Source organism: Flavobacterium sp. FlaQc-48 (assembly GCF_044007335.1).
Lineage (GTDB): Bacteria > Bacteroidota > Bacteroidia > Flavobacteriales > Flavobacteriaceae > Flavobacterium.
Genome location: NZ_JBIPCR010000003.1, coordinates 1 through 230,686 on the forward strand (window position 1 = coordinate 1; position 230,686 = coordinate 230,686).

Below are 230,686 nucleotides of genomic sequence, written 5' to 3' on the forward strand. Positions count from 1 at the left end.
ATCCGGATATTTTGTTAATGGACGAAGCAACATCTTCATTAGATACAAGTTCTGAAATGATCGTTAAACAAACCATAGATAACTTCAAAAAACAAGGAAAAACTATAATTATTATTGCACATCGTTTAAGTACAATTGCCAATGTAGATACTATAATGGTAATGAAAAATGGAGCTGTAGTAGAATCTGGAAATCATTTTGATTTATTGAAACAGGAATCAGAGTATTACAATCTTTGGAATAAACAAAATTTGGTTTAAATAAAATTTAGTAATAGATTTAACCTTAGGAAATTTTAATCTAGTCTGAAAAGTTAGTAAAGTTCCGGGAAAATATTTTTGTAATTTTTTTTATAACCTTTAAATGTTAATATTATGAAATCAATAGAAGATTTAAATTTGGAAGAGCTTAGTGCTAAAGAACTGCAAAGTATAGTTGGTGGAAAAGATACAGCACCAATTTTAATTGGCGGCCTTTTGATTGGTGCTGCATAAACTTTGCAGAGTTACAATTTTATATCAAAAAAAATCTTTTTGAAATCTCTTTCCAAAATTTCCGGGAAGAGATTTTTTTATGAGTTTATTATTTTGAAAGTTATCAGATTACATCAAATAAGGTATATAAACTGGCTTTAAATCTTTGTTAATTAATAAGCATTTAGATTTCTCCTTTTATCAAGAAGCTTTAACTTTACTTTTTAAATACTGTTATACTCAATAGGTACTACAAAATCATTAAAAGCTACAATCATGGCGTCATTATTATTCTCTCCACTTACTATAAAGAAAATTACTTTAAAAAACAGAATCGTTATTTCGCCTATGTGCCAATACTCTGCAATCGACGGATTTGCAAACGACTGGCATCTGGTTCACTTAGGAAGCCGTGCTAGCGGAGGTGCTGCATTAATTATTCAGGAAGCGACAGCGGTTTCTCCCGAGGCCCGGATTTCTCCTTCTGATTTAGGCATCTGGAAAGACGAACACATTGAAAAATTAAAAACAATCAACGAATTTATTGTTTCTCAAAACTCAATTCCGGGAATTCAATTGGCACATGCCGGACGAAAAGCAAGTGTTTCAATTCCGTGGGAAGGCAACAAAAAGTTAGATTTCGATCAGGGCGGATGGCAAACAGTTTCTGCAAGTGCCGTTCCGTATCACGAGGGCGAACCGTTTCTTCCGGAAGCTTTAGATCAAAACGGAATTCAAAAAGTTATTTCAGACTTTAAAGCAGCGACAAAAAGAGCCGTTAAAGCGGGTTATCAGGTACTCGAAATTCACGGAGCGCATGGTTATTTATTACATCAGTTTTTGTCTCCGTTAACAAATGTGAGAACTGATGCATACGGAGGAAGTTTTGAAAACAGAATTCGTTTTACACTAGAAATTGTTGAAGCAGTTCAGTCTGAATGGCCTTTAGATTTGCCTTTATTGGTTCGGATTTCAGCAACCGATTGGGCAGAAGGCGGATGGAATCCAGAAGAATCAATTAAACTCTCTAAAATTTTAAAAGAAAAAGGCATAGACGTAATAGATGTTTCATCAGGCGGATTGGTTTCGCATCAAAAAATTCCGGTTGGCCCGGGCTATCAGGTTTCTTTTGCAGAACAAATTAAAAAAGAAGCCACTATCCTGACAGGAGCAGTAGGCTTAATTACGGAAGCCAGACAAGCCGAAGAAATTTTAGAAAACGGTCAGGCTGATCTGGTTTTGTTCGCCAGGGCATCATTACGGGACCCAAACCTGCCCTTAGATTTCGCCAAAGAATTAAACGACGATATTCAATGGCCAAAACAATACGAAAGAGCTAAGATTTAACTATTTATTTGTTACAGAATTTATTGATTAAAAAGAATGATCCTAAGTAATCTGTGGCAAAAAACAAACAACATAAAATGGAAAAAATTAAAACAGCACTATTATCATACGGAATGTCGGGAAAAGTTTTTCATGCGCCGTTTTTAGACATTCATGAGGGATTTGAATTATTAGGTTCCTGGGAAAGAAGTAAAAAACTCATTCAGGAAGATTATCCAGCTGTAAAAAGTTATCCTTCAATCGATGATTTATTGGCAGACGATGTTGATTTAGTCATCGTAAATACGCCTGTCGGAACGCATTATGAATATGCCAAAAAGGTATTGCTGGCAGGAAAACATGCTGTTGTCGAAAAAGCTTTTACAACAACTGTTGCCGAAGCCCGGGAACTAGCGGCAATTGCCAAAGAAAAAGGATTAAAACTGGCCGTTTTCCAGAACAGAAGATGGGACAGCGATTTTAAAACCGTTCAGCAAATAATTAAAGAAGGAACTTTAGGGGATCTGGTCGAAGCAGAGTTTCATTTTGACAGATATAATCCTTTGTTAAGCCCAAAAGCGCATAAAGAAACCGTAAATGACGGAGCAGGAATCCTGAAAGATTTAGGTCCGCATTTAATTGATCAGGCCGTTTGCCTGTTTGGTTCTCCAAAATCAGTTTTTGGTGATATTCGTTATACCAGAGCAAATTCCCTGGTAGATGACTGGATCGATTTATTGTTAATTTACGAAGATTTCAGAGTGCGATTAAAAGCCAGTTTTTTTGTCAGGGAAGCAAATCCGGCTTACACCATTCATGGTAAGAAAGGATCTTTCTTAAAACCTCGTGGTGATGTGCAGGAAGATGAATTAAAACTAGGTAAAAAGCCAAACTTAGAATCCTGGGGAACAGAGCCGGAAACACTGCAAGGACTTTTGCATACAGAAATAAATGGAAAAGAAATCAGGGAAAAAATACCCACACTACAAGGAAATTACTTTTCATTTTTTGATGGTGTTTACGAATCAATTGTAAATAATAAAACAGAACCTGTTACAGCACAGGACGGTGTAAAAGTGATGCAAATTATCGAAGCCGCAATTGCAAGTCATGCCCAGCAAAAGGTCATTAATTTATAGAAAAAAACTGGCCCGCGGATTTTGCGGATGAAACGGATTAACGCAGATTTATTTTAAATTATATCGTAAAGACGCACAGCATGAACTGCCCCCAAAAAGTTAGACACTATTTGGGGGCATTTTTATGCAAATAGAGAAAACCTTTGTGCCTTTGCCTCTCAGAACCTTTGCCCCTTTAAAAAAAACAATTTATAAACATACAACGTTATAAATTCAGTAACCAGTAGGGTTTGGTAGTCTATAAAGCAGCTTTTTAGTACTTTTATGGTATCAAACTTAAAAATGCATATATTTTGATAGATTTCAACCCATTATCGCTATTCCAAACCAAAGGAAAAATAAAGAAAGTTTACAGAGAAGCAAAAGCATCTTATTTAAACCGAATTCGTATTGCAGTTGGTATGTTTTATTTTGGAATGGGGTTAAGCTTTGCAACCTGGGCAAGTCGAATTCCGGACATTAAAACGGCTTTGCATTTATCGGAAGGTGATTTGGGGTCTATCCTTTTTGCCCTTCCAATGGGACAATTGATTATTATGCCTTTTTCCGGAAAAATGGTAACCAAATTTGGCAGCCACCGCATTCTTGTTTTCTCCTTAATAATGTATGTTTTATGTCTGGCAAATTTAGGTTTGGCTACATCAGCCTTGCAATTATCATTAGGATTATTTTTATTTGGAATTTTTGGAAATTTAGCCAATATTGCTGTTAATACCCAAGGTGTTTATACCGAAGTACTTTTTAAAAAAACAATTATGTCCTCTTTTCACGGCATGTGGAGTTTTGCCGGATTTACGGGCGCTTTGGTAGGTTTAGGAATGCTAACGTTAAAACTCACGCCTTTTCATCATTTCCTGATTGTTGGCGGAATTGTACTTTTAATGGTTGCTTTTAATTTTAAATTTCTGGTGAAAGCCAAAGAAAAAATAAAAAACAAAACGAATGAAAAGAAGAGGTTATTTGTAAAACCGGACCCTGCTTTAATCTGGTTGGGAGTTATTGGATTTTGCAGTATGGCGAGTGAAGGGGTTATGTTTGACTGGAGCGGAGTATATTTTAAAGATGTTGTAAAAGCACCCGGACCTTTAGTAATTTTAGGCTATACTTCTTTTATGATCATGATGGCCAGCGGACGATTTTTGGGTGATGGCCTTATCAATAAATTTGGTCGTGAACGCGTCATGCAAATTAGCGGTGTTATGATTTCTGCCGGACTCTTTACCGCAGTTTTTCTGCCTTATATTATTCCTTGTACCATTGCTTTTATGCTGGTTGGTTTGGGTGTTGCTACCATAGTTCCTACCGTTTACAGTATGGCAGGAAAAAACCCAACTGTTCCTCCCGGAGAAGCTTTAACCATAGTTTCGAGTGTTAGTTTCCTGGGTTTCTTAATGGGACCTCCTGTAATTGGTCATATTGCAGAGAATTTTGGACTTAAGTTCTCTTTTGCTTTTATTGGCATATTTGGGGTTTTAATTGCTTTTATGGTTTCTAAAATCAGAACAGCGAATTAAATGATTTGTTCCTTATTACATAGTTAAGGAATCAAATCCTGTTTTTATTTCAATATTTTAACAGGAATTTATTTTCATAAAATTTTTTTCTTTATATTTGATTTTTTAATCAGTGTACTATTTTTCTGATTTAAAAAAGCTTTTCCAAAAACCAATTTTATCTTTTGATGTAAAGATGAATTGTTTTGTAACTCAAAACAATTTCAATTCTAAACTATTATTAAGTTAAATTGGATTTTTTAATGACAAGAAAATATTTTTTGGGTTTTATTATATTGCCTTTTAGTTTTGCCTTCGCACAGGAACAAACTACCTTTTTTGGGACTGTAATCGATGCCAAAACGCAAAACCCTCTGGAGAATGTTGTAGTAAGCATTCAGAATTCTGCTGTAACACAACTCACCGATACCAACGGAAATTTTGAATTGTATTCTTCCATAAAAGGAGAGCAATTATTGTTGCTGCACAGTCAGGGCTATAAAGATCTGCTTTTAAAAGTGCAATCGAATATCGGGAAAAGAGTAAGTCTGGGAATATTACAATTAGAAGACGCTTTTTCTGATGAGGTTCCGGCAGCGCTGATCACATTATTAGATAGTGATTTGTCTGATGACAACAGCTCTTCCGAAATGACTTCCGGTTTATTGCAATCCTCAAAAGATGCTTTTATGCAGGCTTCAGCGTTCAATTGGGGGCAGGCCAGATTTAAGGTTCGCGGTCTCGATAGCGAAAACGGAACCATGATGCTAAATGGTATGGTCATGAATAAAATTTATGATGGAAGACCACAATGGAGCAATTGGGGAGGTTTGAATAATGTTTTGCGAAATCAGGAGTTTTCTATTGGCACGGCTGCTTCAAATTATACTTTTGGAGGTGTTTTAGGGACACAACAAATATTTACCCGAGCATCAATGTACCGAAAAGGAGGACAGCTCTCGTTTTCCGGAAGCAATACAACTTATAACGGTCGGGTCATTGGTACTTATGCATCCGGAATGAATGCCTCGGGTTGGGCGTATGCAATTTCGGCAGGAAAACGCTGGTCGGATGAAGGCTATTTTGAGGGTACAGACTTCAAAGCAGAATCTTTTTTTATAAGTGTCGAAAAGAAATTAAATACCAGACAATCTCTAAACTTTACCGGTTTTTTCACTCCTGTTTCCCGCGGAAAAAACTCAGCCAATACAGATGAAGTAACTCAGTTAACGAATGAAAAATACAATTCGTACTGGGGTTTTCAAAATGGAGAAAAGCGAAATGCAAGAGTTAAAAATGTTGAAGAACCATTGTTGATGCTCAATCATTATCTTAAAATCGATGATAAAACAAACCTGAATTCCGCGATCCTGTATCAGTTCGGGAAAGTGGGGAACAGCAATATTGACTATCAAAAAGCCAATAGTCCGGATCCTGTTTATTATCGAAAAATGCCCAGCTACTTTGGTTCCCTTTATGCAAAAGACGATGGGGAATTTTCCGGAGCATTCATGCCCGATTACGTAAATGCTGAAAAAAGCAAAACATTATTTTTAGAAAACCCCCAAATGGATTGGGATGCCATGTATCGCGCCAATCAAAAAGCAATAACAAATTCACAGCATATAATTACAGGTTATGAACCTGCGCAAAGCAGGTATGTCTTGTATGAAGACAGAACCGATGATAAAACATTTGCCATCAATACAAATTTAAATTCGCAGCTTACAACAAATCTGTTTTTTGATGCCGGAATTACTTTTAGAAATTTAAAGTCTCATAATTTTCAATATCTTTTAGATTTACTTGGAGGCGAATATTTTGAAGATATCGACCCTTTCTACAAAGGAGCTTTAGCACAATCTGATTTGCAAAACCCAAATCGTCAGGTAAAAGAAGGGGATATTTATGGCTACAACTACAATTTTTTAGCCAATACACTAGATGCTTTTACACAATTCAGATTTTCTTATAATAAAGCTGAATTTTATTTGGCTCAATCCTATTCTATGTCAAATTATCAAAGGGAAGGGTTGTATCAAAACGGAATATATCCCACAAATTCTTTGGGTAAAAGTGAAAATGTAAATTTTGAAAACTTTGGATTCAAAGGCGGCTTTACTTACAAAATTTCAGGCAGGCAATTGCTGTATATCAACGGATCGCATCTCACAAGAGCGCCATCGCTTCGAAATACATTTTTAAATTCCCGTTTGAATAATTCGGTTGTGGATGGTATCGAAAGCGAAAATATTTCCAGCGCAGAGGCCGGTTATGTTTATCGTTCACCGAAATTTAAAATGCGATTAACAGCCTATTATTCGCTGATAAAGAACAGTACGAAAACTTCCTTTTTTTATGCAGAAGGAATTTTTGATAATGGAGCAGGTTATGATGCAACAGATGGCTTTGTAAGTCAGACGCTGACTCATTTAAATAAAAAAAACATAGGAATTGAATCGAGTTTTGAATATCAGATTTCCCCAACATTAAAAACTACCTTTTCCATCGCGTATGGTGATTATACCATGGACAGCAATCCGGATGTTCTAGTAACCAACGATGCTAATGCCGGAAAAGAAGACGGACAAACTACTTTTGATTTTGGTCAGGCCTGTCTTAAAAATTATAAACAAGCAGGAATGCCGCAAGAAGCCATTTCAATTGGTTTAGAATATAGATATCCTAAATTTTGGTGGATTGGTACCAATATCAATTATCTCACCGCAAGTTATATCGATGTTTCGGCTATTGCCAGAACAGCACAATTTTACATTAATCCTGCAAACGGATTTCCCTTTCCCGAAGCCACAGACGAAAGGGGAGCAGAGTTATTAAAACAGGAGAAATTTGATCCTGTTTCGTTATTAAATATTAACGGAGGTAAGTCATGGCGCGTTTATCGTAAATATGTGGGACTTTTTGCAAGCATTAATAATGTTTTAAATGCAACCTATAAAACTGGTGGTTTTGAACAGGCACGAAATGCAAATTACAGGTCACTTAATCAGGATGTTTCCAGTGGAACGCCATCATTTGGGCCAAAATATTATTATGGATACGGAAGGACTTTTTTCGTAAATCTTACAATAGGATTATAAACTTCAAAAAAATATCATGAAAAACAGATTTTTAAATTCATCTGCACTAGTATCAATATTGCTTTTTTATAGTTGCAACAATGAAGCCGATGTCCCTAAACTGGAATGTACACAACCCAGTCTAATCGTAAATAAAACAGTTGAGAAAGTTCATGAAGTTTCAGGTACAACTGCCAAACAATATGTTTACAACGATATTATAGAAGCGTATGTTGTTTCTAGTGACCAGGAAGGTAATTTTTTTAAAACCATTTCATTTCAGACTTTAGCAAAAGACAGATTGCCTGCAACCGGATTTGGCGTTCCGGTTGATGCTTCAAATACCTATATTGATTATCGCGTAGGGAATAAAGTATATTTAAAACTAAAAAATCAGTTTACGGATTTGTATTATGGAGGTTTACGAATTGGAAGCTTGTACGTGAGTAATGCAGGAGATCCCACAATAGGCAGGATTTCGCAAAATGAGTATAAAAATGTACTGAATGCTTCTTGTGTTATGATTGATGAAGACCAGTTAGTTCAGTCGGTTACTGTAGAAGAAGCATTAAATGATGATAAATTAAATACATTGATAGAACTTCATGACGTTGAGTTTACAGAAGCAGCAATTGGACGCCATTATTTTGAAGAAAATAATAATGTAGGAGGATCAACCAATTGGAATTTGAGAGACAAAACAGGTAATCAGATTATTTTCAGGACAAGCAGTTATGCCAGTTTTGCAGATCATCCAGTGCCGGAAGGAAGCGGAAAAGTCCGTGGGATTTTAACCAAATTTGGAACAGATTATCAAATGATGGTTCGCTCAGATAAAGATGTTAAAATGGAAGGAAAACGAAATATTCCGTTTTTTGCAGAAGATTTTCAAGCAGTGAAAAACAATGTAAATTTTACTTTACCGGGTTGGAGTAATATTGTAGAAAAAGCAACAAAATTGTGGAAGAGTATGGTGTATGCTGGTAATGGGTATGCAGAATTTAATACCACAAGTACAACAGCAGCCGAAAATATTGCATGGCTGGTAACGCCTAAAATTAATTTGGCGAATTATAAAAATGCAGTATTGTCTTTTAGAAGTGCACAACATGATTTAAAGGTCGACTCTCCTTTGAATTTGCTTGAAGTCTATGTCTCCACTAATTTTGACGGAGCAAGTGTTACCAAAGCAAAGTGGACAAAACTAACAGCAAAATTCCCAACGTTATCCACGCCCACACGTCAGTTTATAAGTTCCGGCGGAATCGATTTGTCCTCTTATTCAGGAAACATTCATATTGCCTTTAAATATATTGGATCCGGAAAAGACAAGACACTAAATGGCGCTTTTATGGTAGATGATGTTAAAATTTTTGGAGAAAAATAAGGCCTGAGTTTTTAATAATGAAATTAAAGTGCTGATTTTTAGGTGATATTTTAATAGTGTGTTGTTTTTGAGATTTAAACTGTTAAAATTTAATGGAATTTTGTATTTTGGTCATCCCAAATCAATACAAATACCACATGAAAACCTATTTTTTCGCCATCATGATGATGGTTTTTCCTTGCTTAATGCACAGCCAGGATCAAAACGCCCCTGTTCGATTAAAACAAATCAACATTGTAAAAACAAATTACCAAAACTCTAAAGACGGCGAAATTGTAAATAAAACAGTTGTTTTTAAAGATGGAAAAATCCAAACGATTACCACTTCAGATGTGGTTCAGCATTTCTTTTATAACACAAAAGGACTACTGGATATGACCGTTAAAGATAAGGTAGGAAGCGACTGGAAAGAAGTAGTGAACTATACCTATGATGCCGATAATAACATTACCAAATTTGTAAAAAAATATCAGGAAGGCAATGACTATATTACTAAAGTGGTAACTTTTTTCTATGAAGGAGCAAGAGTAAAAGTAACAACAAAGAAAAGTACAAATCACCAAAACATAGTTGATGACATCGAATATATTGTAGAGAATGGTACAATTGTAAGACGTACTTCCCGCGATAGAAATAAAGCAATTATTGGTAAAATTGAATATGTTTATGTGAATGACAATGTGGTTAAACACAAAGGTCTTGTTGGAGATAAAATTTCTAAAACCTATACATTTGATGATAAAAAATCTGTTGATCAACTAATTGTTCAAAGCTTGTTTGGTGATAATTATAAGGTAATTGTACCTATGATTTCCTATCACGAAGAGGAGTTTAGCTTTGAAGCCATTTCGTATAACAATGAAATGAGTTTTAGTCCTTCGTCTACAGCTTTAGTTGCTGTGAGCAGAAAATTTAAATACAACAAACTGAACTTCCCTATCTCTTGTTCTCAGATTGAGGAAAACGGAATTGTAAAAACAGAGAAAACGTTTATTTACGAATAAATATTTGATTTTTCAGTTTAGTTAAAAACCATTTAGAAATTAAATTTTGTTAGGATTCAATTCTTAGTAAACTTTACTTTTTAAATGGTTTCTTTTTTTGGGCAGGGATAATTTCCCAAATACCACTTAAAAAAGAAATTCTATAAGGGTTAGTACCTTACAAATCATTAAATTTGCACCTTATTCAAAGCTATGTTAGAAAAAGAAGTTATAAATTTTGAGAGAACTGCCATTGTGGGTATTGTCACTCAAAACCAAAGTGAAGAAAAACTTAACGAATATCTGGATGAATTAGAGTTTTTAACTTTTACCGCTGGAGGTGAAGTTATTAAACGATTTTCACAAAAAATGGAACGTCCAAATCCTAAGACTTTTGTCGGGACAGGAAAAATTGAAGAAATTAATCTTTTTGTAAAAGAAAACGACATATCTACATTGATCTTTGATGATGAATTGTCGCCATCACAACAAAAGAATATCTCAAAAATTATAGATTGTAAAATCTTAGACAGAACCAATTTAATTCTGGATATTTTTGCACAAAGAGCAGAGACTTCGTATGCAAGAACTCAGGTTGAACTGGCACAATGCATCTATTTATTGCCAAGACTTTCCGGTTTATGGACACACCTTGAGCGTCAAAAAGGAGGAATTGGTATGCGTGGTCCCGGTGAAACGGAGATTGAAACCGACAGACGTATTGTACGTGACCGAATTTCGTTATTGAAAGATAAAATCAAAACGATTGACAAACAAATGGGCGTACAGCGAAGCAATCGTGGTGCGATGGTGCGTGTGGCTTTGGTGGGTTATACGAATGTTGGAAAATCGACTTTGATGAATGCTGTTGGTAAAAGTGATGTTTTTGTTGAGAATAAATTGTTTGCAACTTTAGACACGACCGTACGAAAAGTGGTGATTAAAAACCTGCCCTTTTTGCTTTCGGATACTGTTGGATTTATTAGAAAACTGCCTACGCAATTGGTTGATTCTTTTAAAAGCACGCTTGATGAGGTTCGTGAAGCCGATCTGTTACTGCATATTGTCGACATTTCGCATCCGGATTTTGAAGATCATATTGCTTCGGTAAATCAGACGTTGCAGGATATTAAAGCACACGAAAAACCGGTGATTATGGTTTTCAATAAAATTGATGCTTACAAACATTTGACAATTGATGAAGACGATTTAATGACCGAAAAAACGCCGAGACATTATACCCTTGATGAGTGGAAAAGCACCTGGATGCATCGTTTAGGTGAAGATAATGCCCTGTTTATTTCGGCTACCCATAAAGAAAATTTTGAGGAATTTAGAGAAAGGGTTTATGAAGCGGTAAGACAGATTCATATTACAAGATTTCCATATAATAAATTTTTGTATCCGGATTATAAAGATGCAATCGAAAAAGAAGAAGAGGAGCAAGAATAATTAATTATCTCAAAGAGCACTAAAATTAATTAAAGGATCTTCAGAAAACATAAAATTCGCAAAGCTATGTATAAATTTAGCTTTGCGAATTTTGTGTTTTATAAAACCTAATTTATAAAAACCTTAGGCTTTCTGCGGTAAAATTAGGTGGTTTATGGTTTCAAATTAGAATCCAAAATTAACGCCTAAACCAAATACTTCTCTGGTTTGAAATCCTTTAAAAGCATTGTCGTCATAGATTGCCTGGAAGGACAAATTAGCAGACAGAAATTTATTTACTTTCATGATAATATTCAATGAGTAATTGATATCTACGTTTTGAGGATCTTCGAGATAATTAGAGTACAGGTTCAGTGTGTTTTCAGCAGTTACGTTGGTCATGATAGCCAGTTTGTAGTAAACAGAAGCATAGAAACCCAATTCGTAACGCATCGTTTTGTTGGCATCTACGCCAAAATAATCACCATCTACGTAAGGTAATCCTGTTTTCGGATCAATTCCTGAGGTGTAAGCGCCATCTACAAAAGTGAATTTTGAAGTTAAAGGGGCAAAGTTTATTTTTAAATTGTCATCCTTTGTCCAGTAAATACCGGGACCAGTAGTAAGATATCCGGGAGACATAAATTTGGTGTTTTCAGTTCTGATTTCTTTTCCGTTAGCATCCTGGCCATAAATATAACCTGTTGTAAACTGCGTTCTGAAATTTAGAAAATAAGAGTAATACCATTGACCAAAAGCCTTTTTACCTACAATAGAATTAAATTCCAGACGGTCATCTGTTTTCTTACCAAAATCTGCATTTTTGGTTTGTAAAAGCCCATAAGATGCTAATACTTTATTGTCCCAGGTAAGATCGTCTTTTTTGTAATTAAAGTCGTAATTGATTCCTAAAGTTCCGGAAAAGCTATCTTCACCTCCGGCGAGCCAGTTATTAAAGCTGGACTGATTTAACAATAGAGAAACAATCCCTTTTGCTTTCCAGCCCTCATCTTCAATAGTGTCATTTATTCTTTTTACCGCTTTTTCAGTGTTTTGAATTAATTCTTTTTCTGAATTTTGGGCTTGAACAAAAGTTAAGTTCACTAAAATAAGTAGTAATAACGCTAGCTTTTTCATGGTATGTAGTTTAAATGTGTAATAACAAATATACTAAAAACCGTTAAAAGGTTCCGCTATTATAGGATGCAAAAGAAAGTTATTTCTTAGATTCTTTGTATAGAGGTACTGCTGAACAAGCTTCTCCGTACATAATGCTTCTTGCAAAAGGCTGCAAATATGTTGCTGCCAAAATATAGGCACGTGTTGGAACCGGTTTTTTAGAACAGCCTTTTACTATAACAGGTTTGTTTTTGTACTCAGAATAATCAAGTTTGCTTAAAATTTCTTCGTATAAACTGGAGTCTAAATCTTCGATTGTTCCGTTGACTACTTTTTTGGCATAAGGAGCCAGCTGAATAGCAACCAAAATAGATGACCAGGCAGGAACAATAGCATCTGTGCTGCAATTTATAGCGACATACTGATCCTGATATTGGGACCAGTCATGGTTTTTTAAATGCTCTCTGAAGTCTTTTTCTCGTAACAGAAAACCCTCTAAAAGCCATTGCGAAATGTCGATTTGCACACGTGTTCCTTTTGGGTAATAATCTTCAAGATCAAAAACCTCCAAGGCGCTATTGGCAACTTTGTTGATGATTTCTTCCATATGTTAAGTCTTAAAGTCCGATGTCGAAAGTCATAAAGTTTGTTTTATTAAGACTTTATGACTTTCGTCTTTATGACTAATTTAAAGCATTCCTAATTCTAATTTCGCTTCTTCGCTCATTAAATCTTTACTCCATGGCGGGTCAAAAGTAATTTCAACATCAACATCTTTAATATGCTCGATAGTTTTTACTTTCTCTTCTACCTCTCTTGGTAAACTTTCTGCAACAGGGCAGTTCGGAGATGTTAATGTCATCAGGATTTTTACTTCGTAATCTGTATTTACCATTACGTCATAAATCAATCCTAATTCGTAAATATCAACAGGAATCTCCGGATCGTAAATGCCTTTTAAAACTTTTACAATTGATTCTCCTAATTCGTTTGTGTCTATAATTGTTTCTTCCATTTTTATTTTTAGTTTGCCATTAAGATGTTAAGTATTTAAGCCTAAGCCATCAACTTAATATCCTAATAGTTTAAATTTTTTAATTCTTTTTTGCGTCAAATGCCAAAGCGTACATTTTGATATTTTTAATCATCGAAACCAATCCGTTTGCACGAGTAGCCGATAAATGCTCTTTTAATCCGATTTCGTCAATAAAATCAACATCGGCAGCTAAAATGTCTGAAGCCTTTTGATTAGAAAAAGTACGGATAAGAATTGCTATAATTCCTTTCGTTAAAATAGCATCACTGTCAGCAGTAAAAACAATTTTATCGTCTTTTTCTTCTCCCTGTAACCAGACTTTCGATTGGCACCCTTTGATTAAATTCTCGTCTTTTTTGTATTCTTCTCGGATTAACGGAAGACTTTTTCCTAATTCGATGATGTACTCATAGCGTTGCATCCAGTCATCAAACATCGAAAATTCGTCTATTATTTCGTTTTGTATTTCTTTTATTGTCATAACTATTCTTTCGTGAAATCAACCAACAAATTTACGAGCTTTTCAATTTCTTTTGGAGGGAAACCATTGTCAAAGCCAGATGTTTCATATACTTTTTTATTCTGGGTTACTTTCAGATTTCCAATTGCAGCACCGTCATAAAAACGTTTTTCAGTTGGTCCTTTTAAGGTTGAAATATTATTTAAATTAATTTTTGAAAATTCAGCCACAATCTGTTTCCATTTTGTGTCGCTAATTTTACTTTCTACTGGTTCTGTTTTTCTTCCGTTAGTAACAGAAACCATTTTATTATGAACCACTATTACTTTATAAAGGCCTCGTGAAACTGCAGAATACTCAATTTCTGTTGATGATAAATCTGCTTTTTTCTGGCTTGAGCACGATGTTCCGATGAAGATCGTTAAGAGCAATAAGGATACTATTTTCATAAAAAGTTTTTTTAGCTTAACATGGTTTTGGCTTTTTTAACCGCTTCAACCATTACATCAATTTCTTCCTTTGTATTGTAAAAAGAAAATGAAGCACGAATAGTTCCCGGAATACAGAAAAAATTCATGATGGGTTGTGCGCAATGATGCCCGGTTCTGACTGCAATACCTAATTTATCGATAATAGAACCAATATCATAAGGATGAATACCATCAATATTAAACGAAACTACCGAAGCTTTATTTTTTCCGGTTCCGTAAATTTTCAAACCTTCAATTTCGAGTAAACGTTTTGTAGCATGTGCCAATAAATGTTCCTCGTGTTTTTGAATGTTGTGAAAACCAATATTGTTTAAGTAATCAATTGCAGTTCCTAAAACAATTCCGCCAGCAATATTTGGCGTTCCGGCTTCAAATTTATGGGGAAGATCAGCATAAGTCGTTTTTTCGAAAGTAACTTCTTTGATCATTTCTCCACCTCCCTGATAAGGAGGAAGTTTGTTTAACCATTCTTCTTTTCCGTATAAAATTCCGGTTCCGGTTGGACCGCACATTTTATGACCAGAGAAGGCATAAAAATCACAATCTAAATCCTGAACATCCGGTTTTAAATGCGGAACGGCTTGTGCGCCATCGATTAAAACAGCAGCGCCAACAGCGTGTGCTTTTTCGATCATATATTTTACAGGATTGATAATCCCTAATGCGTTCGAAATATGATTTACCGTTACGACTTTGGTCTTTTCTGACAGCAAAGCTTCAAAAGCTTCCATGATCAATTCGCCATCTTCGTTCATCGGAATAACCCTAAGAATTGCTCCGGTTTTTTCGCACAACATTTGCCATGGCACAATATTACTGTGATGTTCCAGTGATGAAACAACAACTTCATCTCCAGGTTTTAAAATTGATGCAAAACCGTTGGTTACTAAATTGATTCCGTGCGTTGTTCCGGAAGTAAAAAGTACTTCGTGAGAGAACTTCGCATTGATATGATGTTGGATTTTTACTCTTGAAATTTCGTATGCGTCAGTTGCCAACTGGCTTAATGTGTGAACACCACGATGAATATTGGCATTTATTTCCTGATAATATTTCGCCTCAGCATCGATCACAATTTGTGGTTTTTGCGAGGTTGCTCCGTTATCGAAATATACCAATGGTTTTCCGTTTACTTTTTCCGAAAGTATCGGAAATTCAGCTCTTATTTTTTGGATGTCTAACATGTCTTATTTAGAAAAATTCTATCTACAAAAGTACTAAAACTAAATTGGTTTATCCATCAAAACTATAATTTCCTTTTATGGCAGTATCAATTGAAGGTTTGAATGTTGATTCCTTAAAATTAAGTTGCGTTTTGTAAATTATGTGAATTCAAAATGTAAATTGTTTGCTAAAATCATGAGGATAAATTATTTATATTGCAGTAAAAAATATTTTTGTGAATATGAAAAAAATCATCAGGTTACTGGCACTTGTTCTTTTGATTGTACTTTTTTATTTTGGATTTACTACTTATCCAAAGCTTGAATTGATCTCCGGCTTTTCGGCCAAAAGCATCGCCTCGGGACATTTTTTGGATCATAGACCGAAAGACTTAATTGAAAAAAGCGATAATGATATCCCATTAATGGAACTAGCGACCAACACAATCGATGAAGCAGGAAAATTTGCAACATCTTCTGTTTATGGTTTAAAGAAAAGAAAAGCAATTTATCGTGAAGGTTTAGGCGCTACTTTAATTGATGATGATTATGATATTTCGAAACCTTATTTACTTCCTAAACGAACGAAATTAGTTAATAATCTTCCTTTTCCTTACGGAAATAACGAAGCTAAAGATACCCTATTCTCGAATGTAGATTATTCGAAACTGAAAAAAGCAGTCGATGATTCTTTTGATAAAAACGGAGGGAAAGCAAAACGTACACGAGCCGTTGTGGTTTTGTATAAGGATAAATTGATAGCGGAACAATATGATACAGGCTTTACTAAAAACAGCAAAATTTTGGGCTGGTCGATGACAAAAAGTATTACCAATTCTGCCTTTGGGGTTTTAGCAAAACAAGGTAAAATTGATATTTATAAACCGGCACCAATTGCGGAATGGAAAAATGATGATCGAAAAATTATTACTATAAACGATTTGCTGCACATGAATTCCGGTTTAGAATGGGAAGAGAATTACAGTAAAATTTGCGATGCAACAATAATGCTTTTTCAATCCGGAGATATGGCAAAAGTACAGCGCGAAAAACCGGCTCAGTTTAAACCCAACACCCATTGGAATTATTCCTCCGGAACCACCAATTTATTATCCGGAATTTTAAAAAGCCAGTTTAAAACGCAACAAGAATATCTTGACTTCTGGTACAGTGCCGTAATTGACAAAATCGGAATGAATTCGATGATTGTTGAGCAGGATATGACAGGAACTTTTGTGGGGTCATCTTACGCATGGGCGACACCGCGTGATTGGTCAAAATTTGGATTATTATACCTTCATAAAGGTAACTGGAACGGAGAACAGATTCTGGATGAAAGCTGGGTAAAATATTCTGCAACACCAACCAATACTTCTAAAGGAGCTTATGGAGCACAATTTTGGCTAAACGCCGGAGGAAAATTTCCGGATGTTCCGCGTGACATGTTTTATTGCAGCGGATATCAGGGGCAAATGGTGGCGATTATTCCGTCTCTGGATATGGTAATTGTGAGAATGGGATTGAAAGAAGACGATCAGGGATTTGATTTTAATGGTTTTTTAAAAGGCATAATTGCTTCTGTTAGGAAATAAATTTAACCGCAAAGAACGCAAGTTAAAAAAGCGCAAAGTTCGCAAAGTTTAAATCTAAACCTTGCGAACTTTGCGTAAATCTTAGCGAACCTTGCGGTTAAGCCTCTTACAAATCAAATCCTAAATTCACGCCTAATTTCATAGCAATGATTTTAGTAATTCGTTGTTTTAATTCCGGTATTTTAATGCTTTCGATAACAGCATTCGAGAATGCGTACATCAATAGAGCTTTAGCTTCTTTTTTCGGGATTCCACGAGATTGCATGTAGAACATGGCTGTTTCGTCTAATTGCCCTACGGTACACCCGTGAGAACATTTTACATCATCAGCAAAAATCTCTAATTGTGGTTTTGCATTGATTGTAGCCTTGTCACTCAATAAAATGTTATTGCTTTTTTGGAAAGCATTTGTTTTTTGAGCTTCTTTTTCTACCAACACTTTTCCGTTGAAAACTCCTGTTGAGCGATCAGAGAAAATTCCTTTATAATCCTGGAAACTTTCGCAATTTGGTGTTGCGTGGTTTACTAAGGTATAATGGTCAACGTGTTGTTTTTCGCCAATAATAGTGATTCCGTTTAGTGTACTGGTTAATCTTTCACCAAAATGATAAAAGTTCAAATTGTTACGAGTCAGATTTCCTCCAAACGAAAAAGTATGCACGTAAACGTGACTTTCCTGTTGTTGTGAAACGTAAGTATTGTCGATTAAATTCGCCTCGGTATTATCGTTTTGAATTTTATAATGATCTACAATAGCACGTTTTTGAGCAAAAATCTCTGTAACCGAATTGGTTAAAACCGGATTTTCATTCAAACTCTGGTGACGCTCGATAATCTGAACGTGAGAGTTCTCCCCAACAATAATCAAATTTCTAGGCTGAACTAATAAAGCAGCTTCGTTTCCTGTAGAGAAATACATGATTTCAATTGGTTTATCAGCGACTTTCTTTTGCGGAATATTGATAAAAGCCCCTTCACTTGCAAAAGCAGTATTCAACGAAGTCAAACTTTCGTCTTTGCTTGCAATTTTATTGAAGTAGGTGTCAATAACCATTTTATATTTTGGTTTGGTCAATGCCGATGACATCAGACAAACGTCGATTCCGTCATGTGTAGTAGAAGACAAATGTGAACTAAAAACACCATCGATAAACACTAATTTATAAGTGTCGATTTCATGTAAAAAATATTTTTTTACCTGATTAAATTCAATTGCATTTTCTTCTTTTGGAAAAACCGTAAAGTCATTTTTTAAGATGGCGTTTAGCGATGTGTATTTCCAAGCTTCTTCTTTTTTGGTTGGGAAACCTTTATTTTCAAAGTTCTTTAAAGCATTTGTGCGTATGTCATGTAAATCTGAATGTACATCAACACGCTCTTCAAAAGCCATAAAAGACGATACTAATTTTTCTTTTAAATCCATTTTATTTTTGTTTCCTTCGGGTTTCAGGTTTCAAGTTTCAGGTTTTCTGTTGGGACTTGTTACCTTTGAGATCCGTTTTTTTGTTTCAGGTTAAAGTTTTAAGTTTTTTACTGGAACTTATTTCCTTTGAAATCTTTTTTATTGAGATAAGTAAAAAAGTTTTTTATTTTGCCACTTAAATTCTCATAATCTTTTTTTAAAGCTTCGAATTTTTGTTATGAAATATATTCAAAATCAAAAACTCGATATAATTGAGATCTTGTTTCTCCGGCTGAACCTTTTGCAATGGATAGAAATTGTCGGAATTCTAAATTTCCATCTCTTTCAAAACCTTCAGCAATATTATCCATTACTGAACCCGAAGAATCTTTTATTTGATTTTTGAATCTGAGATCTGATCTTAACTCTGTATGAATTGCAATAAGGTGAATTTCTTTTGCCAGTCGTCGAGCTTCTTTCCAAATTTCTAAATCCTCAAATCGATTAATTGTTGCCATGATTTCCGTTTCAATAATTTTAAGTTTAAGCTTACAAAAATAAGTTTAACCTGAAGCTAAAAAAAACATGAAACCTGAAACAAAAATTTAATTCTCTGCTTTAATCCAGTCGTATCCTTTTTCTTCCAGTTCGTAAGCCAGTTCTTTTCCTCCTGATTTTACGATTCTTCCGTTGTAAAGAACGTGAACGAAATCCGGAACGATGTAATCTAACAAACGTTGGTAGTGTGTGATCACGATAATGGCGTTCTTCTCACTTTTCAATTTGTTCACTCCGTTAGCCACAATTCTTAAAGCGTCAATGTCAAGACCAGAATCGGTTTCGTCAAGGATAGCTAATTTTGGTTCTAACATTGCCATTTGGAAAATCTCGTTTCTTTTTTTCTCACCACCTGAAAAACCTTCGTTTAAAGAACGTGATAAAAACTTACGGTCGATTTCTAATAATTCAGATTTCTCACGAATTACTTTTAGCATTTCATTCGCTGGCATTTCAGCCTGACCGTTTGCTTTACGAGTTTCGTTGATAGCCGTTTTCATGAAGTTTGTAACGCTAACTCCGGGAATTTCTACAGGATATTGAAATGAAAGAAAAACTCCTTTGTGTGCTCTTTCTTCCGGAGCAAGATCAGCAAGATCTTCTCCGTCCAGGAAAACTTCTCCTTCAGTAACTTCATAGTTTTCGTTTCCGGCAATTACAGCCGAAAGTGTACTTTTTCCGGAACCGTTTGGCCCCATGATAGCGTGTACTTCGCCAGCTTTAACTTCTATATTAATTCCTTTAAGGATTTCTTTATCACCAATTGAGGCGTGAAGGTTTTTTATTGATAACATTGTTTTTTTTATTTTATATAAATGTCAATTCTATTTTTGTTGTCTGGTTTAGGATGTTGGCATTAAAATGCGCGTGTCCTAAATATTCCATGCCTAAATAATCGGCTGTCTTTTTGAACGGAATGTAAAAACTATCTTCAATTTCATTGTCGTGTGAATTTGATATCACGCCAATTTTCTTTCCTCTTAGTTTTCGTCCGGTTTCTTTTTCAATTCGGATTAAATCCGAAAAACGATCAAAGAAAACTTTCATGATTCCACTCATATTATACCAATATATTGGCGTTGCAAAAATTAAAGTGTCGTACTTTTCGAGTATTCCTTTTATCAAAGGCAAAAAATCGTCTTCTATATTTTTGCTTTCGTAATCATAATGAGAAATGTTATAATCACTTAAATTAATTATGTCTATTCCGGTTTCTTTAGAAATCTCGTCTACAATTTTGGTTGTATTTCCGTTTTTTCTGGATGAACCTAAAATGATTACTTTTTTGTTTTCCATTAATACTTATTCGTAATGTCCTTTCAAAGAAAGAATATCTAATATCTCGATTGTTTCTTCTTCTGTAACCTTATAAATTATCCGGTGTTCTTGATTTATTCTTCTAGACCATTTTCCCGACAATTCATATTTTAAAGGTTCAGGTTTTCCGATACCTTCAAAAGGATGAAGTTGTATATCTTCAATCAAGGCAGTAATCTTATTCATAATTGCTTTATTGCCAGATTTTTTCCAATACTCTCTGTCTTTTTGAGCTTTTTCAGAATAAATTACTTCCACAAATCTTCTAATTTTATTTTAACTCCCTTCCCGTCTTTTATACTCTGTTCAGCATCTAAAATTTCTTTTACAAATTCTGGATTATATGGTTTTTCTTTCTCTTCGATAATTTCAAAACCAAGAGATTTTGCCAGTGATTGAAAAACTGGGAAATCTTTTTTCTTTACATTTTTTAAGATGATATCCATATTGCTTTGTTTTTTATTAACCTACAGATCCTTCTAAAGAAATCTCTAATAATTTTTGAGCTTCAACAGCAAATTCCATTGGTAATTTGTTCAATACATCTTTACTGAAACCGTTTACAATTAAGGCAATCGCTTTTTCAGTCGGGATACCTCTTTGGTTGCAATAAAAAACCTGATCTTCTCCAATTTTACTTGTAGTGGCTTCATGCTCGATTTTAGCTGATGGATTTTTACTTTCGATATAAGGGAAAGTATGCGCCCCACAATTGTTTCCCATTAATAGAGAATCACATTGCGAAAAGTTTCTTGCATTCTCAGCTCTTGGGCTAATTTGCACTAATCCACGGTAACTGTTTTGTGATTTACCAGCCGAGATACCTTTAGAAATAATAGTCGATTTAGTGTTTTTACCTAAATGGATCATTTTAGTTCCCGTATCTGCTTGTTGGTAGTTATTAGTAACAGCGATAGAATAAAATTCGCCTACCGAGTTGTCTCCTTTAAGTACACAAGAAGGATATTTCCAGGTTACAGCAGAACCTGTTTCTACTTGTGTCCATGAAATTTTAGCGTTTGTTTCGCATAAACCTCTTTTGGTTACGAAATTGTAAACCCCACCTTTTCCTTCTTTGTTTCCAGGGAACCAGTTTTGAACGGTAGAATATTTAATTTCGGCATCGTCCAAAGCGATTAGTTCCACTACAGCAGCGTGCAATTGGTTTTCGTCACGACTTGGAGCAGTACAACCTTCAAGGTAGGATACATAACTTCCTTCATCTGCAATAACAAGAGTTCTTTCGAATTGTCCTGTTCCTGCCTGGTTGATTCTGAAATAAGTTGAAAGTTCCATTGGGCAGCGAACGCCTTTTGGAATATAACAGAAACTTCCGTCAGAGAAAACAGCTGAGTTTAATGCTGCGTAGAAGTTGTCTTTTTGAGGTACAACACTTCCTAAATATTTACGAACTAATTCCGGATGCTCTTTTATAGCTTCTGAAATCGGACAGAAAATAATTCCTTTTTCTCCTAATGTTTTTTTGAAAGTAGTAGCCACAGAAACAGAATCGACCACAATATCCATAGCGACATTGTTCATCATTTTTTGTTCATCGACAGAGATACCCAACTTTTTGTACATTTCAAGAAGTTCAGGATCTACATCATCCAAAGTTTTATTTGGATCTACTTGTTTTGGCGCTGAATAGTATGAAATTGCCTGAAAGTCCGGTTTTACATAATGAACATTTGCCCATTCCGGTTCGATCATTTCTTTCCACGCGCGAAAAGCTTCGATGCGCCAGTCGGTCATCCATTGCGGCTCTTCTTTTTTAAGAGAAATAGCTCTCACGATATCTTCGTTTAAGCCAATAGGAAACGTCTCCGATTCTATATCAGTATAAAATCCGTATTCGTATTCTTTAGTTTCGAGTTCGATTTTTAAATCGTCTTCAGTATATTTTGACATTTTTTAGTTTTTTAAAACGTTTAAAAAATGAATTCTTAAACGTTTAAATTTTTGCTTTTGTTTAGATTCTTTTAATTTATAGCGAAAAAGACTCTCCGCAACCACAAGTTCTGCTTGCATTTGGATTATTGAACACAAATCCTTTTCCGTTCAATCCACCTGAAAACTCAAGTATTGTTCCGGCTAAATAAAGGAATGATTTTTTTTCAACTGCAATTGTTATGTCGTTGTCTACAAATATTTTATCGTCGTCGCCTTTGGTTTTGTCAAATTTTAAATCATAGGACAAACCAGAGCATCCGCCACTTTTAACGCCTACTCTTACGTAGTCGCTAGCAGCGTCAAAACCATCATCCTTCATTAAGTCGATGATTTTCTTTTTGGCTGTATCAGAAACTTTTATCATTGTTTATGGTATTTAAATTTGCTTTCAATTAAACATGTTTTTTAAAATAGTAATTAAAGTATTACATTTTTTAAAGTACTGTCTTTCAATGTTAAAATGAAATTATCTGCAAAGATACGACTTAAAAACCTTTTTCCATAACGCTTCACATTATTATAACAAATGTTAAAATAGATATTAATTATATTGGTAAACGAGATCTTTATTGTTGCTGTCCTTTGGCCTGCAGGAAATAATGAAAAAGAAGTTGCATTATGAGGGAATGGAGAAGATAACATCAAAATTTTGACTTCATGAATTTGTAATATAATAGCGGTATAATATCCAAAGGGAGTTTTTTAAAGAAAAATTTTTAGTATAAGGAGATTGGATTTCCTAGCTTTGTTTTTAATATTAGAAATTTATTCTCATGAAACTTTACCCAATAGAATCCGGAAATTTTAAGTTAGATGGCGGCGCGATGTTTGGTGTTGTGCCTAAAACCATCTGGAATAAAACCAATCCGGCAGATGCCAATAATTTAATTGATATTGCTGCCAGATGCCTGCTTATTGAAGACGGAAATAGATTAATCCTTATTGATACCGGAATGGGGGACAAGCAGTCAGAAAAATTCTTTGGCTATTACTCCCTTTGGGGATCGCATTCGATAGATAAATCATTGGCAAAATATGGTTTTAGCCGGGATGATATTACGGATGTTTTTATGACACATTTGCATTTTGATCATTGTGGTGGAAGCGTTCAGTGGAATTCTGATAAAACATTTTATGAGCCAGCTTTTAAAAATGCTAAATTCTGGACGAATGAAAATCATTGGGAATGGGCGACAAAACCTAATGCACGCGAAAAAGCTTCTTTTCTATCGGAGAATATTTTACCAATGCAGGAAAGTGGACAACTGAATTTTATAAATCGTCCTGAAAGTGATTTTGGGTTCTCTCCGGAAATGAATTTTGGAATTTATTATGTAGATGGCCACACCGAAAAGCAAATGATTCCTCATATTCAATATCAGGATAAAACCATCGTTTTTTGTGCTGATTTATTAGCGACAGCCGGACATATTCCGTTGCCTTATGTTATGGGCTACGACACACGACCTTTATTAACAATGCCTGAAAAATCAAAGTTTTTAAATGAAGCAGCAGACAAAAATTATTATTTGTTTTTAGAACATGATGCTCACAATCAAATTATAACGGTAGAACATACAGAGAAAGGTGTCCGATTAAAAGAGGTTCTTACTTGTGAAGAAGTTCTTTAAAATAAAATTTCAAGTATAAAAAAATCCCATTTTCAAACGAATGAACAATGGGATTTTTTACTTAACAAATTGTAAATATTAAAAAGTTAGTTGGTTTTAAATTTCCAAACCTGTCCAACGGTTTCTCCTCCTTTATTGTCTTTTACAACAACTTTCCAGAAATATTCTGTTGTAGGATCAAGTGTAACATCAAAAGAAAGTGCACTTGTATTCTCACTTACTTTTGATGTAGGCGGATTTGTTTTTCCAAAATAAACATCATAGGTTAGAACATCTGTCACGTCAACATCTGTCGCTTTCCATTTTAAAGTTGCAGTTGTTGTGTTCAATACAGAATTAATAGCAGGTTCTACTAATTCCGGAGAAAATGGCAAATGGTTTACCACAGCTTCGCCAGTTGTGTAAAGCTTGTAAACAGGTGAATAAGTACTAGACAATCCTTTGCTGTCTGTTGCTTTTACTCTCCAGTAATACGCTGTGTTTTTATCTAAACTTATCGAAGAATTATCAGCTGTAACTTCGTTTGTTTTTACAATCTGAGTAAAAGTATTGTCTTTTGCTACCTGAATTTGATAGGTGATAATATCTTTATTGGCATCTGTAGAAAGTTTCCATTGAAACGAAACAGTGTTGTCTACACAGAGTTTATTATCTGCCGGAGTAACCAATGCAGGTATTGTTGGTGCTACATTTGCTTCTGGAGTTGGTTCTGAATCATCACCGCCACCGCCACCACAAGCTGCGAACAAGAAACTAATAATTGATAGGGATATAAAATTCTTCATCTTTATTTTTTTATAATTTTAATGTATTCCGGAGCGTCTAAATAAACTTTGGCAGCATAAATTCCCGAAGGTTGATTTTCAAGATTCAATTGTGCTTTTCCGCTTTCGACAGGATATGTTTTAGCCGAAACTAATTGACCTGAGAAATTGTATAATTCTATTGTAACCTCGTTTTTAATACCTGGAATTTCAATTTCAAAACTTCCAGAAGTAGGATTAGGGTAAGCAGATAAAATTTGATAATCAGCATCAAAATCTGAAACAGAAACCTTTTTAGCAAAAATACCTTCGCAAGCTTTTGCTGTTGCTACTTCTACTAAGGAACTTTTAGCAACATCTACAGAAAATGTGGCATCATTGGTTTGAAACTGTTCTGTTCCATCAACAAAAACAGTAAATGGTGCAGTTCCTGCTGTGATTTCTACGTCAACTGTTCTAGATGTTATGCTTGATTTTCCTGTAATTGTAGCACCTTTTGCAATAGTAACAGTAAAGTTTTGCTCGAAAATCATCTCAGGAATTGTGATCTTAATTTTGTAAACACCAGGAGTTAAACTCGCTACTTTTAGACTATTGTTGACAAAAGTGTACGCTTTGTCGTTTATAGTTGCAGCGTAAGCAAATGAGCTTTTTCCTACGACACTAATTTCACCATTGTTTTCTCCTAAACAAGATTCGCCTTTCGTTTCAACAGTAAAATTGTTTGCGGGTAAAGACAGTTCTCCGGTACATTCTGTGTTATAAGTTGCATGAGCGTCTTTTAGGCTTAACCAATTTTTATTGGCATAATTTACATCATCAACAAGAATACAGTGTAATTTTGGATTTGATGTAAATAACAGATTGTTGAATACAAGAAAAGTATTCTTGCCGTTTTGAAGGTTCAAACTGGTCAATTCATTCGAATTTACCCTTAATGAAGTTAATGCCGGATTTTTCGTAATATCTAATGTTTCAAGTCCACTGCCAGAAATTTCCAAAGTTATTAAGGCCTTATTATTAGAAACATCCAGAGTTTTTATTTGGCAGCCTGATGCATCCAGATAAGTAAGCATTGTGTTTTTAGAAATATTTAAACCTATCAAAGGTGTATTTGAATTAATGTTTAATGTTTTAAGTGACAGGTTTTTAGATAGCTCTATCGCTGTTAATTTATTATTATTAATACTAACATCTGTTAAAGCTATGTTATTGCTAAGATCAATGTTTGCAATTTTATTGGTATACAGAACTAATGTGTTTAATAAAGTGTTTTTCGATACATTAATCGTTGTTAGCTGATTACTTGAAGCATTGATATTTTTTAGAGCTTTATTGTTTGAAAAATCTAATGCTGTAAATTTATTAGAATAACAAACGATCTCTTCTAAAGCAGTATTTGCAGACAGATCTAAAGTACTAAGATTGTTGCTGGATACATTTAGATACTTTAATTTTAAGTTTGTAGACAGATCGATATTAGTAAGAGCCTGACCGAAGCAATAAAATGTTTCTAAAGCTGTAAAATCTGCTATACCTGTTAAGTCGGTTATTTTTTCTTTGGCATCAGGAATATATAAATAGTTTACAGTCGCAATTTTTGAAGTTAAAACTTTTCCATCAACTGCGCCGGAATCTATTCCAAGACTGATTAAACGTTTTTCAAAGTTAATATCCGGGATTAAAGTGTATTGAATGTTTTCAGGACATACTGCGGTAGAATAAGTGGCTTTCGCATCTTTTGCAAGCCATTTCTCTGTAGAGAATGCTACATCATCAACCTGAATGCAAAGCAAATTTGGATTTTCTGTAAAGTTTCCAAAAATCATACGTTGCATGTTGGCATTGTTTCCATTCTTTACATTTAAACTATAAAGGTTATTACCTGCACAATCAAATTCTATTAAATTGGTGTTTTTAGAAACATCCAGGTTCGTAAGTTTATTAGAACTTGCACTTAAAGTAAGTAGCATTGTGTTTCTGGAAACATCTAAAGGTTGAATGTTGTTAGAGCTGCAATTTAAATTAGTTAGTAAAGTGTTATTATTAAGATACAATTCGCTCAGCTGATTTTTAGAACAGTTTAATGAAGTTAAAGAATTAAAATCCTTAATTCCGGTTAAATCTTTAATGTTACTGTTCGAGATATCTAAAGAGGTAACATTAATAATACTGGCTGTTAACACTTTTCCATTTTTACCGTCTTGGTCAATTTGAAGGGCTATTAGTTTATCTTCAAAATTTGAATCAGGAATTGCAGTGTATGCTGCTACAACCGAACATGAGTTTGAATAACTGGCGGCAGCATCTTTAAATTTTGCCCAATTTGTATTAGAATACTCAACATCATCAACTTCAATACAAGTTAATTTTGTACTAACAAAACCTGCGTAACCAAATGTATTGGTTTTAAAGTTTTTGTTATTCCCGTTTTTTAAATTCAAATAAGCAAGATTTATATTGTAGGAACAAGATACATTAGTTAATAAAGTGTTTTTAGAGAGATCCAAAGTTCTAAGATCATTTGAGTCAAGATCTAATGTTGCCAGTTTTGTATTTTTAGAAAGATCTAATATTTTTAAATCGTTACGTTTCATAGCTAAATACTGTAGATTGGTATTGTTCGAAACATCCAGAGTTTTTATGTTGGCATCTGAAGCGTCAATACTAATCAAAGCTGTATTTTTTGTAACATTTATTTCAGCTATAGCATTTTCTCTTATGTCTAAAGTTTTTAAGGCCGTATTTTTTGTGAGGTCAACTTTAGAAATTTTATTTTTAGTTATTTTTAAATTCTCTAATACTAAATTGTTTGAAGTATTAAGTGTTGTAATATTATTATAAGAGCAATCTAATGTGGTAAGATTTTTTAGTGCCGAAATGTCTAGTTTTGTTAGTTTACTAGGTGTAGAATAGTTGATACCTGAACAGTCTAATGATTTTAGGTTTTTAAAATATTCTAATCCTGTTAAATCGGTTACTAATCCTCCGTTGAAACGTAAACTCTCTGTAGCTTCAACCTTTGATTTTAGAACTTTTCCGTCTATAACGCCATCAATGCCATTGCTGATTAAGGCTTTTTCAAAATCTGCATCTGGAATTAAAACATATTCCGGAGCTGTACAGGTTAAAGAATAAGTAACATTTGCATCTTTGGATGTTGTCCATTTTGTATTAGAATAGGCAACATCATCCACAAGTACACAGCTTAAACTTGGATTGTTTTTTAAATCGATAAAACTTATTATAGTGTTTCTGCCGTTTTGCAGGTTCAAAGTTGTCATTTCACTATTTCCATTACATATTATTGTAGACAAAGCAGTGTTTTTGCTTAGGTCTAGTGTTGTCAGACGATTTGAACTAACGTCTAGCATAGATAAGTTTTTATTTGTAGAAAGATCTAATGAAGTTAATTGATTAGAACCGGAATACAGGTAAAGTAATTTGGTGTGTTTAGAAATGTCTAGCGATGCGAGTCGATTATAACCGCAGTTTAGAACTACTAAATTTAAATTATTAGAAATATCGAGAGTTGTCCATTTAAGATTCTGAATGTCTAGCTCTCTCAAATTTGTATGTTTAGAAATATTTAAGGTTGTTAAAGAAGTAGATCCACAATATAAATAGGTTAATGCCAAATTTGTTGAAATATCAAGTGTACTAATTGGGTTATTGCTTAAGCTTAAGTACTCTAGAGCAGGGTTTGCAGATGTACTAAGAGTAGAAATTTTATTAGAGTTAACAGCCAAAGTAGCCAATTTAGGATTGTTGGAAATATCTAAACTACTAATTTGATTTCCGGCAATACTCAAAGATGTCAAATTAGCATTTTTAGAAACGTTTATCGTTTTAAGTTTACCATTTCCTCCGGCACCAGTATATGAATTTGCATTACAACTTAATGTTTCTAAAGCTTGAAAATCCTCTATCCCTGTTAAATCAGAAACTGTAGAAGCATCAATAGTTAGTGATTTAACCATTTTAATCTTTTCGGTCAATACTTTTCCATCGGCAGCACCCGAATCAATTCCAAGGGCAATAAGTTTATTTTCAAAATTGAGATCAGGAATTAGAGTATATGCACAATCTATACTATAACTGGCCGATGCATCTTTCGTACGGCTCCAGTTTGTGTTGGCAAAGTTTACATCGTCTACCAGTATACAACTTAATTGAGGATTCAGTGTAAAATTAGAAATATTAGTTTGAAGTTGGTTGTTATTCCCATTTTTCAGATTTAAAGTGATCAACTTATTATTGTTACATCTTAATGCAAAAATCCTCTTATTCGATGAAACATCAAGACTTGTTAGTTGGTTGTTTCCGCAATCTAACTCTTTTAAAAATAAATTTTTAGAAAGGTTTAAGGCAGCGATTTTATTATTATAGGCGTTTAGAACAGTCAGCTCAGTATTTGTGGAGACATCTAAAGCGGTAATTTGGTTAGAGTAACAAAGTAAATCGGTTAACAGCGTATTTTTTGATACATTTAAACTGGTTAACGAATTCTCTCCACAATATAATTTTGTTAAAGTGGTATTATTGTCAAGGTTTAAATTTGTCAGCTTATTGCTGGTAACAGTTAGTTCGCTTAAGAGTTTGTTATTCGATATCTCTAACGAACTTAATTGATTAGAGTTAACATTCAAGTATGACAAATTAGTGTTTGCAGATAGATTTAAATTGGTGATTTTGTTTATCTGACCATTAAGATTCTGCAACAGAACATTTGTGTTGAGGTTTAATTCGGTTAATTGATTTTCACTAACATCCAATCTCGTCAATTTTTTGTTTCGTGATAAATCTATCTTTGTTATTTGATTTTTTTTACAAGATAAATCGGTGAGCGATGTAAAAGCTTCTATTCCGGTTAAATCAGAAATAAACCTGTTGTCAACGTTTAGCGAGGTTACAGAAGCTACATTTGCAGTTAGTACTTTTCCGTCGGGAGCACCTGAATCAAGACCCAGGCTGATAAGTCTGTTTTCGAAATTAACGTCCGGAATTAAAGTATTCGCTGCACAATCTGTACTGAAACTTGCTGTTAGGTCTTTTTTGTCAGTCCAAGATGTATTCGCGTCTGCTTCGTTATCTACTTGAATACATTTTAGGTCTGGATTGAATCTGAAACTAATGCTTGTAATTGAATAATTTTTTCCGTTTTGTATATTCAGGCTGGTTAGTTTATTTGAATTACAGTAGAAAGAAGTTAGTTGAACATTTTTAGTTACATCAAGACTTTCTAACAAATTGTTGTCACATATAAGCTGCGACATTTTTACGTTAGAAGACACGTTGAGGGTTGTAATCTTATTATTGCCACAAACTAACCCTTCCAGCATTAATAGTTTTGAAACATTTATGTTTGCTAGTTTATTCTTGTCACAAGAAATACGTTTAAGTGCTGTATTATTAGAGAAATCTAGCGCTGTTAACAGGTTATTGGTACATTCTAACTCGATTAGGGCATTGTTTTTAGACAAGTTTAATTGTGTCAGTCGATTAGAGGAACATCTCAATTCTCTTAAAGATATAAAAGCTTCAATCCCTGTGAGGTCTGTGATGGAGCTATTGTCAATATACAAATAAAACACACCAGCCACATTTGCAGTTAGTACTTTTCCGTCTGGATTACCTGAGTCGATACCCAGACTAATTAGCTTGTTTTCAAAATTCACATCTGGAATAGAAGTGTACTGTTGCGCATAAATAGAAAAATTTGCTAATAATAGCAATAAGAGTAGTTTTGTTTTCATAGACTCGATTTATGATTGTATCGCGCAAGAATACAAATTACAAGTGGGATTTCTTTACGGGAACACGTAATGAACAATTTATCTTTAAAAAGATTAAAAACCAAATAGTCAATTAGTCGTTTTTCTAAGACTTAATTAGATTAGGTTTTTTTATTTGGAAAGGGTTTTACAATGCTCTTAAGGTTGCCTGAACGTTACAATAAAAATCATAACACAGTGTTAATCGTTAGTTTTATGTAACAAAAAATCATAATTTAGGCGCATAATTTAACTTTATATTCAAATAGACATATGAATCATATAAAACTAAATACATTATCTACTTTTGCATTACTTGTATTTGCAGGCTGTAGCGCCACTTTACAAGCACAAACCTCTACTTCTAAACAAATGATTACGGCTCCTTTAGCAGTAGTTAAAAAAGCACCTGTTAGCGAAAACGAATTAAAAAGATGGAGTCATCTTGACCTGATCAAAGATTCGATTCCGGGAATGAGTGTTGACAGGGCTTATGCCGAATTACTGCAAGGAAAAAAAGGTGTAAAAGTAATTGTAGGTATTGTAGATTCTGGTGTAGATATTGAGCATCCGGATTTACAAGGAATGATCTGGACGAATCCTAAAGAAATTCCGGGTAACGGAATCGATGACGATAAAAACGGTTTTATCGATGACGTACACGGATGGAATTTTCTTGGAGATGCCGTTCATGAAAACCTTGAATTGACCCGTATCGTTAAAAAAGGGGATGACGGATCAGCGCAATACAAAGCTGCTTTGGCACAATATGAAGAAAAATCTAAAAAAGTTTTAGAAGACAAACAACAAGTAGACTTTTTGATAGATGTGCATAATACTATAAAAAAAGAGTTAAATAAAACGACTTACAAATTAGAAGATCTAAGCAAAATTACTTCAACCGATCCAAAAGTAGCGAGAAGTAAAATGGTAATGACTCAAATTTTGACCAATGCAGGACCAACTTTTGATCCTGAATCAGAATTAGAAGATTACAGAGAATCAGTTTATGATCAGTTCAATTATAATTTGAACAAAGAATATGACGGTAGAAAAATCGTAGGTGATAATCCGGAAGATATTAAAGACAATCATTACGGAAATAATGTAGTTTTCGGCCCCGATAAAGAAAAAGCATTGCACGGAACTCACGTAGCGGGAATTATTGCTCAGGTTCGTGGTAATGATTTAGGCGGAGACGGTGTTGCAAACAATGTCGAAATATTAACTGTGAGAGCAGTTCCTGACGGAGATGAGTACGATAAAGATATCGCTTTGGCCATTCGTTATGCAGTTGATAACGGAGCGAAAGTAATTAACGGAAGTTTCGGGAAAAGTTTTTCTCCGCACAAAAAATGGGTTTATGATGCCATAAAATATGCTGCTAAAAAAGATGTTTTAATTGTACACGCAGCCGGAAATGACGGATACAATATCGATAAAACAGAAAACATTAATTACCCAAATGATTCTGAAGATAACGTAAAAGAATTTGCCAATAACGTGATTACAATTGGTGCAATCAACAAAGCATACGGAGAAAATGTTGTAGCTCCGTTTTCGAACTTCGGAAAAATAAATGTTGATGTTTTTGCTCCGGGTGAAGAGATTTATGCAACTGTTCCAAACAATAAATACAAGTATTTGCAAGGAACTTCGATGGCGTCTCCAAATGCGGCAGGAGTTGCAGCATTAATTCGTTCCTACTATCCAAAACTAAAAGCAGCTCAGGTAAAACAAATTTTAATGGATTCAGGAGTAGCACTTCCATCAATGGTAATTCTAGGTGAAAATCCAAATCCGGAACAAAAACCTGTAGCAGTTTCTTCGGTAGAATCATCAAGAACAGCTAAAATGGTAAATGCTTATAATGCCTTATTAATGGCAGAGAAAATGTCTGGAAAAAAATAAAAACACACAAAATAGTAACCTAATGGAAGAGTGGCAGCTCTTCCATTTTTATTGAAAAAACCATGCGAAAAATTATACTATTTTCTTTTTTGAGTTTGGGTCTAAACTCAGCATTTGCACAAAGTGCCCCATATTGGCAACAACAGGTCGATTATAAAATGGAGGTTTCGATGGATGTAAAAAACTACCAATACAAAGGAAAACAGGAATTGGTGTATACCAATAATTCTCCGGATACTTTAAAAAAGGTATTTTATCATTTGTTTCCAAATGCATTTCAGCCAGGAAGTGAAATGGATGCCCGTTTACATACCATAAAAGATCCCGACGGAAGAATGGTAACCAAAATAAAAGATGCTGATGGAAAAGAAACAAAACAAAGCCGCATCGAAACCCTAAAGCCTAATGAAATCGGGTTTTTAAAAATCACGAATTTAAAACAAGACGGTGTAACGGCTCAAACCAGAGTTTCAGGAACAATCCTGGAAGTGACTTTGGCGAAACCTATTTTACCAAATTCTAAAACTACTTTTACCTTAGATTTTGACGGGCAGGTTCCGGTTCAGATTCGTCGTTCAGGACGTAACAATTCAGAGGGAGTTGAATTATCAATGTCACAATGGTATCCTAAATTAGCCGAATTTGATTTTGAAGGCTGGCACGCAGATCCTTATATCGCAAGAGAATTTCATGGTGTTTGGGGTAATTTTGATGTAAAAATCACAATTGATAAGGACTATACTATTGGAGGATCAGGGTATTTACAGGACAAAAACGAAATTGGTCACGGGTATGAAGATGCTGGTGTAGCAGTTACGTATCCAAAGAAAACAAAAACATTAACATGGCATTTTATCGCCCCAAATGTTCACGACTTTACCTGGGCTGCAGATAAAGAATATACACATGATATTGTAAAAGGACCAAATGATGTTGACTTGCATTTCTTCTACAAAAACAATCCAAAGACTACTGAAAACTGGAAACAATTAGAACCTTTAATGGTTAAAGTAATGGATTATTACAACCATAGAGTAGGAGCATATCCATACAAACAATACTCCTTTATTCAGGGTGGAGATGGCGGAATGGAATATGCCATGTGTACTTTGATGCTTGGAAACGGAACCCTTCAGGGAATTCTGGGAACTGCAACACATGAATTAGGGCATTCCTGGTTTCAGCATATTTTGGCTTCAAACGAATCAAAACACCCCTGGATGGATGAAGGTTTTACTACTTACATCGAAGACAGTGCTTTGAATGAATTAAAAGGAGATAAAAAAGAAGTAAATCCGTTTAAAGGAAATTATGCAGCTTATTATCAATTAGTCAATTCAGGAAAAGAGCAACCACAAGGAACTCATGGTGATCGTTACGACGAAAACAGACCCTACAGTATTTCGGCTTATGTAAAAGGAAGTATCTTTTTGTCGCAATTAGAATATGTAATAGGAAAAGAAAATGTTGACGCCACTTTAAAAAGATATTTTAACGATTTCAAATTCAAACATCCAACTCCAAACGACATTAAAAGATCAGCAGAAAGAGTTTCAGGAGCTGAGCTGGACTGGTATTTAATTGATTGGACAGAAACTACCAATACCATTGATTACGGCATCAAAGATGTGGCAGATAATGCAGGAAAAACAACGTTAAGTTTAGAAAGAATTGGTAGAATGCCAATGCCTGTTGATGTAACGGTTGAATACACAGACGGAACTTTGGAGAGTTTCTACATTCCGTTAAGAATGATGAATTTCATTAAACCAAATCCAAACCCGAACGTAAAAAGAACTGTTTTGGAAGATTGGGCGTGGGCACAATCGAACTATAGTTTTACAATAAACAAAAGTAAAGCAGCAATCAAAAAAATCACCATAGATCCAAGCGGATTAATGGCGGATGTAAAAGCTGCTAATAATGTTTATGAGGTGAAGTAAGCTTCGTTTAAAAGTATAAAAAAAGCCTCGTTTAGAAATAAACGAGGCTTTTTTTGTATCAGTTTAAGGTTTAACCCAAATGCTCCAACATATCTTTTGTCATCGATTCCAGATCAAAAGTATGTTTCCAGTCCCAGTCTTCTCTTGCCTGAGAATCATCGATACTTGCCGGCCAGCTGTCCGCAATTTTCTGACGGAAATCAGGCTCATAAGTAATCGTAAATTCAGGAATATGTTTTTTAATTTCATTGGCAATTTCAGTTGGCGTAAAACTCATCGCGGCTAAATTGTATGAAGAATGTATTTTGATTTTTTCAACCGGTGCTTTCATAATATTAATAGTAGCATCAATCGCATCATCCATATACATCATAGGCATTTTGGTTTCAGACGATAAAAAGCACTCGTATTTTTTATCCGCAATAGCCTTATAGAAAATATCAACGGCATAATCTGTCGTTCCGCCGCCAGGAGGCGTAGACCAGCTAATTAAACCCGGATAACGGATGCTTCGAACATCAACACCATAAATGTTGTGGTAGTATTCGCACCATCTTTCTCCGGCTTGTTTACTAATTCCGTAAACTGTCGATGGTTCCATAACGGTATATTGTGGTGTGTTTTCTTTTGGAGTTGTAGGTCCAAAAACCGCAATACTGGACGGCCAGAATATCTTTTTGATCTTTTTGGCTTTTGCTAAATTCAAAACGTGAAATAAAGAATTCATATTCAAATCCCAGGCAAATGCAGGGTTTTTTTCGGCTGTAGCCGATAAAAGTGCCGCCATCAAATAAATGTCAGTAATTTGATGTACTTCGACAAGGTGCTCAATTTGGTTGAAATCTAAAGCATTGACCACTTCAAACGGACCAGAGTTTACAACGTCAGTATTTAATTTTCGAATATCAGAAGCAATTACATTTTCTGTTCCGTAAAGCTTACGTAGTTTTTGGGTCAGTTCTGTCCCAATTTGACCGCAAGCGCCAATGATCAATATTTTTGGATTCATTTGAGTTGTTTTTTTTAGAGATACAAATATAACGTTTTCGCAAATATTTTTACTTTTCGCAACAACAAATTATAAATTTAACAATGATAAAGTTTGTTTTTTGGATTATTCTCTGTTGGGGTGTTTAATTATTTTAACCGCAAAGAGCGCTAAGGTTTTTTTATTGGGCTGAAATAATCTCGCAAAGGCGCAAGGGCGTAAAGATTTTATCCTGCAGTACGTTTAGAAAACACAAAGTTTGCAAAGCTGGTTCAAAACAAAGCTTTGCGAACTTTGTGTTTTTATAAAACTTCTTAATTTAAAAATCTTTGCGTGCTTTGCGGTTAAATTTTCCAGCCAAAAAAACAACCATGATTTATAGAATCTTTAGCAAAAAACAGCATTCGTAATTGTAAATTTACTTTGTAACTTTGTAGCTTAATGTTTTACCAAATGAAATATAAAATATCTCTTTTTCTGCTTTTTGTTTTTGTATTGAATTCATGTCAAAATGAAGATGAAAAACGTCGTGCTGAAAATGAAAAAGAAGCGAAAAAAAAGGAAGTTATTTTTAATAATATCAATAAAGCCTGGACATTTATTGACGAGCCTATAAACGAAATTTCAGAGCAAAAAGTAAATTCCTGGAACGAGTGGCGCGAATTTTTAAAAGAACTGGGAGATAAGCCAAGAAAAACCATTGGAGCGTTTCAAAAAAAGTCGACTGCGCTTTCTAAAAAAGCAATTGCTTTAAATGATAATATTCCTGTCGAGTTTAATGTACCTGCTATCAAAAGCCGAATTTCTATTTTGGTTACCAAAGTTAAAATGATGGATTTATTTATTCATCTGAATCAAATTCCGACTGAGAAAGTGACGTTTTTAATTGGAGAAATTAATAAAGAATTAGTGTCTTTAGAAAGACAAATGGATAATATTTATGTAAAAAGTAAAATTCCAAAAGAAGAAGGAGAAGAGGACTTCCTGAAAATGCTAGACACAACACGTGCCATTCAGGGTACAGTTATAGAACCGGTTCCGGGAAAAAAAACAGATCAAAATTTGCCAAAAGTTGAGTAAAAACGCCTTATATACCCTGTATGATCATCTGCCTAAAAATCAGCAGATTGCCACACAATTATTAGAACAAAATCAGATAAAAATGCATCTTAACGGTTTGTTAGGATCAGCAGTTTCATTTGTCATTCGTGCTGTTTTCAAAAAAACAGAATTGCCTTTTTTAATTGTTTTAGACAATAAAGAAGAAGCCGCTTATTACCTGAACGATCTCGAACAAATGATAGGCGAGCAGGATGTTTTGTTTTACCCGGCATCATTTCGCCGTCCTTATCAGGTTGATGAAACGGATAACGCCAATGTTTTGCTGCGCGCTGAGGTTTTAAACCGAATCAATTCCCGCAAGAAACCAGCTATAATTGTAACCTATCCGGAAGCACTTTTTGAAAAAGTAGTGACCCGTCAGCAATTAGACAAAAACACTTTAAAGGTCGCTTTGAATGACAAAATTTCGATCGATTTTATCAACGAAGTTTTGTTTGAATACGAATTCAAAAGAGTCGATTTTATTACAGAACCGGGCGAATTCTCCGTTCGTGGAGGTATTGTCGATGTATTCTCTTTTTCAAACGATCATCCTTATAGAATTGAGTTTTTTGGTAACGAAGTAGACAGCATCAGAAGTTTTGATGTCGAGACACAATTATCTGTCGAAACCCATAAAAAAGTGACCATAATCCCAAATGTCGAAAACAAGATATTTCAGGAAAACCGCGAAAGTTTCTTAGATTATATTGCTGAGAAAACGGTTCTTTTTATTCAAAATACCGATGGGCTTTTTAGTCAGTTAGACAAACAATTTGCAAGGGCAGAAGAAGCTTTTGGGAAACTTTCGGGAGAAATAAAACATGCTACACCGGAACAATTATTTTTAAATCAGGCTTCGTTTATTAAACGTGCCTTAGATTTTTCGATAGTAGAATTGGCTTCAAAACCAATCTTTAAAACAACAAAAAATTTCGATTTTCATATTCAGCCGCAACCATCCTTCAATAAGCAATTTGATTTGTTATTGAATAATCTGAGCGACAATCATTTCAACGGATACAAGAATTACTTATTCTGCTCAAATGAAACGCAGGCCAAACGTTTTCATGATATTTTCGAAACTTTAGACGAAGCCAATTCAGAGAATATCCGCAAGCAATATCATACTGTTGTGTTGCCTTTATATCAGGGATTTATTGACGAAGAAAATCAGATTACGGCGTATACCGATCACCAGATTTTTGAACGTTACCATAAATTCAACATTAAAAACGGTTATTCTAAAAAGCAGAATATTACGCTAAAAGAATTAACGGCACTTTCGGTTGGTGATTATGTAACCCACATCGATCACGGAATTGGGAAGTTTGGCGGCTTGCAGAAAATTCAGGTCGAAGGCAAAACGCAGGAAGCCATAAAATTGGTTTATGCCGATAATGATATTGTATATGTAAGCATTCACTCGCTTCATAAAATTTCCAAATACAACGGAAAGGATGGTACGCCGCCCAAAATATATAAGTTAGGATCGAACGCCTGGAAAATTTTAAAACAAAAAACCAAAGCGCGCGTCAAACATATTGCCTTCAATTTGATTCAGTTGTATGCAAAACGACGATTAGAAAAAGGTTTTCAGTTTGCACCGGACAGTTATTTGCAAAACGAATTAGAAAGTTCGTTTATCTACGAAGATACGCCGGACCAAACCAAATCGACACAAGAAGTAAAAGCCGATATGGAAAGCGATCGCCCAATGGATCGTTTGGTTTGCGGAGATGTAGGTTTCGGAAAAACAGAGGTTGCGATTCGTGCTGCATTTAAAGCGGTTGATAATAGTAAACAAGTTGCGGTTTTGGTTCCAACCACGATTTTGGCCTACCAACATTACAGAACTTTTACCGAACGATTAAAAGATATGCCGGTTTCAATTGGTTATTTAAACAGGTTCAGAACTGCAAAACAAAAAGCACAAACACTAAAAGATTTAGCCGAAGGAAAGCTGGATATTGTCATTGGAACACATCAATTGGTCAATAAAAATGTGGTTTTTAAAGACCTTGGTTTATTGATTGTCGACGAAGAACAAAAGTTTGGTGTTAATGTCAAAGATAAACTTAAAACCATTGCGGCCAATGTTGATACATTAACATTAACGGCAACGCCAATCCCGAGAACGCTTCAGTTTTCATTAATGGCAGCACGAGATTTATCAGTAATTACAACACCTCCGCCAAATCGTTATCCTATAGAAACCAATGTAGTTGGTTTTAATGAAGAAGTAATCCGTGATGCGATTTCGTATGAAATTCAGCGAAACGGACAGGTTTTCTTTATCAATAACCGAATCGAAAATATAAAAGAAGTGGCCGGAATGATTCAGCGTTTGGTTCCAAATGCCAGAGTCGGAATTGGACACGGACAAATGGAAGGCGCCAAACTTGAGGAATTAATGTTAGGTTTCATGAACGGAGATTTTGATGTTTTGGTAGCGACAACCATTATAGAAAGTGGTCTGGACGTACCAAATGCCAACACGATTTTCATCAATAATGCCAATAATTTCGGATTGTCAGATTTGCATCAAATGCGTGGCCGTGTAGGGCGTAGCAATAAAAAAGCATTCTGTTACTTCATCTGTCCACCGTATTCATCCATGACCGAAGATGCGAGAAAACGTATTCAGGCTTTGGAACAATTTAGCGAATTAGGAAGCGGTTTCAACATTGCCATGAAAGATCTTGAAATTCGTGGGGCAGGAGATTTATTAGGAGGAGAACAAAGCGGTTTCATCAACGAAATTGGTTTTGATACCTACCAGAAAATCATGAACGAAGCCATCGAAGAATTAAAAGAAAACGAATTCAAAGATTTATATCCGGAAGAGAATGATATTGAAACGAAAGAGTATGTAAAAGATCTGCAAATCGATACCGATTTTGAGCTCTTATTTTCTGATGAATATATCAATAATGTTACGGAACGTTTGAGTTTATATAATGAGTTGGGTGGCGTGAAAAATGAAGAAGAACTGGTTATTTTTCAAAACAAATTAATTGACCGTTTTGGGCCAATGCCTCCGCGTGCCAATGCGTTGATGAACAGTATTCGCATTAAATGGATTGCGACCAATATAGGTATTGAGAAACTGGTAATGAAAAAAGGAAAAATGATTGGTTATTTTGTTTCGGATCAGCAATCCGATTATTATCAATCTTCTAAGTTTAGAAAAGTGCTGCAATTTGTACAAAAATATAGCTCGCTTTGCACCATGAAAGAAAAACAAACTCCAAACGGATTACGACTTTTACTGACTTTTGAGAATGTAAAATCGACCAAACGCGCTTTGGAATTGATGGAAATGTTGGGAGAATAAAAAAGTTTGCCACGAATTTGCTTCGCCTGTTCGCTATCGCTCGGGTCACGAATTTTCACAAATTTTAATTCGTGAATTCGTGGCGAAAAACATTAAGATAAAAGGTTTTATTTCCCTTTATATAATTTCTCTAAATATTCGGTTTTATCTTTTTCTGCCTGAACCAAACGTTCGTAAAGTTCTACTACTTTGTCAAGAGGATTGAAAGTACAATGATAATTTCCATCATGATTTCCGATAGTTCCCTGACTATTGTCATTAAAAGTATTAAAATAATTAAAAACACTTTCTTCTGAAAAATTCTTAATAGCTTCAACACTTATGCCAAGTGCTTTTGCAACTTGTTTGAGTTTTTCTTCATCTATAGTTTCACTATTTTCCATGGAAGATATTGTCTGTTGATTAGTTCCTAAAGCTTGAGCGAGTGCTTCCTGCTTCATATCTTTCAGTTCACGAATACGACTGATATTTCTTCCTATATGATTTGGTTTTGTTGTTGTGCTCATAAGCCAAAGGTATTAAAATTGTCAAAATAAAAATTGATTTCAGTAAAAAACAGCTTGTTTTTTGTAAGATACATTGTACAATGTAGAAATGTTTTGAATTCCTTCCAAAAAGTTATTGAACAAAAATACACTTTTCAAACGACTACTATTTAATTAAGGGAATTAGTTCAACATAATTCGTGCTCATTTGCGACCCGGGCGATAGTGAACAGGTGAAGCAAATTCGTGGCAAAAAACGAATCTAAATCTTAAGTTTTATTTATCTTTTAGTTAAGAAAATCCTTAGAACTAAAAAGTTTTCTTTGGGAGAAATTTCAAAGCAAGTTTCTATATGCAATATCAATTTATTCTTCTGTTTTTATTTTTTGGACTAACCTCCGTTTTTGCTCAGGAAAAGAAGCAAATCATTGTAAATGACACCCTGAAATCACAAGAAATTGATCCTTTACGTCCCGCAAAAGCAGCATTTTATTCGGCTATTTTGCCTGGTTTAGGACAGATTTATAATAAAAAATACTGGAAACTTCCCTTGGTATACGGAGCAATTGGAGTGAGTACCTATTTCTATATTGATAGTCAGAAAAACTATAATATTTACAGAGACGAATATAAAAGCAGACTCGCAGGAAATATAAGTAGTTCTGAATATTTGGCAAATTTAAGCGAAAGTCAGTTAATTAGTGCCCAAAAACAATTTCAAAGAAACAGGGATTTATCAGCATTCTTTATCGTCGGATTTTATGTTTTAAATATTATTGATGCTAATATTGATGCAGCTTTGTCTCAGTTTAATGTAAGCGAAAAACTAGCTTTTAAGCCCGTGATGAATTTCAGGAATGAAAACCTGAAATCTGATTTTGGGTTTGCCTGTACATACTCTTTCTAAACAGCGAAATAAAAAATGGCGTATGAAAATCTCATACGCCATTTACTTTTTAATCAAAAGATAAAATTATTTAACGATCAGTTTTTTAGTCACATTTGAATCTTTAGAATTAATATTTACGATATAAATTCCTGATGCCAAATGATGATTAATTTGTCCTGAAGTTGAAATTTTTTGGGTTAAAACAGTTTTTCCGTTCAGGTCAGAAACTGTAATTGAAGCTACATCTCCGGGTTCTAATTCAGCTAACACGACTTGAAATTGATTGTCTGTTGAAGGGTTTGGGTAAATAGTTACTACTTTTTCTTCGGTTAAAACTTCTTCGACATTCACAGCAGATTTAGCCGTTAAACCTGAAACTGTTGTAGCTTCTAACTGCCATTGTGCACTAAACCAGCCATCCTGAGAATTGCCGTATTGTGCAGAACCGGTTTGGTTTTCAACATGAATAATATTTCCTGTTTGCCATCTGTTTCTTAATCTAACCCAGGTTCCGTCAATATAATCGGCAGACCATTGTGCACTCCAGAAAGTAGTATCGGTTATATTGGCCTGAACACTTCCGGTTTGGCTTTCGATATTCATCAATTCACCGGTTGCTACATTTTTAAGTACAAAATAAGTAGCATCTATTGCAATTTTTTGCCATTTGTAATTGTTGTTAGCAACGGTTGTTCCGTAACCCACATTTGCTCCGGCATCTGATAAATAAGCGCCCGTCCATCTGTTTTTGATCGTATAATACGTTCCTCCGGTTGAGGTTGTAGAAACTGTTACGGCACAAGTACTTGTTTTGTTTCCGTCAACTGTTGTAACCGTGATTGTCGCATTTCCATTCGCTACAGCGGTAATTAAGCCAGAACTGTTTACGGTTGCCACAGCGGTATTATTTGAACTATAACTTACTGTTTTATTTGTTGCATTTGAAGGCAAAACAGTTGGAGTTAATTGTTGTGTTCCGCCAACGGATAATGAAGCTGATGTGGGACTCAAACTTACGCTGGTAACGGCAACACCAGTTCCGGGGTTAGAATCATACCAGGTTGCGTTCATGTACCAGCCCGTTTTGTTTCTGCTTAAATCTGCAGATTGGCTAGTTCCGTCATTAAAAATTAGATTAGTCGAAGTTATATTGGTAAACGTATAACTGTACCAGCCATTTCCGGCATTGGTCATGTTTACGCCCGGCCATGATGCATCGGCTAACACTCCGGTTGGTAAAGCACTCCAATAATAAATTTTAATTCCGGTTCCCCAATTTGATGGTTTGTAGAAATAAACCGTGAAATTAGTATTGGGGTTTACCGTGATAGTTGCCGTTGCGGTTTTATTTCCATCTTGAGTTGTCGCCGTAATATTAGCTGTTCCTGCTGAAACTGCTGTAACCAATCCGGATGAATTTACAGTTGCGACAACCGTATTGCTGGAACTCCACGTTACGCTTTTGTTGGTTGCATTTGCCGGAGCAATTGTTGCCGAAAGTTGTTGCGTATTTCCTGCGTACAAACTTGCCGTAGTTGGTGAAACACTTACAGACGAAACTGGAATTGATGCAACTGTTATAGCCGATGTTGCTGTTTTGTTTCCGTCGACTGTTTTAACGGTAATCGTGGTTGTTCCCGCTGAAACCGCTGAAACCAATCCAGATGCGTTTACAGTTGCCACAGCTGTATTACTAGATGTCCAGGTTACGTTTTGGTTCGTTGCATTTGCCGGAGCAATTGTTGCGTTTAATTGTTGTGTAGATCCTAAACCAACCGTTGCTGTTGTTGGGCTAACCGAAACTCCTGTAACAGCTACAGTTGCCACATTGGTATTGGTTAAAACAATATACTGAAAAGCATTAAAAGATTGCGTAGCTCCCGAAACTAATGTTACGGTAGCACCGGTATAGGCATCTTTATAAGTTCCTGCCAATGCCGCCGGAATCACAAATGTTTTACTGGCATTTCTAAGATTGGTCATGACAATAACTTTCTCTGTTCCCAATGTTTTTGTAAAGGCGCAGATATCATCACTGGCATAAGGTGTCATTGTACCACGTCTGATGGCGGCGCTGCTATTTCTAAAGTTAAGTATTTTAGCAAATTCAGGTGTGGCAGCCGTGTTGCTCCAGTTGATTTTTACGCTGGTATAAGGCCATGGAATTACCTGATTGAAAGCTACCTCTTGTCCGCTGGTTATAAAAGGAACCCCTTTCATATAACCCGAAACTAAGAAATTGGCAACCACCCCGGCATTACTTTTAAATACGGTAAAAGGAGCCGTATCGCTGTTGTTTTCTGAGTCGTGATTGGCAGTCCATCTCACTTCTTGCTGACTTCCGGTTGCATACGTATATTCCATGTCATTTGTGGTTTGGAATCTTGTAGAAACCGGACCTCCGCCTGCAACATTTTTCAAAGCATCGTAAAACCATTTATCACCAAAATTCATATCAAAGCCGGCTTGAAAATTTTGCAAACGGTCTCCTTCGGCAAGCATTAATAAGTTATGAGATGTGATTCCTCTTAAATTGCTGATAATTTCTGTCCAGAAATCAAGAGGAGGATTATTGGCAAAATCGCAACGATATCCGTCGATATTTGCTGCAAAAATCCAATAACGCATGACATCTTTCATTGCTGCACGAAGTGCCGTATTGTTAAGATCTAATGCTGCAATATCAGAGAAATTTGCTAACTGATTGATTGTTGTTCCGGTTCTTTGGTAATATTCCGGATGAGATACGGTCCAGGGATGATCCCATGAAGTTCCGTTTACAGCAATGTCCAGCATTACCGCCATACCTTTGGCATGAGCTGCAGCTACCAGATTACGCATATCGGTAAGCGTTCCGTATTCAGAACCTACGGATTTGTAATCTTTGATGCAATAAGGAGAGTTTGAACTTCTTGAATCGGTTCCGTAAGGGTAAATGGGCATTAAATAAAGCACATTGATACCAAGTGATTTAATCCGGTCCAGATCAGACGTAACGGCAGCTAAAGTTCCGGAAGCGCTATGCGGACGAATATGAACCTGGTAAATACTGGCATCTCTTGGGTCTGGGACTCCTGTATATGGCGTGCCATACTGGGCAGGATCCTGCGCATAAACTGAACTTGCAAATAATAACAGAAAACAGACTATTGTTTTCGTAAAATGAAATACTCTAGTGGTAATGTTGATTTTCATGATTTTTTGTTTTTTGCATGCTTGTCAGCATTTCTAACTAAAATTCATTCTCACTCGCATTGTTTTTAAATTCGACAAACATTTTGTGGTTAATAGTTTTCAAGTAGTAAAATTTTTAATCTAATTATAGTCGTTGAGTATAATGCATAACGATTTTATCTAACACATAGAAACATAGTTGTTTTGTGTAAAAAAAGAGATCAAAAAAAGAAACACATTTCTTTCACATAGACACTATGTGTGTTTTTAAATAAATGAAATGCCTTTTTTGAGTTTACAAAATCTATGTTTCTATGTGTTAAAAATAATTATGCTCAGCGACGAATTATAACTTTTTCAATCCCTTTAATTCTGTAGCATTTCCTTCTTTGATGCTGATTGCAACTCCACCGCCCGGAGCTAAATACTGTTTTAAAATCGTTTTTGAGGTTACAACAACTTTAGTCACCGTATATTTTTGCGGATTTTCGTTCCAGTTGGCTTCTTTTGCGTCAGCGTAAATAGTCGCGATGAATTTTTTTCCGGCAGGTAAGTAATCAAAAGTAATGTTGGCTGTTCTCGCGTTTTCATCCGTAATTCCGCCAATAAACCAGGCCTCTTTTCCTTTTGCTTTACGGGCAATCGTGATGTAATCTCCCGGTTCAGCTTCCAGAATATAACTGTTGTCCCAATCTACAGCAACATCTTTGATGAACTGAAATGCATCCGGAAAGCGCTCATAATTTCCGGGAATATCAGCTGCCATTTGCAACGGACTGTACATTGTAACATAATAAGCCAATTGTTTTACCAAAGTCGTATTAACACGTTGCGAACTTCCGGTTCCGTAATAGGAAAGATCCGTTTGAAAAATTCCCGGCGTGTAATCCATTGGGCCGCCCATTAATCTTGTAAATGGTAAAATTGTGGTGTGATCCGGAGCCAATCCTCCCATAGATTCAAACTCCGTTCCGCGGGCAGATTCCTGAGCAATCCAGTTGGGGAAAGTTCGGTTTAAACCCGTTGGCCGAACCGCTTCGTGACTGTCAATCATGATTTTATAATCGGCGGCACGTTTAGCTACGTTGATGTAATGATTGACCATCCATTGTCCGTCATGGTGTTCGCCACGCGGAATAATTTTACCTACATAACCTGTTTTTACAGCATCATAACCATTGTCATTCATAAATTGAAAAGCACGATCTAAACGACGCTCATAATTTGTCGCTGACCCTGAAGTTTCATGATGCATGATAATTTTTACTCCTTTTGAAGCGGCATAGGCATGAACTGCTTTTACATCAAAATCCGGATAAGCGGTTACGTAATCAAAAACTTCCTCTTTCCAGTTGTTGATCCAGTCTTCCCAGCCAATGTTCCATCCTTCAATAAGGATCGCATCGAAACCATTTTTAGAGGCAAAATCAATATATTCTTTTGCACGTTCTGTGGTGGCTCCGTGTTTTCCGTTTGGTGTAAGTTTGGTAAAATCATCGGTCAGTTTTACGTTGGTTTCTTTTCCGAAAGCCCAGGTACTTTTTCCGGCCACAAAATATTCCCACCAAATCCCGATGTATTTTACCGGTTTAATCCACGAAACATCTTTATAACTTGTTGGTTCGTTGAGGTTCAGAATTAATTTTGAAGCTAAAATATCCGTTGCTTTATCGCTTACCACAATGGTTCTCCAGGGCGATTGTGCATCGGTCTGCATATATCCTTTTGCGCCAACAGCATCAGGTGCCAAATGACTGCGCATTTTGTTATTTACGGCATCAACTTCCAGATACATGGCCGGATAATTGATCAAACCAGCTTCGTGAATGTTAATGTACAATCCATCATCAGATTTCATCATGGAGGGTGTTTGTACCGATAATTCTTTGATTGGCCATTGCGAATTGATTTCGATAGTGGCTTTTTTCATCAACGAAGGAATTTCAGAAATTTTTGAAGTCGTGTAGGCGTATTCATTGGTATCATAATCTCCCGGAATCCAGAAAATTTTATGATTTCCAGCCAGATTAAATTCAGAACGTTCTTCTTTTATCACAAAATAATTCAAATCATTTTGCTTCGGAAATTCATATCTAAAACCTAATCCGTCGTTGAATAAACGGAAACGAATGCGAATGTATCTGTTGTTGTTTTTGGCTTGCGCCAAAGTGACAACCAATTCGTTGTAATGGTTGCGAATTGTTTTTTCTTCACCTAAAACCGGATTCCAATTTTCATCAACTGAGGATTGTGCTGTATTTGTAACGGTAAAACCATCCAAAAACGAAGGCAGATTTTGAAGTTCTAAACCCAAAGAACTTGGTTTTATAACTGCTTTTTGTTTATATGATAATTGGTAAGACGGAATTCCGCCTTCTTTTAATTCAAATTTTAAAGAAAGATTTTTATCAGGTGAAGTTATTTCCTGTGCCTGAATCCATACGGAATTGACACAAATAAAAAGAAACAACGCTGCTTTTTTGCTACAAATATGAAGCAGTGATTTTTGGGATTGAAAATTCATGTTATTTAGTTTTTTGCAAATCTAATTTTGTTTTTAAAGTTGCGTAGGTATTAGTTTTTCAATACTAAATACTGAAATGGAAGTAATGTAATTTCGCTGCCAAGGGTTACGGAAGTTCCGGTAAAAGCATCTTTCCATGTCGCTTTTAAAGCTGGCGCCACAAGATATTTTACGGTACTATTCGTTAAATTAGAAAGTACGAGAACTTTTTCGGTATCTTTTACCATTGTAAAAGCGCTTACGGCATCGCTGCTATATCCGGTATAAGTTCCTCTTTTTACAGCATTGCTTGTATTTCTAAAAGCAATTATTTTTTTGTATTCGGCCAACATAGCAGCATCGGTAACAGACCAGTCGATTGGGGTTTTTGCAAAATAATTAAGTCTTTTGTCGTACCCAATTTCCTGCCCGTTGTAAATCATTGGAACTGATTTTAAATAAGCAGCAACAACAAATGTAGCGATAGATCCTTTTTTACCTCCAAAAAGCTCCAATGGGGTTCCGTCTGTCAGGTTTACATCGTGATTTGTAGTGTATCTTACAATTCTGTTGTCTTCATTATAATTGTTAGCATATTCTGTAGCATTAGAATCCTGAATTGTAGTTGCCGGTTTACTTTCTTTGAAAACTTTTTCTAAAGTGCTGAAGAAATTGAATCCAAAAGTGTAATCAAAACCAGAGGCAAAATGGTTTACTTTAGATCCTTCGGCTAACATTAAAAGGGTTTGATTTTTTTTGATACTTCTTAATTTCGTAATGGCTTCTGACCAAAAATTTTGGGGTACAAAATCGGCATAATCACATCTAAAACCATCAATGTTGGCATTATAAACCCAATACGACATGGCATCGATCATAGCCGCCTTCATTTCGGTATTATTGAAATCTAATTGCGCTACATCATTATAATTGGTTCCCGGAGGGATAATAATAGCTCCGGCTGCATCTTTTTGATACCAGTTTGGATGTTGTGTAATCCAGGTATTGTCCCAGGCAGTATGATTGGCAACCCAGTCCAGTACTACAGCCATGTTTTTTTTGTGTGCTTCTTCAACCAAAACCTGAAGATCTTGTAAAGTCCCGAAATCAGGATTTACAGCTTTATAATCCTGAACTGCATAAGGAGACCCTAATTCTCCGGAAGCTTTTACTTTTCCAACAGGATAAATGGGCATTAAATAAATAACATTGGCACCCAGTTCCTGAATTTGGGTCAATCTGTCCTGAACGCCTTTTAAGGTTCCTGCGGCACTAAAAGCACGAATATTGACCTGATAAATTATAGCGTCTTCTTTTTTAGGCATTTTTTCGAATGCTGATCCGTATTGCGTATAAGGAGATGCCGGAGTAGAATCGCTATCTGATGAACTACACGAAATAAATGCTAATGCAAGTATCAAAGCATAGACGATTTTTATATTTGATTTCATATTTTTTGAATTGATTTAATAAGCCCGGAGTTTAAGATAGCCTGCCTTTCGCTCAAAAAAGGCAGGTATCACTCAAACTAATCTAGCTTTATTAAAATGTTAGATTATTTTTTAACGATCGTACAAGTGGCAGTTGCCGGATAACCCGCTGATGCCGGATCTACGTCGTTTATAGTAAAGGTAATTTCGTAAGTTCCTGCTTCAGGAATATCATAAGCGCCACCATTATCCTTATTAATTGTATTGGTTAAAGGATCTGCTGGTCCGTAGTTGACATCCCACTTATCATTCAATCTGAATTTTAAAGCCCCCACTATTAATTTGGCAGTAACTTTCCATGTTTTGGTTTCATGGTTGTATGACATCGGAATAGAATGGTTCCATCCGTAATCTTTGTCTTCAGGTGTTGGGGCATGGGTTGATGATCCTACAATTCCCCAGGCATAAGGAGTAGCACTCCATTTTAAAGTATTTAAATTTACTTTGATTTGATAAGAACCTTCGCCAGGCAAATTGAAATCTTTATCACTCATATTTTTTAAATCAGCATTTGTATCGCCAGCACCATAGAATTGAGCCCAGGTTCTTGCTGTGTTTAATTTAAATCCGCTTCCATAACCCGGAAGAAGGCTAACATAACCCTGATAAATGCCTTTTGAGATTGCTGTTAGCGCTAAGGCCTTGTCTACATTCCATTCTCCCTGATACGCTCCGGGCATATAGATTTCGCCAAAAACAACGCTTTTTTCATACGGTGTAACCGTTAACGTTATAGGATCAGAATAGATTTTTCGATCCATAGCAGCTTCTACACGAACTACTAATTTTCCGGCAACATCTGGCGCAAGTCCCAGGTCTATGGCAATTTTGTTTAAATCGATGCCCATAAATGCTTTGCTTAAAACATCCTGCCCTACTTCAATTCGTTTGGCTTTTTGCCAGGCGTTACTGCCGCTGGTATCTGCAATTAAGTCAAATTGTATCGCATAAGTAACAGGTGCCGCAATAGGGAATGTTACTTGTGGCCATGAAACGAGTAAAGCGTTTTCGTCTGCATTATCTTCTGTAAGTACCAATGTACTGGAAGAAACCTGAATTGCTGAAGGAAAACTTACTGCTTTTAGCGTTGTTAATTCGGCTTCACTGTCACAGGAAGTGCCTAAAACAAGCAGACTCCCTAATAAGAATAGTTTATTGATATATTTTTTCATGATCGTTTTGTTTTAGTAACCTGGATTTTGTTTAAGTCCGCGATTAGCATCTAAAGCAGATGTTGGAATTGGGAACAATTTTCGGTAAGAAGGAGATGCCGGTCTGAACTCGTTTGCCAATAAAAATTTGTCAAAACGAATCATGTCTTGTCTTCTGTGGCCTTCCCAGTTTAATTCGAACCCTCTTTCGTTATAGATATCGTCAAGCGTTGGGTTTGCTGTTAATGCATTCAAACCTGCACGTTGTCTGATTTGATCTATAAAAGGCTTTGCAGCAGCTGGATTTCCTAAACGGGTATTACACTCTGCGATCATTAAAATTACGTCAGCATATCTGAAAATAGGAAAATCGTTAGAAGCTCCTCCGCCACTTTTTGCTCCCGCCGGATAAAATTTAACATTACGAACTCCGGCCTGAGGGGCTGCTCCGGGATTGTCTAAAGAAGCAACATCAAGCGTGTAATTGAAGCCGCCCGGCTGCTCGCCAAACAAAAACTGTTTTCTGCGGATATCATTTACATCATATTTCAGGAAGAAGTCTTTAGGCACAATTGTCCCGTTCCAACCCGCCATTCCAAATAAAGCGGTACCATGTGGACCGTATACGCTACGAACAGCATAAACATTACGGGAAACGATATCAAGGGTGGCATAAATAGGTAAAATGGTTTCATCATCAGGAAGTACATCTCCAAACAATTCATAATACTTATTTCCTAACGGACTGGAAGCATTTGCTGCTCCTGAATGTAGCGTAAAACCACCTTCGCTCACTTTGTTACAGGCGGCTAAACATTCGTTCCATTTTGCTTCACCGGTATACACCTGAGCATTCAGATACACTTTTGCCAATAAAGTATACCCGGCCCATTTATTGAATCTTCCGTAATAGTTTCCTCCTCTTGTTCCGGAAAGCAGTTCTACGTTTTCGTTTAATTCTTTTACAATAAAAGAATAAACTTCCTTACGGCTTGATTGCGGAATTTTATCTACCGTAATGTTATTGTCTGTATAGAAAGGGACATCTCCAAAATCATCAATCAATAAATAATAAAAGAAAGCACGCAATACTTTTGCTTCTGCAATTTTTGAAGCTTCTGCATTTGATTTTTCTAATAAACTAACGGCTAAATTGGCATTGAAAATAGATTTGTACAACCAGTTCCAGGTATTGTTAATGATAAAATCCGTTGGTAGCCATTGGTGCAGGTGTAAACGGGCAAAATCCTGCTGCCAGTCACCTGTATTTCTATGCGGAATTACCTGCTCGTCTGATGCCATGCAGTTCATATCATACCAACCGTTGTCTGCTCCTGCGTAACCAACCCCTGGTATATTGTTACGTTGAAAGTCACCTGGAATTTCGGCATAAACACTGGCAAGAGCAATATCGGCTCCTTCAGGAGTACCATAAAATTCGTCGGCTGGGTATTTATCGTACACATTTTCGCTGATATCTGTACATCCAAAAAGCGATAGGAAACACACGCTTGCTATCAATATATTTTTAATTTTCATTTCTTTTACTATTTAAATTTTACAGTCAAACCAAATGCAACACTTCTGGTACGGGGATAAATACCTTTATCGCCGCCAAAATTATCATTAGGATCACCACTTCCGCTTATGTTCAATTCCGGATCAAGACCTGTATAATCTGTAATCAATAATAAATTGTTTCCTGTAAGAGAAAGTCGAATAGAGTCAACATATTTATCCGTAAAACGGAACGTATATCCGGCAGTAACATTTTCTAAACGAATAAATGAACCGTCTTCTAACCATAAATCAGATCCGTATGGAGAGGTATAAATACCGGTATCCAGGGCACTTTCTAAAACATTTGATTTACCTACGTTTTCTAATCGGCTTAAATTAGAACGCAATCCGTTGTAGATCTTATTTCCGCCTGATCCTCTTACCAGCACTGAAGTATCGAAGTTTTTGTAGTGGTAAGAAGGATTAAATGCAAAGGTGTATGTTGGTAGTGCCGAACCTGCATAATAACGATCCGGACTTTTAACTCCCTGATCAATAATACCATTTCCGTCACGATCTTTTACCGTTTCAACATTGTTTTCGTTTTTTCCGGTATGTTCCAGAATGTAAAAGGCACCAACCGGTTTTCCTTGTACCAGGTAAGAGTTTGCAGCTCCCCAGCCTACATAATCTGTATTTAATGGAACTCCATTAATGCTTCCGCTTAAGTTAAGGACTTCATTTTTCATAAAGGATACGTTTCCGGCTAGTGTAAGGGTACTGTTATCCGTTTTAATCACATCATAAGCAAGAGCTACTTCTAAACCTTTGTTTGAAATACTTCCTACGTTGGCCTTAATTTTATTATAAGGATAAGGAGGCTGAGGTACCGTATAATCAAACAATAAATTTTCGGTTTTAGAATCATACACATCCACACTTCCTCTTAATCTATTGTCTAAAAGAGCAAAATCAAGACCAATATTGGTTTGCTTTTTGGTTTCCCATTTTAGATCGGCATTTGCATTTTGGGTAATGTTGAAATTGGTAATCGGAATTCCTCCAAAATAAGTAGTTCCCGCACCACCTACCAGTGATAATGAAGTTTGTGGATAAAGCCCTTGCTGATTACCTGTTTCACCGTATCCAACACGTAATTTTAGTTCATTAAATAAAGTCTGAGTGGCCATGAAAGACTCTTTGTTGATTTGCCAGGCAACAGAGGCCGATGGGAAATTTCCCCATTTGTTGTTGGCTCCAAATACAGAAGAACCATCTCGTCTGATACTTGCTGTAAGTAAATAACGATCTAATAAAGAGTAATTTAATCTTCCTAAATACGACACTAAAGTTCTGTCATTTTTATAAGAAGAAATATCGTTAGACTGTACTTTAGAAAAATCACCAAACTGAAGCGCATTGTAAGTCGTTTTGTCGTTTATAAAACCTCTTGCCTGTGCATAATTGCCCTGATAAGTTTGGCTTTGCCATTCGTATAGCGCCAATACGTTGAAACTATGGATCCCGAAAGTTTTTTTGTAAGTAAGGCTAACATTGGTTAATTTCTCGTTTTGTCTTTCATTTTTAATATTAGCATACCCTTTTTGATCTACTGCCAGGGCATCTGTTGATTCTGCCGGCATAAAATATCCAATAGTGGTATTGGTTTTTCTCCAGCTTCCGAACCAGTTGGCTGAAAAACCTTTTCCTAAATCCAGTTCTGCTTTTAAGCTTCCGAATAAATTATCATTTTGCCTTTCATTCGTAGCGGTCTGAGCCACTGCATAAGGGTTCAAATATTGAAATACAGTTGGGTCTGTGAAATAAGTTCCATCTGTATTAAAAACAGGATCAGTTGGTCTAGCCAGCAATGAATTGGTGATGAGGTTCGATTTATAAGAAACGGTTCCTACTTCACCAATACTGCTAGTTACATTATTTACTCCCGTATTTAAATTAAAGGTTAATTTTAATTTGTCATTAAGAGCCAATTGAGTGGCCTGGATACGGCCAATATATTTTTGATTGCTGGAATTAATGACAACTCCGTTTTGCAAAATAGCGGTTAAAGAAGCCCTGTAATTAAACTTGTCTGTTCCGCCGCCAAAGGATAATGTATGAGTTTGTGTGATTCCGGTTTGCGTCAAAAGACCATACCAGTCGGTGTTTGAACCGTGATTGGCAGATGCCGGGACCCCAACACTCTGAGCGGTTTCCCACCATTGGCTGGCATCGAGCATGTCTAATTTTTTTGGAATAAAATCGATAGAAGTAGATCCTACATATTCCATAGTGGTTTTTCCTGCCTTATTTTTTTTAGTAGTTACGATAATAACACCTGGTGCTCCTCTCGAACCGTAAACAGCTGTAGCCGAAGCATCTTTTAAAACGTCTATGCTTTCGATCTCAGTAGGAGGAACCTGATTTAGCAAATCCATATTGCCCTGGATTCCATCAACCACAACAAGCGGATCATTTCCTCCAATTAATGAAGATATACCACGAATACGAACGCTTGGCCCTGAACCCGGCTCGCTTCCGATTTGTGTAATATTTACCCCGGCAGCTTTTCCCGAAATTAAGGACAACGGATTTACTATAGCGCCCTGGTTCATGTCTTTGGCAGCTATTGAAGAAACCGCTCCGGTAACATCTTTTCTGGTCGTCGAACCATAACCTACTACCACAATTTCCTGTAAATCTGTAGCATCAGGAATAAGTTGAATGTTGATAACGCTTTGACCAGCTACTACTTTTTTTTCTTTGTAGCCAACAAAAGATACAATAATTACAGAAGAAGCGCTTTCGACAGTAAGCTTGTATTTTCCGTCAAAGTCAGTTACCATGCCGTTTTTTGTTCCTTCTTCAAGAACTGAAGCCCCGGGCAAAGGCAAGCCGTTTTCATCGGTAATAATTCCGGTTACAGTTTGTTTTTGATAGGGAATAGTTTGTGTTTTTAACTCTGGTTTTTTTAAGATAATCTGAGTGTCGCGAATTTTAAATTCGGTTGGAGTTCCTTTAAAAAGCTTGTCTAAAACAATATTAATGGGCTGATCTTTTACCGAAATAGAAATTGTTCGGTCTAAATCGATATCATTTAGTTTATAAATAAACCTGAAATCTGTTTTCTGTTCTATGGTCTCAAGAACCTTTTCGATTGTTGAATTGTTTAATTCAAGGGTTACTTTTGTTTTTTGGGCGTAAGTATTCCCTCTAATATTAAACATGGCGACCAAAATAAGTAGTGTAGTTAATTTCAATTTTAGGTCATTTTGGAACACTCGGTATAAAAACCCAGTATTCTTTGATTTTTTTTTCATAATTTTGTTAATTGATTGTAGTTAATTCGTTATATTCAATCACTTAGTAAATCGGAAATTGTTCGCAGCTCTTTCCGGTTTTTTTATTCCTGTAATCTTATTTCTTCCTATTTTTTCATTGGTTTTAGTGGTTATTTAATTAGTATTTGATTGTTTTTTATGGTGTAATTAATGCCATGAATATCATTAAAATAGCTCATTACTTTTTCAATAGATTCATCGCTAAAACTGGCATTGAATTTTTCGTTTGCCAGTTTTTCGTTTTTGTTTATAATCGTAACATTGTAGCGTCTCTCCAATTTGGTAATAATATTTTTGAAAGTCATATTTCTAAAAGTTAAGCCGCCATTTATCCATGAAGTGTAGATATCCGTGATCACCGTTTTGGTAGAAATCAGGGTGTTTTCTTTATTGAAACTTCCTTTAAAACCGGGCTTTAAAATGGTGTTTTTAGCAGCATCAAATTCCTCGTTTGAACGGTACATTCCAACAGAACCTTCCACCAGGACAACATCTGTTGCTGCATCTTCAGGATAATTGGAAACGTTAAAATGAGTTCCGAGTACACGTACATTCAAGGCATCAGCATTGACAATAAAAGGGTGTTTTTTATCTTTAGCAACATCAAAGAAAGCTTCTCCGTCTAAAAACACCTGTCTGTTTTCTCCCGCAATAAATTTTACCGGATATTTTAGTGTGGTTCCTGAATTTAGGTGAACAAGCGTTCCGTCAGACAATTGCAATTGAAATCTTTTACCGTACGGAATTTTGATAGTGTTATACGTTACTTTTTCTAAGCCGGAATCAGTATCGTAAACAATTTTATCCCCGCTTTGATTTCCAACAATGTTTCCTTTTGAGTCTTTTACCTGAATGGAATTGTTCTCAGAAATAATCTGAACTTTTCCGTCTTCCAGTTGCAATACAATATCACTGCTTTTAAAGTCAAATTTAGGTTCAGGTTTGCTCGTGAAAGCTCCTTTTTGATACGCAAAACCAATTCCTAATAAGACCAATACCGAAGCAGCAATAGAAATGTATTTTCTGAAATTTGATTTTTCAGGAATGAATTCAATAGTAGTCTCTTTTTCTTTAGCAGCAGACAGAATGTTCAGGAAGATATCATCCGCTTTTTGCTGACTCATTTTTGGAGTTTCAGCAAGAAGTGCCTGAATATCGGCAACAGAAGGAAAATCATCCGTAAGTTTATTTTTTTTGTAATAAGCGATTACCTCGTTTATTTCTTCGGGTGTACATTGGTTCAAAACAAACTTTTGTAATAGGTTTTTTATTTCAGAATTTGAATTCATTACGAATTGATTTTAGGTCCGGGTTTTATATAATACAGTTGAAAGCAGGCGAAGTACTACTCAAACGTTATAATTTTTTTAATTTTAACATTTAGGAAGATGACGAGCAGGTTAAAAAAAGCTTGTGAAGTACTTGTTTTACAAGCTTTTTTACTCTTGCAATATTTTGCAAATGATGCAAAAAAAAATCACCCGAAAGAGTGATTTTAATGGTTGAAATGTGGTTTTTTGGTTTAGATAATTTCGTCATGAACCTGAAAAAAGACCCGCATTGATTCTAATGCTTTACTCATTTGGTTCCGGACTGTATTGATAGAGATCCCGAGCTCCTGACTGATTTCTTCGTAAGTCATTCCTTTTTTTCGGGACATTTTAAAGATTTGCTTTCGTTTGGGCGGCAATTGTTTCATGGCCTGTTTTCGAAGTTTCTTGCAATCGGCTTCACGAATGGAATAATCACCATATTCGTGTGATTTCTGGCTTTCATAAAAAATTTCTTCTTTGAGCAGTACATCATTTGCTGCTTTATTTAAAAAATTAAAAGCCTGATTTCGGGCAATGGTAAAAATATATGCTTTAAAAGATTGGTCCGGATTTAAGTTTTCGCGATGTTGCCAAACTTTCATAAAAACATCCTGAACATTTTCTTCTGCGGCTTCTTTTGATTTTAAGAGACTAATGCTATAGCCATAGATATCCTGATAGTATAAATCAAAAAGAGAACGAAATGCTTTTTCGTTGCTATTTTTGAGTTCACTCACCAATAATTTTTCGCTATGATCGATTGCTTCTGACATTAATTTAATTAGTCTGTATTTAAATCTAATTATATTATGATACTATCAAAATTGGTACTCTAATTTGTTGACTGGTTAGCAAATATATAAAAATATTATTCTCAACAAATACTATTAAAAAAAAGTTAATTCTATTTTTTTTAATAAAGTTTGTGCAGAATCTCAGCAAACGCCTTGTTAAATGGCTTTTTGTCAAGTCAGTATATTTTTAACTGATATTTTATAAATTTCTTGCTGTAGTATTGATTTATTGCGAATATTCTTATTTCGTATAGCAATGGTTAATGATCTTATAATGACTTTTGGCCATAAAAAATCCTTTTATCTTTATAGAAAAAGACAAAAGGATTATATATGAAACAGAAGAATGATTAATAATTCTTCGAAGCAAAGTTCAATTAATTTTTCAGGTCTTTAATTACTTTAAAAGCAACATCAACCTGATCTTCTCCCACTAATATGGTAAATTCGTTTGAAGTCGAAATTACTTCATTTATGATAATTCCTTCCCAGGCCAGACGTTGAAATATGAAGTAATAAATCCCTGGAACTACGATGTTTTCTTTTGGCAATTTAACTGTAATAGAAGCTAAATTATCCAATTTCTGAATCAGTTTTTCACGTACAAAATGTTTTTCAACTAAATGATTTACGCTGCTGCTCACCACAATATTGGTTTCGTTTACACCACGGGATGAGGTATAAAATATATCAGATAACGCATTAATGTCAGAAATTAAATCAGCTTGTTTGTTTAAAACAGTTTCAGAAGCTGCAAAAGTGTAATCTGTCAATTCAGATCGAACCGTAATTTCACCAATATTTTTGATTACTTTATTGATTTTGTGGTTCAGTTTAAAATCTAATTCCTCCGTTAGTCGTTTAAGTGACATTACAACAGCGCCTTGTTTGACTTCTTTACCAAATTCACTTTCCAATTCGGTCATAATGTTCCTGGAAAGAGAAGTAAGATTAATGATACCAAGTGATAGCGCATTTAATAAAAAGGGTTTTGTTTTGATGTAATTTTCTACGATTGATGAAACGGTTTTCATAATTTTTTTCTTTTTTTTTTGTAACGTAATTGGTTTGTGTAGTTAATCTGATGTTATAACACCTCTGCAAATATAAATTAAAAAACAATTTGTTACAAATATAACAATAAAAAATTATGTTAAAAATGATAAAAAGCATCTGTAAGGTGTTCAATTGCAAATGTTTCACCGCTTTTATGGATGGCAATAATGTCAAATCGAATGTTTAAATCTGACGAAAAATCCTTTTCCCTATAGTTTATGTAGGCATTTACTGCTTTTATGAGTAATTGAATTTTTTTTGGTTTTACAAATTCCTGCGGTAAACCAAAATCTAAACTTGATCGTGTTTTGACTTCAACTATGGCCAAAATAGCTTCTTTTTGAGCGATAATATCTATTTCGGCCTTTCGAAAAGTCCAGTTTCGATCCAGAATTTCATATCCATTTTCCTGAAGATATTCTACAGCAAGTTCTTCCCCTTTTTTACCGAGTTCATTGTGTTCAGCCATTTTTTTAGTCGTGAGTTATAATTTATGAATTATGAGTTTTTTATGCTCTAAACGAATAATTTGCACGCAAAGACGCGAAGTCGCAAAGAATTGAATTAAACTTTACGACTTCGCGTCTTTGCGATATTTTATGAGTGGTATTTTGAGATTTTCCCTGGAAGTTCAGGAAAATGTAAAATTATTTTTGAAAAGTAACCGTACTTCCCGTTTCATTTACTTCAATAGAAATGGTACTTCCCATTATCAGGGCTCTGTTGTCCTGAATATGTCCGGCAGGAAAATTAAAAATTACAGGAATATTATATTTTTTGGTTACATCGTCAACAATTTCAACTGCATTTTTCCCCCAGGGTACTTCATTGTCTTTCATTTTGGTCATGCCTCCAACAATAATTCCTTTTAGGTTTTCGATACAGCCATTACGTCTCAAATTCATCATCATACGATCAATATGATAGAGATATTCGTCTAAATCTTCGATAAATAAAATTTTATCCTTGCAATCTATGGCAGATGGAGAGCCTAATAAACTGTATAAAATAGATAAATTTCCTCCAACCAATTCTCCCGTTGCTTTACCAAAACGGTTCATTTTATCGGGTCCTATAGAATAGCTAATAGGTTCTCCAAATAAAGCTGACTTCATTGAGCTAATCGCAGCCGGGGTTGCACGTGCAACGGTTACAGGCATAATACCATGAATAGACTTATAGCCCATTGTGTTTAAATGATTGTGTAAAACGGTAACATCACTAAACCCTATAATCCATTTTGGGTGTTGTTTGAATTTTGCAAAATCAAGTAAATCGATCATTCGAACCGTTCCGTATCCGCCACGAACACACCAGATGGCTTTAATATTCGGGTTGTCTAACTGATGCTGAAAATCGGCAGCACGCTGTTCATCAGTTCCGGCAAGCTGGTTAAAATCAAGTCCAATGCTAGTACCAACTACTGCCTCAAGGCCCCAACTGTGTATGAGATCTAATATAGGTTTTAAATTGTCATCAATGTTTTTTCGGGCTGTTGCTACAATGGCAATAGTATCTCCCTTCTTTAAGTAAGCTGGTGTGATCATGTTTTGTTGAGATTGACAGGTGAATGATTGTAAGGCAAAAATAAGAAATGCCAGTTTACAAAATGTAAAGTGTTGCTTTATGAATTGTATTGAGGTTAGTTTCATGATTTTTGTACTTAAATTATATTTCGGTTGATGTTTATTCTGATTGTCTGAGCGCCGTAAGAATAAACATTTTTCATTTTTAATGCTTCAGTAAATTCAGTGGGCAAGTTACATGACTATTTGTAAATAAAAAAACAAAATGAAATTAAATATTTGGAAAATTCTTACATTTTATTGTAAATTGGGCATTTAAAAATTCAAAAAGTTTATGCGCTCCTCTATAGTTATATTTTACCTGGTTTTCCTCTGTTTTGCTGTTTCGTTAAAGGCACAATCTAAAAAATATGGTATCCATACCGTGGCATTTTATAATTTCGAAAATCTTTTTGATATCAATGATGACCACGATACAGAAGATGACGAATGGACACCAAATGGGGCTCAGCACTGGACAAAAGAAAAGTATGAGCAAAAATTAAAGAATCTTTCCAGGGTTATCTCAGAAATCGGAACGCCCGAAAACTCAAACGCTCCAACCATTATTGGAGGTTCCGAAATTGAAAACCGGGGTGTTTTGGAAGATCTCATTAAAGAGCGCCGATTGCTTCCGTTTGATTATGGAATCATTCATTTTGATTCGCCGGACAAACGCGGAATAGATGTCGCATTATTGTATCAGAAGAAATATTTCAGACCAACTTCATTTTCTAATATTCCACTATTAATATATAAAAGCAAAGTTCCGTTTAATGAAGAACAAAAGGAAGATAATCCTGATGATGAAGTAGAGGAAAAATCGGAAAGAAAGATACATAACAATCGGGTTTTTACGAGAGATCAGCTTTTAGTTACCGGTTTTTTAGAAGGCGAGGAGATTAGTATTATCATCAATCACTGGCCATCGCGATCAGGTGGCGAAAAAGCCAGCAGTCAGTTCCGTGAAGCTGCCGGAAGGTTAAACCGAAAAATCATCGATTCCTTACAGCAAATAAATCCAGCCGCAAAAGTGATTACAATGGGCGATTTAAACGATGGCCCTTTTAATAAAAGTGTAAAAATAGCATTGGGAGCAAAAGCTCAAAAAAAAGAAGTTTCTGAGTTTGGTATTTTTAATCCCTTTGAAGAAATGGCAAATAAAGGAATGGGAACAATTGCATTTCGGGATTCATGGGATATTTTTGATCAGATTATGATTACCGGGAGTCTTATTAAACCGGACTTTTCAACTTTTATGTTTTGGAAGGCCAATATTTTTAATAAACCCTATCTGGTTCAGCAATCGGGTCAGTATAGAGGATATCCGTTACGTCATAGTTTAACCGAAGTTGGTTTTAGCGATCATTTTCCGGTTTATATCTATCTCATTAAAGAGATAAAATTGTAGACCACACCGCAATGCGTCTGCTTGTAAATCAATTTCAAAAATCAATACTTAAAGACTCAATACAGTACGCCTCTACCAGAAAACTTTTCCTTAACTTAGCTTCATAGAAACTCAGTACCACTAAAAATGTCAATAGCAAAACCCTTCAACCTTACGAAATGGATCGACGAAAACCGTCATTTACTTAAACCACCTGTTGGAAATAAAAATCTTTACGTTGATTCCGGTGATTATATCGTGATGATTGTTGCAGGACCAAATGCACGTAAAGATTATCATTATAATGAAACCGAAGAGCTGTTTTATCAACTTGAGGGAAATATAAAAGTCATTATTCAGGAAGACGGAGAACGTAAAGAAATGGAATTACATGCGGGTGATATGTACCTTCATCCGGCTAAAATTCCGCATTCTCCAGTTCGTGCTGAAGGCTCAATTGGTTTAGTAATCGAGCGCAAACGTGCCGGAAAAGGATATACAGACGGATTGCTTTGGCATTGTGACAATTGCAATCACAAACTGTACGAAGTGTTTTTTGAACTACATAATATCGAAAGAGATTTCCTGCCACATTTTGAGCATTTCTACAATTCAGAGGAACTAAGAACCTGCGATAATTGTGGAACCGTAATGGAATCTGATCCCAGATTTGTTGCTAAAAGATAAAAAATAACTTACAAATCATTTATTGGTTTTACAACTCAAATCGCTTTCCCTGTTCCGGATAGATAATCTTCAATCCAAGATCATTTTGTTTTTGCAGTTGTTCCTTTAGTTTGATAATGTTTTTAGTTGGCGGCTTTAAATGGGTTACGATAATATTAAAGCCTTTCAAAGTATCTTTTCCAGATAAATCTGCTAAAATATGGAGCTCCTTCATCAGGTAATTTGGAGTTAAGTGACCAAATAAAAACTGATCAGGCTGTTCATTTGGAAATGAAACTTCAATAAAAATACCTTTTAATTGTTTGCTTTTTACAAGAGGTGCAATGGCTGTCCAAAGTGAATGTAATTTATCACTTTTTTCTACAGTGTCAGGTCCCGTATCTCCTAAATAAAGCACATACGAATCTCCGTTTTTAATTAAAAAAGCAGTGCTTTCAAACGGATTCACATGACTTAACGGAAAAGCCTTTACGGTCATAGGTGTATTGGTAATTGGAGTTTCCTGGCCAATATTTAAAGTTTGAAAATGGTATTTTTTTAAAGGATTTCCGGGCCCTTTGTCACCAAAATTAGCCCAGGTCTGATCATTAAAATAATGATTTTCCATCATTTCCATACATTTCTCAGTCGCATAAACGGTTTTCGAAGAATCGGCAGGAGAATTGATAATCAATCCCGAAACGTGGTCTAAATGGGCATGCGAAATAAAATATCCTTTAATATACTTTCGTAAAACCTCGCTGGTAGAAACTTTAAAAACTTTGTTTTCGATTGCTTTTTCAATTCCTGCATTTATAGTTCCGGCATCCAGAGAAATAAAATCATTTGTATTTATTGGAGCTACCAAATAAGCCGAAAGATTTTTTTCGTCAATTCCGCCTTTTATTCCTAAGGGAACAACCTGAAAAGACGTTTTTTGCTCTTTTTGAGAAAATGCATGAAATGAAATGAAAAGAAAACAAATCAAAAAGCGATTGAATACTGCCATATTTAAATAATTTTATTGCTGCAAAGTTCCTGAATTAAGACGAATAAATTACGGAACATTGCTTTAATTCATTTTAATTAATCCTAAATTTACCTGATTTTAACAACTCGCTTCGATTGAAATTCAACTCGAAATAATATCTTTACATAAAAATATAACAATTTTAACTAAAAAAGTTACAATGACAACAATAGCATCGCAATTTGGCATGAATGAGGCTCTGGAAAAATTGGGCATTAAATTGATAAATGAAGGAACATCTACGGGAATAGAAAATTTTTCTTCAGGAGAAGTTTTAGACAGTTTCTCCCCGGTTGATGGAAAATTAATTGCTTCTGTAAAAATGTCAACGCCTCAGGATTATGAAAAAGTAATGCAGGCAGCAACAGAAGCTTTCAAAACTTTCCGTTTGATTCCTGCGCCACAACGCGGAGAAATTGTTCGTCAGTTTGGACAAAAGTTACGTGAAAATAAAGAAGCCCTTGGTAAATTGGTTTCTTACGAAATGGGAAAATCATTGCAGGAAGGTTACGGAGAAGTTCAGGAAATGATCGATATCTGCGATTTTGCAGTCGGTTTATCACGCCAGCTTCACGGATTAACGATGCACTCTGAAAGACCGGGACACCGCATGTATGAGCAATATCATTCGTTAGGAGTGGTTGGGATTATTTCGGCATTTAATTTTCCGGTTGCCGTTTGGTCATGGAATACTGCTTTAGCATGGATTTCGGGAGATGTTTGTGTCTGGAAACCTTCTGAAAAAACACCTCTTTGCGGAATCGCATGCCAAAATATTATTGCCCAGGTTATTAAAGAAAATAATTTGCCGGAAGGAATTTCATGTCTGATCAACGGAGATTATAAAATAGGAGAATTAATGACAGCCGATACCAGAATTCCATTGGTTTCTGCTACAGGTTCAACCCGAATGGGAAAAATTGTAGCACAAGCAGTGGCAGGTCGTTTAGGGAAATCATTATTAGAATTAGGAGGAAATAATGCGATTATCGTAACTCCGGATGCCGATATTAAAATGACGGTAATTGGAGCTGTTTTTGGAGCTGTTGGAACTGCCGGACAACGTTGTACATCAACCCGTAGATTGATCATTCACGAAAGTATTTATGATAAAGTAAAAGACGCTTTAGTAGCGGCATACAAGCAATTGCGAATTGGTAATCCGCTTGACGAAAACAATCATGTTGGGCCGTTAATCGATACCCATGCAGTCGAAATGTATGCCGTGGCTTTGAACAAAGTAGTGGCCGAAGGTGGAAAAATTTTGGTTGAAGGCGGAGTACTTTCAGGCGAAGGCTATGAAAGCGGTTGTTACGTAAAACCGGCAATTGCCGAAGCTCAAAATTCATACGCTATTGTACAGCACGAAACTTTTGCTCCGGTTTTATATTTGATTAAATATTCCGGAGATGTAGATAATGCTATCGAAATTCAAAATGGAGTAGGACAGGGATTATCATCGGCTATTATGACCAATAATTTACGTGAAGCAGAAAGATTTCTGTCAGTTGTAGGTTCAGATTGCGGAATTGCCAATGTTAACATTGGAACTTCAGGAGCGGAGATTGGTGGTGCTTTTGGTGGAGAAAAAGAAACAGGTGGAGGAAGGGAATCCGGATCTGATGCCTGGAAAATTTATATGCGTCGTCAAACCAATACAATCAATTATACCACTAGTTTGCCATTGGCTCAGGGGATTAAATTTGATTTGTAACAATAACAATTTACTGAAAAGCCGCTTTTTCCATTTCTTTGGAAGAGGTGGCTTTTTTTATGCAAAATTTGTAGTAAATTATTTAGATTTGTATTATAACTGAAATATAAAATACGGTCTGTAAATCGATACTTTTAATATGGGAGCAGGTTCTCAAATAGCAGTCGATTATAATTTGATTTCAGGAGTTGCAGATATGGAATTGATAGACACTCTGAAGGACAGTATGTCGGGTACACATCAAATTAAAAAATTTAAATTAAAAAGACAGCACCTTTTTGTTGGGGATAATCAGGATCAGGTGCTAAAAAATCTTCCAGAGGCAGATTGGTAAATAAAAAAAGGCTAAAATGAATTTAATTTTTTTAGGCGGACTTACACCGTACGGATATGGATTTTTAGGATTGCTCCTCTTGTCTTTTTTGCTGGCTTATTTTTGGCTCAAGTCTTCTGGTAAAAAAGACGGACCGGGTTGTTTTCCCCTTGGAATTACGACACTTATTATTTGGTTTATAGGAATGTTTCCTGCTTCTTTTACCTTTTCGATTATTGAAAACGGTAATGAAATCGCTAAAACAGGAGCACTTATTTTTTGGATTTTAGTCCTGGGTTTAATGGTATATTTTCGATTTGCAAAAAATACAGTCCATGTAAAAAAACTCATTTTTACATTTTTTAAATACATTCTTTACCTGATATTTCTTGGCTTGTTTTTGACGCTGTTCTTTGGAATGGGGTACTATATTTATTTACGCCTTTTTACAACAGAAAAAAATAACGACCCGATTTGGGTGGCATTTTTGTGCATCTTTTTTGTTGCGTCACTAATTCTGGCTGTTTTTGGGCTTTTGAGTAAAAAGAAAGAAGAGGAGAAAAAGGAAAAAACCACTTTCTATAATTTGGATAAAGCAAAATTAAAACCTGAATTGGTTACAGAGCTCAATTTGTCAAATACAAAATTAAAGCTGTTTCCTCAGGAAATTTTGGAATTCAAAAACTTAAAATTTCTTGTTTTAAGCCATAATCAAATTACCGAAGTTCCAAATGAAATCAATAAATTGCATAAACTTATTGGTATTGATTTGAGTAATAATCCAATTTCAGATAGAGAAAGAAACCGTATTAGAAAGCTCCTTTCTAAAGAAGTCGAAATAGTATTTTAAGGAATTCTGTTAAGGGATATCCAAATATAGCACTTGTAATGATGAATGAATTTTTTACATTTCTTACCCAGAATAAGGCAGATGGCGGACTGGTTATCTTTTTGATGCTTTTCAGCCTGGGAATAGCCCTGTTTCAAACTGTAATTTTTTCGGGCCTTTTTAATTTCAAATTTTCAAATTGGCTGTTTTTTGTATTATGTCCATTGCTTGTTGGTTTAAGTTTTCTGGTTGATAATACATATCCTTTTGCTGTTATTTTATTTTTATTTGTCTCTGTTTTTTTATTCGGAATTATTGGAATGATTTATTCGGGTATTCGAAGCAGTAAAGAAGAAAAAGCAGAAAGGGAAAAGTTCAACAGAATTCATAATATTCAAAAAACACCGCTTAAGGATAAACTCCTCGGTTTTTTTGTTTTAGTATGTATGCTGGCTGCTTTTTATTGGCTGGCTGAAACAGAAAATTTAAAGCTGTTATTTTTAATCATTCCGGGTTTCATTTTGGTTAGTTCTATTTTCTTTCCAAGTGGTAAAAGTAAATTTTTTAGAATGCAATCTATTTTGCCTACTTCAAAAGTTGATGCCATTGCGATGGGATTAGTGGAAATCGAAGGAGAGCTGGAAGAAATAGAACCTATAATTTCGCCTTATTTCAATAAACCTTGTATTGGCTATTCTTATAAAATCGAAAAAGAGAGTCCGCGAGATGATGATGGCAGAACAACTTATTCTACTATTTTTAGTGAAGTTAAAACCGGTAAGTTTAAAATAAAAGATGAAACCGGGTCTGTTACCGTAGACGGAGAGGGATTAAGCTACTATTTTGACAGAATTGATAATCAGTCTGGTGGGAAAACGAGGTACACCGAAACGTATTTAAAGAGCAATGATTATATGTTGCTTATAGGCTATGCGGAATCAGACAATGGGAATGTTATCATTACAAAAGGCATTTCTGATAATGTGTTTGGAGTTGCTGTTCCCAGAAACATTTCATTCAGAAATAAATATAAGCCGCTATTAGATTCTTTTTTAGCGACCTTATTCTTTATTTCGCTTATACTCATTTATATCATCTTAAATTAAATAAAATATGACTGTTCAAAACATAGCATTAATTGCCGGAATAATTCTGCTTATTGTCTTTTTTAATTTTTTTATCAGAATTTACAACAGGCTTGTTATGCTGAAAAATAACAATGAAAAAGCATTTCGAAATATTGATGTTATTTTGATGCAGCGGGCAGATGAAGTTCCTGAACTGGTCAAAGTAGCCTCTAAATTTATGGAACATGAAACCGATATGCTTACAAACCTAACCAGATTAAGAACAGATTTCCTGAATGCAAAAACAGTAGAAGAGAAAATTGATAATGCAAATGAGTTTTCTAAAACAATGAAAAACTTGTTTTCGGTTTCGGAGAACTATCCAACACTGTTGTCAAATAATAATTTTGTGGAGCTGCAAAAACGGGTTTCACAAATGGAAGATAAAATTGCAGACAGGCGGGAATTTTTTAATGATAGTGTAAACCTTTATAATGTGGGAATTCAGGAGTTTCCTAATTTTATTCTGGCGACAATCATTGGCTATAAAACACAACCTTTATTTGATGTTACACCAGAAGACAAAAAATATGACGGGATTCAATTTTAATACTTTTTTCGGGTATGAAAGCACTATTAATAGTTTAGGAGATCAGGTTTTAATTTATGGTTTTGGCAGTATTATTTTTGGTCTTGTAGCTTTAGTATTTATTGCCATGATCCTTCGAAAGCTTGGTTTTAATGCTGTAAATCGCTTTTTTGTTAATCCGTTTATGTTATCCCTGGGATTAACATTGTTAGTGTCGATTTTACCAACTATTGTTTTCTATGTTGTGGCTTTAGATGTTTCTGCCGTAAAAATTATTTACAGCTGGATTACGATTTTTATTGGAATGTTTTTATTTGTTTTATTTAACCTGGAAACTATAAAAAGTTTTTTCAGGGAGTTTGGTAAAATGAGTGAACAGGAAGAGTTTAGAAATCGAAAAAGATAAGTAATAATTCCGCTAAATAGTATAAAGAAAGGCTTCCGAAATTTGGAAGCCTTTACTTGTAAAATGAAATTTATTTTTTAATAATGGTTTGATTGAATGAACCCTCATTAGTATAAACCTTTACTAAATAAGTTCCCGGAATGAGTTGGCTCAAATCGATACTCTCATTGTTCTTTCCGGCACTTTTAACCAATATGCCAGACAAATTATAAATTAAAATTTGTTCTGTTTTTTGACTTGAATTTGATAAGTATAAAGTGTTAATTACCGGATTTGGATACAAAATTATCTTTGCAGATTCAGTGGTTTCGACTACTTGTTCAGGTTGAGACATTCTGGCTGTACCACTGCTGTATTTTGTACTTATATAAAATAAATTAGCGACAGATCCTTTGGTTATGGTATGAGAACCGGAAGCAACGGAAGCTGTAACGATTCCGGCAGAAGCAGTGTAGGAGACATTGTCTACCTTAATGGTTCCTGTAAAGTTCGAATCGAAAACTAAAGTCAATGTTGAAGCACTTGTGGTGGTGTAGGTGATTGAAGTGCTTGATTCGATTTTTAAGCGTTCTGTTAATGTTAGTCCTGCATATGTTACAGATCCGGGTGTAGAATTCATGTTTCCGGAGATCGTATAGAATGAACTTGTTTTACCGGAAGTGGTAAAATTGTGAATTTGATCTGTGCCGGGATTGCTTGTTGTTACTGTAATGGTTCCTGATCCTGTTGCTGCTGTTCCGGTTCCAATTGTAGCAATAGAATAAGATAAAGTAGCTGTTGGGGTGCCTGTAATAGTAATTGTTTTTGCGGTTGTATTTTTCACAAAACTAACTCCGGAAGCAGGTAATCCGGTTACTGTTGCGTCTGTTGCAGTTCCTCCCCAGGTAAAAATGATTGAACTAATGGCCGTTCCGCTTGATACGGTTTGGCTTTTGTTTGTTGGTGCTGTTAATGTCTGGCTTCCTGCCGTTGTAACTGTAATGGTTCCTGATCCCGTTGCTACTGTTCCGGTTCCGCTCGTAGTAATGGAGTAAGATAAAGTTGCTGTTGGAGTTCCGGTAATTGTAATTGTTTTTGCTGTTGTATTTTTTACAAAGCTAATTCCGGATGCTGGTAATCCTGTTACTGTAGCATCTGTTGCACTTCCGCCCCAGGTAAAAACTATTGAACTGATTGCTGTTCCGCTGGTGACCGTTTGGTTATTATTAGCAGTAGAAGTAAGTGTCTGACTGCTTGCAGGAGGATTTCCTTCGCCTTGTACGGCAACCAATGACCCGGTATAGTTGGTAAGTGCAGATTTTAAGGCCGAAATCACTGTTGATGAAGCATCGTCTACAGAGTTTGTAAAGGTCCATTTTAAATCTCCTCCTGAAACACGTCCTGCATATTGTGTTACTTTAGTTTTTGCAGTTGCAGGTTGTTCAATTACTAAATTTTTGACATATAAAGCAGTGTTGGTATCAAAGTTATTATAGCTGTTTGCCCCGGATTTAGATTTAACATTACTGCTGACAACCTCACCTCTTGAAGAGGCTACGTAAGCATCAAAATCTGTTGTAGAGCTAATTTTTCCTGAAATGTTGTATAAAGGATTTGTATCGCCATACGCTACAAAACGCATATTGTTTGTTGCAATATCTGCATCAAAAGTATTGTTGAACGCCTTGATAGATCCTCCTGCCTCGCCAGAGAAAGTTCCCATAGTTCCGGCATTATTTACCTGATTGGCTTCGTCCCAAATGTCTGTTCCTTGTAGAGAAGTCATCATGGGATGTTTGCTGTTACGGAAATAATTTCCTTCTACAAAAAGTGATGATCCCATAGTAGATCCGGCACCATATTTTGCAACACCATCATAATAATTGTTATAAATATGAGCTGAATAATAGCGAACACGAGGATGGCGCGAATCTGAATGATCAAACCAGTTATGATGATAGGTAATGTATAAGCCTGTAGTAGTTCCCTCGCTTAATCCTAAAAGACTTGCTTTTCCATTATCCCAAAAGTGATTGTAAGACAGCGTGATGTAAGTAGAAGATTTGTTGTCAAGTGCCCCGTCACCTTTTATCTGGTCAGCATCACTACCTGCATTTCCATAAAACAAGTCGCAGTTGTGAACCCAAATATGATCATTATCTTGTTGCATTCCAACATTATCCCCTGCGGTACTGTTGCAATTCATGAATCCAATATTGCTAACCTCAATATTTGAAGCTGATTTAAGGCGTACACCCCAACCATTAGCAACAGCGTCAGTTCCTACACCTTCTATGGTTACGTAACTTGAGGCATTATTTGAATTTTCAATTACCACATCTCCGCCTTCCATCACAGTCATATCAGTAATATTTCCGATCAGGCGAATAATAAACGGACGTGTATCTTTTCCTTTTTTAATGGCATACAGAATGTTTTGTAAACCAACGCAAGGATTTGAGCTTGCACCTGTAATGTCCATGGATATGGTATTTTTGGTATTTTGAGTAATGTAGAGAATTACAGCACCTGTTTTTGGGGTTCCGTCAGCATTATAACCACCCGGCACACGGCCGCTGTCAAAAGCAAAACCGTTACGGTCCTGAGCTAATACTGTTAAACTTCCTGTAGTAGATCCTGTTCCTTCGGTTCCTGAAATAACGGGCTTTACCTTAATGGTATAAGATCCGGCTTTTAATCCGGGAATATCAGCTCTGTAGTAAGAGCCATAACTTCTAATAAGCTGATCATCAATTTTTTTGTCAACAAAACCATTTCCGGTGTAATAAACATTATAGGTTTGAGCACTGCTTAAAGGTTGCCATTTTACAAATGCTGATTCTAACCAGCCCGAAGATTCGTTAATTTGAATTTGCTGTGCCCAGATTTGAAGACTGACAAGCAAAAAAGCCAGAATAAGTAGGTTTTTTTTCATAATAAGTGGTTTTTTAGTTAATAAAGTTTTTTGTGGTTTTTTTAAATCGAAATTACCTGGTCAATTGTAATCGATTGCACAAAAATATATATTATTTCCTAATTGTGTAATTTTTTGTTGATAAAAATAAAATAACAATAAAAAATTAAGCTTTAAAATGAGTATTATGTAATAAATTACACTAAATGCAACTTATTACATAATGTAAGAAAACTGCGTCAAGTCTGGTTTTACTGTATTTTGTCAGTAAAATAAATAGAGTAATTTTTATGAATTGACTTCAAAATGAAGTATTTATATTTTTTTTTGCGGACTTTGTTTAAGTAGGAAAAAAGCTGTTATAGATAACCGCACAAGGATACATTTTGATAGAATTATTCATTTAAAATGAAATTTAAAATCAATTTAGCACCAATTAGAAGATGATTTTTATGAGGTTTAAAAGTTATGTTTTAATTAAAGCAAAACGAGATTTGAGATTCGGGAAAGTAATTTCAATTTTAGAAATAAAAAAGGCTTCCAGAAGGAAGCCTTTGATGCATTTGTCAGTTATTACTTTTTTATAATTTTCTTAGTAACTGTGCCTTGATCCGTTGTTATCTTCACTATGTAATGGCCGGCTGTTAAATGACTCAGATCTATTGATTCGATATCTTTTTCGACTGTTTTTATTAACGTTCCAAGAAGATTATAGACTTCTACTTTTTGAGCATTATCTGCAGAAATAAACATTTGATTCGTAACCGGATTTGGATAGACAATTAATTTGTTGGTCTCAAAATTTTGACCTAACCCTAAATTTGTGGTATAGGCCGTTTTCATGTAAAATAAATTTGCGGTATCTTTTTTAGCAATAGTATGATTTCCGGCCGGAACACTAATGCTAATAATTCCTGCAGTAGCAGTATAATTTGTACCATCAATTTTTGCTGTTCCTGCTGCTTCTGCAAAAACAAGTGTTAATGTACTTGCCTGAGTTGTGGTGTAGGTAATAGTGGTGGCTGTTTCCATTTTTAAACACTGCGTTAGTGTTAAATTATTATAAGTAACAGTTCCTTTATTCGTTGCCAGATTTCCTGTAATAGTATAAAATGTACTGGTTTTTCCTGATGCAGTGTAATCATGTATCTGATCTCCGGGAGCTGGAGTGCCGGTTCCTTCTAATGTAATGGTTCCTGTTGCAGTTGCTGGCGTTCCGCCTGAACCACTTGTAGTTATTGAATATGATACACTGGCAGTGGGAGTTCCTGAAATTGTAATTGTTTTACCTGGAATGTCTTTTACGAAAGTTATTCCAGATGCAGGTAATCCGGTTACGGCTGCATCTGTGGCGTCACCGCTCCAGATAAAAATCATTGGCTCAATTGCTGTTGCGGCGCTAACAGTCTGATTGTTGTCAGTGTCTGTCGAAAGTGTCTGACTGCTTACAACGGCAGGTGTTTCGCCTTGTACCGCGACAAGTGTAGAAACGTAATTAGTAAGTGCTGTCTTTAATGCTGTAATTACGGTAGAAGATGCATCTTCAGTGGCATTGTTAAAAGTCCATTTTAAGTCGCCTCCTGAAACACGTCCTGCGTATTGCATTACTTTGGTTTTTGCAGCAGCAGGTTGTTCTACTACAAGATCTTTTACATACAAAGAAGCATTTGTGTCAAAGTTATTATATGTATTAGCCCCTGAAAATGATTTGACAGTCGCCGGAACCTGATCTCCTCGATTTGTTACTACATAAGCATCGAAGTCTGTTGTTGAACTGATTTTTCCTGATATGTTGTAGAGAGGGTTAGTGTCGCCGTAAGCTACAAAACGCATATTATTAGTAGCTATATCAGCATCAAAAGTGTTGTTGTAGGCTTTTATAGATCCTCCCGCTTCACCGGAAAAAGTACCCATAGTGCCCGGATTGTTTTTTTGGCCGGCTTCGTCCCAAACATCTGTGCCTTGCAAAGAAGTCATCATTGGATGTTTGCTGTTGCGATAGTAATTGCTTTCTACAAACAAAGAAGATCCTAGAGTGGCACCTGAGCCATATTTTGAATTCCCGTCAAAATAATTGTTATAAATATGAGCTGAATAATAACGAACACGCGGGTGGCGGGAATCGGAGTGATCAAACCAGTTGTGATGATAGGTGATGTATAAACCAGTTGTTGTTCCTTCGCTTAAACCCAGTAAACTTGATTTACCACTATCCCAAAAGTGATTGTATGAAAAAGTAACATAGGTGGATCCTTTGTTGTCCATTGCGCCATCTCCTTTAATCTGATCTGCGTCAGAACCTGCGTTGCCATAAAATAAATCACAATTATGAACCCATACATGATCGTTTTTATCTTGTAAACCAACATTATCCCCTGCGGTACTATCGCAATTCATAAATCCAAGATTGTTTACTTCAATGTTGGATGCTGATTTTAGTCGTATTCCCATTCCATTTATCACTGCGTCATTCCCGACTCCTTCTATCGTAAGGTAACTGTTTGCGTTATTGGCATTTTCAATTGTAATATCACCGCCTTCCATTACGGTCATGTCGGTAATGTTTCCTATCAATCGAATGATAAAAGGACGTGTGTCTTTTCCTTTTTTTATTCCATATAAAATATTTTGTAAACCAATACATGGATTTGTACTGGCTCCGGTGATGTTCATTGAAATTGTGTTTTTTGTATTTTGTGTGATGTAAAGAATTACAGCGCCGGTTTTTGGAGTACCGTCAATCTTGTATCCTCCTGGAATTCGTCCGCTATCAAAAGCAAAACCATTTCGATCCTGTGCCAAAACTGTTAAACCTGGTGTTGTTGTTCCTGTGCCTTCTACAGTTGCAGTAACAGGTTTTACGGTAATGGTATAATTGCCCGCTGCCAGTCCCGGTATATCAGCGCGAAAATAAGAACCGTAACTGCGTATTAATTCATTGTCTATTTTCTTGTTGGTTTGGCCTCCTCCGGTATAATAAACATTGTAACTGTCAACCCCTGAAAGAGGGGTCCATTTTACAAAAGCAGATTCCAGCCAGCCTGAAGATTCGGTAAGTGTTATTTGCTGAGCGGCTATTTGTATGGTTGTAAATAGTAAAATGAGGTAAAGTAGTTTTTTTTTCATAAGTGGTGTTTTTAAGGTTGTTTAGTTTGTGGTTTTTTGCAATCTAAATTTCAAATTGGTTAATTTTAAAATTGTAATCGATTACACAAAAATATATATAATTTTTGAATTCTGAATATTTTTATAATTAAAAATGTATAATATAAAAAAAAGTAGGTTTAATTATTGAATATGTAATAAATTGCATAAAATGTAATTTATTACACAATACTAAAAATGTGGTACTGACAAGTTTTTAGGAAGAATTTTTCCCTGTTTTCAAGAATTAGAAAAAAAGGGCACTTTAAAGTAAGTTTATTGAAGTGCAGAAATTTTTTATGCTGTATTTGAAAGAAAAATTACATAAAAAGATATTCTTCCAGCTTACGAATAATTTATTGTATTAATAAAAATGATTCTTTTGGGCAGCAGCCGGGGAACCATTCAGGAGAAGTAAAAATGCTTAATAGTATAAAACTTTAAGAAATAAGTGTCATTATTTTAAGCCTTATAAAGGTAGGATCTGGTGAAATTATTTTAGGAGAATTTCAAAATACGGCATAAAAAAAGCCTTTTTGAAATTCAAAAAGGCCTTTTTTTATGTTGAAAGAAAATTATTTTTTGGATAATTTGGATAAAAGTCGAAGGAATTCAATATACAACCATACTAATGTGATCATGAGTCCCATGGCACCGTACCATTCCATAAATTTTGGCATTCTTTGCTGCGCTCCTTTTTCGATTAGATCAAAATCTAAGAATAAGTTCAAAGCAGCAATGATAATCACAAAAACACTAATTCCGATACTCATCATCGAGTTTCCGTAATGAACAGGAGTAAAGCTGGTAAACATAGAGAATAACCACGAAATTAAATAGTAGGTTGCAATTGCCAAAGTTGCAGCAATTACAACTGATTTAAATTGTTCTGTAACTTTAACAATTTTAAATTTATACAATCCAAGGCAAACTAAAAATGTTACCAAAGTTGCTCCAACGGCATTAATTACAATACCAGGGTACATCGCCTCAAAAATGGCGGATATTCCTCCAATAAACAAACCTTCAAAAAAGGCATAACCCGGAGCTAAATAAGGAGAATATTGTGGTTTAAAAGCTGAAATTACTACTAAAATTAGTCCAACAATTGCACCACCCATTGCAGGGATCATCACATTCATTTGGTTAAATGCCATCCACCATGTTACCATTGCAGCACCGCACAAAATTAAAAACAAAATAGCTGTTTTATTAATAGTGCCTGATACAGTCATGTCCTGATTGTAATCAATAATTTGTGCCTGGTGTACTTGTTCCGTTCTTGAATTAGCGTTTGAAGAAAAACGCTTGTTGCTTAAAAATGGATTATTTGAATTAAAGTTCATAATGTAATTGGTTTTAAAACTCATCAAATATAATTGATATTTTTTGATGTGCCCTTAATAGTATGGAATTTTTAACAGTTCAGAATATGTTTTTCATTTTTATGATAAAGCCAATTTTAAAATTTAGATTTTATTTTCGGTTTGAGAATTTAAGAGCATAGTCATTACTATTGAAAAAAGAATTACTAAATTAAAAATTGATCGACAGCCTCAATAATTTGATCTATTGTCATTAAAATTCGCTTACTGTCATCACGATTAAGAATAAGAAAATATTGTCCTTCTAGCGGGGATACAATCTCAATAACTTCGTTTTTGTAGTTAGTGATCTCTAAAAATCCATTTTCAACACCGTTAATTTCTTTAATTTCATTGATTAAATATTCATAATTCAAAATTACAGGATTTTTGTTGATAGTGCCGCTTTTTGTTTTTGGATTACTGAAATATATCTTTATTTTAGGAACGCCCTTTCTTTTCCAATCCTGCACAGGAGTGGTTCGAATATACATCTCCCGGAGTTCCTCTTTTGATTCGTTACCTGAAAATTCATATTTATGGATAGGAATACACCAGATAAGGTTTTCTCGTTCTTTGTCAAAGATTCCCTTTAATTGAGAATGACAGGTAGGTGGAACCAACAGTACGTCTGAAAAACCATATTTGTTTGATGGAATATGATTTTTTGATATTCTGGTCAAATCAATTTGATCGGGAAGACTTTCAAACAGATAATTGGCAAATTCATCGTCTCTTAAGTTGAACGATACTAGTATAAAATCTAAATCTTGCGGATTTTCGATTTTAATATAATTATTAATAGTTTTCGCCGGAAGCTGAAAAGGACATAGAAAAAGACCCTGATTGATGTTTTTAATTTCTCCGACTCGTTCTCTTATATTGTTTTCTGTAAGCATAAATAATAAATTTAATATAATGATTACAAATATAGTAATTTATGTAATATTATTCTTTATTAAAAAAATGCTTGTTATTTAAAATAAAAAAGCCATCAATTAATATTGACGGCTTTTTTATAAAATATAAAATTATTTTAATTCAATAAATCTAAAACTAAAGAAGGGAATAGACCTAATGCAATATTTAAAGTGATTGAAATTACTGCAACGGCATAAATAAGAAAAGGTTTTCCTGTACGCTCCTGGTTTGGTTCTTTAGAATACATGGCTAATATTAATTTAAAATAATACCCCACACTAATGATAGAATTTATAACAGCCACAATTACTAAAGCAATATGTCCGGCCTGAATAGTTTGATTGAATAAGAACATCTTTGCGAAAAATCCGGAAAAAATTGGGATACCGGCCATCGACAACAATGATGCAGTTAATATGGCAGCTAACAGCGGGTTTGTTTTGCCTAAGCCGTGAAAGTTTGTAATGTCTTCATTATCCTGGTTTTTGCAAACATATAGTATAACGCTGAAAGCAGCGATACCTGCCAGTGCATAAGCTGTTGTATAATACAATAAAACTCCTGCTGAAGTAGCTACAGTTAGCAAAGTCATCAACATAAAACCGGCATGTGATACTCCTGAAAATGCCAGCATACGTTTTACATTAACCTGACGTAATGCCATTATATTTCCAACAGTCATAGAGGCAATCGAAATGATAACGATAATATTTTCAAAAGTTCCTAAAAGATCCTGATTGTCCAGTGATGGTACTAAATTTAATCCGGCAACTAACTTATAAAGAGTTGCAACTGCAACTACTTTTGCCAGTGTGCTCATCAATGCAGTTGTTAAAGCAGGAGAACCTTCGTAAACATCCGGTGCCCAGAAGTGAAACGGAACAGCTGCAATTTTAAACAACATTCCTATAATCATTAAGATCATTCCAATAGGAAACCAGATTGGTAATTCTGCTGATAATGAACTTTCGTGAATTTCAGCAACATCAAAACTTCCCATTGCACCATAAATAAGACAAATTCCAAACAGGATAATTCCTGAAGCAAAAGATCCCATCAGGAAATATTTCATACCCGCTTCATTGCTTTTAATGTTCAAACGTTCGCTGGCCGCAAGCACATATAAAGCGATTGATAAAATTTCTATTCCTAAGAAAAACATAGCTAAGTTTCCAAAAGAAACCATTGCAACAGCTCCCGCTAAAAGAAATACTTTTATAGCAACAAAATCTGAGATTTTTGTTGGATGATTTTCATAAAAATTATGGCTTAATGCTACCAGGAAGATTGTTAGAACAATAAACAATGATGAAAATGCAGTCGAGAATTTACTCACTGTAATCATATTGTTGTAATAACTTGCTGTTAATCCAAACTCATAATAGTTAAGTGCCAAAACCCCCAATAATCCAATAATGGTAATTGGAACAATGGCTTTTCTTAAATTAAGAATTTCAAACAATAGGCAAAAAATACCCAGTCCTGTTATTGCTATTAATGTATTCATTTTTGTTTTTTTGATTTAGGTAATCTAAAACTAATGATGCCCTAATTTATTTTTATTTAAAATATTAATTTTTATTGATAACGTTTAGAATAGTTTCCAAACTAGGTGTAATCAAATCTGTAATTGGTTTTGGATAAAATCCGAAGAATATTAAAACCGCAATAATTACTACTAATGATACTCCTTCATTAAGAGAAACATCGGCAAAAGTTTTTGAATTAGTTTCTCCCAACATTACATTCTGAAACATTTTAAGCATATAATACGCCCCTAAAATAATGGTTGTTCCGCCTAAAACAGCAAACCAAATGTTTATTTGAGAAAGACTATATAGTACCGTAAACTCTCCAACGAAATTAAAAGTACTTGGTAAAGCTACAGAAGCTAAAACCAATATTAAAAACATAGAAGTAAATTTTGGAGATTGTGTACGGATTCCGCCCATTTCACTAATTTCTCTTGTTTGGTATCTTCTATAGATAATTTCAGCAGCGTAGAATAAACCAACTACAACAAAACCGTGCGCGATCATTTGCAGAACTGCTCCACGTAAACCATCAACAGTTAATGTATAAGTTCCGGCAGCAATTAATCCAACGTGAGCTAAAGAAGAATACGCTAATAATTTCTTTACATCTTTTTGTCTTAAAGCGACAATTGATCCGTAAATAACTCCGGCTATTCCTAAAGCAATAAAAATATTCATGTATTCTTTTGCAGCAAGAGGTGCAATTGGCAGTTGCCAACGAATAACACTATATAATCCCATTTTTAGCATGATACCAGATAAAAGCATGGTTCCAACAGTTGGTGCTTTTTGATATACATTTGCCTGCCAGGTGTGGAAAGGTATAATTGGAATTTTGATTGCATACGCTAAAAAGAAAGCAAGGAAAATCCAAAGCTGCTCATCAGCTGATAAGTTTACTTTGTATAAGTCTTCAATTAAGAAACTGCCATTTGCTTTTTGAGACAGGTAAATAAAAGCTACCAACATGAACAATGAACCTGCAAGTGTGTAAATAAAGAATTTAACCACTGCTTTTCTGCGTTCTTCAGCATCTCCATTCCCCCAGATAAGAGCAATAAAGTAAATAGGAATAAGAGCTAATTCCCAGAAAATATAATATAAAAGACCATCTGCAGCAAGGAAAGTTCCCGTCATTGCAAAAGCCATAAATAAAATTAAAGCATAGAAGCTTTTGGCATTTTTATAGTCATTCCCAAAAGAAGAAAATATAATAATAGGGGTCAAAGCTGTTGTCAATAAAACCATTGCAATAGCTAATCCATCAGCATTTAGAGCAAATGAAATTTTAGGTTGTGTAATCCAGGCATTGATCATGCTGATATTTTGTCCAGCATTAAAATGGTTTAACAATACAACCGAACAGCCTAGAGCTGCCAAACTAAAGAACAAAGCTACTTTTGAAGCGAGTTTGTCACCAGCAAAATAAGTGACAAATGCACCAGCTAAAAGAATAATTAATATAAGAGAAACGTTCATAGTTATAAAATTATTGAGCTAAAAATATATAAGAAACAATGGCACAAAGCCCTAAAACGAAAGCGAAGAGATATAATCCGATACTTCCGGTTTGTAGTTTTTTACCCTGAAAAGCTAATTCATTGGTTATTTTTCCTAATCCGAATACAAGTGCTGATAAACCTGTTTCAACTTTGTCCCTAAAGAATTTTGATAATCCATTGACAGAGCTAACAAATACTGCGTCATAAATTTCATCTACATAATATTTGTTGTATAAAACGTTAGTTAAACCAGTAATGTTTTCGTCTGATTCAGGAACATTGTCTTGTTTAAAGTATTTAATGTAAGCAATTAAAATTCCTATTAACCCGCCTACAACAGCAACTCCCATCAAGGTATATTCTGTTGGTCCTAAATGATGTTCTTCTCCTGCTACTTTTGTGAAAAGTGGTGCTAAATATTCATTTAACCAACTATTTCCAGGTAAGCTGATCAATCCTCCGAAAGTAGCTAAAACCGCTAAAATCATTAATGGAAAAGTAATCAAACCGTCACTTTCGTGTAAATGATGTTTTTGTTCCTCAGTTCCTCTGAATTCTTTAAAGAAAGTTAAAAACATTAGTCTAAACATATAAAAAGCAGTCATAATGGAAGCAACAGATCCAACCACATATAAAGAGATACTATGGTGAAAAGCAGTCATCAAAATTTCATCTTTAGAAAAGAAACCGGAGAAAAAAGGAACTCCTGAAATTGCTAATGAAGAAATTAACATCGTCCAGAAAGTGACTGGCATTGCTTTACGCAATCCACCCATTTTACGCATGTCCTGCTCACCATGTAAACCGTGAATGACAGAACCGGAACCTAAGAACAAACAAGCTTTAAAGAAAGCATGCGTAATTACGTGAAAAACGGCCACTTCGTAAGCACCAAATCCTAATGCTAAAAACATTAATCCTAATTGTGAAACGGTAGAGTAGGCCAAAACTTTTTTAATATCAGTCTGAACTAAACCAATTGTTGCAGCAACTAATGAAGTGATAGCTCCAATAACGGCAATAACAGTTTGAACATCCGGTGCCAGATCAAATACAAAATTTAATCTTGTTACCATAAAGATACCAGCTGTCACCATTGTTGCAGCGTGAATCAATGCAGAAACGGGAGTTGGTCCGGCCATCGCATCAGGTAACCATGTGTATAGAGGAATTTGTGCTGATTTACCGCAAGCTCCAATAAACAGACATAAAGCCGCTAAAGAAAGTAGGGGTAAATTTAAGTTTGTAGCTCCTGCGATTGCAGTTTTTAAAGTAGCATAATCTAAAGTAGAAAACATCGAACCAATAATGAACATTCCAATCAAAAGACCTAAATCTCCAATTCTGTTCATAATGAAAGCCTTTTTTGCTGCATCGTTATAATCCTGGTTTTTATGCCAGAATCCGATCAATAAATAAGAGCAAAGTCCAACGCCTTCCCATCCAATAAATAAAACTAATAAGTTACTTCCAATTACAAGTGTAATCATAAAGAATACGAAAAGATTTAAATACGCAAAAAACTTGTGCATATTTTCGTCATCATGCATGTAACTGATAGAGTATAAGTGAATCAAAGATCCAATCCCGGTTACAAAAAGCAACCAAAGAATTGATAATTGATCTAATAAAAATCCAAGATTGATGTGAAGATTACTGATTTGAATCCAGTCAAACAAAGTAACCTGAACGGCTTGTTTAGTTTGGGTAATCTGATTAAAAAGTACAAGTGTAACTATGAAAGAAATTGCTACAGCCACAGTTCCTATAATCCCGGAAACTGTTTTTCCCAGGCTTTTCCCAAAGAAAACATTAATTAAAAATCCTAAAAAAGGAGATAAAACTAAAAGTAAAGCTAAATTGGTATCCATTTTTATTTATCCTTTTAAATTTTTTAAATTATCGATACTAATTGAGCCAATATTTCTAAAAATAGAAACTAAAATAGCCAATCCTACTGCAACTTCAGCCGCAGCAACAGCCATCGAGAAGAATACAAAAACTTGTCCTTGTGCATCCTGATGATAAGTTGAAAAGGCCACAAATAAAAGGTTTACTGCATTCAGCATGATTTCGATAGACATGAAAACGATAATAGCATTTCGTCTGTACAATACACCAAAAACACCAATACAAAAAAGTACAACACTTAAAAAGATGTAATTTTCAATACCTATTTGATTTAATATATTACCCATTATTTATTTAATTTTTCTTTTTTAGACAATAATACAGTTCCAATCATTGCTACTAAAAGTAAAATCGAAGCAAATTCAAAAGGCACCATATATTCGTTCAACAATATTTTACCCAATACTTTAATAGATTGGAAGTCTTCTCCACTTGAATCATATTCGCCAACTATTGGTTTAGAGTTAATGAATATTGCAATTAGTACAATACAAATTAGACAGAAAGAAACAATAGCGCCCAAACGTGTAATTCTGGGACGGTGAACTTCTCTTTGCTCGTTTAAGTTCATTAACATAATCGTAAACAGGAACAGAATCATAATCGCTCCGGAGTAGACTATTATATGTACAATAGCTAAAAATTGAGAATTTAGTAATAAATAATGACCGGCAATGGAGAAAAAACAAATCACCAGATAAATAGCACTATGAATTGGATTTCGGCTAAAAATGGTCAAAAAAGCGGTAATTACCGTAATAAACGCTAAGAAACAAAATATTACTTGTACAGTAGTTGCGTGTGCAAAATCAGGAATATGTATCATTTAGTTAGCATTATTAAGTTGAGCATTTTTGATGGCCACGTCAAGAGGCATCACTAATCTGTCTTTTCCAAAAATAAAATCTTCTCTTTCATAGCTGGAAGGAACCAACACTTTAGAAGTTGTCAGATAAATGGCATCTTTTGGACATGCTTCTTCACACAGACCACAAAAAATACATCGTAACATGTTGATTTCGTAGATCGAAGCGTATTTTTCTTCTCTGTATAAATGTTTTTCATCAGCCTTACGTTCAGCAGCTTTCATCGTGATAGCTTCTGCAGGACATGATAAAGCACATAATCCGCAAGCTGTACAGTTTTCGCGACCTTGCTCATCACGTTTTAACTGATGCTGACCGCGATAAACAGGACTCATTTCACGAACCTGCTCAGGATAGTGAATGGTCACTTTTTTTCTAAAAAGGTGTTTAAGTGTAATACCCAGACCTTTTACAATCGCCACAAGATACAATCGTTCCCAAAAAGTCATCTCTTTATTAGAGACCAACTTTTTTCTACCCGATAATGATATAGTTTCTATTGACATTTTTACTAGTATATTTATGATTTATAATTTGAAATGAAATCAAATCAAAATCTATTTTATTTTTATTTGAAGCTAATCCTGCTATGCTATCTGCTATATCTTTTATGGTGAACCCCACCATAAAAGGATGCCGCTGCTATAAGCGCCAGGATAGTATTGTTCTTAAAATCCTAAGGCGGCTGCGATATCGTGTCTTAAAATAACAACGCCGGTAATCATGATATTAATGATCGAAAGCGGAATTAAAATTCTCCATCCTAAATTCATTAATTGATCGTATCTGAATCTTGGAATTGTCCAACGTACCCACATATAGAAAAATATGAAAAAGCATATTTTTACGAATAGTACTGCAATCCCTAAAAGATTAGCCACATTTACTCCTGCATGTTCTGTCATCCAGCTCATTCCTGGATAATTGTATCCGCCAAAGAACAATACAGAAATGATTGTTGCAGAAGTAAACATACTTGCATATTCAGCAAATAAATAGAATCCCATTTTCATGGATGAATATTCCGTATGATAACCTCCAATTAATTCGCTTTCACATTCTGCTAAATCAAAAGGAGTTCTGTTTGTTTCTGCAAATGAGCAAATTAAGAAAATCAAAAATGATAAAGGCTGATAGAAAACATTCCAGTTCATTCCTTCCTGCTGTAATGAAATTTCCTTTAAACTCATTGTTCCGGTCATCATCAATAAGGCAATCATCGATAATCCCATAGCAACTTCATAAGAAACCATTTGTGAAGCGGCACGAACTGCTCCCATTAAGGAGAATTTATTATTCGAAGCCCATCCACCAATCATAATTCCGTAAACCCCCACTGAAAGAACTCCGAAAATATATAACAAAGCAATATTAATATCAGTTGCCTGAAGGATTACATCTCTTCCAAAAACATGAAGTCTGTCTCCCCAAGGAATTACGGCACTTGTCATTAATGCAGTGCTCATGGCAATTGCCGGTCCTACAACAAATAAAAATTTGTTAGGTGTATTTGGAAAAAATTCTTCTTTAGAAAATAATTTCATACCATCAGCAAGAGGTTGCAATAATCCTCCCCATCCGGCACGGTTTGGGCCAACACGGTCCTGAAGAAAAGCCGCAACTTTACGTTCAGCCCAGGTAGAATACATGGCCATAATCATTGTTACGGCAAAAACCACAACAATTACAACACTCTTTTCTATAATAAACGCACCATCTACCATCATTAAGAATTTTTGTTGTTAGTGTTTAATGGAATTTCAGCCATACTAATTTTTTTGCGGTCAATATCTCTTCCCATAAGGATTGTTTTTTCTGTATCGATTTCTACCTTCTCTAATTTTTGAGTATAATTATTTTGGTTGATTACAGAATCTTTTTCAAATTCTCTTGGTCCTTCGATTACCCAGTCATTAACATTTTTATGATCAAAACGACAGCTGTTGCAAATGAATTCTTCTACTTCATGGTACTCGTCTTTGCGACCTGTTACACGTTGGATTTCTCCTCCAAACATCCAAACCGTAGTTTTTCCACAACATCCCGGAGTGGTACATTCTCTGTGTGCATTATAAGGCTTGTTAAACCAAACTCTTGATTTAAATCGGAAAGTTTTGTCTGTTAAAGCTCCAACCGGACAAACGTCAATCATGTTTCCTGAAAACTCATTGTCGATTGCTTTTGAGATCCCGGTTGAAATATTAGCGTGATCACCACGATCTAATACTCCGTGAACCCTGTTATCTGTCAATTGATCTGCAACTTGTACACATCTTTGACATAAAATGCAACGGTTCATATGCAATTGAATATTTGGACCGATATCTTCCGGTTCAAATGTTCTTTTTTCTTCAATAAAACGTGATTTTGGATTTCCGTGCTCAAAACTTAAGTTTTGCAAATCACATTCACCGGCCTGATCACAAATAGGACAGTCTAACGGGTGATTAATCAATAAAAATTCGGTTACAGATTTACGGGCTTCCGTAACTCTGTCAGAAGATTTACTGTTCACTTCCATTCCGTCCATACATCCTGTTACGCAAGATGCCATTAGTTTTGGCATTGGTCTTGGGTCAGCCTCACTTCCTTTAGAAACTTCAACTAAACAACAACGGCATTTTCCGCCGCTGCCTTTTAATTTTGAGTAATAGCACATGGCTGGCGGCACCAAATCTCCACCAATCATACGTGCAGCCTGCAGGATTGTTGTTCCTGGCTCTACGTCTATACTTTGACCGTCTATGGTTACTTTCATCTTTGTTTTGTTTTTTTAGTTTCCCGTTTAAAGCTTCAGGTTGTGGAACTTGAAACTAAAAAAAAATGAAACTTGAAACTATTTTTAAACTGTTTGTTTGCCTACTAAATGTTTTACTTGCGAGAAAGGTTCAGCAACAAAGTGATCTCTATTTCTAATTTTTTCCGGGAAGCGAACATGATATTCAAATTCATCTCTAAAATGACGAATCGCTGCTGCTACAGGCCATGCAGCTGCATCTCCAAGCGGGCAGATTGTGTTACCTTCAATTTTGCTTTGAATGCTCCATAATAATTCAATATCCTCTTCACGGCCATGACCGTTTTCAATTCGGTGTAATATTTTTTCCAGCCAACCTGTTCCTTCGCGACAAGGTGTACATTGTCCGCAAGATTCGTGGTGGTAAAAACGAGAAAAATTCCAAGTGTTTCTAACAATACAGGCCGTATCATTATAAACGATAAATCCTCCTGAACCTAACATCGATCCGGTTGCAAAGCCACCGTCACTTAAAGATTCGTAAGACATTAATCGATCTTCTCCGTTTGCTGTTTTAAAAATCAGTTCAGCGGGTAAGATTGGCACTGAAGATCCTCCCGGAACAAATGCTTTTAAAGGACGGCTTGAAGACATTCCTCCTAAGTATTCGTCAGAATTCATGAATTCGTCTACACTTAACCCTAATTCAATTTCGTAAACTCCCGGGTTTTTAATATGTCCCGAAGCAGAGATTAATTTAGTTCCGGTTGAGCGGCCAATACCAATTTTGGCATAATCGTCTCCTGAGTTATTGATGATCCATGGCACAGTGGCGATAGTTTCAACATTGTTTACGACTGTAGGATTTGCCCATAGTCCTGAAACTGCAGGAAATGGTGGTTTGATACGAGGATTTCCTCTTTTACCTTCCAGTGACTCAATAAGTGCAGTCTCTTCTCCACAAATATAAGCTCCGGCTCCACAGTGAACATGTAACTCTAAATCGTAACCTGTTCCTAATATATTTTTTCCTAACCAGCCGGCAGCTTTGGCTTCGGCGATAGCTCTTTCTAATATTTTGAAAACCCACATATATTCTCCACGAATGTAGATGTATGACAGGTTAGCGCCCAGGGCAAAACTTGAAGTAATCATTCCTTCGATCAATAAGTGAGGAATAAATTCCATCAAATAACGATCTTTGAAAGTTCCCGGTTCAGACTCGTCGGCATTGCAAACTAAGTGCCTTGGTTTTCCGGATTTTTTATCAATAAAACTCCATTTCATTCCGGCAGGGAAACCTGCACCACCACGACCACGAAGTCCTGATTTTTTTACTTCTTCAACAACTTCGTCCGGCGTAAGCGTTTTTAAAGCTTTTTCTACAGAAGCATACCCTCCATTTTGGCGATATACTTCGTAGGTTTTGATACCAGGAATATTTATTTTGTCTAATAATATTTTCTGTGACATCTTATTTATCGTGTAATATTATTTTATCATCTCTGCAATCAGCAATTAACTGATCGATTTTTTCTTCTGTCAATTTTTCTTTGTAGAAATCTCCTAACTGCATCATCGGAGCATATCCGCAAGCGCCCAGGCATTCTACTCCGGCAATGGTAAACATTCCGTCCGGAGTTGTTTCTCCCATTTTAATACCTAATTTTTCAGAAGTGTAGTCCATTAAGTTTTCGGCACCATTTAAACAACAACAAGAAGTCTGGCAAAATTCGAACATGTATTTTCCAATTGGTTTTTGGTTGTACATGGTATAAAATGTGACCACTTCGTAAACCTCAATTGGTTTTATATGTAAAATTTCGGCAACTTTATCCTGTAACTCGATGCTCAGCCAGTTATCATGGGCATCCTGTACTTCATGCAAAACAGGCAACAAAGCTGATTTTCTTTTGTCTTCAGGATAATGACTGATTAGTTCATTGATGCGATTCATCAATGTTTCAGTCATATTTATTTCTTGTTTGTAATGTTTTCTTTCCATTTTATTCTTTTTTTGCCACTAAGGCGCAAAGTCACAAATTTTTTAATCTAAATTCTACAATCTAAATTTTTTTAGGCGTCTAATTCTCCTGCGATAACATTTAGACTTGATAAAATAACGATAGCATCAGATAATAATGCCCCTTTGATCATGTCAGGATATGCCTGGTAATAAATAAAACAAGGTCTTCTAAAATGTAATCTGTATGGTGTTCTGCTTCCGTCTGTAACTAAATAAAATCCTAATTCTCCATTTCCTCCTTCAACAGGGTGATAAATTTCTGCCACTGGAACAGGAACTTCTCCCATTACAATTTTAAAGTGATAGATTAATGATTCCATAGAAGTGTAAACATCTTCTTTTGGAGGAAGGTAGTAATCAGGAACTTCTGCATGATATTCGTTTCCGGCCGGCATTTTGTCTAAAGCCTGACGAATAATGCTTAAACTTTCGCGGACTTCGGCATTTCGAACACAGAAACGATCGTAAGTATCACCTGATTTTCCAACAGGAACAATAAAATCGAAATCTTCGTAAGAAGAATAAGGTTGTGCAACACGTACATCGTAATCAACTCCTGCAGCACGTAAGTTTGGACCTGTAAATCCGTAAGCCATTGCCTGCTCTGCTGAGATAGCGCCTACGTTTACAGTTCTGTCAAGGAAAATTCTGTTTCTTTCGAATAAGTTTTCAAATTCTTGCCAGGCGACAGGAAAATCTTTTAAAAACACTTCTAATTTGCGGAAAGCTTCTGGTGACCAGTCTCTTTCGAAACCGCCAATTCTTCCCATGTTTGTTGTTAGACGGGCACCACAAATCTCTTCGTAGATCTCATAAACTTTTTCTCTAAATTGAAAAACGTATAAGAAACCAGTATAAGCGCCAGTATCAACACCTAAGATCGAATTGCAAATTAAGTGATCTGTAATACGGGCCAATTCCATTACGATAACTCTTAGATATTGTGCTCTTTTGGGAACTTCAATACCTAATAATTTTTCTAAAGTCATCCACCATCCCATATTGTTGATAGGAGAGGAGCAATAGTTCATACGGTCTGTAAGAGGCGTAATTTGATAGAAAGGACGATTTTCAGCGATTTTTTCGAAAGCTCTGTGAATGTAACCAATAGTAGGTTCGGCTTCCAGAATTCTTTCCCCGTCCATCAACAGGATATTTTGAAAAATACCGTGAGTGGCTGGGTGTGTAGGACCTAAATTCAAAACTGAAAGCTCGCTTCCGTCTTCATTTAGTTTATCCTTAACTATTTTAGCATAACGATGCTCTGGTGGTAATAATAGTTCTGACATTTTATAATGTTGAATTATTTATTTTTTAGCAATTTGTTGTTGTTCTTCCAAAGAATCTGTCATCTTTATCAGTTCTTCCGCTGTCTTCCATAGGAAATTCTTTTCGCATTGGAAAAGAGACCATTTCGTCCATATTCAAAATACGTTTCAATTGTGGGTGACCAATAAAATTGATTCCAAAAAAATCGTATGTTTCTCTTTCCATCCAGTTTGAACTTAAGAAAATATTTGAAATAGTTTTGATCTCTGGTTTTTCGCCGTTGAGATAAACTTTAATTCTAATACGTTTGTTTTCGTACCAGTTGTGTAGATGATACACGATGGCAAACTGACGATCTGTTTCGTTGTCCGGATAATGAACCCCGCACAAATCGGTTAGAAAGTGAAAACGTAAATCAGAGTCATTTTTTAAAAAAAGAATCAGGGCTGTGATTTTGTCAGCGGTAGTTTCAAGTGAAAAAATATCTCTTTCTTGGTGAAAGTTAAAAACACTTGCATCAAATGTTTCTGTAAGTTTATCCTGGATCAGGGTATTTTCTAAAGCCATCTTATGAAATGTTATATGAAGCTAGTAATTCTTGGTATTCCGGTGAGCTTCTGCGTCGAACAGATTCGCTTCGTACCAATTCCTGAAGTTTCATTACTCCATCTACTATTTGTTCGGGTCTTGGCGGACATCCCGGCACGTAAACATCAACCGGAATTACCTTATCTATTCCTTGTAAAACGGAGTAAGTATCGAAGATACCACCTGATGAGGCGCAAGCTCCAACAGCAATTACCCAACGAGGTTCAGCCATTTGTTCGTAAACTTGTCTTAAAATAGGGGCCATTTTTTTAGAAATAGTTCCCATTACCATTAGCATATCTGCCTGACGAGGAGAAAAACTCACACGCTCAGAACCAAATCGTGCTAAATCGTAATGTGATGCCATTGTTGCCATAAATTCGATACCGCAACAAGAAGTTGCAAATGGTAATGGCCAAAGAGAATTCGCGCGTGCCATACCTACAACATCATTTAGTTTTGTGGCGAAAAAACCTTCGCCAACAACACCTTCAGGAGGGGCAACCATATTTACTTTTGAATCGCTCATTTTTATTTTAGATTTTAGATTTCTGATTTTAGATTTTTTCAAATCTCGAAATCGAAATCAATATTTAAAAATCAATATTATATTTGGGGAAATTTATTTTTCAAATCTAAAATTCTAAATTAAACCAATCTAAAATCCGAAATCTGAAATCTGAAATTTCTTTATTCCCAGTCTAAGGCTTTCTTTTTGATGATATAGAAAAAGCCAACTAAAAGCAATGACATAAAAACGATCATTTTTAGCATGCCTTCGATACCAAGATCTTTAAAGTTTACTGCCCAAGGGTAAAGAAAGATTACCTCTACATCAAACAATACAAATAAAATGGCAACCAGGAAATATTTTACTGAAAAAGGAATACGCGCATTACCAACAGATTCGATACCGCATTCAAAGTTTTTGTCTTTAACTTCAGAGGTTCTTTTTGGACCTAATTTTCCGGAAATAATGATTGTTCCTACCACGAAGCCAACAGCCAGAATAAACTGCATTAAGATAGGAATGTAACTGTATTGATCAGATTGCATAAACTTAGGGTTTTTACTTAAAGAATAAGCCACAAAGATAACTTTCAACTCTGTAAATCACAAACGAAAGAAGGATATAAGTACTCGATGAAACTACGTTTACAGGTAATTTTTATCGATTATAAATAACAATCTCTTTTTTTAAGTTTTTTTTAAGAAATGAGCAAAAAAAAACGTCTCGAAATAAATCGAAACGTTTTTAAAACCATTCAGAGGCAAAAAAAATAAATTGCTATATTTTTCTTAGATTACTGCTACTTTAGCAGCAACTTTCCCTTTTCTTCCTTCTTCTTCTTCGTAGCTTACACGGTCACCTTCGCGTAATTCTTCCGCGTTAATTCCTGAAGCGTGAACGAAGATATCTTTTCCTGTTTCTTCGTCTGTAATGAATCCATAACCTTTAGATTCATTGAAAAATTTTACTGTACCTGTACGCATTGTAATTGTAATAATAATTTATAATGAAGCAAATGTAATATATAAATTCATACAAAAGACAATAAGGTGTTAATTTTTTGTAAAAATTATTGATTCACAGTGTTTTCGCTATTTATATTGCATCAATTTTGATATAGAAGTACTTTATTTGAGAATCATTAATTGTAAGAATAAAAAGTTAAAAAAGTAGCTTATGTTTTACAAAAAATTAGTATATTATGCGAAACGGATCCCGCTAATATTTGTTTGTGTGAGAGAATACTTGTGTTTGTTAGGCTGGCCTTTTTTAACGATGTTATTTTTGTTTAAAAAAATAGTAAAAAGTAAAAAAAAACTGCAACTAAATTTTAGTTACAGTTTTATATCTTGAAATTATCAAATTTATATTGCGTCAATTTTAATATGCAATTCTTTCAACTGGGCATCGTCGATTGCAGCAGGTGCATCAATCATCACATCGCGTCCTGAATTGTTTTTAGGGAATGCAATAAAATCCCTAATGGTTTCCTGGCCTCCTAAAATAGCAACCAGTCTATCCAGTCCAAATGCTAAACCTCCGTGAGGTGGTGCCCCAAATTGAAAAGCGTCCATTAAAAATCCGAATTGAGCTTTTGCTTCTTCTTCGGTAAAGCCTAAATATTTAAACATTAATTGTTGGGTTGCTTTATCGTGAATACGAATAGATCCTCCGCCAATTTCATTTCCGTTTAAGACCATATCATAAGCATTGGCGCGAACTTTCCCCGGTTCTGTTTCCAGCAGCGCCATGTCTTCCGGTTTTGGAGAGGTAAACGGGTGGTGCATCGCATGATAACGACCGCTTTCTTCGTCCAGTTCTAATAATGGGAAATCAATTACCCATAGAGGAGCGAATACTTCAGGATTACGCAATCCTAAACGGGTTGCCAATTCCATTCGAAGGGCAGAAAGTTGAGCACGTGTCTTATTAGCTGGTCCTGAAAGTACAAAAATCATGTCTCCGGGTTGTGCTTCTGTTGCTTTTGCCCAATTTGCTAAATCATCCTGATCGTAAAATTTATCTACAGAAGATTTAAAAGTTCCGTCGTCGTTGTATTTTGCGTACACCATTCCTGATGCTCCAACCTGCGGACGTTTTACCCAGTCAATTAATCCGTCGATTTCTTTTCGGGTGTAATTTCCTGCTCCCGGAACTGCGATTCCGACAACTAATTCAGCAGCATTGAATACCGGAAATTCTTTGTGTTGTGCAAATTCGTTTAACTCACCAAATTTCATCCCAAAACGAATGTCCGGTTTGTCATTTCCGTATGTTTTCATGGCATAGTCGTAGGTAATTCTAGGGAATTTTTCTACTTCAATACCTTTAATTTCTTTTAGTAAATGTCTGGTCAAACCTTCAAAAACATTCAAAATGTCTTCTTGCTCCACAAATGCCATTTCGCAATCTATTTGTGTAAATTCCGGTTGACGGTCTGCACGTAAATCTTCGTCACGGAAACATTTTACAATCTGAAAGTATTTATCCATTCCGCCTACCATCAAAAGTTGTTTGAAAGTTTGAGGCGATTGTGGTAATGCATAAAATTGTCCTTCGTTCATACGGCTTGGTACAACAAAATCCCTGGCGCCTTCAGGAGTCGATTTGATTAAGTATGGTGTCTCAACTTCGCAAAAATCCAAGTCAGATAAGTATTTACGAACTTCCATTGCTACTTTGTGACGGAACAACAAACTGTTTTTTACAGGATTTCTTCGAATGTCTAAATAGCGATATTTCATTCTGATGTCTTCTCCACCATCAGTTTTATCCTCAATCGTAAAAGGAGGCGTCAAAGCAGCATTCAGGATCACCATTTCGGTTACTAAAATTTCAATGTCACCAGTAGCAAGATTTTTGTTTTTGGCTTCACGCTCAATTACAGTTCCTTTTACCTGAATTACGAATTCTCTACCCAGCGTTTTTGCCAGTTCAAATACTTTTTCATTGGAACGGCCTTTATCAAATAATAATTGAGTAATCCCATAACGATCTCGTAAGTTTACCCAATTTATGAATCCCTTATCATTAGAGTTTTGAACCCAGCCCGCAAGTGTAACTTCGGTATTAATATTTGAAGCGTTTAATTCGCCGCAATTATGACTTCTATACATGATCTAAATTTTAGACTGCAAAAGTAAACACAAAATTCAAATTAATATAGTAAAGTGATAACTTGATGGTGATTAATTTGAAATATTTTGTTAATTCTTAAATTTGAGACCTGTAATTTCTTTAGATTTGAATCACTTAAAACAAACTTTAATTTATATGAACAAACTTTTTGTTACGGGTCTGTTGATTTTTAGCGCTTTGAATGTTATAGGTCAAACCAAAAATCAAATTAAATTTACGGCTAAAATCACCAATAGAAATAGCGATACTTTAGTGATTATGGGCAAGGATAATTTTAAACAAATTATTCCGATTAATAAAAAAGAGGTTTTTGCAGCCAATTTTGAAGCTCCAAAGGGATTTTATGTGTTTTCTGATGGTATAGAATCTTCTCGTTTATATCTAAAACCAAACTCAGAGGTTAATTTAACAATGAATGCCAAAGAGTTTGATGAAACGATTGTGTATAAAGGTAAAGGTGTTGAAGAAAGTAATTTTTTGGCACAGCAAGCTTTAAGAAATGAAAAACTCGAGGAAGCTTTTTCTAAAGAACCTGCTGAATTTGCAGTAATATTAGAGGCTAAGAATAAGACAGATAAAGAAAGTCTGGAGAAAGGATCTTTTGATCCGGAGTTTGTAACTGCAATGAAAAGTAATTTTGAGCGTTTTAATGAATTTGCGATTAGGAATTATGAAAGTGCAGCCAAAGCAAATAAATTTAACGGAAAGCCGTCTCCTGATTTTGATTATGAAAATTTTAAAGGAGGAAAAACAAAGCTTTCTGATCTAAAAGGAAAATATGTTTACATTGATCTTTGGGCTACATGGTGTGCGCCTTGCAGAGCTGAGATTCCGTATTTGCAAAAAATTGAGGAAAAGTATCACGGAAAAAATATTGAATTCGTGAGTATTTCAATTGATAAATTGAAGGACAACGAAAAATGGAAAAAGTTTGTAACCGATAAAAGTTTGGGCGGAATTCAATTATTCGCTGATAAAGACTGGGAATCTCAGTTTGTAACTGATTTTGGTGTAACCGGAATTCCAAGATTTATTATCATTGATCCTAAAGGGAATGTTTTAAGTGCAGATGCTGCCAGACCTTCGTCTCCAGAGCTTCAAACCCAGTTAGACTCATTATTGAAGTAATTTATTTGCCAAATTTATAACGTTATAGTAAATTTGTATTTTTTATAAAAATCCAGTAAAACCAGCACTTAAGCGCTGGTTTTTTTGTTTTGGATAAATTTCCAATGTTAAGCTTTTGTCTAATGTTACCAAATTGTTAATTAAAAGTTTTTTTAATGTAAACAATTAATTATATTTGATAACGATTTGATAACATTAAATACCTAAGATATGAAAAAGTGTGTAATTTTAGTTGCAATATTGTTCTCTGGAATTTTAGTTGCACAAGAGGTAAATCCTGAATTAGAAGCTGTTGGAAACAAAGTAAAAGCTACTTATTATTATGAAAATGGTAAAGTACAACAAGAAGGCTTTTTTAAAGATGGCAAATTAGATGGCGTTTGGGTATCGTATGATGAAAAAGGAAATAAAGTTGCGGTAGGCGAGTACACAGACGGATTGAAAACTGGTAAATGGTTATTTTTTAATGAAAAAAACCTGAGTGAGGTGGCTTATGAAAACAGCAAAATCAGTTCAGTTAAAAATTTACAAAAAAATGCTGTAGCCAATAGAAATTAAGAAAATTTCAAATGATTTATAAACCGCCCTTAACCGGCGGTTTTTTTATGCTTTGATTTTTTTAGTTTTCTTTCTGCGGCCGTACCAGATTACAAAACCTGATACTGGTAATGCTGCGGCAATCAGGCTGGCAATAAAGGCTATTATTTTACCTGGTAAATCTAAAATTTGCCCTGTATGAATTCCGTAATTCATTTCGACAACTTGTAAGCCTAAACTTTTTTTATTAAAAGTCTGACTTTGAATTAATTCTCCGTGGTAGGGATGAAAATAATAATTGCTTTGATGATCGTATCTTAAAGTATGCGGATATGCCCCTGTATTTATTATATCCCCTTTCTTTTGCGGTAACAGGACATAAAACATTTCAGCTTCAGGATTTTTTTTCATGGTGTGATAAAGGGCCCGGTCTATCGCTGCAGAAGTGTTGTATTCAAATGTTGTTGTGTCTATTATTGGTGTTTTTGTTTCGAGTGCTTTGTCTCCACCAAAATTGAATGTTTTATAAATGCCGTCTCCAATCCATTCGTAAGTAAAAGTTAAACCTGTAATAGCAATAACCATAGCAACGATCGAAATGTAAAATCCGGATGTATTGTGCCAGTCGTAATTTACCCGACGCCATTTTGCAGACCATTTTACGGAGAGGCTTCTCTTGAGATCTTTCTTTTTCTTTGGCCACCATTGAATAATTCCCGAAATCAGTAATAAAATAAAAATGATGGTTGCGCCTCCAATAATATGTTTGCCGATATAATCCGGTAAAAGCAAATACAGATGGATGTATTCTACAATGATGAAGAAATCTGTTTCCGGATTTTCGGTTTTGAGATATTCTCCTGTGTACGGATTAAAGTAGAGATAGCGGTTTTCTGCACCAGAATAAGTATAAACAATTACAGATCTGTTTTTTCCATAAAAAGAAACCATCGATTGTTTGTAATCGGGGAGAATTTCTTTTGCCTTTTCCTGTAAAACTGACGGGAACATAAAAGGCTTGTTTTGAGGTTCGACCAATCGCCATTCTTTGCGGGTGATGTCTTTTATTTCATCATGAAAGCAAAACAGACATCCGGTCATGCTTACGATAAAAACAATAAGCCCGGAAATTAATCCGAGCCATTTATGTAAAAACCGTATTTGTGTTTTAAATCCCATTTTTTGAATAAAGCGTAAAAGTATGCGCTAAATTCATTGGGTACAAATTATTTCGGTTGTTTTTGGGAAGCAGGTACTGTCGGTTTTAGTGAAATCGCAACATAAAGCGTTATTGAAGCCAGAAAGATCCAGAAAACATCAACGAAGAAAACCTGAATTTTATTTTCTATAAAAGAATTCCAAAACCAGTTTCCTGAAACAACTCCGTTTGTTACTGGAATTAAAAAACCTAAAATACTTCCTGAGATTAAACAGAATTTGTTGGTGAAATCATTATTCCTTTTAATGATAAAGAATAGGGTAAGAAACAGCCATCCTAAAAAATAAACCATATAAAGGTCACCCTGAGCTAAGGGATAATATATTTTGGTGATAATAAAAGAAAGTGCGGTAATAGGGTACATGCTCAAACAGATGGCCAGATAAATATGAACCACCATTGCATTAAAATGTTTTTTCTTTTCAGATAAGTTGTTTTTTTGTCTCGCTGCCAACCAAATCATTACACCTGACATAATCACGAAACAAGTTATAATTCCTAATACAAAGCTTACTATTTTTAGGGCATATCCTCCATAATCACCAAAATGTATTTTGTATAAAACATTCTTTACAATATCTAAATAGTTGGTTTGCGTAACAGGGTTTTTTCTGGCGATTTCTTTTCCGTCAGCAATTCGGTAAACTACTTTTCCAATTCCGGTGAATTTTTTGTCGCTTAACATTTCGCCTTCCACTAAAACATGCATATTGGCATCACCATAATTCTGGATAAAAACACGTGTAATTTCAAAATCTTTCCAGTTGCTTTTTGTTTTTGCAACCAACTGATCAATATTAAAAGGTGTTGCTAGTGCACTATTCCCGTATTTGTATTCCGGATCATTATATTCTAATTCTTTATATAATTTTGCCTGATCGCCTTTATATAATGCCATTACAGCCGGGGCTACAATTAAAAGTTTAATCATAAAAAAGGCTCCTGTAACAGCGTATACAAACTGAAAAGGCAAACCAATCATTCCTAAAGCAGTATGGGCATCTGTCCATAATGTTTTTAATTTTTCCTTTGGACGGAAAATATAAAAGTTAGAAACAATCTTTTTCCAATGTAAAAGAAGCCCGGTTACAATGGCAAACAAAAAGAATAATGCCGTAAAACCGGAAAGATAATATCCTGCCGGATAAGGAATCTGTGCCAAAAAGTGCAGGCGGTATAAAAACTCTCCTAACGAATAGGATTGTTCGTAAGTAAAAGTTTTGAAGGTTTTGGTGTCAAGATAAAAAAAGTTTCCTTCTTTTTGTTTGGCCGGAGCTAAAGTATCTTTGGTAGCGTCTAAATAAACAGCCACTCTTTGCTCATTACCTGGTTTAGAAATAGTGATATTTCTTCCGTGTAAAACGTATTCTTTGTCCAGCTTTTTTAAAGCTGAAGTATAGTCTAATTGGATTTCTTTAGTAATAGCAGTAGATTCATTTCTTTCCCAATTGTTAATTTCATCTCTAAAAAAAGAAAAGGATCCTGCAAAGAAAATCACAAAAAGCACTACGCTGATGACGATTCCGCTAACAGTATGTGTGTGAAAATAGATATTATAATGACGGTTATTCATAGGTTATTTGGCTATCGGATTATAAGTTTGACCCAGATAAATAAAAAGAGAAAAAACTAAAGTTAGAAGTAGGTAAATCCCCCATATTTTCCACGCGCTTTTTGCTAAAAAAGCAACTACCATTAACACTACCCAAAGAATAAACCCTGTAAAAGCCATGGTCATAAGTACATTTGCACGACTAAACCATGCGGCTATTGCCAAATGAAAACTGACTGAAACAAAATAGCCGCCAAGTATAGCCGCTGTAATTTTGGCAATTCGTTGCCCTATAGACTGGGTTAGATATTTAGGATTTGCTGGCATATTTTGGTTAGAAATAAGTTAGTGGTAATAAAACTCAAATAAAGCGACAATTACAAAAAGTGCAATAATGGCATATCGGCTAATTTTTTTTAAGGGTGCCAAAATGATAATTAAACTGCCAATGGTCATAAGCTGGATAAAAAACATTAAAGTTCCACAACACAATGATTGTGTAAACAGCCAAAGAGCGTAGGCTAATACAAGAAGTCCCAAGCCCATAATCTTGGTTGGTTTGGGATTACTCTTCATCCATTTTTCAAAACCTAAATCATAAGATAAAGTGGCTCTTTTTGAAGTATAATAAAGGGTATAAAAAGCTAAAAAAACGATAAGACTTGCAATTGTTATCATGATTTTATGAATTTAAAAACACCTTTCCGGTTGAACAGAAAGGTGTTTTTTGTTTGTTTTATTAGAATCTGTAAGTAAAACTTGCAGCGAAAGTTCTAGGATCTTTTGGGTGAATTGTTGACCATCCGTCGTAAATTTCCTCGTTTGTAAGATTGTTTACTTTAAGAGTGATTGAAAACTTTTCAGCCTGATAGAATAATGATGAATTTAATACTGTGTATTCAGGAATTGTAAATGTTCCTGCAGTTGTTCTGTTCATGATTTTATTGTCACCAACATAATTTCCTCCAAAACCTAAACCAAATCCTCTCATGAGGCCCTCAGTAAATTTGTAACTAGCCCAAAGGTTTGCCAGGTTTTGTGGTCCTGAACTTTCTGGTCTGTGATTTACGAAATCCGCATCACCAGCAGTTAAAACAGCATCGTTATAGCTATATCCAAGAATAATGTTTAAACCATTAATCGGGTTAGCAACAATCTCGGCTTCGAAACCTTTATTATGTTGTCCTCCATTTTGATATGAAGTTTGGTTGTTTGGTATGTTAGCAGGGTCTGAACTTGGTGTTTCAACCACATATACCTGATCTGCTACTTTAATGTCATAATAGCTGAAAGTCGCATAAACTTTATCTTTGAAAAGATTTAATTTTGTACCTGCTTCAAATTGATTGGCGTGTTCCGGATTGAATGTTTTTGGAGTTGAAATCCCATTTACGCGATCTGCACCCGGAGCTACGTTAGCAAAACCATTCATGTAATTTGCAAATACAGAAACTTTATCAAGAACGGGTTGGTATACTAAACCAAATTTTGGTGAAAAAGCAGTTTGATTGTAATTGTCAGCATCTGTCGAAAGATCTCCGGAGTTGATGAAACGATCTGCACGTAAACTTACCATTGCTGATAAAGCAGGTGTAAAGTTGATTACATCTGAGAAATACGCGCTATAAACTTCTTGTTTGGTTTTGTTGTCGTTTCTCGGGCTATTACCAACAATTGCATCTGATCCCGCTTTTGTCAGATTTCCTGTGTCACCATTTGATGGACCAAAAACAGCATTAAAAGAAGCTAAGTTGTCTCCAATATAAATGGAACCATTGCCAAAGTATCCTGAACTATGATCTGTTGCTGTTCTTTTAAAGTAGTCAAAACCAACAACAATTCTGTTTCTAAGGCTTCCAATTTTAAAGTCTCCAATGAAATTTTGCTGAATATCTGTCGTTAAGTTTTGGTTGTCCTGATAGTTAAAGTATCTTGACAATACAATTCCTTCAGTTATAGTAGGATAGTATTGAGTTCCTTCATACAAATAAGCATAGTTTCCGGTTGATTTAGAAGAGCTTGTTGAAAAAGCAGTTTGTGAATGCCATTCATCAGAAATCTTATAATTCATTTGACCTTGTATATTATAAGAAGGTGTTTTTAATGTTAGTTCGTTACTCGTATAAGAACGATTGTTGTCGTATTTCAATTCAGAAATATTATGCACTCTTAAAGGGTATCCTCTGTCTAAAAAAAGCATCGTTGGGTTTGTTGTTTCGTTGCTCATAAACTCAGTATTTACCAGGAATGATAATCTGTCATTTACTTCGTAAGACAATGATGGAGCAATAAAAAAGGATTCTCTAAAGCCAGCATCCTGAAAGCTGTTTTGCTTGTTGTATGCCGAGTTAATTCTGAAATTTAAACTTTTTTTATCATTTAATGATGTATTAATATCTGCAGTAACACGGTTTAATCCGTAACTCCCAACAGTATAATTTAGCTCTGCACCAAATCCTTTAAAAGGTCTTTTTGTAGTGGTATTGATTAATCCTCCGTAAGAGATTAAGCTGCTTCCAAATAAAGTTCCTGATGGCCCTTTGATGATCTCAATTCTGTCAACATTTGCAGGATCTAAACTTCCGTTGGTGATACCTGGTAAACCATTTACCATTGTAGGCTGAACAGCAAATCCTCTCAGAGCGTAATATCCGGCACCATCTCCGCCACGACCAGTTGAAGCCCAAAGTTGCGTAATACCCGGTGCATTTTTTAAGGCATCATCAAAAGTAGTTACAACTTGTTCTTTTAAAACTTCTCCGGTAATAGTGGTATATACTTGCGGGTTTTCAAGATTTTTAAGGGGTAATCTTGATACTTGTTGGTTTTCTTTGCGGGCAAAATGATTTTTTCTTCCGTTGACCACAACTTCTGTTAACTCTTCTGAATTTGATATAAGTTTGAAATTTTCAGTTAGTTCTTCACCTTCTTTTACAGTAATCTTTTTTTCAGTTGAAGTATATCCTACACCGGAAACTTTTAAAGTGTAAGTTCCGGGTTTTACATTTTTTAATTTGTAATTACCTTGTTCGTCTGTAGTGGTTCCAAATCTTGTTCCTTTTAAAGCTAGAGAGATGCCTTCAGGAGATTCATTATCGCTTAAAGATATTTGACCTTTAATGATTGCTTTTTCTTGTGCCGAGATTGTAGTTGCAGCTAATAGAAAAAAACAAAAACTCAAAAAAGAAATTGTGAATTTATATTTCATTTTTATTTAGAATTGATTTTAATAGCGCAAATTTAATTGTTGAAGACCAACTACGCAAGCTATTCTTATTTATTCTAAATAAAATATTTTTTAAAGGGTAAAATTTACGTTTATTTAAAAAATTAACACCTTAAGCTAAAATTAAGCCAATATTAAGAAAAAAAACCTGTTCAAATCAATGAACAGGTTTTAAAGTATTGTTGAAAATTATTACAATTACAATTCTAAAGCACGTTTAGCATCGCCATTCATTAATAATTCTAATGGGTTTTCTAATGCTTCTTTAACCGCAACTAAGAAACCAACAGACTCACGTCCGTCGATAATTCTGTGGTCATAAGAAAGTGCCACGTACATCATTGGGTGAATTTCAACTTTTCCGTTTACAGCAATTGGGCGCTCAATAATATTGTGCATTCCTAAAATTCCTGATTGTGGAGGATTGATAATTGGAGTACTTAGCATACTTCCAAAAACACCACCATTAGTAATAGTGAAAGTTCCTCCAGTCATATCATCAACAGTAATCTGACCATCACGGGCTCTAAGTGCTAATCTTTTAATTTCAGCCTCAATTCCGCGGAAAGATAAGTTTTCAGCATTACGAACTACAGGTACCATTAAACCTTTTGGTCCTGAAACTGCGATTGAAATATCAGCAAAATCATAAGCTACTTTATAATCACCATCCATCATTGAGTTAACATCAGGGAATAATTCTAAAGCTCTGGTAACTGCTTTTGTAAAGAAAGACATGTAGCCTAAACCAAGACCGCCATGTTTTGCTTTGAAAGCATCTTTGTATTCATTACGAATCAAGTTGATTGGCGTCATGTTAACTTCGTTGAAAGTTGTTAACATTGCAGTTTCGTTTTTGGCAGCAACTAATCTTTCTGCTACTTTACGACGTAACATTGATAATTTTGTACGCTCAGATCCACGGTTTCCTCCAGTTGGAGTTCCCATAGAAGGTACTGCATTTACAGCATCATCTTTAGTGATTCTTCCGCCTTTACCAGTTCCTGAAACAGTTGCTGGTGCTATGTTTTTTTCGTCTAATATTTTTCTTGCTGCCGGAGATGGGGTTCCTGCTGCATAACTTGTAGCTGCCGGAGCTTGTACCGGAGCTGTTTTTGGTGCCTCTGCTTTTACTTCTGCTTTTGGTGCTTCTGCTTTTGGAGCCTCTGCTACTGGTGCGGCCGGAGCGTCACCTGCAGGTTTTACACCGTCAGTATCAATTAAACAAACTACAGCTCCTACAGCAACTGCATCACCTTCTTCTGCTTTTAGCGTAATAATTCCGCTCATTTCAGCCGGTAATTCAAGAGTTGCCTTGTCTGAATCTACTTCAGCAATAGCTTGATCTTTCTCTACATAATCTCCGTCTTTTACTAACCAAGTTGCAATTTCAACTTCTTTTATTGATTCCCCTGGTGATGGGACTTTCATTTCTAAAATCATCTTATTTTTTGTTTAAGGTTTTTATGGTTTCAGGTTTCAGGTTGTTAAACCTGAAACCTGAAACTTGAAACATTCTTTTTATCTGAATAAATTTTTATCGAATACCATTCTAATTGCATCTGCATGACGGCGTTTTGCACGTGTGTAACTTCCTGATGCAGGTGCAGCGTAAGCTTTTAACGAAGCTAATCTCCATTTTACAAGATCAAAGTTCATTAACATAAAGCTGTAAGCTCCCATGTTTTTAGGCTCTTCCTGTGCCCAAACATAATCATCGGCATTTGGATATTGTGCAATAATTGCTTTTAATTGCTCCACTGGTAATGGAAATAATTGCTCGATACGAACAACTGCAACGTCATTTCTTCCGTTGTTTTCTCTTTCAGCAACAATGTCATAGTAGAATTTACCAGTAACAAAAACTAATGTTTTTACTGCTTTTTTATCTACTGTATTATCATCAATTGTTTCCTGGAAACTTCCTGATGCTAATTCATCTACTGTAGATACACATCTTGGATCACGCAATAAACTTTTTGGAGAGAAAACCACCAAAGGTTTACGGAAATTTGTTTTCATTTGTCTTCTTAACAAGTGAAAGAAGTTGGCTGGCGTTGTACAATCGGCAACATACATGTTTTGTCTTGCACAAAGTTGTAAGTAACGTTCCATTCTTGCAGAAGAGTGTTCTGCACCTTGTCCTTCATATCCATGAGGCAATAATAAAACAATACCATTTTGATTGTTCCATTTGTCTTCACCACATGAAATGTATTGGTCAATCATGATTTGGGCTCCATTAGAGAAATCTCCAAATTGTGCTTCCCAAATAGTTAAGGCTTTTGGATTTGCCAATGCATATCCATAATCAAAACCAAGAACACCGTACTCAGATAAAAGAGAATTGAATACTCCGAATTTTCCTTTTTTGTTTTCAATAGCATCCAATAAAATTACTTCTTCTTCAGAATCTTCTACTTTAACTACGGCATGACGGTGAGAGAATGTGCCACGCTCTACGTCCTGACCTGAAATACGAACGTCAAATCCTTCTGTTAAAAGTGAACCGTAAGCTAGTGCTTCTGCAGTTCCCCAATCAAGAGTGTTGTTGTCGTATCCTGCTTTTCTGTCTGTAACAATCTTAGTTATTTTATTGATAAACTTCTTGTCTTCAGGTAATGTTGAGATTGTATTTATGATAGAATCCAATCCTTTTCTGTCAAAAGTAGTGTCTACTTTTTCAAGCATTTGAGTGTCTGTTACCTGAACAAATCCGTCCCATTCGTTTTTCATGAATGGCGTTATAATCGTCAAATCTTTTTTACGGGAAGCTTCTAAATTCTCTTCCATTAAAGATTTGTATTCTTTTTCTAAAGCATTTACATAAGAAGCATCGATTACGCCGTCAGACAATAATTTCTCTGCATAAATATCTCTTGGATTTTTATGTTTTGCGATGATTTTATATAAAACCGGTTGTGTAAAACGAGGTTCGTCACCTTCGTTATGACCGTATTTTCTATATCCTAATAAATCGATAAATACATCACGTCCAAATTGCATTCTGTAATCTAATGCAAAAGATACAGCGTGTACCACAGCTTCAGCATCATCAGCATTAACGTGTAAAACGGGTGAAAGTGTTACTTTGGCAACATCTGTACAATAAGTAGAGGAACGGGCGTCTAAATAATTAGTGGTAAAACCAACCTGATTGTTAATTACGATATGGATTGTTCCTCCGGTTTTGTAACCGTCAAGCTGAGCCATCTGAATGATTTCATACAAGATACCCTGACCTGCGATTGCAGCATCTCCGTGAACGGCGATCGGTAAAACTTTAGAGAAATCATCAGCATAATATTTATCTTGCTTAGCTCTTGTAATTCCTTCAATTACAGCTCCAACTGTTTCTAAGTGAGAAGGGTTTGGTGCTAAATTGATGTTTATATTTTTTCCAGTTCTTGTTTTTTTGTCAGCTGTAAGACCCAAGTGGTATTTTACGTCACCATCAAAATATTCCTGATCGTAGTCTTTACCGTCAAACTCGCCAAAGATATCCTGAGTTGATTTTCCAAAGATGTTTGCCAAAACGTTCAAACGGCCACGGTGCGCCATTCCCATTACGAATTGTTCAACACCTTTTTCTGCTGCTTGTTCGATCAAAGCGTCTAAAGCCGGAATAATAGATTCTCCACCTTCCAGTGAGAACCTTTTTTGACCTACATATTTAGTATGCAGGAAGTTCTCGAAAGAAACGGCTTGATTTAATTTATTTAAGATAGTTTTCTTTTCTTCAGAAGAGAAATTAGGCTGATTTACATTGACAGCCAGTTTTTCCTGAATCCATTTTACAACGCCAGGGTTTCTGATGTACATATATTCAATACCAATATGCTGGCAGTAAATAGATTTAAGTCTCGTTACAATATCTTGTAAAGTAGACGGCGCCACTCCAATTGTTTGAGCGGCATCAAAAACTGTAGAAAGATCAGCAGTTGTTAATCCGAAATTTTCAATATCTAAAGTCGGAGACGAAGTTCTACGGTCACGAACAGGGTTTGTTTTGGTAAACAAGTGCCCTCGGGTACGGTATCCATCAATTAATTTTAGAACATTAAATTCTTTTTGCAGTTTTTCTGAAACCTGACTGTAATCTGTGTTTGGGCTAGTCACATACTCAACAATTTGTTGAACTGGATTTTCGTCATTATAAGTCGTCTGTCCAAAGTCGAAACCCTGAAAAAAACTTCTCCAGCTTGGCTCAACGCTGTCTGGGTTTACTAAATATTGATCATATAATTGTGCGAAAAACTCTGTATGCGCTGCATTTAAAAATGAAAACCTATCCATAATATTAGTGAATATACTTTTTGTTAAATAGAATGGCAAAAGTACAACAATCGCATTTATTTAAATCTTTTTTTTACGTACTTTTACGTAAAAATTTGTTAAAAATAGACTCAACTATGAATAATAATCAAATTTCAATCGTTTTCAAATCTTTTTTTGTGATTTTGGCGGTGGTGTTTTCGGGTTCTGTAATTGGGCAGCAAAAATACGTTATAGATAACCGTAATCATTTTTGGGATAAAGTACAATTTGGAGGAGGTCTTGGTCTGGGAATTGGTTCCGGGTATACCGATATCTCTGTAATGCCAAGTGCCATTTATAATGTAAACGAAATTGTGGCCGTGGGTGTCGGCTTACAGTTTGGTTACTTATCCTCTAAAAGTTATTACAACTCTTTTGTTTATGGAGGAAGTCTGGTGGGACTTGTAAACCCGATTCCGGAAATTCAGTTGTCTGCAGAGTTAGAACAAGTTCGTGTAAATACAGATTATAATTCTACGCCATACCGACCAAGTTACTCCGATAATTATTGGAATACAGCTTTGTACCTTGGAGCGGGTTACAGAACCGGAAATGTTACCATTGGGGCAAAATATGATGTCTTGTATAATGCGCAAACCAGTCTTTACGGATCTGGATTTATGCCTTTTGTGAGAGTTTATTTTTAGAGGTGCTAAGGTTCTGAGATGCTAAGCTTCTAAGTTTTTAAATTTTGAAAGATTGAGAAAATATATTTTTATAATTATAGCAATTATTATTTCGAGTTGTAATAATGCTAAGAAAGCAGAAGTTGTAGATACAAAAGTTATAAAAGAATTAAGACCTTTTTTTGATACTGATAGAATCGATCATTATTATCTGGATTCTTCCAAAAGGGAGTTTGAACATTCTTCCACTGATAATATTGCACAGGGAGAAAAGAAAAAGGAATTCTCTAGTTTTTTTTACGGATACTATCCTGAAGTTATTCCAAATAAAAATTTTGAAAATCTTTTGTTGAAATACAGTTATAAAAAATCAAACCTGTCTGTTAAACAAGAAAAAGATATTGAAAATATATTTAGGGAAAAAGATTCCTTGCAAACTAGCGGTTATGCGTGCATTCCTGAATATCGCGATATTTTTATTTTTAAGAAGAAAGAAAAAACAGTTGGAATAGCAAAAATCTGCTTTAAATGTGGTCGTTTCCAGATTATAGGAAGTAAATTAGATGTTGGCGGATTTGGATTATGGTCCGAGTTAGATAAATTGAAAAATATTGTCAGACCAAATAGTAAAAACGTAGAAAATTAATATCTTATCAGGTTATCTTTCTATTTTAGTAACTACGAATTAATGCCGTTTTTCTCTTTGTGAACGATTATTATTCATTTTGTAATCGCAAAAAAATCAGATAAAAAGTAGAAATATCAACAAAAAAATAAAATTCAACAAATGGGAGAATATCCAGAAGAGATAGATTTATTTCAAAAAACAATAGGAAGTTTAAAAGGAATAGAAAATGTTAGCAGCGGTATTGATAATTTAGAAGGAATAAAAGGTTCTGACTTGGGTGATGTATCACTTTCTCATCTACCGCTTGCCACTTTATTAAGAACAGATGGCGGACTGAAAGATGAAGTAATGTTACAATTCGAATTCACATTAGATAAATCTTCTGGTAGTTTAATCTCGTTAGAATTTCTGTCCTGGTTTTTTCGTGACCAGGCAAGAGGTGGTGTATTGATTCAATTAAGGCCATTTGCGCTTCCCCCAAAAACGGCTGATCGTTTTCAGATAGGGGAAACATTAAAGTTTCATATCGATTATTTTATTGAAGATGCCCCCGAATCTTTGCAACCAATTTTAGATAAAGTTTTAAGTTTAAACAAGTCGCTGGAAATGTTTATTAAGCTATATGAAATACCAACAAAGGATTAAAAATAAAACTTAGCAACTTAGAATCTCAGCCACTTAGCAACTTTACTTAGAATAATGCTTCCTAAACCAAACTTTCTGCCACTCTCTTTTTAAAATCAAAAAGGCAACCTGTTCAGCCAGAACTACTAAATCAGATCCGTCTAGTTTTTTGATTTCACTTTCTGAAACATCAATAATATAAAGGAGGTTCAGATATTCAGCAAATTTGTACTGAATCATTCGGTAGATTTTTTCGTGGAGCTGAATTTTTAATTCATCGGGAGAAATGCTCATCGGAAAATCAATTCCTTCATTGGCCAAATTAAAGTCTTTATTGATTTGTTCAATAAGGCTCAGATATAGATTTTCTTTTTCGGCATCAGCCAATAAAAAATCGGTATTTTCAGGAATCGGAAACATTGATGCTTTTTAAGATTGTCGCAAAGTTAAAACTAAAAAATCATTTAACTGTCGATTCACGCTCAATGATTCTTGTAGGAAGTTCAATAATTTGATGTGTTACCGGTCGATGCTCTTTTATGTCTACAATTTCATCAATTAAAAGGGAAACTGCCTGATGTCCCATTTCGAATCCGGGCTGATCTATGGTAGTTAATTTAGGAGAAATAACGGTACTCATAAACCAATTGCTGAACCCAAAAACGGCCACTTGTTCAGGAGTTTTGATTCCGGCTTCATTAAAATATTTAATAATTCCTATGGCAACTAAATCCGTAATGGCAAAAATGGCATCGATATCCGGGTTTTCGGTCATTATTTTTTGGGCATTTTCATAGCCATCTTCAAAATCTGTATTGTTGTCACAAACGTACACCAATTTCGAATCGTATTCAATTCCGTGTGCTTCAAGCGCTCTTTTATAACCTAAAAAACGATCGATCGAGTTTTGCGGAACATAAGAACCTCTAAAATGGGCAATTCTTTTATATCCTTTATTAATAAGGTAAGAAACAGCATCAAAAGCTGCTTTAGCATCATTAATCACCACTTTGGAACAGTCAACTCTTTTGGCAATTTTATCAAATAAAACAACAGGTGTGTTTTTTCGAATGGCTTCATTAATATGAGTGAAATCGTCTGTTTCATTGGAGAGTGACATTAAAACGCCGTCAACTCGTTTTTGAATTAGTAAAGCGAGCTGCTTTTTCTCCAGTTCATATTTTTCGTTTGATTGTAATATAATGACCAAATATCCTCTTTTTTCGGCTTCTTCGAGAATACCATTTAATACACTCGAAAAAAAGTGATGCACCGTAGCCGGAATAATAACACCAATAGTTTTGGTTTCATTGGTTCTCAGGTTAACTGCAACAGAATTAGGGATGTAATTCATTGTTTCTGCCATTTCAAGAACTCTGGCGCGCGTAGACTTACTAATATCCGTATATCCTTTTAACGCTTTTGAAACCGTAGTAACCGAAATTCCCAGTGCCGAGGCTATATCTATTAATTTTGTGTCATTCATGAAATAAAAGTACTAAAAATAAACTGTATTGATAAGTTTTTAAGTTCCGAAAACGTTTTAGGTCTTTTCGAAAACGTTTTCGATTTTTAATTCGTAAATTCCTTTGTGATTTGTAGTTAAGTTTGACAGTGATAACCATAATTACTAACTAACCGAACAAAAAAATGAAAAAGCTACACCAGTATTTAGGTACATTATTTTTAATGTTTTGCCTATTTTTTTTACCCAATAAAGGGTTTGCCCAAAATACCAATACAGTTTCCGGAAAAGTGCTTGACGATAGCGGAGTAACCGTTCCCGGAGCAAATGTATCGATTAAGGAAACAGGCATAAGTACCGTTACAGATGAAAACGGGGGATATTCGTTCTCGAATGTCGAAGCCGGAACCTATACTATTATAGCAACCAATGTGGGATATAAAACTTTCGAGAAAAAAATTGCCATAAAACAAGGAGAATCTCTCGAGGTAAATTTATTGCTTGAAGGAGAATCACAAAGTTTAAAAGAAGTTGTAGTGACAGGATCGTCAACACCAAGATCTAAACTCGAATCGAGTGTTGCAATTACGACAATGGGCGCCAAAGCAATCGAAGACAGAGCGCCGTCAAGTACAGCGGCATTGCTTCAAACCATTCCCGGATTTGTAGTAGAAGCATCTGGAGGGGAAATAGGAAATAACCTTTTCGCAAGAGGAATTCCGTCTGCGGGAGCTTACGAGTATGTACAAATTCAGGAAGACGGATTACCGGTTTTTGAAGATGGGGCTTTGCAATTTGCCAATGCTGATACTTTTTACAGACTTGATGAAACGGTAAGCAAAATGGAAGCCGTTCGTGGAGGTTCTGCCTCAATTTTTGCCAACAATGCTCCCGGAGGGATTATCAATTTTATTTCTAAAACGGGACAGAATGATTTTCAGGGAAGAGCAAAATTCACCACATCAGATTACGGAATGTTCAGAACTGATCTTAATTTATCAGGCGCTTTAATTCAGGATAAATTATTTTTTAATGTTGGAGGTTTTTACAGAGCGGATAACGGAGTTAGAAACACAGGATTTACAGCCAATAAAGGCGGACAAATAAAAGGAAACATTACCTATAAATTTGATGACGACGATTATCTAAGAGTAAATTTCAAGCATCTTGATGACAGAAACACATTCTATTTGCCAATTCCGCTAAAGAGTACTAACGGAAAAGTAGAAGGAATTCCCGGATTTAACCCGAATTACGGAACGTTGACTTCAGTAAATTTAAGTCACTTAAATGTGCCTCAATACGGTGGTGGAACTTTTAGCGCAGATTTAGAAGATGGTTCTCATCCCATTATCAACTCTATTGGAGCTGAATTCAAAAAGAAAATATCGGAGAAAGTAACGTTCAAAAATGCTTTTAAAAATACCAATATCGATTTGAATTATAATGCCATTTTCCCTAATGGAGGTCCGTGGACACAAGATGCTTATGCAACAAGCGTTCAAAATACAACGGCTAGTAATCTGACATATTCTTATGTAGATAACGGACAAAAGCTGGATCCAAATGCTTTGATTATGAGAGCAGATCTTTGGCATATCGAGAAAAAAATGAACAATTTCGCAAACAATTTCTCTTTCAATTTTGATTTAGATCCTGTAAAATTAACAGCCGGTTATTATTATTCGAACTGGAAATCGAATCAATACTGGAACTGGAATTCGTATTTAGTAGGCGTTTCAGATAATCCGAGATTGTTAAATGTAAAAGACAATACTACCGGAGTTGATCATACCTGGAATGGGGTAGAAAGAATTACCTGGTTAGAAAGAGATGCACAAACTAAAGGACTTTTGAATGACATTTATGCTGATGCCGAAATTAAGGCAACAGATAATCTGACTTTCAACGCAGGTTTAAGATACAACAAAGACAAATATTCAGGTTACAGGGACAACGCCAGATTTTTTGCGGAAAATTTAGGGATTTTAGACAACAATACAGCTGATGATGCAGTGACAACGGTAAAAGGAAATCCATATACATACTGGAGATATGATGTAAGCGAATGGTCGTATACTGCGGCGGCAAATTATAAATTTAATGATAAAATGGCTTCATACGCTCGTTACAGCCATGGTTTTAGATCTCCAATCGAAGAATCTTTTTACGATAATGCGGCTGATTTAAGCAAACTTCAAAATACCGAGGTAAATCAAATCGAATTAGGATATAAATATTCCGGTTCATTCTTCTCTGTAAATGCGAATTTATTTCATATGGGGCTGAAAAATGTTGCTTTCACGGATATTTTATCTGACGGGTCTTCTGAAAATAAATTTGCTGACGTAAACAATATTGGTCTTGAAGTAGAAACCAATGCGAGATATGAGTTTGTAAAACTGAATTTTACCTTCACCGTTCAAAAACCGGAGTATGATAATTTTACAGGAACAAATGCAGACGGTTCTACTTTTGATTTTAATGGAAACACAGCCAGAAGAATCCCTAAATTTTTCTGTAACCTAAGACCGGAAGTAGATATTACAAAAGATCTTACAGCTTATGTTCAGTTCTCTTATTATGATAAAAAATACACAAATCAGGATAACAAACAAGTTTTGCCTGCTTATAAAGAAGTGGGTGCAGGTTTAAGTTATAGATATAATAATCTTCGTTTTGCAGTTGATGCTTCGAACTTATTCAACGAAATTGGTTTAACAGAAGGAGATCCAAGACAAACAACATCTGCGGCAAGCGATGTGTTTATGGCAAGACCTATTTTAGGACGCGCCTTCAGATTTTCTGTAGCGATTAATTTCTAAATTTATATAAACGGTTTGGATATAATCTGCAAAAAATATTAAACACATAGGAACATAGATTTTTATAGTTTAAAAAAAGAGCGAAAAAGAAACTAGTTTCTACACATAGCTATGTGAGTTAATGTAAGTGAAATGCCTTTTGAACGCAAACCAAGCTATGTTTCTATGTGTTAAAAATTACAAATTATATACGGTAACGTAGAGGCGCACAGCAGTGCGTCTCCGCACCGTAATCCCAAAGCAAAGACAAATAAAAAAAATGAAAAACATAGGAATTAAAATCTCACTTTACCTCAATTATTTTGTCTTCGCTATTTTATTAAACAGCGTAGGTATTGTGATTTTAAAATCGCAAAAAAATTACGGAGTTGATGAAGTTCAGGCAAGTATTCTGGAAGCGTTTAAAGACATGCCTATTGCCATTGTATCTTTTTTTATTGCGTCTTTTTTACCAAGAATAGGGTATAGAAAATCGATGCTTATCGGTTTGGGTTTGGTGACTCTGGCTTGTATTTCTATGTATTTTGGAAACTCTTTTGACAATGCTAAAATTCTTTTTGCAATCGTTGGGGTTTCATTTGCCCTGATCAAAGTTTCGGTGTATTCATTGATTGGAACTGTGACCGAAACCAAGAAAGAACACAACGCTTTGATGAGCAGTATCGAAGGTTTTTTTATGGTGGGGATTGCGTTGGCTTATTTTTTATTTCCGGCGTTTAATCATGAAGAAGACCCTGATTCATGGTTGAATGTATATTGGTTTTTAGCAGCATTATCGTTCTTGTCATTTCTGTTTTTATTTTTTGTAAAATTCAAAGAACCCGAAGTTTCGGCAGGAGCCAATCTTAAAGATGATTTCCTGCAAATGTTCCGATTAATGGCAAAATTACTTACCGTTATTTTTGTGATTAGCGTCTTTTTGTTTGTCATGATTGAGCAAGGAATACTTTCGTGGCTGCCAACATTCAATACAAAAGTGCTTTATTTACCGGAGAATATCAGTATTATGATGGCAAGTATTCTGGCTATTTCATTAGCTGTCGGGAGGATGATTGCAGGTATTGTGACCAAAAAAGTAAACTGGATCTGGGTTTTAAGTTTCTGTATCTTTTCTGCCATGCTGATTGTGATTTTTGTACTTCCAAAAACAGTTGGATTAGAAGTTAAGAATATCAATACACTTTCAGATATTCCTTTAATAGGTTTTGCATTTCCTTTAATAGGCTTGTTTATTGCACCTATTTATCCGTTACTAAATTCGATTGTATTGAGCGCTTTGCCTAAAAACCTGCAAAGCTCCATGACCGGATTAATTGTCATTTTTTCTGCTCTTGGCGGTACATTAGGTTCCAGAATAACAGGATGGCTGTTTAAAAATGAAGGACCGGAAAAAGCCTTTTATTTTACCTTAATTCCAATGTCTTTATTATTAATATCCTTTTTTATTCTTAAAAAAATAACTGCAAAAGATGAAATTTAAATTACATATAACCCAAACGATCGAAAAATTATTAGCTCAGGAAGATACTGATGGCGATAAGAAAATAACGATTGATGATGATGGGCCAAAAAAGTTTTTATTACATGATGAAAACGGAAATTCGGCATTGATTGAAGGAACTTATCAGCTTTCGAATTTGTTGCAGGAACTGGCTTTGGCCAAAAAAAACAATACTGAGTTTGCCGAAATCAATCTGGATCAAATCACAGAAGATCCTGTAAAAAGAATTTCAGGAAAAATAAAAAACCTGTATTGGAAAGGCCTTACCCGAACTATTGATGCTGATGGCGTAAAGAAAATCCTGGAAGACAATAAGATCGAAAACGAATTGGCGTATTTGTATGTGCCTTTTGGCGACGAGATCGTTTTTGATTATTTCAGGAAATTAGAAGCTGTAACTCCAAAATTGAGAGTGGTGCAAATGCCTAAAAACATTTCACCCGAATATGTTTTGTCACTGAACAAAAAGCCCGGGATTTTAGCTTTGGCACTTCAAATTAAGAATAATGAAATTTCAGGAGTTCCGTTTGTGGTTCCTGGCGGAAGGTTCAACGAAATGTACGGTTGGGACAGTTATTTTATTGCCAAAGGGCTTTTAATCGATGATAAAATCGAGCTTGCCTTAGGTATTGCAGAGAATTTCAAATATCAGATTGATCATTACGGAAAAATCTTAAATGCCAACCGAAGCTATTATCTGACCCGCACGCAGCCACCGCTTTATACATCGCTCATTAGGGATGTTTTAGAGAAATCGAATCCTGATATTTTCTGGATCGAAAGGCATCTGAAAACAGCCATAAAAGAATATAAAACTGTTTGGATGGAAGAAGGCAAACGACTTACGGCAAATGGATTAAATCGGTATAAAGCAGAAGGAATCGGACTTCCGTTTGAAGTTGAAGAAGGTCATTTTGATGATATTCTGGAGCAATATGCGCCAAAGTACAATTTGTCTACGCGAGAATTCGAAAAGAAATATCTCGAAAGAGAAGTGGTCGATGAAGAACTGGATAAGTACTTTATTCACGATCGCAGTATGCGCGAAAGTGGTCATGACACCACCAATAGACTGGTTGGTGTTTGTGCCAATTTAAATACTGTTGCCATAAATAGTTTGCTTTATAAATATGAAACAGACATTGCGTTTTTGATTAAAAAGTATTTTAAAGACGAGTTTCAATATTTTGAAGATAAATCTTTCTCCAGTGAATATTGGCTTTCGAAAGCTGCTTCAAGAAAAGAAAAGATAAATGAATTATTGTGGAATCCCGAAAAAGGAATTTATTTCGACTATGATTTTGTAAACGAAGAGCAGCACTTTTTTGAAGCCGCTCCAACATTTTATCCGCTTTGGGCAAAAATAAGTACTCCTGAACAAGCAGAAATTTTGGTAAAAAAGACATTACCAAGGTTTAAAATGAAAGGAGGAATTGCAGGAAGCACCAAAGAATCGATTGCCGGTGTAGACGAAAATGCGCCAATACGCCAATGGGATTATCCGTTTGGCTGGGCGCCGCATCAAATGCTTTTATGGGAAGGTTTATTGAATTATAATTTCAACAAAGAAGCGCAGGAAATGGTCTACCGCTGGCTTTGGCTGATTACCAGAAACGCCGTTGATTATAACGGAACTATTCCGGAGAAGTTTGATTTGTCGATAAGTTCACACAAAATTTTTGCCGAATACGGAAATGTAGGAACCGAATTTGATTTTATAACCGAAGAAGGTTTTGGCTGGATGAATGCTTCGTATCAATACGGACTGACAATTTTAGAAGATGATTTAAAACAAAAATTATCTGATTTGGCTGATCCTGATGAACTATTTTAAGACACTTAAATGACAAAGCTAACAGGTTTTAAAATCTGTCGGGTTTACTCTGCGTAAAAAAAACAGCCACAGATTAAAGGATTTCAGGGATTAAATCAGAGGAAATCTTTTAATCTGTGGCTTAAATTTTATTTGTATTTAAGTTCTGTGCCAAACCTAACAGGTTTTTAAAACCTGTTAGGTTTCGTATCAGGAAACTATACTTTTCTTCCCATTAAGTTCTCGCCAAAAGTTCTCAGAATATCTTTCTTTTCGGCGTTAATATCCATTTTTTCCAAAGTTTCAAAAGCTCTGAAAGTGTACATTTCTATAGCCTCCTGCGTCGCTTTTGAAGCACCTGAATCATTAAAAATGGTTTTTGCAGTAGCTATTTTATTAGTATTGTCCTCTAGCTGCAAACTGAATAATTGCTCTAATTCAGTAGCTTTTTCAGCTGATGAAAATTCTCTTGCTTTCAGGTATAAATAAGTCTTTTTATTTTCAATAATATCTCCTCCAACCTGTTTTCCAAAAGTTTCGGGATCTCCAAAAGCATCCAGATAATCATCCTGGAGTTGGAAAGCCAGTCCTAAATTCAATCCGAAATCATAAATTAAATCGCCTTCTTTTTCAGAAGTTTTAGCTACAATGGCTCCCATTTTCATAGCTGCTGCTACTAAAACAGCCGTTTTATATTCGATCATTTTAAGATATTCCGGAATGGTAACATCGTTTCTTTTTTCAAAATCAACATCCCATTGCTGTCCTTCGCAAACTTCAAGGGCGGTTTTGCTAAATAATTTTGCTAAGTCCCTAAAAACAATTGGATCGTATTGTTCAAAATATTGATAGGCAAGGATAAGCATTGCGTCTCCGGAAAGAATTCCGGTATTCAAATCCCATTTTTCGTGCACGGTTTCCTGTCCTCTTCGCAAAGGAGCATCATCCATAATATCATCGTGGACCAGTGAAAAATTATGAAAAACTTCAACAGCCATTGCAGCCGGAAGGGCCACTTTATAATCAGTGTCAAAAACTTCCGAAGCCATTAAAGTTAGTACAGGACGCATCCGTTTTCCGCCAAGACCTAAAATATATACAATGGGATCGTAAAGGTTTTTAGGCTCTCTGTTAATGCTTTGTTTTTCTAAATAAGTGATAAAAAAATCCTGGTATTGGCTAATATCGTGCATAAAATTTAATCTGAATTGCGAGGCTCAAAGATACGATTCATTATGAATTATTCCTTTTTTAAAATTTTAAATGATAGTTTCCATCTGAAAATGGCTCCAAATCCGTTAATTTCTAAGGGATTAGAATTTTTTCTAAAAAAACTTGGAAACTTTTTTGGTGTTTAGAGTTTCCTGTCTATATTTGCACCGTTAAATGGAAACTCCGAACACTAAAAAAGTTTCCGCAAGAGATTTGGGTAATTTATAAACTCAATTAAATCAAATATTTATGAAAACAACATGGACCTTAGATTCTAGCCAATCAGATGTTTTAATTAAAATGAGACATTCGATAATTGCCTATATGGGAGGAACTACCAATAAATTTGATGGATACGTGAACATTGAAGACAATGAAATTGAAGATGCTTCGGTTGAGTTTTCTTTAGATATCAATAACAAAAAAGATAGTTTTCAACAGATCGATACGTATTTGCAACTTCAGGATTTTTTCGATGTAGATGAACATCCTATTATTAGTTTTAAATCGACTTCCTTTCAAAAAGTAAACAATAACATCAATTTCTTTAAAGGAGATTTAACCATTAAAGATGTGACCAGAGTAGTAGAGCTTGATGCTGAGTTTATTGGTGTTAACAATTATAACGGGGAGAAAAAAGTTGCTTTTGAAATCAAAGGAGATATCAAACGTCAGGATTTTGGCCTAGACTATAATTCGTATAATCATAACGGAGGGTTAGCGCTTGGAAAAGACATTAAACTTATCGCAAATTTAGAGTTCAGTATATAAATCTTACATAATGTATAAGTTAATGTAAAATTATTACAAATATTACGGAAACTATTTTTCTGATTTTAGTTTCCTAAGTATATTTGTGATGCAATTCGAAAATTAAAATGAAAGAGAAAATTATATCAAAAGCAAGTGAGTTGTTTTTAAAACTGGGTTTTAAAAGTGTTACCATGGATGATATTGCAGGAGAAATGTGTATTTCGAAAAAAACGATTTATAAATATTTCTGTAATAAAGAAGTGCTGATAGAAGAAAGTACGTCTACAGTTCATAAACAGGTACATGAAGTTATTGATACCATTGTAGCGAAAGATTATAACGCGATTCATGAGAATTTTGAAATTAGAGAAATGTTTCGCGATATGTTTAAAAATGCAACAGATACATCGCCTCTATATCAGTTAAAAAAACATTATCCTGAAATCTATCAAAACATAATGACTCATGAAATAGATCAGTGCAATCATTATTTCAGGGATAATATCTTAAAAGGAATTAAAGAAGATTTATACAGGGCAGATTTAAATATCGATTTGTATGTGAAATTTTATTATACCCTGATTTTTCATATTAATGCAACTACTGTCTCAGAAAGAGAAGCACAAAAAATAGAATTAGAAGCACTGGAATATCATACCAGAGCAATGGCAACAGAAAAAGGAATACTGGAATTAGAAAAACAACTTAAAAAAATTACTATTTAATCATCAATCTATGAAACGAATAATTCTTATATTTTTGTGTTCAATTGGCTTGTCTGCCAGCGCACAAGTCAAAACACTAACCCTGAAAGATGCTATTGTATATGCGCTTGAAAACAAAGCCGATGCAAAAAAAGCAAAATTACAGGTTGAAAATAGTGAGTACAAAATTCAGGAAGTACGATCAAGAGCGTTACCGCAAATTTCTGCGAACGGAAACTTAACTCATAATCCAATCATTCAAACGACAGTTATAGATGGTGCCGGATTTGGTCAGCCGGGAACTACGATTCAGGCAGCATTTGGTCAAAAATGGACTTCAACTGCAGGAGTTTCCTTAACGCAGACTATATTTGATCAATCTGTTTTTACCGGATTAAGAGCTGCGAGATCTACCCGCGAATTTTATCAGATAAACGATCAGTTAACAGAAGAGCAGGTAATCGAAAGAGTGGCTAATAACTATTACTCTGTTTATGTACAACGCGAAAGACTAACTTTATTAGACAGCAATTATGTGAATACTACTAAAGTTCGTGACATCGTAAAAGGACAATTTGATAATGGTCTGGCTAAGAAAATTGATTTAGACCGTATTGTTGTTAAAATGTCAAACATTGATACAGAACGTCAGCAAATTAAAAATCAAATTGCATTACAGGAAAATGCTTTAAAGTTTTATATGGGAATGCCTATCGAAACCTTAATTGAGATCCCTAAAGAAGAATTTGAAGTTGTTCCTGCTGCATTGACAGAAGTGCCAAATACAGAAAACAGAACAGAATACCTGCTTTTGAAAAAACAAGAAGAACTTTTAGTATTCAATAAAAAAGCTGTTGAAGCAGGATACTACCCAACGCTTTCTCTGACCGCAGGTTACAATTATATTGGACAAGGTCCGGAAATGCCGTGGTTTGCAAAACCTAAAAATGGAGTTTACTGGTCAGATTACTCTGCAATTGGTTTAAATCTACACGTACCAATTTTTACAGGATTTGGAACCCGTGCCAAAGTAAGACAGGCTGATGTAGAAATCAGATCGCTTCAGGAAGATATGAAAGACACCAAACTTTCACTTGATTTAGATTACAGAAACGCAATGGCTGATATCGAGAACAACCTTGTAACGATTCAAAATCAAAAAGAAAACATGCAGTTGGCAACTGAAATCCTAAGCAATACAAAAAACAATTATCTTCAGGGATTAGCATCACTAACAGACTTGTTAGATGCTGAAAATGCACAACTTGAAGCTCAAAATAACTATACCAGAGCAGTCTTGAATTACAAAATTGCCGAAGTAGCACTAATCAAATCAAAAGGCGAACTTAAAACTCTTATTAAATAACTAAACAAAATGAAGAAAACTATTATAACAATCGTAATCATAATTGCAGCGCTGGGTGTGATTGGATATGTCTTAAATAATAATAAGAAAGAGAATAAAGCAAAAACAGATATCGTGGCAGAAAAAAATGCTGCAGTTTCAGTAAAAGTAGCTCCGGTAAAAACAGAAGAAGTTTCATTGGATTTCGTGGCTAACGGAAACTTTCAGCCTATTCAACAATTGACTTTCTCTGCTGAAAAATCAGGAAAAGTAATTACTGTTTTAGCTAAAGAAGGTGATTACGTAAAAGTAGGACAGACTTTGTTAACAATGAGAGGTGATGTAATTAATGTAAGCGCACAACAGGCACAAGCCGTGTATCAAAATGCAAAATCAGATTACAGCCGTTACGAAAATGCTTTTAAAACGGGTGGTGTTACAAAACAACAATTAGATCAGGCAAAATTAGCGTTAACAAATGCTGAGTCCAGCCTGAAACAAGCGAACATTAATGTTGGAGATACCAGAGTAAAAGCTCCAATTAGCGGATTTATCAATAAAAAATACATTGAGCCGGGATCTATCTTAACAGGTATGCCTGCAACTGCATTGTTTGATATCGTAAACGTATCTAAATTAAAATTAGTAGTTACTGTAAACGAAAACCAGGTAGCTAGTTTGAAAAAAGGAGATAATGTAAAGGTAACAGCGAGTGTTTATCCTGATAAATCTTTCTCTGGAAAAATCACTTTTATTGCTGCAAAAGCTGATGAATCTTTGAATTTTCCTGTTGAAATTGAAATTACAAACAATGTAAACAACGACCTTAAAGCAGGTATGTACGGAACAGCAAACTTTGGTTCTAAACAACAAAAACAACATCTTATGGTTGTACCCAGAAATGCTTTCGTAGGAAGTGTGAGCAGCAACGAAATCTTTGTAGTGGATAAAGGGATCGCAAAATTAAGAAAAGTAACTGCCGGAAGAATTTTAGGAGATCAGGTAGAAATTATTAATGGGTTATCTGACGGAGAAACTGTAATTGTTACAGGTCAAATTAACTTACAAGACGGTAATACTGTAGAAATTATTAAATAATTTAAAGCATAAGCTACACGCCATAAGCACTATGCTTATGGCCTAAAGCCTACAGCCTAAAGCAAAATATATGAAATTAGCCGAAATATCCATAAAACGTCCGTCGTTGGTAATTGTATTGTTTACAATTCTAACACTTGGTGGATTGTTTAGCTACAGCCAACTGGGCTATGAGCTGATCCCGAAATTTGAACAAAACGTTATTACCATTTCTACTGTTTATCCTGGAGCATCTCCAAGTGAGGTAGAAAATACCGTAACCAAGAAAATAGAGGATGCGATCGCATCCCTGGAGAATGTTAAAAAAATTGACTCGAAATCATACGAAAGTTTGTCTATCGTTTCAATCACACTAACATCAAATGCAAAAGTCGATTTCTCTTTGAATGATGCACAGCGTAAAATAAACGCTATCATTAGTGATTTGCCGGATGATGTTAAAACGCCCGCATTGACCAAGTTCTCGCTGAGTGATTTACCAATTATGACATTGGGTGCCAATGGTAAAATGGACGAAGCGGCATTTTACGATTTAATTGATAAAAAAATTGCGCCTATTTTATCCCGTGTACAAGGTGTGGCTCAGGTAAATATCATTGGTGGTTCTGAGCGTGAAATTCAGGTAAATCTTGATGCTGTAAAAATGCAGGGTTACGGATTATCTGTTCCTCAGGTACAGCAAACTATTTTGACTTCGAACTTAGATTTCCCAACAGGAAACATCCAGACCCGTAATCAAAAAATATTAATTCGTTTAGCGGGTAAATATAAAAGTGTTACAGAATTAAGAAACTTAGTAGTTTCTTCTCAAAACGGAATTCAGGTTCGTTTAAGTGATATTGCCGATGTTCAGGATACGCAAAAAATTGCTGAAAAAATATCACGTGTAGATCAAAAAAGTGCTATTGTTTTACAAATCGTAAAACAATCTGATGCGAATGCAGTAGCGGTAAGTGAGCAATTATTGAAAACAATTGCGACTCTTGAAAAAGATTATAAAGTAAACCAGTTAAAACTAGAAGTTGCAAAAGACAGTACCGTGTTTACGCTTGAAGCTGCAGATTCTGTAGTTCACGATTTATTAATTGCGGTAGTTCTGGTAGCCTTTGTAATGTTGTTCTTCCTGCACAGTATTAGAAACTCATTGATTGTAATGGTGTCTATTCCGGCATCTTTGATTGCTACTTTTATTGGTATCTATTTAATGGGATATACCTTAAACTTAATGAGTTTATTAGGATTATCTCTTGTGGTTGGTATTCTGGTCGATGATGCGATTGTGGTCCTCGAGAATATTTATCGACATATGGAAATGGGTAAAAGCCGAATTCGTGCTTCTTATGATGGGACAGCAGAAATTGGCGGAACGGTAACTTCGATTACATTGGTAATTGTGGTAGTGTTCCTGCCTATTGCAATGAGTTCAGGATTGGTTTCTAATATCATTACGCAATTTTGCGTTACAGTAATTATATCTACTTTACTTTCACTTTTAGCGTCATTTACTATCATTCCTTGGTTATCATCCCGTTATGGTAAATTAGAGCATATTGAAGGAAAGAATTTATTTGGAAGAATTATTCTTGGTTTCGAAAGTTACTTAACACGTTTCACCAACTGGGTTTCTGAATTATTGACCTGGTGTTTAGATCACTATATCAAAACAATTTTAGTTGTTGTAGTATTGTTTTTTGGATCTACGATAGGTTTAATGGGTGGAGGTTTCATTGGAGGAGAGTTTTTCGCATCGTCTGATAGTGGAGAGTTCTTAGTACAAATCGAAATGCCAAAAGATGCTTCGTTAGAACAAACGAACTTCATGACTCAAAAAGCAGAGGCTTACTTAAAAGCACAGGAATACGTTCATAGCCAAATTACAACGGTAGGACAAACCAGTGAAGGTTTTGGAGCATCACAGGCTACAGCTTACAAAGCAGAGATTGACGTAAAAATGATCGAACAAAAAGATCGTACAGATGATGCTAACGTTTACGCTGCAAAAATCAAACGTAAGCTTGAGAAAGTATTGGTTGGAGCAAAAGTAAAAACCGTTCCTGTAGGTATCTTAGGTACTGCTGAAGATGCTACATTAGGATTAATCGTAACAGGTCCATCTACAGAAAGTGCTATGGCATTTGCTAAATTAGCTGAAGCTGAATTACGTACAATTCCCGGAACAACAGAGATTAAGTTAACAGTTGAGGACGGAAACCCTGAGATCAACGTTAAAGTAGATCGTGATAAAATGGCTGCTTTAGGATTAACACTTCAAACAGTTGGTTTAACGATGCAAACTGCTTTTAGCGGAAATACAGATGGTAAATACAGAGCAGGTGAATACGAATATGATATCAACATTCGATATAATGCATTCGACAGAAAAAGTATTACTGACGTTAGTAATTTGATTTTTATTAATGCGGCAGGACAACAAATTAAATTGTCTCAGTTTGCAGATATTACAGAAGGTTCAGGGCCTAGCCAGTTAGAGCGTAGAGATAAATCTGCTTCTGTAACGGTAAAAGGACAAAACGTTGGGGTTCCTTCAGGAACAATTGTTACACAATGGCAGGCTAAATTAGACAAGCTTAAAAAACCAGCTGGTGTAAACTATATCTGGGGTGGTGACCAGGAGAACCAATCTGAAGGGTTTGGTACTTTAGGAATCGCTTTATTAGCGGCAATTATCTTGGTTTACCTTGTAATGGTGAGTTTGTACGACAGTTTCGTTCACCCGTTTGTGGTATTGTTTGCTATTCCGCTTTCGTTCATTGGAGCGATGCTGGCCTTAGCATTAACAAACAACTCATTAAATATCTTTACTATTTTAGGTATTATCATGTTAATTGGTCTGGTGTGTAAGAATGCGATCATGCTTGTCGATTATACCAACCAGAGAAGAGCTGCAGGAGAATCAATCAGAACAGCGTTAATTCAGGCGAATCATGCTCGTTTACGTCCGATTTTGATGACTACGATTGCGATGGTATTTGGTATGTTCCCAATCGCATTAGCATCCGGAGCAGGAGCTGAATGGAAAAACGGATTGGCCTGGGTAATTATCGGAGGATTAATTTCTTCGTTATTCTTAACTCTTATCGTGGTTCCTGTTATTTATAACATCATGGAAAAAATAATTGCTAAAGTTAGCAAAGGAGAGAAAATCGATTACGAAGCTGAAATGGTGGCAGATTATACGCCAACAGAAGTGAGTGAAGATGGTTTTAATCCTAAACATACCCATTAATTGATTTAATTTTAGACTGAAAAATCCCAAATTCCTTACGGAGTTTGGGATTTTTTTATTTGAAACCTGAAACCTGAAACCTGAAACCTCAAAAATTATTTAAGGTATACATAATGATTATAATAATCGATAATCGCTTTTCCTTCCAGCAAAACATCGGCCCCAATAATGCCGTGAACGGGTTTTGCTTTATGGGATTGCAATGCTTCATTTACATGTGAAAGATCAAAAATCACAATACTAAAATCTTTATTTTTCCAGCTTCCCAGCTGTAATTTATTTTGAGACGAAATCTGTGTTTTCATTCCGGTTCCGCCAGCTCCTGAGGCTTTTGTTTTCGATTTTTTTGCGTTTAATTCAAAACGTTCAATACTTTCAAATCCTACACAGGAATTCGATGCGCCGGTATCTAAGATAAAATTTCCTGAAACGCCATTGATTTTGGCTTTTATTAAAAGGTGTTGTGTTTTGGTAACCTTGAATTTTATTTTTTTGTATTTCTCTTTTTTGAGAACCTCGTGAAGATTTTCCATTTTCGATAGGGATTGAATATCAAAAATAAACCAATTACAGCCAATAAACTAATGATGTAAAAGATATAATTTGTCGATTTTTCTTCTGATGAAATCGATCCGTAGTACACAAAGGAACTCCAGTAATAAGGGGATTTTTTAGCATTCGGAATTGATTTATCATTCAGAAAAGCAATTTTGGCATTGGTATTGGCTTCAAAATAAGGAACCTTTTTTTTGACGTTTTTATAAAAATCAGTCATAAAAACAGATGTCGTATAATCATTTACCTTCCATAATGAAAAGAGTAAATTTTGTGCTCCGGCAAACTGAAAACCTCTTGCGATGCTCATTGCACCTTCGGCTTTATAGAGTTTGCCAATTCCGGTTTCGCAGGCACTTAAAACCACTAAATCCGGATTGATGTTCAGGTTGTACAATTCAGAATATAAGACTTCCTGATCGTAAAACTTAATACTTGCCGGAGTTTCAAGATCGCCGGAAGAAGCATGCGTACTTAAATGCAAAATCGAATATTGGTTGGCATTATTTTTAAAGTTAGAAAAAGTCGCTTCTGAGTTTTCTAAATATTTTCCTTTGAAATTATTTCGAATCGATTCCAGTTCTTTTTTTGAATAACTCAACTCAAAAGCTGTCTTTTCGAAAACCGGGAAAACGCCTAAAACCGTTTTTTGAGAGTTTGACACTGGTTTTGAATTGAGATAAATATTTGCCGAAGTGTTATACCCAATCCTGAAATCATTCAGTAAATAATGCATTTTGGCAAAATTCGTTGTGGATGATTCTTGTGTAATCAAAGCTTCAAAGGGAAGGAAGTTTAAAATTCCGTCAGGAACAATGATGAGGTTTTTATAGCTGGTATTCTGAGGAAGTTTTAAGATGTCGTAGACTTTGTTTCCATAATAATTATATCCCGAAATATCATTGGTAATAGCATCTGAAGAATTAAAATATTCTACGAATTTAAAGATGTAAATCATTGCCGTATGAGCAGTATAGATATGATTCAGATTGATTCGATTGTTTTGTAAGGTAAAAGAATACAGATTCTCAGCGCCCATAAAATAATACACGATTATAGCTTTGTCTTTTTCTAATTTTGAAAATAAGGCTTTTAAATCACAATTTTTAGTAATATAATTGGGGTTTTTATTTTGAATTTTCTTTAAAGAAAGCATCAGTTCATTTTGCTTTTTTATTGCTGAATTGATGCTGGAGATATTTGCCGAATTTCCCTTTTGCTGTTCTTTTACAATAGTATTATTTAAGTTTTGAAGTTGCTGCAAAAGTTGTATTTCTTCTGTGGAAGCATTCTTAATATCCGAACGATACTCTTTTAAAATTCCTGATTTTGTTCTTTCAGCTAACTGAAAAGCTTGTTCTAAATATTCAATTTTACGTTCCTTCTGATACAGTCGATCATAAATCGAAAGGCATTTTTCAGTGCGATTACGCGCTCTGATTTGGGTTATGATTTTAGAATTTTCATAAACCAAAACAGTCATCAATAAATCTTCGATATGAAGTGACAGTTGATACGCTTCAAGCGCTTTTTTTAGTTGATTTTGATTAAGAAAGATTTCTGCCTGTAAATCCAGAACATCAATTAAAATCGTTTCAGCATACAATCGATTTTGGTTAGGAAGAACATTTTTTGAATTGTAATTGGGAATTAAGATTTTAAAAATAGCTTCAATTTGTTTTGAGCTTTCATCATATTTTCGTTCATCAAACAATAGCAAGGCTTTTTCATAATACAATTTTGCAACCTTTCTAGGTTGTGGATTGGCTGTTTCAAAAAATAGTTTTTCTGCTTTTTCTAAATAAGAGTTTGCAATTTCAAACTGATGCCTTTGACGATTGAGTGTTGCAAGATTTCTATAAGAATTAGATAAAGTTTCGGATTGATTTTTTTCATTTTTTAAATAGTTTACCGCCAATCCGAATGCTTTTTCTGTCTTTTCATAAGTTTCCGGACTCCTTAAATTGGTTCCGGGACTTAATAAGTAACTATTTCCCAGATTATTCAGTAAAATTCCTTTCTGAGAATTCGATAATTTTTCTGATTTTAAAGTACTTTCTAATAATGCAATAGCTAAAGCAGTTTTACCGGAACTCTGATACACATTCGATAAATTTAAGATCGCAGCAAACTTTTGCTTTTGGGCGTCAGGATAGTTTTTAGAAGTATTTACAATAAAAAAGTATTGCTTAATGGTGTTTTCGGCGCTGTCATAATCGCCCAGAACGGTATATAAATTACCTAATGGCTTTAGACAGAATTCGATAATATCGTAGTTGCTGAGTTTGTTTTTCTGATAAATTTGCCAGGCCTTTTCGTAACCCGCAATTGCTTTTTGAGTTTGCCCAAATTGATTTTCATAATAGGCTTTATTGCAGTTTAGAACTACGATTGCCAGAAGTTCGTCTTTAGTTTTTAGTTTAGGATTTTTCCAAAAAGCAATTTCGAGATTATTTAAATTTTGTAACGCTTCTGCAGAAGGATTCGCCACAAAAACATCAACGGCATTATATATTTTATCTTCCTGATGCTGTCCGAATAACATCAGTGTTGAGAAGAATAAGATATAGTAATAAAGTTTTGTCATAAATGTTTTTGTTTCACAGAGATTCACGAAGATTTTCGCAAAGATTCACGGAATGGGTATAAAGTTTTTTCGCCATGAATTCACGAATTTTTTTTAATGATTGAGAAAAAAAATCATGAATTCGTAGTTAACTTTTATAATTAAGGAATCTTAAAACTTCCATATACCGTAAAACTGAAAATAGTTAAAGTTCTGCTCAAAATTGATGACATATCGCGCGCCCAGACTCGGTCCGATTCTCGCGAAGCCTAAAGTCAGGTCAAATAAAACACCTGTTTTTAAATTGACAAACGAGTTTTTAACAGTGCTTGATTCGGTTCTTGTATCCATTAAAAACTGATCAGTTCCGCCTTCAAAACTTTCAATTTTCCTGGTCTGGTTTTGTTCAGATGAAACATCAAAATTAGCCTGTACACCGGCACCAACTCCAATATAATTATTAATGTTATATCGGATCAAAACAGGTACTTCCCAGTTTACAGTTTTGTTTTCTATAGTAGTTGTGGTTCGCTGGAGTTGTTTTGTGCCGTTTGGTCCCACAACTGTCTGATCAGTTACTTTTGCGCCGTTTTCGTATTTGTTGATGGCATTTAGCCATTCGGCCTGCCAGTAAAAACGATACGATTTAAAAGGTGAAATTGTGGCGCCCACAAAATAACTGGTCGATTTTTCGAGATCCGGATAAAGGTTATAACCTGCTTTTGCGCCAATAGAAATTCCGGGTAAGAATCGGGTAGTAGCGTAGTTGGTAATTATAGGTTCGTTTTTATCAAAAATAATAGCGGTCCTGCTTTTGGTTTTTACTTTGTGAAAGTCTTCGGCAAATTTCATGGAGTATTTGACAAAACCTTTTGTACTGTCTTTTTCGTGTACATTTTTTTGTTCACTTCCAGGCAGATAAATATTTTTGAACGTAAAAAAGATTTGATTTTTTTTGATGATCGTATCCAGACAACTTATGGTTGGTACTTCGCCTTTTGGACAAATGGGGCATTTTGGGTACATATCTTCTACCTGAAATGTTTTCTTGTCAAACATATCCGGAATATCAGTTTCAAGTCTTATCATTCTCGCAGGACCTTCGCCATTGTTTTGGAAACGGGTTTTAAAATTTACTCGTTTAAAACGTACCAGTCTGTAATTCATAAAACTTCCGTTAGAGCCCATTTTGTTAGGATCATGAGAGGTTACGATTTCCATTTCGAGGTTTTTTACCTTGTGGTTTTTATAACTGCGATTCGGGACAAAAATACCGCGCATCGTAACGGTTGCGCTGGTGTCCCTGATCATTTCGGGAGTCGTTTTAAAAGTATAAAACACATTTCGGGTTTCACCCGGATTGGCATCGTCAAATTCTAAAATAGAAACATTATGATAAGTTTTATTAGCATCTAATAAAGAGGCGTCGAGATCTTCCTCGGTAGTGGTATTTCTGTATTTTTTAGTTTTGAAACTGTTTTCGGCGGAAGCCAGATAAGTAGTAGAATCATCCAGATCGTTAACAGAAGCAATCGTTTTTTCTTTTACTTCACGTTCGTTGGCATAGGTTCTAAAATCGACCAATTCGAAATTGTTATTTTTAAATTGTTTCTCATTATAGAACAAGTACAATTTTCCACTTGCAACATAATTCTCTAAGTTTTGATAACCTGCCACGACTACCATTTCCTGATCCGGAATTGGATCACAGTTTTTTATAAGGGCAAATCCGTTTTGGTCAGCGATTGAAGCGATGTCTTTATAATTGGTATCTGTAATGTCGTTTACAGCGACTTTTTTTGGTCGCGTTGCCGGAGGTTTTCCGTTGTCGTAATTGTTGGTTACGGCAAGTCTTGTGGTATATGTTCCTTTGTTTTTATAGACGTGTTTGGGTTCGGCTTCTTTGCTGTAATGCCCGTCACCGAGTTCCCATAAATAGGAATAGCTTGGTTTTGGTGCACCTGCAATAGGAATTAAAGGTGGTGTTTCGGGTTTATACGTAACCGTGTTTCCGTTTTGAATAAAAACAATATTAGCTCTTCGGGTTATGGTGTCTTTTACTTTGGTTTGTGCGAAAGAGGATATAGAAAAAAGAATAAAGAGAATAGATGATAGTGGTTTCATAACTAAATATTTTGGGTTCTAAAATAATTAGAATTAACCTGTTAGGTGCAATTCGTAAAGATTTAATTTAACATATAGAAACATAGATTTTTATTCTTTTAAATAAAGATTAAAACAAATGATACATCATTTACACATAGCGATGCCCACTTAAATAAGCGAAACGCCTTTTTTGATTATGTAAATCTATGTTTCTATGTGTTAAAAATAATTACAATTAGTTCAGAATTAAATTTGAAAACTGGAATAAATGTAAAAAAAAGTGATGAGCAAATCACCACTTTTTCTTAAAAGTATTTTTGTAAGTTACTGAATAGCATTGATTGCCGCTATTAGTTGAGCTTCGGTACCGACTATTGTTTCGGCTAAAGTAAAGGTGTAAACATCGTTTGCTGCAACGGTTACGGCTTTGATTGCATAACGCCATTGACCATTAGATTCGGTTACAAAAATCACGTGACATTTTAAACCAATTGGGATTTGCCCGTAGTGTTCACTAAATAATCCGGCTGTTGTATACGTGTCTAATTTAGCAAGAGCATTTGTTCCTTCGCCATCATAAGATAAGTAAACTGCGCTATTGTTGTTGTCGTAACCATCAGGAGCATCAACAAGAAGAGTAGTTTTAGGTCTTGGGTCACTGTAAAAACGGTCTACGTTTGTCCATCCAAAGTTTCCAAAAGTTACATAATAATTAGTTCCTTCGCCTTGTACTCCCCCTTTTCCACCGCCAGTTCCGTCAGCATTTGGTTTGTTTTCTCTCCAGGCCAGTTCTCCATTGTCATCAATTGTACCGTTCCATAAAGTCATTGCATTGTCCAGTCCATCTGTTAAAGCTGTTGGTACAATTAAATTCATAGTACAAGACGTTTTAAGTTCAACACCGCCCTGAGTCGCTTTGATAAAGAATTCTCCTCCTGAAATCAGCAGGTTTTTCTTTCCATCAGCGGTAACTCCCATGGTGGGTTTGTTGGTTACCAACATAGTTCCCTTGTCAAAAAGTTCGATGTATTCGATATCAACTGCTCCGGTTACGGCAACTCCGTTTTTAGTCAGGCAATCTCCGTTGATGTTTAATTTTACTCCTTTGGCAGAGGTTATGGTTTTTACACCATCTCCGGCCATGATGGTAAATCGCTGTTTGGTTGAAGATACCCCTTTTTCGCTAATGCTTCTAAAGGCTGCCCCGGTTGGAGGAATAATCGTGTTGTTGTCATCGCCATCGCTATTGTCGCAGCTGATGAAAGTGATAACTGATAAAAATAAAAGCCCGAATTTTTTAAAGTTTGTGTTCATGATTTCTAATTTTTATAAATCTGTCCTGATAGTTTCAGGTGGTTTTCAGATTCTGGTTAATTATAGTTTTTATATTCTGATATCAATTTGGGTTTGATATTGTTACCCTTGTTTTTAAAATTTATTTTTATACTACTATATCAGATGGCTTATAAAAGTGTTACCCCTGTTTTTGTTTTTTTTTTAATTTATGCTGAAAGGCATTTGTCTTCAAATAGATTTCCGTCTTCATCTACAGCAACGAGAATGTTTTTTTTTCGTGAAAACGTAATACTTACATAAATCCAGACAATGGACCAAAGTCCGAATGTGATACAGGTAAGAAACAGGTGTAAGGAATGTCTAATGGCTTTTTTTTCTTTGGATAAAACCACATACGGTAATTTTTCATTTTGTTCTGTGATCACAAAACCATTTCGTTTTTTGGCCAAAATCATTTGGTTAAACTGAGCCAGGTTTTTTTCGTCTATAAATTGATACGTTTCCATTTCTCTTAGTTTTTTGATGGTTTTTAGAAAAAGTTTTTTCCAGAGATTAAAAAATCTGTAACAATCTGTTTAATCTGTGGGCTAATTTTTTATGATATTCTAAATTGATCTTTATTCCTCTTAAAAGACTTTTGTTACGTTATATCAACTTGATTTGTTAATTGTTACCCTATAAGGTGAAATTTATTTACAATTGTTTTTTAAATTAGCTACAAAAAGTTTTTTTATGGGCCAAAGTAAAATTCATCCTGACCAAATGTATATTGAAGGACTTGCTGCGAATGATTCAGCAATTATTCAGACGATTTATAAAAAGTTCGTTCCCAAAGTGGTGATGTTCGTTATGAACAATTCAGGAGATAAGGAACATGCACAGGATATTGTTCAGGAAATCATGATTTTGCTTTTTAATCAGGCCAAAGCCAATACACTACAATTGACTTGCCCGTTCGATGCTTACTTTTTTTTGTTGTGCAAAAGAAAATGGCTTAACGAACTCAAAAAAACATCCAATAAAGGGGTAACAATTAATGAAGACGCAGTATCTATGAATGAATCTGCACTGGAATTGATTACACACACAGAAGAATTTGATGAAAAACAGCAGCTTTTTGATACAATGTTCCAGAAATTAGGAGATAAGTGCCAGGAGTTATTAAAACTGAGTTTCACCACCAAAACAATGGAAGAGGTGGCCGGGAAACTTAACGTAACGTATGGCTATGTTCGTAAAAAGAAGTCGTTATGTGTGGGACAGTTAACACAGTGGATTCAGGAAGCCAAAAATTTTAAAACGCTAAAAAATAATTAGTCATGAACGAAGAACGCTATATATTATTCGATCAATATCTTCAGGGAGAAATGACTGTTGAGGAAAGAAATAGTTTTGAGAATCAATTGTCTGAAGATCATGAATTGGCTTCAGAGTTTGAAACTTTCAAAGAAGTACAGTCGCATCTTAAAAATAAATTTGAACATGAAGACGAAAGAGAAGCGTTTAAAGCCAATCTAACGGCCATTTCAGACAAACATTTTAATACCAGTAAACCAAAAGTAGTCTTGATGCGACCTTGGTATTATGCCGCTGCCGCATCGATTATTATTTTATTTGGATTGTTCTTTTTTGATTATAATAATCCTTCTTTTGATGACTATAATAATCCGGAAACAGCTTCATTTGTAGAAAGAGGCGATTCAGATGCAGCTTTAAAAGAAGCGCAAACAGCCTTTAATGATGGGAAATACACAACAGCAATTCCGCTTTTTGAAGCAATTTTAAAAGAAAACAATACACCCGAAATTCAATATTTTTACGGAGTTTCTTTACTGGAAGAAAGTAAATACACAAAGGCCGAAACTGTTTTTAATGGGTTAATATCAGGAACATCAGTATATAAAGAAAAAGCAAAATGGAACCTTGCCTTATCGAAACTGAAACAAAAAAAATATGCAGCATGTAAGGAAGTCTTGCAAACCATTTCGCAGGATTATGAAAACTATGACGATGTTGAGCATCTTTTGGATGAGTTAGATTAAAAAGAGGATTCCACAAAAGACAGGGAGATTCGCAAAGAAGTAAAATGCTTTGCGGATTTTTTTTGCAGCAAACTTTCATAGCTTAAAACTTTGATAAAATAGGGCCACATAAAAAAAGCGACCATATAAGTCGCTTTTTCTATTTAGTTATTCAACATCTAAATAAGGATTTAAAATTTCGGCTAATTCATTCAGCCAATAAAAACCATCTTCGAGATTTGTTTTCTCGATCAAAATGGTTTCACATTCTCGCATCATACCTAAGGCAAGAACATAATTTTGTCTTCGGATTGTTTTTGCCATACTTATAGGATCTACTGATTTGTTGAAAAAATCAATTAGCCTCGTTTCGGCTTCTTTAGAAAGCGTGTTTGTACTCATAATCACTGTGTTTAGGTAAAAAGCCCGCGTGGCTTAGATGTCCTACGCCACAATGAGCGCTGCAGTTGTTTCCAATACCGCCACCATACCACAACGGGCAAAAGTTTTTTCTGTGTCATAATTCACTGTGTTTAGGACTGCAAAGATATCAAAAAACGTGGTGTTTAGGCATGAATTAAAAAAAGTTATGGGTAATTAATTCTTACATTTTAATTTGCTTATTGTTGCGGGTTTCTACTCAGATCATCCTGACAAAAAAGAAAAAAATCCGTGTTCATCCGCACTTTTACGCAGTGAATCCGTGTTATCCGTGTGCCATTGCGTTCAATTTTAGAAATAAGAAAAAATCCGTTTCAATCCGTGTTTTCACGAAGTGAATCCGTTTCATCCGCGTGCCATCACATTCGCATTGGGAAAGTGTTTAATATTATCGTAATTTTGAACCTTTAAAAAAAAATACGATTCACTTTGACACCTATAATTACTGATACCCATACCCATTTATATTCTGAAGAATTCGATCAGGATCGCGACGAAATGATGCAAAGAGCCATAAATGCCGGAGTAACACGCTTTTTTATTCCTGCTATCGATGCCGCTGCAACACAGTCGATGTACGATTTAGAGCAAAATTATCCGGATTATGTATTCCTCATGATGGGTTTGCATCCCACTTACGTGAAAGATAATTACGAAGACGAGTTGAAACATGTAGAAACCGAACTGGCAAAAAGAAAGTTTTATGCCGTTGGCGAAATCGGAATTGATTTGTATTGGGATAAAACACATCTTAAAGAACAGCAAATCGCTTTTAAAAGACAAATTCAGTTAGCCAAACACTATAAATTGCCTATCGTGATTCATTGTCGTGAGGCTTTTGATGAAATTTTTGAAGTGCTGGAAGAAGAGAAATCAGCTGATTTGTTTGGGATTTTTCATTGTTTTTCCGGAACCTATGAGCAGGCGCTTCAGGCAATATCTTACAATATGAAATTGGGAATTGGAGGAGTCGTAACGTTTAAAAACGGAAAAATCGATCAGTTTTTGAACCAAATTGACCTGAAACATATCGTTTTGGAGACCGATTCTCCTTATTTAGCACCAATTCCGTATCGCGGAAAAAGAAATGAGAGTAGCTATTTGGTAAATGTTATTAGCAAATTGGCTGATATATATGATGTTTCTGAAGAAGAAATTGCAACAAAAACAACGCAGAATTCTAAAGACGTTTTTGGGATTTAATCTGTACCTTACAATAGTTTAATTTTTTTTTTGTTCTTTTGCCCACTTAAAACCAATATAAATAATGCAGAAATTTGATGCCATTCGACCTTTTTATGATTCTGAAATAAATGAAGCACTTCATGATGTTGTCAATCACCCGATGATGAAAACCATGATGAACTTTACTTTTCCGGAAGTAGAAGATGAGGTTTGGAAAGAGCAGCTTAAGAAAACACATTCGATTCGTGATTTTCAATGCAACTTTATTTATAATACCATACAAAAGGTTCTGGAGAAAAGCTCGGAAGGACTTACTACTTCAGGATTTGAGAAACTGGAAAAAAATACTTCTTATTTGTTTATCTCTAATCACAGAGATATTCTTTTAGATACAACCTTATTAAACGTTTGTCTTTTTGAGCATGGTTTAGTCATGACCGCATCGGCGATTGGTGATAATCTGGTTAAAAAAGCGTTTTTAAGCACTTTGGCAAAACTAAATCGAAACTTTTTGGTTTTAAGAGGTTTAACGCCAAGAGAAATGTTGCAAAGTTCGAAATTGCTGGCAGAATATATGGGGCAATTGTTGCTTCGTGAAAATCGTTCGGTTTGGATTGCACAAAGAGAAGGAAGAACAAAAGACGGAAACGACGAAACCAATCCCGGGGTTTTAAAAATGATAGGAATGGGTTCTGATGAAGCCAATTTGATGGATTATTTTAAGAAATTAAAGATCGTTCCGGTTTCTATTTCATACGAATACGATCCTACAGATGTGCTGAAAATGCCACAATTAATGGCAGAAGCAAACAACGAAGTTTACGTTAAAGATAAAAATGAAGATTTCATGACCATAATAAGTGGTATCATGGGAACTAAAAAAAGAATACACATTTCTGTTGGAGATGTTCTGGATACTGAAATTGATCAGATTGTAGCCGAAAACGACAACGCAAACAAACAAATTCAGGCTCTTGCACAAGTTATCGATGATTCTATTTTGAAGAATTACCAATTATGGCCAACTAATTTTATTGCGTACGACATTTTAAACGAAACAGATAAATTTTCTCATTTGTATAAAGAAAATGAAAAATCACTGTTTGAGCGTCGTTTAGAAATGCGTATCGGAAGCGATAATCCTGTTACAAGACAAGGTTTTCTGGCTATGTATGCGAATCCTGTAGTCAATAAATTAAAATACCAAGATGTCATCTAAAGCTAAAATACTGCTAATTTATACCGGTGGAACCATTGGTATGAGCAAAGATTTTGAGACGGGCGCACTCAAAGCGTTCAACTTTGGAAAATTATTGCAAAAAATTCCTGAAATCAAACAATTAGATTGTGAGATTGAAACCGTTTCATTCGAAGAACCAATAGATTCATCGAACATGAATCCCGGAGAATGGACAAAAATTGCAGAAATCATCGAGCAAAATTATCTTACATATGATGGTTTTGTAGTGCTTCATGGTTCAGATACCATGTCTTACTCGGCGTCAGCATTGAGTTTTATGCTCGAGAATCTGGCAAAACCAGTAGTGTTTACAGGTTCTCAGTTGCCAATAGGTGATTTACGTACCGATGCCAAAGAAAACCTGATTACAGCAATTCAGATTGCATCGTTACAAGAAAACGGAAAACCGGTTATCACCGAAGTTTGTTTGTATTTTGAATATAAACTGTACCGCGGAAACCGAACTTCAAAAGTAAATGCTGAACATTTTAAAGCTTTTACAGCGCCAAATTATCCTGAATTGGTAGAATCTGGCGTTCATCTTAAACTAAACAGACATTTATTTCTTCCTATAAAAGAAAACGCGAATTTGATTGTTCATAAAGACTTAGACAATCATGTTGCCATTATAAAAATGTTTCCCGGAATGAGCGAAGTTGTTTTGTCTTCGATTCTGGCTATTAAAGATTTAAAAGGAATTGTATTAGAAACTTACGGTTCAGGAAATGCCCCAACCGAGGATTGGTTTTTGAATTTGATTCAGAAAGCCATTCAGTCTGGTTTACACATCGTAAACGTAACGCAATGTTCCGGCGGAAGTGTCAATATGGGACAATATGAAACCAGTACAGTCTTAAAATCTCTTGGTGTTATTTCAGGAAAAGATATTACTACAGAAGCTGCCATTACAAAACTAATGTATTTGTTGGGGCATAATATTCCAAAAGAAGACTTTAAAACCATTTTTGAAACGGCGCTACGCGGGGAGATTTCGCTTTAAAATTTTTCAACATATATAAGTGATGTGCGTTCATTTAAAACAAAAAGTAGATAGATATCGCTTTGTCATCCTGAGGCACGAAGGATCACACTAGAAACGAGACAAAGATTGTCGATTTTGATTGCGGAGCTACTTGTGTAATCCTTCGTACTTCAGGAGGACAAGATGGCGAATTAATTTTTATATCGAACCTCACAAGTTTCAAACTCTTCCTGAGAACTACGATTTTTGTAGTACACATACACAATTACAGAAATGATAGAGATTACGCCCTGAATCGCAACCGTATTTCTGGTTCCTATTATATGGGAAACATAACCAATAATCAAGCTTCCCACAGGAATCATTCCCTGATAGGCCATCATATAATAACTAATACTTCGGGATCTCATCGTTACAGTACTTTGTGTCTGAACATAAATGTTTATAGATGAGGTTTGGGCCATCATGCCTACACCGCTCAATGCCATGCAAATAAGCGCGACAGTCAGACTATTTGAATAAGCCAGTATAATGATACTAAAACCTAATAATAAACTCGCAGCGATCATTATTTTGCCCATGTTGTCAGATTTTTTAAGATTGGCCAGGTAAATCGCAGATAAAATAGAACCAATTCCTGCGGCACTTTCGAACCAGCTGAACGTTTGGGCGTTTCCGCTAAAAATATCTTTGGCAAAAACAGGCATTAAAGTATTGAAAGAAATCACGAATAAACTGCTGCACATTAACATCAAAAGCATTTTTGCCATTTCACTTTCTTTTCTAACGTAATCTAAACCTTCAATAAAATCATCATACATTTTAAGTTTATCGGTAGCTTTAATATGCGGAGTGATTTTCATCATGAATAAGGAGATTAAAACGGGGATGTAGCTTAAGAAGTTTCCAATAAAACAAATGTCTTCACCATATTGATGCAGAATAATTCCTGCCAGAGCGGGACCTGCAATTCGGGCGAAATTGTTTAAGGTCGAATTTAGCGCTACCGCATTGGGCAAGTCTTCTTTATTATCGACAATATCAATCATCATCGTTTGTCGGCAAGTCATATCAAAAGAATTTATAATTCCCTGAAAAAGGCTTAATGCCAGAATAAAATTGATATTGTAAATTTTCAGATAAATTAATAAAGCCAAGGCTCCTGCCTGAAACATGGCCAGAGATTGTAATAAAATCATGGCTTTGTGTCGGTCATATCGGCCAATAATGCTTCCGGCCAAAGGTGCCAGAAATAAAGACGGAATCATGCTTAAAAAAGTCGCTAGTCCTAGTAAGAAAACAGATCCCGTAATGCTGTAAACCATCCAGCTTACAGCCGTTTTTTGAAGCCAGGTTCCAATTACAGAAACAGATTGTCCGTAAAAGAATAACTTGAAATTTTTTGATTTTAGCGCTTTAAACATGATGCCTGATATTTTTTTACAAAGTTCGGGATTATGATTTCATTAGAAAAATTAATAATTTTACTGATAATAAGTATTTAAACTTATCAATATGGAAATTTATCAATTAGAATATTTTATTAAAACCGCTGAAGTGCTGCATTTTACAAAAGCTGCTGAGTTGTGTTTTGTAACGCAATCCGGTTTGTCACAACAAATAAAAAAACTGGAAGAAGAACTCGGAATGCCTTTGTTTATAAGGATTGGCAAAAAAGTTCAGCTCACCGAAGCCGGATCTGTTTTTCTCATTCATGCCAAACAAATTATCGAAAATGTACAAAGTGGTAAGCAGGCGATTGATGATTTAAACCAAATGATTGGCGGAGAACTGCGAATTGGCGTGACCTATATTTTTGGGCTTTTGGTTTTGCCCATTGTCAATTTATTTGCCAAAACCTATCCAAATTTAAAAATTGTCGTAGAGTATGGTTCAACAGAACCTCTAGAAACTAAATTACTCAATAACGAATTAGACCTGGTTTTGGTAATTTCGTCCAAAGAAATAAAACCAACTATTCAGAAAATTCCATTATTTAGGTCGAATCTGGTAATGGCGGTTGCAAAAACACATCCATTGGCAGTTTTAGATAAAATTTCGTTTAGAAAAATAGGCGATTATCCGCTTGTTTTACCTGTAAGAGGATTTAGTTCGCGCGAATTTCTGGATGAATTGTTTTTAAAAAATAATATGAAGCCTAAAGTTTCAATTGAATTAAATGCTGTTCATGCGCTTTTGCAATTGGTAGAAGAAAGCGATTGGGTAACCATTGTAACCGAAAAAGCCCTAAAAGGCTGGGATAACTTAAAAGCAATCGCTATTACAGGAGTTCCTACGCAAAGAGATTCGTTTATGTTAACGATCGAAGGAGCGTATCAAAAAAAGGCTGTAAAGCTCTTTATGGAAGAATTTAGAAAAAGTATGTAAACTAATGTGTGATTTTGTTTTTCTAAGTCAGATTTTTTTATGTTATTTGCAGACCAATTTAGAGAGGTGTCCGAGTGGTTGAAGGAGCTAGCCTGGAAAGCTAGTATATGGGTAACTGTATCGAGGGTTCGAATCCCTTCCTCTCTGCAAAATAAAAAAGAGATTTCAAATTTGAAATCTCTTTTTTTTATAATAGACTATATTTTATAATAGACTTATTTCCCTTTTAACAATTTCTCCAAATATTCGTTTTTGTCTTTTTCAGACTGAAGCAAACGCTCATAAAGCTTTTCTTTTTCTTCGTAAACCTCAATTAATTTATCTAAAGGATTAAAAGTACAATCATTATAATGTTTGTTAAAAGCTCCATGATCGTAAATGTTATTAAAATAATTGATTACAGCTTCTTCCGAAAAATTTTTAATTGCTTCAACAGTCATTCCAAGTGCTTTTGCCACTTCTTTAAGTTTATCTTCTTCTATGTTTTCACTGTTTTCTATAGCAGAAACGGATTGCTGAGATATACCTAAAGCCTGTGCAAGTGCTTCTTGTTTCATGTCTTTAAGTTCACGAATACGGCTTATTTTTCGCCCTATATGATATGGTTTGGTTGTTGCGCTCATAAATCAAAGATATTTAAAATTTTAGAGAAAAATAAATTTTAGTAAAAAACAGGCTTGTTTTTGTAAGATACGGTTTTCATTATTATACCACCGGAATATAAATATCAAATTTGGCTCCGTGATGCAATTTGCCGGTTGCTGTAATTACTCCGTTGTGGTTTTCGATAATTTTTTTTGCAATGGCAAGACCAATTCCTGTTCCTTTATAATCAGCTTTATTATTAAGTTGCTGAAACATTTCGAAAACACGGCTTTCAAACTGCGGATCAAATCCAATACCATTATCGCTAATAATAATATGGCAATAATCTGTCGAAGATTTATTTCTCTTCGTTTTAGGTTTTGTATAAAGACTTTCTACGGTAATATGAGGTGCTTTTTCTTTTATAGAAAATTTTAGAGAATTACTGATTAAGTTGCCTATTAATTGGTGAAACTGTGACGGAATGATATAAGCGCTACAATCTCCTGATATTTCGATAACTGCTTTTTTTAAATTTATTTCTGTTTTTAAATCTTCCAGGACTTTATTTATAACATCATTGACTTTGATATTTTCAAATTTCTTTTCGGTTACACTGGTTCGCGAATAGTTCAATAAATCGTTAATAAGGGCCTGCATGTGAAAGGCAGCAACTTCGATGCGGTCAAAATAATATTTTCCTTTTTCTGTTAGATTTTGATGTTCATCTGTAGTGATCCGGTTCGAAAAAACCTGTATTTTTCGTAAAGGTTCCTGAAGATGATGACTGGATATATAAGTAAATGCCTGGAGTTCGTTGTTGGCAAGAATTAATTCGGCTGCGCGTTTTTCTTTTTCATTGTTTTGAAACGTAAGTTCTGTATTGGCTATAAGAAGTTCAGCGGCACGTTTTTCTTTTTCCTGATTTTGATAAGCGAGTTCTGCATTTGCAATAACAAGTTCAGCCGCTCGTTTTTCTTTTTCATTGTTTTGAAACGTAAGTTCTGTATTTGCGATAAGAAGTTCAGCGGCACGTTTTTCTTTTTCCTTATTTTGATAGGCCAGTTCTGCATTTGCAATAACGAGTTCAGCAGCGCGTTTTTCTTTTTCTTTATTCTGAAAGGTCAATTCTTTGTTTGCAATAACCAATTCAGCAGCACGATCTTCTTTTTCTTTGTTTTGGTAAGCAAGTTCTGCATTCGCAATAACAAGTTCAGCGGCACGTTTTTCTTTTTCTTTATTTTGAAAGAGAAGCTCAGAATTGGCAATACTGAGTTCATCTGCACGTTTTTGTTTTTCATTATTTTGATAAGCCAATTCCCTGTTAGCAATCACAAGTTCGGCAGCACGATTTTCTTTTTCCTGATTTTGATAAGCCAGTTCGGCATTGGCTATAACCAGTTCAGCAGCACGTTTTTCTTTTTCTTTGTTTTGATAGGCAAGCTCTGTATTGGCAATAATGAGCTCTGCGGCACGTTTTTTTCGCTCTTCTATTTGTTGCGCAAGTCTTTTATTAACAAGCAACAGTTCGTCGTGATGATTTGTTTTCCGTTCTGGAGAAGTATTGCTGTCAGGCGGAATAATCTTTTTTTCACTCATGTTTTCTCACGCATTTATCCAAATATAACCTAACTGAGCTAAATGTCTTTGATTTAAATATAATAACTGGATTTATAAGAGATAATTGGTGGAATTGCTCATAACATACAATTTTTATTATAGGTTTTTTCTTGTATTTTAATTATTGTTTTGATAAATAAAAACCCCTTGTGCAGAATTCATAAGGGGTTTGTTTGTATAGGAATAGAGTTTTTTACCTAGTTAATAAATCAGAGGATATTTCGTAACTAGCCGAATACTGGAGATTTTCGCCACTTTCTTTGAATTTTAAGAATGCTTTTCGATACCATTTCGGATCTGAGTTAAAATCTTCGGCTGTCATGACATCATAAAACGCTCCATTTTTCCAGGGTTCAATTCCTAAAATTTCAATACCAAGTTTTTCTATTCTATCGAGAAGTATTTCAAAATCATCTTGAGAGAAATAATATATTGATTCAGAATCAAATCCGTTGTTAAGATTTTCAAGTCCAATAAAAACATTTTTTATTAAATAATTTAGTTTGTCCATTTCAATATTTTAAAACACACACATGTTATCAAGTATAATATTTTTTTAAGAAATTTTTAAATGCTGCTTCATAATTTTTACGCTTAAATTTTAGCATTTTTATTAATTTTGTATCTGGATGAGTATTGTTGTTATCATCTTCAAATCGAATATCAGACCAGTAAAAATAATCACTATCAAAATCTATTTCACAGGAAATAACGCCGCAATAATCGCTTCCACAATGACATCGATATAATACTATTCGATCTGTTTCAAATTGATTATTAGGTTTTTCATTGCATAAATATATATTAATAGCTCGTTTTTTGAATTTTAAAACATCATATTGAGGAAATTTTAATTTATCAATTTCTATAAGATCTAAGTCAAAATAAGAGAATCGAAGATCTTGTAAACGATCAATATTTAATAATTTAGATAATTGTACATCATTGATAAAAAAATCAAATAGGATGTTGTTTCTTATGGTTTGAATTTTTCTTATTTCAAATTGACAAACATTCTTCATTGGTTTGTTTTTTTAGAAAACAAAAGTAATACCTCTCCTTTATTTGTATTACTTTAATAAGTTTTTAAAATGTCATTTAAAGCTTAATCTCAAACAGACTAAAAGAACCTTCTTTATAATGCTCCGGTAATTCGCTTGTCCATTCGATAGTACTGATTCCTTTATAGTCAAAGCCACAACTTGTGTAATATTGGTTTATTCTTTCGTTTCCGCTATGTGTGTCAAGACGAATGTATTCCTTATTGTTTTCTCTGGCGTATGTTTTCACCCATTCGATGATTTTCTTAACATAGGATTGTCCCCTGAATTTTGGATTTGTAGCAATACGATGAAGATATACTGCCGGATCTGCACTGGCTTCTTTCCAGATAATTAAATCATTAAAAGTAAGCACAAAGGTACAGGCAACTTCATTTCCTTCTTTGATGATAAAATGACGGTTTTCTGCGATTTCTTTTTCTATTAGGGCTCTTTCAAAACCTCTCCAGCTTTTATTGTTGACAGTTTTTTGATACGATGTGGCTTCATTATAGATGTCGAAAACAGCATCGATATCTTCTTTTGTAGTTTTAAAAAATTCCATTATAAAGGGTATTCTGTAGATTAATCAATCTTACAAAGGTAATTTTTCATTGACTTAAAGCGGGTAAAAATTTTAGATTTAACTTTTTTTATCCTCGTTCAGCCAAACCACATTTTGCTCTGATACGTGATTTTGTCCAATAATATCGCGGTATAGTTCTGGTCTTCTAGCCTTTATATAGCGACTTCCTCCGGCCTGCACACATTTTTCAGGAGTAATTATCGCAGTTGCAAAAGAGTCATCAAAAGAGCGGCATTCGGCTAAAATATCTCCAAAAGGATCCACAATCATCGAACAGCCATTTTTTAATTGATCATCGTCCATACCAATCGGGTTTGAAAATACAGCATAAATGGCATTGTCATACGCTCTTGCCGGTAACCATTTCATTAGCCAGTCACGCCCTTTCATTCCATCAAACTCTAATCGTAAGGAAGTGGGATCTGCTTCTCGGTTTTCCCAAAGTTCAGGTGCCACAAAACCGGCACCAGGTCGGGTCGAAGGCGTACACATGGTAACGTGTGGCATGAAAATAATATCAGCACCCAGAAGTTTTGTGGCACGCACGTTTTCGATAATGTTATTGTCGTAGCAAATTAAAATTCCGCATTTCCAGCCTTTAATTTCAAAAACACAATAACGATCTCCAGGCGTTAAATAAGGATTTATAAACGGATGCAGTTTTCTGTATTTAGCCACCAGACCATTTTTGTCGACACAAACATAAGCTTTGAAAAGATTGTCATTTTTATCCTTTTCAAAAAGTCCGGCCAAAATTACAATATCATTATTTTTGGCAATTTCAGTAAGTTTTAGAATGCTTTCTCCCGTTGGAATAATTTCAGCTAAATCCAGCATTTGTTCTTGCGATAAATGCCTTGCAAATGTATATCCGGTGATAGAACATTCATGAAACGAAATGACATCACAGCCTTCATTTGCTGCTTTTGCAGAAAGTTTTTCGATTACCGATAAATTATAATTTTTGTCACCGCTTTTATTCTCGAACTGAGCCGTGGCTATTTTTAGATTTTTCATATTGTACGCTATTAATGAAAGTCAAAATTAGTGTACACCATGTGCTGTAAATTGTATAAAACCGACATTTTTAAAGTATGAATGCAGGCGAAGTTTTGATGAGGTTGTTGGTTAATTTTCCGGTACTAACTAAATATTCCTTAGGAGTTATTCCGGTATGTTTTCTAAATTCTTTTATCAAATGAGATTGATCAGAGAATCCTGCATCGTAACAAATCGTTGTTAGATTGGTTTCATCGGATTTATCTTTTAGTAGTTTTAAGAAATAATGTAGCCGTATAACGTTTCCAAATTTTTTTGGGTTTAACCCAATGCATTCTTTGAACTTTCTTTCCAAATGTCTTTCAGTATAACCTGTATAATCTACCAATTGTTTTAGAGTGAAATCTCCTTTATGGGCCACAATAAAATCCAACGAATGATTGATGATAAACTGATTTAAAACTGGTTTTGTCACGATTAAAGCGCTGAAAAACTGATTTAAAAGTTTAACTCTTTCCTGATTATTTTGTTCTGATAATTTTTCCTGAAGTATACCAATTTTTCGACCAAATACATCTTCAACCGGAATAATAGAATCCTGAAATTCATTGGCTGGAATTCCTAATAATTGATGAATTCCGTTGGGCTGAAAAACTACAATTATTAACGAGATTTCATTGTCAGAGTAAATATCCTTAAAGCCATCGAGTTGCCCATATATAAAAGAAGCGGGTAAATAATTTTTTACTTCATAATTATCAAGGCCCGAAATAAGTTTACTTTTCAAGGAGAATACAAGACCGGTATTGCCATCAGAAAATAAACGAAGTTTCTGTATAGCAGTTTCATTATGATCTAAAAACAGATAATGTTTAATGTATGGCGATAATTCTTTTGAGGGTATGATCTGCATAAAGATATTCTATAATAAATCTCGAAAAGCATTTATACAAATTTAGAGATATTAATCCTGTAAAATCACTTTTACTTTAGGTAAAATACGGTCTACAAATAAAGCATAAGCAGCTGCTGAAGGATGTAAGCCATCGGTAGCGACTAAATTTGGATTTTCAAGACCTTTTTGGGTAATATCTGTAATGGAGACAAAAGTTACGCCGTTGACTGTACAATAATTTTCTGCAAAAGAATTGTAACGATTGATTTCAGTTGAAATTCTGGTACCCTGACCTTGCATTTGTGTAGTTCCAAAAGGAGTATAAGCATAATCAGGAATTGAAATAACGAGTACATTTTTCCTATCACCCTTCGCAAGTGTGATTGCTTTTTTTACTAATTCGGGAAATTCTTTTTCATAAACAGAAAAATCTTTTCCCTGATATTGATTGTTAACCCCAATTAAAAGTGTAACCAAATCATAATTAGGATCTGGATTTTGATTATTTATTGCTGCAATCAAATTAGAAGTAGTCCAGCCAGTGGTAGCTATTACTTTTAATGAAAAGTTAGTTTGAGCATAAATTGCTTTTAAACTTGCTTTTAATTGTTCAGGATAACGACACGTTTCACAAACGCTTTGACCAATAGTGTAACTATCACCTAAGGCTAAATAATTTATTGTGCCCGCAAGTGGGGTATTAGGAAGCTGTGTCGCTGGAGGAATAGGAGTTTCTGAAGTCGTTTCTTCAGAACTGCAGCTTAAAAGGAATATAGAAAGGATAACGATAACTATTTGTTTGAAATGAGGTTTCATAATTTATAAAAATTAAATTTCGGTTCATTCTAAACAAATAGTTACGTTGAATAGCTTGTTTTGGTTTTTATACCATTTCTGTTTTCATCAGAATTTCTTCTTCAATAGCATTCCAGAGTCCGATTCGTTTTTCTAATGCCAAAATCGAAATTTCTTCAACTTCCTTCCATTTTTGAGCATCCTCTTCACATAAATCAGCGATCATTTGCATGGCCATTGGTCCATGTTCGTCAGCATCCAGTTCAATATGTCTTTCGAAATAATAAAGTAATTTACTCAGATCCGTTTCAGGAAGATTTTTTTGAAAGTTTTTCAGAATGGCGGTGAACATACTCGGAATCAGGTCTTCTCTTCCAAAAGTAAACGCAGCAGCAATCTGATGAGGTTTTCCTTCTTCAATAACTCTAAAGGTAAAATCTAAAAATGCTTTTACGTCAGGATGTAATGAGCTTTGTTTTATGGCTACAAAAATATTATGCAGCGAATTTACTTCAGATAAAAAGGCAGTGATTCCGTTTGTATCTGCGCCACAATCTTCCATTGCTTCAATATACATTTCGTAATGACTTTGTCTTCTTCCGTCAATAGTCAAATCTGTTTCTTCGGCAAGAACAATTTCGTTGATTAAATATCTTGTTTCGGGATTTTTTGTTGCAAACCAAGGCGTTGTAGTACAGGTAAGTTTGGCTTGTAAAGCTTTTAATAATGACATAAAATCCCAAACAGCAAATACATGGCTTTCCAGGAAAATATGCAAGTCATCAATGCTTCGGATTTTATTGTATAAAGAATGTTGTAAAAGTTGGTCTTTTTGAGGTTGAATGCTATTGTTGATAGTTTCAATGTTCATTTTCGTAAATTTTGTGCAAATATAAAAAGCTTCTCGGTTAGAAGAAGCTTTTTATATTGTTTTTGTATATATTTTAATAGTTGTTTACTATTTAAAAGCTGGAATCCCAGTTACATCCATTCCCGTAATCAATAAATGAATGTCATGAGTTCCTTCATAAGTAATAACACTTTCAAGATTCATCATGTGGCGCATAATCGAGTATTCGCCTGTAATTCCCATTCCGCCCAACATTTGTCTGGCTTCGCGTGCGATATGAATAGCCATATCAACATTATTACGTTTTGCCATCGAAATTTGTGCAGTGGTTGCTTTACCTTCGTTTCTCAAAACGCCTAAACGCCAGGTGAGTAATTGTGCTTTGGTGATTTCGGTAATCATTTCGGCTAATTTCTTTTGTTGTAATTGAGTACCTCCAATTGGTTTTCCAAACTGGATTCTTTCTTTGGCATAACGCAAAGCGGTATCGTAACAGTCCATTGCGGCTCCTATTGCTCCCCATGCAATTCCGTATCTTGCTGAATCTAAACAGCCAAGCGGAGCGCCTAATCCTGATTTATTAGGTAAAAGATTCTCTTTTGGGACTTTAACATTATCAAAAATCAGTTCTCCGGTTGATGATGCGCGAAGCGACCATTTGTTATGTGTTTCAGGAGTTGTAAACCCTTCCATACCACGTTCTACAATTAAACCATGAATTCGTCCTTCTTCATTTTTTGCCCAAACAACAGCAATATCAGCAAATGGGGCATTAGAAATCCACATTTTTGCTCCATTTAAAAGATAATGATCACCCATATCTTTAAAATTAGTAATCATGCTTCCCGGATCAGAACCGTGATCAGGTTCGGTCAAACCAAAACAGCCCATAAATTCTCCTGTAGCAAGCTTTGGTAAATATTTTATACGTTGTTCCTCATTTCCGTATTTCCATATCGGATACATTACTAAGGAAGACTGAACAGAGGAGGTTGATCTTACACCAGAATCACCCCTTTCAATTTCCTGCATAATTAATCCATAAGATATTTGGTCTAATCCGGCACCTCCATATTCAACCGGAATATAAGGTCCGAAACCTCCAATTTCTCCTAATCCTTTTATAATTTGTTTTGGGAATTCTGCTTTTTGAGCAAATTCTTCAATAATTGGAGAGACTTCTCTCTTAACCCAGGCACGGGCAGACTCACGAACTAATTTGTGTTCATCTGTCAATAAATCGTCAAGGTTGTAATAATCCGGGGCTTGAAATAAATCTGGTTTCATTTTTGATAGTTTTACAAAACAAATTTACGTAATAAAAATATAACAAAACAATGTTAAAATGTTATATTTTTATAAGTGTTAATAAAGAAAAATAGTATAAACACAAATTAATTTTAGTTTATTGAAAATTTATAAGCTATTTTTGAGATTCAAAAAATAAACTAAATGAGGCTGATCATCTCTTTTTTACTTTTTTTTGTTCTGAATAGTGCCTTTTCGCAACAAAAAAGTGCTTTAACAGAACAGGAATATGTAGTATTACAAGATAAAATACGATTAAATATTAACGTAAATGTCGATAGCGCTTTTGTATATGCCAATAAAATGGCAAAATCTAATAATTACAAACATTTGGTTTTTTCAAATGGGGCATTGTCGTATTTATATCAGCTAAGAAGAGATTCTAAAAAATCTAAAGAAAAATACAAGCTGGCATTTCAGTATTTGGATAAAATGCCGGAATCAAGAGATAAAGTACAGCTTAAGTCTTATCTATATAATTATGGAGGATTGGCAGAATGGAAGAGAGGTAATTTTAGTGCAGCGATAGAAAATTATCAGCAAGGCATGAAACTTTCGATAGAAATTGGAGACATCATTCAAATTGTAAAATTTAAAAATAATATTGCTTCAATAAATGATGCTGTTGGGAATTACAGGCTGGCTATTAAAAATTTAAGACAATTAAATGATTTTGTTGATAAAAATGAAAATGTTTACACCCGGGAACAATTCTTAAATAATAAAAGTAATATTAACCTGAGTTTAGCCAGTTCCTATGAAAGCTATTATGTAAAAAATTTGCAGCAGAAATTCCTATTGGACTCAGCTGAATATTTTTACAAAAAAACAATTAGTTATTCGCAAAATTTCACAAACAATAAGATCGTCGCAAAATTAAGTCTGGGTAACATCTATACTTTTGTGAAAGATTATAAAAATGCCGAAAAAACGTATTATGATATAGTGTTTTTGGCCCATCAAAACAATACACCTGAATTGCTTTGCTCAGCAAATTATAACTTAGGAGATTTATATTTTACCACAAAAAAATACGATAAAGCATTGGTCTTTTTTAAAAAATCAGACTCCATTGGTGCTATAACCAAGACAAATCAGGTAGATTACTTAAAATCGAATTATTATCAGGCAAAAATTTACAATATTCTTAAGGAGCCGGATTTGGCTTATAAGCACTCAAAGATTTATTTGGATAATTATGAAAAATCGGAAGCAAAATTAAATGATCAGGTTTTAGAAGTAAATTACAAATTGGGTGTTGGAGATTTAACCGATGAGATGGTTACCATTCAGGAAAAATATAAATATGAAGTTTTTTTAAATAAAGCTTTGAAAGTTTTTTATGTCATTTTATTTGTGACCATCGTGTTTTTATTAATCAAGAATATAAGGGATAAAAACAAGGCACATAAAAAGATGAATGCTTTAATTGAAGAGTTTAAGGCTAATTTAGAGAAGAAAAATAACCCTGAAATTGAAGAAATAATACCCGAACCGGAAGAGGTTCAGCTTAAAAAAGAAAATGTTAACCTAAGTATTGATGAAGCTAAAGAAAATAAGATAGTAGAGAAGTTACTAGCTTTAGAAAATAAACTGGAGTACCTGCATGCTGATTTTACTTTGCCTTATGTCGCTAAAAAAATAAAAACAAATACGACCTATTTATCCTATGTTGTAAATAAGAGATTTGGTAAATCGTTTGGAGAATACTCGAACGAACTTAAGATTAATTACGTAATTAATGAAATGATTACAAATCATATGTATCGTAAATATTCAACGCAGGCTATAGCAGAAAGTGTTGGATTTAAAAATGCTGTTTCTTTTGCCAAATCATTTCGCAAAAGAACTGGAGTATCTCCAGCTCAGTTTGCGAATAATATTTAATAAAATCTACCTGATGAATCTTTTATGAAGGAAATTGATTTTTAACCATTTCCATTTCCTTGTCCTTTTGTAGGCTCATCATCATCATCGCCACCGCGAACAGCTTTTTGTTGATTTTTTGATAATTGTTCTACTTTAAAATCTTCGAATTTTACTTTACAATCTTTCATGTTTATTTTGTTATTTGTTGATTAATTCTATTATTATTTATTTTTTTTTGGATCATTTCCGCCGTCTCCAAGAATAAATCCTTGTTGGTTTTAGGATAATTTTTCTACTATAAAAGCTTCAGTTTTTAATTTATAGTCGATTATAAATTTACTTTATTGCTGGTTGGTTACTACCATTACCATTTCCTTTTGTTGGCTCTTCTCCATCTCCTCCGCGAACTGTTTTTTGTTGTTGTCTGGATAATTTTTCTCCCTCAAAATTTTCGAATTTTAATGCTTGATTTGTCATGTTTTTATATGTTAGGGTTATTGATTTATCAAAACTAGACAAAAAGAAAAACCCTTAATCGAGAATAGGGTTTTGAGCGTTTTAGAGAAAATAAAATCAATGTAATTAACTGGTTTGCAATTGATTAAATGTTTTATTCAGACTGATATAATTTATAAATTGTATGTAGTATAATTAATAAAATGTATGCATATGCCACTTTTTTTCCAATAAAAACAACAATATTTGCATTGTAATTGTGATTTTAAAGATTCGAAAAGATGTTAAAACTTGTCCAAAAATTTCTACAAATAAATAGATACTCGGAGATTAAAAATGAGTTTAAGGATCTGTTTCTTTCTCATCCAAATTATCCTAGTTTATTTGCGATAACAGATTCTCTTGATTTACTATCTGTTGAGAATGCTGCGGTAAGAGTTTCGAAGGAACAAATAGTAGATTTGCCATCGAATTTTTTAGCTTATTTTAAGGAAGAACTTATATTGGTAGAGAAGGCTAAAAATTTCGTTCGTATCAATACTATTAAAAAAGGAAGTTTAAAAATGTCATATGAAAAATTTCTTCTGGACTGGAACGGAGTTGTTGTGGCGATAGAACCCAATAATGTAATTGCCAGAGAGAACTTAAAAGTTGAATTCAGCTGGTTAAAATATGGTTTGCCTCTTTTATTAGTAACCGGATTATCTTTTTTCTACAATACCTATAACTTGTTTAGTATTGTTTTTTTAATCACTTCAATTTTAGGATTTGTAGTAAGTGTTTTTATAGTTCAGGAAAAATTAGGTTTTAAAAATAGTATAATATCAAAATTTTGTAATCTTAGTTCAAATTCATCATGTAATTCAGTGATTAATAACAATCAGACAAATGAGAATAAATGGATTAGCCTTCCGGATTTACCATTAATATTTTTTAGCTCAAGTTTGATTGCTATTTTGGTTCAGCCTTTAAGCTCATCCATATTCGTTGGTTTTTTAAGCTTGCTGGCTATTCCCATTATAGTGTCATCCATTTGGATTCAAAAATTTGAAATTCAAAAATGGTGCGTGATGTGTTTAATGGTTTCATCTTTGATTTTTGTACAGAGTGCTATCTGGTTTGCATCAGATTTGTTTACGTTGAGTTTTAGTTTTACAGAGATTTTTCCATTCCTGTTGTCTGTAGTTGTTCTTGTTCCGACATGGTTGGTTTTAAGATCCTTAATAAAGAATGTTTTAAGTAGTGAAAACGCTCTTAAAGAGATGAAGAAATTTAAAAGAAATTACTCTTTATTGAATTTTTTATCAAAAAAAGTACCTCACATAAAAGGACTTGAAGATTTAAGAGGCCTAAATTTTGGAAACAGAAATGCGGTGGTTAAGCTTTCGGTAATCATAAGTCCGAGTTGCGAAAATTGTCATAAAACATTTCAGGAAGCATTCGATTTAGTTTTGAGATTTCCAGATAAGATTTATTTAAATGTCTTATTTAATATTAATCCTGAAAACATTGATAATCCTTACAAAATCGTGGTTGAAAGACTATTAACGATAAACAGATCAAGTCCCGGAAAAACGGTTGAAGCAATTTCAGACTGGCATATCAAAAATATAGGGCTGAAAAAATGGCTAAAAAAATGGCATGTAGATTCGGTAAGTATGATGATTAATCAGGAAATACAAAAGCAATATGAATGGTGTTCTAAAAATGATTTCAATTATACTCCTGTAAAAATTGTAAATGAGAGATTGTTTCCTAATGAATATGATTTAAGTGAGTTAAAATATTTCTTAAATGATTTTATAGAAGAAGTTGAGGTTTTAGAAAAAACAGCATAATCTGAAAAATAGACAGAAGTTTTTGACTGTCATTAATTATTCAGAGTTATTAACACAAAAAAACCATAGTTATGTTAGAAAAATTTTTAAAAAACGAAGGGACAGAAAGGTTGAGCGTGGAAGAACAAAAAAGTATAAATGGGATTTATTCCCCTGAGTTTGATTGTAATAATAATCCCGCCACTGATAAAGAGTATGCTTGCTAATTTAGATCATTTTAAAAATGGTAACAGAGAACTTTTGTCTCTCTGTTATCATTAAATAAAGAAGTATGCTAAAGAAGATTTTGAATTTAGATAATGCTCAGCAAATAAGTAAAAGTGAGCAAAAAACGATAAAAGGAGGAATTCCTGAATGTTGGATATATGCAATCGAGACCGGTTGTGTTTTAGTACCTGTAGGCGGCACTTGTCCTGTAAATACAATGCCAGGTATTTGTGATACAAGCCGTCTTTGTTGTTAATTTTTAACCTTTTTTAAAAGTAATACAATACAGCCTTTTTTAGAATTTAGTCATGTTTTTTTTAATTTGTAGGCGCTCGATCGTGGAACATTGAGCAATTTCCCCACATTGATGATTGGTGTTGGGATTCTTAGGAAAATTGGTCACTGAGTTGATTTTATTTGGTTAGGGTTAACCAGTGCCATGTCCTACAGAAATTGTATTTCTTATAATAAAGTTTTTAAATACTTAATAGAGAGGAAAATTATTTCCTCTCTATTTTTTTTGCATATATAAAAATAATGCGACAATGAATACTTTTTTCATCAGAAGCAAAGATTTTAAAAGACTACTTTCGGATCCAAAAAAATATTGCTTTGGCGAATTTAATTTTGTGTGAGATGATTTAATATTTAGGGAATCTGTATTTGACCTTAATACAGAGATTGAAAGGTTTGCACCTTTAATCAGAGGTGAAGAATATTAGGGGAAATTAAATCTTGACAGATTATTAGAAATTGGAATACTGTGTTAAAGACATACAAGATGGGCTTCTGAAGAGTACTGTACAAGATTGAGTGTGGAATATATCAAGAAGTATAAACTAGTAAATTAATGGGATTCAGTTACTTTGGTGGAAGTATAGGTGATTTTTTTAAATGCACTTTTTTAATTGGTAAACTTATAAATTTTTCAATTTAAAATATAAAGGAAAAAATGATTAATTTCGAACTTCTGGCAGGTAAATATCATATTTTTGTAAGATATAAGATATTAATGCTATTTGCATAATGATTTAACTCTTAAATTGAATTGAAAAAATTTACCCATTACAAACAAGCAGATCATAAAGACTGCGGGCCTACCTGTTTAAAGATAATTGCAAAACATTACGGTAAAACAATTAACATCCAGGAGCTGCGCGATGCAAGCGAAACCACTCGCGAAGGAAGTAATTTGCTTTTTTTAAGTGATGCTGCCGAGAAAATAGGATTTAGAACGCTGGGAGTAAAATTAAGTCTTAACAGGTTAGAAGAAGCTCCTTTGCCTTCCATTCTGCATTGGAATAAAAATCATTATGTAGTACTTTATAAAATTAAAAAAGGGACCTATTATGTTTCTGATCCTGCTTTTGGTTTAATTGAATATAATAAAGAAGAGTTTCTTAAATTCTGGATTGGAAATAATGCAATTGAATCTACTGAGGAGGGAGTCGCCTTACTGATTGAAGCTACACCAAAGTTTTTTCAGTCTGATTTTGATAAGGAAGAAAATAAAGGATTAGGGTTTAGCCTGCTCTCACAATATGTATTAAGATACAAGTCATTTTTGATACAACTTAGCGTAGGTTTGCTGGCGGGCAGTTTATTGCAGCTTATTTTTCCGTTTTTAACACAGAGTATTGTCGACGTTGGAATACAAAACCAAAATATCCGCTTTATTTATTTAATTCTTTTTGCCCAATTATTTCTTTTTGCAGGAAGAACCGGATTAGAACTTATAAGAAGCTGGATATTGCTTCATCTTTCTACCCGGATAAGTATTTCGCTTATTTCAGATTTCTTTATTAAATTAATGAATCTTCCCATTTCGTTTTTTGATGTTCGAATGACCGGTGATATCATGCAACGGATTAATGACCATCACAGGGTCGAGAAAATTTTAACGACGTCATCTTTAAATGTTTTATTTTCTGTCATAAACATGTTTGTTCTGGGTGGTGTTTTGGCTTATTTCAATTTGCAGATATTCTTTGTTTTTTTTGCCGGTAGTATACTTTATTTTGGATGGATAACCTTATTTCTAAAACGAAGGGAAGTACTCGATTATAAACGTTTTGCCGAAGTTTCTCAGGAGCAAAGTAAGGTCATGGAACTTATTAACGGAATGCAGGAAATTAAACTTCACAATGCCGAGAAACAAAAACGCTGGGGTTGGGAGTATGTTCAGGCAAGATTGTTCAGAGTTTCGATAAAAGGATTGGTTTTAGAACAGACACAGTCTACAGGATCTTCAGTAATAAATGAACTTAAGAATATTTTTATCACATTTTTGTCTGCCAAATTAGTAATAGATGGTTCGATTACATTGGGGATGATGTTGGCTATCAACTCGATTGTTGGAAGTTTAAACGGACCTATTGCGCAGCTTATTCAGTTTGTTCGTGAACTTCAGGATGCTAAAATATCATTGGCAAGATTGTCTGAAATTCACGAAAAAGAAGATGAAACACAACAGGAAGAACATCAAACCCATGATGTTCCGTATGATTCGGATATTGATGTGAAGAACCTTTCGTATCGTTATCTTGGGTCAGATATGCCGGTCCTGGATGATTTGACTTTAAAAATACCGGCCAATAAAATAACTGCAATTGTGGGGGTTAGCGGAAGCGGAAAGACTACTTTAATGAAATTGCTGCTTAAGTTTTATGAACCCGAAAAAGGGGAAATTACCATTGGAAACGCACAATTGAGAAACATCTCACAAAAAGCATGGCGTTCTAATATTGGTGCTGTAATGCAGGAGGGATTTATCTTTAGCGATACGATTGCCAACAATATTGCTATTGGTGTTGATAAGGTTGATAAAGAACGGTTGGTATATGCTGCTGATGTGGCCAATATCAAGGAATATATTAGTGAGCTTCCTCTTGGCTACAATACAAAAATCGGTACTGAGGGACTGGGAATGAGCACGGGGCAAAAACAAAGATTGTTAATTGCGAGAGCGGTTTACAAAAATCCTGAAATATTATTTTTTGATGAAGCAACATCTGCTTTAGATGCCAATAATGAAAAAGAAATTATGCGAAAACTGGATATTTTCTTTAAAGACAAAACCGTTGTGGTTATTGCACATCGACTAAGTACGGTAATGAATGCCGATCAGATTGTGGTTCTGGATAAAGGAAGAATTATTGAGATAGGAAATCATGCTGCTTTAGTAGAGCAAAAAGGGAATTATTTTGAGTTGGTTAAAAATCAATTACAATTAGGAAATTAAGTTATGACTGAAGATACTACATTCGAATTAAGAAGTGAAGAAGTTCAGGACATTCTTACCAAAGTGCCACATTGGATGATCCGCTGGGGGACGATGTTAATATTTGTCATTATTTTTATGCTGTTTTTTGTCTCCTGGTTTATTAAATACCCGGATGTCGTAAATACCCAAATTGTAATTACAACCAATATTCCGCCAGAGAAGGTAGTTTCGAAATCATCAGGCAGAATTGAGGCTATTTTAGTTAAAGACAAATCGGTTGTGTCGAAAAACAGTACACTGGCAATTATCGAAAATACGGCCAATTACAAAGATGTTTTTTTACTAAAAAGTATTGTGGACCAATATAATATCAATGACCCCAAAAAGGCGTTTCCTTTTGCTTTGCTAAAAAATGCACAATTAGGCGAAATAGAAAGTGCTTTTGCTGTTTTTCAAAAAGACTACCAGGCCGAACAGCTCAATAAAAACCTGCAGCCTTTTGAAGTCGAAAACCGGGCTCAGATTTCTGAAAAAGTTCAAATTAAAGAAAGATTGGATATTCTGCAGCAACAGAAAGTGATTAACGAAAGCGAATTACAACTTCAGAAGAACGAAATTGCGCGTTTTGAAACCTTATTCAACAAAGGAATTATTTCGGCTCAGGAAATGGAAGTCAAGAAGCTAAGTTATCTTCAGGCTCAAAAAAGTTATAAAAGTCTTTTAACTTCAATTTCTCAATTGAAGTCTTCTTTGATTGATAACTCAAAATTGAGTCAGAATACGCAAATAAGCGGCACTAAAGAAGAAGTTACTTTAGGCAGAAACATGGCGCAATCCTTTTATCAGCTAAAAAAAGTGATGAGAGACTGGGAGCTGGCTTATACTTTAAAGTCTTCTGTAAGCGGTGTAGTAACATTTTTACAGGTTTGGACAGAGAATCAGACCATAAATGTAGGGGATAATGTTTTCTCTATTATTCCGGATACTAAAAATGGTTTTGTAGGAAAAGTAAAAGCGCCGGCCTTAAATTCCGGAAAAATTAAGGTTGGGCAGACTGTAAATATCAGATTGGCTAATTTTCCGGACAGGGAATTTGGCGTACTAAGAGGCAAAATTAGAAATATTTCCCTTGTGCCGGATAAAGACGGGAATTTGCTACTGGATGTTGCCCTTCCCAACGGATTAGAAACGTCCTATAAAAAACAAATCATATTTCAGCAGGAAATGAAAGGAAGTGCTGAAATTGTAACCGAAGACTTGCGATTAATTGAACGTGTTTTATATCAGTTTAAAAGCATTTTTGAGCAGGTTTAGACACATCACTAGTTACTGCCTAACCCACGAAACCTATATGTCTAAATGAAAAAAAACGGTACTGATTGTTTTTGTTTTGCTCTTTCAATATTCATTTTCAAAACCCATAACCAAAACTCAAAAATTAGTTGTGACCTGCAAGTTTGGGGATTTTTTAAAATATTACCACACAAATGTCGCTAATGGAAATTTTGATTGGGATGAACAGCTTTTCAGAATATTGCCCAAAGTAGAAGAAGCAAAAACAGATATAGAATTCTCAAATATTATAGAAAAAAGTATGGGCTTTGCGGGAAAATCAATCCTGATTATTATAAAGGGAATGTATTTGGTCTTCGTTTACGACTTACGGTGTTTTTTACCCTAATAAAAAAACACACAACGTATTGGGATTGTCCCTGATATTGAAGTAAGACCAACCATTTCAGGCATTCAGCAAGGTAAAGATGAGTTTCTTGGCTGGGCAATTCTTTTTGCAAACGAGGAGAAACAATAAATCATATATTTTGGTGAAGTTCAAAATTTTGACAAATATTTTTTCACATCTTTAAATAAAAATCTTTCGTAAGTTCAATATATTCGGGAGTATAAACATGCCTGTCGATTTCGATCGTTAATTCATCTGCTTCCGTTATTGAATTTTCATTTCGGTTAAAGGCTAATAAGCTGCGTTTTACAGAAGATGTTGGCGTTCCTTTTACACGTGTGATTTTGATGGGATATAGTTCTGATTCTTTAGCTAAAGCGATAAAATTTTGTTCTTCTTTGAATGGAAGAATCACGGCAAATATTCCATTTTCAGAAAGTAATAAAGCGGCAGCCTCGACTAGTTCTTCGAACGGCATTGCATCCTGAAAACGTGCCAGGTCTCGTTGTTCATTTTCTGTTTTATAATCTTCAGAATAAAAAGGAGGATTTGAAACAATTAAGTCGTATTCGTCTTCCGGTTCTTCTATAAATTCATCTAAACCGGCATGAAAACAAAATAAACGATCACCCCAAGGGGAATTTTCGAAATTATCAACGGCTTGTTCGTAAGCATCTTCATCAATTTCAAGGGCATCAATTTGTTCCGCATGAGTTCGCTGAGCAAGCATCAAAGCAATAATGCCGGTTCCTGCACCAATGTCTAATACACTAAACGGATGGTGATAAACTGGAGCCCAGGAGCCTAATAAAACGCCATCTGTTCCTACTTTCATAGCAGTTTTATCTTGTTTTACAGAAAATTGCTTAAACTGAAACATTTTGGTTTATGATTATTGGTTAACAATTGGATTTTTTAGAGATTAAATATAATCTAAAAATCCAACAATCTAAAAAGTCTAAAGATCTAATTAAAGGTACATCTCCACCAATCCTTCGGGAAGGTTCATGATGACTTTTTTATTTTCACGATCAATTTTTACAAGGAAATGATCTATCATCGGGATTAGTATTTCGACTTCGCCATTTAGTACTTCAAAAAGAGGTTGTGCAGTAGTATCGTTAACGGCAACAATTTTTCCGAAAACACCTAAGCGTTGATCTTCTATTTCAAAACCAATAACTTCATGGAAATAAAATTTGTTACCGGAAAGTTTTGGTAACATGCTTAATGGAAGATAGATGGCATTGCCCATAATGGCGTCTGCATCCTCTTCAGTATTCATATCTTCAAAACGAATTCTAAGAAAATCGTTTTTGTGCAATGAGCTTTTTTCAATAAAAAAAGGAACCAGGTGTTTATTGCATTCAATAAACACTGATTCCAGATTTTCGTATAACTCAGGTTCGTCTGTGTCTAAATAAGCCAGAACTTCACCTTTGAAACTAAATTTTTTAGCGATTTTACCTAAATAAAAACATTCTTCTTTACGCATTCTCGCTAAATATAATTATGCTTCAGTTGTTTCGTTATTTTCTTCAGCAGCAGGAGCTTCTTCAGTTGCAGTTTCAGCAACTTCTTCTTCTTCTTCAACTGCAGGAGTTGCAGCAGCGATAGCATCAGCTTCAGCCTGAGCTGCAGCAGCTAAACGTTTAGCATTAACTTCTTGTTCTGCTTTGAAAGCTTTAGCTTTAGCATCAGCTTGCGCTTTTGTTAAACCGTCTTTTTTAGCATCAACTTTTCCAGCTTTAGCGTCTAACCAGGCAGATAATTTAGCATCAGCCTGCTCTTGAGTTAAAGCACCTTTACGAATACCTCCATCAAGGTGGTGTTTCAATAAAGCTCCTTTGTAAGAAAGAATTGCTTTAGCAGTATCAGTTGGTTGTGCACCATTGTGTAACCATTTAACTGCACTATCAAGGTTTAATTCGATAGTTGCTGGGTTTGTGTTTGGATTGTAAGTACCGATTTTCTCTAAGTATTTACCATCTCTTTTTGAGCGTGCATCTGCAGCTACAACCCAGTAAAAAGGTTTTCCTTTTTTACCGTGTCTTTGTAATCTAATTTTTACTGACATAATCTTATGATTAAATTTTGAGGTACTCGACCTCTGTTAATTAAGGGCGCAAAGATATAATTTTTTTGTGAATTACGTGTTCCAAATGGTATTAAATCTATTTCGGATCACTTTTTCTTGTTTTTTTAGTATTTTTGAATTGAAATTTAAAGTTTTATAGCCATTCAAGGTTCTTTTTGAATCCAATTTATTCTGCATGAAAAAATATTTCTGTTTATTATTACTTGTTTTTATCGTGGCATCTTGTACTGAGGATGTTAGATTCAATACTCCTGCTTTTCAGGGTTTAAAAAACAATGTTTTTTGGAGGGCTAAAAGTTATTCAGCTTATAACAGAACCGGGTCTTTTGTTATTGAAGGCCAGTTAGGCGCCGAGATTGTAACTTTTCGACTGCCTTCCCGGGAGCCGGCAACTTATATCTTGGGTGTTGATGATATAAAAACAGCTTCCTGTTCAAATATTTTTTCAAATACTTCTCCTGAATTTACTACCGGGGCAAATAAGGGGAGTGGCCAAATTGTAATTACGGAATATGATACTCAAAATCAGACTGTTTCGGGGACTTTTAGATTTAATGCAGTAAATGTGACTGAAGGAAATCCTGAAAAACCAAGTGTAACTTTTACAGAAGGTGTTTTTTATAAAATCCCGATTACACCAAATTTAGAGTACTAATGTTTAAGTTTTTAATTTACAATTGTTTGGTTTTATTGGTTTATTCTTTTTTAAATCAAAATAAAAACATAAATAAACTAATATATAGTAGATTACAGAAAAATAAGACTACATTTGCTACATTATTATAAATAAGTACATATGAACATTTTTGTTGGAAGCCTTCCATTCAGTATTGAGGAAGCAGATTTAAGAGAGTCTTTCGAGGCTTACGGAGCAGTAGATTCAGTTAAAATTATTACTGATAAATTTACAGGAAGAAGCAAAGGTTTTGGTTTTGTTGAGATGCCAAACGACGCTGAAGCTCAAAAAGCAATTGATGAATTGAACGGAGCTACTGTTCAAGGTCGTGCAATTGTAGTTAATAAATCTGAACCGAAACCTGAAGGTGAAAGAAGAAGCTTCAACAATAACAGCCGTGGTGGAGATTCACGCGGAGGTTATGGTGGAGGAAACAGCCGTGGTGGAAATGACCGTGGTGGTAACAGAGGAGGATATTAATATTTTTTTCTAAATATATAAAAGGGATCAACGAAAGTTGATCCCTTTTTTTTGTTTCAGGTTTTTTTGTTTCAAGTTTCAGGTATCACGTTACAACAATCTGAAACGTGATACCTGAAACAAAATAAACTATAAGTTAGCTACAAGCCAGTCTCCAACTTCGCTGGTTTTGTATGCTTTAGATCCTTTTGTTGCTAAATCTTCCGTTACAACTCCTTGTTCTAATGATTTGTTTACAACGGCTCTGATTGCTTCAGCTTCGTCTTTTAATCCAAAAGCATCTTCGAACATCATAGCTGCTGATAAAATAGTGGCTAAAGGATTTGCAATGTTTAAACCTGTTGCTTGTGGATAAGATCCGTGAATTGGTTCGTATAAAGAAGTATGTTCTCCCACAGAGGCTGAAGGCATCAATCCCATTGAACCAGAGATTACAGAAGCTTCATCAGTTAAAATATCTCCAAATAAATTCTCAGTAATCAATACATCATAAGAGTTTGGCCATTGCACCAAACGCATGGCAACGGCATCAACAAACTCGTATGAAACGGTAACTTCAGGATACTCTTTTTCCATTGCCTGAACCGTTTCTCTCCACAAACGTGAAGTTTCTAATACGTTTGCCTTATCAACACAACATAATTTTTTGCTACGGGTCATCGCAAGTTCAAAACCTTTTTTAGCTAAACGCTGTACTTCGGCTCTTGTGTAAACGCAATTATCAAAAGCAGTTTCTCCGTCGTCTCTTCTTCCTTTTTCTCCAAAATAGATTCCTCCGGTTAATTCTCTTAAGAAAACTAAATCAGTTCCTTCGATTCTTTCTCTTTTTAAAGGGGAATTATCGATTAAAGAAGGGAATGTAAAAGTAGGACGCACATTGGCAAATAAGCCTAATTTTTTACGCATCAATAATAATCCCTGCTCCGGACGAACTGGTGCACTTGGATCGTTATCGTATTTAGGATGACCAATTGCTCCAAATAAAACAGCATCAGCTTTCATACAAACTTCATGCGTTTCATCAGGGTAAGGAACTCCAACAGCATCAATTGCAGCGGCTCCGGTAAGAGCAGGTGTCCATGTTATTTCATGATTGAATTTTTTTGCAATAGCATCAGATACTTTTACGGCTTCATTAATTACCTCAGGACCAATTCCGTCTCCTGCTAAAAGGGCTATGTTAAATTTCATTCTTTTTAGTTTTTATTTATTTTAAGGTTCAAAGTGACAAAGTGACAAAGGTTCAAAGTTTTAAAAGCAGGTTGAAAAACCTTTGTGCCTTTGTATCTCTCAACCTTTGCAACTATATTAAGTAATTACATTCAGCATTTTTTGAGTGGCGATAATCGCGGCAACTGTCTGATCTGAATCTAACCCTCGTGTTTTAAATTCTTTTCCGTTGTTTACCCAGGTGATGATCGTTTCGCATAAAGCGTCTGAACTACTTCCTGGTGGAATTCTCACGGCGTAATCAATCAATTTTGGAAGTGCTAGTTTCTTGCTTTTGTAAATTTTGGATAAAGCATTCATAAAAGCATCAAACTGACCGTCTCCCTGAGCGCTTTCTTCAATGATTTCATCGTCAATTTTTAAAAGCAAAGTTGTTGATGGGCGCATTCCTTTGGAATGCATTAATACATAGGATTCTATGGTGATTTTATCTTCATAAGTATGACTATCCAGAACATCCGAAATGATATAGGGAAGGTCTTCTTTGGTAACAGTTTCTTTTTTGTCGCCTAATTCAATGATTCTTTGAGTAACCAATTTTAAATCTTCCTGATTTAATTTTAAACCTAATTCCTGAAGGTTTTTTTCGATATTGGCTTTTCCGGACGTTTTTCCTAAAGCGTATTTTCGTTTTCTCCCGAAGCGTTCCGGAAGTAAATCATTAAAGTATAAATTATTTTTATTATCTCCGTCAGCGTGGATTCCTGCCGTTTGCGTAAAAACATTATCGCCAACAATTGGTTTATTGGCCGGGATTCTGTATCCTGTAAAAGTTTCTACCAATTTACTTACGGTGTAAAGGGAAGTTTCTTTGATGTTGATGCTAACTTCCGGCAAATAATCGTTTATTACGGCTACGGTGCTTTCAAGCGGAGCGTTTCCGGCGCGTTCTCCCATTCCGTTTACGGTTACGTGAAGTCCGTTTATACCTGCTTTTATAGCTTCCATGACATTGGCAACACTTAAATCGTAATCGTTATGAGCGTGAAAATCGAAATGAATCTGAGGGTATTTTGCTCTGATTTTAGAAATAAATTCAAAAGTTAAAGACGGAATTAAAACGCCTAAAGTATCAGGAAGTAAAATTCTTTTTACGGGTTGAGTAGAAAGAAAATCCAGAAACTGAAACACATATTCAGGAGAATTTCGCATTCCGTTGCTCCAGTCTTCCAGGTAAACATTGGTTTCGATATTATTTTCTTTTGCTGAGGCGATGATTTGCGCAATTTCAGAAAAGTGTTGTTCCGGTGTTTTTTTTAATTGATGTGTCAGGTGGTTCATGGAGCCTTTGGTCAATAAATTCTGCACTTTGGCACCTGCTTTTTTCATCCATTCTATCGAAACGCCTCCGTCTACAAACGAAAGTACTTCTATTCGGTCAATATATCCTCGTTCTTCGGCCCAGGATGTAATGCCTTTTACAGCCTGAAATTCTCCTTCGCTTACGCGGGCAGAAGCAATTTCAATTCTATCAATATTTAATTCTTCCAACAATAATTGTGCAATGGTCAGTTTTTCTGCAGCAGAAAATGATACTCCGGAGGTTTGTTCACCATCACGAAGTGTCGTATCCATTATTTCAATTTTTCTTTTTTCCATTTCAAATATGATATCACTTTAAAGTACTGCCTGATAAAAATTAATCATGCAGTTTCTGTAAATTATAAAGCAGTTACTAAACCCAACTCTAAAGCTGAAGTTTGAGTAACTGCATTTTTTTAGGTTGTTAGTTAGTAAGGAAGCTTATCGGCGAAAGCCACGATATCTTCTTTAATATTTTGCAAATAATCAATGTCATCAAAGCCATTAATCATATTGTTCTTTTTGTACCCGTTAATCGCAAAAGATTCGTGTTGACCTGTTGATAATAAAGTAATCGTTTGATTTGGTAAGTTGATCTCTAATTCAGTTTTGGGATCAGCTTCGATCGCTTTAAAAATAGTGTCGGCAAATTCCGGACTAACCTGAACAGGTAAAACACCAATATTTAAACAGTTTCCTTTGAAGATATCTGCAAAGAAACTTGAAACTACAGCTCTAAAACCGTAATCGTAAACTGCCCATGCAGCGTGCTCTCTGGAAGATCCTGAACCAAAGTTTTTTCCTCCAACAAGGATTTTTCCGCTATAAGTTGAATCATTTAAAACGAAATCAGCTTTTGGAGTGTCATCTCCGTTATATCTCCAGTCTCTAAAAAGATTGTCTCCAAAACCTTCACGTTTTGTAGCTTTCAGGAAACGAGCCGGAATGATTTGATCTGTGTCTACGTTCTCTATAGGCAACGGCACTGCGCTGCTGGTAAGTATATTAAATTTATCGTATGCCATTTTAATTAGATTTTTGGATTTTAGATTTTAGATTTTTCTGAAAATGAGAATCTAAATCTGAAAACAATTTATTGAATTTTCGAAATTGTTATTGCCATTGACTAGAACAACTCTCGTGGATCTGTTAGTTTTCCGGTAACAGCAGCAGCGGCAGCCATAATTGGGCTTGCTAATAATGTTCTTGAACCAGGGCCCTGACGGCCTTCAAAGTTTCTGTTTGAAGTACTTACCGCATATTTTCCGGCAGGAACTTTATCATCGTTCATGGCCAAACATGCAGAACATCCCGGCTGACGTAATACAAAACCAGCTTCGGTCAAAATATCCAAAATACCTTCTTCTTTAATCTGAGCTTCAACAACGTGAGAACCCGGAACTAACCAGGCAGTAACATTATCTGCTTTTTTTCTTCCTTTTACAATTTCGGCGAAAGCCCTAAAGTCTTCAATACGTCCGTTGGTACAACTTCCTAAGAAAACATAATCAATTGGCTTTCCAATCATCACATCGTCTTCCTGAAAGCCCATGTAGGCTAAAGATTTTTTATAAGTTTCCTCACCGCCTTCAACCTGGTTGGCATTCGGAATATGTTTTGAGATACCAATTCCCATTCCCGGGTTAGTACCATAAGTAATCATTGGTTCAATGTCTGAAGCTTTGATGTTTAATTCAGCATCAAAAACAGCATCAGCATCCGTTTTTAGTGTTTTCCAGTATTCAACAGCTTTTGTCCATGCTTCACCTTTAGGAGCGTATAATCTACCTTCAAGGAAATCAAAAGTAGTCTGGTCAGGAGCGATCATACCGCCACGAGCACCCATTTCGATACTTAGGTTACAAACGGTCATACGGCCTTCCATAGTCATATTTTCAAAAACATCTCCGGCGTATTCAACAAAATAACCCGTTCCTCCAGAAGTAGTTAACTGAGCAATAATATAAAGAGCAACATCTTTTGGCCCAACACCTTTACTTAATTGACCGTTTACGTTAATACGCATTTTCTTTGGTTTTGGCTGCATGATACATTGCGTAGAAAGCACCATCTCCACCTCAGAAGTTCCAATGCCAAAAGCAATAGCTCCAAAAGCACCGTGAGTAGACGTGTGAGAATCTCCACAAACAATAGTAGCACCTGGCAAAGTAATTCCGTTTTCAGGACCAACTACGTGTACAATTCCGTTTTTAATGTGACCTAATCCCCAGTGCGAAATTCCGTATTCGGCAGCATTATCTTCAAGTGCTTTAAGCTGATTGGCAGATAAGGCATCTTCAACTGGTAAATGTTGGTTTATGGTTGGTGTATTGTGATCTGCAGTTGCAAAAGTACGTTCCGGGTATAAAACCTTTACGCCTCTGGCTTTTAATCCTAAAAAAGCAACAGGACTCGTAACCTCATGAATGAAATGACGGTCAATAAAAAACACATCTGGTCCATCTTCAATTTTACGCACTACATGTGAATCCCATACTTTGTCAAATAATGTCTTACTCATTTTTTATTTTTTTTAATTGTAATTCTATAGCCACAGCAATTCCTGCTTATTATAATAGGAAAACAAAAGTAAAAAAAGATACAAAGGGGTCAATTTCAATATTTCATTATATACGATACCCAAACTAAAATACAAATTGCGAATCCGCTTTTGTAGACTCAATTTTGGAAGAAAAATGATTTAGAAACTAATTTCTTTTTTCTTTTTTTGCTTTAATTTTCCCTGATTGTTGTTTGTTTTAATAGTTTGCAAATTTATCTTAAAATCACTATAAAATATAAGGATTGTTTTGAAAAAATGTAACAAATTGGATAAAAATAGTAATAATTGTTAGTTTTAATTTCTTTTTGAAGAGGGTGTCTTTTTGGTTTAGGAAAGCTTTTAAATGAGTTTTTGGGTTGTTATTTAGATTCAATAAAGGATCTGAATACTACGACATCCAAGAAGTGTATTTTTATTAAATTTATATGTTTTTAAAATAAAAACGGAGGTTTTAAAGAGAGGGGTTTAGAGGAGTTCTGAATATTAATTCAGTGAGTTTTTAAACTTTAATGGCGTTAAGCTTGTTTTCTTTTTGAATAGTTTACTGAACGATTGAGGATATTCAAAACCTAATTGATAGGCTATTTCTGCTACTGATAGGTTCGTGCTGATCAGGAAATCTTTCGATTTTTCAATTAATTTGGAATGAATGTGCTGTTGCGCATTTTGGCCGGTTAAATTTCGAAGCATATCACTCAGATAATGAGTAGAAACGCTAATTTGTGAAGTAAGAAAATCTACTGTTGACAAACAGAATATGACTTTTTATATAACAGCTGAAAAACTTTTCGTGTATTTTTTTAACACACAGAAACATAGATTTATGACTGTAAAAAGGTGTTTCACTTATTTAAACACACATAGCTATGTGTAAAATGCAGATTTTTTAAACCTTTTTTTAATCAAATTAAAATCTATGTTTTATGTGTTTATTTTTTTTGCGAACTGCATTCATAGAGTTTTAATTAATGCTTTTGTTAACAACTTTCACTTCTTTATATCTCTAAAAAAAGCGTAAATTTGAACTTCTTCCAAAGTGTACTTTAAGTTTTTTTACAACTCATTAAATCAGGTATTTATGAGACATAAGGCTTTGGGATTTGGAATTTTTTAATTTGTCTTTTTACAAAACCTATGTATTTAATATTCGATACCGAAACAACCGGATTACCAAAACGCTGGGATGCTCCCATAACCGATTCTGATAACTGGCCCCGCTGTATTCAGATCGCGTGGCAGCTTCATGACGAAATGGGGCAATTGATCGAACATCAGGATTATTTGGTTAAACCTGAAGGATTTAATATTCCGTATGATGCAGAACGTATTCACGGAATCTCGACTGAATTGGCAGAAGCCGATGGAATTACCTTAGCTGAAGTTTTAGAGAAATTTAACATCGCTTTAAGCAAAACGAAGTTTATTGTTGGGCAGAATTTAGGTTTCGATGTCAATATTATGGGGGCTGAGTTTCATAGAATGGGTGTGGATTCGCCAATGAGTTCAATGCCGGTTTTGGATACTTGTACCGAAGTTACGGCTTCCTTGCTAAAGCTTCCCGGAGGTCGTGGAGGAAGGTTCAAATTACCCACCTTAACAGAATTACACGAGTATCTTTTTAATAAACCTTTCGCAGAAGCCCACAACGCTACTGCCGATGTTGAGGCAACTACGCGTTGTTTCCTGGAGTTAATCAGAAGAGAAGTTTTTACCAAAGAAGAACTGGATGTCCCAAAGGATTATTTTAAGGAATTTCAAAATAGAAATCCTCAGGAATTTCCATTAATTGGTTTAAAACACATCAACTTAAAAGCGGCTTCTGATAAAATCAGAGAGCAGCTAAAAGCTCTGGAATCTGTTGGTAAAGAAACTACAGTTTCACATTCTGACAGAGAAGATTTTAAAGCAGCAAAATACGCGCATCTACACAATCATACCCAATTTTCGGTTTTGCAATCGACTATAGGTATTGGGAATATTGTAGCGGCTACAGCCAAAAACGGAATGCCTGCCGTTGCCATGACGGATACGGGAAACATGATGGGGGCTTTTCACTTTGTAAGCGCCGTTATGAACCACAACAAAGCGGCTTCCGGAAAAAATAAAGCTTTGGTTGAGGCAGGCGAAGAACCAACAGAAACCGAAATAAAACCAATTGTAGGGTGCGAATTTAATGTTTGCGACAATCACCTGGATAAAAGCAAAAAAGACAACGGAAATCAGGTTGTATTATTAGCCAAAAACAAAAATGGGTATCACAATCTGGCGAAAATGTCGTCGATTGCTTTTACTGACGGATTTTATTATGTTCCGAGAATTGATCGAAAAATTGTCGAGCAATACAAAGAAGATATCATGGTTTTGTCCGGGAATCTATACGGAGAGATCCAGAGTAAAATCCTGAACGTTGGTGAAAATCAGGCCGAAGAAGCTTTGATTTGGTGGAAAGAACAATTTGGTGATGACTTTTACCTGGAAGTAATGCGCCACAATCAGGAAGACGAAAATCGTGTAAACAAAACCCTGATAGAATTTTCTCAAAAACACAACGTCAAATTAATTGCGACAAACAATACCTATTATTTAAATAAAGAAGATGCCAATGCACACGACATTTTGTTGTGTGTAAAAGATGGTGAAAAACAAGCTACACCAATTGGTCGTGGCCGTGGATATCGTTACGGATTGCCTAATCAGGAATACTATTACAAGTCGCAGGAAGAGATGAAAAAACTCTTTGCGGATTTGCCTGAAGCCATTATCAATATTCAGGAAATCGTAGATAAGGTTGAGATTTATTCGCTTTATCGCGATGTATTGCTTCCTAAATTTGACATTCCTCAGGAGTTTGTGGTTCCGGAAGATGAAGCCGATGGCGGTGTTCGGGGTGAAAATAAATACCTGCGTCACCTGACCATGGTGGGGGCTAAAAAGAGATATGGCGAAATAACGGAATCGATTCAGGAACGTCTGGATTTTGAGTTATTAACCATTTCAAATTCCGGATACCCGGGTTACTTTTTGATCGTTCAGGATTTCATCGCTGAAGCCCGAAATATGGACGTTTCGGTAGGTCCCGGTCGTGGATCTGCAGCGGGATCTGCCGTTGCTTATTGTTTAGGAATTACCAACATTGACCCGATTAAGTACGATTTGCTTTTTGAGCGTTTCCTGAATCCGGATCGTGTATCCATGCCCGATATTGATATTGACTTTGATGACGAGGGTCGTGGTCGTGTAATGGATTATGTAATCAATAAATACGGAAAAAATCAGGTGGCGCAAATTATCACTTATGGTAAAATGGCAACCAAATCAGCGATTCGTGATACAGCGCGTGTACTGGATTTACCATTGTTTGAAGCCGATAGAATTGCAAAACTGATTCCGGCCATGATGCCATCTAAGTGGAATCTGGCGCGTTTTATCTCTGAAAACGAAGATGAAGTTAAAAAAGCCCTTCGTTCTGATGAATTTGATAATGTAAAAGAATTGATCGCGATTGCCAATGAAGATGATTTGGCCGGAGAAACGATTCAACAGGCAAAAATCCTGGAAGGATCGATGCGAAATACCGGAATTCACGCCTGTGGGGTAATTATTACGCCATCGGATATTACGAATTTCGTTCCCGTTACTACAGCAAAAGACTCTGATTTATATGTAACACAGTTCGATAACTCGGTTGCAGAAAGTGCCGGATTGCTAAAGATGGACTTCCTGGGTCTGAAGACCCTTACGCTGATCAAAGACACCGTTAAACTAGTGAAATACAGAAACGGAATTGATCTGGACCCGGATACATTCCCAATTGATGATGTCGAAACGTATGCACTTTTCCAGAGAGGAGAAACGGTTGGGATCTTCCAATACGAGTCACCCGGAATGCAGAAATACATGAAAGACCTGAAGCCAACGGTTTTTGGAGATTTAATTGCCATGAACGCCTTGTATCGTCCGGGACCATTGGAGTATATCCCGTCTTTCGTAAGAAGAAAAAATGGCGAAGAAGAAATCAAATACGATTTAGATGCCTGCGAGGAATATTTAGGAGAAACTTACGGAATTACGGTTTACCAGGAGCAGGTAATGCTTTTGTCGCAATCGCTGGCTGACTTTACAAAAGGTGAGGCCGACGTTTTGCGTAAGGCAATGGGTAAGAAACAAAAAGATGTACTGGATAAAATGAAGCCTAAATTTGTCGAGCAAGCGGCAAAAAAAGGGCATGATGCAAAAGTTCTGGAGAAAATCTGGAAAGACTGGGAAGCCTTTGCGAGTTATGCCTTCAACAAATCACACTCGACTTGTTATGCGTGGATTGCCTATCAAACGGCGTATCTAAAAGCACATTTTCCGGCAGAATATATGGCTGCGGTTCTTTCGAATAATATGAATGATATCAAACAAGTATCATTTTTTATGGAAGAATGTAAACGAATGGGATTACAGGTTTTAGGACCGGATGTAAATGAGTCGTTTTACAAGTTTACTGTAAACGATGAATATGCAGTGCGTTTTGGAATGGGCGCTATCAAAGGAGTGGGTTCCGGAGCTGTTGCAACCATTGTAGAAAGCAGGAAAGACGGTAAGTATAAATCAATTTTTGACTTGGCGAAGCGTATTGATTTGCGTGCGGCTAATAAAAAAGCAATAGAAAATCTGGCATTGGCAGGTGGTTTTGATTCGTTTGAAGGAACCACAAGAGCACAATATTTTCATGATGATGGTGACGGAATAACGTTTTATGAAAAAGCAATTCGTTACGGATCTAAATTTCAGGAAAATGAAAATTCATCACAGGTAAGTTTATTTGGTGAAGCCAGCGAAGTTCAAATTGCGGAGCCTGTTGTGCCTCCATGCGAAGACTGGAGCACGATGGAAAAATTGGCCAAAGAAAAAGAAGTCGTTGGAATTTATATTTCAGGACATCCTCTGGATGATTTTAGATTCGAGATGAAATACTTCTGTAATTCCCGATTAGAGTCCCTGAAAAGCATGAATGAATATGTGGGTAAAAATCTAAATTTTGCCGGAATTATTAATAACGTGCAGCACCGTGTGGCAAAAAACGGAAAAGGCTGGGCCGTATTTAATTTAGAAGGATATGATGAAAGTTATGAGTTTAAGATTTTTGGTGAAGAATACTTAAAATTCCGCCATTTCCTGATTCAGAATAATTTTGCTTTCCTGAAAATATTGATCAAAGATGGTTGGGTAAATCATGATACAGGTAAAAAGTCTGATCCGAGAATGCAGTTTGTTGAGATTCGACAATTGCAGGATATCTTGGAAGCTTTCGCTAAAAAACTGATTTTATTACTGAATATAAAAGATCTTCAAACAGAGTTTATACACAAATTAAGTCATTTGTTTAATGAGAATAAAGGAGACAACTCTGTGGCTTTTGAAATCATGGAATTAGAGAAGGTAAAACGTTTGGTTGAGGTAGAAACTCCTACTGATTTTGAGGAAGCGGATGATGCTGTTTTTGTAGATGAGAATGAGACAGAAGATACAGATGCTTCACTAGAAGAAACTAAAATTCAGGAAGTAAATGAAGTGGAGGAAATTAAAGTAGTAACCAAATTATCGATGCCAAGCCGAAGGGTAAAAGTCAAAATTTCGACAGAGTTATTGATAGAATTGGAAAAAATGCAGGTAAATTTTAAGTTAAACTAAATTTTAACAGTTAAAATTTTGGGCTATGCATTTTTTTAGTGTTAAAATTATGCATGCATAGTAGTTTTTTAGTAATTTAGACTAAAATTACAACGATTTCGTTCCAAAGTCTAACATGCAAATTGTAAGATTATGTTAAAATAATCTAAGTTTGTAAAAATTAATTAAATCAGAATTATGAAAAAGAACCTATTTTTATTAGGATTATTAGTTTGCTCTATGGCCACGATGGCGCAAACAGAAAAAGCAGATAAACCAGAAAGTTGGTATTTTAAATTAGGTGGATCTTATTTTATTCAAACTGCTGCTACTGAATTTCCAACTGTATCAGGAGCCTTGCCTAATACAGATGTATATGCTGCAAATGGGACTACTTTAATTTCTAGAGAAACAAATCATGGTTCATTTGGACAAGGCTTCCGAACAGGATTAACAGCTGGATACCGTTTTACTCCTCGTTTAGGAGTTGAATTAGGATTCAATTATTTTAGTAGTGCCAGCAAAACTATGGTTGAAACTACCAATAGATTAGTAGCTGCAGGACCAACTTTTGCAACAGGTAAAGCTGAAGGTAAAATTGAGGCATTCGATGTAGCACCTGCAGTCGTATTATTTTTAGGTGAATCTCATGGTTTCGAGCCATATACTAAAGTTGGAGTTATAGTTCCTGTTCATGGTACATTAGAGATCGAGACTACTAGAGCTTATACAAATCCAGCAGGAGTGACAAACACCTATACTAAAGATGTTGTAAAACCAAACCCAACGGTTGGATTTTTAGCAGCTTTAGGTACATCTTATAAATTAGGTACACATATTTCTGTTTTTGCTGAACTGGAATATCGTAATTTTACTGTGCATGGTAAAACTAAAGAAACGGAAGTGTATACTGAAAATGGTGTAGATAAATTAAATACACCAACAACTTTCCGTCCAGATGCTTCATATTCTGCAAATCATACAAAATATGTGAAGCAAATCAATACTGATTCGAATAGTAAAGTAACTAATGCCGCAGGTTTTGACAGTACTAGAGCTACTGATGATATCAGTTCTTTTGTTGGTATTTCAGGTTTAGGGCTTACTTTCGGTCTTAAATACAGCCTATAATTTAAGGAATTATATTTTATAAAAAAGAGGATATTCGTTTAGAGTATCCTCTTTTTTGTTTTGTGCAATCTTGTCATCCCGAGGAACGAGGGATCACACAAGAAATTCTGAAAAGAAGATTGCCAGTCTATGTCGATTTACGAGTGTGATTTCTCGTTCCTCGAAATGACAAAATGTGTCCAATTATTATGAATTCAAACTCCTAAACTCTTTCAAAACTTCATCAATTACCCAGGTTGTTCTGGCTGCCGATGTCCCTTTTGATGGAGAAAAACCTTCATTCCCTAAAAGTTCTGTAACAACAGTTTCGATAAAAGGTTGCTGAATATGAAGTGGGTTTTCGATCGTAATGCTTTCTTTTTCTCCATTTGTGTATTGAATGTGTATGGGATCATTTCCAAAAGTCGAAAAAGAAATTTTTCCTTTATCACCTACAATATCAGTATTGTCATAACGTTCAAAACTGGCAAAATTCCACAAACCTGTTCCATGAATTCCGTTTTCGAATAAAAAGGACATAGAAACAGCGTCTTCTGCCGGATATGCTTTAAGTTGTGAACTTGCATGTCCGCGAACGGATTGAATTGGGCCCAATACAAAATCAAGAAAGTCTAAAGTATGACAAGCCAAATCTACAAAAATCCCCCCTCCGGAAATGTGTGGTAAAACCGTCCAGGGTAAATTGATTTCATCGTCATATCTTTCTTCAAACGGATGGTATAAAACACAATTTACATGTCTTACAGTCCCAATTTTGTTCTGATCGATTAGTTCTTTTATTTTTAGAAATCTCGGTAAACTTCTTCTGTAATAAGCAACAAACAATGGGACATTATGTTCTTTGCAAACACTGATCATTTCGTTGCATTCTTCAAAGTTTAGAGCCATTGGTTTTTCTACATAAACCGGTTTTCCGGCTTTGGCACATAAAATGGTATATTCTTTATGAGAAGATGGAGGTGTAGCAATATAAACAGCATCAACTTCAGGATCATTGATTAAATCAGCAGCGTTTGAATACCACTTAGAAACATTATGGCGTTTGGCATAATCCTCAGCAAGTGCAGCATCTCTTCGCATAACAGCCACTAATGCTGAGTTTGGCGTTTTCTGAAAAGCCGGGCCGCTTTTTACTTCGGTTACATTACCGCAGCCAATAATTCCCCATTTTACAATTTTCATTTTTCTGGTTTTTTAGTTCATTCAAATTTAAAAAAGGTTTGCGACGAATTGCACTAATTTTTGCGAATTATTTTTCACGCAGATTTTAAAAGATTTAAGCAGATGCACACAGATTTTATTTTACCGCAAAGCACGCAAAGTTTTTGTATCAGCCTGGTTTTGTAAAAAACACAAAGTTCGCAAAGCTGGTTCAATGCAAAGCTTTGCGAACTTTGCATCTTCTAAAGATACTTTTGTATAAAAAACTTTGCGGTAAAATCAAATTAAGTTCTTGGCAAAATAAACGCACAGATTATAAAAATCATTTTAATCTGTGGCAAAAAAAGGGTACAAAAAATTAGCCACGAACTCACAAAAATAATTTGTGAATTCGTGGCTAATAAAGATTAAAAGACTAAAGTTTTATTTTTTAGGCAAAGCTTTAAATCCCATATTGTAAAGTGTGAATGCCTGAATGTCTACATTTTCCTGAATTGTTGCAGCAACAGATTTTCCTGCTCCGTGACCCGCTTTTACATCAATACGAATTAAAACCGGATTAGGACCTGTTTGTTTTTCCTGTAATTCGGCAGCAAATTTAAAACTGTGCGCAGGAACAACACGATCGTCATGATCGCCTGTTGTAACCATAGTTGCAGGATACTGAACCCCTTTTTTTACGTTTTGTACAGGAGAATATCCTTTAAGGTATTCAAACATTTCTTTGTTGTCCTGAGACGTTCCGTAATCGTAAGCCCAACCTGCACCAGCGGTAAAAGTATGGTAACGTAACATATCCATTACGCCAACTGCCGGCAGTGCCACTTTCATTAAATCAGGACGTTGTGTCATAGTTGCTCCAACTAATAAACCTCCGTTAGAACCTCCGCGAATGGCTAAGAAATCAGATGAAGTATATTTTTGAGCGATTAAGTACTCGCCTGCAGCAATAAAATCATCAAATACATTTTGCTTTTGCAATTTCGTTCCGGCATCGTGCCATTTTTTACCATATTCACCACCGCCTCTTAAGTTGGCAACAGCATAAACACCTCCGTTTTCTAACCAGACAGCATTGGCAATGCTAAAACTTGGTGTTAAACTAATGTTGAATCCGCCGTAACCGTAAAGAATGGTTGGATTTTTACCGTCTAATTTTGTTCCTTTTTTATAGGTGATAATCATCGGGATTTTTGTTCCGTCTTTTGAAGTATAGAAGACTTGTTTTGATTCGTAATCTTCACTTTTAAAATCAACTTTAGGTTTTTGATATATTGCAGATTTACCTGATTTTGGTTCTAATGAATAGATTGTTCCCGGAGTTGTATAATTGGTAAAGCTGTAGTATAAAGTTTTTTCATTCTTTTTTGCACCAAATCCAGTCGCAGTTCCTACAGCCGGAAGTTTGATTTCACGAATTAATTTTCCGCTGTAATCGTATTGTTGTACAAATGAAACAGCATCTTTTGTATAATTAGCAAAGAAGTATCCGCCACCAGTTGAAGGAGATAAAATATCCTGAGTTTCTTTGATGAAATCTTTCCAGTTTTCAGGTTTTGGATTGCTTACATCAACAGTAACAACTCTTTTGTTTGGTGCGTTTAAGTCTGTTTCAATAAACAATTTACTTCCTTCATTCTCGATAACCTGATTGTCGCTGTTAAAATTGTTTACAATTGTAACAATTGGACTGTCTGGTTTTGTTAAATCTTTAATGTAAAGTTCGTTTCCGTAAGTAGAATTGGCTGCTGAAATTACCAGATACTTATCATCTTCAGTAACATAACCACCAATATACCTGCGTTTTTCATCTGCCCCAAAAATAATTTTGTCTTCTTTTTGAGAAGTTCCTAACTTGTGGAAATACAATTTATGCTGGTCTGTTTTTGCTGATAATTCACTGCCCTTTGGTTTGTCATAGCTGGAGTAATAAAACCCTTCGTTTCCATGCCATGCAATACCGCTAAATTTTACATCAACTAAAGTGTCTTCCAGTACTTTTTTAGACAAAGCATCAATAATGATTACTTTTCTCCAGTCGCTTCCGCCTTCAGAAATAGAGTAGGCCGCTTTATTTCCGTTTTTAGAAAAATTTAAACCACCAAGAGAAGTTGTTCCGTCTTTAGAAAAGGTATTCGGATCTAAGAAAACTTCCTCTTTGCCATCTTGTCCTTTTCTGTAAATAACAGATTGATTCTGAAGTCCGTTGTTTTTATAGTAATAAGTAAATTTTCCTTCTACAAACGGAGCGCTGATTTTTTCATAGTTCCATAATTTTTCCATGCGCTTTTTAAGTTCATCACGGAAAGGGATTTTATCTAAATAGCCATAAGTAACTTCATTTTGCGCTTTTACCCATGCACCGGTTTCAGCTGATTTGTCGTCTTCAAGCCAACGATAAGGATCGTTAACTTTTGTGTCAAAATAGACGTCAACAGTTTCGCCTTTTTTGGTTTGTGGATATTGGATTTTATTTTGCCCAAACGAAATTCCTGCAGTTGTAATTGCCATTAGAAGAAATGTTTTTTTCATAGTTTTTGTTTAACGGTTGTAACAAAAATAGCTTTTTTTGTTGTGAAATGATAACGATAAAAAGTTAAACCCTATAAGATGTATACGTTCATTTAGTTACAGTTTAACTAATTTTAGTTATAGGTCGTATAGGGTTTTAAAATGTTACAGATTGAAGTTAACTCCTAAAACAATATTTCGTCCAATGTTTGGTATGCCATCCGTTTTTAGTCTTGAAAGGTGGGCAATGTACTTTTTATCGAATAAATTGTTTCCGTTCAGGTTGACATCAAAAGCGTGTTTACCCAATTTTACTGTACCGCCAAAACCCAGGTTAACCAGCGTGTATCCTTTTGAAGCCGTTTCAAAACCGCTTACATTATCCTGGCTAAAAGTCGAAGAAACGTTTAAAGAGGCATATCCTTCTTCGAACCAGTCTTTGATTTTAAATTCAGTTCTTAAAGTATTGTTCCAGTTATTAGCGGGAATCAAAGGCAAATAATCGTTGTTGGCTTTTTTACCGGTTACGGTTTCAAAACTGGTTTCAAAATGCAACCAGTCCAACGGATGCGGGTGAAAGTGTAAACCAACTTCACCACCGTATAAATTTGCATTATTCTGGATATAAGCAAAAACATCATTATCATCACGTGTTTCTCCGGTTGGCGAAGTGTAGATGTAATTGTTTACATGATTGTAAAATCCGTTAACGAAAAACTCAAAATGAGTGTTTTTATATTCTAAATTTAAATCAGTCTGAAAGTTTTGCTCTGTTTTCAATGCAGCATTCCCAATTTCATATCGGTTGGTTCCTTCGTGGACCCCGTTTGAAGTTAGCTCGGCTAAATTTGGCGCTCTAAATCCGGTTGCCACATTCAGTCGAAGTGTTAACGGTTCTGCCAGTTTTGTTTTATATCCTAAAGAAGCATTAAAGCTGTCAAATGACCGGTCTAAAGGTAAAAAATAACCTTCTTCCCCTTCAGTACCATGAGCCTGAGAGGTAATGTTTCGGTTGTCAAAACGTAATCCGGCTTGTACAACACTGTTGTTCCATTCGTAATTGGCGGTTCCAAAAACACCAATATCATTTGTAGTCGCATCCGGAATCAAATATTCTTCTCCGGAATTTTTGTTTGTCTGATGCATTCCCTGAACACCTATAATGGTTTCAATTTTTCCCAATTTCGGGAAATGGTACTTCGCATTATAATTAAAAGTATTCAGTTTCATGTGAAGTGATGCTTCGTTGCTGTCTTCAAATTCACTTCTGTCATTGGCGATATATCCTAAATCAACATCTAATTTCGAATTCTGAAAAAAGATAACATTGTTTAAACTCAGTAAATGATTGAAAATACCTTGTCTGGGAAATTCTGTGTTTTTGCTTGAAGATTGTTCCCCAATTCCATTATCCGGCATTCCAAGATCCAGTTTGTTGTAATTGTACCTTAAAACGCTTGAAAAACTCGAATTGCTATATCCAACTCCCGTTTTAAAATCGGTTTCGTTATAGCGCGTATTGGTCACGCGTTCACCATCGGCAATTTTATAGTCAGAATGTGTATTGTAGCTTCCGCGCACTAAAAATTTCCAGTTATCAGTCGAAGTTTTTAATCCAATCGAAGAATTGCTTCCTTGTGTGTTCGTGAAATATTTTTGGCTAAAATTAGCTTTAAAAGTATTCGCATCCGCAAATTTTTCAGGGTTAAAATATAAAACACCACCAAGGGCATCAGAACCGTATAGTAAAGAAGCGGGGCCTTTTATTACTTCAACACTTTCGACTCCGGCATCATTCAAACCTAAACCATGCTCGTCTCCAAATTGTTGGTTTTCGATACGCACACCCTGAGAATACACCAAAACACGGTTTCCGCTCAATCCGCGAATTACCGGTTTCCCAATAGAGGTTCCGGTAGAAATCTGAGAAACTCCCGGAATGGTTGCCAAACCTTCAATTAAAGTTGAAGTTCCTTTCTGTTGTAATGTTTTGATGCTTTCATGTTCGACTTTCATTACGTTTTGTGATTGTAATTTATTGAAAGGAGTTGAAACCACCACTTCATCCATTTCAAAAACAGATTCGGTAAGTGTTATGTCTATCGTGTTTTCTTTTAATAACTTAGATATTGATTTACTTTGGGTGGTAAATCCAACAAAAGTAAATGTGAGCCGGAAACTTCCGTTTGGGAGATTCTTAAATTCATATTTTCCGTTTTCATCGGTAGTTGTTCCTTTGTGTAATTCCGGTGCATAAACGGACACATTTGATAACGGTTTGTTTTCCAGATTTGTTACTGTTCCTGAAACTGAATTTTGAGCAGAAAGCATGCTCGTAAACCCTAAAATAAGGGCTAATAATATTTTTTTCATTGAAATGATGCTATAGTTAATTGATTTTTATCTTCTAAAACAAAAACTAAAAAGAATAGTAAAATTTACCGGTCCTGAAAGTTTCAAGACGGGGAAATGTGCTAATTTTTTGATTAGATTGTAAAAGATTTTAATTTTATTTCGAAGGTTTCGAAATTAAGAAACGATAACAGCCGGAGGTCCGCGCAATAAATACGGACTTTCTGAAAGGGAGAATATTTTTTCTGAAAGGGCGAAAAAATAAGGGATTTCGTTATTGAAAGTATGAAATTCGAAAGTAAACTGTTCAGGCACAATATAACTTCCAAAAACAAAATGGCAAACAAAACAGACATCGTAATCATGATGCTGATGTGTGATCTCACCATTAGGATCATTATAATTGTGATGGCATTGTTTTTCTGAAAGTTGCTTTACAATATGCTCATAACTGTGTATGGACTGAAACAATATTGAGAACAATACTGTAAGAGCCAAAGAAACACTTAATATGAGTTGCTTTCTTTTCATTTTGTACAAAGGTATAAAAGATCAAAGTAAAATGGATTCATTTTTTGAATTCTGTTGCTTATTTGTTGAAAAAACAGCAACAAATGATTTTATTCCTGATCAAAAAGAGAATAATTACGATCTAATTGCATCCTGAACTAGCATTATATTATATTTGTAAGTAAAATAAATCTACTCTAAAAAACGTTTACTTGAAAAACTCTTTAAAACCAAAATACGATATGCGATTACTTTTTAGTTGTTTGTTTTTAGTATCGTTTTTCAATTCTTTTGCACAAGAAGTAAAACCGGAGATAAAACCTATTGTTAAAATTGATTCTTTGTATCGTGAAGATCAGTTTTATTTTTCGGTGACTTATAATATGTTTACTGATATTCCCCAGGATTTTAAACAAAAGAAATTCTCAGTTGGTTTTTCGGGCGGTTTTCTGCGCGATATGCCAATTAATAAAGACAGAACAATTGCTATTGCGGCTGGTTTAGGATTAGGTTATCAAAATTATTACCAAAACCTTACCATCTCACAAGATGCTTCAGGAGCTCCTGTTTACAGTGTAAATAATTCCAGTGAGTTTGTTTCTAATCGGTACAGACAATATTCTGTCGATCTTCCAATAGAATTCAGATGGCGTAATTCTACTTATGAGAGCACTAAATTTTGGCGAATTTATGCGGGAGTAAAATTAAGTTATGTGTTCTCAGATTCTTCTATCTTAGACGATGGCGAAAAAACATATAAAATAAATAACAATCCTTCAATTAATGAATTTCAGTACGGCCCGTATCTTTCTACGGGATATAATACATGGAACCTGTATTTGTTTTATGGGTTAAGTCCGTTGTTTAAATCGGTAACAATGTTAAATGGTGAAAAAGTTAATATGAAAACGCTCAATGCGGGATTGATTTTCTACATTTTATAACCATAAAAACAAAAAGAGCAGCTGCGGCAATACACCAATTAATAGTCCGATACATAATTCTTTAGGAGTATGAGCATCCATTTCTAAGCGTGATGAAGCCACAACACCCGTCATTAGAATTAAAAAAGCAGCCCAATACGGATTATGCAATTGAAGATGAATATTCAATCCAATAGCAAAAATGGTAAATCCGCTTATAGCCAGCATATGTAAACTTGCTTTTATTTTAAACAAAGAGCATATCACGGCTAAAATCGTACTAAACAAAGCACCAAGAAAAAAGAAATGAAGTTCAGGGTATCGTGTAATTACGATGCTTCTTTTGACCAGTAAAATATACAAAAAACACTGCAAAACAAGTGGAATCCTGCGTTGTGACGTTTCGGGCAGCATGATTGATTTTACATTTCCTGTTGAACGAAGCAGCATGAAAAACAATATAGGAACCAAAACAGTAATGATTAGAATTTGAAATAAAACATAATATTTTTCCTGATTCGTAAAGAGTTCATTTTTACAAAACAAGTAAAATAAAGTAGCATATATCGAGATAAAAACCGGATGCAGGATGTAGGAAAATAAAGGAAGTATTCTTTTCAAAACGTTGTATTTAGTGCTGTTAAACAAATATAAACAAATAATGTTTTTTGCTGCAAATTTCAGAAATTAAGTGTTTTTAATTTTATAATTCAAATTAGGAATCATTCCTGAACTTGAAATTTAGAAGCAACAGAATTAGTGAAAATTTGTGAAATTAGTGGCAAACCTTTTTTTAAATTTGACAAAAAGAAATTCTAAATGAGTATAAATTTAAAAAACCTTATCCCGGTTCTTGATGCCGAATGGATTGGTTCTGATACTGCTATTTTTGTTGATCACATTTCGATTGACAGCCGTTCATTACAAAACGGATCAAAAACCTTGTTTATTGCCTTATCCGGTGTTAACAACGATGCTCATTTGTATATTCCTGAACTTATTGAAAAAGGCGTTCAGAATTTTGTGGTACAGTATATTCCCGAAAATGCTAAAGGAAAAGCCAATTTCCTGCTGGTTAAAAATAGTTTAAGCGCACTGCAGGAATTCGCCTCTTATTACAGGGGTTTATTTCATTTTCCTATTATCGGATTGACCGGAAGTAACGGGAAAACGATTGTAAAAGAATGGCTGAATTTTTTATTAAGTCCTGATTACAATATTATCCGAAGTCCTAAAAGTTACAACTCTCAGGTAGGAGTTCCATTGTCTGTAATTGGTATTAATGAAAAACACAATTTAGGTATTTTCGAAGCCGGAATTTCAACCATTAATGAAATGGTGAAGCTTGAGAAAATCATTAGGCCTACCATAGGAGTTTTGACCAACATAGGTTCTGCTCATGATGAAGGATTTGAAAACCTAAAACAAAAAATAAAAGAAAAATTACTGTTGTTTAAAAAATCAGCAATACTGATTTATCAGAAAAATGAACTTGTAGATCAGTGTCTGGAATCATTTGGCGCTGAATATCCGCTACAGGAAAGACAATTTTTTTCATGGAGTTTTACTGATCCGTCCGCAGCTGTTTTTATTCTGGAAAAAGAAAATAAAGGCGATGCAACAGCTATTCAATACCAATACAAAGGCGGGGTTTTCGATTTAGAAATTCCGTTTAGTGATTCGGCCTCTATAGAAAATGCTATTTCGTGTTTACTGGTATTGCTTTATTTTAAATACGATTCAGGCACGATTCAAAATAGATTTCAGCATTTGTATCCGGTACAAATGCGTCTGGAGGTTAAAAACGGAATTAACAATTGTAGTATTATTGATGATAGTTACAGCTCCGATTTTGAGTCGCTAAAAATTGCTTTGGATTTCCTGGAAAGCCAGCAAAAAAAGAATGCTTCAAAAACCATCATTTTATCTGATATAGTGCAAAGCGGATTTTCTAATGAAGAGTTGTATACGAAAGTAGCACAGTTAATTTCTGATAATAAAATAAATCGCGTAATTGGCATAGGGGAGACGATTTCTTCTTTTGCCGCTAAATTTCCAAATTGTATTACCTTTCAAAATACAGCCGAATTTATTGCTCAGATCGAAAGTTTAAATTTCGAAAACGAAACCATTTTAATAAAAGGCGCAAGATCATTTCAGTTTGAAGAAATTGTATCGTTGCTGGAAGAGAAAACACATGAAACAATTCTCGAAATCAACCTGAACTCCATTAGCCATAACCTGAATTATTACAAATCAAAACTGGACAATAATGTCAAATTGATGGTGATGGTCAAAGCTTTTGGTTATGGAAACGGAGGATTAGAAATTGGTAAATTGCTCGAACACCATAATGTAGATTATTTAGGTGTGGCTTTCGCCGATGAAGGAATTTCGCTTAAAAATGGCGGAATAAAATTGCCAATTATGGTTTTAAACCCTGAATCGACCAGTTTTCCTTCGATTATTCAATATAATCTGGAACCTGAAATTTATAGTGTGAAAGGACTAAAAGCTTTCCTTAAAATTGCACGTGAAAAGAATTTAAAAGATTTTCCAATTCACATTAAATTAGATACCGGAATGCATCGTCTGGGTTTTGAGGAAAATACACTCGACGAATTGATTCAGACTTTACAAGGAAATTCAACAGTACAAGTAAAAAGTGTATTGTCACATTTGGCCACAAGCGATGAAGTGAAACACTTTGATTTTGTTATTTCGCAAATCAATTTATTCGAAAAATTATCTTCTAAATTAATTTCAGCATTAAACATTAATCCAATCCGTCATATTCTGAACACATCCGGAATAAGCAATTTCCCCAATGCACAATACAATATGGTGCGCTTAGGAATTGGTTTGTATGGCGTTTCAAACGATCCTGCCGAACAAAAATATCTGGAAAATGTTGGAACCTTAAAATCGATCATTTCCCAGGTTCGTACTATTCCCGGCGGTGACAGTGTGGGTTATGGCCGTCGTTTTATGGCGGAGAAAGAAACTAAAATTGCAACAATCCCCATTGGTTATGCCGACGGAATTTCCCGATTATGGGGAAACCAGGTAGGCTATGTGGTCATTAAAAATCAGAAAGCATCTATTGTAGGCAGTGTTTGTATGGATATGTTAATGGTTGATGTAAGTCATATTGATTGTAAAGAAGGAGATTCTGTTATTATTTTTGGAGAAAGCCCAACGGTTATGGAGATGGCAGCAGCCTTAAAAACAATTCCGTATGAGATAATGACCAGCATTTCGCAACGCGTAAAAAGGGTATTTTTCAGATAGTTTTTGATATTTTACAGAAAATTGCGTATTTTCGATATGAATTAATAATAAACTAAAAACAAACAATTATGGGGATATTTTCAGAATTTAAGGAATTTGCAATGAAAGGCAACGTAGTCGATTTGGCTGTCGGTGTGATCATTGGAGCTGCTTTTGGCAAAATTGTAAGCTCATTAATTGAAAATGTAATTACGCCATTAATATTAAAACCGGCCTTAGATGCGGCACATTTATCCACCATCGAGGAGTTAACGGCTTTTGGAGGAGTCAAGTACGGTTTGTTCATTTCGGCAGTCATTAACTTTATAATTGTTGCTTTTGTATTATTCTTAATTATTAAAGGAATAAATCATGCAAAAAAGAAAGAAGTTCCGCCACCGGCTGCACCAGCAGGACCAACTCAGGAAGAATTGCTTATTCAGATTAGAGATTTGCTAAAAAATAAACAATAATATACTATACCGCTACACTAAGTCTAATTTAACCGTTCCTTAATTGGGACGGTTTTTTTATAAATACTATTGAATTTTGTAGGAAAAATAAATATATTTGCTTATAATAAGTTTTTACAGAAATGCATTATGAAAGTAGAATTAATACCGGTTATTGAAATCTCAAACAGTGATCAAGATATAAGATTACCAGATTTGGGACCCTTTTGGAAATATGAAGACGAATGGGAAAGTTATAATTTTTTAAGTAATATTAAGGCTGGTTTTTCAGATAAGCTAAAACCTTATTTAAAAGGTTCTTCATTATATAAAATCGACGAAATATCAGATGAAGATTTGTTAAAGGCTATTCAAAAGGAAATAATAATACAACAAACAGAAGAAAATAATGGAGTCGAAGATTTAGTTTGTTCTTTTAGTGGAGGCTATGTTTTAAAATTGGACGATGACTCTGTTTATTTTCCGCAATGTTGTGGCGCCTTAGCTGACATAAAGGAGTGGGAAAATTTACTAATTGGGAAGACAAAGTTTTTTTATCCAGGTCATCCTTTTCCGAGAGTAATGGAAGAGGACAATAAAATTCGTTTTAATTTTGTTGACATTGAAGTTAGAGAAAATTTTGCACCACCTTTTCTTTACGATATTATAGAACTTGAAAAGGCTCAACTGGAATTTGCAATTATAGAAACAAATAAAGTATTGGAGATTTTTGCCAATCGACTTAGATTAATTAGTGAAAGAAAAAAGCTTGATATTGCAAATATCGATAGGATATTGATTTGGGGAGAAGATGAACAGTAAGACCATTAGGAAAATGAAATCTAATTTTGCTAATTTTTAAACACTGTTTGATTTGTAACATTTTGTTATTTTTTGTGAAGCGCCTTGTTTTGATTTTTATTATGTATACTTTTGTACTGTACAAATTAGATTAATTCATACTAAAAATATAAAAATGAGAATAGCCGTTGTAGGTGCCACTGGTATGGTTGGCGAAATAATGCTTAAAGTTTTAGCAGAAAGAAATTTTCCTGTTACTGAGTTAATTCCTGTTGCTTCTGAAAAATCAGTAGGAAAAGAAATTGAATATAAAGGTCAAAAATATAAAGTTGTAGGATTACAAACGGCTGTTGATATGAAAGCTGATATTGCTCTTTTCTCAGCTGGAGGAGATACTTCTTTAGAATGGGCACCAAAATTTGCTGCTGCCGGAACAACTGTTATTGACAATTCTTCGGCATGGAGAATGGACCCGACAAAAAAGTTGATCGTTCCTGAAATCAATGCAGATACTTTAACCAAAGAAGATAAAATTATTGCAAACCCAAACTGTTCTACTATTCAAATGGTATTGACTTTGGCTCCGTTGCATAGAAAATACAACATCAAGAGAATCATTGTTTCTACCTACCAATCGATCACCGGAACAGGTGTAAAAGCGGTTAGACAGTTAGAAAACGAATATGCAGGAGTTCAGGGAGAAATGGCTTATAAATATCCAATTCACAGAAATGCGATTCCACATTGCGATAGTTTTGAAGAGAACGGATATACTAAAGAAGAAATGAAATTAGTTCGTGAAACTCAAAAAATTCTTGGTGATAATACCATCAGAGTTACGGCTACTGCAGTTCGTGTGCCTGTTGTTGGCGGGCATAGTGAAGCAGTAAACGTTGAGTTTACGAATGATTTTGATGTCAATGAAGTGCGTGAAATTTTACACCATACAGATGGAGTAGTGGTACAGGATAATTTAGATACTTTTACCTACCCAATGCCATTATATGCAGAAGGTAAAAATGATGTTTTTGTTGGAAGAATCCGTCGTGACGAAAGCCAGGAAAACACCTTAAACATGTGGATTGTTGCTGATAACCTGAGAAAAGGTGCTGCAACAAACACGATTCAAATCGCTGAATATTTAATTCAGGCTGGTTTGGTATAATCAGAGATTAAATAAAATTGTTATAAAGGAAAGACCGTAATTGCAGTAATGTGATTACGGTTTTTTTATAAATGTCTTATTCTGATAGTTTTATAATTTATTGTGGAATTGGAGAAAATTAATTTTTTATACTTTTGAAGTAATAATATAAATTTTAAGAAATGATACAATATGTCAAAGGTGATGCTACCAAACCAATAGGTCTGGGAAATAAAATAATAGTCCATTTGTGTAATGATTTGGGAGCATGGGGAAAAGGATTTGTAATAGCAATTTCTAAACGCTGGAAAGAACCTCAGAAAAAGTATAAAGAATGGTTTACAACAAAAGATAATTTTGAATTAGGAGAAGTTCAATTTGTCAGAGTAGAAGAAGATCTTTGGATTGCAAATGTAATTGGACAACATAAACTTAAAAAAGATAAAGATGTAAATCCTCCTATTCGTTATTCAGCTGTTTTAGATGGTCTGGAAAAAGTCGCAGGTTTTGCAATTGAAAATGAAGCTTCTGTGCATATGCCAAGAATTGGATGCGGACTTGCTGGCGGAACTTGGGATAAAATAGAACCAATACTAAATTCTACATTGATAGCTAAAAGTATTTCAGTAACAGTTTATGATTTTTAGTTTTTGAAATCGCTGAATTTAAAACTAAAACAATCCGCAAGAACACTATACTTCTATAAATGTAATAGGGATTTGGAGGCATAAAACTATTGGGAGATAAGCAGATATGAATTACTATAAAATGAATATGCTAAGTGTATGAAAAATGAAGTAAAAAAAGAATCAAGATGAAGATTATAAAGAATACGTTTCGACTTACGGAAGCGGAATTCTTGGCGAAACTTACGTGCGTATCTATCTTCCTGAAACCATAATACTCACTATGGATGAATGGAGAAACCGTATTACCGAATATTGGTTTTGGGATGAAGGAAAAGAGGTGCTGTCGAAAGAAGAAGTTTTGAAAATCCGTTTGAGTTACTTTTGTGATTAATAGAAAAAAAATTATTTATGGATAGGGTAAAATTAAAACAAGAAATATTAGACTTCACAATTAAAGGTGTAAGTTCTTTTCTAAAAAAGAATAGTAAACTTGAATTTTATGCTTTTGCTTATGATTGTAATGCAGAGTATGCCGAAATTAATCTGTGCTTTAATACATTATTTGATTTTGAAAAAACTTTGGACTATTACCAAAATGGACAGTTTGGTCAAAATTTCAAATCTGATGAAGACATAAGAGATTTAAAATATAATACGGGCGATTGGGAATATCAATGTTTTGAGACTATAAGTATTTTATCAGATGATGAACTGAATGATATTTTTAATGGCTTTCCTGATGAGGATGATGATAAATCCTGGAATGAATTTGTAGAAAGTTTAATGGAATTATTTTGTGAATGTCTATTAGAGTTTAGAGATACGCTAACTTTCAAAAGTATACCTAAAAGTAAAGATTTTGTTTATTTTTGCATTGATCATGATGAAGATTTAAAAATTGCTGAAGAAAGATTGGTACAGATTGAAAATAAATTGAATAAGAAATAGAAATAAAATGAACTTCGATAATTATAAAATAATTCCAAATTACAAGACCAATAAAACAGATTTATTTCTTGCTGAAAACGAAGAGATTCTGGCTTGTGAAAAAACATTGAATATTGCTTTTGATGAAGATTATAAAGAATACGTTTCGACTTACGGAAGCGGAATTCTTGGCGGAACTTATGTACGTATCTATCTTCCTGAAACCATAATACTAACTATGGATGAATGGAGAAACCGTATTACCGAATATTGGTTTTGGGATGAAGGAAAGGAGGTGCTGTCGAAAGAAGAAGTGCTCAGCTCAGTTAGAATTGGAGATACTTATGATGGCGATGAAATTATTCTTCTAAAAAATGAATATTTTATTTTGCCAAGACATAGCGAAATGATTTACAAAGCAGGAAAGACACTCGAGGAAACTATAACCTGGCTATGTTCATCAGGAATCCTGACCGAAGCATTTCCTGAAAGAGAATTTGAGCCTTTTGATCCGGGTGATTTAGATAATAACTAAAAGAAAACAATAAAAAAATTCCAAATCCCAAAGAGCAGCTGCTATTTTTGGAATTTGGAATTTTTAAAATTTGGAATTTATTTTTTTAGTATTCAGGTGCTAATTCTAATTCTAATCCTTCTAGCTCAGTAGTAATAGGGATCTGACAGCCCAAACGGCTATTTGATTTAACATAAAATGCTTCCGACAGCATGGCTTCTTCTTCATCTCCCATTTCTGGTAATGCAACATCATTAAGAACATAACACTGGCAGGAAGCACACATGGCCATTCCGCCACAGGTTCCTTCAACAGGTAGTTCGTATGCTTTGCATAACTCCATTATATTCATTGCCATATCAGTTGGAGCTTGTAACTCGTGTATAACTCCTTCTCGATCTTTAATCTTTATTAATACATCCATTTTAATTATGTGGAATTTTTACAGTTAGGATTTTATAACGTGAAAAAATCCCTAATTATATTAACTATTTTTGATACTAAATGCGTATTCTTTTTTGTTGCCTTCTTTTGGTCGCATTTTTACACCAAGGACATTTCCGTTTTTTTCTAAAATTGTCACTACAGCGATAACGGAGTAATAATCTTTTTCGGACTGAAATATTAAAGTGCCTTCGTAAGTTGAATTCATTACCCCTTGCTTATCTGTTGTAACAGACAATTTTCTTGGGTGTGCGAATTGTGCAGCGCTATAAGTTGTTTTGTTCGAAAATTTAGCTTTTCCGTCGCAGAAATCATACAAAAAATCATAATTTCCAATTCTTAAGCTGCCTTCTTCTTCATTTGCATTGGTCGAAAATACAATTTGACCTGCATACTGAAAATCTGACCATTCTTCTGCTTCATTTAGCCAGGCTTTATCAACAATTAGCGTTTGTGTTGTTTGTGCATAGTTTATAAAAACGCAAAAGAACAATAAAAATAAAGCGTAATACTTCTTCATAAATTTAAGATCTAGGGGTTATGTTGCAAATTTAAGTTAAATATGCAACAATTCCTTAGCTAAAACTCTTAAATCTTTACATTGTTTTTTGTTAAATCCGCAATAATGTGCTTTGTTTTTATTGTTTTTGTAAAAATAGAGCAATTAAACTACTCAAAGCGCTATTATTCTTGTTAATGGACAAAATTCAGAAAAGTAAAAGATCTTCTTTTTACTTACATTATATTTACCACTGTTTCAATTTGTGGTGCATACTTTTTTATGGTGGTTTCAACACCTGCTTTTAGTGTCATTTGATTTACACTACAGCTGATACATGCTCCTTCAAGACGAACTTTAACATGTTTGTCGTCATCTATAGAAATTAGCGTAATGTCTCCTCCGTCAGAATTTAAAAAAGGTCTGATCTCGTCAAGAGCTAATAATACGTTGCTTGTTAATTCTTCTGTTGTCATAATATTTAATGTGTCAATTAGACAATGTGTGAATTAGATCATTAGTCAATCCGATAATCTTTAAATTACCATTTATTCGTAATGATCTGATTTTCTCATTATCTCAATTATCTAATTATTTTTTAACTGCTGAACAACCTGCCATAGTTGTTATTTTAATGGCTTCTGTTGCAGGTAAGCTATCGTTTCTGTTTACTACTTCCTGTACCACATTTCGGGTTATTTCTTCAAAAACAGTTTCGATTTTTGAAGCCGTTTGTAAGGCTGCCGGACGACCGTAATCTCCTGCTTCGCGAATAGATTGTACAATTGGAACTTCTCCTAAAAATGGAACTTCCAGGTCTTCAGCCAGGTTTTTTGCTCCCTCTTGTCCAAAAATATAGTATTTATTGTCAGGTAATTCTTCTGGTGTAAAGTACGCCATATTTTCGATAATTCCCAAAACAGGAACATTGATGTTATCCTGCATAAACATAGCAACCCCTTTTTTAGCATCGGCCAGAGCCACTGCCTGAGGAGTGCTTACTACTACAGCTCCTGTAATAGGTAAGGATTGCATAATCGAAAGATGTATATCTCCTGTTCCCGGAGGCAAATCGATTAGCATGAAATCAAGTTCTCCCCAATCTGCATCAAAAATCATTTGGTTTAGCGCTTTTGCAGCCATTGGACCTCTCCAGATTACAGCCTGACTAGGAGCAGTAAAAAAACCAATAGAAAGAATTTTGATTCCGTAGTTTTCAATTGGTTTCATTTTTGATTTTCCGTCAACGGTAATCGAAACTGGTTTTTCGCTTTCAACATCAAACATAATTGGCATTGAAGGCCCATAAATATCGGCATCAAGAACCCCAACTGCAAATCCCATTTTGGCAAGTGTTACGGCAAGATTTGCTGTAACAGTCGATTTTCCAACTCCGCCTTTACCAGAAGCAACGGCAATAATATTTTTAATTCCCGGAATAGCCTTTCCTTTTATTTCATTCGGATTTTCCTTCGCCTCAACTTTAATATTTACTTTAATTCTAGCCTCAGGAGATACCAACTCAAGAATTGTTTTTTTGATATCATCTTCAGCTCTTTTTTTGATGTGCATTGCCGGAGTATGTAAAACTAAATCGACTACTACTTCGTCGCCAAAAGTAATTACATTAGCAACAGCGCCACTTTCAACCATATTTTTTCCTTCTCCGGCTATAGTGATTGTTTCTAGAGCTTTAAGAATTTCTTTTCTGTCTAATTTCATTTTAATGTACTGTTTTCTATTGATAAAAATCAATTTAAGGTATTGTGTTTATTTAAACTGATTTCAGACTACAAAGATAACAGATTATGTTCGGATTCAAACCCTTTTAAATTGTATTTATTGATATTGAGATTGTTCAAAATGATTCTGATTGCCTGCGTTTGCTTTCTTAGCAGCAAAATGTCCTGAAGGTTTTATTTAAGATTTTCTTCCGGAAACACTTTTACTGTTAAAATATGCGAATTTTAAGATAAATTTTCAATATAAAATCACTATAATATCGATAATGTTAATTATATTTGAGTACCCTAAATTTTTGATTTCTACTATTTTGAAAAATATATGAAAGCTTATATTTGGGTAAATTACGGGTTTTCGGTATTTTTTGAATAGAATTTCCTTTCTAATTTAAATCTGAAAAATATGCGAAATTTTACTTCTCTATCTGTAATTGCTGCCGTTTGTTTTATGATGTTATCTTTTGGATCTTCTGCCAAAGAAATTCATATAAAAAGCAAAACAGCGAAGTCCGGGAATATTTTTTTAGCCAAAACGTATGATGCCAAAGTTGGTGTTGATGTTGTAGCGATTAACGAGTTTTATAAAAAATATCCCAAATTAAAAAAATACCAAAATGACGTTTTAGATCTTTATAAAAAGAAAGAATACAGTTCGATTTGGTATGATGATAAGAACATTAGCGAATTTGGATCTTTATTGTATCACAAAGTCAGATTGCTGAATGATCAGGGTATTAAGGCAACCATGCCTTATATGGATGCAGTAGATGATATTTTTAATGAAAATGTATCAAATAAACTGCCTCAGATTGATACCGAGCTTTTATTGTCTAATATGTATGTGTTCTATGCGAGCAACGTTTATTCCGGGGTTGATCCTGCCACTTTAAAGCAAATAGGCTGGTTTTTACCTGCAAAAACTATTTCGTATACGAAAATATTAGATTCTCTTATGGTTGATCCGGACCGATTAAACAAAGACGAAAACCTCTTGTACGGACAATATTATAAACTTCAAAAAGTATTAAAAAAATACCGAACTATTGAGAAAAACAATCAATGGAGTAAAATCGATATCGATAGTGCCAACTACAAAGATTTAAAACCTTTTGACAGTGGTGTTGCAGTACAGCAAATCAGACACCGTTTGTTTGTGGTTGGAGATTTACCACAGGATTCTAAAAGGAATGTCTATGATGAAGAAATGATGGCCGGTATTTTAAAGTATAAACAGAGATACGGACTCAAATTAAATTATACTTTGACCCGTGAGCATATTGATCAAATGAATGAGCCCATTGGTAACCGCATCAAAACCATAATGCTAAACATGGAACGTTGTCGCTGGATTCCAACAGATCTGGCCAAGGCAAGTGAATATGTAATGGTCAATATACCTTCGTTTAAACTGGTGTATGTAAAAAATGGTAAATATGAATTGGTTTCGGATGTTTTTGTTGGAACCCGAATGACTGAAACGGTAATTTTTAGCGGTAAAATAGACCGGATCGTTTTTAGTCCGTATTGGTACGTTCCACAGAGTATCATTAAAAATGAATTAAAACTAAAAATGGCTGAAGATAAAAACTATCTCGCAGATCATAATATGGAGTGGAACGGTGGAAATGTCCGGCAAAAACCGGGACCTAAAAACTCCCTGGGACTAGTTAAATTTATGTTTCCAAATCCAAACGATATTTACCTGCATGATACGCCGGCCAAAAGTTTGTTTGAGTTCGAAAAACGTATTTTTAGCCACGGCTGTATCAATGTAAAAGAAGCAAAAGGTTTAGCACTTGCAATATTAAAAGACAATCCGGATTGGCCGGCAGATAAAATAGATCAGGCCATGAGCGGTGAAAAAGAAACGACCTGTATGCTGAAAAATAAAATTCCAATTTATATTGGCTATTTTACTGCCTGGGTAAACGATGATGGAGAAATTGGTTTTTATCCGGATGTTTATGATAGGGATCCGCGTTTAGATAAACTGCTTTATTCAGATGCTGTTGCATCAAAATAAATAAAAAGCCGGCAAATTCTTAAAATCTGTCGGCTTTCTTAAAAAAAATGGTCTACAAGTTTATTCGTATTTTAAATATTTTAAGATATCAATCTTGGTTACCTGATACGCTTTTGATAAAACTATGATTAAAGTTAAAGCGAGCAAAGAAACCAAAGCGATAGTGAAAGGTATTACTGAAATTCCAATTCTGAAAGCAAAGTTTTCCAGCCATTTCTGTAGCAAAATGTATGCCGGAATAACGCCAATTACAAATCCTATTAAACAAAAGCCAATATATTGTCTGGATAATTCTTTTAGTAAGGCATCGGTTTCTGCCCCTAATGTTTTCCTGATGGCGATTTCTTTTAATCTTCTTTCCATCGAAAAAGAAGCCAGAGCAAATAACCCGAAAATCGCAATAATAATTACCACAAGATTTAATATAAAAAACAAATCTTTTTGTTTTACCTGCTGCTGATAGGTCTTAGCAAAACCTTTATCAACAAATTCATAATCAAAAGGATAATCCTGATTAATGTTTTTCTCCCAGTAGGCTTTTAGTTTAGACAATGTTTCGGTTAAATTTTCAGGAGAAATTTTCACATAAATATTGTCAAAGTTATTCCATTTTAAAGTTTTAAGATTGATAAAAACCATTGGAGGAACCTTATCCTGTAAACCGGTAATATTAAAATCCTTAACTACACCTACAATTTTAAATTTCATATTTCCATTTTTCCCATCGGTCCAGCCGGAAGTAATAATCGTATTTATAGGATCTTTAAGATTCCATGTTTTAGCCAGAGTTTCATTTATCAGCCAATTGTTAACGGTATCCGAAGCAAATTTTGGAGATAAATCCCGGCCTTTTACAATTTTAATTTTCATCATATCAAGAAAACCAAAATCCATTTCGACGTTTCTTGGCTGCACAAAAATACCTTTATGTGTAAGTCCGGAACTGGAGTTGGTACTGTATCCGAAAGAACCGGCAAAAGTAGAAACATCTTTAACTCCGGACATTTTAAGAATTTCCTGCTTCGCCGTTAGATATTTTTCTGTTTTTTTAGTGTAATCCGGATAATCAAACTGAATTCTGATCACCTGATTTCCGGTAAAGCCAAGATCTTTATTCATCATATAATTAACCTGTGAATTCACAATCACGGCACCAATAATAAAAAATGCAGCAATGCCAAACTGAAAAATAAGCATAGAATTACGAATCCAGATACCGCTTTTGCTTCTGGAGAAGTTTCCTTTTAAAACCTTTAACGTTTCAAAATTTGAGATATAAATGGCAGGGAATATACCCGCAAGAATGATTACTAATCCAAAAATAAAAATAAGCTGCAGGTAAAATTCACTGCCATTCATAGTCAAAGATTTCTTCAGAAAGTTGTTGTAATAGGGGAGGGAAAGTTCTACAATGGCCAAAGCAAAAAGAATGGCTAAAACAACGATTATGGCTGTTTCAAAAATAAACTGGGCAATTATTTGTTTTTTAGTTGCTCCCACAACTTTGCGTACGCCAACTTCTTTTGCCCGTTTTATGGCAGATGCCGTGGCCAGATTAATGTAATTTACTAAAGATAAGGTCAGTATTAAAACAGATAAACCCACCATGATGTAAAGCAACTGCAGATTTCCTTTGCCTTCGGGATAATTTTGTCCCTGCGAAGGTTTTATACCATACAAACGAGACGTTTTTAATTGATTCAGCATTACCTTTATTTCGCCGTTTTCTTTTATATACTGTTCCGGAGTTTGTCCGTTTTCTTTAGCATCTTTAAGGGTTCTGTTGACATAATTTACGTGTTGCATCTTCTTTAAAACAGCGGCCATGTCTGATCCTTTTTTAACTTTGATCATTAAACCATAGTTAAAGTTCCCCCAGCTTTGTTCGTCTTTTTCGTTTGCAACAGAGCCAAAAACATAATTAGGCTCGAAAGAAGATGGCCTTACAATTTTATAAACAGCTTTTACGATGTAATCCTTATAGCTGTAATTAATTGATTTGCCAATTGGGTCTTCATTTTTAAAAAGTTCTTTTGCTGTTTCTTCAGATATTGCGACACTATTTTTTTCTTTCAAAATATTGGTTTTGGCTCCTTTTACAATTGGAAAAGGAAACATATCAAAAAAGCCATTATCTGATACGCTTATATTTTTATGAAAAAATTTCTGTCCTTGATATTTAATCAGTGATTCATTGTACCAGGTGTAAAAAAAACTAATTTGTTCAATTTCGGGAATTGTTGCTTTACAGGTTCTTCCGTAAGGAATACTGCAAGAAGCCCAGATATCACCTGTTGCTCCAATTTCATTAAAAACCTGATAAATGTTTTCTTTTTCAGGATTCCATTTATCGTAAGAGTTCTCGTTGTCCCAATACAAAATGGCGAAAATTACCCCGGCAATTCCAATACTTAATCCGAGAACATTTAAAAACGAAAACAGTTTGTTTTGCTTTAAATGATATATAAAAATTTTAAACCAGTTAAAAATCATGCTTTACTTTTTATAGTTATTTATAGTCGTTTTGGATAAACTAAAAGTTTTTCAGAACCATTTAGTTTTAAATCATAGCTAATATTTTGCAAACAAATCCCACCAGAATTACAATTGCAGTTACAATAAATTTTATCATTTTGAAATTATTTAGCGTCCATAAAAACATCAACATTTCTCTGATTTAGTTTTTCAGAAAATATAACACCATCTTTCATGTGAATGGTTCTTTGCGAAAAAGAAGCATCATAATCAGAGTGTGTAACCATCAAAATGGTAGCGCCTTTAGCGTGTAGATCCGTTAAAAGTTCCATTACTTCATTACCGTTTTTACTATCCAGATTTCCGGTAGGTTCATCAGCCAGAATAATTTTAGGATCGTTTACCAGAGCCCTTGCCACGGCAACCCTTTGTTGCTGCCCGCCCGAAAGCTGCTGCGGAAAATGCTTCAGTCGGTGTGAGATATTTAGTTTTTCAGCAATGGCTTCAATTTTTTGTTTTCTGTCCGCTGCTTTTACATTATTATAAAGCAAAGGCAATTCGATATTATCATAAACCGAAAGCTCATCGATTAAGTTGAAATTCTGAAAAATAAACCCAATATTCTCTTTTCGAACATTCGCTCTTCCTTTTTCTTTTAACCCTGCCATTTCCTGATCTAATAGTTTGTAGCTTCCACCGCTGGCACCGTCTAAAAGCCCGATAATATTTAGTAAAGTCGATTTTCCACAACCCGAAGGTCCCATAATAGTCAGGAAATCTCCTTTTTTTATTTCTAAAGTAATGCCGCTTAAAGCAGCTGTTTCTACTTCTTCTGTTCTAAAAACTTTGGTTAAATTTTGGATTGTTATCATAGCTTTAAAATGTTTAGGTGTTGTTGATTGTGTTTTTTGATTGATGATTGAAACTTTATTGATTGTAAAATGTAAAATGTAAGTTGTAAACTGAGACTGCAAACTGTTACTGAGAATTAATAGCCAGCTCCTCGATGTCTTTATAGTCAGTATAAGATGAGGTAATCACAGATTCACCTTCTTTTAAACCTTCCAGCACTTCATAATACGAAGGATTTTCTCTTCCTAATTTTATGTTTCTTCTTACGGCTTTGTTTCCTTTTACAACAAAGATCCATTTTCCTGCTGTTTCCTGATTAAAACTTCCTTTTTGAACGACAAGGGTTTTGCTTTTTTCGGATAAAATAAGTTTTACGCCAAAACTAAGTCCGTCCTGCAGCACGATATTTTCTTTAGAGGTAAAAGCCAGTTCTACAATAAAATGTCCCCCTTTTACTTCAGGAATTACTTTGCTTACGATCACTTCAAGATTTTGTCCTTTAAATTCTACTTGCCCTTTTAAACCTTCACGTACTTTTTCCAGATAAAATTCATCTACATCGGCAGTCAGCTTATAACCTTGTTTAGAGTCTATTTTTCCAATGCTTTCGCCAGCCTGAAACGTCTTTCCTAAAACAGGCTGAAAAGAAGTTAATCTGCCGGATTCCGGAGCGATAATCAAAAAGTTCTTTTTGTTGTTTCTTAAAATATCCAGACTTTTTTCCATAGTCTGAATCGAATGGTTGATTTGTGAAATCTGAATCTGATTGGTTTGTTTCTCTTTTTGAATACTCTGTTGAATGGTTCTTTTTCGTTCTTCCTGAAAACGTAAACTTTCTTTAAATGTATTCCAGTCATTTTTTGAAATCACCTCTTTTTCATATAATCTGGCATTCATGTCGTATAATCTTTTAGCGTCATTATAGTCATGTTCGATTAATACCAAATCTTTATTCAAATTTAATTCCTGATTTCTAATATTCAGTTTTCCTGTGTTCAAATTGTTGATTTGTTCAATAATTGCCGTTTCCTGAGTCAGGTAATTCAGTTCTGTGTTTGGGTTGTACAAACGGGCCAGCGATTGACCTTTGGTCACCATGGCGCCATTTTCGACAAAAATTTCTTTTACAGATCCTCCTTCTGTCACATTCACCAGCATTACGTTCAGGGGTTCTACTTTGGCCTGAAAAACTACAAAATCTTCAAAAAAAGCTTTTTCAACTTTCTGGATACTTAGTTCTGCTGCTTTTACATTTAAGCTTCTTTTAGTATTAAACGAAAAAAATACGATGGTTGCCAAAACTAAAAAAACTCCAATTGCTATTGTGAGATATCTAAATTTTCTATTTTTACGAGGAATTACTTTGTCCATTTCTTTAATAATTTACTGATTACCAATAGGTAAATACTGTGCCATAAAAATTATTATTTGTAAAGTATTGATTTTAAAGAAGCTTTAAAAACCATCCAAAAAAGAAGTGTTCGATAATGAACAGTTGACCGTTCGTTATCGAACAAAAAAAGACATCATGCGAAAAAAACAAGCCCAAATATTAATCGTTGACGACCAGGAAGAAATTCTTTTTTCGGCAAAAATGATTCTCAAAAAGCATTTTGAAACCATTTTTACGGCAAACAGCCCCAAAAAAATCATTTCTATTTTGAATGAAAATGAAATAAATGTGGTTTTATTAGACATGAATTATCGAATTGGTTTTGAAGATGGGCGGGAAGGGATTCATTGGCTAAAAGAAATTAAAACGCTTTCGCCACACACAGTCGTGATTTTAATGACCGCTTTTGGTAAAATTGATACTGCCGTCGAGGGGATAAAAATTGGTGCTTTTGATTATGTTTTAAAACCCTGGAACAACGAAAAATTGCTGGAAACAATTGATAAGGCTGTAGCCGAAAGTAGAAAGAATACTAAAAAAAATGTAACCGAAAAAACAGCGAAAAACTATTTTGTTGGAAGTTCCTTAAAAATTAAACAAGCCTATTCTATTGCTGAAAGAGTAGCCAGAACAGATGCCAATGTTTTGATTCTGGGAGAAAACGGAACCGGAAAATATGTTTTTGCTGAGTTTATTCACCTTAATTCAGAAAGGAAAGCACAGCCTTTTGTGCATGTTGATTTAGGATCTTTAAGTGATAATTTATTCGAAAGTGAACTTTTTGGTTATGCTAAAGGTGCTTTTACAGACGCTAAAACAGATACAGCCGGAAGATTTGAAATTGCTTCCGGCGGCACTATTTTTCTGGATGAAATTGGGAATATTCCGTTGCATTTGCAATCTAAATTATTACACGTTTTGCAAACGAAAACCGTTACGCGTTTGGGAGAAAGTAAGGCAAGACCTTTGAATGTTCGTGTAATTGCAGCCACGAATAGTGATATAAAAGCTGAGGTTAAAAACAAAACGTTCCGCGAAGATTTGCTGTACCGCATTAATACAATGGAAATTCATTTGCCTTCGTTACGCGAACGAAAAGATGATATTGTACCAATGGCGCATTTTATCCTGGATAAGATTGCCGAAAAATACAATCAGGAAAATTGGCACTTTGAAGATAATGTAGCGCCATATTTAGAGAAATACCCCTGGAAAGGAAATATTCGTGAGCTGGAAAACAAAATAGAACGTGCTTTGATTCTGGCCGATAATAATACCATTTCTGTCACCAATCTGGATATTCTGGATTTCGAAGAAATTCAGGAAAACGATGAAAATCCTTTATCTGAAATGGAAAAAAGTGCTATCGAAAAAACACTTTTTAAATACAACGGAAACATCAGTAAAACAGCTGAGGAGCTTGGATTGTCAAGAGCCGCATTGTACAGAAGAATCGAGAAATACGATTTAAAAAATATTTAAACACAGTGTGATTTAACCGCAAAGCACGCAAAGTATTTTTTTGCTGTGTTTGCAGTTGGCTTTATTAAGTTCGCAAAGCTGTTGATGCGAACCTTGCGTAAACCCTTTGCGACCTTTGCGATTAAATTTTTCAGCATTATTAAGCATAAAAAAAGTAAAATCATGAAAAACTGGAAATTCTATAATGCATTGTTTATAAGGGTTCTCTTTATGATGATACCCTTTTTCTTTTGCGTTTTTTTGATTTATAAAACGCTTTATTACAATGCTATTCTGGTTGGTTTTTTTATATGCTTACTGTTGTTTGAGATGTATTTTTATATCAAAAACCATGCTTTGTTTTACGATAAAATATTGCTTTCTATTTTGCAGAAGGATTTTTCGACCAATTTTCCGGAAGAGTATAAAGAGCAGAAATTTAGCAACTTATATCTTTTATACGATACCTTAAAATACCAGCAACAGGATCAGACTTCAAAAGAACTTATTTATAAATCGATATTAAATAACATAGATACTGCGACTTTAATTCTTGAAAAAGAAAACGAAGACTGGAATATTTTTTTAATGAACGATTGTTTTTCGCGTTTATTTAAAGTGCCAAAAGTAAGTCATTGGAAGTATCTAAGAAATTATTTGCCATCGTTATGTAATGAAATAGAAAAAACGGATTTCACCGAATTAAAATCGGCAATTTCGATTAAGATAGAAGAGCAGGACTTACAGACTTTTATGCTGCAAACATCCTATACCAAAACGTATGAAAAAGAATATTTCATTATTTTATTGGATAGTATTCAGCGTGTCATTGAGAAAAAAGAAAAGGAAGCCTGGATAAATCTGATGAAAATTATTTCACACGAATTAATGAATTCTTTGACGCCAATTCGCGCGCTTTCGCAGAATTTATTGCAGATCGTAGATCAGGAAAAACTCGAAGAAGATGATTTCGATGACATCAAAAGCAGCATTTCGACCATTATCAATCGAAGTGATCACTTGCAGGTATTTGTCGAAAATTACCGGAAACTAGCCATGCTTCCGACTCCAACAAAACAAATGACGCCAATAAATGTACTTTTAGAGGATTGTATGCGCATTATGAGCCCGATTCTAAAAGCAGAAAATATCGAACTGGTAAACGAAATTAATAGTTCCCGTTCTATTTTGATTGATAAAAGCCAGATCGAACAAGTGATTATTAATCTAATAACGAATAGTGTCTATGCTTTGAAAGAAAAGGCCGAAAAGAAAATGTTTTTGTCCAGTTATACAGAGAACAACCGTTTTTTTATCACTATCTCAGACAACGGAAAAGGAATCGACCATGAGATTCGGGATAAAGTATTTCTGCCTTTCTTCACGACCAGAAAAGACGGCGCCGGAATTGGATTAACACTTTCTAAAAACATCATCGAAGCGCACGGCGGCTATTTAAGCTACCAGACTGATGAAGATAAAACGAGTTTTGTGATTTGTTTGATTTGAGTTTTTTTGAACCATATAAGTGATGTAAGTTCATATTAGCTTTGACTTAAAAACGTTTCAGGATCTTTGTCAAAGTTAAAGCCCGTATTTTTGTCGTACCTCGGGATGACAAAAAATGAGAATAAAAAAGCTAAACCTTTAAAGTTCAATTTCCGGCGTCCAAAAGTGTTTCTCTAAATCTATAATTTGATTGTCGACTACTTCAATACCTTCACTTTCGAGAAGTTGCTGCATTAAATTAGTTCCGTCAAAATGGTGTTTTCCGGTCAGGAGACCTTTTCTGTTCACGACTCTGTGCGCGGGAACATCTTCCATATTATGGCAGGCATTCATTGCCCAGCCCACCATTCGGGCAGAACGGGCGGTTCCTAAAGCTTTTGCAATAGCGCCATAAGAAGTTACTTTTCCGTACGGAATTTGTCTGGCGATCGCATAAACTCTCTCAAAAAAATTATCTTCAGCCATATGTTTAAATTATTTTACCATTAAGATATTAAGGTTCATTAAGAGAAAGCTTAACTTTTTATTGAAAAATAATGAAGAAAGTGAAGTTTTATAAAGCGGGCTTAATTTTTCTTAATGGTTCAATTTTATAAAACCTGAATTTTTAATCTTTAGAAAATATTGTTAACTAAAATAGTAATTCAGAATATTAAAAAGTGTTATAACAGCGATTAAACCCGTAATGCTTCCTATAATGGTATTCATATTTCGCATGATGTAATCGGTTTTCTTTTCGATTCTTCCAAAGAAACCAATGTAGCTGTATAGAGCCGCAAAAGATCCTAAAACAGATCCAAATACAAAAGTAAAAATAATGTTGTTTTCGAATGCAAAAAGATGATAAGAAGCTAAGGTTACACTCACCACAACATAATACGGAATCGGGAAAAAGTTCAGGGCTGACAGTAACATCCCTAAAAAGAAACGGCTTTTTTTACTGCTCTTTTTAATCTTAGATTTTTTGGCTTTTGGTTCTTTCGCTATAAACAAAAAGTAAATCGTTAAAATCGAAAAAATAGCAAACCCAACTTCGCGTAATAATGTCACTACATCAGGGCGATTGTCAATTACCTGAGCGAATAATACCGCAAGGGAAACCTGAAAAAAGATCACTAAAACCGCACCGGCAACAAACCATAAGGCGTTCTTTTTTCCCTCTTTCATGTTCACTTTAGCAGCTGTCATATTGATTAGACCAGGCGGAATAATCCCAATGAAAGCGGCAATAAAACCTGAAAGTAATGGGGTAAGTAATGCCATTCAGTTATTTAATGGGTTGGAAAAACGTTCTTAAAATTAAATTAGTCTTTAATTTTAAAGCGAATATACGTAATTGCCTTATTAATTTCTAAATATTGTTTCTCGTAAAAAGTCTGAAAAGCAGTAACTTCCTCAGGGCTTCCTTCGTTTGTATACACGTTATGATTTGCATATAAAACCTCATGTCCTTCACCGTGAAGCAATCCGAGTGTGTAACCGTGCATGAATTCGCTATCGGTTTTAAGGTTTACAACACCGTCTTTTTTAAGGATTTTTTTATACAATTTCAAAAACTCAGAGTTGGTCATTCTGTGTTTGGTTCTTTTGTACTTGATTTGCGGATCCGGAAAAGTAATCCAGATTTCATCCACTTCATTTTCATTAAAAATATGGTCGATCAATTCGATTTGAGTACGAATAAAAGCAACGTTATGAAGTCCGTTTTCTACAGCAGTTTTAGCACCTCTCCAGAAACGCGCACCTTTAATATCAATTCCGATAAAATTTTTGTCAGGATATCTTTCTGCTAATCCAACAGAATATTCACCTTTTCCACATCCTAATTCTAAAACTAATGGATTATCATTTTTAAAGAAATCAGAGTTCCATTTCCCTTTCAAAGGCATTAAATCGCCTACAACTTCTTCTCTGGTTGGTTGAAAAACGTTTTCAAATGTTTCGTTTTCCCTGAATCTTTTTAGTTTATTTTTACTTCCCACTTTTACAAAAATTTTCAGCAAAATTAAGGAATATAAACGAATGAAAATAGCGCAACGGTGTTTAAAGTTTTTTGCTGTGAATTACACGAATTTTCGCTAATTTTTTTTGCCACTCCCGATAGCTATCGGAATCCCGGATTAAAAAGATTTTTTAATGTAGATTATCTAATCCGGTATAGTCCCTACGGGACATCAATATGGGGCTTTGTCTATTTTTCTACCAACATATAATCTCTGCGAGATATACTTCTTTAGGAGTTAAATATTGGGAGAAAACGATTATTACCACGCTAAATATTGTCCCGTAGGGACTACATATGTTTTAATTAAAAAAAAACATTTTAATCCGTGCAATCTGTGGCAAATTTATTTTTACCCGTAATGCGCTTCAGTAATAGGTTTTAATTTTGGATCCAGCGTTTCATCATGTTGCGATAAATCAAGACCAATATGTTCGTTTTCTTCAGAAACACGAAGCGGAATTATAAAGTTAGTTACCTTGAATAAGAAATAAGCGCCGAAGAACGTAAAGATCGAAACCAGAACCAATGCCATCATATGGTGACCAAAAACGTTCCATCCGCCGTGTAATAAACTAGCATCTTCGCCGTGAGCAAAAATAGCAGTCAGGATCATTCCCATGATTCCGCCTACACCGTGACAGGCAAAAACGTCAAGTGTATCATCAAATCTTTTCGAGAAACGACAGTTTACCACTGAATTCGAAACCAAAGCGGTAATAAACCCAAAAAACATACTTTCAGGAACCGATACAAACCCTGCGGCTGGAGTAATAGCTACTAAACCTACAACAGCCCCGATACAAGCACCTAAGGCCGAAACTTTTCTTCCGTTCATGCGGTCAAAGAAAACCCAGGTTAACATCGCAGCGGCAGATGAAGTTGTGGTTGTGGCAAAAGCCATTGCGGCAGTTCCGTTGGCAGCAAGGGCTGAACCAGCGTTGAAACCGAACCATCCAAACCATAACATTCCCGTTCCTAATAATACAAACGGAATATTGGTTGGTATATGAGCACTATTTTTTCTTTTTCCTAAAACGATAACCCCTGCCAAAGCAGCAAATCCGGAGCTCATGTGTACTACAGTTCCTCCGGCGAAATCTTTCACACCAAAATAACTTCCTAAAACCCCCGTAGGATACCAAACCGAATGGCACAAAGGCGCATAAATAAAGATGGTAAACAAACTGATGAACAATAAATATGATATAAAACGAACACGTTCTGCGAACGAACCCGTAATAATTGCCGGAGCAATAATCGCAAACTTCATTTGAAACAAGGCAAACAACATAAACGGAATCGTACTTGCCAATTTTTTATGAGGCAAAACGCCCACATAATCCATAAAAGCAAAAGTCGTGGGGTTTCCAAAAAAACTATAAAAGTGTTCTCCGGAACCAAAACCTACAGGATCGCCAAAAGCCAGACTAAAACCCACTACAACCCATAAAAGTGTTACAACACCCAAACAAATAAAACTTTGCAACATGGTCGAGATCACATTTTTGCGGCCCACCATTCCGCCATAGAAAAAAGATAATCCGGGAGTCATGATCAAAACCAGACAACACGAAGTTAACATCCAGGCGACATCGGCAGGAACAATATGATCGGTTGTTCCAAATTCAGACAATACATAACTATTTGTGGTAACAGTTGGCCAGAATGCACCGGTAATACAAACAATACTTATAATAATAAAGGAAATGATCCAGCGTTTTTCTATTTTCATTTTTCAAATACTTTATTTAACCCTATTTTTTTTGGGGTCAAAGTTAAAAAAAAATAAAGATTTTGATTTTCAGGGCTGTTAAAATAGAGGTGGTGCTTTTATTTTAGTCAATTTTGTAAAATTCGATCTGTTTTTTTGAGACAATCTTATTTTGAACTTCTAAATTAAGGATAAAATTGCCAATTGTATTATAATTAATTTGATATCTAATGCTGTAAAGCGCTAGAAAAGTTAGGATTATAAGAACAAAGTTCAAAAATGTTTATTTTTTTTGAAGCTTAGCAATCAAAACGTCTTCGATAGGTGCTTTTATCTTCGTAACCGCATCCACCTCGTCATTCGGGATGGTCATCGATAAAACATAATGCTGAATTTTCCATTCTTTGCCAACCTTAACCAAAACACCAGAACCGCGGCAAATTTTCATCTGCGTATTCAGCAATTCATCAAACCACGCAATTTTTCCGGTTTTATCAAAAAAGATATGACGTTCAAGAGCGGTAAAATTCCAGGTTTTCCCTTTGTCAAAAAATGGTTTTGCCCAAACTTTAAAGTCTTTTTTGGTCCAGTTTTCGGTAGCATCGGTTCCAATAAAAATTCCGTCTTCGGCAATTAAATCAAAGTAAGCATCAAATTTTACCTCACCAGCCGCTTTGTGCCAGGTGTCCAGAGTTTGATTGACTTTGTCTTTTTCAGAAGTTTGTGCATTTGCAAAAGTCGCAACGAATAATAAAAGAAGGATTGATTTTTTCATAAAAGGTTTTGTTTTGGTTTAAAGTTAGCAAATATTTTTTTCAAAGGTGCAAAGGTATACAGGTTCAAAGGTGCAGAGTTTTTTTGTTGGGATTCGTTTAATCGCACAAAGACGCAGAGTTTTTTCTTTGTAAGTTTAGAACTTAGCGCCTCTGCGTCTTTGCGCGAAATTTTCGGCCCAGCCATTAAATCGGCATAACGAGAAAATCTTATATTACTTATATGGTGAAATCTTAGTATATTTGATTGCTTTAAAATCGATACATCATGAATTCAAAAATACTTATCACCTCAATATTTGTTACTTCTCTGGTTTTTACCTCTTGCAAGAAAGAACTGGAACCACAGGCAAGTACACCAGCATCTGAATTGGTCAAACTAGGATTAGCAAAAGATACCACAAAAACACAATCTGTAGTTCAAATGCCGGCAACGAATCCGAATACCGTATTGAGTGATACAAAAGGAATAAATCCTGCACACGGACAACCCGGACATCGTTGCGATATTGCTGTTGGTGCGCCATTAAATTCCGCTCCAACACAAGGACAAGCCACAACTACGCAGCAACCGCAAACGGTACAAGTAAATGGAGGCCAGCAACAAGTGGTAACCACCACCACAGTACCAACAAAAGTAGCCAAAGGAATGAATCCTGCGCACGGACAACCCGGACACAGATGTGATATTCCGGTTGGAGCACCTTTAAATTCTCCTGTAGCAAAACAGCCCGTTGCCAATACAGATCAAAGCGGAAGCGTATCACAAAAATTTACCGTAACGCCACCACCTGCAAATAATGCAGTTCCGGCCTTATTAAGTACCGAAGAAACAGCAGTAGCAGACGGAATGAACCCTGCACACGGAAAACCCGGTCACAGATGTGATGTTGCCGTTGGAGCTCCATTGCCAAAATCATAATATTTACGTCAATAATCTGGGCGTGCCACCAATAAAAAAAGGGGCCAACTATGCAAATCGCTTAGTCGGCCCCTTTTTTTATTGCTGTCGGGCTATCCGCGCTACTTCGGTAGCCAGCTTCTATCCCTCACGCGAAAAACATCGATTGTGTTATAACAAATATAGGTGTAGTCCCTTACGGGACATTAATACTTACTGTATAATTTTTTTCTACCAATATTTAACTCCTAGCGGAGTTATTATTTAGAATATCAATATTTTCAATTATTACCTACGGTTTCAGGCGTGGGATAAGAATCGTGAAAAATGTATTGTGTTCGAGCGATTGAAAACGTTGGGAATGTTTATAAAATGTGAAATCTCTTCTTTAATAATATATTCAATAAAAAAATATCTCGTAGAGATTACATGTTGGTAGAAAAACAATTTGCGAATCACAATTTTGTCCCGTAGGGACAACATAAAAACGTTCCCCAATTTATTTCCATTTGTAAACCAATAAACCCTTATTCAATTTCAAAAATCGCCTGAATTTCAACAGCCGAATTAATCGGTAACGAAGCCGCACCAATAGTTGCTCTTGCATGTTTTCCTTTTTCACCAAAAACCAAAGCAGTCAAATTCGAAGCCGAATTCATAAGTCCCGCATGTTGTGTATATTCCGGAGTCGTATTAAAATATCCTGTAAGCTGCACACATTGTTTTACTTTGTTCAAATCGCCTCCGCAAGCTTCTTTCAAAACAGCAATTACATTCAGCATCGTTTGGTACGTGGCTTCTTTCGCCTGATCTTCGCTAACCGTCGCGCCAACTTTTCCCGGATTTAGAATCTTTCCGTCTTTCAATGCCACCTGATTAATGTATACTTTATGATCCGAAATCGTAAACGGAACATAATTTCCAACCGGTTTAGGAGCTTCAGGAAGTACAATATTATTGTCTTTTAATGTTTTGTTGATATCGCTTTTAGTTTCTGCCGAAGTCGTTTTTACAGACTTTATATTCTCTGTATTTTTCAATCCCGAAGCCACTCTTGCCAAAGCTTTTCCTTGTTCCTTAGCCAGATTCAATTCGCTTTGCGACGGACGAGTTCCGGTAGATCCCGCTAGTGAAGTTGCTCCAAAAGGCGTATTTCCCTGAGGAACCGTTTTGTCTAAAGTAGCCGTTCCCATAATTCCGGTTGGTACAATCACCATTCCGTGTGAGGCAAGAATATTCCAGAAAGACAAAATCGCAGCTTCTTTTCCTGCGCCTGATCCTGCCGACATGAATACGGTTGCCGGTTTTCCTTCCAGAGTTCTCGATGTCCAAAGCGGAATACTCTGGTTGAAAAAGTAATTCATATCAGCACTAATATTCGCAAAATGCACCGGACTTCCAAACGCGATTCCGTCATAATTCGCCAATTCTTCGATCGTTGCAACAGGTAATTTCTCTACATCAGCATTTAGTTTCTCTTTAGGATTTATCGAAGGAACACGTTTTAAAGTCGCTTTTGTATTGGGATATTCCTGAACCCCTTCGGCAATTGCTTTCGCCATTTTATACGTTCCGCCGTTTTGAGAATAAATCAAAACCAGCACATTGGTTTCTGATGATTTTGTTTGCGCATTGGCACCAAAACCTATAAATATTGCAATTAATAATACAAGTAGTTGCTTTTTCATGAGGGTAATTTTAAATAATTTGTAATGGATAATCTCAATTAAGAAGCTTGTTTTATTTTAAAAACCAAGTTTCTTTTTTGGGACTGCAAAATTACTTCTTACAATACCAAAAAGCGTTATTATTATGTTAATCGTGTTTTTCTTTGCATTCTTTGTTGTTGATCTGCTAGAAGATTGTGAGTGTACAAAACTTTTAAAATGGGCTGAAAGCCCTAAAAGCACTAGCGTAGTGCAACGCACTACGAATTAAATCAAAATAAAAATTGCCCTGAAAGAGCCAAAGCAAATAGACCATATAGATTCAAAGCAAATAGGTGTTTTTTCAGAAAGCATATTGTAAAATAAGAGAAATATTCCTTTTAAATTAGGCTTTTGCCCTTACAGGGCTTAAACAATTATCGGTTTTCATTCATAGTGCTTCGCACCATGCTATTGCTAAAGCTCTTTCAGAGCAAAAGGTTTCGAACACTTATAAATTAGAAGATAAAATCTGCGTGAAAAATATTTTAAACACATAGAAACATAGGATCAAAAAATGAATAAAAGAGAGTTAAATACAAATCAAGATTTGACACATAGCTATGTGTTTTTAAACAAATGAAATGACTTTTTTAAAGTTTACAAAATCTATGTTTCTATGTGTTTAAAAAATATCCGCGTATAAAAAGATTAGAAAATAAAATCTGCTCACCCGAGCGATAACGAACAGGCGAAGCAATCTGCTTAATCTGCATAAAAAAATATTTAAACACATAGAAACATAGGATCAAAAAATGAATAAAAGATAGTTAAACACAAATCAAGATTTGACACATAGCTATGTTTGTTTAAACAAATGAAATGCCTTTTTAAGTTTACAAATCCTATGTCTCTATGTGTTTAAACAACTCAATCCAAAAAGTTAGCTATTAATTTTCTAACTTCGAGGAAACAAATCGCCTTATTATGAAAAAAGCAATTGTATACGGAGCAAGCGGATTAGTAGGATCTTATATTCTCGAAACGTTATTGAATAATGCCAATTACGAACAAGTAATAATCGTAGTCAGAAAAGATCAAAACATTAAGCATCCAAAACTAAAAACTTTGATTGGTGATTTCAATTCCTTGCCCGAAGTGGTAAAAGGCATTGAAGTCGATGAAGTTTTTATAGCTCTCGGAACCACGCAAAAGAAAACACCTGATAAAAAACTATACTATCAAATTGATCATGATTATCCGATATTGGCGGCAAAACTGGCCAAAGAAAACGTAGCAAAAGCAGTTTTTCTGGTTTCGGCAATTGGGGCAAATGCGAAGTCGTCGATATTTTATACGAAGATGAAAGGCGAAACCGAACAGGATATTATCAACTTGAATTTAGATCATACCTATATCTTTCGACCTTCGATGATTTTAGGAGACCGAAAAGAAAGCCGGCCTCTGGAAAAAGTATTCATCGGAATATTCAAATTCATCAATCCTTTGTTTATGGGAGGAATGAATAAATACAAAGGAATAGAGGCGAGCGATATCGCCAAAGCAATGGTCAATAGCGCAAACCAGCTGAATGAGAAAGTCAAAATATTGCAGTGGGAAGAAATGACCAATTTGCTGAAATAAAAAATGGCATTATCCTGATTAGAGATAATGCCATTTGCATTTGATATATATAAATTAAAACGATTTCTGTTTTTCGAAAGTCGTAGTAAGTGATTTTTTTGCTTTGGCAAGAGCACCGCTAAACGCTTTTTCAAGTGTTTCGGAGTGGTCTGTTACGGTTAAGGGTTGTAAATTGGCTACACGAACTTCAATTACGCATTTTTTATCGTTTAAACTGAATTTTTCTCCGTTTTCATCTCCAAAATGTACTTCAATGCGGGTTATTTTTTCTTCAAAACGAGCTAAACCTTTTTCTAATTCTTCAGAAAAATAAGTTGCTAATCTTTCGTGTCCTTCGATGTTCTTGTCGGTATTGATTTGAATTTTCATATCGGTTTATATTTAATGATTATTCTCAAAGCTATCTTTTTTAGAATGAAAAGCCAAGTGAGTTAATAAAACATTATGAAAAAATGTTGGAAAATTTAAAGACCATTTTTCTGTTAGGCTTGGCGATTATGAAATGTTATTATCTAACACGGATTTAACGGATTCACTTCGTGAAAACGCGGATAAAAACAGATTTTTTTGTTGTATTTTTTGTCAGGCTAATCGAATCCGATATGTCAGGCTGAGCGTCCCGATCCCGAAACTTCGGGATGGGAGAAGCCCCCACGCACCAACCAACTAAATTCAAAAATCTTTTAGATTCATAAAGAAAAAACATACAAATCATAAGCCTTTTTGGTATCTTCGCAGTCCTAAACATCGAGATTATGAACACAACAAAACTTTTTGCCCGTATGGTACGCTGGCGGTATTGGAAACAACCACAACGCGTTCTCGAAGGCGTAGGACAGCTAACCCATACGGGTTTTATATTTCCTAAAATTCGAGATTATGAGTACAAACACCCTTTCAAAAGAAACCGAATTGAGGTTAACCGATTTCTTCAGCAATTCGATTGATCCTGAACTAATGGCTAAAACCATCAGAAAATTAAATTATATCCTCGCCTTAAGCATAATGCGGGATTGCGAAACCCTAGAAACCGAAAAAACAAACCTCGAACAAGGTTTTTATTGGTTGAATGAATTAGCAGAAATTCTAAATCCTTATCTGGATGCTGAATAAGTAAGAATGAGAAAAGCCACTGTGAAGTGGCTTTTTTTATTTTGTGGTTTCTCTTTCGTTTATTGCGTTTTGAATTTCGAGAATACACGAATCCAAATTCTTCTTTATATCGTTACTCCAGAAACGCAAAATCTTCCAGTTTTGAGATTCTAAATACGCATTGACTTCTATATCTCGTTGCATATTTCGTTCGATTTTTTTGATCCAGAATTCAGGATTGGTTTGTGGTTTTTTTCGGGTTTCCCAATCTTTTCCGTGAAAGAATTCTGAATCTACGAAAATGGCAATTTTTAATTGTTTGAAAGTGAAATCCGGTTTGCCGAAAACTGTTTTGTTGTTTTTACGATATCTGTAGCCAAGATTCCATAATGCTTTTGCCAAACTTACTTCGGATTTTGTTGCAGTGCTTTTAATGGCACGCATGTTTTTGGAGCGTTGTTCTGGATTATGGACATCCATGTAAATTATATTTAAAGACCACTATGTATTTATTATAAATTTATCAAAACTGTAATACAATTATAATTAGTTCAAATCTTCAATACACTTTTTTATCGCATTATCCAAAAGACAAGGAGTAAGTTATCCTTTAATATTTTAAACCAAATTTAGATAATTTTTTAATTGAATTTAAGGCTTTGACAACATTGACTTCCTTTATACTTTCGTTTTTTGAAATTGATTTGTACACTGATTTTAGATTTAAAAATTCAAGATTATCAAATATTTGAGTTTGTTCTCCCAAATCAAATATTTTTGTCCAATCAGCTTTAGAAATAAGTTTTAATCTATCATAGACTGCTTTTACATCAATAACTTCTATTTCTGCTTCATTTGATAAAGATCTTATATCATCAGGACTGATATTGTTCTCATCGATATATGTCAAACATTTGTTTCCGATGCTTATATCTCTACTATTGAGGTTTTTTGATCTTTTGATTTTATTCGCAATTTCCCAAATATCAGTAGATATTCCTTTGAGCTCGTCAATATTCAAAGCGTATTTTGATATTCCGTCCCAAAATTTATTACCAAAGCCTAATATTTTGGTAATGTTCATAAGATTGTTTTCGGATTTATTGTCTAACTCTTCTGTTTCAACTTCCCTTGATAAAACCAAGTCGGTACTTATAAAGAACTCTGAATATTTTTCTACATTGATATTATAGTTTTCTTCCTTTAACAGTTTCCAACTAGATTCGCGTTTTGCGTACTCCGATATTAAAGAGTTATTTGAAGATTTAACCAAGTGATTGTAAACAATAACAATCAGTTTTTGTAATTCACTAATAATTCTGGTATCAACACGTTGCTCATCATAGATTTTCCATAAATCTAATCTATTATCGGTTAGGTAATAAAAATAAGAAAGTGTATAAGCAACCGTAAATGATTTTAAATTGGTATCTCCAATTGCATCAATATTTTTTCTACCAAACAGTTTGTCTACAGTTTTAAAAAGTATGGCATTTGCAATTAACTTTTTATAAAAATTTTCACCAGGTAATTTATTCTTTTTAACTAATTCATTTATTTTTTTAGTATAATGAATAAAATTTTTCTGGGCCCCCTGCGAAACATAATGAGGCTCTAATTCCCAAATATTGATAAATTTTGCAACGTCAGATTTAACAAATTTTTGATTTGTAGGATGCTGTTCTTTAAATTTTCTTTGTTGGGGAGGAGTTGTCAATTTATTTAAAGATTCTTTATATTGACCATTCACACGTTCGAAATACCATAGAGTGGATAAATTTCTATTCTCTGGATCAACAACATATTTTTTTCTTGACAAAGATTCAATTTGAACAAAATAAGGATTGTTTGAAGACAAATCCAATTCAGATACTTTGTTTTGGCTATTTGCATAACGAGCGATGTTTGGAACCTCAATATTTTTCTGTTCTACATCTTTGATAACGGTTAGTTTCATTTGGACAAACACATTACTCAAATCTACATCTTTAAATTTCTTTTGAGTATGGAATAATGATGCTGTAGTCTGACCTCCATTAACAATTTGAAAGTCTAGTAGTTTTGTTAAGTACAGTTGATTGTCGTTAACTGTTGTTTCCACATTTTCGGCTGTTGCCGTAATTCCGTTATTATATGGCAAGAACATTTGAGGTTTTTCTCTAATGGTATCTCTGATACCTTTGTTAAACTTTCCTGTTTGTCCTAAAAATGCTCTAACATTACTTTCAAGTAATTCGTTTGAATATTCTTTATAAAGTTTTGAAAGAACTTCTCCTGGTAATATTGCTAAATAACACTCATATAATTCGTTTAGGTTTGGCATTTTCAGACATTGAATGCCAATATTATTATCTGAAATCAAGTTTTTAAAATCAATTTCAATTGGTTCTCTGTTACTTGATGATTCACTTAATTTATAAAATCTTGGAATATCCCATACATGGACAAAAATGTCTAAATCTTCAAATCCTTTTATTGTAACTTTTTCCATATCATGATTTGAATTGCCATTAATAAAGAAAAAGATATTCATTCTATCAAAATTTGATTTTTGTTTAATGATAATTTTTAAAAGTTGATTCAGTTCTGTCTGAGCAGGATCCACATAATTAATGTGTCCTTTGAGAGCTGCATTTAAAAACTTTTTGATTTGATTTATACTTTTATTAAAGTCATCTTTTGCTATGTTAAAATCGTAGGATGTTTGATTATAAAAAGTAATAAATAAATCTAGGGTTTCAAAATGAACCTTATTAGAATCATCTTTAAATTCATCTTTCAGACAATATCCATTTATTTTCCAGTCAATTCGACCTTGAGAATCTGGATTAATATAAGATAATACTCTTGCACCTTCTGACTTACCAATATGATCTAAGATTTCAATACAATGTTCTGTAAATTTATCTTCGAAACTTGCTCCTTCACCGTCAGAATAGACTAATGCAGCGACATCAGACTTAACAGACTCAATGTAATTTTTTAAACCTCTCTCCATTATTTTATTAACTCAAGTATTGATTCGTTATCTACTAAAAACTGTTCTATTGCTGATAACTCTATGTTGTATTTTGTGTCAAATAAACCAATAGGTAAATCTGAAGCTATCAATCTTGGGAAATCACAAGTAACTTCATAAAAATTTCTTTTTCTAAAGGCATACTGACGCTTGTAATTTTCAAAATCTTCATCAAAATAACCTACTAATAAAAGTCTTTCATTGAAAATCTTTAATGCATTCTGATTAATATTAATTTTTGTTCTGACTTGCTCAATAATAGAATTTAATGAAACCCCTTTGTCCTTAACTTCTTCAACTACATATAATATTAAATATAGTTTAGTTAAATTTTTACTATCTAATTGTCTTTCACTTGATATTTTAACTTTGGGAACCTTTGAAGAAGTTAACTTTACCTCGATCCCAAATGAACCAAAATGGAAATCTTTATCATTATAATCTGGACCAGTCCAACTTTCTAATAAAGCATCAATAGTATATTCTTCATCCAACAAAGAATTGAATACTAAAAGTTCTCCCATTAATCCTTTTTGTCGTTCAACTGTTAACCCTTGAAAATTTATTTTATCAAATAATCTCTTCCATTTTAGAACTACATTAGAAGTTTCAATTAAAGCTTCATTTTCAATAACACTTTTTGAAATTTCTTCAACAATATTTTCAATAAACAAACTGAAAATATCTTTCAAATGATTGTCTAAAAGGTAAATATGTAATTCTTTTGCATTTTCAAATTCAAATATTTCAATGAATAAACCCTTGAACTTAAAGTTTTTAAATTCAGGAAATTTAGCATTTTTAGATGTTTCAAATATGTATAAGTGATTACCCGTTATATGATTTGTTGCTGCAAAACATTTGAACGGTTTAACATGTTCAAGTTGCGTTTTTATAATAATTTCATCAGTAGGAACGTGACTTTCCCAAATAGATTTAATACTTATCATAATTATTCGTTATCATAATTATCATCATCTTCCATTGGCTCTAAATCTAATTCTTCTTTTATAGTTGCAGAATAAGAAACTTGAACTTCATTTTCAATTTTAGGGAAATGTAAACTATATCCAACTATTGGAATTCCATTTTCAACATTTGTAGTACCTCTTTCATCTAGTGCGTAAATTAAAAGCAAACCTTTACTTTCATTTGCTCTTCTCTCTTTTATACTGCCAGCACCATTTTCAGATAAATCCACTTGACGATCTACAACATCATCTATTTGATTTTTAGTTATTTTATATAAATCATTTGGTTCAGTCTGATTTCTAACACTACATATTAATTCTATTTCATGACCACCTGAAGCCAATTTATATTTTTGTGGTTCAAATTCTTTTCTTTTATCACTTCTTCTGTCAGCTCCTTTTTCATATAATAAAACCTGTTCATTAGTATTAGAAACAATACATATATTCCATTCTCTAATGTTATTCTGTTCTTTTTGAAGAGTTATATAATTTGAAATTACATGATTATTTATCAAAGGAATATCTATTTTGTAATTTTCAATAAAATCAATTAATGGTTCAATTTGAACATTTCTATATAAAAGATATTTGGTTTTATTTCTAATTGTTATTATGTTTTCATTAGTTGGAAAGCCTAATCTTTCAAATAAATTTTTAAGGTTATTAAAATTATTTTGAATTGATTTTTGGTCTTTAAATAACAAATAAGTTTGTGGATTTTGACCAGAAAATGAAATCTTAATATCTTTTGCCCAAAAAAGTTTAGCAACACTTGTAATTGCTAATAATCCATGATGATTTCTAACTTTTAATGTAAAATCTTTTGGTTTTAAATTACGAGTAGTCATTTCATCAAAATCATATCTCATTTCTTCAGTAGCCATAGTGATATGGTTAAACCATTCATAAATGGTTTCTGTTGTGTATAATCTACATAAATCAACATAACCTGGTCTATAACCAAACCACCTTCCCATTTGCATCAAAGAATCATACATTCTTGTTGTTCTTAAATAATAACTAGTTGATAAACCTTCTAAAGTTATTCCTCTGGCCAATCTACCGCCACCAACTGCTATTATAGACAAACCCTCTTCATACCTAGAGTAATCAATCTCATCGATATTATGATATTCTAAATTTGTTGTTGAACGAGTTCCATGAACTGCACGAACATCAATTTTTGAAGTTGCTTTCTTTAATTCTGCTTTTACACTTTCCCAATCATGTAGTTCAATTCTACTGTCTTTATAATCTATATTTTCAATTACATTTTCGGTTGTAGATAAAAAATCATTAATGAATAATTCTTCTAATTCCTTTAAAAATTTAGTATCGTTAGCATTTATGTAATTTTTAAAATCTTTCATTCTATCATTAACTAAGTATGATACTCTGTCAATCCATTTAACATAAAGGGCAACATGAACTAACATCGAATTATGTTTTTTCTCATGCCCCCTTAATCTTCTAATAGCACAAGTTAGAATAAATGATTTTAGAGCTAATTCAAGACTTTGAGGTAAATATTCAGGTAAATCTTCTTTATTATTTCTATTTATTGTCCTAAAAAATGGTGGGTCATAATCATCAATAACTCTAAACACATTTAATGGTTCGTGACTTTCTCCTGTTATTGGATTCTCTAGACCAAATATTTTAGCTGCTCCAATATAATTTTTTGGTGCTATTATATTTATAATAAAATCTTTAGGAAATAAATCTTCACCAATAAAGTATGTTTTACCCTTTACCACTGTGGTTAATTCATCATTGAAATCTTGTGGGATAAATAAGTTTGCATAAGGTGTTGCAGTATATCCAACAAATGTATTTTGATCAAAAACATTTAATAATGTTCTTATTAACTTATTGATGGTTTTGATGTCATTTATGTCTTTAGTTGCATTAACGGACGCAGCATCAGCCTCATCATCTATTATCAACACGGGAACATCAAATAATTTAGGTTGACCATTTACAACTCTAATATTAGAATCTTTTGAAAACCAATCAATCAAATTTTCAAGAATACTTTTATTCTTTTTAATTACAAATACAACTGGATTTTTTCCGATTGGGATATTTAATCTATTTGCAATCCCTTGATTAAAATCTCCTTCGTCCCCTGTTCTGTAAAAAGACGATGTTAATGAGTATATATCTGTATCAACTTTATATTTACCAACTCCAATTATTTTATTTTCTCCATAATTATTAATATATGCAGAACTACTTTTTCCAATATAACCCTCGTCAATTCGTTCTTGAGTTTGTCTTCTCAATGAGCTTATTGTACCTGCAATAACTATTATAACTTTATATCCAGCATCAGTTGCTTTATTGATTAAACCAACATAATTTGATGTCTTACCTGATTGTACATGACCTACAACCATACCTCTCCTGTCCCAAGAGCCTGATTCTTTAGGATTATAACATTTATCTAATATTTTATCTGTAAAATCATCTAAATCATTAATAGGAAAAGAAGGATCTTTTTCGTGCATGTATGATTTATATCTATTCCACAATTCCCAATTAATTTCATCCTTTCTGGAATAAAGCCAAGGTGTAATGTCTCCATTCATTTCAGTAATTGAACCTTTACCGATACTGAAATCTGCTACTAATACTTCAAATAATTCTCTTTTGTCAATTACTTGACCAACAGATGCCATTGTTGATTCAACTCTATCAATAATGCTCAAAATTATTTCATCAGTAATTTCATCATTTTGTTTTGCATGTGATAAAAGTGTATGTGCTATTAATCTAGCCGAGCTTTTTATATCGTTCATATTAAATAATCATTTATTAATGGAAATAGATTAAATGGTGTTGAATTCATTATTTGCTGTTTAGCCAAATGTTCAGGTATCCCTTGAAGTATATAAATTTTATATAACTCGACTGCTAACTGGATTAAATCATCGCTAGGAATTTCAGGAATGATTTCTAACTCATGAAAAGATGGATTCTCATTTTGATTATATAAAATTAATTCCAATGGAATGTTTTCCTCAATAAGTTTTAAAGCTTTTGAAAAAAGTTTATTTTCTTTTTCAGAATCAAGCAATTGTTTTATTATTGGGTGTTTCTTATTTATTTTATATTTTTTTATACTTTCTCTGTTTGTTTCGTCTTTCCACAAACTCTCAAAAGATCGACTATTATAATCTGAAGATACCGTTTTTTGCCCTCTCCAATTGTATATTTTTGCCGACTTCATAACAGCCATTTTTGCAATTCTGGCTAATTCCTTTCTTATTTCAATAGGTGGTGTTGCAGTCGATTTTTTTATATCAAGATTCCAATCAAAATCATTTGCGTTGGGAAAATTAATAGCAATTCTGGCTAATTTTGAATATTCTCTTTTTTTTTCAATTCCTAACCAGTCACCAGATACAAGTAATCTATCTCCTCGATATATATAAAAACCTTGTTGTTGATGCCATCCTAAAGGCCCTCCTGATTTTTCATAATCTCCATTGCTGATTTTTGACATATGTGGCAGAATAAAATATGTTACTTCAACATTATTTATTAACACTTCTAATTGCCCCATTTCAGGCTTTGGAGTAAGGTTTAAAAGAAAAGGATTCCACGGTTCAATTTCATAGGTATTTGTGAAAATTTTGATTTTTTTACTTTCAATAAAACGATGAAAAACTAAACCTAAATGCTCATTTACAGTGCTCATTTCATGATAGAATGCATTTTTAACAGCCTCATTTTCAGCTTTAGAATTGGCTACGATTCTGTCTAACAATTCCCAAACAATAAAAGTTCCGCTTTTTAGCTTATCAATCTTATCTAAATAAGATTCATCTGAAACATAATCTAATAAAACCCATTCCTCTTCATTATTAATAAAATCAATATCCCAACAACGTTTAAGTGTATTAAAACCTTGTTTCTTTGTAATAACTGTAAGTCTTTTACATTGCGAAAATGAAGCTGTTTTTAATCCCATACCAAACCTGCCCAAGTCTTTTTCATCCCTCGTATCTTCAGGATCTTTACTTCCCGGAGTCATAGCAATAATTAGCTCCTCTAAATTCATTCCTTTTCCATTATCAAGAATAGAAATAACGGAATCTTTACCTTTCCAAAGAAAATCAATTTCAATATTATCTGCGTTTGCGGAAATACTATTATCAATGATGTCTGCTATTGCGGTGGAAAGGTTATAGCCAAAACTGCGATATGAGTTTATCGTTGATTTTGGGTTTGGTTTTGCGATTTCAGCTTTGTATTTATCCATTTTAATTTTAATGCATTAGAATGACTTTAAGTGTTTACTGTATGAGATAATAGTTCAGACATGTTTATACTTTATGGGGTCTATTCTATATTATTAAGCTCTTTTTCAGTAATACTCCAATTTACCTGAACAATTGAATAGATATTTCGTTTTGGGTTTATACTTACAGCAGGATTTTTAATTAAACGGATCTTTGGTTCATTTTCAATATTACTTACTATAGCTACATAATATTTATCACCCTTTTTACGTGCTGTTTCCCATTCTTTATTAGTAAATAAAATTCCACCACTAACGGAAGACATTCCTTTTACTTCTACATAATAATTGGTTTTCTTTCCAATTAATTTGAAATCGTATCCGCATCCTTCATCTGTAACATTTTTTATTTCTACTTCTTCGGGGAATTTTATTTTTTGTGTAGTCAATTGCCAGACAAATTCTTTTTCTGCTTTTTTTCCTGTAATTCCTCTTGTTGTGTAGGCTCCAATCTTTCTCTTTTTCTTTTCACTATCTGACGGAAGTACGCTTGATAATACTTGCATTTCTACATCAAAATTAGGATTGTGCGCATTATTGATTATATCCTGAATTAAGCCTCTTAAAGTTATTTCATCAAAACTCTCATATGCATCTAAGGTTCTTATAATGCTTAATGTCATTGGTCTTTTATGCCATCCTAATCTAAATGGATGAACAACATCAAATTCATCACGTCTAAACTTTATATAATTAGGTTTTACATTTAATGCTTCACCAACTTTATTCCAAGCTTCTTTATCGGATTTGTAACCAAGATTTTCAACCGCTTCTTTATCGAATCTTGATAAATAATATGCCACAATATGGGCTAACTTTCTATCTCTATCCATTTATTCTTTCTAATTCGTTAGGTAAAATTTCATTTTCAAAAAGTGTCGGATTCAAGACATTGTGAACTATTTCTGCAATTTGATATGCTAGATATGGTGGTACCGCATTTCCAACCTGATGAAATTGGTTAGTACGTTCTCCGCAGAAATAATAATTATCTGGAAATGTTTGAATTCTCGCTGCTTCTCTTACTGTTAAACTCCTACATTGAAAAGGATCATAATGAATAAAGTAATGACCATCTTTTGAAATATGGCTAGTAACAGTTGTTGCTGGAATATTTGGCAATTGTACTCTAAATCTGTCTGTGAATTTTCCTGATTCTACGTTTTCATGATCTGGTAGTAGATCACTTCCCGCTTGCTTGTAGTCTTCTAATCGAGGAAAATTTTTATTTAATTTAGTGTATCGTGCAGCAAATAAATATCTTTTTAAATCTTGTAGTAGATGTTTTCTTGACATATGATGAAGAACACCTCCTAAGCGATTATCATTGTACCATGAAAATAATGGATGTGTTTCATCTATATTATTTTTCGAAGTTTTAATGAAAGACGCACCAAGATTTGTTGGGAGTTGTTTTTTAACTACACTATTATCCTGAGGAATAATTTCGTCTATAACTCTGTTAAATTCTGCAATATGATCTTGCCAGTTTTTTGGTGAATCTTCTAATTTTTCGTAAAAACGCTTCTTTTTTATTTTTCCATCTTTATCATACACAGTTCCACTGTGAGTGAATGTTCTGGTAACGCCACTTCTAAGTATTGGTAACTTTTCTATAATGGATTCTAGTGTTACCTGATTTTTGTTTTGAAGTATGTTAATTGGGCCATTTACATCTTCTCTAATACCTAATAAAATAACTCGATGTCTTTTTTGAGGTATGCCATAATCTTCTGCTTTAATTATGTAATCTCTTGGTTCAAATATTGGATTTCCATTGTTATCAAAACCTCTTGGTGCAACAGTTAATGAATAAATGCGATATTGAACTTTTTGTTCATTATCAATAAATGTTCCTTCAGAGATACAAGCATCGAGTGGATTTTTTAAATCACTCAATATTTTATTGAAAACATTAGTTTTTTCTGTTTCCGCGGATAATATACCTTTAACGTTTTCCATAACAAAAACTGCAGGATTATGTCTTGCAAGTATCCTTAGGTATTCTTTATAAAGACCAACTCTTTTATCCGTTTCTTCGTTAAGAATTATTTCCTGACGTCTGGCACGTCCAACTAATGAATAAGCCTGGCAAGGCGGGCCACCTATTAGTACCCAGTTTTGGTTTCCATTTAATGCTCGTTCAATTCTTTCATCAACTTCATCATCACTTACACCATTTAAATCATTTTTATCTGGTGCTCCCAGTGTTCCACACCAAGCTTCTTCATCTGCCTGATCTGCTTCGATCGGATGATTATTGTAAAGTTGATCTATTGTGATCTCTCCTTTAACGAAATTGTAATAATCGCCAGGTATTTGCCCAATTGGGAATTGTCGGTAAAAACTTCGTAGTTTAAGTGTTTTGTGAGCGTGTTCGTCTTTTTCAATTGATAAGGAAATTTTGAAAATTCGATTTCCGTTGTCATTCGTTAAAGATGAAAAACCTTCTGCTAAACCTCCTGGACCTGCGAAGATATCTATAATTGGTATTTCATCCATTTGGATTACTTAATTTATAAATTAATTTTGGTTTAAATAAGGACAAATACTTTCCTTTTTCTCCATAATTAATAATTGTTTGAATTTTTACTTTGAATGCTTTTGCAAGCTTCTATAATTATTAGTAAATCGCTTCTGTTTTGCCCTCAGAATTTTATAAAAAAACTTATTTTAGACTATAAATAATAGTCAAATATTCATAAATAGAGTTGCTTTTATTGTATAGCGTTAGCTAAAATGAAACTATTATTTAAAAACAAATATACCTTATTAAATAATTAGATTTATTATGGAAAACCGTAATATAATGAAAAAAATATTTAGCAAGTATACCAATAAATAAAGGGGTATATTAGAGTATATATACGTGTTTTTAGGATATGCAATAAACTACTTCCCCTTCTTCCCCCATTTAATTTTCATTTTTCCTTTGTCGTCCAGTGCAATTAAATGCAGGACAATTCCGCGGTCGCGCACGGCATCGCGTTCGGCTTTGGTGGCGAGTTTGATGTCGTTTTTGGAGTTTCGGAGTGGGATGGTGAGGGCGAGATTGGTGCCTCGGCCAAAGGAATAAATACCTTCGGCATCGAGGTTTAAGACGCTGGAACTAATGGTGAAATTATTAACATCGATTTGCTCTCCGCGCAATTTGAGATTACCGGACAAATCGCTAAACGTGATATTCTCGACATCGCGGAACGGAAAAGCAAACTTGCCAATTTTTACGATAGGCTCAAAGTTTAACAAAGCGCCCTGATTGACGTTGAACGTTAGATTGCCATGCATAGAATTGGTGATCAGCGCACCATTGCTGTTGATGAATCCGGTTACATTGGCCTTACTGCTCAATCTGCCTTTGATGTTGCCGGGATGAAATGAGGTAACGCCAAAGTTGTTGAACGACTTTAAGAAACTCGCAATATCAACCCGGTTTACCTGCGCGTTGGAGCTAAAGGCAAAGTTTTTTCCGCTTGGTTTTACTTCGCTGTTAAACGTGATGCTTCCGCCGGAAGTTTGCAGCGAACCGTTTTTTATGACCAATCTCGAATCGATCATTTGTACGGTTGCGGTGGTATTGGTCGCCGTTAACTTGTTATAATTGATTTTATCGGCTTTGATGTCGATGACTACAGAACATTTGTCGATTGCAGTTCGTATTTGGTTTGAAATGGTGGTTCTTTTGGTATTTTTTGCTGTGGCTTTCGTTTTTTGAGAAGTAGCTAAAACGCCCAAAAACTGTTTTATATCAATATTGGGGCAATAGATTTTCCAGTTTACGATCATTTTTTCAGGCGCATCATAATAGAGGTTCAGGAAATTATCAATTTTTCCTTCGATGAAAATTGTATTCTTATTGTGTTTGTAAGCAATTTGTTTGATGAGTAACGCTTTCTCGGTAAAATCAAGATGTATGTTGGTTTTTACGGCATGAACATTCTTTGGGATATAATGAAATGAGGCATCATCGACATCGACTTTACCAATAAAACGCGGTTTGGTGATGTACAAATCGACTATATCAAACTGAAATTTCAGGTTGGCTTTTGCGTGACCGGCCGTAAACTGAATCCATTTGTCGTTGCTAATTTCGTTGAGTCTTTCGACATCAAAATCTGAACTTACGTTTCCGGTGGCGACTGGTTTTTCGAGGTTATTAATGGCCAATTGCGGAATGGTAAGCGGAATATTCTCGTATTCGCCGGTAAATCGCGTTAATATAATGGCCGAGTTGGCATCGTTATAACCGTCTTTTGGTTTGAAATTATTGGTAAAAATCCCTTTAAAATTACATTTTTTGATTAGTCCGTCGGGAATACTCAATTCGTTGTCTTTTATGATCGCCTGAACGACAATTCTGGGGTCTCCTTCGGCATTAAAATCGCCTTTTATGTCGCAATTGACATCGATGGGTTTATTTAAATTGAATCGGTTTAATTTCGAACTGATATTGGCAGACAGTACGTTTGATGCATTTTGCCATAAAATAGATGTCCCAATATTGATTCCGAAAAGGGCCTTTCCTTTCGCAAGATTAAAAAAAGCGGTAATGTCAAAAGAGTCTGTTCCTATTTTTAGATTGCGGGTTACGACATCAATTTTTTCTTTTTCGGCAGAATACGAAACATTAAAAGTTCCTTTCAGTTCTTTTTCTTTGGCAAAACTTCCGTGTACGGTATTAAACGCTAAACTTTTTATTTGCGTATCCAGAAAAACATCGGTTTGCCAGTCGCTTCCGTCATAATCTACTTTGGTTTTTAAACTCGCCACATCAAAATCAAACAATTTATGCCCAAGGCGATTGTCCAGAATAAAATGAACATTGTTGAGGTCGATTTGGTCAACGGTCGTTTCTCTGTCGGATTTATTTTCGGGCGATTTTTTCTTTTTTGGTTTAAAAATATCGGCGTTCGAATAACCGTTTTCGGCTTTATAAACATAGATATTGGCGTCGTTGATGAGGATTTTATGAATGTTGATTTCGTTTTGGAGTAAACTCCAAACATTCAAACGTGCTTCGACTTCGGTAGCTTTTAGTAAAGTATGTTGGTGCTTTGCCCATTGGTTGTCTTTGAGTTCGACATCTTTTAAGGCCAAAGTAAAATTAGGGAAACCGGTTAGAAACTTATAATGGAAATCGCCAATATGAAACTGTCCGTTAATATTTTCGTTGATTTTGGAATTGATCCTGGCGATGATTTCGGTTTTATTTTGATTGAAATAAATCGATAATCCGCCGCAAGCAATTAATAACAGCCCGATTAGTCCTAAAACAAAAAAGCCAAAACGTTTGGCATATTTTTTAAATTGAACCGACTGAAAGAAGTTTTTTATATGAAGTAAAGTTGCTGACATCTCGAAGAATTTTCTTGATTACTAAAGATAAGCTAAAAAAATGATGTTATTTTAAAAAGATGGCTCTCAATATGTGTAAGTTATAACTTATTTTTTAAAAACATGGGAATCGTATAATAAATGACAATGCATTTATAATTAAAACTAATTTAAGAATGGTGTATGATTAGTATTTAATTTTTAAATTTGTACTCTAGTTTGAAACGAAACAATTCAGACAATAATTTTAAAAGAAAAGAAATTATGGCATTAGCAATAACAGATGCTACTTTTGATGAAGTAGTTTTGAAATCAGATAAACCAGTAATGGTAGATTTTTGGGCAGCATGGTGCGGTCCTTGTAGAATGGTTGGTCCAATCATTGACCAAATCAGCGAAGAATACGCAGGTAAAGTAGTTGTTGGTAAAGTCGATGTAGATGCTAACCAGGAATTCGCTGCAAAATATGGTGTGCGTAACATACCTACCGTTTTGGTTTTTCATAACGGTGAAGTAGTAGGAAAACAAGTAGGAGTTGCTCCGAAACAAACCTACGCAGATAGTTTAGACGCTTTGTTGTAATCGTAAGATTATGATTTATATAAAAGAGGTTTGGCGAAAGTCAAGCCTTTTTTATTGGAATAAAATTGAATTGAGCATATTTTAAACACATAGGAACATAGCTTTTCTGGCTTAATAAAAAAGGCATTTCATTTGTTTGAACACACATAGCTATGTGAGAGAAACGTGTTTCTTTTTTGTATTCTTTTTTCGGAATGTAAAGCTATGTCTCTATGTGTTTAAATGAATTGGCAACAACAATAAACCAGATAGCTAAAGAAGTTTTGGCGAAAGTCAGGCCTTTTTTATTGGAATGAAATTGGATTGAGTATATTTTAAACACATAGGGACATAGCTTTTCTGGCTTAATAAAAAAGGCATTTCATTTGTTTGAACACACATAGCTATGTGAAAGAAATGTGTTTCTTTTTTGTATTCTTTTTTTTCGGAATGTAAAGCTGTGTCTCTATGTGTTTAAATATATTGGCACAAACAATAGGTTTGGCGAAAGTCAGGCCTTTTTTATTGGATCCGGTAAGGAATTTTATTTTGGTTTTTCAAATGTATAACAGAGGTAATTTTGTGGAGATAATTCTTCCTTTTTATTGTTTTAGTTTTATAAAAAAAACGTATGTTTATGGCTATTAATCTTAAAACCAATTAATTATGAAGATCATTACAAAATCAATTGTATTTTTAGCCTTAACTTCTTTGGTACTATCATGTACTGAAGGTGAGGATGCTCAAAATGCACCTGTAGCAAAGACGCCTACGTTAAAGAAAGAAGAGATTAAAAATGTTAATGCTTCTGCTGAAGATGAAGCAATTCCTAAGCGTAAAAAAGAAGCTACAGGAGGAGGAGGTCAAATGTAAATTCACAAATTATGGAAAAGGATATTATTTATAAAATGATATCCTTTTCTTAAGATTACTACTTTTATTAGAAGGTTTAAATATTATTTTTAGTTTAATTTTGGTTGTTGTTGTGTTATACAATGTATACCTCCTCCATCCCAATTTTCAGAAATTGCGTTTAAAAAAATAATTTTTCTATTAGGGAACTGTTTTTTTAAAATCTTTTTGACATTCATTTCTTTTATTCTGGAAGAACCTGCCGGAATGTAGGTTGGTACAAGAACTATATTGTTGGTAACAAAATAATTCATATAACTTGTACACGGAATAATACGGATTGTATCTCCAATATTCGGCCTTTCAGCGGGAAGAAAATCAGTTACTGAAATTTCTTTTGAAGAAGCTTGATTGCTCTTGGTCTTTTTGATTTTTTCTGTAACAATCATTTTTTTTACTATTATATCAGGCTGAGGAATTTTAATAATTGAAAAAGGTTTTCCATCTTGATCCTTAGCATTTTTCAAAATATCGTAATTCTCTTTCATTCTTAGGTAGTTGATTTTATTTACAGGATTGATATCTTTTTCTTTTTCATCTACCCAGGCAAGAAGGATTGTATTAGAATTTGCGAAACGCACAAACTCATCAGTGTGGCCGCCAACACCATAACCTGCGTAAGTTTTACTTATTAATCTTAAGCCAAAAGGATCTTCAGCCAGACCTTGTTTTAGCCAAATTATATTTGAAACTCCTAAAGTTTTTTTGAATTCCAACTCTAATTGTTTTTTCGTCCAGTTAGGATTTCTAGGTAAAACAGTTGCTTCGCATAATATTAAAGTACCTTTTCCATTAACTTCAATAGCACCACCTTCATGTACTATTTTTGTTTTGATCATTTTTGCATGTTCTGTTTGGGCGATCATGCTGTCAACAAGAGAGCCTCTTTTTATTCCTTTTAAATCTTCTGCATAATACTTTTTTATAGTATCCATATTATTTTTGTTTGCCTGTTTTAATGTAAGAAGTAAGCCTATGTCATCCCACTCAAAATCAACTGCTCCTAATTCACCTTTTTTATTGACTAAAAAAGTTGCACCAATGTCACGAATCCAGTAACGTTCTCCTGGAATAATATATGATTTGTACATTGTGGAATCAATCCCTCTTGATTGTAGATATCTCACTGCTTTTTCTTTCATGTTATTGCTGTTAAAAGCAATTTTGACACAAACTTGCGATGATAACGTTTTTATAATTGTAGGAGTCAAAGAGTAATAGCCTGTTTCTATAGCTTTACTCCATCCTAACCAAACAGCTTCTTGTTCCTCCCATTCTGCCGGCATATAGAAAGTTTCTGCTGCAATTTTTTCTTTGTCTGACTTACAAGCAAAGAGTATTAATACCATTATAATGACACTATATTTTTTCATGATTAGTTATCGGTGTATTTTATTTTTTACCCAAATACAAGCGTAAAAGTAGTTCCTGAATCTTCCTGAGAGCTTACTTCGATTTTGCAATTTATAGCCGTAGCCAAATCCCGAATGAGGTGTAATCCTAAACCTGATTTGATTCCGATAACTTCTGAATCGTCGTATAAGGCTTTGAATTGTTCCTGAGTACCGCCGGGGCCGTTATCCGTAATGGAGAGGTATTGAACTTCATTTTCCTGCCAGGCTTTCCAGATTATTTTTCCGTTTGGGGTTTTGTCCAGGGCTTTTATGGCGTTTCCGGTCAGGTTTCTAATGATGGTTTTAAGGTAATTTTCGTCGGTATTTAGGGTGATGTTTTCAGGATCTTCAAATGAAATCTGAATATTCTCTATGCCTGAAAAATGCTTTTGGGTTTCTTCGAATAAAACCGTGATCGGAATTTCTTTAAAATGAGGTTTAAAGTTTTCCATTTGGCCTTTGCTCCATAATAGAATATCTTCCATCGAGGATAAGAGATTTTCTGCTCCGGTAATGACTTTGGTTTGCATTCTTGCTGCCATTTCTTCATCAATGAGTTCGGGATTTTCTTTTTGAAGATGCAAAAAGTGAATTAAATTCGAAACCGGACTTCTTAAATCATGGTTCAGAATACTAAAGAAACGCGCTTTTATTTTATTGGCTTCGTCCAGTTCCTGATTCAAAAGCTGTAATTTCTGATTGGTTTTTTTACGGTTTTGGTTTTGTTGGAACAATAATAATCCGATGATACCCACGAGAATTAATCCTGAAATTAAAAAAATACGTTGTTTTTTAGCTTCCTGAATCTGAATGTTTTTAAGTGTATTTTGAGTTGAAAGGTTTTTGATTTCCTGTCCTTTGGTTTTATTTTGATAACGCGCTTCGGCATTGGCAATACTTTGTTTGGCCGATTCCTGCATCATTTCGTCATTCGACTTGGTGTAAATTTCATTATAATAAAAAGCTTTTTTCCAAAGACCTAATGCGGCATAACTTTGAGACAGTTTTTTATTAATGTTTACAAACGATTCTTTATCGTAGGTCAAAGCGTTTTTTGAAGCTTTGTTGAGGGTTTCTATTGCTTTTTTGTATTCTCCTTTTTCATATAAAATCCTTCCCATTACGGCATTTGCTTCCATAATAATATCTTCATAATTGGATTTTTCTCCAAGTAAAACCGCTTTTTTAGCATAATTAAATGCAGTGTTTATTTTACCTGTATTGGCGTAATATTCAGATACGCTTCGATTGGCAAAACTAAGATTAAGAAATAAGGAATCTTTTTTAGAAGGATAAGTGTAGATTAAGTTGTAATATTTTTGAATGCTGTCCAGATTTTTTAAGGGAACAAAACACTGTAGGTAATAATTGCATGAAAAAGCACTAATATAAGGTGAGGTTTTGATATAAGGCCGGGCATAATTTAAATATTCAATAGCTTTATTGTATTGCTTCATTTTAGTATATGCGGCTGCAATTTGACTGTAGGACACGCCAATTGTCTCATCGTTGGCCACTGTTTTTTTAAGTAGTTTTTTATAACTAATCGCTTTAAGCTGATAACTAATAAAGGTTTCATATTGGGCATTGTCAAGATAATATTCGCCAAGGCTTCCGTAAAGAACAGATTTGGTATTAGTATTTTTTGTGGTGTCAACAACCTGTTTAATATATGCTACGAGTTGTTTTCTTTTTAAAGTTTCATTAAGCGCATAATAGGCATAACTGAGACGCATCAAAGCAGATGTTTCGTTTCTAAGGTGTCTGGCCTGTTGTGCATATTTTAATGCAAGCTCGTAATTAATCGCTGCATCTTTATTTTGGTTATTATTGAATTCGTAAGCATTTCCTTTTAAGAAATAAAATCTTGATTTATAGGCGAGATGATTTTTAGAAAGTTCAATTCCTTTTTGTGCGGCGATTAGAAGTTTTGGATAATCTTCGGAATCTAATACTTCATTGGTATATTTTAGCCAGAATTTTAGTTTTTCATCAGGGCTTTGATATCGTGCTAAATTAGGTTCCTGCTGCGCAAATACAGAAACAATGTTGAAAAGCAGCAGTAAAAACCAGACTTTTTTCATCTAGAACAAGTTTAGGTTTTCTTTGTAGCTTCTTCCAACTGGAATGGTAATATTATTATTCAAAATAATTTCTGTGGAATTGATTTTCTGAATAAATTGTTTCTGGACGGCAAAACTTCTGTGAATCCTAATGAAAGACTGAAAATGCTCTTCTTTTAAAAGATTACCAATACTTGATAAAACGCAATGTCTTTTTTTATCGGTAATAACAAGAGTATAATCTTTTAGCGCTTCGAGATATAGAATTTCATGCAATTTGACTTTTGTTTGTTCGTGGCCTTCTTTGATATAAATCGTATCACCGCCAATACTGGCTTCAAAAAGAGAGGCTTTTAGTTTAATTTCCATAAACTCTTCGATACGGCTTACCGTTTGTGTAAAACGATCCAGTTTTAATGGTTTTACAATAAAATCAAGCGTTTCTATTTCGAAACTTTCTACAGCATGTTCAGGATGTGCAGTTATAAAAATACAAACCGGAATTTCCAACGCTTTTTTTCTGAACTCGATTCCGCTTAAACCCGGCATATCAATATCCAGAAATAGAATGTCGACTTTTTCTTTTTCGATAAACGGAAGCGCCTCTTCTGCCGATTCAAAAACACCCAAAATATCCAGAACAGGAAATTTTTTGGCAAACGATAACACGGTAAGTCTGTCTATTTCGTCATCGTCGATAATAATGCAGGTGTATTTATTAGTCATTTAATTCGGTTTTATGTCGTCTGTCTATTTAAAATGTCGTCTGTCTATTAGTGGTTTTTCCGCCCATTTTAATCCTGCAAATTTGTCTTGTAATTCAGTCTTCAGATAAAAAGAAACGTTCTTTCACTATCAGTTGACTTTTGCAAAAATAATGTTATTGAATTAAATAAGAATCATTTAGCCAAATTTAAAACCAAAATTATTATGAAAACTTTAAAAACCATTTTTGCCATTTTATTAGTTGCCCTTTCTACAATTTCCTGCAGCAGTGATGACGGAAAAGACGGAGTAGACGGCGCAGCAGGGGCAACAGGTGCAACAGGCGCCACCGGAACAGCCAATGTTATTTATAGCGCATGGTTAACAGCTCCAACGGCAGTTGCAGAAACTATAGATGGTACTTCGGGAATGTCTACTTCTATTAATGCGCCTGAACTGTCAGAAGATATTCTCGCAAAAGGGACCATATTGGTTTATATGTCTTTTGGGGCTGGAACATATACATTGCCTTATACATCATTTGCAGGTGCAACGGCTAATACTATTAGTGCTATTTCTACTCTAAAGAAAATCAAATTGTTCAGGTTTGTACATTCAGGAGCAGGAACCGTAAATCTGCCAACAACGCTTAGCTGGCGCTATATTTTGATTCCCGGAGGCGTTGCGGCTGCAACAGCAAAAACAGCAAAACCAGATTATGCTAAAATGAGCTACGAAGAAGTTTGTGCACGTTTTAACATTCAGCCGTAATTTTTGGAAGAATACAAAACAATCTGTTAAACGAAAGAAGAAGAACCAAATAAATTAAAATTATTATGAAAACCTTAAAAACCATTTTTACCATTTTATCAGTTGCATTACTAACCATTTCATGCAGCAGCGACGACGATAAAGATTCTGTTACTTATGACTACGAAAATCCCTTAGACTTATATATGGCCGCATCTGGATTTAGCCAAAAAGCTGTAGATGTAAAAAATTCAGGAATCTACGAATACGGTTTCAGTTTTAAGCCAACTGTAACGGGTAAGATAAGCTCCTTTTTTGCTAAAATTCCAGATGTAAATACCGCTCTAAGAATCACTTTATGGGATGTAGCGACCAAAACGGTTATAAAATCAGAGACGATGAATATATCTGTGGCCAATATGGCTTTCGAAAAAACCATTCTTCCAATTCAGTTAGTGAAAGACAAAGAGTATTTTTTCAGTGTTAATAGCGACGACTGGATCAACAGAACAAAAACTGACGGATCAGCAGCAACTTACCCAATTGTAGCAGGAAATATTACCATTACAGGTTATGCGTATATTTCGAGTACGGCTACCGAAACAATTTTTCCAACAAATGCGCGTAACACCTATTATGCGGGAGATATAAGTTTTAAATTTCAACGAACTGAATAATTTTATTTTTGGATAGTTAGAATTAGTATGTTTGGAAAAGGTCTGGCAATAGTCAGACTTTTTTTATTGGAATAAATTGAACATAATTTTTAAACACATAGAGATATCGTTTTTCTAACTTAAAATAAAGACATTTCATTTGTTTAAACACACATAGCTATGTGAAAGACATAGGTTTCTTTATGCATTCTTTTTTTTCCGGAATGTAAAGCTATGTCTCTATGTGTTTAATAATTTTTCGTCGAATAAAATGATTCTCATAGATTAAAAAAAATCATTTTAATCTGTGATCCCGATAGCTATCGGGAGTGGCAAAAAAGAATTTTAATTCGTGCTAATTCGTGAAATTCGTGGCTAACTTTTTTTTATTTTTACAAATCTAACATTCCTTTAAAAATGAAAATTTTCTACAGCTTTCTTTGTGTTCTGGCATTTACTACAATTGGTTTTTCTCAATCGATACAAAAAGAAAATCTTCTTTTAGAAAATGGTGTTTCAGAACAATTGGCTATTTTCCGCAAACATCAAATCTCTAATGTTACTTACGGGCTTTCGTTTGAAATTCCACAGCTAAAACAGCAGGAAATCAATTCAGGTCTTACTTTAAACCTGACAATATCAGATTTGAGCCAGCCCTTATATTTAGATTTTAAAGAGAAAACGGCAAACATAAAATCAATTCAGGTTAACGGCAAAAGTATTGCCATTGTTCATGAAAAAGGCCATATTGTTATTGCTGCGAAAGATTTGATTTCAGGAAAAAATGCAGTTACGATTTCGTTTATAGCAGGAAATTTATCTTTAAACCGAAATGATGATTTTCTATATACTTTATTAGTGCCGGATCGCGCCAGTACATTATTCCCTTGTTTAGATCAGCCCGATATCAAAGCGACTTATAAATTGAGTTTGTCGGTTCCTAAAGACTGGACAGTTTTGGCCGGAGCCGATGTAAAAGAGAAACTGGAAAAAGGAGATTTTACAAGTTATAGTTTTGGAGAATCAGACAAAATGAGCACCTATTTGTTTTCATTCGTTGCCGGAAAATTTAAAACTGCGACGCAGAAACCCGCAAATAGAGAAATGACAATGTTGTATCGCGAAAACAATGCAGAAAAGATTCGCGTAAGTACCGACACTATTTTTAATTTACACCAGCAATCAGTAGACTTTTTGGAAAAATATACTCATTATAAATTCCCTTTTCAGAAGCTGGATTTTGCTTCAATTCCGGTTTTTCAATATGGCGGAATGGAACATGTTGGCGCGATTCAGTACCGGGAATCGACTTTGTTTTTAGATAACAGTTCAACAAACAGTGAGAAACTAGATCGTGCAAAGCTCATTGCACATGAAACCTCGCATATGTGGTTTGGCGATTTGGTGACCATGAAATGGTTTGATGATGTCTGGATGAAAGAAGTATTTGCCAATTTTATGGCAGATAAAATTATGAACCCGATTTTCCCGAAAGTCAATCATAATCTACAATTTCTGACAGCTCATTATCCTAACGCTTACGCGGAAGATCGTTCATTAGGTACACACCCGATAAAACAAAATTTGGCCAATTTGAAAGATGCCGGTTCGCTTTATGGAGCCATTATTTACAACAAAGCACCCATAATGATGCGCCAGTTAGAAGCTTCGATGGGGGCGGCAGCTTTCCAGAAAGGAATCGAAAAATACATAAAAAAATACGCTTATGACAATGCCGACTGGAATAATCTGGTCGAAATTCTGGATGCCGAAACGCCACTGGATATGCAAAAATGGAGTGAAGTCTGGGTAAATAAATCCGGCAGGGCCATTTTTACAGATAAAATAGAATATGATACCCAAAACCGTATCAAAAAGTTAGAAATAATCCAACAGGCCGAAGATAAATCAACGAATGTATGGCCTCAGATTTTTGATATTGGTTTGGTTTATCCGGATCAGGTAAAAGTGATCAATGTTACGATCAAAGATAAAAACTTACTGGTAAAAGAAGCAATTGGGCTTGTAAAACCTATTGCTGTTATTTATAATTATAATGGTTTTGGTTACGGTGTTTTTCCGCTTGACGGAAATACTGCAGCAACTGTTTTATCCTTGAAAGATGAGGTGGCGAGAGCTTCAACGTATATTAATATTTACGAAAACACCTTAATCGGAAATGTTGCGCCAAACAAAGCTTTTGATTGTTTTGTAAAAGGAATCCAGCAGGAAGAAAACGAATTGGTTTTAAAGATAATTACCAGTCAAACGAGTAATGTTTTTTGGAAATTCTTAACCCAAAAGCAACAAAATAAAGCCCAAAAACAATTAGAAGACGTTTTATACGAACGTTTGCAGGCTAATTTGCCAGGCAATATCAAAAAGACATTGTTTAATTTATTCAGCTCTATTGCGTATTCAGATTCTGGTAAAGCAAAGTTGTATTCGATTTGGAACAAAGAAAAAGTGATCCCGGGTTTAAAATTAAACGAAGACGATTATACGAATATGGCCATGAATCTGGCAATATTTAAACATGCTAATGCCGATGAAATCCTGAATAAAGCCAGAACAACCATCACAAATCCGGACAAACAAAAGCGATTTGAGTTTTTGCTGCCTTCTTTATCAAAAGATGAATTGGTTCGTGATGCTTTTGTGAAATCATTAAAAGACGATGAAAACAGAGAGAAAGAATCCTGGGTTGGGGTAGGTTTGGCGAATATCAATCATCCGTTACGTCAGGAAAGTGCTCAAAAGTATATCCGGTTTTCATTAGATTTGGTGGAGGAAATTCAGCGTACGGGAGATATTTTCTTTCCAAAAGACTGGCTAAATAATACGATTGGAAAATATTCATCGAAATATGCTTTTGATGAAGTACAGCGATTCTTAAAAGAAAACCCTAATTTTAGTCCGATATTAAAACGAAAACTGTTGCAGGCGACAGACGGTTTGTACCGCGCACAAAATATTAAAAAAGAAACCGAATGAAAATCGAATCGGAAATAGAGAAGGTATCCAGTTTTCAGCATCTCGAAATGCTGGCCAATCAGGTGGTAGAAGGTTTTATATCCGGAATGCACAAGAGTCCGTTTCATGGATTTTCGGCTGAATTTGCCGAGCATAAAGTCTACAATGCAGGAGAAAGTACCAAACATATCGACTGGAAATTATTTGCCAAAACAGATCGTTTGTACACCAAACGCTACGAAGAGGAAACCAATTTACGATGTCATCTTATAGTTGATAATTCGTCGTCGATGCATTATCCGGAACTAAAATCGGGTCAGCCTTTTTATGAAAAGAAGATTGGTTTTGCCGTTTTGGCGTCGGCAGTTTTAATGAATATCTTAAAGAAACAACGCGATGCCGTGGGTTTAAGCGTTTTCTCAGACAGTTACGAATATTATGCCCCGGAAAAAGGAAGTGATCG

General features: G+C 34.7%; 186 protein-coding genes, 1 tRNA gene and 5 pseudogenes (1 of these 192 cut by a window edge). 75 read left to right on the forward strand and 117 right to left on the reverse strand.

The features are described 5' to 3' along the window. The 9 genes and pseudogenes from ACHRWY_RS05390 to hflX form a co-directional block, all read left to right on the forward strand. Positions 1–260 (forward strand): annotated as a pseudogene (locus tag ACHRWY_RS05390) (peptidase C39); the annotation flags it as partial. 114 nt (positions 261–374) lie between these two features. Then, positions 375–494 (forward strand): bacteriocin, encoded by a 120-nt coding sequence (locus ACHRWY_RS05395; RefSeq protein WP_395353222.1) that lies wholly within the window; start codon positions 375–377, stop codon positions 492–494. A 255-nt stretch (positions 495–749) separates the two neighbouring features. Further along, on the forward strand, positions 750–1,820 hold the full coding sequence (locus ACHRWY_RS05400) for an NADH:flavin oxidoreductase/NADH oxidase (protein WP_395353223.1): 1,071 nt from the start codon (positions 750–752) through the stop codon (positions 1,818–1,820). A gap of 77 nt (positions 1,821–1,897) precedes the next feature. Further along, positions 1,898–2,938, forward strand: coding sequence for a Gfo/Idh/MocA family oxidoreductase (locus ACHRWY_RS05405; protein WP_395353225.1), 1,041 nt, complete (start codon positions 1,898–1,900; stop codon positions 2,936–2,938). Between the two features lie 293 nt (positions 2,939–3,231). Continuing rightward, entirely contained in the window at positions 3,232–4,452 is a 1,221-nt protein-coding gene (locus ACHRWY_RS05410; protein ID WP_395353226.1) for an MFS transporter, read from the forward strand. 242 nt (positions 4,453–4,694) lie between these two features. Then, positions 4,695–7,532, forward strand: coding sequence for a carboxypeptidase-like regulatory domain-containing protein (locus ACHRWY_RS05415; RefSeq protein WP_395353227.1), 2,838 nt, complete (start codon positions 4,695–4,697; stop codon positions 7,530–7,532). 16 nt (positions 7,533–7,548) lie between these two features. Next, a complete protein-coding gene (locus tag ACHRWY_RS05420) occupies positions 7,549–8,898 on the forward strand; it encodes a DUF5689 domain-containing protein (RefSeq protein ID WP_395353228.1) in 1,350 nt (449 codons plus the stop codon). A 92-nt stretch (positions 8,899–8,990) separates the two neighbouring features. Continuing rightward, positions 8,991–9,902 carry a hypothetical protein gene (locus tag ACHRWY_RS05425; protein ID WP_395353229.1) on the forward strand — a complete coding sequence of 304 codons (912 nt, stop codon included), beginning with the start codon at positions 8,991–8,993 and terminating at the stop codon, positions 9,900–9,902. A gap of 192 nt (positions 9,903–10,094) precedes the next feature. Further along, positions 10,095–11,333: a GTPase HflX gene (gene hflX / locus ACHRWY_RS05430; protein WP_395353230.1), complete on the forward strand. Its 1,239-nt coding sequence runs from the start codon at positions 10,095–10,097 to the stop codon at positions 11,331–11,333. Positions 11,334–11,498: 165 nt separating this feature from the next. Here the strand turns inward: hflX and ACHRWY_RS05435 are convergent, their stop codons facing one another. From ACHRWY_RS05435 to ACHRWY_RS05460, 6 genes are all read right to left on the reverse strand, one after another. Further along, entirely contained in the window at positions 11,499–12,449 is a 951-nt protein-coding gene (locus ACHRWY_RS05435) for a DUF3078 domain-containing protein (RefSeq protein ID WP_395353231.1), read from the reverse strand. A 79-nt stretch (positions 12,450–12,528) separates the two neighbouring features. Continuing rightward, entirely contained in the window at positions 12,529–13,038 is a 510-nt protein-coding gene (locus ACHRWY_RS05440; RefSeq protein WP_395353232.1) for a DUF2480 family protein, read from the reverse strand. 81 nt (positions 13,039–13,119) lie between these two features. Next, the gene (locus tag ACHRWY_RS05445; RefSeq protein WP_395353233.1) at positions 13,120–13,446 is read right to left on the reverse strand and encodes an SUF system Fe-S cluster assembly protein; all 327 of its coding nucleotides are present in this window, start codon (positions 13,444–13,446) and stop codon (positions 13,120–13,122) included. Positions 13,447–13,525: 79 nt separating this feature from the next. Further along, the gene (locus ACHRWY_RS05450; protein WP_395353234.1) at positions 13,526–13,948 is read right to left on the reverse strand and encodes a SufE family protein; all 423 of its coding nucleotides are present in this window, start codon (positions 13,946–13,948) and stop codon (positions 13,526–13,528) included. A gap of 2 nt (positions 13,949–13,950) precedes the next feature. Then, positions 13,951–14,376, reverse strand: a complete 426-nt coding sequence (locus ACHRWY_RS05455) for a hypothetical protein (protein WP_395353236.1) — start codon at positions 14,374–14,376, stop codon at positions 13,951–13,953. Positions 14,377–14,387: 11 nt separating this feature from the next. Next, the gene (locus ACHRWY_RS05460) at positions 14,388–15,602 is read right to left on the reverse strand and encodes an aminotransferase class V-fold PLP-dependent enzyme (RefSeq protein WP_395353237.1); all 1,215 of its coding nucleotides are present in this window, start codon (positions 15,600–15,602) and stop codon (positions 14,388–14,390) included. 221 nt (positions 15,603–15,823) lie between these two features. Between ACHRWY_RS05460 and ACHRWY_RS05465 the strand changes: the two genes are divergently transcribed. Further along, positions 15,824–17,173 (forward strand): serine hydrolase domain-containing protein, encoded by a 1,350-nt coding sequence (locus ACHRWY_RS05465; protein ID WP_395353239.1) that lies wholly within the window; start codon positions 15,824–15,826, stop codon positions 17,171–17,173. Positions 17,174–17,279: 106 nt separating this feature from the next. On the opposite strand, the gene sufD is transcribed toward ACHRWY_RS05465, so the two are convergent. The 8 genes and pseudogenes from sufD to ACHRWY_RS05505 all read right to left on the reverse strand — a co-directional run bounded on the left by sufD (position 17,280) and on the right by ACHRWY_RS05505 (position 22,767). Next, the gene (gene sufD / locus ACHRWY_RS05470; protein ID WP_395353240.1) at positions 17,280–18,596 is read right to left on the reverse strand and encodes a Fe-S cluster assembly protein SufD; all 1,317 of its coding nucleotides are present in this window, start codon (positions 18,594–18,596) and stop codon (positions 17,280–17,282) included. Between the two features lie 107 nt (positions 18,597–18,703). Next, positions 18,704–19,093 (reverse strand): annotated as a pseudogene (locus ACHRWY_RS05475) (four helix bundle protein). 87 nt (positions 19,094–19,180) lie between these two features. Beyond that, on the reverse strand, positions 19,181–19,927 hold the full coding sequence (sufC, locus tag ACHRWY_RS05480) for a Fe-S cluster assembly ATPase SufC (RefSeq protein ID WP_072964755.1): 747 nt from the start codon (positions 19,925–19,927) through the stop codon (positions 19,181–19,183). Between the two features lie 13 nt (positions 19,928–19,940). Continuing rightward, positions 19,941–20,429: a flavodoxin family protein gene (locus ACHRWY_RS05485; RefSeq protein ID WP_395353241.1), complete on the reverse strand. Its 489-nt coding sequence runs from the start codon at positions 20,427–20,429 to the stop codon at positions 19,941–19,943. 6 nt (positions 20,430–20,435) lie between these two features. Beyond that, positions 20,436–20,708: a Txe/YoeB family addiction module toxin gene (locus ACHRWY_RS05490; protein ID WP_113677129.1), complete on the reverse strand. Its 273-nt coding sequence runs from the start codon at positions 20,706–20,708 to the stop codon at positions 20,436–20,438. After that, entirely contained in the window at positions 20,699–20,896 is a 198-nt protein-coding gene (locus ACHRWY_RS05495) for a DUF2683 family protein (RefSeq protein WP_395353243.1), read from the reverse strand. The genes ACHRWY_RS05490 and ACHRWY_RS05495 overlap by 10 nt, the downstream gene beginning before the upstream one ends. Positions 20,897–20,912: 16 nt before the next feature. Beyond that, positions 20,913–22,361 carry a Fe-S cluster assembly protein SufB gene (gene sufB, locus ACHRWY_RS05500; RefSeq protein WP_395353244.1) on the reverse strand — a complete coding sequence of 483 codons (1,449 nt, stop codon included), beginning with the start codon at positions 22,359–22,361 and terminating at the stop codon, positions 20,913–20,915. Between the two features lie 76 nt (positions 22,362–22,437). Beyond that, the gene (locus ACHRWY_RS05505; protein ID WP_055097560.1) at positions 22,438–22,767 is read right to left on the reverse strand and encodes an iron-sulfur cluster assembly accessory protein; all 330 of its coding nucleotides are present in this window, start codon (positions 22,765–22,767) and stop codon (positions 22,438–22,440) included. Positions 22,768–23,176: 409 nt separating this feature from the next. Between ACHRWY_RS05505 and ACHRWY_RS05510 the strand changes: the two genes are divergently transcribed. Continuing rightward, positions 23,177–24,034, forward strand: coding sequence for an MBL fold metallo-hydrolase (locus tag ACHRWY_RS05510; RefSeq protein ID WP_395353245.1), 858 nt, complete (start codon positions 23,177–23,179; stop codon positions 24,032–24,034). Between the two features lie 86 nt (positions 24,035–24,120). On the opposite strand, the gene ACHRWY_RS05515 is transcribed toward ACHRWY_RS05510, so the two are convergent. Further along, a complete protein-coding gene (locus tag ACHRWY_RS05515; RefSeq protein ID WP_395353246.1) occupies positions 24,121–24,819 on the reverse strand; it encodes a hypothetical protein in 699 nt (232 codons plus the stop codon). Between the two features lie 2 nt (positions 24,820–24,821). Continuing rightward, positions 24,822–30,554, reverse strand: a complete 5,733-nt coding sequence (locus tag ACHRWY_RS05520; RefSeq protein ID WP_395353247.1) for a T9SS type A sorting domain-containing protein — start codon at positions 30,552–30,554, stop codon at positions 24,822–24,824. 291 nt (positions 30,555–30,845) lie between these two features. Between ACHRWY_RS05520 and ACHRWY_RS05525 the strand changes: the two genes are divergently transcribed. Both ACHRWY_RS05525 and ACHRWY_RS05530 read left to right on the forward strand, forming a co-directional pair. After that, positions 30,846–32,483, forward strand: a complete 1,638-nt coding sequence (locus ACHRWY_RS05525; protein WP_395353248.1) for a S8 family peptidase — start codon at positions 30,846–30,848, stop codon at positions 32,481–32,483. Positions 32,484–32,545: 62 nt separating this feature from the next. Beyond that, a complete protein-coding gene (locus tag ACHRWY_RS05530) occupies positions 32,546–34,426 on the forward strand; it encodes a M1 family metallopeptidase (RefSeq protein ID WP_395353249.1) in 1,881 nt (626 codons plus the stop codon). Positions 34,427–34,496: 70 nt separating this feature from the next. Here the strand turns inward: ACHRWY_RS05530 and ACHRWY_RS05535 are convergent, their stop codons facing one another. Next, entirely contained in the window at positions 34,497–35,435 is a 939-nt protein-coding gene (locus ACHRWY_RS05535) for an L-threonine 3-dehydrogenase (RefSeq protein ID WP_395353250.1), read from the reverse strand. 432 nt (positions 35,436–35,867) lie between these two features. Here ACHRWY_RS05535 and ACHRWY_RS05540 point away from each other — a divergent pair, with 432 nt between their 5' ends. Beyond that, complete coding sequence (locus ACHRWY_RS05540; protein WP_395353251.1) at positions 35,868–36,494, forward strand: hypothetical protein; 627 nt, start codon at positions 35,868–35,870, stop codon at positions 36,492–36,494. Continuing rightward, positions 36,487–39,852, forward strand: coding sequence for a transcription-repair coupling factor (gene mfd, locus ACHRWY_RS05545; protein WP_395353252.1), 3,366 nt, complete (start codon positions 36,487–36,489; stop codon positions 39,850–39,852). Before ACHRWY_RS05540 ends, mfd begins: the two co-directional genes overlap by 8 nt. Before the next feature lie 107 nt (positions 39,853–39,959). On the opposite strand, the gene ACHRWY_RS05550 is transcribed toward mfd, so the two are convergent. After that, positions 39,960–40,358 carry a helix-turn-helix domain-containing protein gene (locus tag ACHRWY_RS05550; protein WP_395353253.1) on the reverse strand — a complete coding sequence of 133 codons (399 nt, stop codon included), beginning with the start codon at positions 40,356–40,358 and terminating at the stop codon, positions 39,960–39,962. Positions 40,359–40,689: 331 nt separating this feature from the next. On the opposite strand from ACHRWY_RS05550, the gene ACHRWY_RS05555 reads away from it, so the two are divergent. Next, positions 40,690–41,244, forward strand: a complete 555-nt coding sequence (locus ACHRWY_RS05555; protein ID WP_395353254.1) for a DUF5683 domain-containing protein — start codon at positions 40,690–40,692, stop codon at positions 41,242–41,244. Positions 41,245–41,310: 66 nt separating this feature from the next. Here ACHRWY_RS05555 and ACHRWY_RS05560 read toward each other — a convergent pair whose 3' ends face one another. From ACHRWY_RS05560 to ACHRWY_RS05610, 11 genes are all read right to left on the reverse strand, one after another. Beyond that, positions 41,311–44,421, reverse strand: a complete 3,111-nt coding sequence (locus tag ACHRWY_RS05560; protein WP_395353255.1) for an Ig-like domain-containing protein — start codon at positions 44,419–44,421, stop codon at positions 41,311–41,313. A gap of 325 nt (positions 44,422–44,746) precedes the next feature. Continuing rightward, positions 44,747–46,924, reverse strand: a complete 2,178-nt coding sequence (locus tag ACHRWY_RS05565) for a glycoside hydrolase family 97 protein (RefSeq protein WP_395353256.1) — start codon at positions 46,922–46,924, stop codon at positions 44,747–44,749. Between the two features lie 50 nt (positions 46,925–46,974). Beyond that, positions 46,975–48,354 carry an alpha-amylase family glycosyl hydrolase gene (locus ACHRWY_RS05570; RefSeq protein ID WP_395353257.1) on the reverse strand — a complete coding sequence of 460 codons (1,380 nt, stop codon included), beginning with the start codon at positions 48,352–48,354 and terminating at the stop codon, positions 46,975–46,977. A 104-nt stretch (positions 48,355–48,458) separates the two neighbouring features. Next, entirely contained in the window at positions 48,459–49,565 is a 1,107-nt protein-coding gene (locus tag ACHRWY_RS05575; protein ID WP_395353258.1) for a SusE domain-containing protein, read from the reverse strand. A 12-nt stretch (positions 49,566–49,577) separates the two neighbouring features. After that, positions 49,578–51,083, reverse strand: a complete 1,506-nt coding sequence (locus tag ACHRWY_RS05580; RefSeq protein WP_395353259.1) for a RagB/SusD family nutrient uptake outer membrane protein — start codon at positions 51,081–51,083, stop codon at positions 49,578–49,580. A gap of 8 nt (positions 51,084–51,091) precedes the next feature. Further along, positions 51,092–54,304: a TonB-dependent receptor gene (locus ACHRWY_RS05585; protein WP_395353260.1), complete on the reverse strand. Its 3,213-nt coding sequence runs from the start codon at positions 54,302–54,304 to the stop codon at positions 51,092–51,094. 191 nt (positions 54,305–54,495) lie between these two features. Next, complete coding sequence (locus tag ACHRWY_RS05590) at positions 54,496–55,674, reverse strand: FecR family protein (RefSeq protein ID WP_395353261.1); 1,179 nt, start codon at positions 55,672–55,674, stop codon at positions 54,496–54,498. 233 nt (positions 55,675–55,907) lie between these two features. Continuing rightward, entirely contained in the window at positions 55,908–56,471 is a 564-nt protein-coding gene (locus ACHRWY_RS05595; RefSeq protein ID WP_395353262.1) for an RNA polymerase sigma factor, read from the reverse strand. Positions 56,472–56,869: 398 nt separating this feature from the next. After that, positions 56,870–57,526: an aspartate kinase gene (locus ACHRWY_RS05600; RefSeq protein WP_089477609.1), complete on the reverse strand. Its 657-nt coding sequence runs from the start codon at positions 57,524–57,526 to the stop codon at positions 56,870–56,872. A gap of 119 nt (positions 57,527–57,645) precedes the next feature. Then, entirely contained in the window at positions 57,646–58,017 is a 372-nt protein-coding gene (locus ACHRWY_RS05605) for a YraN family protein (RefSeq protein WP_395353263.1), read from the reverse strand. 178 nt (positions 58,018–58,195) lie between these two features. After that, complete coding sequence (locus tag ACHRWY_RS05610) at positions 58,196–59,095, reverse strand: LD-carboxypeptidase (protein ID WP_395353629.1); 900 nt, start codon at positions 59,093–59,095, stop codon at positions 58,196–58,198. Positions 59,096–59,408: 313 nt separating this feature from the next. On the opposite strand from ACHRWY_RS05610, the gene ACHRWY_RS05615 reads away from it, so the two are divergent. Next, a complete protein-coding gene (locus tag ACHRWY_RS05615; RefSeq protein WP_395353264.1) occupies positions 59,409–60,524 on the forward strand; it encodes an endonuclease/exonuclease/phosphatase family protein in 1,116 nt (371 codons plus the stop codon). Between the two features lie 126 nt (positions 60,525–60,650). Beyond that, positions 60,651–61,190 carry a 3-hydroxyanthranilate 3,4-dioxygenase gene (locus ACHRWY_RS05620; protein ID WP_395353265.1) on the forward strand — a complete coding sequence of 180 codons (540 nt, stop codon included), beginning with the start codon at positions 60,651–60,653 and terminating at the stop codon, positions 61,188–61,190. A gap of 28 nt (positions 61,191–61,218) precedes the next feature. Here the strand turns inward: ACHRWY_RS05620 and ACHRWY_RS05625 are convergent, their stop codons facing one another. Next, positions 61,219–62,178: an MBL fold metallo-hydrolase gene (locus ACHRWY_RS05625; RefSeq protein ID WP_395353266.1), complete on the reverse strand. Its 960-nt coding sequence runs from the start codon at positions 62,176–62,178 to the stop codon at positions 61,219–61,221. A gap of 181 nt (positions 62,179–62,359) precedes the next feature. On the opposite strand from ACHRWY_RS05625, the gene ACHRWY_RS05630 reads away from it, so the two are divergent. The 6 genes from ACHRWY_RS05630 (at position 62,360) to ACHRWY_RS05655 (ending at position 67,117) form a co-directional block, all read left to right on the forward strand. Further along, positions 62,360–63,913, forward strand: a complete 1,554-nt coding sequence (locus tag ACHRWY_RS05630) for an aldehyde dehydrogenase family protein (protein WP_395353267.1) — start codon at positions 62,360–62,362, stop codon at positions 63,911–63,913. 139 nt (positions 63,914–64,052) lie between these two features. Then, positions 64,053–64,247: a hypothetical protein gene (locus ACHRWY_RS05635; RefSeq protein WP_395353268.1), complete on the forward strand. Its 195-nt coding sequence runs from the start codon at positions 64,053–64,055 to the stop codon at positions 64,245–64,247. Between the two features lie 16 nt (positions 64,248–64,263). Beyond that, positions 64,264–65,076 carry a leucine-rich repeat domain-containing protein gene (locus tag ACHRWY_RS05640; RefSeq protein WP_395353269.1) on the forward strand — a complete coding sequence of 271 codons (813 nt, stop codon included), beginning with the start codon at positions 64,264–64,266 and terminating at the stop codon, positions 65,074–65,076. A 38-nt stretch (positions 65,077–65,114) separates the two neighbouring features. Then, positions 65,115–66,161 (forward strand): hypothetical protein, encoded by a 1,047-nt coding sequence (locus tag ACHRWY_RS05645; RefSeq protein ID WP_395353270.1) that lies wholly within the window; start codon positions 65,115–65,117, stop codon positions 66,159–66,161. A gap of 7 nt (positions 66,162–66,168) precedes the next feature. Continuing rightward, entirely contained in the window at positions 66,169–66,732 is a 564-nt protein-coding gene (locus tag ACHRWY_RS05650) for a LemA family protein (RefSeq protein ID WP_395353271.1), read from the forward strand. After that, on the forward strand, positions 66,713–67,117 hold the full coding sequence (locus ACHRWY_RS05655; protein ID WP_395353272.1) for a hypothetical protein: 405 nt from the start codon (positions 66,713–66,715) through the stop codon (positions 67,115–67,117). Before ACHRWY_RS05650 ends, ACHRWY_RS05655 begins: the two co-directional genes overlap by 20 nt. 70 nt (positions 67,118–67,187) lie before the next feature. On the opposite strand, the gene ACHRWY_RS05660 is transcribed toward ACHRWY_RS05655, so the two are convergent. The 20 genes from ACHRWY_RS05660 to aspS all read right to left on the reverse strand — a co-directional run bounded on the left by ACHRWY_RS05660 (position 67,188) and on the right by aspS (position 91,500). Beyond that, positions 67,188–70,031 (reverse strand): T9SS type A sorting domain-containing protein, encoded by a 2,844-nt coding sequence (locus ACHRWY_RS05660; RefSeq protein WP_395353273.1) that lies wholly within the window; start codon positions 70,029–70,031, stop codon positions 67,188–67,190. 552 nt (positions 70,032–70,583) lie between these two features. Further along, complete coding sequence (locus tag ACHRWY_RS05665; RefSeq protein ID WP_395353274.1) at positions 70,584–73,136, reverse strand: T9SS type A sorting domain-containing protein; 2,553 nt, start codon at positions 73,134–73,136, stop codon at positions 70,584–70,586. 593 nt (positions 73,137–73,729) lie between these two features. Further along, positions 73,730–74,500, reverse strand: a complete 771-nt coding sequence (locus ACHRWY_RS05670; protein ID WP_395353276.1) for a Bax inhibitor-1/YccA family protein — start codon at positions 74,498–74,500, stop codon at positions 73,730–73,732. Between the two features lie 185 nt (positions 74,501–74,685). Continuing rightward, positions 74,686–75,417, reverse strand: a complete 732-nt coding sequence (locus tag ACHRWY_RS05675; protein WP_395353277.1) for a hypothetical protein — start codon at positions 75,415–75,417, stop codon at positions 74,686–74,688. A gap of 137 nt (positions 75,418–75,554) precedes the next feature. After that, a complete protein-coding gene (locus ACHRWY_RS05680; RefSeq protein ID WP_395353278.1) occupies positions 75,555–76,946 on the reverse strand; it encodes an NADH-quinone oxidoreductase subunit N in 1,392 nt (463 codons plus the stop codon). Between the two features lie 64 nt (positions 76,947–77,010). After that, a complete protein-coding gene (locus ACHRWY_RS05685; RefSeq protein ID WP_395353279.1) occupies positions 77,011–78,453 on the reverse strand; it encodes a NuoM family protein in 1,443 nt (480 codons plus the stop codon). A 10-nt stretch (positions 78,454–78,463) separates the two neighbouring features. Then, the gene (nuoL, locus tag ACHRWY_RS05690; RefSeq protein ID WP_395353280.1) at positions 78,464–80,347 is read right to left on the reverse strand and encodes an NADH-quinone oxidoreductase subunit L; all 1,884 of its coding nucleotides are present in this window, start codon (positions 80,345–80,347) and stop codon (positions 78,464–78,466) included. 6 nt (positions 80,348–80,353) lie between these two features. Further along, complete coding sequence (gene nuoK / locus ACHRWY_RS05695; protein ID WP_133523522.1) at positions 80,354–80,674, reverse strand: NADH-quinone oxidoreductase subunit NuoK; 321 nt, start codon at positions 80,672–80,674, stop codon at positions 80,354–80,356. Further along, positions 80,674–81,213 (reverse strand): NADH-quinone oxidoreductase subunit J, encoded by a 540-nt coding sequence (locus ACHRWY_RS05700; protein ID WP_395353281.1) that lies wholly within the window; start codon positions 81,211–81,213, stop codon positions 80,674–80,676. The genes nuoK and ACHRWY_RS05700 overlap by 1 nt, the downstream gene beginning before the upstream one ends. Then, positions 81,214–81,759, reverse strand: a complete 546-nt coding sequence (locus ACHRWY_RS05705; RefSeq protein WP_395353282.1) for a NuoI/complex I 23 kDa subunit family protein — start codon at positions 81,757–81,759, stop codon at positions 81,214–81,216. It lies immediately after the preceding gene. Between the two features lie 162 nt (positions 81,760–81,921). Further along, entirely contained in the window at positions 81,922–82,980 is a 1,059-nt protein-coding gene (nuoH, locus tag ACHRWY_RS05710) for an NADH-quinone oxidoreductase subunit NuoH (protein ID WP_395353284.1), read from the reverse strand. After that, positions 82,980–84,011: a 2Fe-2S iron-sulfur cluster-binding protein gene (locus ACHRWY_RS05715; protein WP_395353285.1), complete on the reverse strand. Its 1,032-nt coding sequence runs from the start codon at positions 84,009–84,011 to the stop codon at positions 82,980–82,982. The genes nuoH and ACHRWY_RS05715 overlap by 1 nt, the downstream gene beginning before the upstream one ends. 84 nt (positions 84,012–84,095) lie before the next feature. Continuing rightward, positions 84,096–85,463, reverse strand: a complete 1,368-nt coding sequence (nuoF, locus tag ACHRWY_RS05720) for an NADH-quinone oxidoreductase subunit NuoF (RefSeq protein ID WP_395353286.1) — start codon at positions 85,461–85,463, stop codon at positions 84,096–84,098. Between the two features lies 1 nt (position 85,464). Further along, complete coding sequence (locus tag ACHRWY_RS05725) at positions 85,465–85,995, reverse strand: complex I 24 kDa subunit family protein (RefSeq protein WP_395353287.1); 531 nt, start codon at positions 85,993–85,995, stop codon at positions 85,465–85,467. 71 nt (positions 85,996–86,066) lie between these two features. Further along, on the reverse strand, positions 86,067–87,305 hold the full coding sequence (locus tag ACHRWY_RS05730; protein WP_395353288.1) for an NADH-quinone oxidoreductase subunit D: 1,239 nt from the start codon (positions 87,303–87,305) through the stop codon (positions 86,067–86,069). Positions 87,306–87,330: 25 nt separating this feature from the next. Then, positions 87,331–87,852 (reverse strand): NADH-quinone oxidoreductase subunit C, encoded by a 522-nt coding sequence (locus ACHRWY_RS05735; protein ID WP_395353289.1) that lies wholly within the window; start codon positions 87,850–87,852, stop codon positions 87,331–87,333. Between the two features lies 1 nt (position 87,853). Continuing rightward, the gene (locus tag ACHRWY_RS05740; RefSeq protein ID WP_127338250.1) at positions 87,854–88,402 is read right to left on the reverse strand and encodes an NADH-quinone oxidoreductase subunit B; all 549 of its coding nucleotides are present in this window, start codon (positions 88,400–88,402) and stop codon (positions 87,854–87,856) included. Positions 88,403–88,563: 161 nt separating this feature from the next. Next, positions 88,564–88,929, reverse strand: coding sequence for an NADH-quinone oxidoreductase subunit A (locus ACHRWY_RS05745; RefSeq protein ID WP_395353291.1), 366 nt, complete (start codon positions 88,927–88,929; stop codon positions 88,564–88,566). A gap of 243 nt (positions 88,930–89,172) precedes the next feature. Beyond that, the gene (locus ACHRWY_RS05750; RefSeq protein WP_007137066.1) at positions 89,173–89,367 is read right to left on the reverse strand and encodes a cold-shock protein; all 195 of its coding nucleotides are present in this window, start codon (positions 89,365–89,367) and stop codon (positions 89,173–89,175) included. A 381-nt stretch (positions 89,368–89,748) separates the two neighbouring features. Beyond that, positions 89,749–91,500: an aspartate--tRNA ligase gene (gene aspS, locus ACHRWY_RS05755; protein ID WP_395353292.1), complete on the reverse strand. Its 1,752-nt coding sequence runs from the start codon at positions 91,498–91,500 to the stop codon at positions 89,749–89,751. A gap of 157 nt (positions 91,501–91,657) precedes the next feature. Between aspS and ACHRWY_RS05760 the strand changes: the two genes are divergently transcribed. Both ACHRWY_RS05760 and ACHRWY_RS05765 read left to right on the forward strand, forming a co-directional pair. Then, a complete protein-coding gene (locus tag ACHRWY_RS05760; RefSeq protein WP_395353294.1) occupies positions 91,658–92,650 on the forward strand; it encodes a TlpA family protein disulfide reductase in 993 nt (330 codons plus the stop codon). A gap of 210 nt (positions 92,651–92,860) precedes the next feature. Then, positions 92,861–93,208 (forward strand): toxin-antitoxin system YwqK family antitoxin, encoded by a 348-nt coding sequence (locus ACHRWY_RS05765; protein WP_395353295.1) that lies wholly within the window; start codon positions 92,861–92,863, stop codon positions 93,206–93,208. Between the two features lie 45 nt (positions 93,209–93,253). Here ACHRWY_RS05765 and ACHRWY_RS05770 read toward each other — a convergent pair whose 3' ends face one another. From ACHRWY_RS05770 to ACHRWY_RS05800, 7 genes are all read right to left on the reverse strand, one after another. After that, positions 93,254–94,366 (reverse strand): PepSY-associated TM helix domain-containing protein, encoded by a 1,113-nt coding sequence (locus ACHRWY_RS05770; protein WP_395353296.1) that lies wholly within the window; start codon positions 94,364–94,366, stop codon positions 93,254–93,256. A gap of 47 nt (positions 94,367–94,413) precedes the next feature. After that, entirely contained in the window at positions 94,414–95,979 is a 1,566-nt protein-coding gene (locus ACHRWY_RS05775; protein ID WP_395353297.1) for a PepSY-associated TM helix domain-containing protein, read from the reverse strand. 3 nt (positions 95,980–95,982) lie between these two features. Next, on the reverse strand, positions 95,983–96,285 hold the full coding sequence (locus tag ACHRWY_RS05780; protein WP_395353298.1) for a hypothetical protein: 303 nt from the start codon (positions 96,283–96,285) through the stop codon (positions 95,983–95,985). Positions 96,286–96,303: 18 nt separating this feature from the next. After that, the gene (locus tag ACHRWY_RS05785) at positions 96,304–96,636 is read right to left on the reverse strand and encodes a hypothetical protein (RefSeq protein WP_395353299.1); all 333 of its coding nucleotides are present in this window, start codon (positions 96,634–96,636) and stop codon (positions 96,304–96,306) included. 61 nt (positions 96,637–96,697) lie between these two features. After that, positions 96,698–99,166 carry a TonB-dependent siderophore receptor gene (locus ACHRWY_RS05790; protein ID WP_395353300.1) on the reverse strand — a complete coding sequence of 823 codons (2,469 nt, stop codon included), beginning with the start codon at positions 99,164–99,166 and terminating at the stop codon, positions 96,698–96,700. 216 nt (positions 99,167–99,382) lie between these two features. Continuing rightward, the gene (odhB, locus tag ACHRWY_RS05795; protein WP_395353301.1) at positions 99,383–100,627 is read right to left on the reverse strand and encodes a 2-oxoglutarate dehydrogenase complex dihydrolipoyllysine-residue succinyltransferase; all 1,245 of its coding nucleotides are present in this window, start codon (positions 100,625–100,627) and stop codon (positions 99,383–99,385) included. A gap of 78 nt (positions 100,628–100,705) precedes the next feature. Next, positions 100,706–103,480 carry a 2-oxoglutarate dehydrogenase E1 component gene (locus ACHRWY_RS05800; protein WP_395353302.1) on the reverse strand — a complete coding sequence of 925 codons (2,775 nt, stop codon included), beginning with the start codon at positions 103,478–103,480 and terminating at the stop codon, positions 100,706–100,708. Between the two features lie 116 nt (positions 103,481–103,596). Here ACHRWY_RS05800 and ACHRWY_RS05805 point away from each other — a divergent pair, with 116 nt between their 5' ends. The 3 genes from ACHRWY_RS05805 (at position 103,597) to ACHRWY_RS05815 (ending at position 105,400) form a co-directional block, all read left to right on the forward strand. Beyond that, the gene (locus tag ACHRWY_RS05805) at positions 103,597–104,148 is read left to right on the forward strand and encodes a hypothetical protein (RefSeq protein WP_395353303.1); all 552 of its coding nucleotides are present in this window, start codon (positions 103,597–103,599) and stop codon (positions 104,146–104,148) included. A gap of 52 nt (positions 104,149–104,200) precedes the next feature. Continuing rightward, positions 104,201–104,773: a hypothetical protein gene (locus ACHRWY_RS05810; protein ID WP_395353304.1), complete on the forward strand. Its 573-nt coding sequence runs from the start codon at positions 104,201–104,203 to the stop codon at positions 104,771–104,773. A 141-nt stretch (positions 104,774–104,914) separates the two neighbouring features. Further along, positions 104,915–105,400 (forward strand): hypothetical protein, encoded by a 486-nt coding sequence (locus ACHRWY_RS05815; RefSeq protein ID WP_395353305.1) that lies wholly within the window; start codon positions 104,915–104,917, stop codon positions 105,398–105,400. Between the two features lie 42 nt (positions 105,401–105,442). Here the strand turns inward: ACHRWY_RS05815 and ACHRWY_RS05820 are convergent, their stop codons facing one another. Continuing rightward, positions 105,443–105,799 (reverse strand): hypothetical protein, encoded by a 357-nt coding sequence (locus tag ACHRWY_RS05820; RefSeq protein WP_395353306.1) that lies wholly within the window; start codon positions 105,797–105,799, stop codon positions 105,443–105,445. 40 nt (positions 105,800–105,839) lie between these two features. Then, positions 105,840–106,865: a LacI family DNA-binding transcriptional regulator gene (locus tag ACHRWY_RS05825; RefSeq protein ID WP_395353307.1), complete on the reverse strand. Its 1,026-nt coding sequence runs from the start codon at positions 106,863–106,865 to the stop codon at positions 105,840–105,842. 164 nt (positions 106,866–107,029) lie between these two features. Here ACHRWY_RS05825 and ACHRWY_RS05830 point away from each other — a divergent pair, with 164 nt between their 5' ends. The 3 genes from ACHRWY_RS05830 to ACHRWY_RS05840 all read left to right on the forward strand — a co-directional run bounded on the left by ACHRWY_RS05830 (position 107,030) and on the right by ACHRWY_RS05840 (position 113,004). Next, positions 107,030–109,669, forward strand: a complete 2,640-nt coding sequence (locus ACHRWY_RS05830; protein WP_395353308.1) for a TonB-dependent receptor — start codon at positions 107,030–107,032, stop codon at positions 109,667–109,669. 259 nt (positions 109,670–109,928) lie between these two features. Then, on the forward strand, positions 109,929–111,149 hold the full coding sequence (locus ACHRWY_RS05835) for an MFS transporter (RefSeq protein WP_395353309.1): 1,221 nt from the start codon (positions 109,929–109,931) through the stop codon (positions 111,147–111,149). Continuing rightward, positions 111,139–113,004 (forward strand): trehalase family glycosidase, encoded by a 1,866-nt coding sequence (locus ACHRWY_RS05840; protein ID WP_395353310.1) that lies wholly within the window; start codon positions 111,139–111,141, stop codon positions 113,002–113,004. Before ACHRWY_RS05835 ends, ACHRWY_RS05840 begins: the two co-directional genes overlap by 11 nt. A gap of 197 nt (positions 113,005–113,201) precedes the next feature. Here the strand turns inward: ACHRWY_RS05840 and ACHRWY_RS05845 are convergent, their stop codons facing one another. Continuing rightward, the gene (locus tag ACHRWY_RS05845; protein WP_395353311.1) at positions 113,202–114,176 is read right to left on the reverse strand and encodes a polyprenyl synthetase family protein; all 975 of its coding nucleotides are present in this window, start codon (positions 114,174–114,176) and stop codon (positions 113,202–113,204) included. Positions 114,177–114,444: 268 nt separating this feature from the next. On the opposite strand from ACHRWY_RS05845, the gene ACHRWY_RS05850 reads away from it, so the two are divergent. The 5 genes from ACHRWY_RS05850 (at position 114,445) to ACHRWY_RS05870 (ending at position 121,342) form a co-directional block, all read left to right on the forward strand. Continuing rightward, positions 114,445–114,966, forward strand: coding sequence for a YceI family protein (locus ACHRWY_RS05850; RefSeq protein ID WP_395353312.1), 522 nt, complete (start codon positions 114,445–114,447; stop codon positions 114,964–114,966). Between the two features lie 107 nt (positions 114,967–115,073). Next, the gene (locus ACHRWY_RS05855; RefSeq protein WP_395353314.1) at positions 115,074–115,673 is read left to right on the forward strand and encodes a TetR/AcrR family transcriptional regulator; all 600 of its coding nucleotides are present in this window, start codon (positions 115,074–115,076) and stop codon (positions 115,671–115,673) included. Positions 115,674–115,683: 10 nt separating this feature from the next. Further along, positions 115,684–117,018 (forward strand): TolC family protein, encoded by a 1,335-nt coding sequence (locus ACHRWY_RS05860; RefSeq protein ID WP_395353315.1) that lies wholly within the window; start codon positions 115,684–115,686, stop codon positions 117,016–117,018. 9 nt (positions 117,019–117,027) lie between these two features. Continuing rightward, a complete protein-coding gene (locus ACHRWY_RS05865; protein ID WP_395353316.1) occupies positions 117,028–118,095 on the forward strand; it encodes an efflux RND transporter periplasmic adaptor subunit in 1,068 nt (355 codons plus the stop codon). Positions 118,096–118,165: 70 nt separating this feature from the next. Continuing rightward, positions 118,166–121,342 (forward strand): efflux RND transporter permease subunit, encoded by a 3,177-nt coding sequence (locus tag ACHRWY_RS05870; protein ID WP_395353317.1) that lies wholly within the window; start codon positions 118,166–118,168, stop codon positions 121,340–121,342. 95 nt (positions 121,343–121,437) lie between these two features. Here the strand turns inward: ACHRWY_RS05870 and ACHRWY_RS05875 are convergent, their stop codons facing one another. The 5 genes from ACHRWY_RS05875 to ACHRWY_RS05895 all read right to left on the reverse strand — a co-directional run bounded on the left by ACHRWY_RS05875 (position 121,438) and on the right by ACHRWY_RS05895 (position 128,371). Further along, on the reverse strand, positions 121,438–121,875 hold the full coding sequence (locus ACHRWY_RS05875; RefSeq protein ID WP_395353318.1) for a retropepsin-like aspartic protease: 438 nt from the start codon (positions 121,873–121,875) through the stop codon (positions 121,438–121,440). Further along, the gene (locus ACHRWY_RS05880) at positions 121,827–124,484 is read right to left on the reverse strand and encodes a CHAT domain-containing protein (RefSeq protein WP_395353319.1); all 2,658 of its coding nucleotides are present in this window, start codon (positions 124,482–124,484) and stop codon (positions 121,827–121,829) included. The genes ACHRWY_RS05875 and ACHRWY_RS05880 overlap by 49 nt, the downstream gene beginning before the upstream one ends. 150 nt (positions 124,485–124,634) lie before the next feature. Beyond that, positions 124,635–126,587 carry a PKD domain-containing protein gene (locus tag ACHRWY_RS05885; protein WP_395353320.1) on the reverse strand — a complete coding sequence of 651 codons (1,953 nt, stop codon included), beginning with the start codon at positions 126,585–126,587 and terminating at the stop codon, positions 124,635–124,637. A 306-nt stretch (positions 126,588–126,893) separates the two neighbouring features. Next, positions 126,894–127,883, reverse strand: coding sequence for a hypothetical protein (locus ACHRWY_RS05890; RefSeq protein WP_395353321.1), 990 nt, complete (start codon positions 127,881–127,883; stop codon positions 126,894–126,896). A gap of 188 nt (positions 127,884–128,071) precedes the next feature. Continuing rightward, positions 128,072–128,371 (reverse strand): hypothetical protein, encoded by a 300-nt coding sequence (locus ACHRWY_RS05895; RefSeq protein ID WP_395353322.1) that lies wholly within the window; start codon positions 128,369–128,371, stop codon positions 128,072–128,074. A 226-nt stretch (positions 128,372–128,597) separates the two neighbouring features. On the opposite strand from ACHRWY_RS05895, the gene ACHRWY_RS05900 reads away from it, so the two are divergent. Both ACHRWY_RS05900 and ACHRWY_RS05905 read left to right on the forward strand, forming a co-directional pair. Beyond that, positions 128,598–129,182, forward strand: a complete 585-nt coding sequence (locus ACHRWY_RS05900; RefSeq protein ID WP_395353323.1) for an RNA polymerase sigma factor — start codon at positions 128,598–128,600, stop codon at positions 129,180–129,182. A gap of 2 nt (positions 129,183–129,184) precedes the next feature. Beyond that, positions 129,185–129,907 carry a tetratricopeptide repeat protein gene (locus ACHRWY_RS05905; RefSeq protein WP_395353324.1) on the forward strand — a complete coding sequence of 241 codons (723 nt, stop codon included), beginning with the start codon at positions 129,185–129,187 and terminating at the stop codon, positions 129,905–129,907. 147 nt (positions 129,908–130,054) lie between these two features. On the opposite strand, the gene ACHRWY_RS05910 is transcribed toward ACHRWY_RS05905, so the two are convergent. Then, positions 130,055–130,288, reverse strand: coding sequence for a hypothetical protein (locus tag ACHRWY_RS05910; RefSeq protein WP_395353325.1), 234 nt, complete (start codon positions 130,286–130,288; stop codon positions 130,055–130,057). Between the two features lie 468 nt (positions 130,289–130,756). Between ACHRWY_RS05910 and ACHRWY_RS05915 the strand changes: the two genes are divergently transcribed. From ACHRWY_RS05915 to ACHRWY_RS05925, 3 genes are all read left to right on the forward strand, one after another. Further along, on the forward strand, positions 130,757–131,530 hold the full coding sequence (locus ACHRWY_RS05915; protein ID WP_395353326.1) for a TatD family hydrolase: 774 nt from the start codon (positions 130,757–130,759) through the stop codon (positions 131,528–131,530). A gap of 64 nt (positions 131,531–131,594) precedes the next feature. Continuing rightward, positions 131,595–132,731 (forward strand): 1-acyl-sn-glycerol-3-phosphate acyltransferase, encoded by a 1,137-nt coding sequence (locus ACHRWY_RS05920; protein ID WP_395353327.1) that lies wholly within the window; start codon positions 131,595–131,597, stop codon positions 132,729–132,731. Then, complete coding sequence (locus ACHRWY_RS05925; RefSeq protein ID WP_395353328.1) at positions 132,721–133,752, forward strand: asparaginase; 1,032 nt, start codon at positions 132,721–132,723, stop codon at positions 133,750–133,752. The genes ACHRWY_RS05920 and ACHRWY_RS05925 overlap by 11 nt, the downstream gene beginning before the upstream one ends. Positions 133,753–133,925: 173 nt before the next feature. Here ACHRWY_RS05925 and ACHRWY_RS05930 read toward each other — a convergent pair whose 3' ends face one another. Further along, positions 133,926–135,158 carry an MFS transporter gene (locus ACHRWY_RS05930; protein ID WP_395353330.1) on the reverse strand — a complete coding sequence of 411 codons (1,233 nt, stop codon included), beginning with the start codon at positions 135,156–135,158 and terminating at the stop codon, positions 133,926–133,928. Between the two features lie 91 nt (positions 135,159–135,249). On the opposite strand from ACHRWY_RS05930, the gene ACHRWY_RS05935 reads away from it, so the two are divergent. Both ACHRWY_RS05935 and ACHRWY_RS05940 read left to right on the forward strand, forming a co-directional pair. Further along, entirely contained in the window at positions 135,250–136,122 is an 873-nt protein-coding gene (locus tag ACHRWY_RS05935; RefSeq protein WP_395353331.1) for a LysR substrate-binding domain-containing protein, read from the forward strand. Positions 136,123–136,182: 60 nt separating this feature from the next. Beyond that, positions 136,183–136,269: transfer RNA gene (locus ACHRWY_RS05940), tRNA-Ser, on the forward strand. Between the two features lie 68 nt (positions 136,270–136,337). Here the strand turns inward: ACHRWY_RS05940 and ACHRWY_RS05945 are convergent. From ACHRWY_RS05945 to ACHRWY_RS05990, 10 genes are all read right to left on the reverse strand, one after another. Beyond that, positions 136,338–136,745, reverse strand: a complete 408-nt coding sequence (locus ACHRWY_RS05945) for a helix-turn-helix domain-containing protein (protein WP_395353333.1) — start codon at positions 136,743–136,745, stop codon at positions 136,338–136,340. 82 nt (positions 136,746–136,827) lie between these two features. Further along, on the reverse strand, positions 136,828–138,306 hold the full coding sequence (locus ACHRWY_RS05950) for an ATP-binding protein (protein WP_395353334.1): 1,479 nt from the start codon (positions 138,304–138,306) through the stop codon (positions 136,828–136,830). Between the two features lie 214 nt (positions 138,307–138,520). Continuing rightward, positions 138,521–138,838 carry a hypothetical protein gene (locus ACHRWY_RS05955; RefSeq protein ID WP_395353335.1) on the reverse strand — a complete coding sequence of 106 codons (318 nt, stop codon included), beginning with the start codon at positions 138,836–138,838 and terminating at the stop codon, positions 138,521–138,523. 28 nt (positions 138,839–138,866) lie between these two features. After that, positions 138,867–139,349 carry a hypothetical protein gene (locus ACHRWY_RS05960; RefSeq protein ID WP_395353336.1) on the reverse strand — a complete coding sequence of 161 codons (483 nt, stop codon included), beginning with the start codon at positions 139,347–139,349 and terminating at the stop codon, positions 138,867–138,869. Between the two features lie 76 nt (positions 139,350–139,425). Continuing rightward, entirely contained in the window at positions 139,426–139,932 is a 507-nt protein-coding gene (locus ACHRWY_RS05965; protein WP_395353337.1) for a GNAT family N-acetyltransferase, read from the reverse strand. Positions 139,933–140,010: 78 nt separating this feature from the next. Next, complete coding sequence (locus ACHRWY_RS05970; RefSeq protein WP_395353338.1) at positions 140,011–140,970, reverse strand: nitrilase family protein; 960 nt, start codon at positions 140,968–140,970, stop codon at positions 140,011–140,013. A gap of 70 nt (positions 140,971–141,040) precedes the next feature. Continuing rightward, positions 141,041–141,865, reverse strand: coding sequence for a DUF6597 domain-containing transcriptional factor (locus ACHRWY_RS05975; protein ID WP_395353339.1), 825 nt, complete (start codon positions 141,863–141,865; stop codon positions 141,041–141,043). Between the two features lie 51 nt (positions 141,866–141,916). Beyond that, positions 141,917–142,663 carry an SGNH/GDSL hydrolase family protein gene (locus tag ACHRWY_RS05980; protein WP_395353340.1) on the reverse strand — a complete coding sequence of 249 codons (747 nt, stop codon included), beginning with the start codon at positions 142,661–142,663 and terminating at the stop codon, positions 141,917–141,919. A gap of 67 nt (positions 142,664–142,730) precedes the next feature. Beyond that, the gene (locus tag ACHRWY_RS05985) at positions 142,731–143,513 is read right to left on the reverse strand and encodes a DUF3050 domain-containing protein (protein WP_395353341.1); all 783 of its coding nucleotides are present in this window, start codon (positions 143,511–143,513) and stop codon (positions 142,731–142,733) included. An 87-nt stretch (positions 143,514–143,600) separates the two neighbouring features. Beyond that, a complete protein-coding gene (locus ACHRWY_RS05990) occupies positions 143,601–144,779 on the reverse strand; it encodes an acyl-CoA dehydrogenase family protein (protein ID WP_395353342.1) in 1,179 nt (392 codons plus the stop codon). A gap of 567 nt (positions 144,780–145,346) precedes the next feature. On the opposite strand from ACHRWY_RS05990, the pseudogene ACHRWY_RS05995 reads away from it, so the two are divergent. Continuing rightward, positions 145,347–145,859, forward strand: a pseudogene (locus ACHRWY_RS05995) (AraC family transcriptional regulator); the annotation flags it as partial. 585 nt (positions 145,860–146,444) lie between these two features. Then, positions 146,445–146,687: pseudogene (locus tag ACHRWY_RS06000) on the forward strand (helix-turn-helix domain-containing protein); the annotation flags it as partial. A 41-nt stretch (positions 146,688–146,728) separates the two neighbouring features. Here the strand turns inward: ACHRWY_RS06000 and ACHRWY_RS06005 are convergent. Next, entirely contained in the window at positions 146,729–146,857 is a 129-nt protein-coding gene (locus tag ACHRWY_RS06005; RefSeq protein ID WP_395353343.1) for an rSAM-modified peptide, read from the reverse strand. 148 nt (positions 146,858–147,005) lie between these two features. After that, positions 147,006–147,146, reverse strand: coding sequence for an rSAM-modified peptide (locus ACHRWY_RS06010; RefSeq protein ID WP_395353344.1), 141 nt, complete (start codon positions 147,144–147,146; stop codon positions 147,006–147,008). Positions 147,147–147,406: 260 nt separating this feature from the next. Here ACHRWY_RS06010 and ACHRWY_RS06015 point away from each other — a divergent pair, with 260 nt between their 5' ends. The 5 genes from ACHRWY_RS06015 (at position 147,407) to ACHRWY_RS06035 (ending at position 153,707) form a co-directional block, all read left to right on the forward strand. Further along, entirely contained in the window at positions 147,407–148,963 is a 1,557-nt protein-coding gene (locus ACHRWY_RS06015) for a vitamin K epoxide reductase family protein (RefSeq protein ID WP_395353345.1), read from the forward strand. A 71-nt stretch (positions 148,964–149,034) separates the two neighbouring features. Continuing rightward, positions 149,035–149,169 carry a hypothetical protein gene (locus ACHRWY_RS06020; protein ID WP_395353346.1) on the forward strand — a complete coding sequence of 45 codons (135 nt, stop codon included), beginning with the start codon at positions 149,035–149,037 and terminating at the stop codon, positions 149,167–149,169. Between the two features lie 65 nt (positions 149,170–149,234). Continuing rightward, positions 149,235–149,426, forward strand: a complete 192-nt coding sequence (locus ACHRWY_RS06025) for a hypothetical protein (protein ID WP_395353347.1) — start codon at positions 149,235–149,237, stop codon at positions 149,424–149,426. Positions 149,427–150,218: 792 nt separating this feature from the next. Next, positions 150,219–152,411: a peptidase domain-containing ABC transporter gene (locus ACHRWY_RS06030; protein WP_395353348.1), complete on the forward strand. Its 2,193-nt coding sequence runs from the start codon at positions 150,219–150,221 to the stop codon at positions 152,409–152,411. A gap of 3 nt (positions 152,412–152,414) precedes the next feature. After that, a complete protein-coding gene (locus ACHRWY_RS06035; protein WP_395353349.1) occupies positions 152,415–153,707 on the forward strand; it encodes an HlyD family secretion protein in 1,293 nt (430 codons plus the stop codon). A gap of 539 nt (positions 153,708–154,246) precedes the next feature. Here ACHRWY_RS06035 and ACHRWY_RS06040 read toward each other — a convergent pair. The 3 genes from ACHRWY_RS06040 to ACHRWY_RS06050 all read right to left on the reverse strand — a co-directional run bounded on the left by ACHRWY_RS06040 (position 154,247) and on the right by ACHRWY_RS06050 (position 156,151). Further along, positions 154,247–154,954 carry a tRNA1(Val) (adenine(37)-N6)-methyltransferase gene (locus ACHRWY_RS06040; RefSeq protein ID WP_395353350.1) on the reverse strand — a complete coding sequence of 236 codons (708 nt, stop codon included), beginning with the start codon at positions 154,952–154,954 and terminating at the stop codon, positions 154,247–154,249. Between the two features lie 90 nt (positions 154,955–155,044). Further along, a complete protein-coding gene (rimM, locus tag ACHRWY_RS06045; RefSeq protein ID WP_395353351.1) occupies positions 155,045–155,569 on the reverse strand; it encodes a ribosome maturation factor RimM in 525 nt (174 codons plus the stop codon). A 15-nt stretch (positions 155,570–155,584) separates the two neighbouring features. Beyond that, positions 155,585–156,151 (reverse strand): 30S ribosomal protein S16, encoded by a 567-nt coding sequence (locus ACHRWY_RS06050; RefSeq protein ID WP_395353353.1) that lies wholly within the window; start codon positions 156,149–156,151, stop codon positions 155,585–155,587. Positions 156,152–156,347: 196 nt separating this feature from the next. On the opposite strand from ACHRWY_RS06050, the gene ACHRWY_RS06055 reads away from it, so the two are divergent. Beyond that, positions 156,348–156,827 (forward strand): DUF6252 family protein, encoded by a 480-nt coding sequence (locus ACHRWY_RS06055; RefSeq protein WP_395353355.1) that lies wholly within the window; start codon positions 156,348–156,350, stop codon positions 156,825–156,827. 141 nt (positions 156,828–156,968) lie between these two features. Next, positions 156,969–157,328, forward strand: a complete 360-nt coding sequence (locus tag ACHRWY_RS06060) for an RNA-binding protein (protein WP_026982652.1) — start codon at positions 156,969–156,971, stop codon at positions 157,326–157,328. 129 nt (positions 157,329–157,457) lie between these two features. On the opposite strand, the gene leuB is transcribed toward ACHRWY_RS06060, so the two are convergent. The 5 genes and pseudogenes from leuB to ACHRWY_RS06085 all read right to left on the reverse strand — a co-directional run. Further along, positions 157,458–158,519, reverse strand: a complete 1,062-nt coding sequence (gene leuB, locus ACHRWY_RS06065; RefSeq protein WP_395353357.1) for a 3-isopropylmalate dehydrogenase — start codon at positions 158,517–158,519, stop codon at positions 157,458–157,460. Between the two features lie 117 nt (positions 158,520–158,636). After that, entirely contained in the window at positions 158,637–160,157 is a 1,521-nt protein-coding gene (locus ACHRWY_RS06070; protein ID WP_395353358.1) for an alpha-isopropylmalate synthase regulatory domain-containing protein, read from the reverse strand. A 131-nt stretch (positions 160,158–160,288) separates the two neighbouring features. Beyond that, positions 160,289–160,885 carry a 3-isopropylmalate dehydratase small subunit gene (leuD, locus tag ACHRWY_RS06075; RefSeq protein ID WP_395353359.1) on the reverse strand — a complete coding sequence of 199 codons (597 nt, stop codon included), beginning with the start codon at positions 160,883–160,885 and terminating at the stop codon, positions 160,289–160,291. Positions 160,886–160,986: 101 nt separating this feature from the next. Beyond that, entirely contained in the window at positions 160,987–162,381 is a 1,395-nt protein-coding gene (gene leuC, locus ACHRWY_RS06080; RefSeq protein ID WP_194615249.1) for a 3-isopropylmalate dehydratase large subunit, read from the reverse strand. Positions 162,382–162,906: 525 nt separating this feature from the next. Continuing rightward, a pseudogene (locus ACHRWY_RS06085) lies at positions 162,907–163,173 on the reverse strand (helix-turn-helix domain-containing protein); the annotation flags it as partial. A gap of 384 nt (positions 163,174–163,557) precedes the next feature. On the opposite strand from ACHRWY_RS06085, the gene dnaE reads away from it, so the two are divergent. Further along, on the forward strand, positions 163,558–168,102 hold the full coding sequence (dnaE, locus tag ACHRWY_RS06090; protein ID WP_395353361.1) for a DNA polymerase III subunit alpha: 4,545 nt from the start codon (positions 163,558–163,560) through the stop codon (positions 168,100–168,102). 177 nt (positions 168,103–168,279) lie between these two features. Then, positions 168,280–169,212, forward strand: coding sequence for an outer membrane beta-barrel protein (locus tag ACHRWY_RS06095; protein WP_395353363.1), 933 nt, complete (start codon positions 168,280–168,282; stop codon positions 169,210–169,212). A gap of 186 nt (positions 169,213–169,398) precedes the next feature. Here ACHRWY_RS06095 and ACHRWY_RS06100 read toward each other — a convergent pair whose 3' ends face one another. From ACHRWY_RS06100 to ACHRWY_RS06115, 4 genes are all read right to left on the reverse strand, one after another. Continuing rightward, complete coding sequence (locus ACHRWY_RS06100; protein ID WP_395353364.1) at positions 169,399–170,394, reverse strand: Gfo/Idh/MocA family protein; 996 nt, start codon at positions 170,392–170,394, stop codon at positions 169,399–169,401. A 402-nt stretch (positions 170,395–170,796) separates the two neighbouring features. Beyond that, positions 170,797–172,905, reverse strand: coding sequence for a prolyl oligopeptidase family protein (locus ACHRWY_RS06105; RefSeq protein WP_395353365.1), 2,109 nt, complete (start codon positions 172,903–172,905; stop codon positions 170,797–170,799). Positions 172,906–173,049: 144 nt separating this feature from the next. Then, positions 173,050–175,257, reverse strand: coding sequence for a TonB-dependent receptor domain-containing protein (locus ACHRWY_RS06110; RefSeq protein ID WP_395353366.1), 2,208 nt, complete (start codon positions 175,255–175,257; stop codon positions 173,050–173,052). 156 nt (positions 175,258–175,413) lie between these two features. Continuing rightward, positions 175,414–175,767, reverse strand: a complete 354-nt coding sequence (locus ACHRWY_RS06115) for a hypothetical protein (RefSeq protein WP_395353368.1) — start codon at positions 175,765–175,767, stop codon at positions 175,414–175,416. A gap of 221 nt (positions 175,768–175,988) precedes the next feature. Here ACHRWY_RS06115 and ACHRWY_RS06120 point away from each other — a divergent pair, with 221 nt between their 5' ends. Then, a complete protein-coding gene (locus ACHRWY_RS06120) occupies positions 175,989–176,690 on the forward strand; it encodes a porin family protein (RefSeq protein WP_395353630.1) in 702 nt (233 codons plus the stop codon). Here the strand turns inward: ACHRWY_RS06120 and ACHRWY_RS06125 are convergent. Next, complete coding sequence (locus tag ACHRWY_RS06125) at positions 176,685–177,290, reverse strand: hypothetical protein (protein WP_395353369.1); 606 nt, start codon at positions 177,288–177,290, stop codon at positions 176,685–176,687. The genes ACHRWY_RS06120 and ACHRWY_RS06125 overlap by 6 nt on opposite strands. Positions 177,291–177,488: 198 nt before the next feature. On the opposite strand from ACHRWY_RS06125, the gene ACHRWY_RS06130 reads away from it, so the two are divergent. The 7 genes from ACHRWY_RS06130 (at position 177,489) to ACHRWY_RS06160 (ending at position 184,427) form a co-directional block, all read left to right on the forward strand. Continuing rightward, positions 177,489–179,960 (forward strand): bifunctional UDP-N-acetylmuramoyl-tripeptide:D-alanyl-D-alanine ligase/alanine racemase, encoded by a 2,472-nt coding sequence (locus tag ACHRWY_RS06130; RefSeq protein ID WP_395353370.1) that lies wholly within the window; start codon positions 177,489–177,491, stop codon positions 179,958–179,960. A gap of 68 nt (positions 179,961–180,028) precedes the next feature. Then, a complete protein-coding gene (mscL, locus tag ACHRWY_RS06135; protein ID WP_395353372.1) occupies positions 180,029–180,412 on the forward strand; it encodes a large conductance mechanosensitive channel protein MscL in 384 nt (127 codons plus the stop codon). A gap of 129 nt (positions 180,413–180,541) precedes the next feature. Beyond that, complete coding sequence (locus tag ACHRWY_RS06140) at positions 180,542–181,213, forward strand: hypothetical protein (protein WP_395353373.1); 672 nt, start codon at positions 180,542–180,544, stop codon at positions 181,211–181,213. Between the two features lie 154 nt (positions 181,214–181,367). Further along, complete coding sequence (locus ACHRWY_RS06145; protein WP_072955234.1) at positions 181,368–182,357, forward strand: aspartate-semialdehyde dehydrogenase; 990 nt, start codon at positions 181,368–181,370, stop codon at positions 182,355–182,357. A 161-nt stretch (positions 182,358–182,518) separates the two neighbouring features. Continuing rightward, positions 182,519–182,983, forward strand: a complete 465-nt coding sequence (locus tag ACHRWY_RS06150; protein WP_395353375.1) for a macro domain-containing protein — start codon at positions 182,519–182,521, stop codon at positions 182,981–182,983. A gap of 390 nt (positions 182,984–183,373) precedes the next feature. Continuing rightward, entirely contained in the window at positions 183,374–183,913 is a 540-nt protein-coding gene (locus ACHRWY_RS06155; protein WP_395353376.1) for a DUF4303 domain-containing protein, read from the forward strand. 7 nt (positions 183,914–183,920) lie between these two features. Next, a complete protein-coding gene (locus ACHRWY_RS06160; RefSeq protein WP_395353377.1) occupies positions 183,921–184,427 on the forward strand; it encodes an SMI1/KNR4 family protein in 507 nt (168 codons plus the stop codon). Positions 184,428–184,512: 85 nt separating this feature from the next. Here the strand turns inward: ACHRWY_RS06160 and ACHRWY_RS06165 are convergent, their stop codons facing one another. The 4 genes from ACHRWY_RS06165 to ACHRWY_RS06180 all read right to left on the reverse strand — a co-directional run bounded on the left by ACHRWY_RS06165 (position 184,513) and on the right by ACHRWY_RS06180 (position 187,071). Then, on the reverse strand, positions 184,513–184,830 hold the full coding sequence (locus ACHRWY_RS06165) for a 2Fe-2S iron-sulfur cluster-binding protein (protein ID WP_026982672.1): 318 nt from the start codon (positions 184,828–184,830) through the stop codon (positions 184,513–184,515). Positions 184,831–184,890: 60 nt separating this feature from the next. Continuing rightward, entirely contained in the window at positions 184,891–185,370 is a 480-nt protein-coding gene (locus ACHRWY_RS06170) for a hypothetical protein (protein ID WP_395353379.1), read from the reverse strand. A 215-nt stretch (positions 185,371–185,585) separates the two neighbouring features. Then, the gene (locus ACHRWY_RS06175) at positions 185,586–185,825 is read right to left on the reverse strand and encodes a NifU family protein (protein WP_026982674.1); all 240 of its coding nucleotides are present in this window, start codon (positions 185,823–185,825) and stop codon (positions 185,586–185,588) included. Positions 185,826–185,940: 115 nt separating this feature from the next. Beyond that, on the reverse strand, positions 185,941–187,071 hold the full coding sequence (locus tag ACHRWY_RS06180) for a P-loop NTPase (protein WP_395353381.1): 1,131 nt from the start codon (positions 187,069–187,071) through the stop codon (positions 185,941–185,943). Between the two features lie 423 nt (positions 187,072–187,494). Between ACHRWY_RS06180 and ACHRWY_RS06185 the strand changes: the two genes are divergently transcribed. Further along, positions 187,495–189,114: a murein L,D-transpeptidase gene (locus ACHRWY_RS06185; RefSeq protein WP_395353383.1), complete on the forward strand. Its 1,620-nt coding sequence runs from the start codon at positions 187,495–187,497 to the stop codon at positions 189,112–189,114. 60 nt (positions 189,115–189,174) lie between these two features. Here ACHRWY_RS06185 and ACHRWY_RS06190 read toward each other — a convergent pair whose 3' ends face one another. The 3 genes from ACHRWY_RS06190 to ACHRWY_RS06200 form a co-directional block, all read right to left on the reverse strand. Further along, entirely contained in the window at positions 189,175–191,607 is a 2,433-nt protein-coding gene (locus tag ACHRWY_RS06190; RefSeq protein WP_395353384.1) for an ABC transporter permease, read from the reverse strand. Positions 191,608–191,753: 146 nt separating this feature from the next. Then, positions 191,754–192,461 carry an ABC transporter ATP-binding protein gene (locus ACHRWY_RS06195; RefSeq protein WP_395353385.1) on the reverse strand — a complete coding sequence of 236 codons (708 nt, stop codon included), beginning with the start codon at positions 192,459–192,461 and terminating at the stop codon, positions 191,754–191,756. Positions 192,462–192,567: 106 nt separating this feature from the next. Further along, complete coding sequence (locus tag ACHRWY_RS06200; protein WP_395353386.1) at positions 192,568–193,812, reverse strand: efflux RND transporter periplasmic adaptor subunit; 1,245 nt, start codon at positions 193,810–193,812, stop codon at positions 192,568–192,570. 157 nt (positions 193,813–193,969) lie between these two features. Between ACHRWY_RS06200 and ACHRWY_RS06205 the strand changes: the two genes are divergently transcribed. Next, positions 193,970–195,316 (forward strand): sigma-54-dependent transcriptional regulator, encoded by a 1,347-nt coding sequence (locus tag ACHRWY_RS06205; RefSeq protein ID WP_395353387.1) that lies wholly within the window; start codon positions 193,970–193,972, stop codon positions 195,314–195,316. Between the two features lie 162 nt (positions 195,317–195,478). Next, a complete protein-coding gene (locus ACHRWY_RS06210) occupies positions 195,479–196,804 on the forward strand; it encodes a sensor histidine kinase (RefSeq protein ID WP_395353388.1) in 1,326 nt (441 codons plus the stop codon). Positions 196,805–196,942: 138 nt separating this feature from the next. Here the strand turns inward: ACHRWY_RS06210 and ACHRWY_RS06215 are convergent, their stop codons facing one another. From ACHRWY_RS06215 to ACHRWY_RS06235, 5 genes are all read right to left on the reverse strand, one after another. Further along, entirely contained in the window at positions 196,943–197,269 is a 327-nt protein-coding gene (locus ACHRWY_RS06215) for an MGMT family protein (protein ID WP_395353390.1), read from the reverse strand. 162 nt (positions 197,270–197,431) lie between these two features. Next, positions 197,432–198,067 (reverse strand): LysE family transporter, encoded by a 636-nt coding sequence (locus tag ACHRWY_RS06220; RefSeq protein ID WP_395353391.1) that lies wholly within the window; start codon positions 198,065–198,067, stop codon positions 197,432–197,434. Positions 198,068–198,108: 41 nt separating this feature from the next. Beyond that, positions 198,109–198,786 (reverse strand): tRNA (guanosine(46)-N7)-methyltransferase TrmB, encoded by a 678-nt coding sequence (gene trmB / locus ACHRWY_RS06225; RefSeq protein ID WP_213306424.1) that lies wholly within the window; start codon positions 198,784–198,786, stop codon positions 198,109–198,111. Positions 198,787–199,158: 372 nt separating this feature from the next. Further along, positions 199,159–200,541 (reverse strand): ammonium transporter, encoded by a 1,383-nt coding sequence (locus ACHRWY_RS06230; protein ID WP_395353393.1) that lies wholly within the window; start codon positions 200,539–200,541, stop codon positions 199,159–199,161. A gap of 262 nt (positions 200,542–200,803) precedes the next feature. Then, positions 200,804–201,295: a nuclear transport factor 2 family protein gene (locus ACHRWY_RS06235; protein WP_395353394.1), complete on the reverse strand. Its 492-nt coding sequence runs from the start codon at positions 201,293–201,295 to the stop codon at positions 200,804–200,806. 266 nt (positions 201,296–201,561) lie between these two features. On the opposite strand from ACHRWY_RS06235, the gene ACHRWY_RS06240 reads away from it, so the two are divergent. Continuing rightward, positions 201,562–202,215 carry a hypothetical protein gene (locus tag ACHRWY_RS06240; RefSeq protein WP_395353395.1) on the forward strand — a complete coding sequence of 218 codons (654 nt, stop codon included), beginning with the start codon at positions 201,562–201,564 and terminating at the stop codon, positions 202,213–202,215. A gap of 506 nt (positions 202,216–202,721) precedes the next feature. Here ACHRWY_RS06240 and wrbA read toward each other — a convergent pair. Continuing rightward, the gene (gene wrbA, locus ACHRWY_RS06245) at positions 202,722–203,882 is read right to left on the reverse strand and encodes an NAD(P)H:quinone oxidoreductase (protein ID WP_395353396.1); all 1,161 of its coding nucleotides are present in this window, start codon (positions 203,880–203,882) and stop codon (positions 202,722–202,724) included. Between the two features lie 945 nt (positions 203,883–204,827). On the opposite strand from wrbA, the gene ACHRWY_RS06250 reads away from it, so the two are divergent. Continuing rightward, positions 204,828–205,484 (forward strand): oxidoreductase, encoded by a 657-nt coding sequence (locus ACHRWY_RS06250; protein ID WP_395353397.1) that lies wholly within the window; start codon positions 204,828–204,830, stop codon positions 205,482–205,484. A 54-nt stretch (positions 205,485–205,538) separates the two neighbouring features. Here the strand turns inward: ACHRWY_RS06250 and ACHRWY_RS06255 are convergent, their stop codons facing one another. Further along, the gene (locus tag ACHRWY_RS06255) at positions 205,539–205,853 is read right to left on the reverse strand and encodes an HPF/RaiA family ribosome-associated protein (RefSeq protein WP_395353398.1); all 315 of its coding nucleotides are present in this window, start codon (positions 205,851–205,853) and stop codon (positions 205,539–205,541) included. 510 nt (positions 205,854–206,363) lie between these two features. On the opposite strand from ACHRWY_RS06255, the gene ACHRWY_RS06260 reads away from it, so the two are divergent. Beyond that, positions 206,364–206,597 (forward strand): hypothetical protein, encoded by a 234-nt coding sequence (locus ACHRWY_RS06260; RefSeq protein ID WP_131422190.1) that lies wholly within the window; start codon positions 206,364–206,366, stop codon positions 206,595–206,597. A gap of 36 nt (positions 206,598–206,633) precedes the next feature. Here ACHRWY_RS06260 and ACHRWY_RS06265 read toward each other — a convergent pair whose 3' ends face one another. From ACHRWY_RS06265 to ACHRWY_RS06300, 8 genes are all read right to left on the reverse strand, one after another. Next, positions 206,634–207,056, reverse strand: coding sequence for a very short patch repair endonuclease (locus ACHRWY_RS06265; protein WP_395353399.1), 423 nt, complete (start codon positions 207,054–207,056; stop codon positions 206,634–206,636). 130 nt (positions 207,057–207,186) lie between these two features. After that, the gene (locus tag ACHRWY_RS06270; RefSeq protein WP_395353401.1) at positions 207,187–209,574 is read right to left on the reverse strand and encodes an AIPR family protein; all 2,388 of its coding nucleotides are present in this window, start codon (positions 209,572–209,574) and stop codon (positions 207,187–207,189) included. After that, the gene (locus tag ACHRWY_RS06275) at positions 209,574–210,545 is read right to left on the reverse strand and encodes a PD-(D/E)XK motif protein (RefSeq protein WP_395353402.1); all 972 of its coding nucleotides are present in this window, start codon (positions 210,543–210,545) and stop codon (positions 209,574–209,576) included. Before ACHRWY_RS06275 ends, ACHRWY_RS06270 begins: the two co-directional genes overlap by 1 nt. 2 nt (positions 210,546–210,547) lie before the next feature. Next, positions 210,548–213,370, reverse strand: a complete 2,823-nt coding sequence (locus ACHRWY_RS06280) for a Z1 domain-containing protein (protein ID WP_395353403.1) — start codon at positions 213,368–213,370, stop codon at positions 210,548–210,550. Further along, on the reverse strand, positions 213,367–214,836 hold the full coding sequence (locus ACHRWY_RS06285; protein ID WP_395353405.1) for an ATP-binding protein: 1,470 nt from the start codon (positions 214,834–214,836) through the stop codon (positions 213,367–213,369). The genes ACHRWY_RS06280 and ACHRWY_RS06285 overlap by 4 nt, the downstream gene beginning before the upstream one ends. Before the next feature lie 80 nt (positions 214,837–214,916). Beyond that, positions 214,917–215,708 (reverse strand): DUF3883 domain-containing protein, encoded by a 792-nt coding sequence (locus tag ACHRWY_RS06290; protein ID WP_395353406.1) that lies wholly within the window; start codon positions 215,706–215,708, stop codon positions 214,917–214,919. Then, positions 215,701–217,377 carry a DNA cytosine methyltransferase gene (locus ACHRWY_RS06295; RefSeq protein WP_395353407.1) on the reverse strand — a complete coding sequence of 559 codons (1,677 nt, stop codon included), beginning with the start codon at positions 217,375–217,377 and terminating at the stop codon, positions 215,701–215,703. The genes ACHRWY_RS06290 and ACHRWY_RS06295 overlap by 8 nt, the downstream gene beginning before the upstream one ends. Before the next feature lie 390 nt (positions 217,378–217,767). After that, positions 217,768–220,230, reverse strand: a complete 2,463-nt coding sequence (locus ACHRWY_RS06300; RefSeq protein ID WP_395353408.1) for an AsmA-like C-terminal region-containing protein — start codon at positions 220,228–220,230, stop codon at positions 217,768–217,770. A 240-nt stretch (positions 220,231–220,470) separates the two neighbouring features. On the opposite strand from ACHRWY_RS06300, the gene trxA reads away from it, so the two are divergent. Further along, positions 220,471–220,791 (forward strand): thioredoxin, encoded by a 321-nt coding sequence (trxA, locus tag ACHRWY_RS06305; RefSeq protein ID WP_262490194.1) that lies wholly within the window; start codon positions 220,471–220,473, stop codon positions 220,789–220,791. 645 nt (positions 220,792–221,436) lie between these two features. Beyond that, entirely contained in the window at positions 221,437–221,643 is a 207-nt protein-coding gene (locus ACHRWY_RS06310; RefSeq protein ID WP_395353409.1) for a hypothetical protein, read from the forward strand. An 89-nt stretch (positions 221,644–221,732) separates the two neighbouring features. On the opposite strand, the gene ACHRWY_RS06315 is transcribed toward ACHRWY_RS06310, so the two are convergent. Genes ACHRWY_RS06315 through ACHRWY_RS06325 form a run of 3 tightly spaced genes read right to left on the reverse strand, consistent with a single transcriptional unit; the run spans position 221,733 to position 225,865 of the window. Next, a complete protein-coding gene (locus ACHRWY_RS06315) occupies positions 221,733–223,055 on the reverse strand; it encodes an agmatine/peptidylarginine deiminase (protein WP_395353410.1) in 1,323 nt (440 codons plus the stop codon). A 26-nt stretch (positions 223,056–223,081) separates the two neighbouring features. Next, positions 223,082–225,160, reverse strand: coding sequence for an ATP-binding protein (locus ACHRWY_RS06320; protein ID WP_395353411.1), 2,079 nt, complete (start codon positions 225,158–225,160; stop codon positions 223,082–223,084). Further along, entirely contained in the window at positions 225,161–225,865 is a 705-nt protein-coding gene (locus tag ACHRWY_RS06325; RefSeq protein WP_395353413.1) for a LytR/AlgR family response regulator transcription factor, read from the reverse strand. A 204-nt stretch (positions 225,866–226,069) separates the two neighbouring features. Here ACHRWY_RS06325 and ACHRWY_RS06330 point away from each other — a divergent pair, with 204 nt between their 5' ends. The 4 genes from ACHRWY_RS06330 to ACHRWY_RS06345 form a co-directional block, all read left to right on the forward strand. Further along, on the forward strand, positions 226,070–226,615 hold the full coding sequence (locus ACHRWY_RS06330) for a hypothetical protein (protein ID WP_395353414.1): 546 nt from the start codon (positions 226,070–226,072) through the stop codon (positions 226,613–226,615). A gap of 65 nt (positions 226,616–226,680) precedes the next feature. Then, positions 226,681–227,271, forward strand: a complete 591-nt coding sequence (locus ACHRWY_RS06335) for a hypothetical protein (RefSeq protein WP_395353416.1) — start codon at positions 226,681–226,683, stop codon at positions 227,269–227,271. A gap of 396 nt (positions 227,272–227,667) precedes the next feature. After that, complete coding sequence (locus ACHRWY_RS06340) at positions 227,668–230,244, forward strand: M1 family metallopeptidase (protein ID WP_395353417.1); 2,577 nt, start codon at positions 227,668–227,670, stop codon at positions 230,242–230,244. Next, on the forward strand, positions 230,241–230,686 hold the 5' end (the start) of the coding sequence (locus tag ACHRWY_RS06345) for a DUF58 domain-containing protein (protein ID WP_395353418.1). Its footprint extends 481 nt past the window's final position; only the first 446 of its 927 coding nucleotides appear in the window; its start codon is at positions 230,241–230,243; its stop codon lies beyond the right edge, outside the window. Before ACHRWY_RS06340 ends, ACHRWY_RS06345 begins: the two co-directional genes overlap by 4 nt.

Excerpts from the sequence above, each read along its gene's own strand:
- ACHRWY_RS05395 (WP_395353222.1), top strand. The coding sequence starts at position 375 with ATGAAATCAATAGAAGATTTAAATTTGGAAGAGCTTAGTGCTAAAGAA.
- ACHRWY_RS05400 (WP_395353223.1), top strand. The coding sequence starts at position 750 with ATGGCGTCATTATTATTCTCTCCACTTACTATAAAGAAAATTACTTTA.
- ACHRWY_RS05405 (WP_395353225.1), top strand. The coding sequence starts at position 1,898 with ATGGAAAAAATTAAAACAGCACTATTATCATACGGAATGTCGGGAAAA.
- ACHRWY_RS05415 (WP_395353227.1), top strand. The coding sequence starts at position 4,695 with ATGACAAGAAAATATTTTTTGGGTTTTATTATATTGCCTTTTAGTTTT.
- ACHRWY_RS05420 (WP_395353228.1), top strand. The coding sequence starts at position 7,549 with ATGAAAAACAGATTTTTAAATTCATCTGCACTAGTATCAATATTGCTT.
- ACHRWY_RS05425 (WP_395353229.1), top strand. The coding sequence starts at position 8,991 with ATGGAATTTTGTATTTTGGTCATCCCAAATCAATACAAATACCACATG.
- hflX (WP_395353230.1), top strand. The coding sequence starts at position 10,095 with ATGTTAGAAAAAGAAGTTATAAATTTTGAGAGAACTGCCATTGTGGGT.
- ACHRWY_RS05435 (WP_395353231.1), bottom strand. The coding sequence starts at position 12,449 with ATGAAAAAGCTAGCGTTATTACTACTTATTTTAGTGAACTTAACTTTT.
- ACHRWY_RS05440 (WP_395353232.1), bottom strand. The coding sequence starts at position 13,038 with ATGGAAGAAATCATCAACAAAGTTGCCAATAGCGCCTTGGAGGTTTTT.
- ACHRWY_RS05445 (WP_395353233.1), bottom strand. The coding sequence starts at position 13,446 with ATGGAAGAAACAATTATAGACACAAACGAATTAGGAGAATCAATTGTA.
- ACHRWY_RS05450 (WP_395353234.1), bottom strand. The coding sequence starts at position 13,948 with ATGACAATAAAAGAAATACAAAACGAAATAATAGACGAATTTTCGATG.
- ACHRWY_RS05455 (WP_395353236.1), bottom strand. The coding sequence starts at position 14,376 with ATGAAAATAGTATCCTTATTGCTCTTAACGATCTTCATCGGAACATCG.
- ACHRWY_RS05460 (WP_395353237.1), bottom strand. The coding sequence starts at position 15,602 with ATGTTAGACATCCAAAAAATAAGAGCTGAATTTCCGATACTTTCGGAA.
- ACHRWY_RS05465 (WP_395353239.1), top strand. The coding sequence starts at position 15,824 with ATGAAAAAAATCATCAGGTTACTGGCACTTGTTCTTTTGATTGTACTT.
- sufD (WP_395353240.1), bottom strand. The coding sequence starts at position 18,596 with ATGGATTTAAAAGAAAAATTAGTATCGTCTTTTATGGCTTTTGAAGAG.
- sufC (WP_072964755.1), bottom strand. The coding sequence starts at position 19,927 with ATGTTATCAATAAAAAACCTTCACGCCTCAATTGGTGATAAAGAAATC.
- ACHRWY_RS05485 (WP_395353241.1), bottom strand. The coding sequence starts at position 20,429 with ATGGAAAACAAAAAAGTAATCATTTTAGGTTCATCCAGAAAAAACGGA.
- ACHRWY_RS05495 (WP_395353243.1), bottom strand. The coding sequence starts at position 20,896 with ATGGATATCATCTTAAAAAATGTAAAGAAAAAAGATTTCCCAGTTTTT.
- sufB (WP_395353244.1), bottom strand. The coding sequence starts at position 22,361 with ATGTCAAAATATACTGAAGACGATTTAAAAATCGAACTCGAAACTAAA.
- ACHRWY_RS05505 (WP_055097560.1), bottom strand. The coding sequence starts at position 22,767 with ATGATAAAAGTTTCTGATACAGCCAAAAAGAAAATCATCGACTTAATG.
- ACHRWY_RS05510 (WP_395353245.1), top strand. The coding sequence starts at position 23,177 with ATGAAACTTTACCCAATAGAATCCGGAAATTTTAAGTTAGATGGCGGC.
- ACHRWY_RS05515 (WP_395353246.1), bottom strand. The coding sequence starts at position 24,819 with ATGAAGAATTTTATATCCCTATCAATTATTAGTTTCTTGTTCGCAGCT.
- ACHRWY_RS05520 (WP_395353247.1), bottom strand. The coding sequence starts at position 30,554 with ATGAAAACAAAACTACTCTTATTGCTATTATTAGCAAATTTTTCTATT.
- ACHRWY_RS05525 (WP_395353248.1), top strand. The coding sequence starts at position 30,846 with ATGAATCATATAAAACTAAATACATTATCTACTTTTGCATTACTTGTA.
- ACHRWY_RS05530 (WP_395353249.1), top strand. The coding sequence starts at position 32,546 with ATGCGAAAAATTATACTATTTTCTTTTTTGAGTTTGGGTCTAAACTCA.
- ACHRWY_RS05535 (WP_395353250.1), bottom strand. The coding sequence starts at position 35,435 with ATGAATCCAAAAATATTGATCATTGGCGCTTGCGGTCAAATTGGGACA.
- ACHRWY_RS05540 (WP_395353251.1), top strand. The coding sequence starts at position 35,868 with ATGAAATATAAAATATCTCTTTTTCTGCTTTTTGTTTTTGTATTGAAT.
- ACHRWY_RS05550 (WP_395353253.1), bottom strand. The coding sequence starts at position 40,358 with ATGAGCACAACAACAAAACCAAATCATATAGGAAGAAATATCAGTCGT.
- ACHRWY_RS05555 (WP_395353254.1), top strand. The coding sequence starts at position 40,690 with ATGCAATATCAATTTATTCTTCTGTTTTTATTTTTTGGACTAACCTCC.
- ACHRWY_RS05560 (WP_395353255.1), bottom strand. The coding sequence starts at position 44,421 with ATGAAAATCAACATTACCACTAGAGTATTTCATTTTACGAAAACAATA.
- ACHRWY_RS05565 (WP_395353256.1), bottom strand. The coding sequence starts at position 46,924 with ATGAATTTTCAATCCCAAAAATCACTGCTTCATATTTGTAGCAAAAAA.
- ACHRWY_RS05570 (WP_395353257.1), bottom strand. The coding sequence starts at position 48,354 with ATGAAATCAAATATAAAAATCGTCTATGCTTTGATACTTGCATTAGCA.
- ACHRWY_RS05575 (WP_395353258.1), bottom strand. The coding sequence starts at position 49,565 with ATGAAAAAATATATCAATAAACTATTCTTATTAGGGAGTCTGCTTGTT.
- ACHRWY_RS05580 (WP_395353259.1), bottom strand. The coding sequence starts at position 51,083 with ATGAAAATTAAAAATATATTGATAGCAAGCGTGTGTTTCCTATCGCTT.
- ACHRWY_RS05590 (WP_395353261.1), bottom strand. The coding sequence starts at position 55,674 with ATGAATTCAAATTCTGAAATAAAAAACCTATTACAAAAGTTTGTTTTG.
- ACHRWY_RS05595 (WP_395353262.1), bottom strand. The coding sequence starts at position 56,471 with ATGTCAGAAGCAATCGATCATAGCGAAAAATTATTGGTGAGTGAACTC.
- ACHRWY_RS05600 (WP_089477609.1), bottom strand. The coding sequence starts at position 57,526 with ATGAAAACCGTTTCATCAATCGTAGAAAATTACATCAAAACAAAACCC.
- ACHRWY_RS05605 (WP_395353263.1), bottom strand. The coding sequence starts at position 58,017 with ATGGCTGAACACAATGAACTCGGTAAAAAAGGGGAAGAACTTGCTGTA.
- ACHRWY_RS05610 (WP_395353629.1), bottom strand. The coding sequence starts at position 59,095 with ATGATCACACCAGCTTACTTAAAGAAGGGAGATACTATTGCCATTGTA.
- ACHRWY_RS05615 (WP_395353264.1), top strand. The coding sequence starts at position 59,409 with ATGCGCTCCTCTATAGTTATATTTTACCTGGTTTTCCTCTGTTTTGCT.
- ACHRWY_RS05620 (WP_395353265.1), top strand. The coding sequence starts at position 60,651 with ATGTCAATAGCAAAACCCTTCAACCTTACGAAATGGATCGACGAAAAC.
- ACHRWY_RS05625 (WP_395353266.1), bottom strand. The coding sequence starts at position 62,178 with ATGGCAGTATTCAATCGCTTTTTGATTTGTTTTCTTTTCATTTCATTT.
- ACHRWY_RS05630 (WP_395353267.1), top strand. The coding sequence starts at position 62,360 with ATGACAACAATAGCATCGCAATTTGGCATGAATGAGGCTCTGGAAAAA.
- ACHRWY_RS05635 (WP_395353268.1), top strand. The coding sequence starts at position 64,053 with ATGGGAGCAGGTTCTCAAATAGCAGTCGATTATAATTTGATTTCAGGA.
- ACHRWY_RS05640 (WP_395353269.1), top strand. The coding sequence starts at position 64,264 with ATGAATTTAATTTTTTTAGGCGGACTTACACCGTACGGATATGGATTT.
- ACHRWY_RS05645 (WP_395353270.1), top strand. The coding sequence starts at position 65,115 with ATGATGAATGAATTTTTTACATTTCTTACCCAGAATAAGGCAGATGGC.
- ACHRWY_RS05650 (WP_395353271.1), top strand. The coding sequence starts at position 66,169 with ATGACTGTTCAAAACATAGCATTAATTGCCGGAATAATTCTGCTTATT.
- ACHRWY_RS05655 (WP_395353272.1), top strand. The coding sequence starts at position 66,713 with ATGACGGGATTCAATTTTAATACTTTTTTCGGGTATGAAAGCACTATT.
- ACHRWY_RS05660 (WP_395353273.1), bottom strand. The coding sequence starts at position 70,031 with ATGAAAAAAAACCTACTTATTCTGGCTTTTTTGCTTGTCAGTCTTCAA.
- ACHRWY_RS05665 (WP_395353274.1), bottom strand. The coding sequence starts at position 73,136 with ATGAAAAAAAAACTACTTTACCTCATTTTACTATTTACAACCATACAA.
- ACHRWY_RS05670 (WP_395353276.1), bottom strand. The coding sequence starts at position 74,500 with ATGAACTTTAATTCAAATAATCCATTTTTAAGCAACAAGCGTTTTTCT.
- ACHRWY_RS05675 (WP_395353277.1), bottom strand. The coding sequence starts at position 75,417 with ATGCTTACAGAAAACAATATAAGAGAACGAGTCGGAGAAATTAAAAAC.
- ACHRWY_RS05680 (WP_395353278.1), bottom strand. The coding sequence starts at position 76,946 with ATGAATACATTAATAGCAATAACAGGACTGGGTATTTTTTGCCTATTG.
- ACHRWY_RS05685 (WP_395353279.1), bottom strand. The coding sequence starts at position 78,453 with ATGAACGTTTCTCTTATATTAATTATTCTTTTAGCTGGTGCATTTGTC.
- nuoL (WP_395353280.1), bottom strand. The coding sequence starts at position 80,347 with ATGGATACCAATTTAGCTTTACTTTTAGTTTTATCTCCTTTTTTAGGA.
- nuoK (WP_133523522.1), bottom strand. The coding sequence starts at position 80,674 with ATGGGTAATATATTAAATCAAATAGGTATTGAAAATTACATCTTTTTA.
- ACHRWY_RS05700 (WP_395353281.1), bottom strand. The coding sequence starts at position 81,213 with ATGATACATATTCCTGATTTTGCACACGCAACTACTGTACAAGTAATA.
- ACHRWY_RS05705 (WP_395353282.1), bottom strand. The coding sequence starts at position 81,759 with ATGTCAATAGAAACTATATCATTATCGGGTAGAAAAAAGTTGGTCTCT.
- nuoH (WP_395353284.1), bottom strand. The coding sequence starts at position 82,980 with ATGATGGTAGATGGTGCGTTTATTATAGAAAAGAGTGTTGTAATTGTT.
- ACHRWY_RS05715 (WP_395353285.1), bottom strand. The coding sequence starts at position 84,011 with ATGAAAGTAACCATAGACGGTCAAAGTATAGACGTAGAGCCAGGAACA.
- nuoF (WP_395353286.1), bottom strand. The coding sequence starts at position 85,463 with ATGTCACAGAAAATATTATTAGACAAAATAAATATTCCTGGTATCAAA.
- ACHRWY_RS05725 (WP_395353287.1), bottom strand. The coding sequence starts at position 85,995 with ATGGAAAGAAAACATTACAAACAAGAAATAAATATGACTGAAACATTG.
- ACHRWY_RS05730 (WP_395353288.1), bottom strand. The coding sequence starts at position 87,305 with ATGTCAGAACTATTATTACCACCAGAGCATCGTTATGCTAAAATAGTT.
- ACHRWY_RS05735 (WP_395353289.1), bottom strand. The coding sequence starts at position 87,852 with ATGGCTTTAGAAAATACCCTGATCCAGGATAAACTTACAGAAACATTT.
- ACHRWY_RS05740 (WP_127338250.1), bottom strand. The coding sequence starts at position 88,402 with ATGAGCGATTCAAAAGTAAATATGGTTGCCCCTCCTGAAGGTGTTGTT.
- ACHRWY_RS05745 (WP_395353291.1), bottom strand. The coding sequence starts at position 88,929 with ATGCAATCTGATCAATACAGTTACATTCCTATCTTAATGCAGTTTATT.
- ACHRWY_RS05750 (WP_007137066.1), bottom strand. The coding sequence starts at position 89,367 with ATGCGTACAGGTACAGTAAAATTTTTCAATGAATCTAAAGGTTATGGA.
- aspS (WP_395353292.1), bottom strand. The coding sequence starts at position 91,500 with ATGTATAGAAGTCATAATTGCGGCGAATTAAACGCTTCAAATATTAAT.
- ACHRWY_RS05760 (WP_395353294.1), top strand. The coding sequence starts at position 91,658 with ATGAACAAACTTTTTGTTACGGGTCTGTTGATTTTTAGCGCTTTGAAT.
- ACHRWY_RS05765 (WP_395353295.1), top strand. The coding sequence starts at position 92,861 with ATGAAAAAGTGTGTAATTTTAGTTGCAATATTGTTCTCTGGAATTTTA.
- ACHRWY_RS05770 (WP_395353296.1), bottom strand. The coding sequence starts at position 94,366 with ATGGGATTTAAAACACAAATACGGTTTTTACATAAATGGCTCGGATTA.
- ACHRWY_RS05775 (WP_395353297.1), bottom strand. The coding sequence starts at position 95,979 with ATGAATAACCGTCATTATAATATCTATTTTCACACACATACTGTTAGC.
- ACHRWY_RS05780 (WP_395353298.1), bottom strand. The coding sequence starts at position 96,285 with ATGCCAGCAAATCCTAAATATCTAACCCAGTCTATAGGGCAACGAATT.
- ACHRWY_RS05785 (WP_395353299.1), bottom strand. The coding sequence starts at position 96,636 with ATGATAACAATTGCAAGTCTTATCGTTTTTTTAGCTTTTTATACCCTT.
- ACHRWY_RS05790 (WP_395353300.1), bottom strand. The coding sequence starts at position 99,166 with ATGAAATATAAATTCACAATTTCTTTTTTGAGTTTTTGTTTTTTTCTA.
- odhB (WP_395353301.1), bottom strand. The coding sequence starts at position 100,627 with ATGATTTTAGAAATGAAAGTCCCATCACCAGGGGAATCAATAAAAGAA.
- ACHRWY_RS05800 (WP_395353302.1), bottom strand. The coding sequence starts at position 103,480 with ATGGATAGGTTTTCATTTTTAAATGCAGCGCATACAGAGTTTTTCGCA.
- ACHRWY_RS05805 (WP_395353303.1), top strand. The coding sequence starts at position 103,597 with ATGAATAATAATCAAATTTCAATCGTTTTCAAATCTTTTTTTGTGATT.
- ACHRWY_RS05815 (WP_395353305.1), top strand. The coding sequence starts at position 104,915 with ATGGGAGAATATCCAGAAGAGATAGATTTATTTCAAAAAACAATAGGA.
- ACHRWY_RS05820 (WP_395353306.1), bottom strand. The coding sequence starts at position 105,799 with ATGTTTCCGATTCCTGAAAATACCGATTTTTTATTGGCTGATGCCGAA.
- ACHRWY_RS05825 (WP_395353307.1), bottom strand. The coding sequence starts at position 106,865 with ATGAATGACACAAAATTAATAGATATAGCCTCGGCACTGGGAATTTCG.
- ACHRWY_RS05830 (WP_395353308.1), top strand. The coding sequence starts at position 107,030 with ATGAAAAAGCTACACCAGTATTTAGGTACATTATTTTTAATGTTTTGC.
- ACHRWY_RS05835 (WP_395353309.1), top strand. The coding sequence starts at position 109,929 with ATGAAAAACATAGGAATTAAAATCTCACTTTACCTCAATTATTTTGTC.
- ACHRWY_RS05840 (WP_395353310.1), top strand. The coding sequence starts at position 111,139 with ATGAAATTTAAATTACATATAACCCAAACGATCGAAAAATTATTAGCT.
- ACHRWY_RS05845 (WP_395353311.1), bottom strand. The coding sequence starts at position 114,176 with ATGCACGATATTAGCCAATACCAGGATTTTTTTATCACTTATTTAGAA.
- ACHRWY_RS05850 (WP_395353312.1), top strand. The coding sequence starts at position 114,445 with ATGAAAACAACATGGACCTTAGATTCTAGCCAATCAGATGTTTTAATT.
- ACHRWY_RS05855 (WP_395353314.1), top strand. The coding sequence starts at position 115,074 with ATGAAAGAGAAAATTATATCAAAAGCAAGTGAGTTGTTTTTAAAACTG.
- ACHRWY_RS05860 (WP_395353315.1), top strand. The coding sequence starts at position 115,684 with ATGAAACGAATAATTCTTATATTTTTGTGTTCAATTGGCTTGTCTGCC.
- ACHRWY_RS05865 (WP_395353316.1), top strand. The coding sequence starts at position 117,028 with ATGAAGAAAACTATTATAACAATCGTAATCATAATTGCAGCGCTGGGT.
- ACHRWY_RS05870 (WP_395353317.1), top strand. The coding sequence starts at position 118,166 with ATGAAATTAGCCGAAATATCCATAAAACGTCCGTCGTTGGTAATTGTA.
- ACHRWY_RS05875 (WP_395353318.1), bottom strand. The coding sequence starts at position 121,875 with ATGGAAAATCTTCACGAGGTTCTCAAAAAAGAGAAATACAAAAAAATA.
- ACHRWY_RS05880 (WP_395353319.1), bottom strand. The coding sequence starts at position 124,484 with ATGACAAAACTTTATTACTATATCTTATTCTTCTCAACACTGATGTTA.
- ACHRWY_RS05885 (WP_395353320.1), bottom strand. The coding sequence starts at position 126,587 with ATGAAACCACTATCATCTATTCTCTTTATTCTTTTTTCTATATCCTCT.
- ACHRWY_RS05890 (WP_395353321.1), bottom strand. The coding sequence starts at position 127,883 with ATGAACACAAACTTTAAAAAATTCGGGCTTTTATTTTTATCAGTTATC.
- ACHRWY_RS05895 (WP_395353322.1), bottom strand. The coding sequence starts at position 128,371 with ATGGAAACGTATCAATTTATAGACGAAAAAAACCTGGCTCAGTTTAAC.
- ACHRWY_RS05900 (WP_395353323.1), top strand. The coding sequence starts at position 128,598 with ATGGGCCAAAGTAAAATTCATCCTGACCAAATGTATATTGAAGGACTT.
- ACHRWY_RS05905 (WP_395353324.1), top strand. The coding sequence starts at position 129,185 with ATGAACGAAGAACGCTATATATTATTCGATCAATATCTTCAGGGAGAA.
- ACHRWY_RS05910 (WP_395353325.1), bottom strand. The coding sequence starts at position 130,288 with ATGAGTACAAACACGCTTTCTAAAGAAGCCGAAACGAGGCTAATTGAT.
- ACHRWY_RS05920 (WP_395353327.1), top strand. The coding sequence starts at position 131,595 with ATGCAGAAATTTGATGCCATTCGACCTTTTTATGATTCTGAAATAAAT.
- ACHRWY_RS05925 (WP_395353328.1), top strand. The coding sequence starts at position 132,721 with ATGTCATCTAAAGCTAAAATACTGCTAATTTATACCGGTGGAACCATT.
- ACHRWY_RS05930 (WP_395353330.1), bottom strand. The coding sequence starts at position 135,158 with ATGTTTAAAGCGCTAAAATCAAAAAATTTCAAGTTATTCTTTTACGGA.
- ACHRWY_RS05935 (WP_395353331.1), top strand. The coding sequence starts at position 135,250 with ATGGAAATTTATCAATTAGAATATTTTATTAAAACCGCTGAAGTGCTG.
- ACHRWY_RS05945 (WP_395353333.1), bottom strand. The coding sequence starts at position 136,745 with ATGAGCGCAACAACCAAACCATATCATATAGGGCGAAAAATAAGCCGT.
- ACHRWY_RS05950 (WP_395353334.1), bottom strand. The coding sequence starts at position 138,306 with ATGAGTGAAAAAAAGATTATTCCGCCTGACAGCAATACTTCTCCAGAA.
- ACHRWY_RS05955 (WP_395353335.1), bottom strand. The coding sequence starts at position 138,838 with ATGGACAAACTAAATTATTTAATAAAAAATGTTTTTATTGGACTTGAA.
- ACHRWY_RS05960 (WP_395353336.1), bottom strand. The coding sequence starts at position 139,349 with ATGAAGAATGTTTGTCAATTTGAAATAAGAAAAATTCAAACCATAAGA.
- ACHRWY_RS05965 (WP_395353337.1), bottom strand. The coding sequence starts at position 139,932 with ATGGAATTTTTTAAAACTACAAAAGAAGATATCGATGCTGTTTTCGAC.
- ACHRWY_RS05970 (WP_395353338.1), bottom strand. The coding sequence starts at position 140,970 with ATGAAAAATCTAAAAATAGCCACGGCTCAGTTCGAGAATAAAAGCGGT.
- ACHRWY_RS05975 (WP_395353339.1), bottom strand. The coding sequence starts at position 141,865 with ATGCAGATCATACCCTCAAAAGAATTATCGCCATACATTAAACATTAT.
- ACHRWY_RS05980 (WP_395353340.1), bottom strand. The coding sequence starts at position 142,663 with ATGAAACCTCATTTCAAACAAATAGTTATCGTTATCCTTTCTATATTC.
- ACHRWY_RS05985 (WP_395353341.1), bottom strand. The coding sequence starts at position 143,513 with ATGAACATTGAAACTATCAACAATAGCATTCAACCTCAAAAAGACCAA.
- ACHRWY_RS05990 (WP_395353342.1), bottom strand. The coding sequence starts at position 144,779 with ATGAAACCAGATTTATTTCAAGCCCCGGATTATTACAACCTTGACGAT.
- ACHRWY_RS06005 (WP_395353343.1), bottom strand. The coding sequence starts at position 146,857 with ATGAAAGATTGTAAAGTAAAATTCGAAGATTTTAAAGTAGAACAATTA.
- ACHRWY_RS06010 (WP_395353344.1), bottom strand. The coding sequence starts at position 147,146 with ATGACAAATCAAGCATTAAAATTCGAAAATTTTGAGGGAGAAAAATTA.
- ACHRWY_RS06015 (WP_395353345.1), top strand. The coding sequence starts at position 147,407 with ATGTTAAAACTTGTCCAAAAATTTCTACAAATAAATAGATACTCGGAG.
- ACHRWY_RS06020 (WP_395353346.1), top strand. The coding sequence starts at position 149,035 with ATGTTAGAAAAATTTTTAAAAAACGAAGGGACAGAAAGGTTGAGCGTG.
- ACHRWY_RS06025 (WP_395353347.1), top strand. The coding sequence starts at position 149,235 with ATGCTAAAGAAGATTTTGAATTTAGATAATGCTCAGCAAATAAGTAAA.
- ACHRWY_RS06035 (WP_395353349.1), top strand. The coding sequence starts at position 152,415 with ATGACTGAAGATACTACATTCGAATTAAGAAGTGAAGAAGTTCAGGAC.
- ACHRWY_RS06040 (WP_395353350.1), bottom strand. The coding sequence starts at position 154,954 with ATGTTTCAGTTTAAGCAATTTTCTGTAAAACAAGATAAAACTGCTATG.
- rimM (WP_395353351.1), bottom strand. The coding sequence starts at position 155,569 with ATGCGTAAAGAAGAATGTTTTTATTTAGGTAAAATCGCTAAAAAATTT.
- ACHRWY_RS06050 (WP_395353353.1), bottom strand. The coding sequence starts at position 156,151 with ATGTCAGTAAAAATTAGATTACAAAGACACGGTAAAAAAGGAAAACCT.
- ACHRWY_RS06055 (WP_395353355.1), top strand. The coding sequence starts at position 156,348 with ATGAAAAAATATTTCTGTTTATTATTACTTGTTTTTATCGTGGCATCT.
- ACHRWY_RS06060 (WP_026982652.1), top strand. The coding sequence starts at position 156,969 with ATGAACATTTTTGTTGGAAGCCTTCCATTCAGTATTGAGGAAGCAGAT.
- leuB (WP_395353357.1), bottom strand. The coding sequence starts at position 158,519 with ATGAAATTTAACATAGCCCTTTTAGCAGGAGACGGAATTGGTCCTGAG.
- ACHRWY_RS06070 (WP_395353358.1), bottom strand. The coding sequence starts at position 160,157 with ATGGAAAAAAGAAAAATTGAAATAATGGATACGACACTTCGTGATGGT.
- leuD (WP_395353359.1), bottom strand. The coding sequence starts at position 160,885 with ATGGCATACGATAAATTTAATATACTTACCAGCAGCGCAGTGCCGTTG.
- leuC (WP_194615249.1), bottom strand. The coding sequence starts at position 162,381 with ATGAGTAAGACATTATTTGACAAAGTATGGGATTCACATGTAGTGCGT.
- dnaE (WP_395353361.1), top strand. The coding sequence starts at position 163,558 with ATGTATTTAATATTCGATACCGAAACAACCGGATTACCAAAACGCTGG.
- ACHRWY_RS06095 (WP_395353363.1), top strand. The coding sequence starts at position 168,280 with ATGAAAAAGAACCTATTTTTATTAGGATTATTAGTTTGCTCTATGGCC.
- ACHRWY_RS06100 (WP_395353364.1), bottom strand. The coding sequence starts at position 170,394 with ATGAAAATTGTAAAATGGGGAATTATTGGCTGCGGTAATGTAACCGAA.
- ACHRWY_RS06105 (WP_395353365.1), bottom strand. The coding sequence starts at position 172,905 with ATGAAAAAAACATTTCTTCTAATGGCAATTACAACTGCAGGAATTTCG.
- ACHRWY_RS06110 (WP_395353366.1), bottom strand. The coding sequence starts at position 175,257 with ATGAAAAAAATATTATTAGCCCTTATTTTAGGGTTTACGAGCATGCTT.
- ACHRWY_RS06115 (WP_395353368.1), bottom strand. The coding sequence starts at position 175,767 with ATGAAAAGAAAGCAACTCATATTAAGTGTTTCTTTGGCTCTTACAGTA.
- ACHRWY_RS06120 (WP_395353630.1), top strand. The coding sequence starts at position 175,989 with ATGCGATTACTTTTTAGTTGTTTGTTTTTAGTATCGTTTTTCAATTCT.
- ACHRWY_RS06130 (WP_395353370.1), top strand. The coding sequence starts at position 177,489 with ATGAGTATAAATTTAAAAAACCTTATCCCGGTTCTTGATGCCGAATGG.
- mscL (WP_395353372.1), top strand. The coding sequence starts at position 180,029 with ATGGGGATATTTTCAGAATTTAAGGAATTTGCAATGAAAGGCAACGTA.
- ACHRWY_RS06140 (WP_395353373.1), top strand. The coding sequence starts at position 180,542 with ATGAAAGTAGAATTAATACCGGTTATTGAAATCTCAAACAGTGATCAA.
- ACHRWY_RS06145 (WP_072955234.1), top strand. The coding sequence starts at position 181,368 with ATGAGAATAGCCGTTGTAGGTGCCACTGGTATGGTTGGCGAAATAATG.
- ACHRWY_RS06150 (WP_395353375.1), top strand. The coding sequence starts at position 182,519 with ATGATACAATATGTCAAAGGTGATGCTACCAAACCAATAGGTCTGGGA.
- ACHRWY_RS06155 (WP_395353376.1), top strand. The coding sequence starts at position 183,374 with ATGGATAGGGTAAAATTAAAACAAGAAATATTAGACTTCACAATTAAA.
- ACHRWY_RS06160 (WP_395353377.1), top strand. The coding sequence starts at position 183,921 with ATGAACTTCGATAATTATAAAATAATTCCAAATTACAAGACCAATAAA.
- ACHRWY_RS06165 (WP_026982672.1), bottom strand. The coding sequence starts at position 184,830 with ATGGATGTATTAATAAAGATTAAAGATCGAGAAGGAGTTATACACGAG.
- ACHRWY_RS06170 (WP_395353379.1), bottom strand. The coding sequence starts at position 185,370 with ATGAAGAAGTATTACGCTTTATTTTTATTGTTCTTTTGCGTTTTTATA.
- ACHRWY_RS06175 (WP_026982674.1), bottom strand. The coding sequence starts at position 185,825 with ATGACAACAGAAGAATTAACAAGCAACGTATTATTAGCTCTTGACGAG.
- ACHRWY_RS06180 (WP_395353381.1), bottom strand. The coding sequence starts at position 187,071 with ATGAAATTAGACAGAAAAGAAATTCTTAAAGCTCTAGAAACAATCACT.
- ACHRWY_RS06185 (WP_395353383.1), top strand. The coding sequence starts at position 187,495 with ATGCGAAATTTTACTTCTCTATCTGTAATTGCTGCCGTTTGTTTTATG.
- ACHRWY_RS06190 (WP_395353384.1), bottom strand. The coding sequence starts at position 191,607 with ATGATTTTTAACTGGTTTAAAATTTTTATATATCATTTAAAGCAAAAC.
- ACHRWY_RS06195 (WP_395353385.1), bottom strand. The coding sequence starts at position 192,461 with ATGATAACAATCCAAAATTTAACCAAAGTTTTTAGAACAGAAGAAGTA.
- ACHRWY_RS06200 (WP_395353386.1), bottom strand. The coding sequence starts at position 193,812 with ATGGACAAAGTAATTCCTCGTAAAAATAGAAAATTTAGATATCTCACA.
- ACHRWY_RS06205 (WP_395353387.1), top strand. The coding sequence starts at position 193,970 with ATGCGAAAAAAACAAGCCCAAATATTAATCGTTGACGACCAGGAAGAA.
- ACHRWY_RS06210 (WP_395353388.1), top strand. The coding sequence starts at position 195,479 with ATGAAAAACTGGAAATTCTATAATGCATTGTTTATAAGGGTTCTCTTT.
- ACHRWY_RS06215 (WP_395353390.1), bottom strand. The coding sequence starts at position 197,269 with ATGGCTGAAGATAATTTTTTTGAGAGAGTTTATGCGATCGCCAGACAA.
- ACHRWY_RS06220 (WP_395353391.1), bottom strand. The coding sequence starts at position 198,067 with ATGGCATTACTTACCCCATTACTTTCAGGTTTTATTGCCGCTTTCATT.
- ACHRWY_RS06230 (WP_395353393.1), bottom strand. The coding sequence starts at position 200,541 with ATGAAAATAGAAAAACGCTGGATCATTTCCTTTATTATTATAAGTATT.
- ACHRWY_RS06235 (WP_395353394.1), bottom strand. The coding sequence starts at position 201,295 with ATGAAAAAATCAATCCTTCTTTTATTATTCGTTGCGACTTTTGCAAAT.
- ACHRWY_RS06240 (WP_395353395.1), top strand. The coding sequence starts at position 201,562 with ATGAATTCAAAAATACTTATCACCTCAATATTTGTTACTTCTCTGGTT.
- wrbA (WP_395353396.1), bottom strand. The coding sequence starts at position 203,882 with ATGAAAAAGCAACTACTTGTATTATTAATTGCAATATTTATAGGTTTT.
- ACHRWY_RS06250 (WP_395353397.1), top strand. The coding sequence starts at position 204,828 with ATGAAAAAAGCAATTGTATACGGAGCAAGCGGATTAGTAGGATCTTAT.
- ACHRWY_RS06255 (WP_395353398.1), bottom strand. The coding sequence starts at position 205,853 with ATGAAAATTCAAATCAATACCGACAAGAACATCGAAGGACACGAAAGA.
- ACHRWY_RS06260 (WP_131422190.1), top strand. The coding sequence starts at position 206,364 with ATGAGTACAAACACCCTTTCAAAAGAAACCGAATTGAGGTTAACCGAT.
- ACHRWY_RS06265 (WP_395353399.1), bottom strand. The coding sequence starts at position 207,056 with ATGGATGTCCATAATCCAGAACAACGCTCCAAAAACATGCGTGCCATT.
- ACHRWY_RS06270 (WP_395353401.1), bottom strand. The coding sequence starts at position 209,574 with ATGGAGAGAGGTTTAAAAAATTACATTGAGTCTGTTAAGTCTGATGTC.
- ACHRWY_RS06275 (WP_395353402.1), bottom strand. The coding sequence starts at position 210,545 with ATGATAAGTATTAAATCTATTTGGGAAAGTCACGTTCCTACTGATGAA.
- ACHRWY_RS06280 (WP_395353403.1), bottom strand. The coding sequence starts at position 213,370 with ATGAACGATATAAAAAGCTCGGCTAGATTAATAGCACATACACTTTTA.
- ACHRWY_RS06285 (WP_395353405.1), bottom strand. The coding sequence starts at position 214,836 with ATGGATAAATACAAAGCTGAAATCGCAAAACCAAACCCAAAATCAACG.
- ACHRWY_RS06290 (WP_395353406.1), bottom strand. The coding sequence starts at position 215,708 with ATGGATAGAGATAGAAAGTTAGCCCATATTGTGGCATATTATTTATCA.
- ACHRWY_RS06295 (WP_395353407.1), bottom strand. The coding sequence starts at position 217,377 with ATGGATGAAATACCAATTATAGATATCTTCGCAGGTCCAGGAGGTTTA.
- ACHRWY_RS06300 (WP_395353408.1), bottom strand. The coding sequence starts at position 220,230 with ATGTCAGCAACTTTACTTCATATAAAAAACTTCTTTCAGTCGGTTCAA.
- ACHRWY_RS06310 (WP_395353409.1), top strand. The coding sequence starts at position 221,437 with ATGAAGATCATTACAAAATCAATTGTATTTTTAGCCTTAACTTCTTTG.
- ACHRWY_RS06315 (WP_395353410.1), bottom strand. The coding sequence starts at position 223,055 with ATGAAAAAATATAGTGTCATTATAATGGTATTAATACTCTTTGCTTGT.
- ACHRWY_RS06320 (WP_395353411.1), bottom strand. The coding sequence starts at position 225,160 with ATGAAAAAAGTCTGGTTTTTACTGCTGCTTTTCAACATTGTTTCTGTA.
- ACHRWY_RS06325 (WP_395353413.1), bottom strand. The coding sequence starts at position 225,865 with ATGACTAATAAATACACCTGCATTATTATCGACGATGACGAAATAGAC.
- ACHRWY_RS06330 (WP_395353414.1), top strand. The coding sequence starts at position 226,070 with ATGAAAACTTTAAAAACCATTTTTGCCATTTTATTAGTTGCCCTTTCT.
- ACHRWY_RS06335 (WP_395353416.1), top strand. The coding sequence starts at position 226,681 with ATGAAAACCTTAAAAACCATTTTTACCATTTTATCAGTTGCATTACTA.
- ACHRWY_RS06340 (WP_395353417.1), top strand. The coding sequence starts at position 227,668 with ATGAAAATTTTCTACAGCTTTCTTTGTGTTCTGGCATTTACTACAATT.